Below are 230,686 nucleotides of genomic sequence, written 5' to 3' on the forward strand. Positions count from 1 at the left end.
AGCCCGGCCCGGCGCATCAGGCGCAGGGTCAACGGCTCGTAAACCGGCTGCCCCGCCGCCAACGCCAAGAGACCTTGGCGCAGATGCACCCGCCGCTGAAACCGCAGATGACGCAGCGCCGCCGCCAGCACGCCGCGCCCCGGCGCCATCAAGAGCGACAGCACAAAGAGCGCAAAGGCTGCCAGCACAATGAGCGGCCCCGTGGGCAGGTCCGGTGCCGTGGCCGACACCGCAGCCCCCAGATAGCCCGCAACCCCGCCAATCGCCCCCGCGATCATCACCACATGCCCCGCGCGCTCGGACCAGAACCGCGCCGCCACCGGCGGAATGATCAAGAGCGCCACGATGAGCACGAGACCCACCACCTTGAGCCCGGTCACGGTGATGGCCAGCGCCAGCCCCATCATCGCCAGATCGACACGCGCAAGCCGCATCCCCTGCCCCACCGCATATTCGGGATCAAAGGCCACAAGGATCATCGGCCGATGCAAGAGCCGCACCAGCGCCAGAACCACGGCGCCGCCCGCCGCAATCGTCAGCGCCTCGTCGCGCAGCATGCCTGCCGTAGCGCCCAGCAAAAAGGTCTCAAGCCCCGCCTGCCGCCCGGCATCCATCACCTGCACCACCGTCAGCAGGACAACGCCAAAGCCAAAGAACACCGACAGCACCGCGCCAATCGCGGCATCCTCATGCAGCCGCGTGCGCGTCGTCAACCCTGTCACCGCCAAGAGACCCAGACCCGCCGACAGCGCCGCCCCCAGCATCAGCCCCGGCAGAAACCGGCCCTCACCCCCCAGCGCCACCATAACCATGAACCCCAGCACGACGCCGGGCAGCGTGGCATGGCTGATCGCATCCGACACCAGCGCGCGCTTGCCCAGATAGAGATAGGTGCCCGTGGCCCCCGCTCCCACGCCGAGCATCGTCGCCCCCAGCGTGACCAGCGTGGCGTTATAGCCCAGTTGCAGCGTGAGCGCGTCCCAAAGCATGCTCAGCCCGCCGCCGCCCCACCCATCTGCGCCAGCGCCAGCCGCCCGCCATAGGCGATTTGCAGCTGCTCGGGGGTGAACACCTCGGCCACCGGCCCCTCGACAATGGCCGTCGTGTTGATCAGGAACACGCGGTCGAAATATTCGGCCACCGTGGCCAGATCGTGATGCACGGCAATCACCGTCTTGCCCTCGGCGCGCAACCCGTGCAGCACCGCAATAATCGCCTTTTCCGTGGCGGCATCGACGCCAGCAAAGGGCTCATCCAGCAGATAGAGATCCGCCTCCTGCGCCAAGGCCCGCGCCAGAAACACCCGCTGTTGCTGCCCGCCCGAGAGCTGCCCGATCTGGCGATGGGCAAAGCCTGCCATCCCGACCCGGTCAAGACAGGCCGTGGCGCGGGCGCGGTGGCTGGCCCGCACCCGGCCCAAGAGACCCAGTTCACGGGTGAGACCCATCATCACCACATCGAGCACGCGGGCCGGGAAATCCCAATCCACGCTGGCGCGCTGCGGCACATAGGCAATCCGCGCGCGCCCCTCGTGCAGCGGGCGGCCATAGCTTGTGATCTGCCCCGACAGGGGCCGGATGATCCCGAGTGCGGCCTTGAGCAGCGTCGATTTGCCCGCGCCATTGGGGCCAACTATGGCGGTCATCTGACCGGGGCGAAAACTGACATCAACGGAAAACACCGCCGGCTTTTCACCATAAGAGACCGTCAACCCCCGGATCGACAGCGGGCTGTCAGTGTCTGGCGCCGTGGCCCTGCCAACCAGTTCCAGTGCCATGCTCATCCCCCCACCGCCAGACGGTCATCCATGCCGCGCGCCGGGGCGGTGCCGCCCAGAGCACCCGCGATGGTGGTCACATTATGGTCGATCATGCCCAGATAGCTGCCCTCATAGGTGCCGGGTGCGCCCATCGCATCCGAGAAAAGCTCGCCGCCGACGATCACCTCATGGCCCTGCGCCGCAGCCCCTTCGATCAGCGCGCGGATATTGCGATCCGACACGGTGCTCTCGACAAACACCGCCCTGATCTGGCGACTGACCAGCAGATCGACCAGATCACGGATGCGCGCCAGACCGGCCTCGGATTCCGTGGACAGCCCCTGAATGCCCTCCACCTGATATCCATAGGCCCGGCCAAAATAGCCAAAGGCATCATGCGCCGTAACCAGTACGCGTGCAGGCGCAGCCACCGAGGCCAGAACGCCCGTGGCATAGCGGCCCAGCCGCGCCAGATCTTCTTTGTAGCGCGCGGCATTGCTGGCAAAGAGCTCCGCATCCTCGGGCCGTTCGGCGCTCAGCGTCTCGGCGATGCGGTCCACAACAGAGGCCCACAGGTCCGGCACCATCCAGACATGCGGATCATAGCGGCCCTCGTAATCCTCATGCGCGATGCGCGCGGCGTCGGGCACCGCCTCGCCCACCGGCACAACGGGCGAGCGCGCGGCAAGCTTCAGCAAAAACTCCTCCATCTGCGCCTCAAGATAAAGGCCGTGCCAGAGCACCAGATCGGCGCGGGCAAGAGCGGCAATATCGCTGCGGGTCTGACGGTAGGAATGCGGATCAATCCCCGGCCCCATCAGGGCGCGCACCGCAACGCGGTCGCCACCCACGACCCGCGCGGCGTCGGCGATCATGCCGGTGGTGGCGACCACCTCGAGCGGGGCGGTTTGGGCGACTGCAGGGCGCGAGGCAAGAACGGCCGCGCCGAGTGCTAGGCTAAGCGCGCGGCGGCGGGTCAGAGGCGGAAAGGTTGTGATATGATGTGACATGAGAATGAATATGAGAATTATTCGCAACAAGTCAAGACCCCCTCCGCCCCGATTGATCCCCCTCCGCTTTCATGCCACCGTCCGTCCGCGAGGGACGAGGAAGGGAACCACCATGCAGGGCCAGATGATGCATCGGCCGCTCAGGATCATCGACATCCTGTTGCACGCCGCCGAGGCGCATGCCGCCGACGGCATCGTCTCCGCGCGGGTCGAGGGCGATCTGCACCGCCAGAGCTATCCGCAAACGCTGGCGCGGGCGGCACAGCTGGCGCAGGCGCTCACGGCACTTGGGTTGGACCCGGGCGACCGGATCGGCACACTGGCGTGGAACGGCCACCGGCATTTCGAGCTTTATTACGGGATTTCGGGCATCGGCGCGGTGTGCCATACCCTCAACCCGCGCCTCTCGCATGAGCAATTGCTTTATATCATCGCGCATGCCGGCGACCGGCTCTTGTGTCTCGATCTGACCTTCGTGCCGCTGATCGAGGCGCTCTTGCCCGCTCTGCCGCAGGACCTGCGTTTTGTGATCCTGACCGACCGCGCGCATATGCCAGACTGCGCCTTTGAGGCGCTCTGCTACGAGGATTTGCTGGCCGCGCAGCCGCCCGAATTTGACTGGCCCACCTTCGCTGAGGAGACCGCCGCCGGTCTTTGCTACACCTCCGGCACCACCGGCAACCCCAAGGGCGCTCTCTACACCCACCGCTCGACGCTGCTGCACGCGCTGCAAGTGCCGCTCTGCCAAACCTCCAGCTTTCGCGCAGGGGGCCGCGTGCTGCCTGTGGTGCCGCTCTTTCACGTCAATGCCTGGGGTTTGCCCTATGTGGCACCGCTCACCGGCATGACGCTGGTGATGCCGGGACCGCATCTCGATGGGGCCAGCCTCTTTCGCCTGATGGACGCTGAGGGCGTCTATTCCGCATGGGGGGTGCCCACGGTCTGGGCGGGGCTGCTGGCGGAAATCAAGGCGCAGGGGCGCATCCCCGCCGGATTTGCCGATCTGGTGGTCGGTGGCTCTGCCATGCCGCGTGTGATGATCGAGGCCTATGAGACGCGCGGCGTCGTGGTCTCGCAGGCTTGGGGCATGACCGAAACAAGCCCGATCGGCGCTTACGGCGTCCTGTCTCCGGCGCTGCAAGCGGCGCCGATGGCGGATCGCATCGCCGCCAAATGCTGTGCCGGGCGTCGCCTCTTTGGGGTGGAGTACAAGATCGTTGATGACGCGGGCCAGCGCCTGCCGCATGACGGACAGGCGGCGGGCGAGCTATTCATTCGCGGCAATACCGTCATCAGCGGCTATTTCGAGAACCCCGAGGCCACCCGTGCCGCGATGGATAGCGAGGGCTGGTTCGGCACCGGCGATGTCGCCTCGGTCGGCCCCGAGGGGCGGCTCACGATCCGCGACCGCGCCAAGGATCTGGTGAAATCGGGTGGCGAATGGATCAGCTCGATTGATCTGGAAAACGCGGCCCTCTCGCATCCCGGCATCGCTGCCTGCGCGGTGATCGCAGTGCCGCATCCGAAATGGGGCGAACGCCCCATCTTGGTCGCGGTGGCCACAGGGCCGGACCGCCCCGCACTGTCAGAGATCTGCGCCCATATGGAAACCCATTTCGCCAAATGGCAATTGCCCGACGATCTGCTCTGGGTCGAGGCGCTGCCGCTGACCGCCACCGGCAAGGTCTCGAAACTCACGCTGCGCGACCAGTTCGCCAATTACATCCACCCTGACCACCGCAGGGACGGCGCATGAGCGCGCTTGATACAGACGCCGTCGGGGCATGGCTTGCCGCGCATCTTCCGGGCTTTGCGGGACCGCTCACGGCGCAGAAATTCAGCGGCGGGCAATCCAACCCCACCTACCGTCTGATGACCCCCACGCGCAGTTACGTCCTGCGCCGCAAACCGCCCGGCGTGCTCTTGAAATCCGCCCATGCGGTCGAGCGGGAATTCCGCGTGCAGCGCGCGCTGCAAGACACATCCGTCCCCGTCGCCCGTATGCACCTGCTGTGCGAAGACGCGCAGGTCATCGGCACGCCCTTCTACATCATGGACGAGGTGCAAGGCCGCAGCTTTGACGCCCCCGCGATGCCCGGCCTCACCCCGCCCGAACGTCACGCCATCCTCGACGAGATGAACCGCGTTCTGGCCGCCATCCATGACATTGACCTCGCGCAAACCGGCCTCACGGACTATGGCCCTTCCGGTAATTACTACCGTCGTCAGGTGGACCGCTGGTGCGCGCAATATACCGCCACCGCCACCGATGACCTGCCCGACATGACCGCCCTCATGACATGGCTCGATGCGCATATCCCCCCGGAGGATGGGCAACGCACGCTGGTGCATGGGGACTACCGCCTCGACAATCTGCTCTTTGCGCCCCATGGCACCGCCTGCGTCGCCGTGCTCGACTGGGAGCTTTCCACCCTCGGCCACCCCTACGCCGACCTTGCCGCCGTGATCATGCAATGGTCGATGCCCGCCACCGCAGAGGGGCGCGGCCTTGCGGGTGTGGACCGCGCCGCGCTTGGCCTTTGGTCAGACGCGGATTTCATCGCCCGCTATTGCGAACGGCGCGGGATTGCCCCCATCGAGGGGTTCCATTTCTACCTCGCCTTCAGCTATTTCCGCATGGCAGCCATCCTGCAAGGCGTCAAGAAACGCGCGCTGGATGGCAATGCCTCTGACCCCGCACGCGGCCTGCGCCTCGGGGAGTATGTGCCCGACTTCGCCCGCGCGGGCCTCTCTGCGACCAAGGACAAGACATGACCCAGGACATCGACCCAAACCTCCTCGAACCGCCCTCGGCACTGCAAACCCATCTCGGCTATCGCCTGAGCGCCTGGTTCAAAGACTTTGCGCGCCTGGAACTGCCGCTGGAGCCGTTCTTGATGAACCGTCAGGGTCTGCCGCATGGCGGCATCCACGCCACCATGCTCGATACCGCCATGGGTTTTGCCGGGTGCTACACCGGCGACCCGGAGCGGCAGCAGATGGCGCTCACCCTGTCGCTGACGGTCAATTATCTGGGGCAGGCCACCGGAACACGGCTGATCGCCGAGGCACGGCGCACGGGCGGCGGCAAATCCACCTATTTTGCCGAAGGCACCGTGCGGGATGAAACCGGCGCGCTCCTCGCCACGGGCACCGGCGTATTTCGCTATCGGCGGGATCGAAATCCATAACCCCAGACTATGAATACGGTTAGTAAAACCAATTATTAATTATTGAACGCATCTGGTACACCCATCAAGGATACCGCGCAGGCCCAAGGAATCAGTCGCACCCATCGCGACGACTCTGGGCGACCTCACCGAAGACAACATTCAAGTAGGAGACGAAAATGGACGGCAACAACATTGGCAAATGCCCGGTCATGCATGGCAGCGTGACAGAAACAGGCACCAGCGTCATGGATTGGTGGCCCAAGGCCCTGAACCTCGATATCCTGCACCAGCACGACCAGAAAACCAATCCGCTCGGGGCGGATTTCAACTATGCCGAAGAGGTCAAGACCCTCGACTTCGAGGCCGTCAAGGCCGACGTCAAGGCGCTGATGACCGACAGCCAGGACTGGTGGCCCGCTGATTGGGGCCATTACGGCGGGTTGATGATCCGCCTCGCATGGCATTCCGCGGGCTCGTACCGTCTGGCCGATGGGCGCGGTGGCGGTGGCCATGGCAACATCCGCTTTGCCCCGCTCAACAGCTGGCCCGACAACGGCAACCTCGACAAGGCTCGCCGCATCCTCTGGCCGGTCAAAAAGAAATACGGCAACAAGCTGAGCTGGGCCGACCTGATCCTGCTCGCAGGCAACATGGCCTATGAATCCATGGGCCTCAAAACCTTTGGCTTCTCCTTTGGCCGCGAAGATATCTGGCACCCCGAGAAAGACACCTATTGGGGCGCGGAAAAGGAATGGCTGGCCCCCAGTGACAGCCGTTATGAGAGCGTCGAGAACCCGGCCACGATGGAAAACCCCCTCGCCGCCGTGCAGATGGGCCTGATCTATGTGAACCCCGAGGGCGTGAACGGTCAGCCTGATCCGCTCAAGACCGCCGGACAGGTCCGCGAGACCTTTGCCCGCATGGCCATGAACGACGAGGAAACCGCGGCTCTGACCTGCGGCGGTCATACCGTCGGCAAGGCGCATGGCAATGGTGATGCCGAGACTCTGGGCGATGCACCCGAAGCCGCCGATCTCGAAACGCAAGGCTTTGGCTGGGTCAACCCCAACCTCGGCGGCAAGGCCACCAATGCCGTCACCTCTGGCATCGAAGGCGCTTGGACCACCAATCCGACCAAGTGGGACATGGGCTATTTCAAACTGCTGTTCGGCTATGACTGGGAACTCACCAGATCCCCGGCAGGCGCGCAACAGTGGCAGCCCATCGGCATCAAGGAAGAGGATATGCCGGTTGACGCAACCGACACGTCCAAGCGTGTCATGCCGATGATGACCGATGCCGACATGGCGATGAAGATGGACCCGACCTATCGCGCCATCTGCGAAAAGTTCATGGCGGATCAAGCCTATTTCGAGGATTGCTTTGCCCGCGCATGGTTCAAACTGACGCATCGCGATCTCGGCCCCAAGGCCCGCTACATCGGCCCGGACGTGCCCCAAGAGGATCTGATCTGGCAAGACCCGATCCCGGCGGGTTCGACCGGCTACGATGTCGCCGCCGTCAAGGCCAAGATTGCCGCAAGCGGTCTGAGCCTGTCGGACATGGTCGCCACCGCTTGGGACAGCGCCCGCACCTTCCGCGGCTCTGACCTGCGCGGCGGGGCCAATGGCGCGCGCATTCGCCTTGCCCCGCAAAAGGATTGGGAGGGCAACGAGCCTGCCCGTCTGGCGCGGGTTCTGGCAGCGCTCGAACCGATCGCAGCAGAAACCGGGGCCAGCGTAGCGGATGTCATCGTTCTGGCCGGTAATCTCGGGATCGAACAGGCGGCCAAAGCCGCAGGTTTCGCCATCGAGGTGCCCTTTGCCCCCGGTCGCGGCGACGCCACCGAGGATATGACCGACGGGGACTCCTTCGAGGTGCTGGAACCGCTGGCCGATGGCTTCCGCAACTGGCTCAAGAAGGATTACATCGTCACCCCCGAGGAAATGCTGCTCGACCGGGCACAGCTCATGGGCCTCAGCGCGCATGAAATGACCTGCCTTATCGGTGGTATGCGGGTGCTCGGCACCAACCACGGCGGCACGGCGCGTGGCGTCTTTACCGACAAGGTGGGCGCACTGACGACGGACTTCTTCACCACGCTCACCGACATGGGCTTCAAGTGGGACCCGAATGGCGATGGCACCTATAACATCGTGGATCGCAAATCGGGCGCGGTGAAGCACACGGCCACCCGCGTCGATCTGGTGTTCGGGTCGAATTCGATCCTGCGCGCCTATGCCGAGATCTATGCACAGGACGACGCCCCAGAAAAATTCGTGCGCGATTTCGTCGCCGCATGGACCAAGGTGATGAACGCAGACCGCTTCGATCTGGTCTGACCGGACCTGACGACCAAAACGCGAGAGGCGCGGCGAGACATCGCCGCGCCTTTTTTATGTCTGGAGTATCTCAGAGAGACTTGCAGAGAATTTGCCGACCCGTGAGGGAACCCTGTCTTGACCGGACCTGTGACCCAAGCGCGATGGCCCCTGATCAGGGGGAAACACCGCTTTCATCCCATAGGCATCCGCACCGTCTTGGACTTGTGTACATAACCGGGGGACAAAATGTACCGGGTGTACCCTATCGCAACCCGTTTCGCGCAATCTCGACCGCGAGATCCCGCACCGCCTGACCGCGTGCGGCGGCAATCGCCGCGACGCTTGCATCCTCTCCCGTGGCCACTGGAACGCTCAGATCAAACAGCCGCGCTCGCGCACGTCCGCTCTCAGATGACACAAAATATTGGCCTGCCAAGCGGAAAACACCCACATCCTGTGCCAGCATCTCTTCAATCCGCACCTCAACCTGCGCCTCTGGGAGGCCACCAAACGGCCAAGGTTCAGCCGCCACCTGCGCCCCCGTCATCTGCGCAAGATGCCGGCTTAGCTCCAGCGTGATCGCCCGACCCGGATCATCCGCCCATAACAAACCCGGCTGCGTGCTTAAAACTCCCATAGAATCAGAGAGATAGATCTGCTCCCCCGCTGCATACCGCGGCAATGACACCTCGCGCAGCGCGACCGAACCAAAGGCAATCCGCTGCTTGGTCTCAATCGCCGCACGCGGCACAGTCAGCCGTTGCTCGGGGACAGAGGTGCAGCCGATGAGGGCGGCCAAAACGACGAAAGCGGATATTTTTTTCATGATAATCAACGTCCTAACAGCAAAGAGTTCGGATTGCGTTCAATCGTTCGGGCCAAGGATGACACGGCTCGGGCTGCCCGTTCAACCTCGCGCAGCGCCGCCCGCGCATCCCGGCCCACCCCGTTTTCCGCCGCATATCCCGCCAAAGTCCCCCGCGCCTGCGCCAAGACCGCTTCCGCCTCGGCAATCAACCCCGGCAGATCCCGCCCGGCTTCGGCAAAAGTATCCGCCGCATCGCGGGCCGACCCAAGGGCGGCGGTTGCGTTCTCGACCACCCCGCCTTCTCGTAACTGTGCCAAAACATTACGTAATTCTTCAAGTGTTGCGTTCAACGTCTCGGGCAAAGCCTGCGCACCATCCCCGGCCAACAACGCCTCAGCCGACCGAATGAGCGCGGTCAGTTCTGCTGCCATGGCGTCAATTTCAACCGTTTCAGCCTTGCGCGCCACAGCATCCATCCGCGCCACAAGGTCCGGCACACCACTCACCGCATCACTGACCCCCTGAGAGGCCGCAGACGCATCGCTGAGCGCCGCGCTCAACTTGGCGGCCACGGCCTCTTGCGCAATCTGAGCAACCAGTGTCTCCATTTCCGTCAAGACCGCGTCCAGCCGCCCAGGCAAGCCTTGCACCTCTGGCGCGCCGACGACGCCCCGCGTCTCATCCAACAGCGCGTTGACATTGCCCGGAACGGCGCGGATATCGGAGCTGGAAATTAGCGCATTTGCGTTTTGCATCAAGGCGATAGCCTCGGACATCACCTCTTCTACAGGCAGGGCGTTGATCCGCTCGAATACCCCCGTGGCGGTGGCCGACACATCTGCAATGTCACTCTCGGTGGTGGGAATGAATAGGCCATCCTCACCGAATTCTTCGATCTCGTCAGGTCGCGCATTTGCAATTTCGACCAATTCGACCTTGAGCCCTCCGGTCAGAAGTGAGGCAGATGCCAAGCGTGCCCGAAGCCCCGAGGCCACACTCTCACGCAGGAACGCAAGCGCCGCATCGCGCCCTGCCCCGCCCTCCAACCCCAGCCGCCCGGGCCGGATCGCCAGCGTCACCAAGAGCCGAACCCGTCCATCACCGAAGCGTTCATTATCGACAAAACCGTTGAGCGCACTCACCTGCCCAATGCGTAAGCCATTGAATTCAACCGGTGCATCAACGCTAAGGCCAGCGATATTCTCCTCAAAGACCGCCGAAAGCGAGAGGACTTCGCTGTCATCGCCGACAAAGAGATTGGCGCGCGCCGCTGATTCTTCAGGAAAAACTGTATAAACGTCACCCGATTGCGCCGGTGTCCCACCGGAGATCATGGTCTCGAACGTGACGCCCCCCGACACAAGCGCCGCCACCGAAGAGAAATCGAGCTGCGCGCCGCTTGGCCCCAACGAAAAGGAAAACCCGGACGTGTCCCAAAACCGCGTCGCACTGTTGATCAGGCTGTCATGCGGGGCAAAAACCAACGCCTCGGCCTGTGCTGACGAACCGTCCGCGGTGATGGTCGGCCTGCCGACCCTCCCGACCTCGATTCCGCGATAGACAATCGGTGCTCCCTCGACCAAAGACGCCTTGCCTTGCGCGCGCAACATCAGGCGTAAACCGCTCTGGCCCACCCGTTCCAGCGGCGCATCCGACAGACCGTCGAACCGCTCCGACACCTCGCCGGGCGTCTCATCCCACAGCCCTTCGATATAAACGCCCGATAGCACCGTGCCCAATCCGGTCACGCCGCGCGCACTGACCTGCGGACGCACGACCCAGAATTGGGCAGCATTGTCGATATAGGGTGCAACCTCTTGATCCACCCGCACTTTGACCAGAACCCGGCCCAATCCGGGGGCAAAGCTGACATCCTCTACCAAGCCGACGGACACATCACGGTAGCGCAATTCGGTGGTGCCGGGCCGCACGCCGGAGGCATTGTCGAACCCGATTTCAATGAGCGGACCACGATCTGCATAGGTCTGCCACGCCACACCCAGCACAATGACAAGCGCCGCCAAGGGCACCAGCCAAATTACCGAGACCCGCTCCAACAGGCGGCGGTCTGCCGGTTTCACAGTGGCCTCAGGCGGGGTCATATCGTCATGCGTCACGGGTGGGTGTCCTCTTTGCGATCAGGTCTGCGGGCACTGTCCCAGATCAACCGGCTATCAAAACTCTGCGCCGAGAGCATCGTGAAAATCACGGAAAGAGCGAAAAACAGGCTGGCACGCCCCGGTGTTATGGTTGCCAGCGCCTGCAATTGCACCAGGGAGGACAGGATCGCCACCACAAACACGTCGATCATGGACCAGCGCCCGATGTATTCTACCACCTCGTAGAGCAGATGCCGCTGTCTCTCGGACAGGCGCGAGCCGCGCCAGACCCCGATGCCAAGTCCCGCCAATGCGAAGAACTTGGCCACAGGGATCACCACGCTGGCTACAAGAATGATCAGTGCCACGCCCCAGTTGCCATGCTGCGCCAGCGTTACCGCACCGCCAACAATTGTATCGCTCTGCGTGCTGACCAAGGTGCGCGTTTCCAGCATCGGATAGATATTTGCCGGAATGTAACACCCCAGCCCGAGAAGCCACCAAGCCCAAACCTTTTGCAGCGAGAACGGATCACGAGACTGCAGCGCACTCCCGCAGCGCGGGCAGATCTGCGTGCAAGAGTGGCTCACCCGCATGCAGCGGGTACACCCCACAAGGCCCATGTCGCGCGCCGTTCTCATTCGTCCAACGAGGCCCATATCGAATAGCGGCACATCAGGTTGTCGGTGGCGACCACCAAGACCACCAACACCGCGAACATCCACGCCGCCGGGCCAAACACCACATCGGCCAGATCGCTCAATTTGACCAGCGCGACCGCGCATCCAATGGCAAATATCTCGGCCATGGACCATGGCAGCAGCGATTCCGACAAGCGGAACGCAGACCGTGCGAGCGGCGCGGGGGGACGATCACGAATGATAGGAGCGAGCACGTAGATCAGCAGAACAAGGCGCAGCGCCGGTATCAGCACGATAAAGAACAGAACCGCGATGGAAAGTACCGATAGCCCCCCCTCGAATACAAAGGCGGCCTGAAGGATCGACGCATCATGGTGCATGCCCCCCGCGCCGATCGACAAAAACGGAAAGAGTGTTGCCGCCACAATTAGAATGAGGACCGTCAACGCCAGAGCGATGAGTTGCTTACCGGCCTTGCGCCGGGGGGCAATCAACACCGTGTGACAGCGCGCGCACACCGCGCGCTGCCGCATCGCCACCTGTGGCGCGGTATAGACCAGATCGCATTCCGGACAGGCGATCAATCTGGCCAGATCATCGCGATGGTCGGATGGCTCACTCACGATCGCTTGAGAAGCGCCAGCAACTCCTGTGAGGGCAGCCCGTCCGGCGTTGCCCCAACCGATTGCTGAAACGCGCGAATTGCATTGACCGTGTTGGGACCGATGATCCCGTCGATCTTCTCGACCCCAAAGCCTTTGCGTTGCAGGCGTCGCTGCATCTCCATCCGTTCGTCAAAAGACAGTGGATTATATCCACGCGGCCATGCCCCCTGGACTTCGGGCCCTCCGCCAATCCGATCCGCCAAATGGCCGACCCCCATCGCGTAGGCATCGGAATTGTTGTAGCGTTTGATGACACCGAAGTTGTCAAAGACCATGAAGGCCGGTCCTTGCAGCCCCGCTGGCAGATAGATCGACGCGCCGCCATAATCCCGGACCGCGCGACCATCGACACCTACGACACCCTGCGCCGCCCATTGGGAGGGCATTCGTTTTGATTTGGCCGACCCGGTGCTGAACCCCCGCGGCAATCGCACTTCGACGCCCCAAGGTTGACCCTTGGTCCAGCCAAAGCGCTTGAGATAGGCCGCCGTTGAGGCCAGAGCGTCGGTTGGGTTGTCTGACCAGATGTCCCGTTTGCCATCTCCGGTGAAATCCACAGCATAGGCAAGATAGGAGGTCGGAATGAATTGCGTGTGCCCCATGGCTCCGGCCCAGGATCCCTTCATGTTCTCAGGCGTCACATCGCCCGATTGCAGGATCTGCAAGGCCGCGATGAGTTGCTTTTCGAAAAACGCCCCCCGCCGCCCGTCATAAGCCAGCGTTGCCAGTGACTGAATCAGCGGCAGATCTCCCAACCGCTCGCCATAGGTGCTCTCCATACCCCATACGGCGGCGACAACCTCTTTCTCGACGCCGTAATGCGCCTCAATCCGGTCCAGAGCACGTCGGTTGCGTCGTAGCGCTTCCTGGCCATTTTTGACACGGACCGGCGACACCGCGCTGTCGAGATAATCCCATATCTCGCGCTTGAATTCTGATTGGTTCCGGTCCTTTGCGACGATCTCGGGATTGAAGGTCACACCGCGAAAGGCCCGGTCGAACACTTGCCCATTGACCCCCTGCGCCACCGCACGTCCGCGAAAGCCAGCGATCCAATTGTCGAATCCGGGGTTTGCACTGGCCTGCACGATGACAGCGTTGCCCTGTGTCTCGGGTCGCAATTGCGGCCGCAGACTGCGCACCGGCAGGTCGCTTGAAACGATGACCGCCATTGATATGACGCCCGAACCGGGTCTCATTTGTGGACGCAAGGATTGCTCCACTGCACCGGCAAAAGCCGGTGTCGTTCCGATCAAAAAGCTCAGTAGTCCTAGGTGTACCGCTCGCATGGCTTGGCCCCCTTGTGATGTGGCTCTGGAGACAGGATAGCTCGATTGTCTCCGAATCAAAAGCAATCTCGCGGTCGGCGCGCGCGTGACCGCCGATCTACTGCGCGACGAAGCGCTCGATGATCGTGCGGCATTTCAAGGTCATACACCAAATCACACGACTCTCGTGCGACGACCTATCGGCGCTTGCGTTCCACTTTGCGTTTTTCCACAGCGGCCTTGCGCTTGGCGCTCCCAAGCTTGCGTTTCGGGGGTTTGCCACGCGAACCTTGCGGCCCTCTGGGCATGGTCGTGCCCTCGATGCTGACGAGTTCCAGCGCGATGCCGCCCGTCACAGGAGCGGCCTCTGCCAGCTTGACCGTGACGCGCTGTCCAAGGCCAATCGTCAAGCCTGTATCAGACCCCATCAACGTGCCAGCGTCCCGGTCAAAATGGAAATACTCCCGCCCCAGCGAGCGCACGGGAATTAGTCCATCGGCCCCGGTTTCATCGAGTCTCACGAAGGCGCCAAACTTGGCGATGCCGCTGATCCGACCGGTAAATTCCTCACCCAGCCGTTCCGAAAGAAACGCCGCCAGATAGCGGTCATTCGTGTCACGCTCAGCCATCATCGAGCGGCGTTCGGTGTCGGAAATGTGCTGCGCTGTCGCCTCAAGCCGCGCCTCTTCCTCATGGCTCAGCCCGTCATCGCCCCAGCCATGCGCCGAAATCAACGCCCGGTGCACCACCAGATCGGAATACCGCCGGATAGGCGAAGTGAAATGCGCATAGGCCTGCAAGGCAAGACCAAAATGCCCGAAATTCTGCGGCGCGTAATAGGCCTGCGTCATGGCGCGCAGGGTGGACATGTTGATGACCTCGGAATGATCCGTATCGCGTGCGGCATGCAAGAGCGCGTTGAGATGCGCAGTTTTCAGCACTTGCCCCTTGGCGAGAACCAGACCAGCCGCCTCGGCGACATCGCGCAGCGTTTCCAATTTCTCTGGTGCAGGTTCCTCATGAACGCGGAACAGGAGCGCCGATTTCCGGGCAACCAGCGTCTCTGCGGCGGCCACGTTGGCCAGCACCATGCATTCCTCGATCAACTTGTGCGCATCCAGCCGGTCGGCGAAATTGACCGACAGAACCTTGCCCTCGTCGCTCAGCACCACTTTGCGTTCAGGGAGATCCAAGTCGAGCGGCTGCCTGCGCCGCCGTGCCTCCTCCAATGCGGCGTAGGCCGCATAAAGGGGGGTAATCACGTCTTCCACCAGTGGCCCGCATTTGTCATCCGGGTTGCCGTCCTGTGCGGCCTGAACCTGCTGATAATTCAACGAGGCGGCAGAGCGCATCAGCCCGCGCACAAAGCGGTGCCCGATCTTGTCGCCATGGGCGTTGATCTGCATCCGCACTGCGATACAGGCGCGCGGCACGCCCTCATGCAGGCTGCACAGATCGCCCGACAGGCGGTCGGGCAGCATCGGCACCACGCGGTCGGGGAAGTAGCTCGAATTGCCCCGCTTGCGGGCCTCGTGATCGAGCGCAGTAGCGGGGCGCACGTAATGTGCCACATCGGCAATCGCGACCCAGATCACATGCCCGCCAGCATTCTTGGGATCGTCGTCGGCATGCGCCCAGACTGCATCGTCATGGTCGCGCGCATCCCAGGGATCAATCGTGATCAGAGGCATGTCACGCAGATCCTCGCGCCCCTTCAGGCCCGCCGGTTTCATGCCGTCCGCCTCGGCGATCACGTCGTCGGGAAAGGCGTCCGGAATGCCGTGCTGATGAATGGCGATGAGCGAGACCGCCTTGGGGGCGGAGGGATCGCCTAACCGTTCCAGAACCCGCGCGCGCGGCAGGCCCATGCGGCCCGCAGGCCCGGCCTGTTCTGCCTCGACCAGCTCGCCGTCCTGCGCGCCGCCGGTGGCATCCGGGGCAACGGTCCATTCCTTGCCGTCGCCCTTGTCGATGGGCAGGATGCGGCCCCCTTCGGCGCCCTTGCGAAACACCCCCAAGACCTTGCGCGGGTTGGTTCCGATACGTCGGATGAGCCGCGCCTCGTAGTGATGGGCCTCGCCCTTGACCTCTTGCAGGCGCGCCAAAATACGGTCGCCCGCGCCCATTGCCGGATCAGAGGCGCGCGGGATGAGCAGAACGATTGGCTCCACCCCTTCGCCGGTCCATTCCAGAGGCTTGGCCAACAGCTCGCCGTCAGAGGCCGGACCAGTAACCTGAAGAACACTGACAGGCGGCAGCCGGTCGGGATCGCGGTAGGTCTTCTTGCGCTTCTCAAGATGGCCTGCTTCCTCCAACTCCTTGAGCAGGCGCTTGAGGTCGATCCGCGCAGCCCCCTTGATGCCAAAAGCCTTGGCAATATCACGTTTTGCGGTGAGGGTCGGGTTATCCGAGATCCATTGCAGGATCTCGTCTTTGTTGGGCATCTGGCTCATGGTTTGGCCCTAGCACGAAGCGAAAGCGACGTCATCCGGGAAACCGTCAAAATGCCGGGGCAGGTTTAGAGATTTCTTCACGCTTTGACCTCTAAGGTCTTTCAAGACCCGAGCAGAGGCCAAAAATGAAAGCAACCACCCCACTTGCCCGGATAGCGCCAGCGCCACGCGGCGGGGCCGCGGCCCATCTGACCCGGTCGCAAAAGGCTGCAATCATTGTCCGGTTCTTGATCAATGAGGGCGCCGAGATTGCGCTGACTGACCTGCCTGACGGGTTACAAGCGCGCCTGACGACGCAAATGGGCTCCATGCGCTATGTCGATCGCGGCACGCTGGCCGATGTCGTCGCGGAGTTTGCGCAGGAGCTAGAGGGCATGGGGCTGATCTTTCCGCGTGGCATGGCAGGTGCGCTGTCGACTCTTGGCGGTCGGATCAGTCCGCAAACCGCCGCGCGGCTCCGCAAAGAGGCGGGTGTGCGGCAATACGGCGATCCTTGGAACCAGGTAAAGGAGGCAAATCTGACGGCTCTCATTCCTATTATTGAGCGCGAAAGCACAGAGGTGGCGGCGGTCCTTTTGTCCAAGCTCGAGGTATCGCGCGCTGCGGACCTATTGGGCAAATTGCCGGGTGAACTGGCGCGGCGGATCACCTATGCGGTCTCACAAACCGGATCGGTCAGTCCCGAAGCAGTTGACAGGATCGGCTTGGCACTGGCGGCAGAATTGCATGACGTGCCTGAAACCGCATTTACCCAAGGGGCGGTGGAACGCGTGGGCGCAATCCTCAATTTCTCACTTGCGGCCACCCGCGATGACGTGCTGACCGGTCTCGAGGAAACCGATCAGGAATTCGCGGCACTTGTCCGCCGCGCAATCTTTACCTTTGTGCATATACCAGACCGGGTGAAACCCACCGATATTCCCCGGATCACGCGTGAGCTGGATCAGGCGGTCTTGGTCACGGCCCTCGCCGGAGCAGCCTCAGGCGATGTCGCGACGGTGGCGGAGTTCATTCTGAACAATCTCGGGAAACGCATGGCCGAGGCGATCCGCGAGGAAATGCAAGAGCGGGGTCGTGTCCGTCTGCGCGACGCCGAAGAGGCGATGACAGCCGTCGTCAATGCCGTACGCACGCTAGAAGCGGCTGGCGAGATCAGCTTTGTCACCCCGGAAGATGAGGAGCAGAGCGGCGACTGACCACTGGACAAGCGGAAAAGCCAGACATAGGCTTGGACCTATGAGTGATTGGGATGGACGCCGCTGGCACGACATGGGCGGACAGGCAGCCGGGCCTGTGCCGATGGAAGGGCATGACTTTGCTCTCTGGGAAAAACGCATTGATGCGCTGATGGTGCTCTGCGGGCAAAAGGGGCTCTTTACCGTCGACGGGCTCCGCCGCGCGATTGAGGATATGGGCGAAGACGCCTTTGAAAAGTACAGCTATTACGAACGCTGGATCGCCGCCGTAAATCAGAACTTGCTGGAAGCGGGGGTCTATTCCCTAGAGGAATTGGCCACCCGGATGGATGAGATCGCCGCGCGTGGCCCGACCTATGCCGAGGCGCAACATGGCTGAGCGGGTGCGAGTCAAGGCGCTGACACCGCCGGGTCATGTCCGCGTGCCGTGGTATCTCAGGGGCAAGACGGGTGAGATCGAGCGGCCCTTGGGCGCGTTTCACAATCCTGAGCAATTGGCCTATGGCCTGTCGGCCGAAGAAAAGCCGCTTTATCGCGTGCGCTTTTCCATGGCAGAAATTTGGGGTGATGCGGCAGAGAACCCAAACGACACGCTCGATGCCGAGATCTACGCCCATTGGTTGGAGAAGGTGGTCATCCATGCCGCATGACCACCACGATCACGACGACTATCACCACGAGGGCATGAGCTCCTCGGGTCATCCCTATCGCGCTGACAATGACGGCCCGCTGACCTATTGGCAGCGCCTGGAAATTGCCGTTCGTGAGTTGTTGGTGGAAAAATCTCACCTGACACCTGCTCAGATAGCCACTCAGATCGAGGTCATGGACGCCCGCAGCCCCGCAAATGGTGCAGCGGTTGTCGCGCGGGCGTGGATTGATCCCGTTTTCAAGGCGCACTTGCTCTCTGATGCCTCTGCCGCAAGCCGCGAGATGGGATTCGATATCGGCCCGCTCAACCTGATTGCTGTCGAGAATACCGCAGACGCGCATAATCTGATCGTCTGCACTCTCTGTTCCTGTTACCCCCGGAACCTCTTGGGCCTGCCGCCCGACTGGTACAAAACTCGCGAATACCGCAGCCGCGCAGTGCGCGAGCCGCGCGCTGTGTTGCGGGAATTCGGTCTTGATCTGGCTGAGAGTGTCACGGTTCGGGTTCACGACAGCACCGCCGACATGCGCTATATGGTGTTGCCTGCCCGACCAGAGGGGACCGAAGGACTGAGTCAAGAGCAGCTGGCCAGCCTTGTTACCCGTGATTCAATGATCGGCACCGGCCTGCCTCGCCAACCCTGACCGGACCGAGGGCCAGCCAAGGAGGTGCGGTCGTCTTGTCATCGCCCTGCCCACTGACGCCATGGCGCAGGTCTTTGGGACGGCCCCTGACAACGATCTGCCGGAACCATCGCCGAGCCACCGGTTTCCGCCCCAGACCATTGCGCATGTTGTCCGGCTCTACGCCCGGTTCAACTTGGGTCTGCGCGAGGTCGCGCCGGGTCTTGATCATTGGTCACACAAGGGACTCGATAACCGCGCCGCGACCTGCCATCGGCCTTTCCGAAAACGACAGCGAGTCATCTGGGGTCTCCGATTACCAGTCGGAGTGAAACGTTTCGCGACCATCGGCTCGACGTATGCGAGGCCTGGACATCAGCGGCAAACGTCGTGTGATCGACGAACAACAGGCCAGACTTGGCAAACCCGGTGGGTTAACGTGACAAGACCTTTGGCGCACATCTCGCCACTTGGGTGGACCCACATCCTTCTCACCAGAGAATAGAGGTTGCCCAAAAGGTGATCAAACCGCGTTGGTGTAGGATTCTGAACGCTCCGGCATCAGACCCGATATCGGTGTTAGGCGTAAGCGAGACTTAAGCCACCGAACAAAGCCGCAAGGCGTCATAAACCGCCGCGTGGATGTTGCGTGACGACTGCGCATCGCCGATGCGGTAAAGCTCATACCCTTTGCCGTGTCTGGGTTGGGACGTAAGGTTCTTGAGCGCATGAAGGTCTGTGACCCCATCATTGGCCGATTGCCTGCGCAGTTCCTCGAACATCTCATTCATCGGTATCGTGCCCATTTCGACGATCACCTGATCATAGAGGGTCTGTTCGATGGCATGGGTCAGCTCGTTCATTAATGTCGCCTGTAGCTTGTTGCCTTTGCGCGCGACGCCGATCAGCCGCAGGTTGCCCTCGGGACGCAGGCCAGACTTGGCAAACTCTTTGTGCCAGCGCGTGGACTCCGGATAGACGAGATCCTGACCGATGTTCACATCGATGGATGTTAGCCGCACATTCGCCCCTTCCGCCTGCGCACTCTGCGCAGCCAACAACGCCGGATGTCGGCCGGTGTTATCCCAGATCAGGACATCTCCAACCGGCTTGACCTGCCGACCTACGATGTCCCATGCCGAATGCACCAGATCATCCCCTGCGCCAAATTCGGTTTGCGGGATGCCGCCCGTTGCCAGAATGACCAGATCAGGATTGAGCGCGGCGACACTTTCCGCGTCCATGTAGCGGTTGCATTCCACCGCGACGCGCAGAATTTCCAACTCGGCCAAACGCCAATCAATGATACCAATCAGATCTCGTCGCCAATCCGCTGCGGCCATAAGGACCTGACCACCCGGCTGCGCGGCCGCTTCGAAGAGGCGGACGTTGTGACCACGTTCCGCCAAAACCCGCGCCGCTTCCAACCCGGCAGGGCCAGCCCCCACAACAACGGCATCGCGCGGGGTTTGTGTGCGTTCAATGCGGTGGCCAATCGTCAACTCGCGTCCGGTTGATGCGTTATGGAGGCATTTGGGGCGATGCTGTGACTGGCAATGACCGGCCCCGACACATGGCCGTATCCGGTGCTCTTCCCCGCGCATAAGTTTGTTCACCATATGCGGGTCTGCGATATGCGGGCGGGTCAGCCCCGCCATATCCACATGCCCCTCCGAAACGGCAAAGCGTGCCGAGGCCATGTCGGAGAGTTTCGCTGCGTGGAAAACCGGCAGCTTCACGTCGCGTTTAAACCGGCCAACGGCCGCAACCCATGGGGCTGCTGGCATGCCCATGCCGGGGAACACCTCTTCCGACAGCGACCGAGAGGTGTCCATTGACCCGAAAAGCGCATTGAAAAAATCGACAGAGCCTTCGCGCTCAAGGATCTGCGCCGCCGCCAAGCAGTCCTCTGCGGACAGTTCGCCGTCAATGCCCTCATCCACCACATAGCGCATGCCAACGATGAAATCGTCGCTGACATTGCGACGGATTTCGTCATGCACCATCAAGGCAAACCTCACACGGTTCTCCAATGTCCCGCCAAACCGGTCTGTGCGGTGGTTTGTCTTGGGTGACAGGAACTGTCCGATCATATGTCCGGCAGCAAGTGTTTCGATCCCGTCCAGCCCGCCTTCCTCGCAGCGGCGCGCGGCCTGACCATAGGCTTTGACCACCCGCGCGATATCGTGCTCATCCATCTCTCGGGGGATGCCACGGTGCAATGTCTCGCGGATCGGAGACGGGCCAATCGGCGGCAGCCAATCCTGCGCATAGGGATCACCCCGCCGCCCGAGATGTGTGATCTGGCACATCAACGCCGCGCCTTGCGCATGCATCCGCTCTGCAAAGCGTTGCAGATGCGGAATGATCTGGTCGGTGCCGACATTGAGCTGCTGAAAGATGTTTGGGCTGTCGATGTCGACATTCGACGACCCACCAAACATTGAAAGTGCAATGCCGCCCCGTGCCTTTTCTTCGTGGTAGGCCTGATAGGCCTCCTGCGGAAAGCCATCGTTCTCCAGCCCGCAGGCATGCGATGTGCTCATGATCCGATTGCGCAGAACCAGCTTTTTAATCTGGAGCGGTTGCAGCAGCGGGTCTTTCGCGCGGATGGGGCTCTGGATGGCCATGGCATAAACTCCGGTTGGGACGCGGCCGTGCAGGCCCGTCAAATTGTCGACTATCGTTCAGGGTCCGGATCAGAGCACTTTGGACAGGAATTCCTGCGTGCGCGGATCTTGCGGTGTTTCAAAGATTTGCGACGGCGGGCCACTTTCCACGATACGCCCTGCATCGGTGAAATAGACCCGGTCCGATATCTCGCGGGCAAAGCCCATCTCGTGGGTGACCAACATGCAGGTCATCCCGTCCATCGCTAGATCCCTGATGGTCACAAGCACTTCTTTGACCGTTTCGGGGTCGAGTGCTGCCGTCACCTCATCGAATAACATCACGTCGGGCCGCATGCACAGGCTGCGGGCGATGGCGACACGCTGTTGCTGACCGCCCGACAGTTCCGCAGGATAGGCGTTTTCCTTATCCTTCAACTTGACCTTGGCCAGCAGGGCGCGGGCCCGCTCCTCGACCTCTGTGCGGTTTTCCCTGAGCACCAGCAGCGGCGCCATCATCACGTTTTGCAAAACAGTGCGGTGCGGAAAGAGGTTGTATTGCTGAAACACAATCCCGACCTTGCGCCGCAGCGCCAGCTTGTCGAGCTTTGCATCATGCACCTCAATCCCTTCGACCTTTACCGATCCCTTGCTGACCGGGGTTAGCCCGTTGATCGTGCGGATCAGGGTGGATTTGCCTGAACCGGACGGTCCGATGATACAGACCACTTCACCCTTCATGACGTCGATATCGATGCCTTTGAGCACTTCAAGGCTACCAAAGCTTTTGTGGACGCCGTGCAAGGCCACGATCGGCTGTTCGACGGTCCGGTTTCCGGTGGGGGACATCATCGTCAAGTCTCCTGTCAGGACCCAGTGGCGAAGCGTTTTTCAAGCCGACGGGTGCAAATTGATATCGGATAGATGACGACAAAGAAGATCGTCATCAGAAAGAGGTAGAAAGGGATCAGAAACTCGGGACGCGACCCTGCCGCTTCCATGGCTGCCTGTGTGTTGCCAAGCGCCTCGTTGACGCCAAGGATTGCCGCCATCGGCGTCATCAACGTCAGCAGCGCGTACCAGTTCATCCACGGCGGAAGCATCCGGCGGATACATTGCGGCAAGATGATATGACGAAGCGTCTGACCGCGCGTAAATGCAAGGCTCTCAGCACTTTCCCATTGGCCGGAAGGGATCGACGCCACCGCTCCGCGCAGAATTTCCGAAACATTCGCCATGACCGGCAAGGAAAAGCCGAAAGTGGCCTTAAGCCAGTCGGGAACCATCACCTTGTCTCCACCCGGCAGCGTGATCTGAAACGGCACAAGAAACATGATCGCAAACAAGATTACCAGCCAAGGTGAGTTGCGAAAGAGGTTCGTGACCAGCTTGGCAGGGAGCCGGATCAGGGTGACTGGGCTAATCTGCATAAAGCCCAAGATCACACCACTAACCGTGGCCAGCGCCATAGCCAGAACGCTCATCACCAAGTTCAACCCAAACCCTTTGAGGATAAACGGCATCCAGGTGATCAGCGTGGCCAACGCCGAAGGGCGTCCGGTTGACCCATCTTGTGCCATAGCGGCCAATGTAGCCAGAACGCATAGCCCTGCCGCAAGAACGGGGGCCCGCCACGTCAGACGGGAAACGGTCCAATTCGGCGTCATTGTCCGTACCCCGGCAGTGCTATTTTCCGCTCGATCATGGTCATGATCCGCGCGATGATCGCAATCAGAACGATGTAATAGCCAAAGAGAAGCAGCATCATTTCTGGCACGTTCACGCTGTCCGACCAGATGCCGCTTAGCGAATACGTGATCTCGGGAACCGCAATCACATAGGCCAGCGATGACGTCTTGGCCAGCGAGACGATGTTGTTGGTGAGCGCGGGCAGGCAGATGCGCAAGGCCAGCGGAAAGGTCACGTAGACGAATATCTTGAACCCGGAAAAGCCCAGCGACTCCGCCGCCTCTTTCGTCGAGGCTGGCACCGCCTCGATACCGGAACGAAAAATCTCGACGTTATAGCTGCCGCCAAAAATGCCGATGGCAATGACCGCCCACCCAAACGACCCAATTGCAGGCTCGTACCAACCGCCCATATCCACCTGCGGGGTGATCGCACCGAGCCCGAAGTAAAAGAACAAAAGCTGCACAATGGGGGGCGTGTTGCGAAAAATCTCGATATAGGCCGACACCATCCAACGTATGATCCGAAGCCGTGATGTTTGCGCACCCGCACCGATCACACCGATCACCAACGAAACCGCGATGATCGCCGTGATAAGTTTGACCGAAACCCACATCCCCTCGACCAGCCGACCCCAGTCATAGGAGTTGTAAAACGGCGAGAAGTTAAGCCCGGTGGTGTCGTATAGCCGTTCAAAGAACGGCGCGATAAGGTCCAGCACGCGTGTTATCCTGTCCAAAGGTCGGGGGGATGTTACCCCCCCCGGTATCATCAATTGTCGAGATAAGAATTGTCGTACTGCAACTGCTCGTGCAGCGCGGCAAGCCACGGCGACGCCTTGACGCCCCATTTCTTTTCAAGCTCAATCAGCGTGCCGTCCTTGTGCCAGTTATAGGCCATGCCGGACATGAAAGCGCCCCAGATGCCGTCCTTTTCCTCGAGCGGCACAGCAACGCCCCACGGGTTGGAAAACACCGTGTCTACAGGCATTTCATAGCCGTCCCATTCGCCACTTGCGATGTCTGCCGCAATCGAAGTGTCGTCATAAACCCATGCTAGGCATTTGCCCGAACGCAGCGCTTCCTTCGCTTCGGTGTTGCCGCCAAAGGCCACGACATTCGCACCAAACTCGACTTCCGCGATCTTGTTGTAGAACACGCCCTGCTTGCCGCAAACCGGCTTGCCCTTGATATCATCCCAAGAAGAGATGACACCTTCTTTGGCCATGAGGGTGGGACCAGAAGTCCAATACGCAGGCTCGATGATGCCTACGACCTTGCGGCGGTCAGGGCGGTCGGACATGGCACCAATCAGCAGGTCAACCTTGCCCTGTTGCAAGAATTCCATCCGATTGGCCGAGGAAATCACCACGGTTTCCAAGGTCACGCCCATACGGTCGGCGACCGTTTGTGCGAGGTCGACCTCGATGCCTTGAATGGTGCCCTCTGGCGCACGAAAGGCCCAGGGTTTGAACGCGCCCTGAACGCCGACGCGCAGCACACCACGCTCCAACACTTCCTTGAAACGGTCGTTTACGACGTCTTGGGCAAAGCTCGCTGTCGCAGTCAGTGCAGTGATTGCGATCGTACCGAGCAGTGTTTTTAGAGTGATCATTGGTCTCTCCTTGTTGGGGTCTCTACCGTTAATTTGCCGGCTTTTCCGGTTATCTCCTGTGATCCGAAGGCGCACAGAATTCGGTTTCCTGTCGGGCCAGAAATGCCGCGACCTGATGATCTTTTTCCGCACTGGACCAGCCGAACAGCGGGGCAACAGTGTCGGCCACCCGTGCCGCGTCCTCGCCGCTGATCAACCCTTGCCAGATGGCTCCGGTGCGCCGGGTCAACACCGAATAGAGGTCTGGCGCATGTTCGTGGGTCACGGCGTACTCGACAGGATTTTGGCTAGCTTGGGACACGCCACGCAGGCTGATGGTTGCACGTGGAGGCGGCGGCCCGATCCGTGCTGAAACCTCAGACAACATCCGCCGTCCGGCGCTGCGCAGGCTCATCACTGGCCCCGCAGTCATCGCCAAAACGTTTTCAAACCCCTGCGGTGCCAGATCATGCACACGGCGTTCGCGCGCGCCCATTGGGCGATCAGGGTCTTCGGTGAGCGGTCTCACACCGGCCCAGCATTGTTCAATATGGTTTCGCGTCAGGCCGAGCCCCGGTAGCAGATAGTTTGCCTCCGCCAACAAGAAGGCCACATCGTCAGCATCGGCATGGGCGTTCCGCGCATCCCCCTCGAACAGGGTTTCCGTCGGTCCGAAATAGAAACGATCATCGCCCAATGGCAGGCCGTAAAACGGATGCCCGCCCCGATGCACCGTCGCTATTCCGCGATTGGCAAAACCATCGGGCAAGCGCAGAATGATATGCGCTCCCTTGGTGCCTCGTATCAGCCGTTTACCAAAATTCCCGACCTCGTCAGCCCAGCTTCCGGCCATGTTCAGGACTGCACGGGCCAGAATTTCGGTGTTGCCCTCTGGCCCATCCAAGGCCATCCGCCATAGCCCAGAACCGTCGCGTCCGCGCAACTCGGCTCGGGTCATCAACCGCAGTTTGGCCCCATAGGCCTCCGCGTCCAGCGCATTGTCGATGCAGAGCCGCTCAGGTGCGGAAAACAGGTATTCGCGAAAGCTGACCATGCCGCGAAGCGCGTCCTGATTGCGCAGATTGCGGCCGATGGGATGCGCGCGCGCGGCATCCGCGTCACGGATCGTACGGTCAAGCGATGGCACCGACGGCCCGATCAGTTGAAGCAGTCGCAACCCCGCATCAAGTTGCCAGCGCGGAAACGGCCCATCGCGCCAGATTGGAAAGGACAATTCGATGGGCCGTGTCCCGACGTCGGTATCCTGCGACAACTCCGCCCGCGCAGTCATAGCGTCGCGCGCCATGCCCAACGCGCGCGCAAAGCGGATGGGGTGGCGCAGTGCGTTCCATACCGGATTGGGCGTTTCCAGATAGCGCAATCCGCAATGGAGCATCCGCGAAGACCGACCGCTGGCCCCCGCGCCCAAGTCTTCTGCCTCGACCAGCAAAACCGCGTATCCCGCCCGCGCCAGTTCACGCAAAGCGGCGGTTCCGTTGACGCCGCCACCGATGATGACAACGTCAAATTCTTGTGCGTCAGACGCGGGACTTGAGCCGGATTTCTGGTTCATGGACCGTATTAAGAACCAGCGGTCATTAGAATCAAAATGCAAAGTTAGCCTTTCAATATACGTTTAGCGCATACTGAAAGGTGTCGCCGCCTACCTCATCTGGGCAAGTACCTCATCCCGCAGACTTTCCGCATGGCCGATCAACTCGGTGGCCAGCACGGTTGGCGTCCGGGTGTCCGGTCGCAGCAATGCAAACCTGCACGGAATCTGAGGAAGAAACGGGCGATAAACAATTCTGGGGTCCGGATTGGCCCATGCCGTGAAGGGATCCACCACCGCCAGCCCCAAGCCGCGCTTGACCATGCTGCACATGGTGGCCGACATCGTGGTTTCGATCAGCTGCTGTGGTACGATCCCCGCGCCCTGCATAATGTCGTCGAAAATGCGGCGAGCGGAAACCGAGACGGTCCAACCGATCAGCGGCTCACGGCGTAGATGGTCGGGGCGTACGACCTCTTCCTCGGCGAGCGCATGATCGGCGGGAATGGCGGCGATATAGACTGTATCTGCAAAAATCCGTGTTCCAAACCCGGAGAGCTGGAACGGCGTTTCAGCAAGCCCAAAATCCACTTGCTGGGTCGCAACCCACTTTTCAACGCTGACCGACATGCGCACGTTCAGCTTGACACGGGCTTGGGGTCTATCTTTCGAGAACCGCGAAATGACTTCCGGTAGGAAATCCAACCCAAGAGCTGGCAGAGCGGCAATTCTGACACCACCATCCTGCCCCTCTTCCATCCGACGGCTGAAATCATCCAGTGACGACAGGGACACGAACAACCGTTCCACCTCGTCCAGCAATAAATGCGCTGCATGGGTGGGCACAACACGCCCCTTGCGTCGCTCAAACAGCTTCACGCCCACACTGCTTTCCAACTTGTCGATCATGCGGCTGACGGCTGGTTGACTACGGCCCAGATAGTCTGCGGCACCAGATACGGTCCCTGACCGCATGACGACTTGAAATGCCTCGTAAACCGATGGATGCAATTTCATAAATAATCTCTTGGTTTCAGAACGCTATCGACACCAAGTGGCGGATAGAGCGTCGCAATTTTCCTCAGGTCAGACTGTATCTCGTCCACCAACCAGTCTCTCACCGCTTGAACGACATCGGCATTCGCGCCATCGGTGCGCGATAAGATACGGCAATCTCGACCTGGAAAGACCAACTCGTTGACCGCGGGCACTAGGCGTCCTTCGTTCATCCAGTAGCTGACAATGTTCATCCAACCCGCGGCAATACCCTGCCCCACGAGTGCTGCCTGAATCACCACGGCATAGTCTGAGAATCCCAGTTGTCCTTCGCGCCGAAGACCCAGTCCTGGCATCAAGGACGCCACCCCTTCGGTGGCCTCGCCATCCAAACGGATCAACGCGGGCCCATCCTGCGGCGGCGGGTTCAGATAGCCGGGCGCGCAGACCGGAACATAAGCTTCACGCATGACAAAACGCCCCGACGTCTCTGATGCACTGCTATAACGCATGGCAATGTCGACCCCGGCTGTCGGGCCAGTCACCGGACCGGGGATCAGTTGAAAGCGCAGATCGACACTTGGAAAAGCCTGTTGAAACTGTGCGATGCGCGGCATCAGCCAATGCGTGGTAAAGGCGGTAGAAACCGATATCGTAACCTGCGCCTTGCCCGTGCGTCGCTCCTGCAACTGATCGAGAACGCCATTTATCTGAGAGAATGCCGATTCCACAACCTCTTTCAGCAGCAATCCATCATCCGTCAGTCGGGCTCCGGGCTTGCCACGCAAAAACAGTTGCGCCCCCAAATGCGTTTCAAGACCCGCGAGCGTGCGGCTAACCGCAGGCTGGGTCACGTTCAACTCTTCAGCAGCGCGGGTGAAATTCTCATGCCGTGCAGCGGCTTCGAACACGAAGAGCGCATTCGCAGAGGGCAATTTTCGACGTAATCCATTCATGATCTCAAGTTATGGAAAGTCTCAGTATTTGGCAATTGCTCAAATGGGGGGCTCTGCATCATTGTCACTTCAATACTAACGCCCGACCGGGGCAAACAACACGAGGCTTCCATGGATTTTTCCGCGTTCAAGATGCTGACATTCGATATCGTCGGCACCTGCATCGACTTTGAAAAGGGCGTTCTGGACGCCGTGCGCCGCATCGGTGGCAGTGCCGCCGCCCATCTGACTGATGATGACATCTTTGGCCCCTACATGGCGGGTCGCGACCTGAACTACGGGCGCTCCAGCGAGGTTTTCGCAGATGTTTACGTGCATCTCGCCCAAGAGCTCGGCCTACCGACCACCCCAGATGCCGCCCGCGACTTTCAGCTTTCAGTCCTAGAATGGCCTGCGTTCGCAGACTCTGTCGAGGCCCTCGGGCGTTTGCGCACGCGGTTCCGTCTGGTGGCGATGACCAACGCGGATCGCACGGCATACTCCGCCTATGCGCATCGACTCGGTCTGCCTTTTCACGACGCAGTGACCTGCGACGAAGCGCAATGCGCAAAGCCGAACCCGGAATTCTTTGCTTTCAACCGTGGTCGGCAATCGGCGCTTGGCTACAAACAAAGCGAAATTCTGCACGTTGCCCAAAGCCAGCATCACGATATCGGCGTCGCTAAATCCTTGGGCTATAAAACATGCTGGATCGAACGACGGCATGATCAGGTGGGCTACGGCGCAACCCCGGATCCGGCAAGCTTTACCGAACCTGATCTGCGCCTGCCCAGCCTCAAAGCGCTTGCCGACGCCGTACTTGGGGCCGCATGATGCCGCTTCCGCCGCCGGCCAAATCGCTTTGGCGAGAGCAAGAACCCGCCAGCCCGGACTATCCGGCGCTGCTGCAGGATTGCGCGTATGACATTGCGATCATTGGCGGCGGATATACCGGTTTGCACGCGGCCCACACCTTTGCCGATGCAGGTTTAAGCGTGATTGTCCTCGAGGCTGGAGAGCCAGGGATCGGCGGCAGCGGTCGGAACGGCGGCGTCGTATCCGCTAAATTCCGCCGTGGTTTCAGCGACATTGCCCGATCGCACGGTCTTGAGATGGCGCAACGTATGCACACCATCGCAACCGCCAGCGTCGAGCATCTGACGACGACCCTCAACAGATTTGATTTGTCGAACACTGGATTTCGCCGGGTTGGCGCTTTGAAATGCGCGCATTCAGCCAAGGCCCTTTACCACGCGCGGCAAGAGGCGGACTGGTTACGAAACACTTTGGGCGACACCGGATTGCACGTGCTGTGCCCCGAGGCCGTCGCCGAGGAGACAGGTTCCAGCAGCTTTGTCGGCGGCGTGTTGCAGGATGGTGCCGGAACCATTCAGCCCCTCGCCTATCTGCTGGGCCTATGGAGAGCAGCCAAAGCCCGTGGCATTGGCGTCTTTGCCCAGACCGCCGTGCAATCCATCGCGGAACAGGGCGGACGGGTGGTCTTGACGACACCGGGCGCAAGCGTCATCGCTGACCGCGTTCTGCTGGCCACCAACGCGTACTCTTGGCTTACTCCAGCGGGAAAGCCTATCGCCCGGAGTATCGTGCCGTTCCGAAGTGCCATGGTCGCAACCGAGCCTTTGCCCGACCATCTGGACAAGCTTTTGCTGCCCACATGCCGAAGCTATACTGAAACCCGCCGCATGATGCGCTGGTTCCGCAAGGTGGATGGGCGGGTGATCTTTGGGGGGCGCGGCGCATTGGGGGCCGTGGATGCACCAGCCGCCTTTCGACGACTGGAAGGCGCAATGCGCAAGATTTTTCCCGAACTGCACGATGTGCCGATTGCGCTGCGCTGGTCCGGTCAGGTTGCATTGACCTTTGACGGTCTTCCACAAGCTGGTCTCCTGTCGAACCGCATTGGCTATGCGGCGGGTTTCAACGGTGCCGGTGTCGCTATGTCGGGCTTTGTCGGAGACCAGATCGCCAGGCGCATGACCGGCCAACCACATGACCTTGCACTGATCGCGCGCGCAAGCATCCCGAAAGTTCCATTCTACCCTTTACGCGCAATCGCTGTTCGCTCGACAACCTTTTTCTACGAAATGCTCGACGCCGCCGGTCTCTAGAAACGGATTCCTCCAAGGGACGCGGTATACCGGTAGTGACCCCAAACTTGTGAGCTAGCGGCCGCATTCTCCAGTTTAAGACCTTGAACTGCCCGAAACCTCTGAGGCTAGGTTTTGAGTGTTCCTGTTCGCGCCTATTCGTTCTTTGGACCCAGCGATCCAAACATGTACTACGAATATTCCACTTCAAGCTAGAATCTCGAAACCCAGGTTTTGCATGACCGACCCGCGACCTCGCGCAGAGCCAAGTTGAACCGGGCGTAGAGCCGGACAACATGCGCAATGGTCCGGGGCGGAAACCGGCGGCGCTTGTAACTGATTGTCTCTGTCTGCATCGCCACCGCCAAAGACCAGATCAATGAACCAGCGACCTTAGACCCGTTAACGTGACAACACCCTCATGCGGCCCGCACCGGAGACCACATTAGGGATGTGGCGCGTCGATCCTCGGGTCAATTCCAGCCGCGCGCGTGGCCCCGCGCTGATCGAGCCGGGAGCGGACACAACGGATTGAACCGCTTCTTTCACGCTGACCCTTTTCTAACCGGGGGCAAAAGATATATAGACGTCATGAAACAGACCCTGTCCCATGGCAATAATCCGATAGTGCGACACAAATGATCCAACATCCGATTACAATGGCCGGGCCCGATGAGGACGCGGGAGATCCTGCGGTCGTGGTCGCCACCCGGCCCAAGACCAAGCGTCCACCGCTCTATAAGGTTCTGCTGCTCAATGATGACTACACGCCGATGGAGTTTGTGGTCGCCGTGCTGGAACGTTTCTTTGGCATGTCACATGCACAGGCGTTTGAAATCATGCTGACGGTGCATAAGAAAGGCCTCGCCGTTGTCGGTGTGTTCAGTCATGAGATTGCCGAAACCAAGGTGGCGCAGGTGATGGATTTTGCCCGCCGCCACCAGCACCCGCTGCAATGCACAATGGAAAAAGAATAACTTGGCCACTGCCACACGCCTGACCATTGCCCTAGCCGACGGGGTTGTTACCATTCCCGAAGCGGGGCGGATTGCCGTTTTCACGCCGCGTGTGGAGTCGGACCTGTCGGCGTTGCCGATGGATCGGGTGCAGGTGATCACCACGCTAAAACCCGATTTCGATTACTTTGCAGGTTTGGGATATGACTGCGCTGTTGCGCCCGAAGGGCGATATGGTGCGGCGATCCTCTGTCTGCCCCGGGCCAAGGCAAGAGCCCGTGCCACGCTTGCAGAGGCTGCATCGGTGACCGATGGCCCGGTGATCGTCGATGGTCTGAAAACCGATGGCATAGAATCGGTGCTGCGGGATTGTCGCCGCCGCGTGACAATCAGCGCGCCGCTGTCCAAGGCGCATGGCAAGATCTTCAGTTTGGCCGCCGGGCCGGAATTCTCCGAGTGGGCCGCGACCGTGCCGCAAGAGATCGAAGGCGGTTATGTCACCGCACCCGGCGTGTTTTCTGCGGATGGCATTGATCCCGCATCCGAGTTTCTGGCCAACAGCCTGCCGCCCAAGCTGGGCGCGTATGTGATTGATCTGGGCGCCGGCTGGGGCTATCTGAGCGCCCGTGCGCTGGAGCGCGACAGCATTGCCCGGCTTGATCTGGTCGAGGCGGACCATGCGGCACTCACCTGCGCGCGCAAGAACGTCATGGATTCCCGCGCCTATCTTCATTGGGCTGACGCCACCCGATGGCAACCTGAGGCGCGCGCCGATGCCGTTATCATGAACCCGCCATTTCACGAGAGTCGCGCCGCCGATCCGGATCTGGGCCGCGCCTTCATTCGTGCAGCGGCGGGAATGCTCAAACCCTCGGGCGCCCTCTGGATGGTGGCCAATCGCCATCTCCCCTATGAAACCACGCTTGCACAATGCTTCACGTCGGTCGCAGAGGCAGCAGGCGATACCCGCTTCAAGATCCTTCACGCCAGCCGTCCCGCGCGGAAAACCCACTAGCGACATCCAGCGCGTACGTCTTGGACCCAGCTCGAAAGGCCCAGCATGTCATTCTCAATCTCTGGCAAAACCGCGATCATCACCGGCGGGGCGAACGGAATCGGTCTCGCGATCGGTCGTCATTTCGTGGACAAGGGCGCCAATGTCGTTTTTGCCGACATGGACGAGGCGCGGTTGATCAAGGAATTGGGTGAGAATGACGATAGCAGCAATGTCCGCTATTTCGCCGGAGATCTGCGCGAGAAATTGACCCAAGCCAATCTCATATCCGCCACGATTGATGCATTCGAGCAGATCGACATCCTCGTGAATGCCTGCCGTCAGATTGTCCCCTCTGATGCACTGAACCCGGATGATGATGCGGTCGAGATGCTGTTGCAGCAAAACCTGCTGACTGCGCTACGGATGAGCCAACAGGTCGCGCGTCGGATGATCAAACAATCCGAAGGCCAAACCGAAGGAAGTGCCGGCACGATTGTCAACATCTCGTCGATTGCCGCGCGCTGCACCCATCCTTCTCTGCTGGCCTATTCGATTTCTTCCGCAGCTCTTGACCAGATGACACGCAGTCTTGCGCTTGCACTGGCACCACATCGGATTCGGGTTAACGCGCTGGCCTTTGGGTCGGTCATGAGCGCCTCGCTCAAGGAAACCCTGCGCGAACACAGCGACTATCGTGCCGACATCGAGTGCCACACTCCGCTCGGTCGGATCGCCTCTGCTGCGGAACTGGCCGAGGCGGTGCATTACCTCGCCTGCGACGGATCGGCCTTTATGACCGGGCAGATCATGACGGTCGATGGTGGTCGCACCCTGCTTGACCCCTGCGCAGCCCCGGCGCACTAATAGGCATAATTGCCTTAGGACAAGACGAATGACCGACGAATTTACCCAACAGAAAACCCGCGCCGCCGCTTGGTTCCGCCAGTTGCGCGATGACATCGTCGCCGCCTTCGAGGGGCTGGAGGACAGTCACGCCAACGGTCCCCTGTCAGACACCGCGCCGGGACGCTTTGAGGTCAGCGACACCCGCCGCCACAGCGAGGACGGATCGGACGCCGGTGGCGGCCTCATGAGCGTGCTGCGCGGGGGCCGGGTGTTTGAAAAAGTTGGCGTCAATGTCTCAGAGGTCTACGGCACCTTGGGTGAGGCGGCACAGCGTTCGATGGCGGCGCGCGGCGTGCCCGGGATGGACAGCGATCCGCGGTTCTGGGCTTCGGGCATCAGCCTTGTGGCGCATATGCAGAACCCGCACGCGCCTGCGGTGCATATGAACACGCGGATGTTCTGGACGCCGCATGCATGGTGGTTCGGGGGCGGGTCCGATCTCAATCCCTGCATCGAGTATCCCGAGGACACGGCGCATTTTCACGCTCAACAACAGGCGCATCTCGATCCGCATGGCATTGACCTCTACCCCACACTCAAAGCATGGGCGGATGAGTATTTCTTTGTACCGCATCGCAACCGCGCGCGTGGCGTTGGCGGAATTTTCATGGATGATCGCAATACCGGCGACTGGGAGGCGGATTTTGCCCTGACGCAAGACATCGGTCGTGCCTTCTTGCCCGCCTATGTGCCACTGATCGAAAAGCGCCGGGTGCAGGATTGGTCAGAGGCCGACAAGGATACCCAACTGGTCCATCGCGGCCTCTATGCCGAATACAACCTTGTCTATGATCGTGGCACGAAGTTCGGTCTCGCCACCGGGCATGATGCGAACGCCGTGTTGATGAGCCTTCCGCCGATGGCGAAATGGCTCTGACCCCGTGTCAGGCTACGAGCTGTGACAGATCGGACGCTGCCTCGCGCATGATACCGAGATAATCCATTGCCTTCTCGATGCTGAAACGCTGCGTTGGCGCGTGAAACGCCAGTGTCGCCATGAGCCGGTCGTTAACGTCCAAAATCGGCACGGCGAGGGCGATCATGTCCTCCATGAATTCCTCGCGGTCGAGAGAATAGCCCTGAACTCGCACCTGCTGAATCTCGTGCAAGAGGGCGTCAGGATCTGTCAGCGTGTTGGGCGTGCGCGCCTCAAGATCAGTCGCGCCGAGGTATCGCATCAGATGACTGCGCGCGAGCGTACTGAGATACATCTTGCCGCTGGCCGTACAATAAAACGGCACACGCGTACCGATGGGAAGTTGGATACGCAGAGGCCATTCCGTCTCGATCCGCTCAAGATAGATCATCGCGTCCCGATCCGGCAGGGCGATATTGCAGGTTTCGCCGATCTGACGGCTGAGACGTTGCAAAACCGCCTGCCGAGCGGTGCGAATTCGCAGCGATGACAGCACTCCCCCCGCCAAGGTACGCAGGCGCGGCCCCGGAGAATAGCTTCGCCCATCAAGATCGCGTTGTAGAAACCCCTCCTCCTCCAACGTGGCAAAGAGGCGGTGGATGGTAGGCTTGGGCAGGCCAATCGCGGCGTTGACCTCGGTCGGCGTGATGGGGACGCCCACGCGCGCAATCTCTTCGATCACCAGCAACAGCCGCAGGTTGGTCGGTATCGTTGCTGAGTCCTCGCCGTCCATGCCTAGCCCATCTTCACCGTTGTGGAAGCAGCGCTGTCGAGAGACCGGGAACCAGTGCGACAAGGAACCAGACCGCGAGCAGAGCCACGAGATAGGGAACCGTGTAGCGCAAAAGCTTGAAATAGGGAACGCCCGTCACCCCAGAGGCAACATAGAGATTGAGACCATAGGGCGGCGTGATGAATCCGATCGACGCGCCCACAAGGAAGATCACCGCAAACTGCACCGGCTCGACACCCACGGCATGTGCAATCGGGGCTAGAATGGGTGCAAGGATGATCGTGACCGGCAAGCTTTCCAGCACCATGCCACAGACAAAAACGATGGCCATGGAGGTGAAAAGCACAGCGTAATAGCCGCCCATCGACGTCACAAAGCTGCTAATGGTCTCCTGCGCACCCAGTACCGAAAGGATCTGTTGCATCACCACCGACACCGCGATGAGCGGGGCCAGAATACCCGTAATCTGTGCCGAACGCATAGTGATCGACGGCAGTTCCAGAGGGCTGAATCCTTCTACCACCAGCATTTCCGAGATTTTCTTTTCGCTGACATCGCGGCCCTTGGCCCCGCCCATGAGCTTGTAAAGCGGCAAGCTGACAAAGCCCACGATCACGCAGAAGCCGACGGTCACACCTGCGGCCTCGGTCGGGGAAAACTTGCCAGTGTAGATCCCCCAGAGCACGAGACCAATGGCGAAGAAGCCAAGCCATGCTCCGATGGCTGTTTTGAGCACGCGCATCGGGCTGAGCGCGATCAGAATGCCCCAGCCGTTGCGCCAGCAGATCAGGAACGCGGCCAGCATCATCGCCAGCACCATCAGGGTGCCGGGAATGATGCCCGCGACGAACAGTTCTGAAATCGGCAGATTAAGAAGGAACCCATAGACGATGAAGATGATCGAAGGTGGGATGATGATCCCCACCGTGCCGCCCGCCGCCGCCGTGGCCGCCGAAAAGCGCTCGTCATAGCCTCCCTTGACCATTTCAGGGTGTAACATCGAGCCGATGGTCGCGGTCGTGGCAGAATTCGAACCGGAGATTGCGGCAAAGAGCCCGCAGGCCCCCAGTGCGGCCATGGCAAGCCCGCCCCGGATCCATCCAAGGCACGCATAGGCGAAATCACTTAGGCGCCGCGCAATGCCGGAGCGGTTTATCAGATCTCCGGTCAGGATGAAGAGCGGCATCGCCAGAAGTGCAAAGCCATCGGTGAACACATCTGCCAATGCCCCGCCGATATTCTGCAAGGACATACCAAGCACAAAGGAAATGCCGATGACCCAGTAACCGATGACCAGAAAGACCGGCACGCCGAACATGAAGAGAAAGGTAACTGCGATAGAAATCAGGGTGATAAGGGTTGGATCGGACATCTCAATCACCTCCGATAACGGCTTGGGTAATCAGGGTCTCACCGCTACGGAAGTTCGCAATATCCGTCAGGGCATTCTCGATCACACGGGCCACTAGGGTTATAAACGCTATCGGCACGGAAAGCAGGAACCACCATTGCATGACATTGTCGGTGCCCAGCATGATTTGAAAATTCGAGGCGGAATTGGCGACGACCTTGGACGAGGTGACGACAACCACCCATGAAAATCCGATCCACAGAGCCGCATCCAGCATCAGGCAGGCAATTTGCCCGCCGCGCGGCATGGCGGTTCGAAATTCGGCAAAGGCCAGATGCGTGCGCAGTTTAACGTTATAGCTGCATCCGAACCACGTCATGATGAGAAAGAGAAATGGCGGCAACGTTGTAGACCACGGCACCTGTTGCGAGAAGACGAAGCGGCGGAACACCTCAACGAAAATGATACCACCGATGGCAAGGTAGGAGACGACCATGAGTGTCTGCTCCAGATTGCGCTCGGCCCAAGGGCTGAGGCGATAGAGCAAAAGGACCAACAGGGACAGCGCCAACATCGCAGCGAGACCAAGCGGCCAAACCGCAGGTTGGTTCATCGCCGCGCTCAACATCCAGGAATCGCCTGCCATGAGGGCGCTCAGGATTTCGCCTGTGCCCTGAAACCAGCCGGTCATGCTTGAATCTCCCTTCGGGTCATTCCAATTGCGCAACATCAATCGTTGCGTTGTCGCCCGGGCCACCCGGAGGGCAGCCCGGTTCCTGTGTCAAAGGCTCAGGCCGACCGCCACCACCGGCGCGGTTCGACGTTTTCGGGCAGAGTATCCACCGGGATTTCCCGCGCCACGTCATAAATCGCCTGATAGGTATCGATGCCACCTGACCAGCCATTGAGCCGCTCACGCCACTGCGCCCAAGGCTCGGGGTTGAACTCTGGCGAGCACATTTCCTCGGCGATCTTGATCTGGTCATCCGCAAGAAAGGCCGGGCGCACGTTGTTCTCGGCAAAAATAGTACCGGGCAGTTGCGGATCAGAGAACCCGACGGTCTTGACCAGCGCCGCCTCATTGGCGGCCTGCACATGGACCTGCGCCAGATAGGCGGATTCCATGATCGCATCCTGTAAATGCCCCTCCATCGCGTCGAAGACTTTGGCCGACATCGAGGTATGCTCGGTGCCACAGAAGAACTTGAGATCAACAGACTGGCTGACCACTGGCGACATATTGGCATAGGCCACAGCAGAGGCCCATGTCTCAGCACCGTCGATCAAACCCTGCTTGAGACCATCAAGCGTCTCTTCCCAGGCCACCGGCACCGGATTGAGATTGAGAAGCTGCATGGCGATGCGCCCCAACTGTGTGCCAGTGACGCGGTTCTTGGTGCCGAACAACTCTTCAATCTTGGTCACTGTTGGCTTTTGAGCAAAGGATTGACCCATCTGCAGACCGCGGAGTTCGCAATGCGAAAACAGGAATTTCAGGCCATGCCGTTGCTCCAAAGGCTCGCGTAGGATTTTCTGCGAGGCGGGGCTGTAGAGGAAATGATACTGTGCGGCACGGCTGGGGAACATATAGGCATAATCCAGCACATTGAGATAGGGCGCGCCACCGGCAGAATTTTGGGTCGAGGCCGCATACATGTCGACGACCCCCAACTGGGTTTTTTCAACACAGTTGAGCTGACCGCAGATCTGGTTGTCGCCAATGAATTCAACGCGAATTTCGCCGTCGGTCCGCTCCTCCAGATCGCGGGCGAATTCCAGAACGCCAGCACGCTCGATCAGCAGGTTGCGCGCGTTGAAGCCTGAGGCTCCCAGTTTCAGCGTATGTTTGGGTTCTTTCCCGAACCGCTTGTCATAGGTGCTCTCGGCGGCACGCGCCAAAGACGGGAGCGAGACCGCCCCAGTCAGAGCGCCCGCGCCCAACACCACGGATGACAGGCCGAACTGACCTGACAGACGGAACAAATCCCGGCGAGAAATCTCGCTCAGGGCTTTCGATACTTTCATGGTCTCCTCCCTATTTTGCATTTTTGATACTTGCAGTCTCAATAATGATCGAATTATCCTTGATCTGGCAAGGATAATTTTTTCCTCGCGTCAGGATTGAGGAGGGTAGGCAGGAATGTCGGAGATTTCAGCGGATTACGTGATCATCGGCGCCGGTTCTGCTGGATGCGTTCTGGCGAATCGTCTCTCTGCAGACCCCACGATCAAGGTGGTTCTGCTTGAGGCTGGCGGGCGCGACTGGAACCCGTGGATCCATATTCCGGTCGGATATTTCAAGACGATGCACAATCCGAGCGTGGATTGGTGTTATCGGACAGAGCCAGATCCCGGCCTGAACGGCCGTGCGCTGGATTGGCCGCGCGGCAAGGTTCTGGGTGGGTCGTCCTCGCTCAACGGGCTGCTCTATGTGCGTGGTCAACCGCAGGATTACGACCGCTGGGCGCAGATGGGCAATCCCGGTTGGGGATGGGACGATGTGTTGCCTCTCTTCAAACGGTCAGAACGTCAGGAGCGCGGTGCTGATGACTATCACGGCGATCAAGGCACGCTTTGGGTGTCCAATATGCGCTTGCAAAGGCCCATATGTGACGCATGGGTGGCGGCAGCCCAAGAGGCTGGCTATCCGTTCAACCCAGATTACAATGGGGCCAAGCAAGAAGGGGTCGGCTATTTCCAGTTGACCACGCGCAACGGACGGCGTTGCTCTGCCGCCGTGGCCTTTCTCAACCCAGCCCGCAAGCGGTCGAACCTGACCATCGTCACTCATGCTCAGGCCAGCCGCATCCTCTTTGACGGCAGACGCGCAATAGGTGTGGCCTACCGTGACCGCGCCGGACGCGAACATGTGGCCAAAGCGCACGCCGAGGTGATTTTGTCCTCGGGGGCGATCGGATCACCGCAGCTTTTGATGCTGTCGGGGTTGGGCGAAGCGGCTCATTTGCACGATAATGGTATTGAAGTGCGCCATGATCTGCCCGCCGTGGGCCGCAATATGCAGGACCATCTGCAGGCGCGGCTGGTCTTCAAATGCAACGAACCCACCTTGAACGACGAGGTGCGCAGCCTGACCAATCAGGCGCGAATTGCTCTGAAATACGCCCTCTTTCGCGCTGGTCCCATGGCCATGGCCGCAAGCCTCGCCACCGGCTTTATGCGTACGGGCGACCATGTCGAGACACCGGATATTCAGTTCCACGTTCAGCCATGGTCCGCCGACAGTCCCGGCGAGGGGGTGCATCCATTCTCAGCCTTCACGATGTCGGTCTGTCAATTACGGCCCGAGAGTAGAGGCGAGATACGACTCGCCTCTGCCGACCCGAGTCACTACCCCAAGATCCACCCGAATTATCTTTCCACTGAAACCGATTGCCGAACCATCGTGGAAGGGATCAAAATCGCCCGCCGCATAGCTCGATGCGCACCTCTCACCTCCAAGATTTCGGAAGAATTCCGCCCCGACCGCACGCTTGATCTAGAGGATTACGAGGGCACGCTTGACTGGGCAAGGCGGTATTCGACCACCATCTATCACCCAACCGGCACCTGCAAGATGGGACAGGGACCGGATACCGTGGTCGATGCACGGCTCCGGGTGCATGGCATTGACGGGCTGCGCGTGGCAGATTGCTCAATCATGCCCGAAATCGTCTCGGGCAATACGAACGCCCCCGCCATCATGATCGGCGAGAAAGCCTCGGACATGATCCTTGCGGACCGCGCTTTGGGCTGAGCGCGGCTCAGCGCTTCCAGATTGGGTTGGACCATGCGCGCTTGCCGGACGCATCCACCACCGTGACCCGCAGCCACGGTGAGGCGGCGCAGCGATGATCAAAGGTAACACGCGCGCGGGTCATCGAGTGGCCATGCACTGCCACACCTGCCGATCCATGGCCCAGAACCATCACAGCCGACGCGGCAGAGCATTCCACCTCGATTGCGGTCTCCTCTACGTGGAGCGCGCGAATTTCCGGCCCTTGGCTGGAATAGAAGAGCCCCGCCTTGAGCGCCTCGAGTAGTGCCTCCGGGCTGTTCTCCTCGGCCTTGACCATAACCCAACCGCCGAAATGATCCGGCTCGGAAAAATGCGCGTCATCGGTGGCAATCAAGCTCAGTCGCCGCCCTTCGCTGAGCAAGAGGTCAGCAATGCCGAACCCGTCGCCGCGATCACAGCCCATATGACAGCCGTGGTTGTAGATTTCGACAGCATGCGCCGCCGTCAGACTGCGCGCATCCGCCAGCGTCAACCCCGACCATTGCGGATGCGCCACCGCAACAAACGCCCCGGCGGCCACCGCGCGCGCGGCAATCTCGGGGCCAGTTTCCTGATCCGGGACCGGCTTGAACTCGGGCGAATTGGACGGGGTGAACGCATCGGGCAGGCCAACCGCCAGAATGTGCCACAGTTCGCCGTTGGCCAGAGCGCCGGAGTGCAGCTCCGCCCCAAGCAGGGTGGAAAAGCGATTGCTGCGATAGGGTCGGGTATCGGTGATCGGATAGCCATAGCGCCCAACGAAATGATCGGTCAGCGCTATGAAATCATAGCCCTCGGCGGCGTAGCGGCGACAGACCTCCTCGGGGGGCAAAACCCCATCCGAGCGGTCCGAATGGGTGTGCAGATTGCCGCGCCAGAACCGGCCGGGGGCGTTGAAAGTGTCCATCATGCCGAAACTCCATTTGCAGCGCGGCGTTCACGCTCTTTGAGGATCGCCCAGACCACCGCACAGGTGATCGTGGCGATGATGAAGAAGATACCGATGACATTGACCACCGGCGAGAGACCAAAACGCATTCGCGATCCGATTTCCGTGACCAGGGTATGTTGCCCACCAATCGCGAACATGGTTGTGTTGTAATTCTCAAAGCTCTGGAGAAAGGCAATCACTGCCGCCGTGACGATGGTCGGGCGCAGAAATGGCAGGGTGATCCGGCGAAAGGCCTGCAAGGGCGTGGCCCCCAGATCGCGCGCCGCCTCTTCCAGGGTCGCATCTTGTCGTTGCAGACGGGCCATGAACATCAGCATCGCGTATGAGGCAACAAAGGTGGTCTGCGCAAGGATCGCGGTGAACAGCCCCCCTGCGACCTCGAAATTACGCCAGAAGATCACGGTGGAAATGCCCAGAATAATGCCCGGTGTCAGCAAAGGTGAGACCATGACGGTGTAGAGCAGCCCTGCCGCCCGCGCGCCCAACCGCCCCAGCAAAAGCGCGCCCGCCAATCCCATCGGCAGGGCGAGCGCGATCACCGCGCCTGCGATAATCAGCGAATTGCGCAAACCCGACCACATCCGCTGATCGGCCCAGAGTTCACCAAACCATTGCAGGGTAAAGCCCTGCCAGACCGTGACCGAGGGCGGCGAATAGGCATTGAAACCCGCCGCCACCATGATCCCGAGCGGCAGGAACATATAGACAAAGAACACCGCCATATAGAGGCGGAGGATCAGCCCGCTGCCCTGCCCGCTCATTTGGCGATATCCCTCAACCGTACTTTGAGCAGGCGCATCATCAGGAAAATGAACCCGGTGCAGACCACCAGCAAGCTGAGCGCATAGGCCGCCCCGACATTCCAGTTGGTCGCCTGAAAGAAGCGGTTGTAAACCAGTTGCGTGAACCACGGATCAGCAGTGCCGCGCGTCATGATATAGGGCACCGCATAAGACCCCGCCGACAGCATGAAGGTCATGATACAGCCGACCGCGATGCCGGGGCGCGCATGGGGCAGGACCACGCGGCGATGGATCTGGATCGTTCCGGCCCCCAGATCCCGCGCCGCCTCAATTTGGTTCGTATCCAAGGTCTCAAGCACATTGTAGAGCGGAAAAACCATGAAGAGGATATAGGCATAGACCATGGCGACAAAGACGCCCGTTCCGCTTTCGAGAAAGGGCACAGGGCCAATTCCCACCAGCCCCAGTGCGGCATTGAGTGGCCCGCCATAATTCAGGATCATCTGCCAGGCAAAGACCCGCAGCAATTCGTTGATCGCATAGGGGATGACGAGCGCCAGCATGATCATCGCGGCGCGGCGCGGCGGCTCTAGTTTGGCGATGGCAAAGGCGATGGGATAACAGACGACAAAGGCAATGGCCGTCACGGCCAACGAGGCGAGGATCGTCTTGGCGAAAATTGCCAGATGCGCCTTACCCATCTGTCCGTAGTTGGACAGGGTCCATGTCTTGACGGGCGTGCTTTCCTCGACCTCAAGCGCCTTGATTTCGGTCTGCACCGCATCACGCTCGGCATCAACGGCGGCACGGGCGGCTTCATCCGGTGCGGCTGCGTGATCCAGTGCCAGCACATCAAGGCGATTGTAGAGGGCGTCAATTTTGACCGACAGTTCGGCGGCCCCTTCGGGACGCTGCATGGTCCAGAAAGACTGCTCGATCATGATGATCTGCGGCGCGGCAATGAGGCCCAGAATCCAAATCCCCGCAAGAAAGACAATAAGTGCCGACAGGGGTGCCCCAAAGGCGCGGCGCAATTTAGTCATTGGCGGTCTCACTCAAGGGCAGGATAACCCCGGCCTCTCGCGAAAACCCGAGCCGTAGGGGCCCATCGGGCACGGCTGGCCCACCGCCATTGACCCGGTGCACTGTGAGTTGGCTCTGGCCCGTGTCGATCACCAGCGTGGAAAACGCCCCTTCCATATCACGACGCACGAGATGTCCGGTCAGGCTATTGGCCAGAGTTTCGCCCGCCTCCAGCACATGCAGTCGTTCGGGCCGCAAAAAGAGAAACGCCTGCTCTCCAACGCTCAGACCTGCTGTATTGACTGCAACAAAGACCCCTTCAGGCGTGGCGATGCGGGCACTCTGACCGTCCACCGCCTCAATCCGCCCTGTCAGGCGGTTGGTTTCGCCCACGAAGGTCGCGACAAAGGCATTGGCGGGCCGGTGATAGAGGTCATCCGCTGTACCCAGTTGCACCAGCCGTCCGGCATTCATCACCGCCACGCGGTCGGACATGGTCAGCGCCTCGCCCTGATCATGGGTGATATAGACAAAGGTGATGCCGGTCTCGCGCTGCAACTGCTTGAGTTCGGCGCGCATATGTTGCCGCAGCTTGAGATCAAGCGCCGAGAGCGGCTCGTCCAGCAGCAGAACCGCCGGTTCAACAGCCAGAGCGCGGGCAATCGCCACGCGCTGACGCTGCCCCCCAGACAATTCCGAGGGCAGTTTGTCGGCTTGCTCGTCCAGCGCCACCATCTTGAGCAGTTCAAGTGCGCGCGCGCGGCGCTTGGCCTTGCTCCAACCGCGCATCTCTAGGCCAAAGGCCACATTCTCCCAAACTGGCATCAGCGGGAACAGGGCGAGGTTCTGGAAGATCAGCGCGGTGGGGCGATCCGAGGGCGAGATGCCCGCCATCGGCATACCGCCGATCTGCACGCCGCCTTCGGACGGCTCCAAAAAGCCCGACACGAGGCGCAGGATCGTGGTCGTGCCACAGCCTGAAGGGCCAAGGATCGAGAAAAACTCGCCCGCGCGAATAGTCAGGTCCGTGGGGTGCACGGCCTGAAACCCGGCAAAGCGCACAGCGGCGGCGGATAGGGTGATCTCCATGCCGCGAGCGGAAACTGTCATTGGGGTCTTTCCATGAAATGGGCGCGGGGACATCTCCCCGCGCCACTTTGTCGGTTTAGGCGTTGGTCAGCTTTTCGGAATACTCTTCGCGCACCGCCGAGAACCACGGCGTGAACATCGGCCACCACCACAGGTTTTCGATGGCACCATTCTGATAGGCAAAGGCGAACGCCTCTTTGTTGGCGTCGCTCAGATGCGCCGATGCGCCCACAGCCGCCGAATTATATCCGGTGGCATTGGCGAACATGCCGCCGATTTCCGGGCTCATCAGGAAGTTGAGGAACTCATAGGCCTGATCGACATTCTCTGCGCCCGAGGGGATCGCGGCAGTGTCCATCCATGCCAAAGCGCCCTCTTTCGGGGCGGCATAGCGCCACTTGGGGTCCACATCCATATGCAGCTTGATGCCGGTCGTATCCCATGTCTGACCGATGGAGCAGCCCGCGTCGGTAAAGGCACCAGTGGCCTCGGTGGCGTTGTTCCAGTAAGCGCCGATATTGGCCTTGTTCTTGGCGGCAAAGGCCACGCAGGCATCAAAGATGCGGCGCGTGTCTTCCTCGGTTTTGTAGAGGTCCATGGCGCGGTTCGACGGGACTTCGCCAATCGAGTCGAGATAGATCGCAAGGGTGATCAGCACCGATTTCTGGCGCATGGCAACCTTGCCATTCATCCCATCGGCCCAGAGGTGCGCGTAGGACAGATCGGCAGGAGCCACATCGACGGCGCTCGAATCCCAGGTGATGCCCTCAGTGCCCCAATCGAACGGCACCAGATAGCGCTTGCCGCGATGCGCGGCCCCCAGTTCCAGGGACGAACGCCACAGAGCAGGCTCGATGAGGTCCACCTTGAGCTTCGATTCGTCGATCTCAGCCAAGAGGTTGCCTTCGTCATAATTGGGGCGGGTGTCGACCGAAGGGAAAAGGATGTCAAAACCCTTGCCGCCCGACGCGCGCAACTTTGAGGCGGCCTCTTCGTTCGAGCCATAGGTCGAGACATTCACCTTGATGCCGGTGGCCTTGGTAAAGGCGTCGGGGATCTCGCCGTTCTGAAAATAATCACCCCAGGCAAAAACATTGACCTCGCCGGAAGAGGCAAGCGCGCGGCGCGCGACCAGCGGCGTCGCCAGTGCGGCGGCACCGGTTGCCAGCACGGCACGACGGGACATGGTGTGGAGAGGATGGGTCATTCTTGGCTCCTGAGTTTGATCAACTCCGGCTCTCAACGAGCCGGGTTGCTCAGGCCTTTAGAATGCGAAGGCAACACTCGTGTGACAGTCCCCGGCTCTTGCCGGGAACTATGCTGCATCAATCGCGCGGCTTGGCCTGGCCAAAGAGGCGCGTCACGATCACAAAGAAGAGCGGCACAAAGACCACGCCCAGCACCGTGCCAGAGATTGTCCCGCTCAGAACGCCAGACCCAATGGCATTGCGCCCGCCGGACCCTGCGCCAGAACTCAGCACCAGCGGCAGAACCCCAAGAGAGAACGCCATCGAGGTCATGATGATGGGACGGAACCTCTGACGCGCGGCCTCGATCACCGCTTCCAGAATGGTCTCGCCCGCCTCATAGCGTTCCCGGGCGAATTCTACGATCAGAATCGCGTTCTTGCCCGTCAGGCCCACCACGGTCAACAGGCCCACCTGAAAGAACACGCCATTCTCGAACCCGCCAATCCACGCGCCGGTCAAAGCACCGACAATCCCGATGGGCATGGCCAGCATGACGGCGAAGGGGATAGACCAACTCTCATAAAGCGCCGCCAGCGATAGGAACACCGCCGCCAAAGAAAGCGCGTAGAGCAAGGGGGCCTGATTGCCGGAGTCGCGTTCCTCAAGGGATAGACCTGTCCAAGCCAGTTCAAACTCCGCCCCCAGCTGCGCGACTAAACGCTCCATCTCGGCCATCGCCTCGCCAGTCGACACCCCCGCAGCAGGTGAGCCCTGCAGTTGCACAGACGGGATGCCATTGTAGCGATAGAGGCCCTGCGCACCGTAATCCCATGCCCCTTCGGAGAAGTTCGAGAACGGCACCAACCCGCCGCTTGCATTACGAACGCGCCATTTTTCGATATCCGACGGCTGCGCGCGCGCCTCCGCCTCACCCTGCACATAGACTCGTTTGATTCGGCCCTGATCCAGAAAATCGTTCACGTAGGTGCCTGCCCAAGCGACCTGAAGCAACTCCCCGACGTCACTGGGGGTCAGACCCATCGCCCCAGCCTTGCGCCAGTCGATATCAAGGTTGAACTGTGCCGCATCCTCAAGTCCGTTTGGACGGGCGGATGCGATCAATTCACTCTGCGCCGCCATGCCCAGCAACTGGTTGCGCGCCGCCATCAGATCAGCATGGCTTTGACCGCCACGCGCTTGCAGATAGAAATCGAACCCCGAAACGTTGCCCAACTCGATCACCGAGGGCGGTACGACCGGAAACACCATCGCATCACGTATCTGACTGAAGGCGCCAAAGGCCCGCCCCGCAAGAGCCTGCACACTCTGGTTCGGTTCTGTACGCTCTTCCCAGTCCTTGAGCTGGACAAAGGCCAGACCCATGTTCTGCCCGTTACCAGAGAAACTGAAGCCGACCACTCCGAACATGGAATTCACGACGTCTGTTTCTTGTTTTAGATAGTAATCCTCGACCTGTTTGACGACCTCGAGCGTGCGCTCGGCGCTTGATCCGGTGGGGGTCTGGATGAGGGTAAAGAGGATGCCCTGATCCTCTTCCGGCAGAAACCCGGTGGGCGTGCGCAGAAACATCAGCGCCATGCCCAGTGCCAGTGCCAGATAGACGACGAACACCCGCACCGGGCGGCGCACCGACCAGCCCACCGTGCCACCGTAGCCATTCGTGAGCTTGCCAAAGCCCGTGTTGAACCACGCAAACGGTCCGCGCTTTGGTGCGTGGCTCTTGGCCTTGAGCAAGGAGGCGCAGAGCGCGGGCGTGAGCGTGATCGCCACCACCACAGACAGCGCCATGGCGGATACGATGGTGATTGCGAATTGCTGATAGATCACCCCCGTGGAACCGGGAAAGAACGCCATCGGCACGAACACCGCCGAGAGCACCATCGCGATGCCCACCAGCGCGCCGGTGATCTGGCCCATGGATTTATGCGTGGCCTCGCGCGGGCCCAAGCCCTCTTCCTCCATGATGCGCTCGACGTTTTCCACGACGACGATCGCGTCATCGACCAAGAGACCAATCGCCAGAACCATCGCCAGCATCGTCAGCGTGTTGATCGAGAACCCCGCCGCCGCGAGCACCCCGAAGGTGCCCAACAGGACGACCGGCACCGCAAGAGTCGGAATGAGCGTGGCGCGCAGGTTCTGCAGGAAAAGGAACATCACGAGGAACACGAGGCCGATCGCTTCGAACAGCGTTTTGACCACTTCCTTGATGGAAATCTCGACAAAGGGCGTGGTGTCATAGGGGATTACGTAATCGACACCCTCGGGAAAGAAGCGTGAGAATTCGACCATGCGCTCCTTGATCGCACGGGCCGTGTCGAGCGCGTTAGCGCCCGGTGCCAAGGTGATCGCCATCCCCGCCGCCGGATCGGTGTTGAACCGCGCCGTTGTGGCATAGTTCTCTGCCCCGATCTCAACCGTTGCCACATCGTCCAGCAGCACCAGACCACCATCGGTTTCCGCCCTGAGAACGATCTGGCGAAAGTCCTCGGGCGTGCTGAGCAGCGATTGTGCGGTGATCGTGGCGTTGAGTTGCTGGCCCTCTACAGCAGGGCGCGCCCCAAAGGAACCCGCAGAAATCTGCGCATTCTGGGCGGAAACGGACGCCACAACATCCGACGGTGTCAGGCCAAAACCCGCCAGCTTGGATGGATCGAGCCAAATCCGCATTGCATATTGCGCGCCGAACACATTGACCGAACCGACGCCTTCAATCCGGCTTAGCTCGTCGACCAGATTGGTCACCATATAATCCGACAGATCAACCTGTTCGAGACTGCCGTCGGTGGAGATCATACCGACCACCATCAGGAACCCAGCCGAGGATTTCTCGACCGTGATTCCCTGCCGTTGCACGATCTCAGGCAAGAGTGGCGTAGCCTGTCCTAGCTTGTTCTGCACTTGCACCTGCGCGATATCCGCATCGGTGCCTGTCTCAAACGTCAGAGTTACCTCAGCACTACCGGCCGAGGTCGAGCGAGACGAGAAGTAACGCAAACCGTCCAGTCCGGTCATCTGCTGCTCGATAACCTGTGTCACCGTGTTGGCGACCGTATCGGCAGAGGCCCCTGGATAGGTGGCCGAGACCGTGACTGACGGAGGTGCAATCTGGGGATATTGCGCGACCGGAAGGATCATGATCGCTAGAATCCCAATCCCCATGATGAGAATGGAAATGACCCAGGCAAAAACCGGGCGGTCGATAAAGAAACTAGCCATGCGGTATATCCTCTGCCCGGTTACTGTTGCGGCTCAGCACTGCGTTCTTCGGGCGCGACGGTTGCCCCCGGCGCAGTTTTCTGAAAGCCTGCCACAACAATGCGATCACCGGGATTCAAACCCTCGTCCACAACCCAATCATTGCCGCGGTTCTGAATGACGCTGAGCGCGCGCTCTTCGATCACCCCTTCGCCGTTGACCACCCAAGACAAGGGCCGCCCACGACGATCGCGGATCACCCCTTCCTGTGGCACGAGATAAACCGCCTCGGCCACTTCAACGGGCACTTCCACCTGCACATACATTCCCGGCAAAAGTAGGAGGTCGGGATTCTCAAATTGCATTCGCAGTGTCACAACGCCGGTCTGCGGATTTACGTTTGGTTCAGCCGCCTTGAGTTGGCCGGTCTCGCTATAGTCAGAACCATCCGCCAGCTTTAGCCGCACTGTCGAATCGGCTCCCTCCAGATCACGCTCCGTCTCGCCCCGTCGCCAGCGCAAGAGGTCCGCCGCGGATTGCGTCACATCGACATAAACGGGGCTGATGTTCCGGATCACGGTCAGCGGCTGTGACTGACTTGCGGTTACAAGCGCGCCCTGCGACGTGAGAGAGAGGCCGATACGCCCTGAGAGCCGTGCGCGGATTGTGGTGCGAGACAATTCGATCTCTGCCGAATTCAGCTGTGCCTTGGCCAATTCCAATCCCGCAGCCGCCGCATCGCGGGTCGATGTCGCCTCGTCCAGTGCCTGTTCGCTGGCTACGTTCCGGGATTGGAGCTCCACCAACCGCTGCGCTTCGCGCTCCGCCGAACGCAACTGTGCCTCGGCCTGTGCGACAGTTGCCTGCGCCTGCCGCACAGCCGCTTCGTAAGTGGCCATATCAATCTGATAGAGTGGATCACCTTCGGTCACATCGGCACCTTCTTCAAATAGGCGCTCGGTGATGATCCCGTTGACCTGAGGACGTACTTCGGCCTCGGCCGAGGCTGCCACCCGCCCCGGCAAAAGCGACGTCAGGGTCACATTTTCCGGCTCGAGCGTTACAACGGTGACGGGGGTCGGTCCTTGCTCCTGTTGCGCCACAACTAAGTCCGGCACAAAACAGGCACAGACCACAAGGGTAAGGATGAACCTTGGAAGATGAGCCATCAGGAGCCCTTTCACGATAAAGCATTGGCGCGATTGCATCGGGTGATTTATAAAACGGTTGGGTTTTATAAATATGACGGACCCGGAAATGGCAAGATCACAGATGGCCCGCACAGCGACCTGTGCGAAATTGAGTTAGGCTGATGCACAGTAACACGCCGAACACCAAGACCTGCGAGAATATTCGGCGCGGTCGACCGATTACGTTTTCCTGTGACGAACGCCGTGAGGCAATCTTTGCGGCACTCGAATCAGTGCATGCCGAAAGCGGACTTGATGGGGCGACAATGCAGGTCATCGCGCACCGGGCTGGCATGTCCAAGCGCACGCTCTACGATATCTTTCCGGGACGCACGGCCCTCTTGCGGTCCTATATGGACAAAGTGGCGGACCAGTTCATCCGCCCCCTGCCCGCTTGCGAAACGGACCTGCCAATTGCGGACCGACTGGATCGCGTTCTATCTCAGAACATCCGGCATCAGGGCTATGGCCTGCCGCTTGAGATTCTGCGCGCCTTTGTGGCACAGGTGCCAACCGCGCCGGACATCGGGTGCGATCTTGTCGATGGCCTGATACAGCGCGATCTGTCCATTCTGACGAGTGAACTGGAACGGGGCGTGGCACGCGGAGAAATCAAGCTGGAGGACACCAGAGAGGCCGCCATGTTACTGCTGGATATGGTGCGGCCTTGGCCACTTGAATCGCTGCTTGATCCGGCACGGTTGGCCACCCCTGACACGTTCGCCGCGCGGCGCAGGTTGGCGATACGGGTGTTTCTCAACGGTGTCGCGGCCCCCGCGCGCAATCTCTAAACGGCGCGAGGGTGACGGGCCTTCGTCAAAGGCGGTCCAAGCTGCAATCCGCCTTCTCGCTCAATAAACGCAACGACAGCCTCGATCCCGGTCTCCCTGTGCAACTGTGCCAACACAAAGGGCCGTGCCCCCCGCGCGCGCGCTGTGTCTGCCTCCAAAAGCGCCAGATCGACGCCCACATAAGGCGCGAGATCAGTCTTGTTCACCACAAGCAAGTCGGATTTTGTCACACCCGGTCCACGTTTACGCGGGATGTCCTGCCCGGCGGCAGTGTCGATCACATAGATTGTCAGGTCCGCGAGTTCAGGGCTGAAGGTCGCCGCGAGATTGTCACCACCCGATTCAATCAGGATCAGATCAAGATCGGGAAAGGTGGCGCTCAAATCAGCCACCGCCGCCAGATTGATAGAGGCATCCTCTCGGATCGCGGTATGCGGACACCCTCCAGTTTCTACACCTCTGATCCGCTCATTTGGCAGAACTTGTGCGCGCATCAGGTAGTCCGCATCCTCGCGGGTGTAAATGTCATTGGTGATCACCGCCATCGAACATCGGCTTGCCAGCGCGCGCGCCAGTCCTTCGGTCAGTGTGGTCTTGCCTGCGCCCACCGGACCACCGATGCCGACGCGCAAAGGACCGTTCATACGCTCGGTCATGTCCGGAATATCCTTACGTCTTGGGTTTCATGTTGTAACGCCGCAAGATCGCCCGCGAGCGCACAACCTCCTAAATCGTCCAGCGTCGCGTCAGCAGCACTGCGGGCGAGATCATGAATCAGCGGAAGAAGTCGCGAGAGCACCAATTGCCCTTCCGTTTGCCCCAACGGGATGTGACGAATAGCGATGGTTACAAGATTCCCGGCCAACCCCTGCAGATATAAGGAGATGACATCCAGTTTCGGCAGGTCTAACGGTTTTGCTGCCTCACCCAGTGCCACCGGCAACGAACGCATCGGCAAAACGCGCCCGGTAATCCCAGCTACCGTCCGCGCGAGCGCCGCCCCTTGTTCGCGGGTTTCCTGTAACCGTTCGGCACAGGGCTGTAGCGCGCGCGCCAGATCATCGAGCGCCGAACTATCGCCATCGAGCGACTGCGCCAGCAAAACCGCATCCTGCCAGCCTGCACCATATCGAAGGACGTTTGTCAGCCAAACCTCTAGGCTTGCCGCATCGGTGACGACACCGGTTGAAATCTGGCGCTCCAACCCGTGCGAATAGGCAAAGGCCCCGGTGGGAAAGGCGGGCGAGAGCCACTGGATCAGCGTCAGATGTGCAGGCGTCAGCATCAGGAATGATGATCTTGCGGGCCGTGATCATGCCCCATGGTGCGACCCTTGCCATAGGCTCCACCCTCGGGGCGAAACGGGCCGCTCACAGGCTGCAGCCGTGCGCCCAACTGGGACAGCATCGCTTCGATCACATGATCGCGGCGGATACGAAGGTGATCAGAGACCACTTCGCAAGGCGTATGCCGGTTGCCGATGTGCCAAGCCAGCCGCGCCAAATCTCCGCGCACTTCAACTAGATCTTCGGGCGCGGCCTCAACCCCAACGGCGCGACCATCGTCGAGCGCAAAACCCCAGTGATCATCAAGGTTGCTCACCTCAGCCAGATCAGCCAGAAACTCCAATCCCCCCTTGCACACCAAGCGTCTGCGCCGCATCAACCGCGCCTCATAATCGAGCACGACAGTATCGGTCACTGCCTTGGGCCGGGCGTGCAACAGATGACGGGCAATCGGCAGATCAGACATGTTGGGCCCTCAAAACAGGAAATAGCGTTGTGCGAGGGGCAATTCAGAGGCCGGTTCGCAGGTGAGCAATTCGCCATTGGCGCGCACCTCATAGGTTTCGGGATGCACCTCGACCACGGGCGTCAGATTGTTGTGAATCATGTCGCGCTTGCTGATCTTGCGGGTATTCGAGACCGCCACGGTCGATTTCGCCAGCCCAAGTGCTGCGCCGATCCCGTCCGCCTGCGCCGCTTGCGACACGAACAACACCGCAGAACGTTCGACCGATCGCCCGTAGGCCCCGAACATGGGACGGGAATAGACCGGCTGCGGCGTGGGGATAGAGGCATTGGGATCGCCCATCTGCGCCAGCACGATAGAACCGCCCATCAGCACCATCTCGGGTTTCGCGCCGAAAAACGCCGGGCTCCATAGTACCAGATCAGCGCGTTTGCCGGGGCTGACACTTCCGATATGGGCGCTCATCCCGTGCACGATGGCGGGGTTGATGGTATATTTTGCGATATAGCGTTTCACCCGCATGTTGTCATTGTCGCCGGTTTCCTCGGCCAGCCGCCCGCGCTGCTTGCGCATTTTTGAGGCTGTCTGCCACGTGCGGATGATCACCTCGCCCACGCGGCCCATCGCCTGACTGTCTGAGGCCATCACTGAGAACGCGCCCATGTCGTGCAGGATATCCTCGGCGGCGATGGTTTCGCGCCGGATACGACTCTCAGCAAAGGCCACATCCTCGGGGATCGCCTTGTCGAGATGGTGACAGACCATCAGCATGTCGAGATGCTCTTCGATGGTGTTGACGGTATAGGGCATCGTCGGGTTGGTCGAGGAGGGTAGGATATGCTCATACCCCACCACTTTCATGATGTCGGGCGCGTGCCCGCCGCCCGCACCCTCGGTGTGAAAAGCATGGATCGTACGCCCCTTGATGGCAGCGAGCGTGTTCTCGACAAAACCGCTTTCATTCAGCGTGTCGGTGTGGATCATCACCTGCACATCCATGTCGTCGGCGACACTCAGACAACAATCAGTAGCGCCGGGCGTGGTGCCCCAATCCTCGTGCAGTTTCATCGCACAGGCTCCGGCGTGAACCATCTCGATCAAGGCCTCGGGTTGGCTCGCGTTGCCCTTGGACGAGAGGCCGAAATTCATCGGAAAGGCATCCAGCGATTGCAGCATCCGCCCAATATGCCACGCCCCCGGCGTGCAGGTGGTGGCCAGCGTGCCATGGGCGGGACCAGTGCCGCCGCCCAGCATGGTGGTGATGCCGGAATGCAGCGCGTCCTCGATCTGTTGTGGGCAGATGAAATGGATATGTGCGTCAAACCCCCCGGGGGTGAGGATTCTCCCCTCTCCGGCGATGATCTCGGTTCCCGGTCCGATTATGATATCCACGCCTGATTGCGTATCGGGATTGCCCGCCTTGCCAATCGCGGCGATGAGACCGTCGCGAAGGCCGACATCGGCTTTGATGATCCCCTGATGATCGACAATGAGCGCGTTGGTGATCACCGTATCCATCGCACCACCTGCACGGGTGACTTGGGATTGGCCCATGCCGTCTCGGATCACCTTGCCGCCACCGAACTTCACCTCTTCGCCGTAAGCCGTCAGATCGCGCTCGACCTCGATAATCAGGTCGGTATCGCCAAGCCGCAGGCGGTTACCCGTGGTGGGGCCATACATGGCGGCATAGGCGGAGCGGGGGATCGCATAGGGCATCTAGAGGTCTCCCATCACCTGTTGATTAAAGCCGAACACCCGCCGCGCGCCGCCAAATGGGATAAGCCGCACCTCGCGGCTCTGACCCGGTTCGAACCGAACAGCGGTGCCAGCGGGGATGTCCAACCGCTGCCCGCGTGCAGCGGTGCGGTCGAACGCAAGCCCGGAATTGGCCTCGGCAAAATGATAATGGCTGCCCACCTGCACCGGCCTGTCGCCGGTATTGGCGACCATCAGCACGGTCACTGGCACGCCTGCGTTGAGGATAATCTCACCCTCGGCGCACAGCACCTCGCCGGGGATCATTTCCGCACCTTTGCCAGCACATAGCCCCCTGCCGCCGCAAGAGCGCCAACCACGCCCAACCACATCGCGTCACTCCCATGCGGATGCAGATGCGGGCCGGAATGAGCCAGTGCCAGCGTGGGGGTAAGCAGGAAAAAGGCAACGGGATAGCGCATGATCGGGTCCTTTCAGCGGATGGGATTATGGACAGTGACAAGCTTGGTGCCATCGGGAAAGGTCGCCTCGACCTGAACAGCATGGATCATCTGCGCGATGCCCTCCATACATTGCTCGACGCTCACGACATGCGCACCCGCCTCCATCAGATCGGCTACCGTGCGCCCGTCGCGCGCGCCTTCGACCACGTAGTCGGTGATCAGCGCCACGGCCTCGGGGTGGTTGAGCTTGACGCCGCGTGCGAGCCTGCCGCGCGCGACCATGGCGGCGAGCGAGATCAACAGCTTGTCCTTTTCGCGGGGGGTGAGGTTCATCGCGCTTCTCTCCTAGATCTGCCAGACGCGGGGCAACGGACCAGGACGCAGGGCGCTGACAAGCCGCATGATCTGTCGCTTGAGTGGCCAGCCATCACCGGCCATGAGGCGGATCATCAGCTTGCCGTCAAAGCCCGAAGCGCCACCCATCACGCCATCCTCGGTCAGTTCCGCGCGGGCGCGGTCCACGGCATCCTCAGCCCCCCGTGCCACCAGCGCCAGCGTGGCAAAAGCCCCCGCAGAGCCCAGCACAGCGGGACCAGCGGTCAGTGCCTCGGTGCCTAAATGCAGCGGCTCGATCATCACGGGGCGGCCCAAACGGATAATACGGCGGGTGTCGCGCAACGAGACCTCGGCCAGCGTTTCGCCCATGGCGGCACGTCCCAGAACGACGGCCTCGAGCATGAGGCAAGAGGCATCCTCGGCCAGTTCAATCACCGTCTCGCGGATCAGGTGGCTGCTGTCAAAGAGGATGGTTTCCTGCGGCAGCCAATCGAGATGCGCGCCCGCCCCCACCTCATGCCGGACGGTGACATGCGCAGCCCCGCCTGTGCTGCGATAGGCCCGCTCGGCTGTTTGCGTGGTGGCCGTGGCCCGGCACCCCGCCGCCAGATCAAGGCGATAGGCAAGGCTGTCGCCCCCCGCTAGGCCGCCAGAGGTGTTGAGAAAAACCACCTCAGGACCGGAGGCGCCGGAATGCACAAAGGCCTTGGCCGATCCCGCCTGATGCAGTCGGTTGAGCCGCGCGCCCGCTGGGCCGGGCAAGAGGCTCACATGGGCCGCGCCGTGGCTACGCTGATGCAAGGGGACGGGACAGGCGGTCATGGGTGATTCCAGTTCGTGACAGATCAGAGGCTACCTGTTGTGTCGGGGCCTGCCAGTAGCCCGTCGCGCCTGCCTGACATCCCACAGGCGCGTCACCCGAATCTGCCTATTTTTAGCGCAGATGGCCTATTAAATAGACACCTCACGCAAGAGCCGGTCTCGCTCCACCATTGCCGCAGGTTCGGACAAACGAACCTCGCCCCGGTTCAACACCACCAGATCATCCGCCAGCCCATAGGCGAAATCGAAATACTGCTCGACAAGCACGATAGCGATTTCCCCCTCATCCCGCAGCAGACCGATCACCTCACCAATCTGCTTGATGATATTGGGCTGGATGCCCTCGGTCGGTTCATCCAAGAGCAAAACGCGCGGGCGCGCGATGAGCGCGCGGGCGATGGCCAATTGCTGCTGTTGCCCGCCCGACAGATCGCCGCCGCGCCGGTCCTTCATCTGTTCCAGCACCGGAAAGAGATCATAAATCCGCGACGGAATCCGATGTTCGGATTTGGGCAGGCAGGCAAAGCCGGTTTCTAGGTTCTCGGTGACGGTCAATAGCGGAAACACCTCTCGCCCTTGCGGCACATAACCGATGCCCGCCCGCGCCGCCTGCGCCGCGCCGAGATGATCGAGAGCCGCGCCGTCCAGCGTGATGCGCCCACCCGAATAGGGATGCCGCCCGGCAATCGCCTTCAAGAGACTGGTCTTGCCAACCCCGTTGGTGCCCATCACCGCCGTCACCGCCCCCGGTCGCGCGGTCAGGCTGACGCCATGCAGGATTTGCGACGCGCCATAATGCAGCGTGAGGTTCTCGACGTTCAGCATCGCTCATCTCCCCAGATAGACATCAATCACCTGCTGGTTCTGGGTCACATGATCCAGACTGCCCTCGGCCAAAACCGAGCCTTCATGCAGCACCGTCACCTTGCAGCCAAGGCGGCGGATGAATTCCATGTCATGCTCGATCACCACCACGGCGCAGGTTTCCGCCGCGCGTTTGAGGATATCGGTGGTGTGTTCACGCTCGGCAGGTGTCATCCCGGCGGCGGGCTCATCCACCAGCAAGAGGCGGGGATCCTGAGCCAGAAGCATACCGATTTCCAGCCATTGCTTTTGCCCATGACTCAGCTCTCCGGCGCGGCGCGGCAACGCATCGAGCAGGCCGATCTCCTCGGCCAGTTCGGCAATGCGGGCGGCCCCCCGGCTGGAGCGGCGGTAGAACAGCACGTCAAACGGCCCCCGCTTGTTCTTGAGCGCCATGGCGAGGTTTTCGCGTACGGTCTGCGCCTCGAACACCGTGGGTTTCTGGAACTTGCGCCCTATCCCTGCGCGCGCGATCTGGCTCTCGGTCATCCCCAAGAGCGACACGTTCTTTTCGCCCCAGATCACCCGGCCCTCATCTGGCCGCGTCTTGCCGGTGACGATATCCATGAACGTGGTCTTGCCCGCGCCATTGGGGCCGATGACGGCGCGCAATTCCGGCTCTGCCACCTGGATCGACAGGTTGTTGATGGCGCGGAACCCGTCAAAGGTCACGGACACGCCCGAGACTTCGAGAAGCGTGGTCATTCTTTCCTCACGATCATGTCAAAGAACCCGCCGATGCCACGCGGGAAGAACAGTGTCACCGCGACAAAGCCGAGGCCCAACAGCACCAACCACCAGTCGGTCCAGTTGATCGTATAGAACCCGAGGTTGATATTGGGCGCGCCGCCGCCGGTGAACCAGCTTGACGCAAGGCTGACCACAGCCGCCCCTATGACCGCGCCATAGAGCCGCCCGCGCCCGCCGATAGCCACCCAGACCGCCAGATAAATCGAGGCAATCGGCGCAATTTCGGCCGGGTTTATGATGCCCGCCTGTGGATAATAGAGCGCACCCGCGATGGCCGACACCACCGCCGTCAGGGTAAAGATCACCAGCTTGTAACTCTCGACATCATAGCCCAGAAACCGCACCCGCGCCTCGTTGTCGCGAATGGCGCGCACGACCGAGCCGAACTTACCCGACACCAGCCACGCGAACAGCAGATAGCCCAGCCCGAGCGCTAGGGCGGATGCCCAGAAGAACCACAGCGACAGCGTGGACTGCGGCAAATGATCGAGACCCGGGATATTCTGTAACCCCGAGAGGCCATTATTGCCGCGCAATCCGGTGTCGTTCTGAAAAAGGTAGAGTGACAGCGCCAGCGTCATCGCCTGCGTTAGAATGGAGAGGTATACGCCGGTGACGCGGCTGCGGAACGCCAGCCACCCAAACACCAGCGCCAAAAGGCCCGGCACCAGCAACACCATCATCAGTTGCAGGGTGAGACTATGGGCCCCCCCCCAGAGCCAAGGCAGTTCGTTGCTGCCCACCACACCAAAAATTTGTGTGGCGATGGCGTTCTCAATCTCGCCCTGTGTCGGCGGAATGGGCGCACCTGAAAGTGAGCTAATCACGATCCCTTCGGTGCGCGCATACATCAGCCACATGCCTATGGCGTAACCCCCTAGGCCAAAGAAAGCGAAATGCCCCAGGCTGAGGATACCGCAATAGCCCCAGACCACATCCATCGCCACGGCAATGAGACATAGGCAGAGCGTCATCCCAAGGATCTTGACCATCGAGGTGGAGAGGATTGCAAGGCCGAACCCTTCGGACAGAACGGTCACCCCCAGAGTAAAGAGCGCAAGGCAGCCAAGGAACCATAGCACCGACGGATTTTCCGCGAGGAACCGTTTACGCGGAGCAATTTCGGGTTTGCTCATGGCTCAGTCCCCCGCCGCGCGGCCCTTGAGGGCGACGATGCCCTTGGGCCGGAATTGAATGAAGAGAATGACGAAAAGCACCATATAGGTCTGTGCGGCCAGCGTGTTCGACGGGTTGAACCATTCGATCCCCTTTTGCAGAAAGCCGATCATCGAGGCCCCCGCCAGCGTGCCCCAGACGTTGCCAACGCCGCCCACAACAACGGTCATGAAACTCTGGACGATGTAATTCGCCCCCATCTCGGACGTGACCTGCGCATAGAGGCCAATCGCCACGCCCGCGATGCCCGCGATGCCCGACCCAAGGCCGAACGTCAGCATGTTGATGCGATCCGGGTCGATGCCCATACTCGCCGCCATTCCGGGATTTTGCGTGACTGCCCGCACCTCAAGCCCCAGTCTTGTGCGCTTGAGGATAAAGAGCAGCAGCGTCAGAAAGATCAGGGCAAGGACAAAGATCGCCACACGGATATTGCTGATGCTCACGATATCATTCAGCGTCAGCGCCCCGCTCAGCCAGTCAGGTGCCGTAAGTGGCCGCGCCTGCGTGCCAAAGATATTCTTGGCCAGTTGTTGCAGAGCGATCGAAATGCCAAAGGTCGCAAGTAGCGTTTCCAGCGGGCGTGTATAAAGATGCCGGATGACCAGCCGCTCCATCGCCACGCCCGCGCCAAAGGTCACGACAAAGGCCAGTGGCAAGGCGACAATCAGACTGACGGTGTAATCAGGGATGAAAAGCTGCACCACATAACCAGTATAGGCCCCCATCATGATGAACTCGCCATGCGCCATGTTGATGACACCCATCACGCCAAAGGTGATGGCAAGACCGATGGCCGCGAGGAAAAAGATCGAGGCAAGCGACAGCCCATCCAGCGCGAGATCGAGCGTCTGATAGAGCCCGAGCGCGCGCGACGTGGCAGAGAGCGCATCCTCGGCGGCGGTTGTCACCTCTGCATTAGGCTCGGCGTAGACCTCGTAGAACACATGCGCTGCCACAGCGCGGGCCACTTCATCCTCAGCGGCGCGGGGGGGCACGGTGCCTGCGGCCTCCAACGCCTCATAGGCACGGGTGCGGGCGGCATCGGTGCCCAGCAGATGCAGGGGCACGCCGCCCACCGCGCCATCGACGATGTGCTGCGCCAGCACGTCACGGCGATCCGTGGCGCTCTGGCGTGGCGGCGCAAGATTGGCGGCCACCAGCCGGTCATAAGCCTCGACCTCGGAAATATCCGTGCCCACCTCGAGCACGCGGGCAATATTGTCACCCTCCGGCAAGGCGGTGCCAACCCCCTGCGTGCGTGTCGTCAACTGGTTGAGCACGCCGCGCGCTTCGATACTGGTATCCCCACTCAACCCTTCGATCGCCGCCAGCCGATAGGGAAGCGCTGATGCGAACTGCGCCGTCAACAGGGTCAAGAGCCGCTCTTTGCGCTCTTTCAGCACGGGATCAGTCTCGGTCTCGATGGACCGACTGAGCGGGTCGATCTGGCTGGCGTCACCGCTGCGGGCAATCGCGTCCAGCGCCGCCGCACGCCGCGCCGGATCGGGCGCGTTCAGTTCTAAGGGCACCAGCGCCGCCGCGATCACCCCGCGCACCCCGGAGTTAGGGCGAATCTGGTTGACCTCGCGGCTGCTCACCTCAGCCACCGCCGCGCCGCTGTCGATATCTATGAGCCGCAGCGCGTCGCCCGCTTCTTCAGCATAGAAAAAGAGGCCATCATCTGGCCGTTCATAAACCCCGCGATCCTGCCAACGCAGCAGAAATTCGGCAGTGCCGGGGCGGTCAGCCGCCATCAGCGCATCCAGAACGCTCTCGACCGTGCTACGCGACGGCTTGGCGATCTCGGCCTGATACTCTTGCAAGAGCGGCTGTAGCCCCTCTTGCGCCAGCCCTTCAGAGGGCCGCAACAGGGACAAAAGGCCAATGGCCAACGCTGTCACCACAAGCCGGGCGAGTATGAGAAACGAACGCATCTTGATAAGGGCCTTGCCTGAGAGGAAAGACGCGCGGAGGCTTGCCGCCGCGCGTCCGGTCCGCGTCAATAGTTCGACGTCATCTGCACGCAGGTCTTGGTCTCGGTGTTATACATACCGCAGCCCAGATCCTTCCAATCGCTTGTGAGCGGCGCGCTCTCGGGCAGGTAGTCGGTCCAGGCATCACCCGGCACCTCTGTTGTCTGGCTGATGATGTCAAACTGCCCATCAGCCCGGATTTCGCCGATCAGAACCGGCTTGGTCAGGTGATGGTTGGGCAGCATCACAGCCGTGCCGCCCGTGAGGTTGGGGAACTCCTGCCCCCACATCGCTGTGCGCACCGCGTCGACGTCGGTGGTCCCCGCCGCTGTCACCGCGTTTACCCACATGTTAAAGCCGATGTAATGTGCCTCCATCGGGTCGTTGGTCACGCGGTTCTCACCGGCATAGGCCTTCCACGACTTGACGAATTCGGCGTTGATCTCGGTATCGGCGGATTGGAAATAGTTCCACGCCGCGAGATGACCCACGAGTTCGGTGGTATCCAGACCCGACAGTTCCTCTTCACCGACCGAGAAGGCGACAACGGGAATGTCATCGGCGCTGACACCGGCGGCGGCCAGTTCTTTGTAAAAGCCGATATTGGCATCGCCATTGATGGTGGAAATCACGCCAACCTTCTTACCACCCGCGCCAAGCGCCACGACATCCGCCACAATTGTCGCCCAGTCGGAATGACCGAACGGGGTGTAATTGACAAAGATGTCCTCAGCAGCGACGCCCTTGGATTTGAGATAGGCGTCAAGGATGTTGTTCGTGGTGCGGGGGTAGACATAATCCGTACCCAGGAGTGCAAAGCTCTCGACGCCCAACTCCTCAATAAAGTAATCCACTGCGGGGATCGCCTGCTGATTGGGCGCTGCTCCTGTGTAGAACACGTTTTTCGACGATTCCTCGCCCTCGTATTGCACCGGATAGAACATCAAGCCGTTCAGTTCCTCCAGTACCGGCAGTGCCGACTTGCGGCTCACGCTGGTCCAGGAGCCAAAGATCACGTCAACCTCGTTCACCGTCAGCAACTCGCGCGCCTTTTCAGCAAAGAGCGGCCAATCAGAGGCCGGATCGACCACGACCGCCTCGATGGGACAACCCAACAACCCGCCCTTGGCGTTCTGCTGTTCGACCAGCATCAGGACCGTGTCCTTGAGCGTGGTCTCGGAGATCGCCATCGTGCCCGAGAGCGAGTGCAGCACGCCCACCTTTACGGGACAATCCTGAGCCAGTGCCGGGGCCGTCGCAAGAACGGAGGTCGCAACGAGGCTCGCCATAAATGTTCTTTTTGTCATTTCTTTCGGAACTCCCATGTCCGGGCTGCGCGCGTCGTGGCGTTGTTCAATTCCGATCCCCCACCGTCATTTTGGCAACGCAGCATTTTGTTTGCACCTCTCCACTGAAGAGCGCGGTCTATCTGGACCAGCGCCGCCCTGAGAGGGTCTGAGCCGTATCAGGCACGATGCAGCAAACAGATTTGACGCGAATTGCTCTAGGGAGAGCGTGCAGCGTCGCGGTGAACCCGCCAAGATTGCCGCTTTTTGGGCAGTTCTCAGGCGCACCGCCCATTTTAATTGCGTTTGCAGAAATAATGCCGCATCGCAGCGTGGCGGCAGTTACGGCTTTGCCGCGCGCCCTTGCACGAGAATACCCAAGAGGCCCAAGAGCCCCGATCCCACCATCAGTGTCACCGACACTGCGTTGAGCACCGGGGTCGAACCTTCGCGCATGCGGTCGAACATCGTTACCGTCAGCGGCGCATTCGATCCGTTGAGGATCAGCGTGGTGTTGAAATTCTCGAAGGAGATCAAAAAGGCCACAATCCCGGCCCCAAAGAGCGCCGGTCGCAGCCACGGAAGGGTGATGGTTCGAAAAACCACCGCCGGCGTTGCCCCAAGGTTGAGCGCCGCCTCTTCCAGCGTGCGGTCAAAGCGGCGCAGGCGCGCAGCGATCACCAGCGTCGCAATCGTGGTGATGAAGGAAAACTGCCCGAGAATCACCAGAAAGAGCCCCGGTCGCAACGCCCCGATCTCCAACCCTGTCAGGCTATTCACCGCCTCTGCAAGCGTCGACGAAAACACAAGAATGGAAATGCCAAGGATCACGCCTGGAATGACCAGCGGTGCCAGCATCATTAGATAGGCGAACTCCTTGAACCGGAAATCGTGGCGATCAAAGAGAAACGCGGTCGTGGTCGCCACGGTCAGCGACAGGGCCGTGACCCAGAATGCCACGAAGGCTGAGTTGAAAAAGCCCGCAACGATCCTTCGGTCGTTGATCAGTCCAAGCCGGGGCTGCTCTGCCCCGATGAACCAATCCAGCGTGAACCCATCCCATGGCAGGCCGGGAAACTGGCTGTCGTTGAAGGCAAAGACCGCCACCACCGCCAGTGGCAGCGCCATGTAGACGAAAAACAGCGCCACATAGGCCGCATAGGCAAAGCGCAAGAGCGGCGAGCGGGGGAGAGAGGCGAGCATTCTAGCGCCCCAATGTATTCGAGAGCGACTGCCCCGATAGGCGCAGCAAGAGCCAGACAAGCGCGCTCGACGTGGCCAAGAGGATAAAGCCAAAGGCCGATCCCAACTCCCAGTTAAAGCGGGTGATGAACTGCGAATAGATCTGCGCCGTGAACCACTGTCCGCTTTTGCCGCCCAGCAGCGTGGGTGTCAGGTAATTGCCCAGTGCCAGCATGAACACCACGATAGAGCCTGCGATGATCCCCGGCATGGCATAGGGAATAACGATCCGCGTCAGCACAGTCCAGCCATTGCCGCCCAGATCATAACCCGCCTCGACCAGCGCATCATCCATCCCGTCGATGGTGGAAATCAGCGGCACGATCATAAAGAGCATAGAAGTATAGACGAGGCCGATCAGAATGGCCGCGTCATTATAAAGAAACTCGACCGGCCCCGAGGTGATCCCCAATCCCTGCAACGCGTTGGAAATCAGCCCGGTTTCCCGCAAGAGCAGCATCCAGCCGAAAACGCGCACGATCTCGGATACCCAGAACGGCAAGAGGCATAGCATAAAGAGCGCCGCCTTGGTGCGACCCTGTGCAATCTTGGCGATGTAATAGGCCACCGGGAAACCGATGATGAATGTCAGAACGGTGGCGATGATCGAAAAGACGACCGTACGTAACAGCGTCCAAGGATAGACCCAAGAGGCCGCGAAATCCGCATAGTTGCGAAACCCGGTTTCATAGACTCGCGGGGCCACTTTTTCATGCAGGGACAGGATCAGCATGTCGATATGCGGGATCACGATCAAAAGCGCGATCCACGCCGCGAAGGGTGCGAACAGCAACCAGAAGACCAGCTTGCCTTCGCGCATCACGCCCCCGTCGCCGCAAAGGACACGACCGACCCCGGCCCAAGCCCGAGCGCCACAGAGACCCCGCGGCGCAATGGCTCTGCTTCGCCCGATTGCGGCAAGAGCGCCTCGATCACATCTCCCCCCGGCAGGCGTGCCAAAATCCGACTCTGCGCGCCGTTAAAGAGCACATCCTCGATCACGGCCTCCAGCCTGTTGGTGCTGTCCTGTGCGGCGGTGCCGACCGCGATGGATTCAGGGCGGATAAAGATGTCAAACATCCCCCCCACCTCGGCCACGCCCTTGCGCGGCAAACCCGCCGCCAATGTCAGCCCCTGATCCGTCGCCAGCTTGCACCCTGTGCCATCCGCAGCGATCACCTTGGCGCGCAGTTTGTTGGCATCGCCCACGAACCCGGCGACAAAGGCGGTCTGAGGGCGGAAATACAGCTCTTCCGGCGTGCCCACCTGTTCAAACCGCCCGGCATTCATCACCGCCACCCGGTCTGACATCATCATCGCCTCGGATTGGTCATGGGTGATATAGACGAATGTCGTGCCAAATTCATGCTGCAACTGTTTCAGTTCAATCTTCATATGCTCGCGCAGCTTGAGATCCAGAGCGCCCAACGGCTCATCCAAAAGCAACACCGCCGGGTCCAGAACCATCGCCCGCGCAATCGCAATCCGTTGCTTTTGACCGCCCGAGAGCTGATCAATCTGCTTTGGTCCGGCATCCGGCAGCCCGACGCGGCCCAGAACATCCGCCACCGCGCGGGCAATATCAGCACGCGGCGTGCCGCGACGACGCAGCCCATAGGCGATATTCTCGGCGACGGTCATCATCGGGAATAGCGCCAGATGCTGAAACACAAGATTGACGGGCCGCCGGTTGGGTGGGGTGTCGAGCACCGATGCACCCTTGATCAGGATATCGCCCGCATCCGGGCGCGCAAACCCGGCCATCATCCGTAGCAAGGTGGTTTTACCACAGCCAGACGGGCCAAGAATGGAGAAGAACGATCCCTTGGGGATTGCAAAGGACACATCGTCCACAGCCGTGAAGCTGCCGAACCGCTTGATCAGGTTGCGGCATTCGAGATCGGCGGAAAAGCTGTCCACGTCGTTTAACCTTTCAGGGGGGTGACGCGGCGGTTGGCCCGCCGCGTCCCTCTCTTTTCATTGCGCCGCGATCTGGTCCAGCAGACGACCCTCGATATCCTCAAGACCTGCGGGGATCGGCGGGAACCACTTGATGTTGGATATCACCTCAGGTGGGAACGCCTCTTGATAGGCGGCACGCAGCGCCGGATCGACCAACTCGTCAGAGCCTTTGGAGGCCGAGAACGACCCAGCCTGATTGACGATCTGTGCAGCTACATCAGGGCGCATCACGAAGTTGATCCATTTGTACGCCGCCGCGTCATTTTCGCCCTTGGCGGGAATGGTAAAGGTGTCAATCCAGCCCAGGGCGCCGGTCGAGGGGGCGACAAAATTCCACTTGGCATCCTCGGCATTCAACTTGAATCCGGTCGCGTCCCACGCCTCTGCGGCCACGACTTCGCCCGAGCGCATCATCGCCAAGAGATCGTCGGCACCGCTCCAGTAGGCTTTCACATTGGCCTTGCACTCGCCCATTGCGGTGGCGGCGGCGGTGATGATTTCCTCGTATTTCGCGGGGTCCGAATAGGCTGCAAACGGGTCCTCCCCGGCGGCAAAGGCAAAGCCCAGAAGGGCAATCCGCTTGGTCCGCATGGAAATCTTGCCCGCATAATCCGCCGAGCAGAGATCGGCATAGGTTTTAATGTCGCCCGCAACAGAGCGATCCACGGCAAAGCCAGACACGCCCCAGATATGCGCCACGCCATAAGCCGCGCCATCCACCGTGGTTGCCGCAACCGACGCATCGTAGAGATCGCCGATGAATTGCGACTGGTCGATCTGGCTCAGGTCGAGCGGTTTGTAGATGCCGAATTCCTGTTGCGGCCCAAGGATACGGTCCTGACTGGGCTGTGCAAGATCAAAACCAGCCCCGCCGGTGGCGCGGAGCTTGGAAATCATGTCCTCGTTATTCGACAAGGTGACTTCGACATCAATGCCGGTTTCAGCTTTGAATGCTGAAATCACGGATTCGGGTGCGTAACCGCCCCAGGTCAAAAGACGCAAGGTCTCGGCAGACCCGGCGGTGCCAACCAACGCAAAAGCAGCGCTGGTCAGGACAGTTCCCAACAGCTTTCTCATAGTCCACTCCCTGTGTATCGCTCGGTTCCCGAGCCGTTGTTGTGGCCAGACGCTATGCCTCTGCCCGCCATGCGTCAAGCCATGCGCAGATCACGCATCGGCGAGGGCTGTCGCCACCCCTCGCCATTTGACAGCGGCGGTGTCGAGAGGGATCAGAGCGTCAGGATAGTCGAGCCCGTGGTCTGGCGTCCTTCCAGCGCGCGATGCGCCTCAGCGACCTGATCCAGCGGGAAGCGCTGCCCGATATTGACCTTGACCGCGCCGCTCTCAACCTTGTCGAAGAGATGGCGCGCCATATCCTGACACCGCGCATGGTCGGCAAGAAAGGTGAACAGTGTCGTGCGAGTCAGCTTGAGCGATCCCTTGGCGGCGAGGGTCAGCAGGCTCACCGGCGCGACCGGGCCAGAGGCATTGCCAAAGGACATCATCATGCCAAGCGGCTTGAGGCAGTCGAGGGAACGCTCAAACGTATCCTTGCCCACCCCATCCATGACCACATCCACCCCTTTGCCATCGGTCAACGACTTGACCTCAGACACGAAATCTTGATCGCGATAATTGATGCAGGCGGAAGCACCGTTTTCCACCGCAAGTTTGCACTTTTCATTCGTGCCCGCTGTCCCGATCAGAGTGATCCCCTCCGAGCGCGCCCATTGGCAGGCCAAAAGCCCAACGCCCCCCGCAGCAGCGTGGAACAGGACCGTTTGCCCAGCTTCCAGCGGCCAGACCCGGTGAAAGAGATATTCGACCGTCATCCCCTGCAACATGATCGAGGCCGCATCCTCAAACGAAATGCCATCCGGCAGCGGACAGACCTGCGACGCGGGCATCACCCGCGCCTCGGCATAAGCACCCGGCGGGGTTGCGGCATAGGCGGCACGGTCGCCGGGCTTGAGGTGGGTAACACCCTCGCCCACCGCCTCGACAACACCTGCCGCCTCCATGCCCAAGGCATGCGGATAGGTCAGCGGGTAGAGGCCTGTGCGCTGATAGACGTCAATGAAATTCAACCCACAAGCCATATGCCGGATACGAATCTCACCCGGCCCCGGTTCGCCGACCTCAAGGTCAACGAGCTTCAACTCCTCGGCCCCGCCTGCTTTTTCGATAATTACCGTTCGCGACATGAGTGTTTTCCTTTCGGTCTGAGTGATGCGACTTTTCGCAGCATACAAATTTGCCCGACTAAAGGGCAGTCCTCCGCGAAAGGCAATCCCACGCGAACCCGAATTAGGTGCAGGTATGCCCGTTCATCGTGGCGGCTCTCGCTGATAGAGCGATTGAAGCGTTTGTTTGTTGCGAAAGTTTGTATTGGCGCGGCAGTTGGTTGCATCCGTTCGTCGCGCAAGTCTTGCTCAGTATCCCGGGCCATGATTAGAGAAACGAAGCAATTTTATAATCGATGGATTGACGCCAGAACGTAGGGTGAAGTCCAAGCTGCCCGATGACCGTGCCGAAGCCGTCGGGCCGAGCGATGTTTGGGCAATGGATCTTGTCAAAGACGAATTGGCGACGGGTAAGAAGCTGCGGGTTTTGACGGTCGCGGACACGTTCTCGCGCTACGTTCCGGTGCTCGAAATGCGGTTCAGCCATTGTTGGGAGGATGCCGCGGCGACGTTGGACCGGGTGTGCCGCAAATCGGGCTATCCCAAGACGATCCTGGGCGATCAGGCCAGCGAGTTCATCTCCCGCGACATGGACCTCTGGGCCTATCAGTGCTGTGTCACGCTCAATTTCTCACGGCACAGAAAGCCGACTGACATTGCGTTCATCGAAGCGTTCAACGGAGGGTTCGGGGTTGGACCACCGGGAAACATTCATGGCTCCATTTCAATATGTGGACTTTGTTGTACTAATCTATTCCGAACGTGAATAACTCCTGCGGCGATGCTGATCCAGATCCACACACCATACTTTGCCAGCGGCGTATCCTACATTCATTGCCGTTCGCTATCCGGCGCGAGAATACGGGTTCGGTGACACGAAGTTTATCACGAGACATCTCCGCAATTTTCCTCGACAAAATCAAGTTCTCAGCCGTCAACGTCAGAATGGAACTGGTCCACAAAGAAACGCAAAATGTTGCTCGCAGCGAGATTTTCGCATCACTTCCGTGGTGTATTCTTTCACTGCCGTTTTCCTTGCGGTCTGTAAGGTGCCACGCTTGATCCTGTCGAAGGTCATAGCTTCCCTTCAGCGACCCATTTTTCCACGAGATCACGGCCTACTTCAAAATGCATGCTGTCCTCGCGGCCGAACGCTGCGCCCCAATACCAGCCTTCGTTGCGGAAGAAATCGGCGAGGATCGTCAGGCCCAGTTGGGTCTTACCGTCGCCCAGCGTATCAAGACTGCCATCGATGTTCAGATCGACGGATAGGCCGAAGGCATGTGTAGACGTGCTGTTCCGCGCGCCCCTGATGTGGCGTACGCAAAGTGCGCCAGCGGTGTTGATCCGGTCATAGAGATCCTTGTCAGCGGCCTTGATCTTGTCAAAAATCACGGCAAGTGAATCAATCGCAGGCTGCAACATGGTCACCCTGATCGGGCCAACCTCCGCCGTCAAGAGCTTGCTCGCCAGCCGATCGTTGGTCATGCCTTGGCATTTGTCCGTCAGGCTCTCGCGGGGCTTTCCGAAAATCCCTTCGAGGAATCGGGGCGAAGCGATGTTGACCCCCTTGTTCAACTCGCGCCGGTTCGCAATCAGAACCACCTGGGCATAGGCGTCAATGATCTGGTTCGGCCCGTCAGTGGGAAAGGCGGCCTGCTCCTGGCCCTGCAATGGCGCAGAAGAAGCCGGGGCGCGGTCGGCGATCGCGGCGATCTGCCTTTCTAGTTGTTGCAACTGTTCGGTCAGCGCGTCGATCTGAGCGCGCAGGCCTTCGATCTCGATCCGAGCGCCGCTGTCAACCGCAGGACCGGAGAACGTGGCGTCGCCGTCCGCTTCGTAGCGTATTTCGGCGTCCGACCGGAACTGCATCCAGATCAGAACGGCCACCCCGAAAAGGATCAGCACCATGACGCTGACGATTGCGGGAATGATGCGCTTGTCCATGTAAATGCCTGCACGACCTCAATGCGAGAACATTGGGTCACTGCCGGTCTCGTGTCAATAAAGCGACCTATCAAGGACGTTGTTTCAGTCCCGGAGCTGGTGTACCCTTTGGCTGTCCGATATTGGAAGGTTCATCAATGTATAGGCAAACTATTTTAGTTCTGAGCTTGGCTTTGGCTGGAGTCCCGGCACTGAGCGGGATCGCATATGCGCAAGCAAACGATGCGAGCAACCTGTCTGCGGAACAGCTGGAAGAGTTTTTCAACAAGCAAAAGACTCGCGGACTGGTGCTTGCCCCGACAAACGCGCAAGACAATACTGGCGTGGGAGACACCGCCGCCACTCCGAGCGCGACGCAAACCTATGTAGAGCTTGCCCCGGAAGAGCAAGTCAGCATCCAGATCAGTTTCGATTTCGACAGTTCAGCCCTACGCGCGGACCAGAAACCTAAGCTGGTGACGCTTTGCAAGGTTATGCAGACCGCCGATATCGGGTCCTTCCGGATTGTCGGTCATACGGATTCCAGCGGATCGGCGAGCTACAACGAACGACTGTCCTTGCTGCGGGCACAGGAAGTTAAGCGCCACCTAGAGACCGACTGCGGGATTGAACCCGAGCGGCTGGAAGCGGTCGGCGTTGGGGAGGCGTTTCTGCTCGACAAGGCGGATCCGGACTCGGATGCAAACCGGCGGGTCGAATTTCAGGCGCTCAGCTAAGGTGGTTGCTCGCCCCTTGACCGTTGGCGGTGCGGCATGACTTCGATGCAGCCCGGAGATATTTTTAGTCCAGGCGATCTGCTGAACAACACCTACCGGATCGAGGCAATCCTCGGACGTGGTGGCACCTCGGAGGTGTATAAAGCCCGGTCCGAGATTTCCGGCCGGGTGATGGCGGTAAAGGCCCTTCGCGCGGAGTTTGCCAGCAACGAGGATTTCCTCGTGCTTATGACCCGCGAGGAAGACGTGCGGGAGATTCAGCACGATGCGGTCGTGCGGTATTTCGACACCCAGCGGATGCCCGACGGCGTGGTTTATCTCGTGATGGATTACGTGGATGGCCCCGGCCTTGACCGCAAACTGGCAGATGGCGGCATGCCGGCAAGTGACCTGTTGGTGGTGGGCCGACGCGTGTGTGAAGGCCTGATCGCAGCGCATGCGCGCAATATCGTGCACCGCGACCTCTCACCCGACAACATCATCTTGCGTAACGACAAGGCAGGTCAGGCCGTGATCATCGATTTCGGCATCGCCAAGGACACCAATCCAGGCGCGCAAACCATTGTGGGCAATGAATTCGCTGGAAAATACGCCTATGCGGCGCCCGAACAACTGAGTGGCACCACCGACGCCCGTTCGGACATCTATTCTCTGGGAGCACTGTTACTATCGACCTTTCGTGGCAAGAAGCCAGATATCGGGGCGAACCCGATGGAAGTGGTGAAGAAAAAGGCCGAGCCGCTGGACTTGGAAGGCGTGCCTGAGCCGCTGCGCCGGCTGATCACTAAGATGTGTGAACCGAACCCCGACCTGCGATTCCAATCGGCCGAGGCGCTTCTGGAAGCGTTCAAGGACCCCGACAGCATGAAAGAGGACGATCTGGCCTCGGTGATGCTGGACGATGCGACCGTGATTGCCCCGGTCACGGCCCGGGTCGCCCCCGCCCCCCCTGTCCAGGGTCCGATATCGGAAGCACCTCAGGACGCCGCGCCCAAACGGCAGTCACTGCTGCCGGTTATGGCATTCGTCGCCCTCCTGGCGATTGGTGCAGGTGCCTATTTTGGTGGGGTCTTTGACGCGTTGATCGGGCCGCGCTATCCGGTAGCCGATCCCTATTCGATGATTATCGAAAAGAGCTCGACCGGGAATGCACAGGCAGTAGGGTACGTGCCGTCAAAAGAGGTCGAAGCAGCCTTGACGGAACGGATTGAGGGGGTGGGAGGCTCTGCGCAGCTGACGCTTGCCAGCGGTGACATTTCGCCGACTTGGGGCATTGGGCTGTTACAAATGTTCGAGACCCTCCTGCCGCTAGAGGAGTTTCGCATCGCGGTGTCCGACGATCAGGTGAATGTGACCGGACTTGCCGCGACCAAGTCCGATCAAGCTATGGTACAGGAAGGCTTTGCCAAGGGCTTTCCAGAAGGATTCAACGGAACAGCCGAGATCGGCCTCGGACCACGATTTCTGCTGCCCAACGACGTGCACCCGTTATTGGAAGAGCACGCGGATTGCGGCCCTCTGCAGCTCATGGCACCGCCACCAATTGGGTACGGGCTTGAAGATAGGGTGATCGTCAACGGCAGGTTCGCCAACGAAACCAGTCGTTCGGCGCTGCAAGCGGCCATTTCCGATGTTGCAGGTGTTAGGCCGGTACGTGTGGAGGGTGAGGTGTTGAACGCCAGTCTGTGCCGGATCGACGGGGTTTTGCCCACGGCTGGTCCGGGCGGTTTCGATATCCGTCTCGGATATGGAGATCGCGAAGGCGACAACCTTGCCGGGCGCTATCAGGTCGGGGAGAATCCGACGATCGACGTCAGACTGCCCGACGAGCTAACAGAGGGTTATCTTTGGGTCTCGGTGGTGGATGTGCAGGGCGTCGTATTCCATCTGCTGCCAAACCGGACGCGCCCGGACAACAGCTTGACGGCTTTGCGTGCAGAGGCGGAGGATGGGTTCGTGCGTGTCGCTTTTGGCCTGGAAGAAGCGCAGGCAAGCGGGAAGTTGGCCTTCACCGTCGATGGCTCGGTGCTGGGTAAATCCAAGATCATCGCGCTGCATTCCGATGGTTCCCTGTTCGACGACCTGCGCCCGACGACGGAGTCCGTGGAAAGTTATGCCGAAGCGCTGATCGCGGCCCGCGAGGCAAGCGACGTCACCGTGACCTCACTGGATTCAGCGATACTAACCACGGAAGAGTGACGGAAAAGTTGCGTCGGCAAAACGCCTTCGGGTCCTCGGATACATTGGTGAAACAGTCGTTCTACATTAAAGTTCTGCGCTTAAATCGCCCGCGTTTAAACTGCGACTTACTTGGAAGCGTTGAAGGACTTCCAGAACTCGTCGGGTGAGCAGTGATCTCAGACCTTGGCGATTGCGTTGACCATGTCGGCGAAGATGCGTACGCCGATCCGGATCTGATATTGTTTGAACTTGGAGAATGCCATCTCAACGGGCCTGAGGTCTGGCCTCTAGGAGAGCAAGGGCAGTGACCAGCATTCTGTCCCCCGCGTTGTTTCTTCCACATCGGCGAAACTGTGTAGCGAGACTTTTTAGATTGACCAAGGTTTGGGGCGGGATGCTTTAGATCACGTCAATCACTATGATCGAAATATTGTCGGCCCCGCCGCCGTCAAGAGCGATCTGCTGCAGTGCGTCGGCAACCGTCTCTATCGGTTCGCGAGATAGGACGCGTTCCAGAGTGTCGAAGGTCGCGTATTTCGTGAGCCCGTCTGAACACAGCAAGAACCGGTCACCGGGCAGGATTTCGCCGCGAATCTTTTCAAGTTCGAGCGTATCACCGACGCCGACTGCACGGGTGATAGCGTTCGATTGCGGGTGCTTCTCGGCTTGGTCCCAAGTCATCTGCCCCGCCAGCACGAAAGCTGCAACCATGGAGTGATCAGTGGTCAACATCTCGATCCGCTTGTTTTGCAACCGATACAGGCGGCTGTCGCCCGCCCAGAAGGCCGCAAAGTGGTTATTCGCGATGGCCAGAGTCACGACTGTGGCCCCGATCGTTCCGCTGCCTCGGGCCTCTGCTTCTGCGCGGATCGCGTCATGGGCACCGTTGATCGCGTCGCGCAGGGCACGGATCAGCTCCTGTGATGGCAGGTCTGGGTTGATCATCGCAATTCGATCCACGACCACCTGCGAGGCAAAATCACCCGCGTCATGGCCGCCCATGCCATCCGATACGGCCCAGAGCAGCTGATCCGGCAAGGCCAAGATGCTGTCCTCGTTGACCTTGCGTTTGTGGCCGACGTGTGTGGTGGCGGAATAGCGGATGTGCGTCATGCAGATACCGCCAGCCCGCCGGGGTGCCAGAATGGCGCGGACAGGTCGAACAGTGCAGTCAATTCGGCACCTGCAGGCAGGCCGGGAATCGCCATCAGCCTGTGGTCACCGCCCAGACAGGTTGACCAGAACGCGCTGTCGCCGTGTCGACGGGAGATCACTTCGGCGGCGATGATCTCTGCAACGGGCAAGGCCGTCACATAGGGCGTCCCGCTAAGCGATTCGACGGCAGGCTCGATCAATGTGACGTTTTTCAGTGCCGCTATAAGGCTGTCGCGGCTAAAATCATCCTCCAACGCCGCCAGCGCGATGTCCTCCAGCGCCTCGAAAACGGTACAGTTTGCGAAATGAACCAAGGCTGTGGCCGAGGTGGCGTGGGCACAAGCCAAGGTCAGAGGATATTGCCGTCCCACCCGATCGACTGACGGCATCATGATACCCGAAACCGCGGTCGGGCCCACAACCTGAGGCGGTAGGGTAAACCGCCATATCCGTGCCGACATGTAGGCTGCATCCCAGCCTTGCCCCAGCTTGTCTCGGACTGAAACGATGCTGCGCTGAAGCCAATCGTCCCAAGGGCTGAGAAACGACACCGGAAGATCGAGCCGCAAAAAATCTCCCATGCTGGGGATCTTGCCGAAGGCGCCGAAGCCCTGCCCCATCAGAACGAGCTCGGGCAGCTGAATTGGCCGAGTGCCGGGAGGGCAAAGGGGTTCAGCACCGATCCAGACTGGAGCTGGAAAATCGAAATTCGCCCACCCACGTTAAAGATCACGCGGTTGCGGTCCGAAACGTTGGTACGCCTGATTTCCGCCGCGCTCAGCAGTCGAAACCAGGCCCAAGGACCGTCTCGAGTCATCGCATTGGACGTGTTGTTAACCACGGGCTGAAAGATCACCCGCGCCGACCCGACAGAGCCGGGCCAGGTGATCGCCACAGGCTTGGGCGCGTTATTGTGAGCAAAGACGATCTCTTGCCCGTCGATGTCCAGCGTAACCTCCTGCGCCGATGGATCCAGCGCTTCGGGTGTGATCTGGAACCTTACTGCGGGCTGGTCCCCTCCTGTGAAAAAGGCGTCGCGGATTTCGGTGGCATGTTGAAACTGCTGCAAAACGGCCTGGGAGATCCCCAGATCCGCATCGTTGACCTTTTTCCACGCCCAAGGTCGTGCGCGCGTGTCGACATATTCACGCAGGTTCTCGGTGAAAAAGCCGTCGATCATACCGTTCGGCGCAAAGAGCTTTGCAAAGTCGGCCATTGCAACGTCAGCCTTCGCCTGCCGGTCGAAAGGATAGCGTCCGCCAAGCGCCTGAGTACAGAAAGGCAGCACTTGCGACTGCCATTTGGCGTTGATCGATGCCCGGGTACCGTCGGCCGTGATCCCCGACGAACCGCTGGTTATCTGGGTCGACCAACGCTGGATCGGTCCCGGCAGACGATTGGCCAGTTCCTGGAACCGCACGATGGCTGTCGCGTCGCCCGTCGCCGCCCCGACACCGCCCGCGAAGCTGAGCTTGTTGAGCTCTTGGTACACTTCTGTCAGGCGTCCCGTCAGCTCCGACAGTTGAGAGGGCTGGCCGTTCTTGTCCTCAACCAGCTCATGCAGCCAACTAAACCTGTCCTCGACATAGGCGCCGGGTTGTTTGGGCGCAGGACCCTGCTCGGTCTGCACATTGCTGCGCAGCGCCTGCAGAAACAGTTGGCTGCGGCTAGACAGCGAAGATTGCAATTCGATCTCTCCAATTTCGGAGACCCCGGCGGCAAGACCATCGGTGCTGGCATTGCTGCGTTCTTCGGTCAGCTTGGTTTCGTCCGAGATCGCATTGAGAATGTTGACCAAGGGCGAGGTTGGCCCTGACAGGACGTTGGTGACTTCGACCGCGTGGCTTAGGCTTTCCATCGGGATGATGTCGATATCGCCGAGAATCTGGTCATACCGTGTGATATAGTCGTTGTAGTACAGATCAAGGACATCGCGGCTCATCGCGATCAGGGCCGCTTCCGATTGCTCGGTTTCGCCGCGAGGGCCAAGCACCCAGCTCTCGCTCTGAATGCGCTGAGCTACGCCAAGAGCTTCATCCAGAAAGACAGAATTGAATCCGTCGTAAGTGAATATTCCCTCCACCCCTTCATTGAGGGGTTTGCCCGAGGATCGCACGATCACCCGGCTGATTGCAGGCCCGCCTACATCGGTCAGCCGCCAGTCCGCCAGGTCCTTCGCGCGGGGTGAATTGATGATCCCATTATAGACTCTCTGCGCAAGCGGCATCTCCGACAGCAGCCCCTGGATTTGCTCGACCAGCGGACCGTTCAGGCTGATCGTGTCCATTGGGTTGTCAAGCAAAGCGGCAAGGTGCACGGTCAGGTCCCCACGAAGGGCTTCCCGGGCGGGACCTTCGAATGCGACAGACCAGTCAAGCGCCATCCATTCCTTGACCAGATCTTGGTTCATAGGACCTTGCTGGCCCAGCATCAGATAGATCTTGAGCACTTCGTAAAGGAAATCAGAGTTGTTCATGTTGGCCTGCATCTGGTCTTCGAGACGCAGGAGAAGGCGGGGCAGAAAATGTTCGTTCAGTGCGGCGCGATAGCTTTGCGCGGCCTGGTTGCCGATTATCTTGCCTTGATAGAGCCCATAGGTCAGCGCGCGCGGCGGGGCGGGATCCAGCACAGCAGGATTGGTGGGCATATCGCGCAGCACATTGAGCGCTGGTACGACGCTCACCAGATCGGAATCCTCGATTGGGCTGCCGGGGACTTGCGCCACGGCAGCGCGGTAGTCTTCGATCGATCTGCCGGTCTGCGCTAACAGCTCAGTATTGCCCAAATAACTCCGGATCCAGAGCGCGGACAAGCCGATGCCGCCTACAAGGGCGGCGGCGATTGCGGCGCGTTTGGTCCACCGATAGCGGCGTTCGACCTTGTCATCCGCCGACACCAGCCCCGCCTCAGGAAAAATGACACCCTCGAACAAGCGGGTCAGGAAAAAGCTGCGCCCCGTGCCGCGCCCTGTCCCGATGGCCTGTCGCCCGATTCCAAATGTCCGAGCCATTCCCATCATAAGCCGGTCGATCGGTGTGCCCTCTTGGGTTCCAGAAGTAAAATAGATGCCGCGAAGCAGATGCCGTTTTTCAAACCGGCTGTCCTGAAACACCTCCTCCAGGAACGACTTCGCGGTGGCCCGCACCGAGGCGACCTGTGACGTGAAGCTGGCGACCAGCGCGCGGCGCTGGTGGTCGGTCTCCTGTTGCATCCGCTCCAGCGACTGGGCGTTGAGCTGCGCTAGCAACTGACCAAACTCGTCGTCAAAAGCCGCGACAGGCGATACTTCGGCTTTTGTCCTTTTAGAAACGGGCAGAGTAAAGCCCCAGACCTGCTCACGTTCTTCCTTTCCGAGATCATCAAAGAATTCGGTGAAGCCAGCAATGAGGTCCGACTTGGTGAACAGAACATAAACCGGGAACCGCACGCCGAGCTTATCACGCAATTCGTGCAATCGTCGACGGATCGCAGCGGCGTGGCTTTTCTGGGTTTCCTCATCCTGAAGGCTGAGGTCCGCCAGGGAGATGGCGACGATCGCACCGTTTATAGGCTGACGCTTGCGATGTCTTTTCAGAAGCTTCAAGAAGCCGTTCCAGCCAGCGTTGTCCTCTTCTGCTGCGCTGTCCTGAGTCGTGTATCGCCCGGCGGTGTCAATCAGTACCGCATTATTGGTGAACCACCAGTCGCAATTCCGCGTCCCACCGACGCCGCCGATCGCCTGCTTGCCCAGTGTATCGGCCAGCGGAAACTGCAGCCCAGAGTTTACGATCGCCGTTGTCTTGCCCGCACCGGGCGGTCCGATCATAACGTACCAAGGGAGTTGATACAGTGACTTTCGCCCCAGCTTGGATTTGCGCAGGGCGGCGATCGCCTCTTTCAGTTTGCCTTTCAGCTCGCTCAACTCAGCTTTGACCAGTTCGTCATCCTCGTTCTCAACCTCGGCGGCGGACTCGACGATATCCTCTTCCATTTTGCGCGCCCGTCGCGACCGGCGCAGCAGGATGAGCAAAATGGTGAAAAGACCAAGGAAAACGATGATGCCAATTGTGATAAGTCGCGCGAACAGGGTCACGAAGGGTGCGGTTTCCCCAAAGCTCAGAATCGGCCCGAGAAACCAGATCATCAGGCTGAAGGCGAGGGACACCAAGACCACGATCGAAATGGCCGATCCCAGCAAATGGAACATGCGGCGGATAAAAATCATGTGGATTTCCTGATCAGGACAACTTCGATACGTCGGTTCTTGGCACGACCCTCCGAGGTGCCGTTATCGGCAATCGGATCCTTGTCGGCATGGCCTTCCGCCTTCAGGCGGGCCTTGTCGTCGATCTGCGTGGACAGGGTGCGCATTACACTTTCAGCGCGCGCCAGCGACAGGTGCATGTTGGTGGGAAAGCGCGACGACTTAATCGGGACATTGTCAGAATGGCCGACGATAATGATCGGTCCCTCTGCATCGTTCAGGGCGTTGGCGACGCGCGAAAGCGGCGTATCGAACGCCGGTTGCAACTGGTCCGAACCTGAGCCGAACATGCCCGAACCGGTCAGACGCACCGTGATCGTAGATTGGTCCTGAAACACTTCTACGATCCCTTCCCGGATTTCGGCCTCAAGAAAGCCCTTGACCCGTTCGATCTGTCCGTCGTTGGGCGGCGGTGGCGGCGGCGGCGGCGGGGCGCGGCGAAGCAGCTCTGCCACCTGCCCGGTATCGAGAACAGAAAGCTGGCCCAACACTCGATCGGTCGAGCGGTTGAGCAGCCAGCTCAGCGTCATGAAAGCGGCAGTCAGCAGGATCGCGACTGTCGCCGAGGTGATCCAGACCGGCTTCCACAACGACAGCACCTTGTGCGGTTGATCAATGCCCTTCCAGTGCGGGGACAGATCCTTTTCGATAACGCCACGCTGGCCCCGGATAATCCGGGCGAGTCCCGCGCGAATCTGAAGGTGCTTGTCTGATCCTTGCTGCTCGACCCGCAGACGCCCCTCGAACCCAAGAGCCAGACACATGTATAGGAATTCCAGCAGGTCGATGTTCTTGCCAGGTTCCTTTTCCAGCCGTGCGAGCAGGTCATAGAACCGGTCGCCGCCAACAGTCTCCTTGTGGAACGTGCCCACCATGGATTGCTGCGCCCAGATAGATTGTCCGCCCCAAGGCGTGTTCAGCACGACATCATCGAGCGTGGCACAAATCGCGTAGCGGGCAATCTTGACGTCCTGCGCATCAACCCCGTTTTGCAGTGCGCGGGCCTCGAACCCTCGCACTTCCGCCACTACAGAGCGGCGCAATTTTTCCGGGTCCATGTGCTGCGCGCGATTCCGGATGCGGCTGACGAGGCTGAAGAGCGTGGCAGCAGCGGCATTGATCCGGTTCATGCCGGTCATGCCTTGATCCATAGAGGGCTCGGTGTTGCCGCCTTTCGCCGTGGGGATGCCGGTAGCCTGACCGGTAGGGGCAGATCCCAGATCCGGCGTCGCTTGTAGCTGCGCCTGCGGGGTTACGGTAGCGGGCCGGCGCCCGCCGGGATTCGGTTTGATAACCGTACGGTCGGCATCATCCGGTTCTGCAAAGGGGTCGTTGTCAGACATGTCTCGGCGCTTCCCTTTTTGCGGTTATCCTTGCCGGATCGCCCATAGCTCCATGCTCAGCCCCGGGAAATCCCCTGATACATGAACTGCGATCCCGCCGGACGTTGACATCTTTCCCCAATGTGGGCTGTCACCATCCAGTTCAAAATACACCACTCCAGTGTGATAAGGAATCTGGCGCGGTGCCACCGGCAGCGGACGCAGCGGAATCCCCGGCAGCGCGGAATTCACTAACTGACGGATTTCCTCGACCGGGCCGATCTTTGCCTGGTTCTGGAAGTGTCGGCGGATGTTTTCGGCTGGGATGTCAGCCTTGACCGCAAGCACGAAACCGGCGGTCGACAGCAGTTTTCGGTCACTGATCACGCCGACACTGATGCCATATTTCCGAGGATCCAGTGGAATCGAGATCGCAGTCTGTTCCAGCACCGAGGACAGGTATTGCCGCAAGGCCTTGATCACTGGTCTGAAGGTGGCGGTCAGGTCGTCGTGCTTGTAGGCCGGAAATTTCGGAGTTGTCTTTTCCACGGCCATGAATGTCGCCAGCTCCCCGGCGAGGGCGAGGCAGGTCTCGTAAAGTCTTTCCGGGTGGAGGTTTTCAATCTGCGACATGTGGTGAATCACTGGCCGCATCCGGTTGACGCACATCAAGAGCAGGAAATCAGAAATCTCAGCCACGCCTTTCGTTCCGCCACCATCGCTGAGCCGTCCGGCAAGTGCGGTCGTCCGATGGCCCAATAAGCCGTCTAATTCGCGCACGAAATCGGCTAGTGGTCCCGCCGCGCGCAGGTCTAGACAGGACGGAATGAACGCCTTGTCGAGCACAATCTCCTGATCCGGCTTAACTTCGATGATCCTGGCAATTGGAATGCACAGCCGATCAGCAAGATCATCGACGGCCAAGGCGAACTGCAATCGCAGCTTTCCTACACCCATGGTCACAGCCTTTTTGCCGGTCGAGGTCACATCGGTAATCTCAAACTCTGCTGGGCGCAGCCGTGCCGCCGACAGTTCGGCGCCGGTCATATCGACCTCTTGCGCGCCTTGGCGGCGTTGCGGCACGGTCAGGTAGACCACACAATCCTTGATCGTATCGGGCACGTCCAGCGCCGGCGGGTGATCCTCGAAGGCAGGAGCGCGAAAGACAGTACCATCCTGGGTCAGCCCTGAACACGACTTGATCGCGAACTGGCCGACTTTCAGTACCTCTTCGTCGATATCTAGGTGGCTGAAGCCCCAAACATACGGCGAAACGCGCCGGGCGAGCCCCGACACGAGGCTTTCAGTATAGCGATCCGCCTGCTGAAAGTGATGCGGCTGCAAAAACAGCCCTTCGGTCCATAGTACCTTACTTTCCCAAGACATCAGACAGCGTTCCTTGTTGGTTCTTTGGTCATTTCAGTTTATCCAACTGTGCCTTGTAGGCGCGGGCGAACTCCTTGGCGAAAAGCTCGTGGAAATCGTTCTCCGCCTGATCCGATATCTCGGCATACATGCTTTCGTAAATCTCCCAATAACGGGCCTTGCGGCTTTTCAGCAGGTTGGAAAACCCGCCCGAAACGGCGATCTTTTCCTCAAGCACCTTGGGGTCGAGCCGCGCCAGAATACCCTTTAGCGCAGCTTCCATTCCGGTGATCATCGCCACTTCGTGCGCCTTGATGTCCTGCAAGGCCTGAGTAGTCGCCTCTGTTGCGTCGAGATATCCCTTGGACTTCGGCTTGACCAAAGCCTCGATCGCCTGTTCGGGGCTGATCGAGAACTTCAACGGGTTATTTCCGCCGGCCTGAATCATCGTTTGCTCAATGCGAAATTCAGACTTGATTGAGGTTCGCGTCATCAGGATCTCGCGTAGCCCTTCGATCATCAGGCGCAAGACGTGGCCCATGCGTGACAGGGTCGGCGTCAGGTCGGCATCCGACAGTTGCATCTCCTCGACACCGAGGGACTTGAAAAACGCCCGCGCTGCGACGCTATCGCTAGGCAAAGGCGCCGGGGTAGTGGCCGGTTTTGGAATTGGTGGCACGGGCACGGACGGTGCTGAATCGTCCCGCTGTAGAGGAGCGTCCGGCGGGGTTGCAAATGTGGGTCCGGTTGGTATGCCTACACCTTTGTCAGGTTCTTCCAGGCCGAAAGCGCCGGGCACGAAGACCGGTCCGTCGGCGGCAGCCCTGTCGTTCGGAGCTGCGAATGGGTCAGAGTCATCGCCCGCCACATAGGCCGGCTGGCCTGGTTCACCGCCCTTGTTCGAATACGGCACCAGAAAGTCGTCGTCCCAGTCGTCTGGGATCGCTGAAGTGCTCGTGCTATGTCGAGGTGCAGTGAAACTGTCCTGCGCAGAAGGGTTGTGCCACGCGGCACTCGCTCCCTGACCTGCATCGGGAGCGGACGCAGGTGGCAGGAGATCGTCGTCGCTCAGCGGTGGCAACAGGTCATTGCCGTCGTCTTCGTCACGATCAACGCTGCCGGGCCCGACCAAGCCGTCGCGACCGCCGAGCAGATCGTCGAGGAAATCGCCGCCGTCGCCGGGCGCATCGAGCAGATCGTCAGTGCTTGGTGCGCTGTCGGCTATGCCGTGCGACACGGGTCCATCCTGCAACGGATCTGCGATCTGGCTTTCCGATCCCGCAGTCACGATGTTAACCAGAATTTCATAGGGGCCGACCGACAGGATGTCGCCATCGTTCAAAGGCGTCGGCGTCGCGCCGAGCGGCAGCTTGCCGTAGTTTAGAAAGGTGCCGTTGGTCGAGATATCCACCACGACTAAATTGCCGTTGTGATCCTCGATTGCACAATGCCGCTTGGACAGCACCCGGTCAGGGTCCGGCAGCACCAGATCGTTCTCATCTCCCCGTCCGACGGTCAGGCTTGGTCCACGCATGGCAACGGGCTGTCCATTGCCGGGGATGCTGCCTGTCGACTGAAACTTCAGCAAAACCGCCATCTATCGGTTATCCTCCTGTGAAAACGGTGAACTCACCCAAGTTGACGACACCCCCCAGCGCGCACATGTCACCGATGCGGATCGCTGGAAGCTTTTGAATGAGAACGGTCATTGACCCCTTAGCCAGCGGATGCGGCGACGGCACGGGTCCCGCCGGCGTGGCCGTTGCGCCCATCACCATGTCGGTAACTCGCGCTGCGGGCCGTTTGGCGACAAGCACGGTCAGCGCGCAGACCGGCATGATCGGCATTGGAGACCCCAGCGTGCAAACACCGATATGCGTATCACCGACACGGGCCTGTGGGGGTCCAGGCATCAGTCGCCTCCTTCCAGTGAAACGGGTTCAGGGGGCGGCGGCTCAGTGATCTTATCGATCCTGCCATTTCCGCCGCGGGCCACGTTGACCGCTCGGTCAATAATGAGCTGCAATTGCAACAGCGGGATCTTGGCGGTGCCAAGCGTCGTCATGTTCATGCCAAGGGCACAGGCCGCAACCGCCCCCGGTGGGGCTGCCATTTTTGACAGATCGCCAATGCCCAGGCTGCCCCCGGCGTAAAGCGCGGCGGTAGCGACCAGCACAGTGTCGTCATCCGGATCGGCTGTATCGAGTGCAATCTGCACCTTCTCGCGGTTGGCATCATTTGGCTCAAACACCCATGCCTCCGACGCTTTGAGGCTAGGCGTCCCGGGGTTGTCACCGCAGATATCGCGCGCAGCAAGACAAGCCCACCAGACCGCCTCGCGGTCCGGCAGGGCCGCAGACAGCATCCGCAAAACGCAGACCCAAGCCTTTTGCGCTCCCAGCTCTTCCAAAACAGCCTCGACCGGGGCACTGGCGGGTGTCTTGAGCTTTGTATCCAGCTTGATGCGCTTTGCGGCGAGCAGACGCATCGCGGGCTCACGCGGCACTTTCTTAAGATCTGAAAACCGTTTTTTCATGAACGTGCCCTCAATTGATCATCGTGATCCCGCCCTTAAGGACAAGCAGGCCGTCCCCTTTGACGGTCGTCATGGGCGCCTTGGCTTCCATCATAGCGGTGCCCTCGATCTTTATAATCATGCCCTTTATGGTCACGCCGGTCTGATCGATCTTGATTGAGCTGCTGCCGACTTTCAATTCGATTTCCTGCATCGCCTCTTCCTTGATCGACCCCAGCGCGGTCTTGAGGCTGTAGTTTCCCATGCTTACCGTGACTGCCTCGTTGCCCTTGGCCACCTTTCGGGTAAGATTGCCGGTGTCGACGTTCTGCACAAAATTTCCGGTCTTGACCTGCTGCTTGGTGTCGCCAGTGATCGTTTGCGTCGCCTTGCCCTCGATCGTCTCGGTATGGTCGGTTTTGATAAAGACCTCCTGGTTTCCCGTCTCGACCTTGAACACGTGATCGCCAGTCTTGATGGTTTCGGTCTTGTTGCGGTGAATCGTCTGCGTTAGGTCGCCATCATCCTTATGCTCCAACCCGATTGTCACCGTAGCGTTGTTCTTGATCGTCTGTATATAGTCTCTCTCGGACTGGAAACGGACGAATTCCGCTTCTTTCTTGTCATCAAAGATCAGCTCATTGAAGGTTTGAGCGCTGCCATCTTTGGTCGAGCGCGTAACGATCCCGCTCTGCGTCTCATTGGCCGGCAGTTCGTAGGGAGGCATTGTATCCGCATTGTACAACATTCCGGTGCAGATCGGCCTGTCAGGGTCGCCTTCTTCAAATTGGATCGCGACCTCCTGCCCGATCCGAGGGATAGAGATCATGCCCCAGTTCTTGCCTGTCCAAGGCATAACGCAGCGCACCCAGCACGTGGTGTTCTCGTCCTTCTTGCCCGCCCTGTCCCAATGGAACTGCACCTTTATGCGTCCATACTTGTCCGTATAGATTTCCTCGCCCGCGGGGCCGGTCACGACTGCGGTCTGCAACCCCGGAATGCGCGGCCAACGGGTTTCTTGCGGCGCGCGAAACGGCTCTGATTTGGGGATGACATCAAAGGTGATCCTGTAGGTGTCCTTGTTGTCCTCGTCGACCGGGATCGTAGTGTTGAACAATGGTTTCTTGGTTTCCTGATCCTCATAGTCGGTTTCGATCTGCAACCGATGCTCTGCTCGGACCACAAGATATTCGATATTGACGCTCGTGCGTGTATGGCCCTTGAGCCTGAAGGTTTGACCGGCGCCCAGCGTCCGAACGTTGCCCGCCCCGCGCGCCAATTTATGCTGGACCGCCTCGGCCTGCATCCGGACCTTGGCAAAATTGGCGGGCTGATTGCCCAGACGCATATGCCCGGGATAGCGGTAGTGTTCGTATTTCTTGTGCGAGTGCTTACCTTTTTCAATTGAAGAGACCGCCTGCAATTCGGCGCGCGGTTTTTCAAAATCGTAGTCCTTCAGGGTTACTTTGCCAGTCACGACGCTGGTGTTGTGCGCCCAGTCGAAGATGTGATCGGATTTCCGACGGTACTCGGACTCCTTGAAATAGAAATCTAGGTCTGGCCCTGTGGTATTGGGCTTATGCGCCGCGATGCCGTCGGCCAGCACCATTTTCAGCTCTTTGTTCCCTTGCCCAGCCTGTACAAAGAAATAATAGATCCCTTCTTCTTCCATCAACCGGCTGATGAAGTCGAAATCGGTTTCATGATACTGCACGCAGTAGATGCGTTTGTCGTAGGTCTCTGTCAGTTTATTGATCTGCCCGGTGAAACCATACTCGTCCAGAACGAGTTTGATGATTTCGGGCACAGTCTTGTCCTGAAAAATCCGGCTTTCGTAGGTTCGATCCAGGAACCATAGCCACGGCCGCACTTCCGCCACGAAATGCATCATGCCTTGGTACACGCCGACATATTCAACCGCTGTGCACGTGCCGGTGAAATACCGGCTCTCGTCCTTGTCGTCCTTCAGCCCAAGATGAATCGTCTTACCCAGCATTTCCTGCAGATCAAGCTCAACGTTGGAGGACACAAATTCAACTGTCGTCTCCGTAAGAAAGCTCAGCCCCTCGATCACCCGCGCGTTCTTGAGGTTGACCGGTTTGCAGGTATAGTCCCCCTCCATCCAGACAAGCCGGTTTTCAAGATCGATCTCTGTATTTGCCATGTGATCAGTCCCTGGCCCAAAGTGGGGCGCTATGCTTCTGTTTCTATCAGACTTCTGGTTTCACGCAGTCGGTTGATGATGCCCGGGTGAATGCCCCACAACGCGCCAAGGTTGAAATGGTCGCCCAGCAGACGTTTCGACTCAAAGACGTCCTCAAAATAAACGCAGAGTATAGGCTTGGGAAACTCACCATCTGCGAGCAGGATCTGGTCCAGATACGTATCGCCCTTCAACAGGTAATACGACTTTCGCGCGATCGCTACGATAATGATCGGCGGCTCTTCGGGTTCGGGTGGCCCAATCAACGCATTCATCATAATCCCTCCAGCATGGCGGCGAGCTCCGGATCCATATCGCCGTCATTGCCTGTGTCGTCCCCAGCGTCAGCTCCGATATGGTCGAATCCCGCAAGTAAATCGTCAAGCGACGAATCTTCAGACTCCTCTAAAACCGGCAGTTCCATTTCTATATCCGCTGCCGGTGCATCCGGAGCGGCGCGCGGTGCCGGTGTCGCTCCCGACCAAGGGCCCGAGATCTCTTCACCGTCGAGCGCGCGGAACGACCCAAGCCTGATTTCGTCGCGGCCCTTGACCCAGATCACAGGAATGAAGCCCCGAGCCAAGGTGTGCTGCGCCAGATCAGTCGTCAGGTTCCGTTCGGTACAGGGAAGCGCCACCTGGTCGCCAAACCGATCCGTGACGAAATGAAACGGAATGTCCCCCAGCGACATGACACTGCCCAAATCCATCGCTGCACCGTCTTTCTTGTACGTCGCAGCCAACAGAATGGCCACCAAAACCGCCGGGTTCGCCCACAACATGCCTTTCAGCCCCTCAACCTGGCTGAATTCTTCAAACGCAAAGGAGTCGATGGGTTCTGTTTTCGCACCATAGGGTCGGCGCAAAAGAAAACGTGGCGACGCTAGCCCCAGATAGGCAGCCTCACGACGCGCACGCAGATTGTCCCAAGCCTTCGCCACCAGGGGGTGGCGGTCCTGCTTTTCCACATCCAGATAGGCGGGGGTCACGGCGGTAAAAAATGGTGCGTCCACATGGGCTGCGACCTGGCCGATCCGGGCCAGCAACTCCGCATGCGGCGGCGTTTCTTCGAAGGTGTAAAGCCCGAACAGCGCCGAAAACCCGCCAGCGCCTTCTTCGGGATCCAACACGTCTGTAAGCAGCCGGAAGATACCGCTTTCTGCCAGATCCTCTGACGCCGCGAGATCGGCGGCAAGCTCTTCGGCTGAGACATCATAGAGAACGATCTGCAGGTCGCTGTTCGTCTCGATCCGTCGCGCCAGCAGGTCGAGTGAACGCCACTGCGCCTCCACCGCCTGAAAATCCGGATGGTGCAGAACAAGCCGCATCGCCGTGCTGAGCGCCTGATCCACTGCGTCTGCAAGCGCCCCGGCCCCGGCATCGGGTGCCTTGACGACATGCGGGCCTACAATCTGTGCGATCAGGTCATCCGCCGGTCCCGTCTTGGACAACCTGCCGGACGTGTCGCCGATCAGCGACTGGAAATCGCTCAGCTTCATATGCGCCGGGATCGATGTGGCCCCGGACCGCTTGGGCAGACGGATCGGCGTGCCATAAGCCTCGGCCCAGTCCTTGAGCCGCTGCGCCGCTTTCTCGACCATGGAGCCCATGCCAAGCTGCTGGCGGAGCCCAGAAATCTCGCCGAAAATCCCGAGCTTCTCGTAAATTGCATCCGGGTGCAGATCATCTATCTCGGACAGTTCTACCGAGACACTGCCGCCATTCTTACCGATGGGTAGGGTCAGAGTAGTGGCAAAGCCTTCGATCACCTCGTCCAGCGTATCGACATCCAGAATGACGGGCTGGCGCGCGGCCATCGCATCGCCGGTTTCGATAGCACCGCGTGCCGCACGACCGGTAAAGTCGCCGAAGAAGGCCATCCTGAACCCGTTCCGGTTCAACGCATCGCGTTCGGGCCGCGCGGCGCTAATGGTGCCGAACGGCGACTGCGGCGGCGGGCTATCCGCAGTAGCATTGCCTAGGTCTGTCCGGGGATGATCCCCCGCATCCCCATCCAGATCGGCCAACATGGCGTCCAGATTGTCCAGCTCGTTATCTGCGACCGTCGGATGAGTTTCTGCTACAGCTGAGACGTCCAGATCGTCGAGCAAATCGTCCAGAATGTCCGACACCTCATCTGCGGTCCCATCCAGTTCCGGTTCCGCAGCTTCCATCCCAGCCGACAGACCATCAAGATCGTCAACCGTTGGCTCGTCCTCGGCACCTGCCTCAGCCTGCGTCAGAAAGCCTTCTAGGTCATCGGTCTTGGTGGCCATTGTTTCCGCATTGGCGGGGCCTTCCAGATCGGCTAGGAGGTCCGCAAAATCGTCCGGTACGTCGGTATCAATCCGATCCGGCTCTGGCGTCTCCATATCTGCCAGCAAAACGCCAAGGCCGTCGGGTGTGGCGGGGACCGAAGCCTCGCCCGAAGAGTCGCCAAAGTCGGAAAGCAAAGCGTCGAAGTCATCCAGATCTTGCACTTGCGCGTCCATGTTTTCGGCAACTGACTGAGGCTCCGCCAGCAACGCATCCAGATCGATGTTGTCGGTGGGCGGCGTCGCCTCCACGGCCGAGCTCTCCAGAACGGCCAACATATCATCAAGATCGTCCAAGGCCGTTGCAGGGTCCGCCATGTCGGTCGCGGCAGGTATGTCATCGGGTGACAGCTCATTGGGGGCGGGAACCGTGTTGTCGTGAAGGCCCGCGAGAATGTCCTTCGTGTCCTCTTGGACCTCGGTTTCGGGGGTCGCCCTGATCCCTGAAAGTACCGCATCGGACGACGCCGTCGACACCTCAGCGATTTCGGGCAGTTCAAGCGCATCGAGTATGTCGTCGATCGCATCCGCCTGTGCTGCCGATGCGACGGAGGCGATCCCAGACAGCACGTTACCAGTGTCGTTTTCTGCGGTCTCAGGCTCTACTACGGGTTCTATACCCGAGAAGATACTGTCGAGATCGTCTTCCGGCGCAATCTCAGCCACCCGGTCGATGGCAGAAAGCACGTCCGCAGCACTGTCTTCTCCAACCTCTTCAGCGTCAGCTACGGGCGTAAGGCCCGACAAGACGGCAACGGTCTGGGACTCCGGTTCCGTCTCCGGCACGCGGGCGATGGCGTACAGAATATCGTTGCTGGTCGCTCGCGGCGGCGGTGCATCTTCCGCGTACTCTGCAAGGGCCGATAACACGTCTGCCGTCGAATCCAGATCCTCCGGCGTTTCGATCCGAGTAATGCCGGACAAAACATCGCCGGCAGTGTCCGTCTCAGGCGTTTGTATCATCTCAGCCACACGCAATCCGGTCAAGGCTGCCGATACGTCGTCCTGCTCTTCCGGCTCGGGCGCAGGCCCTAGGGAGTTGAGCGCATCCGCCACGGATGTGTCCGGCGGTGCATCGACCGGGGCCTGCGCCGCCAAATTCGCTAGGGTGTCGTCAGTGGTGTCTTCCGGTCCATCCAATGCAGAAATCGGCGCGCGCAGCGACTCAAGCGCCGCCTGCCTGTCATCCGACGATGTCCCGGTGCCAGTCAGCGCCTGCAACAGACCTGGCTGCGCGAGCAGCTGCTCGATCAGCGCCTCGGCACCGGCCTTGCCGTCCATATAGGCCATCAGATCTGTCAGCTGCCTACGCGCCTCCAGCAGCGGGCGAAGCGGATCGAACTGTTCGGCAATTCCTTGCGGCGTGAAATCGGACATCTTTTTGAAAGTCAGATCGACCGCGAGCGATCCCTCACCGGTTAGGCTGTTCGGCACGCTAAATTGCGCCCTGGGTGCCATCGCCCGCATCCGGTCATCGAAATTGTCGACGTCGATTTCAAGAAAGCTGCGATCAGCCACGGGAGGTTGCTCCGACGTGCCCGACAGATCCGACAGCACGCCCATCACAAAAGGAAGTTGTATCTTCTTCTCGGCACCGTAGAGTTCCACGTCATATTCGATCTGCACGCGCGGTGCGCGGTTGCGTGCGATATATTTTTGACTGTCGCTCATTCCTCACCTCCACGCGCCTTGCGCAGTTCATCCCGCAACGCTCGGATTTCCTCGTGCAAAGCGTTCACCTGCTCGCCGACTTGATCGGTCTCTTTGCGCACCAGAGTGCGCAGCGTCTCGAACTCCGCCTCGGTCTCCTCTTCCACCGCTGATTGCATTGTGTTGACCAGCAGACCGATAAACAGATTGAGGACTGAAAAAGCGGTAATCACGATAAAGGGCACAAAAAAGGCCCAAGCCATCGGATAAACCTCCATTACCGGTCGAACAATTCCCATCGACCAGCTTTCCAGAGTCATGATTTGGAATAGAGAGTACAGACTTCGCCCTAGCGTACCAAACCATTCGTCAAACGAGTTGCCGTACATGATCGTCGCCATCACAGCAAAGACGTAGAACACGATCGAGATCATGATGATGACCGCACCCATGCCTGGCAGCGCATCCAACAAAGCCTGAACCACCGCGCGCATCTGCGGAATCACCGACAACAGGCGCATCGCGCGGATCACCCGCAGCCCACGCAGCGCCGACATGCTGTCGGTCTGCGGCAATAGTCCGATGCTCACCACGCAGAAATCAAAGATGTTCCACGAATTTCGAAAGAACTTCAGCCCGTAGGCATAGAGCTTGATCAGCAATTCCAACACGAAGATGACCAGCACCACCCTGTCAATCGTATACAGAAAATCACCGATATGGGCCTGCATATAGTCCGATGTGCTCAGGCCCAGAGTGATGGCGTTAAAGATGATGACGCCCATGATGAAAGTCTGCACCGAGGGCCGCTCGACGAACCTGCGCAATCGGGCGCGGAAGTAGGGATCCCGCTCCTTGCCCAAAGTCGTTCCATCACCTGTCCCCTCGGCGGCGCCGGGCACCTCAGACTGCTCATGGATCGACGCGTCGCTCGACATTACTTTACCTTTCTAGCCGCTTCGTTGAATTTCTTGCTGACAATCTTGACCGACTTTACCGCATCAGCCACCGCCTTGTCCTTGTTCTTATGCTCGTTGCCGAAACGCGTCGCCCAGTTCTTGGCCGCAGAACCAGTCGATTTTCCGCCCTTGACGAACGCAATCGTCTCGTCAAGGGCCTTCTCGTAGGTGTCGATAGTGCCTGACAACTTGACCAGCGACGCATTAACCTTGCCCGACTTCGAGATCATCTTACCGATGTCCTGCAACGCCGGATCGGCTTTGGTGTCGGTCGCCATCTTCGCACCCTTGGTCAGCAGGAAATTGGCCACGTCCTTGGTGGACTTGGCAGTGCCGTCGTACTCCTTCCTGACTTTGTCCAGAGTTGCGGCGGACTTCTTGAACGCCTCTTGCGCTGCCTCATCGCCTGACTTCTCAATCTCCACGCCAAGCGTGTAGACGGCTTTCACTACCTGGCTGGTCAGTTTCGAGAACATGCCAGACGTATCGAGCGTATCGAATTTCTTCAGCGCTTCCTTGCCCGCAGCCAGTGCATTCTTGTTGTCACCCTTGTCGCTCTCGACTTCGTCCAGCGCGACCGAAACCTTGTCCTCTATCTGACCGGATATTTTCTTGAACAGCTTTTTTACCTGCGCCTCGGCATCATCGAGCGCCTTCTTCTCGTCTGGCGTCTCGTCCTTGTCGTTGCGCTGGAATTTGGCCTTTTTGCGCTCTTTGGGTCGGGCATTCAGGATATCCTTTTCCAACGTCCCCAGAACGGTCGCGAAAAGTGACAGTTCATAGCGGGCGACGGCATAGATACCGTCCTCGATCACTTTCTTCTTCCACTTTCGCGGATCAAGCTCCATCGTCCGCTTGAAAGTCAGATCGGTCACCGCACTCTCGGCGCCGGGCCGCGCCCGAAACCAGCCAGGGGGCTTCTTGGTCTTAGTCTCTCCGAACGGATTGATCTTGCGCTCGACGCTGATCTTGGTCTTTCCAACATCTGCCATTGTGTTCACATCCTCTTTGTAGGGGTTTGCCTAATTGGGCAGAACCACAAATCAGCCCACCTGCCCGCTCAGGCCACGTCGAAGAAAGTGCCGTCGATGGCCTTACTGCTGATCTTGTCAAAGGCATAACCACCCACCGCGCCACCCAAGCCCATGCCCAGATCCTTGGCCGTCGTCGCGACCGAATTTCCATCAATGGGGGCTAGGGCCAGCGAGGCGAACTTGAGCCCCTCACGAAACACTTTAAGCGCCTTTGGGTCCTTCATCGACAGTTGCTTGACCCTGATCTTGAGCGTTTTGACCGGCACCTTCCACTTGACCGTTTCGGCATACATCTTCTGCACATCGCCGATCGCATCCGTGACTTTAGCGTAATTGGCCCCCAGCGCATCATCGAGCTGTTTTTCGATCACCTTGCGCTGCGCAGTCTTGTTGGGTGCGGGGTGGCTCTTCAACCGATTGTCCACATCTCGCATGAACTCTTTTTTCATCTTGTCCTGTTGCGCGAGGATTTTGTTGAGCACCTTGCTCAGCTCATGCACCTTGACCACGATCTGCGCATATTTGGCGCTCAGCGTGTCAGCAGCCCCTTCAGTGGACTTGATCGTGGGCTGCGATATGCCGACAAATTCGCTAAAGACCGCGCCTGATATCTCGTTCGCCGCATAAACCCCAGACTTCTTCGCTGCCGTTTCCACGACCTTGAGGTTCAGCTCGACCACCTTCTTGGCGGCATCAATGGAAATTGCAATCTTGCCGATCTCGGTCGCCAGAGTGACGCCGGACTTCACGAAACCGATGATGCCCAATGCGGCTCCGGCCCCACCCGAGAACGGCGAGGTCGCCATCGCCGCAATCGACACCGCTAGCCCCGCAAGTGTGCCCACGATGGTGGTGGCGATCTTGATTCTGAACTTCGACCATTCCTTCCTTTTCTTCTGCAGGCTGGCCCAAGCCTTCGCGACCTGGATCTCCGCCGCTTTCTCGGCCACCTTGACGTCGTTCTTTATCGCATTGTTCAACCCGTCGAGCTGCTTTTTCAGATCGGACTTGCTTGCCCCCTTGGAGACCATCTCAAGGAAACCCTTGTCGAACACCTTGCATTTCTGTTCGATCGTCTTGACGGTCTGGTCGTAGACCTCCATCGCCGCATTCTGGAATTCTTGGATCAACAGCGGGTCCTTCTCCGCCCCCTTCTCCATCTTCTTGTCCAACTCGACCACTACCTTGAAGCTAAGCGCAGGGGGTTTTACCATCCTTAGCCCCGAGACATTGATCTCGACGTTCTTCTTATCCATCACTGTATGCTTGGTCATGAGCCGTCCTCCATGCTCACTGCGTCCTGAGGATCAATCGAAGCTGTAGATGAATTCGCCGTCTACAACGTCGATGGCTACCTTCTCAACCTTGTTGCCCTCCATCATCCGACGCAGGAATTCGGCCGAGATGTCGGGCAGCATCGTGTTGGTCACGATCGCGTCGATCATCCGCCCGCCACTCTCCAGTTCCTGACACCGGTTAACGATCTCATCTACCACCGCATCGGAATACTCGAACGGCACACCGTGCGCTGCCGTCACACGCTTCTTGATCCGACCCAGCTGCAGCTTGGTGATTTCCGCAATCATGTGCGGGCTTAGCGGGTAATACGGGATAGCCACCAAACGCCCCAGCAGCGCCGGCGGGAACACCTTGAGCAACGGCTCGCGCAGGGCCTTGGCCATGCCTTCGGGTTCTGGCAGCAACTCGGGGTCCGAACACAGATCCATGATCAGCTCAGTGCCCGCGTTAGATGTCAACAAGATCAGCGTGTTCTTGAAATCAATCACCCGGCCCTCGCCGTCCTCCATGACGCCCTTGTCGAATACTTGGAAAAATATCTCATGCACGTCCGGATGTGCCTTTTCCACCTCGTCGAGTAGCACCACCGAGTAAGGCTTGCGCCGCACTGCCTCGGTCAGCACACCACCCTCGCCGTACCCAACATAGCCCGGCGGCGCACCCTTCAGCGACGACACAGTATGCGCCTCCTGATACTCCGACATGTTAATCGTGATCACATTCTGCTCGCCACCGTATAGTACTTCTGCCAGTGCCAACGCAGTTTCCGTCTTGCCAACGCCGCTGGTGCCCGCCAACAGGAACACGCCGATCGGTTTACTGGGGTTGTCGAGCCCGGCTCGGCTGGTCTGAATACGCTTGGCGATCATCTTCATCGCGTGGTCCTGACCGATGACCCGGCGCGCTAGGTGTTGCTCCAGATTCAGTATTGTTTCGATCTCGTCCTTAACCATGCGTCCCACTGGAATGCCAGTCCAGTCGCCGACGACGTTGGCAACCGCCTGATGGTCCACGATGGGGAGGATCAGGGGGCTATCGCCCTGCTGCTCCACCAACTCGGCGTTCTTTGCCCTGAGCAGCGCCATCAACTCGGCGCGCTCAACGTCGCTCATCAGCGCAAGGCCCGCCTCCACCGACGCGGCCTCTGTCACGGCCAAACCCTGTGGCGGTTCGGCCTCATCCACCGGATGACCCGCGCCCCGTAGCTGCGCGCGCAGGCCAATTATCTCGGCAACCAAGGCCTTCTCGGCGTCCCAGTTCGCATTCAATCCAGCCAGCCTAACCTCTTCCTCATTCTTGGCTTCGGTCACCGCAGCGCGGCGCTCATCCACATCGAAACCGGCGCTTTCATCGCGCCCGATGATGTCAAGCTCCGTGCTGAAGGCTTCGATCCTGCGTCGACTGTCATCGACCTGCGCGGGCACCGCGTGCTGACTGACAGCGACCCGCGCACAGGCGGTATCTAGCAGGCTGACCGACTTGTCCGGCAATTGTCGCGCTGGAATATATCGCGCAGACAAAGTCACTGCGGCCTCGATTCCCTCGTCCAGCACTTGGACTCTATGATGCTTCTCCAACATCCCGGTGATGCCGCGCATCATCATGATCGCCTTGGGGATGCTCGGCTCTTGTACGTGAACGACCTGAAATCGGCGGGTCAGCGCAGGGTCTTTTTCAATGTATTTCTTGTACTCGGCCCATGTCGTCGCACCTATGGTCCGCAGCGTACCGCGCGCGAGCGCTGGCTTAAGCAGATTCGCAGCATCACCGGTTCCGGCAGCCCCGCCCGCACCTACCAACGTATGTGTCTCGTCCACGAACATCACGATAGGTGTGGGTGAACCCTGCACCTCGTCGATCACTTGCCGCAATCGGTTCTCAAATTCGCCTTTCATGCTGGCACCCGCCTGCAACAGGCCGACATCCAACATCAAAAGCCGTACGTCTTTCAGCGCCGGGGGTACATCGCCCCGCGCGATACGTAATGCGAAACCCTCGACCACAGCGGTTTTGCCTACGCCCGCCTCGCCGGTGAGGATCGGGTTGTTCTGCCGCCGCCGCATCAAAACGTCGACGATCTGCCTAATCTCCTCATCCCGACCAACGATCGGATCAATTTCGCCGTTGCGCGCCTGTTTGGTTAGGTCAGTGCAGAACTGATCCAACGCCTCTTGCTTGCCCATCTGCGACGGTGCCATGGCTCCCGATGCCTCGCCCGGTTCGGCCCTTCCGCCCGTCACCGATCCATCCTGTGGGCGCATCCGATCCTCGGGCGAGCCATCGGTTATCTTGTGAAAGTGCTCTGCCAGATCGTTTGACTTCACCCCGGCCAGCGTCGGCGAAATGCTGACGAGGGTATTGCGCAGGTTCGGTGTTTCAAGCATTCCGAGCAGGATATGCCCGGTCCGTACTTGGTTCGAGGAATAAAGGAGAGACCCCCAGACCCAGGCCCGTTCCATCGCATCCTCCAGATGCGACGACAGATCCGACACCGAACTCGCCCCGCGCGGCAGGTTGTCCAGCGCCCTCGTGATCTCAGTGGCGATCTTGCCCATGTCCAGATTGAAATGGTCGATAATCCGGTGCAGGTCGCTATCCTGGTTGTTCAGGATCTGGTGGATCCAGTGCACGATCTCGACATAGGGGTTGCCGCGCATCTTGCAGAACACCGTCGCCCCTTCGATGGCCTTGTAACCAAGGCTGTTCAGCTTGCCAAATAGCGCAACGCGGCTGATTTCCGTCATTTCATGTCCTTCCTGTCATTGTCGCCAGATGTATCTGGGCGTTCGGCTCCAGAAACAGGTTATCGGCATCTTTCTTGATCTTGTTCTCTCCGATCCAGCTGGTCTGACCCAGCCGCACCGTCTCGCCCAGCTTGGCGCGCGGTATTTCGTCGGCGCACAGCACCAAGTTCACATCCCAGTCCATCGCATCACCCGCGTAATTGCGCACGATGGCGCGCAGCCGTGGCAGAGACTCGCCGCCCGGCAGCAAGCGGATGTAATCGGACAGACTCAGTGGCCCCAGCCGCAGCCGGAACTTAGCCGAACGTGTCCAGACCCGCTCTCCAATCGAGGTTGTGCGCCCCAGCGCCGCTGGCACTCCCATTCGCCAGCGGTCATCTGGCTCCAGATACAGCCAGCAGCCGACAAATTCCTGCACCTGGACCTTGGTGCCAAAGAAGGCCTCGACGATGGACCGCAGACCCTCGGCGTTCTTCGGCCCTTGCGCGAGCAGCCCGGTAAAATGACGCTTGGCCAGATCTGGCAGGTCGTCCGATTTGCGTAAATGGGTGCCGTGATAGCCCGCTATGGCCGCGATCTTTCGTTCAATCCCGTCGTTGTTGCCGCGGTCGAAGCTCGGCGCGGGTTGTCCGGAACGCCAGGCACGGTAAAGCAATGTCATCAGCCGATGAGTCAGGATGTTCGCAAATTCCACGAAGGTCGGATCTCGGTGATGGCGCAACCGGGCGCGGGCATGTTCCGTCAGGTGCAGCGGTAGCGGCCCTTGCGGGCCGAACAGGCCGAAGAAGCGGTTGGTCAAACGCCCCGGCTTGCCGCCACGGGGCGGCGTGAACCCGGCCACAGTCGAAGGCGGAAACGACAGCTCAGCCTCTTGACCAAAACGCACCTTGTCCTCACGCGGGCGGCGCGCCTCCCCGAACCGGGGCGCGTCCGGAAACGCCGCTTCCAGTATCCGGAAAGCATGGAATATATGATGTTTTTCAGGGTCCTGACTCAGCCGCTCCAGATGCGTCAGAGGATCCGTCCCAGACCTGTCCGGGGGCGCCATCGGGTAATCTCTCCGCGCTGCTGGGTGACAAGCACCGTTTCTGTGAAACTGTTGATAGATACATATTTACGAAAAAACCGCTCAAGCACGGCACCCAACAAATAGACGCTGGTGCCTTCAAAAAAACTTTCGTCGAAGGTGATGGAAATCTCCAAACCGCGCACTGCCGTAGACAGTACCTCGTCCGACATGCGCCGCACGATGGGCCGAGTCGACACGCCAGTCAGCCCTTCAAGTTGCTTTTCAAGGACTTTGTTGCCCGACGGCGCGTATATTCCAATCAACTCACGCAGCGCCGCACCGCCGTCGTCCTTGCCGGTTTCGGCGATAGACAAGTAGTTGAGGCTGAGATGCGAAATCAGACGCCACGCCGTGTCCCCTTGGGCCAGCGTCGGGCGCGGGCGCGTTGGGCTGACCGGCGTGGTGACATGCGCCACCGGTCCACCTTCGGGCAGGTGGAAAACGTCCTTTGATCCGGTTGGCAACAATAACGGTAGGTCGCGGTTCGTGACCATCGCCTGAACCGCCAGTTGATCCAGACTGGCCGAAAACGGGGCCTGCGCGCTGTCCACAAGAGAAAGATACAGCTCGGACCCCAGATAGGATGTCCGCACTCCCTTGAGCCGCTCACGTTCTGCACGTTGCCGCATCTTGCGTGACTGTGTGTAATAGGCCGTGTGCCGCTCTCCAGCGGCGGTCAGGTCGTCAGCAGAATAGAATGGGCGAAACGGGACGTCCTGATCTCCCTCCCCCGAAATCCCGGCCACGCTCTCAATCGAGAATATCTCGAAATCGAGCGGCGCGGTACGATCAGCGACAACATGGTGATCAACGTCGGCTCCCGATACATGTACCCTGTCGCAGCGCTTGTGGAACAGGTTGATTGCCGGCGTTGCATGCAGCGTGAATGCCTCGGGCGTAACGCCGGACGCGATGTCCGGCGCGCCATCTCGCAAAAGGATATAGATATCAACTTCGTGCCCCTTGGCGCGACCGATGGCCATGCTCAGCCCCTGCAATTCCACAAAATGGAACCGCTCCGGCATTGCAAAATACTCCTGCAACAGGCGGTAGCCGTCGAATGACCGCTGCGGCGTAGGCAACAGCGCCTCTTCGGGTTCGTAGCCGCGCGGCACCACGCGACCGTTCGGCAGTTCCGCGATCCAATCGTTCCGCCGGTCGGTGGACCGGCCCACCATTCCCGTTACCTGCGTGCCGAGAAGCTCGTGCAGTTCCCAGTTCTTGCCCTCTTGTCCGTTTAGGAACAGAACCAAATTGTCCAGCGACAGATCGGCAATCGGCAGCTTGCCGAACCTGCTCAACCGCAGCCGTATTCCCGCCCGCGCCTCGGTGTCGCGCGATATGCCTGCCGCTGCAAGCTCCCCGCGACCGTCGATATATTCAGCTTGCGTGATTGTGATCGGCCACAGCGTCACGTCGCTGGAGCTGCGAAAGACGCAGGGCGTGTGGTCATCCTCACCAAGCGTGCTGCGCATGACGGAATGGCGCGGAATCAAATAACCATCGGCAAGTGCGGCGTTCTGCATGTCGGGCTCGAATGCGGCTACCATCATCGAGGGTAACGGCGCCAAGTAATGCGGATAGATGATTTCCAACAGATGCGACGTCAGCATTGGATATTGCAGCTCCAGCTCAAGCTGGACACGCGCAGACAAGAATGCAACGCCCTCAAGCAACCGTTCCACGTAGGGATCGACAACTTCGACACCGTCCATACCCAGCCGGGCCGCGATCTTGGGGAAAGCTTCTGCGAACTCGGCGCCCATATCGCGCATGAAGGCCAGTTCACCTTCGTAATGTTTCAACAGGCGTGTATCCATGGGAGGTCAGACGATCCTTTCCAGCTCAAGCTCTCCAGTTGTCACATCAACCTGGCTGCGCAGGTAAAGCTCCATTGGCATAGGTTGAGCCCACATGTCGGCGCGTATATCGAATGTCACGATGCTGCCGCCGCTTTCTTGGCCGACACGCAGCGCGACCGCGACAGAATCGGGATGTATTCGGGTCTCGAAGGTCCGTATTGCGCCGACGATGGATTTGCGGATCAACTCTGCACGCTCGGCAGTGGAATAATCACCAGCCACTTCCCGGATACCGAAATTCAGCACCGACCGGGCCACGTTGGGATATTTGTCCACGTCGATCATGGTGCTGTTGTCCGAAGTATTCAGCAGCCAAGCTAAATCGCGCTGAATGATCTCGCGCAACTTGCGCAGGTCAATCACTCGATCCTCGCGCCGCTCGGTCTTTTCCGACGGTCCCTGATCGGTAAGCCGGTCCAGAAGCGACGGTTGTAGCCGTTCGGATATCGTCCGGTCAGACATCTGCAAGCTCCCCGGCACCGCTGGCCGCGTCCATCTCGAGCAGACGTAGATCCATCAACGCCGTGTCTCCTAGATCCGTGGTTAACAACCGCTGGCCAAGTCCCGCAAAGGTGTCGTGACCGAGATCGACCCATTCCGTCGCACGCGCTAGTTTTATAGCTGCTCCGTCGGCGGCAACGGTCCCGGCATAGCGGGTCGGAATCAGGGCGACGAATTCTCCTCCGTTGGTCAAGGTGATCGTACAGGGCGTCCAAACCACATCGCGCAAATCTGCAGGGTCTTCGAATTCAGCCTTGGAGATCGATGTGAACGGCATCCAGTAATATTTACCGTTCACGATGATCTCCAGTAGTGGGCCAAGCCGCATGTCGGCATCCGCGATCCACGCGAACGACTGCCCATCGACCTTACCTGACACCGTCGGCGCGGCGTCGAATGCGCGCGCCCGGATCTCGGCAGCCTTGCCCGTATTTCCTGCGGCATTTGCCTTCAACGCTTCGACGATCAGTGCCGTCCATTCCTGCGGTTCGCCGAAAATTAGCGGCGCCTTCTCGCCCGCAAACACCTTCTCGCGGTACACTTCGCAAATGATGGCTTCGCGGTAAGTTTGCGCCATAGGCGTAGCGGTCGGATCCAGTTCAGCCGAGATTTTGAGCTGCGCAATCGCGCGCTTCCAGTCACCGCGCACACAAAGAAGTTGAAATAGGAAAATGCGCAGCGCTGGGTTCGCTGCATCCCCGCGCACAGCTTCTTGCAACGCGACAAGCGCTCCATCCAGATCACCGGCTTCTAACAGATCCTCGGCTATCATCGCGTTCTCCCTGGAAAATAACCTCGTAAAGGCTGGCTCGATTGCGGGCCAGCCTTTACGCATTTCTGCAAGGCAAAAGGGTCACACGGTAAGCTCGGCCTTGTTCTTGACGCGGCTCCACATCGCATCGCTGTGCTTTTTCATCGTACCTTTGACGTCCTGCTGGCTGTATTCGACTTTCATCGCGCCATATTGCATGACCAGGGTCTCTTCACAGATGTCGTCGCCGTCCGAACCCGACCAGCTAATGTCCTGGATCATAACAAGTTTGAAGTCGAACTTCAGGAAGGTCGCGCCAGATTTACCAGCAGTGCCACCCGAGCGGCGCAGCACGATGTGAACGTCCTGAATGTGGCCACCTTCACAAAGGCGAGTGAACAAGCCGCAGGACGCCGTGTCTGTCTTCTTTGTGACAGTCAATTCCTTGAACGTGGCCTTGCCAGCCCCACCACCGGACGAAATCGACCCAATGTTGATGTTGTTCTCGGCCCCGATTTCGAAACTTAGGATTTCAAAGGCCTTTTCTTTGGCCATATCATCATCTTGAGTTTCACCTTGGAGCTTGGATTCACCGGGCATGTACATAAATGCGTCGAATGACATTTTTGTTTTTCCTCATTGTTGATGCTTCTAAGAAATTAGATTGCCGAGAGAAGCAGTGATAACGTCAGGCCTTTTCGCTCGGCAGCTTCGAAACCAATCGAAGGGAAACAGACAGGCCCTCCAACTGATAGTGCGGTCGAAGAAAGAACTTCGACGTATAGTACCCCGGGTTACCCTCCACTTCCTCAATCACTACTTCTGCCGCAGCAAGGGGGTGCTGCGCCTTTACGGATTCGGGTGAGCTTTCCGGATTGAAATCAACATACTGGTTAATCCATTTCTGCAGCCATTCCTGCATATCGTCGCGACTTTTGTAGCTGCCCACCTTGTCCCGCACGATGCATTTGAGGTAATGGGCAAAGCGGCAAGTGGCGAACAAATACGGCAGCCTCGCAGCTAGGTTTGCGTTGGCCGTCGCGTCGTCGTCGTCATATTCTGCTGGCTTGTGCAGCGACTGCGCCCCGATAAAGGCCGCAAGGTCAGAATTCTTGCGGTGGATCAGGGGCATCATGCCGTTTTTGGCAAGCTCGCCCTCGCGCCGATCCGAGATTGCGATTTCAGTCGGACATTTCTGATCCACACCGCCATCATCAGTCGGAAAGGTATGCGAAGGCAGATTGGTCAGCGCACCGCCACTTTCGATGCCTCGGATACGGCTGCACCATCCGTATTCCTTGAACGAACGGTTGATGTTGACCGCCATGCCATAGGCAGCGTTGACCCAACCGTATTTGGTGCTGTCAGACCCGTCCGTGTCCTCCTCGAAGGCGAAATCCTCGACGGGGTCAGTTTTTGCACCGTATGGCAGTCTGCCCAAGAAACGCGGCATAGCGAGACCAACATACTTGGAATCCTCGCTTTCGCGCAGGGATCGCCAAGACGCATATTCTGGCGTCTGGAAGATCTTGGTCAGGTCGCGCGGATTGGCCAGCTCGGACCAGCTATCCATCTGGAAGAGCGTTGGATTGGCACCGGTGATCAGCGGTGCATGCGCGGCAGCGGCGATCTTGGACATCTCGCCCAGCAGCTCCACGTCGGGCGGGCTGTGGTCGAAATGGTAATCTGCCACCAGCGCGCCGAAAGGCTCGCCGCCGAACTGGCCGAATTCCTCTTCGTAAACCTTCTTGAAGATCGGCGACTGGTCCCATGCGGTGCCCTTGAACTTGCGCAGGGTCTTGTGCATGTCCTTCTTCGAGATGTTCATCACCCGGATCTTTAGCATCTCGTCGGTCTCGGTGTTGTTGACGAGATAATGGAGACCGCGCCAGGCGCTTTCAAGTTGCTGAAAATCGGCGTGGTGCAGGATCAGGTTGACCTGTTCGGTCAATTTCTTGTCGATCTGCGCGACGATGCTTTCAATGGTTCGCAGCGCGTCGTCCGAAACCAAGCTAGTGTTGGCCAACGCCTGTTCCGCAAGGGTCTTGACCGCCTGTTCGACCGCCGTCTTTGCTTGATCGGACTTGGGGCGGAACTCCTTTTTCAGCAAATTCTCGAAATCGGACGAACCAAAAGCCGTAGATTTGGCGCCGCCTGCTGCTTCTGTTTCTGTCTCGGCCATCTGTTACTCCTGGTCCGTGCTGTCGGTTTTGGGGGCTGGCTGAGCGGCAAGTGTCTTGAGCAGAGCCGGATCCTGCATGATCTTTGCGATCAGGTCCTCGGCACCGGACTTGCCGTCCATATAGGTCATAAGGTTACTCAGCTGCATGCGAGCATCCAGCAATTCTTTTAGGGGTTCGACCTTGGCAGCAATTGCCGCAGGGCTGAAATCGTTCATGCTGTCAAAGGTGATATCGACCGCCATGTTTCCTTCACCAGTCAGCGTGTTGGGCACCGTGAACGCCGCACGCGGCGCCATGGACTTCATCCTGTCGTCGAAATTATCGACGTCGATCTCAAGGAACTTCCGGTCTGCCACAACAGGCTGCGCGACCTCGGACTTGCCGGCCAGATCGGACATTACGCCCATAACAAAAGGCAGCTGCACCTTCTTCTCGGAACCGTAAAGCTCCACATCATATTCGATCTGCACGCGAGGCGCGCGGTTGCGGGCTATGAACTTCTGTGAACTTCCGGCCATCGCCTTTGTCTCCTTCAAATCTCGTTATGGTTGGACTGTATCGCCTTGGAATTGTAGCGTCATCAAATCATCACTCATCTTGCTCGATTCCGCCAATCATGTTGACATGTTCCAGTCCTGTCGGTGCCATGTCCCGCATGATTGTTAGGAAATCCGCATTTACCAGCTTCTTGGCGCGCCTCAGAAGAATCGGCAGAGGGCTAGACGGTTCCCTGCGCTCGTAATAGCCGATGATACGGTCGAGTGCGTTTTCCACGTCAACGGGTGAGTTGATGGCCCCGCTACCTCCGCTAGCGGCACGCGCTTCGGGGACTGCGTCAGCTAGATCTTTATCGGCCACATCCAATTCTGCAACCACCGGTTCGCCGATGGCATTGCGGAGATGTTTGTTGATCTTTTTGAGGAGCTTCAGCACTGGATCAAGATCCGGACCCTGCCCGGGCGTCTGCGTGTCGAAGATGTCGCTGATCGCTGTCACGTCCGACATCGCCGTTGCGGCCGCCTCCGCAATTCGTCGCAGAGTGTCCTCGTCCGTGTCTTGGAACGCGGCCGCAATGGCGGAGGCGTCGGGCACATTTTCCATGTCGGCAGGCCGCGTTATATCGCCGTCGGCCACGGCAATATGGCGCAGTGAAATCATTCCAAACGTCCGACTTGCTGTCAGCGGCGCTTTGCGCAGTCCCCGCAAGATGCGGTCGTCATCGGCTAAAGCCAGAACCGCATTCACCCGCATCGTAGGATCGTCATCGTCCTCCGCATCCAGCTGCGGATGACACGTCTCCCAGTAATCCTCGAGACAACGGCGGATATAGCTGGTTCCGTCAGCAAATCCTGGCAATCCGTTCAGCCGCAGCTGCGCTTCCGCCAGAAAAACCCCCGCCCGCAAATCGTGGCTACGTGCGATTATCGCAAGTGCCAGCCTTGACACTTCCTTGTAGTCAGGATCGTCACCTGGAACAAACTCGTTCCCGACCTGCTTCTCCTCGCCGGGCGTCGCCGCGATCTCCATCTCGGTGAATTCAGGATCGTATTCAAGGTCTTCGCCGCTGGGAGGAAATTCTCCATGCTCCTGAAGAAGCGCATCAACATCCATAGAATTTCCTTAAGGACAGGCGTGTTGGTCGTGGCTCGGCGAAAATGCGCCATAACTTAGAAGCTGGTTTATCCGAATTAACCTTAGCATAATTTCTATTTTTGGCTAGAAAAACTCTCATCAAGTCGACGGACGGATTTAGCTGCCCCTTGAGCTTGTCTTGACCGCTACGCGGTAAAGCGATTTCATCGCGGGTGCAGACCTTCGAAAAGGAACTCCCATGCCCCGGTTCACCAGATTTACAGCGCGCTGTGCCACGGCTTTCACCGTTGCCGCGACCGTCTTGCCGATGCCCGCCACCGCTCAGGAGCAAGGTCTTACCGTTGAATTGAACAAGTTCGAACCTGCGGAAGACGGTGGCTGTCGAGCCTTTTTTCTCTTCCGCAACGAAACCGGCAAGGCGTTCGAGGGCTTCGCGATGTCTCTTGCCATTCTCGATGGTCAGGGCGTGATCGACAGGCTGTTGAACATCGACGCGGCTCCCTTGCCGGTCGCGCGCACCACCCTCAAACTTTTCGAGATCCCGCAGATCGCTTGCAGCGACATCTCGGAAATCCTGCTGCATGCCATCGACAGCTGCCAACCGCAGAACGAGGACAACATCGATTGCTTTCCGCTCGTCAAGTTGGTCAGTCGCACCACCGCACCGCTGGTGAAATGAATGAACGCGGCCCTGTCCGTAGTCGGCACCGGCGGGCCGATAATCGTGATTCTGGCACTGATGTCGCTGCTGTCCGTCGCCCTGATCGTGGTCAAGGTATTGCAACTGGCGCACGTCCGGTCGGCCGGCACGGCACGGCACGATGCGCTCGAACGCTGGTCCAAGGGAGACCGCGAGACAGCCATTGCCAGCCTTGCAAAAGGCACGTCCCCCGCCGACCGCATCCTTCACTATGCTCTGAACGCCGCGCAGGGAAAAATGCCCCGCAAACCGCTTGAGGCCGAACTTGTGCGCCGTGGCAATGCAGAGGTCGAGGTGATGTCCCGCCACATCCGACTGCTAGAGCTCGTGGCAATGGTGTCACCGCTGCTGGGGCTGCTGGGCACCGTGCTGGGAATGATCCAGTCGTTTCAGGAACTCGAGCTGGCGCAGGGCGCGGCCAATGCATCAGTGCTGGCAGGCGGCATCTGGCAGGCGCTTCTGACCACCGCTGCGGGCCTTGTTGTGGCGATTCCGGCGGCCATTGCCGCGACCCTGCTGGCCACCCGCGTAGACGCAGCTGCCCACGACATTGAATCCGCCGCAGGTGAATTCTTCCTGCTGGAGGACACCGGGACGATACCGTGATGGCGGCCACCTCTCACCTTGGAGCTCTCCTGTGCAGCTGACCCGCAAGGCGACACCACGCCAGCTAATCTCGCTGGTGCCAATGATCGACGTCCTGCTAATACTGCTGGTATTCTTCATGGTCACGTCGACCTATCTAAATCTCAGCATGGTCCCTATCGTCGACCGGGCCGAGCAGTCCGAGTCCCAAGGCGCAGGCAGCGGCACAACGCTGCTCGTCCGCATCGACGCAGACGGCGCAACTCATATCAGGGGTCAACTCCACGCGCCCGATGCGCTTGTAGACCTGGTTCGGTCCGGTCTGGCGGAGAACCCCCTGCTCTCGGTCGTGCTTCTGCCCTCCTCACGCGCGACAACGCAGGCACTGGTCGGCACCATGGACATGCTTACGACGGCGGGCGCTACACGCCTGCGCCTGATGCGACTGGAGGGGCAGCAATGAAACTGTCCCGTCCGCAGCGCCGCACCCCACCCGAAACCATTATCGCGCTTATTGACGTGGTTTTCTTCCTGCTGGTGTTCTTTATGCTGATTGGGCGCATGGATGCCACCGCCCCGTTCGAGGTTCGGCCCGCCACCGCCTTCACGGGATCGCACATGCCTGCAGGCGGGGCGACCGTATCGGTCGCTCCCGCGGGAACACTGGCGCTCGATGGCAAAGAAACAATCGCGTCCACCCTGCTCACTATCCTTACAGAACAGCTCAATGCTGAACCCGGCCTGCTGGTGCGGATCAATGCCCATCGCGACGTGGTCATGGCGGACCTGCTGCCGCTGGTGGCAGAGATCGAAGCTCTTGGCGCGCGCGATATTGTCCTCGTCGTCACGCCAGAGATCCAATGACAAGCCGCGCCGTCCTATGGGCCGTCGGGCTCGCCGGCTCCGCGCTGGTGCATCTCGCGGCGGGCAGTCTATATCTTGTTACCCGCGCATTTGATGATGTCCCTGATCAGCCCGGACCAGAATCGCGCCTACATATGGACACGGTCACCGCGCCAACCCAAACCGCACAGGAGCATGAGCCGCAATCCGATGCGGCGCGAGAGGCGAAGGCAGACGGCACCGATCTGAATGCCGGGACCGTGCCGCAGTCAGAGGCATTCCCTGTCACGCCTCGCGCGGCACCACTCGTAGCACAAGCCGCACCGGCACAGACTTTGTCGCAGGCATCGCCGCAAACCGCAGCTCTTTCCGCGGCCCCCGCCGCGGCGCAGATCGCTGCAACGATCCGTCCTGCCGGTACAACCGTCCGCAACAGCCCCGCTCTGTCCGAACAAATCGCTAAAGCCACCCTGATCGAATCGGTCGGCGTGGCGCCGGCAGAGCTGATCCAAGCCAGCCTTGCTCCCGGCCGGATCACGAGCGACACATTTTCAGCCGCCACACCGGACGGCGACCCGGTGTCGCCCAGCCAGCCCATAGCTGCATCCGCAGCCACGACCACACCGGTTGTCCAGCCAGCCAACACACTACAGCCGGACGCCGATGCCGCTGCTCATCAAGCAGCGACAGGAACACCCGCGCGTGAAGCACTCGCTGACATCACTTCGGCTATAGAACCGCCCCTACCCGTCACCCGGACTAAAGCCGAGCTTGCCTGGCGCTTCGGCGACAGGCTGGTGACCGATCCACAGGCCCTCGCCACCATTCAAGCATTCATGGCCCCCAGTGCGCTTGAGGATGCGGCCACATTGCGCGACGGTCTTTCAGCACTGCTGACCGACCTTGACTGCGCGCGCGTCTCCGGCACCTTCGTGCCAGAGACGGGAACGCTTGAACTACGCGGTCACATCCCAGATCCGTCCCTCGCCGGTCCCCTACTCGAGGCTCTGCGATCACAGGTCGGCGGCGACATTCCAGTAGCCGCGAACCTTCAGCACCTGCCCGCTCCCCAATGCCGCGCACTTTCCGGCATTGCGACTCTGGGGCTGCCTCAATCGACCGACCAATTCACCGACTCGCGGCTCATTGGTGACACCGCGCAGGCGCAGGACTACCTCTTTTCCGAAGGCAAGGTGCTGCGCTTCGATCTGCAAGCCCCGGAGTATCCCGCGCATGTCTATGTCGATTATTTCGACGCCGCGGGGCAGGTCATCCACCTGATGCCAAACCTCACCGATGGCAACGGTCCTTTTGCTGCGACCTCAACCTTGCAGGTGCTGCCCACCCAACCCGGCAGCGACGCGCCGATCCTGATTGGTCCGCCGTTCGGTCAGGAAATCGCCGTCGCCTTCGCCGCTTCGGCCCCCCTCTACGACACGCGGCGCCCGACCATCGAACCCGCGGCAGAATATCTCGGCTGGCTGCGTGACAGGGTGGCCGCAGCCAAAGCCGCCGATCCAGATTTCAAAGGCGAATGGGTGTATTTCTTCGTAACGACCCGTCCCGCCATACGATAGAAGCCATATGCATCAAGCTGGTCGATCGCTATTTGCAGTCGTTCTCAGCCCAGAGTCGAAGATGGCGCTTAAGGCTGCCGCCGAACGGATGTTCCTTGCGAAGCGCCCGCGCCCCGCCCTCCTTGATGTACGTGGCCGCTTGGGTACACAGCGTATCGCGCGTCCACTTGTGGCAGGTACTGCAGGACCTGTTCTTCCAAGCCGCGTCGGGCAGCCCATCGATCGGCGGGAAAAGCGGCGAAAGCTCGATTATTTCCAGGATCGTCTTACCGACGATCTCTGACGGGCCCTCAGTCAGGGGTTGGTTGAAAAACATTGGGTCCAACCGTGGTTGCGCAGAGGCCGGTTCTAACAACCCCTCAGGAGCAGGCGTAGCCGCCACTCGCGAGGTTGCCGCCTGGGTTTCCTTGCCCTCCAGTCCGGCGATCTCAATCCGCACCAATTCCTTGAACGTGCCATCGGGATAAGCGTCGAGATAGGACTGATAGTCTTCCTTCAGGCCCGACACTCGCGCCTTTTCCAGCATCTGCACTTCAGTCTCGGCAGGGGCCGTCGACACGAAGGGCGCATCTGGCTCCGGGGTTGCAGCGACTGGCTGCGCCGGCTTTCCCCCTTTTAGCTCCAGCTCCAGCACATCCGATAGCATCGCCCGCGCCTCGTCTTGGTAAAGCCCGCGTGGATAGGATCGCAGAAACAACATGATCTGAACTGGGTCTCGGCTTTTGGCTACCGAATTCCACAACTGCTGTTCGGCCATTTCCTCTGCCGACAATTGCTTGCCCGGGCGGAACACGAACTCGCGGGTCAGCGATGACGTATCCCAAGGCGTCTGCACGCCGCCAGTCTGGGCGATGACCTTCACCCGCACATCCTTGAACACACGCTCGATAGGTGCGCCCTCGATCTGGATCGCCTCTGCCAGCGCATAGCTGAAGGGGCTATTCTGGCCCGTGCCGTCCATCGCAACCCTACCCGGTGCTGTGGCATAAGCAAGATACGTCCCTGTCGGGGCCTTCATCTCGGCCAGGCCATTATCGTCCAGATCCCGGATGTTCTCGAACGGATTGTTTCGACAAGCATCTAGGATCACAATGTTGGTCCGGTTACGTGCCGATGCCATCTGCCGCAGCACGCTCGAGGCATCCATCGCCACAAGGTCCAGATCCGCTGCATCGGTCAGGCCAGCATCCACTGGCAACAGGTAGTTCGTCCCAAAACTCTGTACCCCGTGACCTGCATAGTAGAATAGGCCCACGGTCTCGGGTCCTCCATCGCGCAAAGCCCGCCCGAAGTCCGCAATTGCCCGACGCATGTCAATCTGCGTCGCGTCTTGCAGCAACGTCACGCTGAAGCCAGCATCGCGGATGGACTGTGTAATCAGTTGCGCATCATTGATCGCATTATCGAGCGGCGACACGTGCATATAAGTGCTGTTGCCGATGACCAGCGCAATCCGTTCCTGCGGTAGAGAATTCTGCGCCTGTCCAACAGTCGCACCGAACAGTGAAACTGTCACGATCAGCACCCAAAGCCGTATCATAAATCCATTCCTTCGCTAGGCTCTCCACCACCTTAAAGCAAACGCTCGACATGGCAATCGGTCCCCACAGGCTGACACAAGAGTGTTGCTTTTGATCAGCCTTGGCGCGATAGTTTGGTCATCTCCACTTCCAAGGAGCTTTTTATGCTGTATTTTAGACGCTTCTCGTTCGCGGTGCTTCTATCCACGTTATTTTCTATTAGCGCGGCTGCACAGCAGGCAACGTTCGGCGACGGGTGGTTGCTCGAAGGCGACGCATCCTCTTTGCAATTTCAGTCGATCAAGAACGGCTCAGCAATCGAAACCTCTTCCTTCGCCACGATGACAGGCACAATCGACCCCAACGGGAACGCGTCTCTGAAGGTTCTGCTCGACAGCGTCGATACCAAAGTCGATTTGCGCAACGTGCGCATGCGTTTTTTGTTCTTTGAGACGTTTCAGTACCCCGAGGCGACAGTGACGGCGCGGATCGACCCCACACTTATCGCTGACCTGCCGCAGGTGAAGCGCAAGACCGTCACACTACCGTTCACACTAGCGCTGCACGGCGTCACCAAGTCGCTTGAGGCAAAGCTCGTCCTGACCCTAGTGGGAGACGATCTCGTTGCTGTTTCGACGGAGGAACCCGTGCCGCTGGCGGTGGCCGATTTCAACCTCACCGAAGGGCTGCAAAAACTTGAAGAAGCCGCAAATGTCACCATTGTGCCCTCGACGACAGTCAGCTTTGATCTCATCTTCAGCAAGGCCACCGGGAGCGAAGGTGCGGTTACCACAGGGGAAATTATCACGCCGACCGACAAGCCCGCCGCCGCCGCCCTAGAGGCCGAGGGCGATTTCTCGCTCGAGGCGTGCGTAGGCCGGTTCGATATCCTGTCGCGTACCGGCAACATCTACTTCAAGCCCGCTTCGGCCCAACTCGACGGGGCATCGGGCCCGCTGCTCGACGCGGTGGCACAGATCGTGACCCGCTGCCCGGATCTTACTATTCAGATCGCTGGACATACCGACAGCTTCGGCAGCGCTGCCGCTAACCAAACTCTGTCGGAACGCCGCGCACAATCCGTGGTTGACTATCTGGCGACCCGCGACGTCAGCCCTTCGCGACTGATTGCCTTGGGCTATGGCGAGACACGGCCGGTGGCGGACAACTCTACCGAACAGGGCCGCCGTGAAAATCGCCGCATCGAATTCTCTATATCCGACTGAGATGCGTATCACACGTCGAACACAGGCTCCGTGGGGGCCACAACATATGCGAGGATGCCGCCATGGGAATGTCGACCGAAAACCTTGATGAAATGCAGGCACTGCTGAAGAAGGCGCGTCAAAAGGATCTAGCTTTCGGCCTGTGCCTCGGCAAAAAACCAGAAGACAACGTGTTCTTCCTCGACCTTAAGAAATCTGGCGAGGTCATGATGCGCAAGGCCAAGGCCGAGGGCGAAACCGGCAAGGTTACATACGGCACCGTGGGGGTGAAAGGCAAGATCGCGACGCTAATGGTCGAAGGCAATATGCTTCCAGGCCTTGCCAAGAACATGAAGATGTTCATGACCAAGAGCGGCATCAAGATGAAGGTGGTCATCACCGACCCGAACGGTCAGGTGCTTGAATCCGAAGGCGACGAGGACGAAGACGACAACGAGGCGGCCACAGACGCCAATTCGGCGGACGAGAACACCGACGACATTCAAAACCGTGACGCGTCGGCCGACGACGGAAATGACGGCAGTAATGACGACAACGATCCCGCCGCCGGACAATGGGGCCAAGTCGCTGCGGCACTCGCACCGCTGGCCGCAAAGTTCGAGGGGTCCTCCGACCCGCGGGCCGCACAGATCGTCAAGGTTTGGGCCGGGGCCGAAGCCGCCGCTGGAAACGGCGATTACAAATCCGCCATGGGCGTCGCTGCCAAGCTCAAACCGCTGCTTGTTGCTGGACCTGCAGAGGGCAACGAGGCAAAGACCCCTGGCGACACCAACTCCGACGGTAATACCCCCGATGCAGACAGCCCCGACCGCAAGAAGTGGGAGGCTGTCCAAAGCCCGTTGGAGGTGCTTTATACAAAGGCACTCGGCAACAACCCGGCCAACCGCAGCAAGCTGGAAGCGGCGTGGGGCATGGCCTCGGAGAAAGCCGAAGCCGGTGATTACACCGCCGCACTGGCCATCGCCGCCAAGCTCAAGCCGCATCTGGAAGAAGCCGCCGCGGCCGCAGCAAGTGGCCAGCAGGATGAAGTACCCAAAGACGTGGTTCCGTTCCAGAAATCCCGTGTGCTTTGGGTAAACACCCGCCGAAAGATGCTGACCGAGATCGAGAAACTGGAACAAGCCATAATCGATGTGTGTGCAAACGATCCCGAACTGGCCCCGGTCGCCGACGAGGCACGTGGCCTGAACAAGCGACTTCAGGTCTTCGACGGCGAACTCGAAGATTTGCTCGACCAGATCACCAACACGCCCGAAGGACCCGACCGAACCAAGCTCAAGGGCGATGCTAATGCCAAGATCCGCGAATTCCAAGCGGCTCTACAGGATGACTTCTTCAAGGACGTGGATGCAGACAACGGATTTGTAAACGTCGCCGTAACCGCCACAGCGACCCAATCGTTGCAAGCCATCGCGAACGTACTCGCCAGGTAATCCCGGACCGTCACGGTCAGCAACCTTTGACACGGAACTCTGAACCATGCCCTTTTCCGATCTTTCCCCCGCAAGCCAGAAATTTCTCAAGAAACATTTCAAGTCGGGCGGCCTGTTCCGTTCAGGCACCTCCCAGGCCGAAAAGGATGATATGGCCGACACGCTGATCGCCTTCCAGACCGAACGCGCCCGCCTTGCGCAACGCATCCAGGCGATTCCGCCCTTCGTGGACGGTGGCGTTCTGACGTCCGACATCCAGCGCGTCACCGACATGGTCGAGAAGGACAAGAAAAACTTCAACGCCGCCCAAGCAACGAAGATCCTCGGCGCGCTCGACCTCAAGATCACCAACACTTCCGATACTTGGATCGCAAAGCAGAAGGCTGAGGCCAAGACCGCGCTTGACATCAGCAAGACCTACCACGGCGTTGCGCTCAAGCTTCCTACCCACGAAGCGCGCTTTCTAACCATCGACAGCGACGCCGGCAAAACTCCACCTGACTATGCCGCGATAAAGGCCTCACGCGATTTCATCGTTAACGGGCGCGCAGATCTCAAGGTGATCTCCGACAATTACAAGAGCGATTACGATGCCGTCACTAAGATGATCAAAGATGATTGCACCGACCGACTACCGAGCATCACCGATCCCGTTGTTTCGGAAGAACGGTCGGCGATCCTGACCAAGATCGCGCTGGCAAAGCAAAAACTCGAGGAACACAGCGCCTGGCTCGCCGCGCGCCTGTCATCCACCATCTATCACGAGATCACCGGAGCCGTGAAAATCATCCAACAAAAGAACGACTACGCCGTGGTCAAGCAGACCGCAATGGCCGAGTTCAAGAAGCTGACAACGGCCCTCAACCCCGGTGCCGACGCCGAGTATCCGCTGATCAATGCCGACATTGATCTGGCTGCGGAGGAGGAAGCCAGACGCGATTACTACAACGCCACGCTGATCATGAAATCGATGCCTGATCGCATCAAAACCCTGCTTAACCTGTGCAACGCTTATGAGGAATTCGAGGCGGCCCTGATCCCGGCCAATACGGCAATCGAACAACTGAAAAAACATCACCTCGCCGAATACGTGCAGGCTGATATCAGGGCGATTGAGGCCTTCCGCGACGCCTGCATCAATCAGGCAAGCGAGTTAAAATACGGCGCCGCCACCTCACGCCTCGAAATGGTACCGCAGCGCTGCACCGACGCGGTGACCGAGGCGGAAAAGGCCGCGCCTTTTGCTGCGCTGCTCAAGGATGCCCCGAAAGGCGATCTGTCAAAGCTGCTAAAGGACGTCCAATCCAGCCATAAGGCGCTTGTCGATCACAAACGCGCTGCGCAGATCGACGAACCGATCAAGACCCTGGCAAATTCGATCGAAACTGCCGAGACCGCAATCAAAAATGGTGACGAATCGAACGCCCGCGCGGCCCTCAGCCGGGCGGCCGATACCGCTACCTTCGCTTACCGGCTTGCCCAGAACGTCGATCAGATCTACTCCCGCGCCGATGCTTTGGACGAACGTGTGTCCGGGCTTGAGGCCACACACGAACAGGCTGGCTACATCAAGGACCGGCTCGCCGCCGTAACGAAACTGGCCGAGGATGCCCGCAAGGCCGCGCTCGCAGATGACGAAACGGCACTCGCACACCTAATCGATGGCGAAACCAAGGTAGATATCGCCCGCAAACTGGCCGACGCCGAAGATGCTTTCCGCATCCGCCTCACGGACACTCAAAAGGCCGCGACTGAGCTAGCCAAGACCAATTACCCCGACAAGGCCAAAACCGAGCCAAAGATTAACGAGCACCTGACAAAGGCGCAGGAGCATTCGGTCAAGTTCGACCAGATCAAGGCCAACGGATCGCTCTCTGCCGCCGACGCGCTGCTCGCGGTCGCGAAACTGGCGACCTTGGCAGACACCAACGGCGACCTGAGTGAGGCGGACATCCGCGCCCTGATTGCCCTGCCGGACGGTCAGCGGCAGCTCGACGCAATGGTGGCCAGCCTGCCCGACAACGCCTCGCAAAAGGTCATGTCCACCTTGCTGTCGGTACGCTTCAACATGGACGTGAAGCTGTTCACCAGCGAGGCGACACGCACCGAGGACGGCACAGGGGCCAAGACCGGTCCGGCACTCGATGCCCCAGTTCCGAACCTCAAGGCCTATTACGAGATGCTCGCCTCGGTTCCCGAGACAAACACCAAGCTCAACCCCAGCCTCGCCCGCTTTGACCGGATCGAGGACGAAAGCGGCTCCTATTACGAGCCCTCCAACGGCGCCGTAGTTATGGCCTGCTTCAACCATTTCAATCTGGACGGCAACGCCTTGGGCGACCCCGGCCAACTCGACGCCATCGACGACGAATGCAAACCCGTGCCGGATACCGAAGTGCCCAATCCAACCTACGGCAAATGGACAACGCTTCATGAAATCGGCCATGCAGTTGATGATCGCAAGGGCTTCATGCGCTCGAAGGGCGCGGGTGCGGAATTCGGCGGCTGGCGCGAACATGGTGGCGATACCTCGCAGATCAGTGTCGAAGTCGCGGACGAGTTCGATTTCGATGCGCATTTTGTCGAACGCAAGATGGCGGGCGGCAATCCTGACCTGCCGCCGCCGCCCGACGGCGTCACGCAAGGTGAATGGGAAACGCGACGGGACAATTTCCTCGACTGGCTGGGCGCCGTGCGCACCACCACGGACATCTGGGACAGTGCCACCAATTCCAACGCCCGCCATATGTCGAAGACCGGCCGGATGATCCATGAGGCCTATCCCAACCATTGGGTCTCCTACGATCTGTCGGCGCGCCGCAAGGGCATTACGGGCTACCAGTTCCGCGCTCCCGGTGAATGGTTCTCGGAACTATACGCAGCGTATCACACCAAGAAACTCAAGCCCTCCCACCCGGCACAGACGTGGCTCAGCAAGCTTTGAACGCCCCTGCCTTCGCAGCCAAACGAAAGGACCCTACGGATGTCCCTATTTACAGTTGAACAAGCCCCTTGCCCGAACTGCGGCACCATCGCCGAGATGGAGATATTTTCCAGTGTCAACGGCGACCGCCGCGTCGACCTAACCGAGGCGATCCTCACAGGCACGATCCAGTCGCACACCTGCAAGAAATGCGAGACCGCATTCCGGGTTGAACCGTCAATCAACTATCTCTCAGTCGGCGAGGGGCTGTGGATGATGGCCCGCCCCCTGTCTGCCATGGCCCATTGGAAGGAAGAGGAAGAGGCCGCCAACACCGCCTTTGAGGACGCATATGGATCGGGCGCGCCCGACGCTGCGAAGGAGATAGGCGAACTACTCACCGTGCGTCTCAGCTTTGGCTGGCCCGCCTTCCGCGAAAAAGTTCTGATAGCGCAGCACGGGCTGCGGGATGTATCGGTCGAGTTGATGAAGCTTGCGATCCTGCGCAACCGTCCCGCCAATCCCCTGGCACCGGGCGTCGAACTGCGGCTCGTAAACCTTCACGGCGACCAGTTGGAAATGGCCTGGATCGACGCCATTTCCAATACGCCGTTGGATTTGTTCACGGCCCAAAGATCGCTTTATGACGAGGTCGACGGCGGTGAAGCTTGGGCAAAACTGGCCGCCGAACTCTCGGCGGGCAGCTTTGTCGACATCCAGCGTCTCACCATCGTGCCGAAGCCAATGGAACCAGCGAGATGAAGCGGTAAATCGGGGGCAAAAAACTAGTAAGCGTGTCTGAGCAGGCAGACGGACTTTTAGTCCTATGAGTAGACCATGATAGCGGGGACAGAGGCGAGTTCGACCAAACGAACTTCGACCGTATGAATTAAGCGGCACCAGACTGCGGCTTGGCACCAGTATTCTTAACAAAGTTGGCGGCGGGCGGCCTATGAGTGTCACATATCCGGATACGGTGCGCTCGGAGCTTTCGCTGGCAACCTGTTCTTAATCTATGGGGTGTCGCTCACTCCAGTCGCAGAAAAATGCCTAGAGGAGCGGTCTCAGTTCACCAGCACATCCACATTGAACCCGCCATCACGCCAGCGGTGCAGCGCTGCGGTGAAACTCGGCCCCGGCAGACCGTCGACTGCTGCGGCGTAAAAGCCAGCAGCCTTCAGACGGCTCTGCACTGCGCGGATCGTGTCGTCGGACCATTGGTCCGTCGCTTCGGTCAACTGCGCAAGCAACGCACCCCGGTCTGATGCAACACCACGCAACAGTAAGTTCGCCGCCTCGTCCGGGTCCTTCTGCACCCCGCGCCCCTCATCAAGAAGAATCGCCGCGGCACGGTAACCCTCAGTCTCACCTTCATCTGCGGCACGCCGGAAATATTTCAGCGCTTCGCCGGGCGCATCGACCACGCCGTCCTGAGCCAGAACGCCAAGGTTGAAAACCGCCTTGGGTGATCCGCTCTTTGCTGCCGCGCGCAGTAGCTCGATTGCCCGTTCCTCGTCCTTTGGTGCCATCTGCCCTTCGAAAAGAATGATCGCCAAGTTTATCATGGCATCTGGGCTGCCGCCCTCCGCCGCACGCTGGTACAACGCCAGCGCCGCTTCTGGATCCTGGGGCAAACCATTGCCGGATTCCGTAAGTTGTGCCAGACTCACCATGGCGCGCAGATCGCCCCGGTCCGCCGCACTCTTATACAAGGTCACTGCCCGCTCAATATCGCCCGAGGCCGCGACAGCACGAGCATAAAGCGCGGTATAATGCGGCAACTCGGGAAACTGCGCCGAAGCCGCTGCGCAAGCCTGGATAGCGGTCAGAGCGCTCTGCTGCAACCGATCGAAAGGCATCCCGGAGTGCACTGCCGTTGCGTCGCGCGGATGGGTTGCCAGCCGTTCGCAGACACCACCCGGCGTGCTGTCCTCCTGCGGAGGAATCAGCGTGAGCAAGCGCTGCGCCTCGGCGACGTCGGCACCGTTCGGATACCGGTCGAGGTAATACTCAAGCAACGGCCGCATCCGGCTGCGCCGCGCCAGCTGCCACAGCCTGTCCGCCTCTGCCTCAGCGTTGCGAATGCCTAGCGTCCGTGTCTGTGTACCGGTTTGCAAAAACGCCAGCACATCGTCCACATGCGCGCCCTGCGGATAGCGTTCGGCGTAAAGCTGCATCAGGTTAGGATCCTGCTCGCTCGCCGCGACCTGCCAGAGCATCGTTTCCTCCGACGCAGTCACGGGGCTGTTGTCGAACCGGAAAGACTGGGTCAGCGATGAGTTTTCCCACGGAATCTGCCGCCCGCCAGTGGCAGACAGTACGTCGCGCCGGACCGAAATCATCAGATCCTGAATGTCCTGCCCAGGCGTATAGATATGGCTCAGCACCGCCTCAGTAAAGAAACTGTTCCGCCCGGTCCCGTCATAGGCCACGTTGTCGGGCTGAGTGGCATAGACGAACATGAAATCCGCCGCCGTGCTGACCCGTGCCAAGCCGCTTTCGACGCGCAGCTCGACACCGAACGGATTGTCGCGGCAAGCGTCGAGGAACACCAGCTTCAGACCATCGGATTTCTGCATCGCCGTCAGGACATCGGTCAGCGCCACGGTCTGTTCACCCAGATCGTCGACCGATTGCAAATCGGCATCGACCGGCACGAGGTAATTCTGCCCGCTGACCTGAAAGCCATGCCCGGCGTAATAGAACAGCACCACATCCGCCGTCGCGGCGCGTTCGGCAAAAATAGCCGTGCCCTCACGCATCTCTTCCATATTAGTGTCGGACCCGAGGATCACGTCGAACCCCAGCCCCTCCAGCGCCACGGACACATCCAGCGCATCGTTGATTGGATTGTCGAGCGGGCTGACATTGGCATAGGCGGAGTTGCCAACCACAAAAGCCAGACGCGTCTCGGCCAGTCCATCCGTCGCAGTCAGCACCAAGATCAAGACAACCCAAAATCCGCGCAGCACTTTTCAGGGACTCCCTTTTTACAGGCCGACGGCCCGGCTCATCTTGATGCCGACATTGTCCATCGCACTCGCCACCCGCGTGACCGTTGCCCGCTGCACCGTCGCCAGTTCGGGATCCTCAACGCGCACTAGCGCGATCGACTTGCGGATCTCCGTTGCGGCATCTGCAAGTGCATCGCGCGCTTCGCTCACGGCGTCGCGGCGGATCGCCTCGCGCTCGGCATCCGTGGTCGCACCCGCCAGCCGCTGCTGCGCCCGCACCCGCGCCTGATCGACCCGGACCCGTGCATCCTGCACAATCCGCGCGACGTTTTGCATGCCGGGCGGCAGGTCGCTCGAAATCGCATCCAGCTCATTCGCGAATTCATTGAGTGAGTCAGACATGCAGGCCAAGTACCGGCTGACATCGCCACTGCTCTGCCCGCAGGAATCTGCCGCAATCTCCAACGACTCAGAAAGCGCGTCTACCTTCTCGAACGTAGCCTCGGCGGCCCCTAGCAGAGCGGCACCCCCGATGTCCGTCCCACCAGGCCCGTCGTTACCACCAGTTCCAAAGTCGCCGCCGATCGTGTCGCCCGGGTTCGGCAGCGGAAATCCGACAAACACGGGTGGCACGGGCACGTCGTTCACCACCGCGGGCGTCACGGTAAGCGCACCCTCTTGTAGCGTCACGTCGTAATTTTCTAGGCCGTTGCCCTCCACGGCCGAAATCTCGATCGGGAACGGGCTGTCCGCCACGACTGCCGACGTCGCCGCGCCCTCACTGTTCAGCTCCGCAAAATCGACACTGTCGCCCTCAACCGCAAGTCCGATGACGGTGAATTCCGTTCCCTCGAATGTCAGCAATGTCCCAAACACTTTAACCGCATCATTGGCGGTGATTGTTAGGGGTGCGGGCTGTACCGTCAGCGCGCCGCTCTCAAACGTTATATCGTAGTTGTCAATGCCCTCGCCCACCGCGTCACTGATTGCAATGGAATATGGGGAGCCGCCGTTCACTGCCGCCTGCTGCGCTGCACCATCACTGCTCAGTGTCGCAGTCTCTACCATGTCGTCAAAGAAGAGCTGCCCGCCGACGGTGAACTCCGTCCCGTCGAACGCCAGCAATGTGCCATAGGTCTTGACCGCGTCATTGGCGGTGATCGTCAGGGGCGCGGGATCGACCGTAAGCGCGCCCGCCTCAAACGTGATGTCATAGTTGTCAAGGCCCTCGCCCACCGCATCACTGATCGCGATGGCATAGGGGATGCCGCCGTTCACTGCCGCCTCCCCAGCCGCGCCATCACTGGTCAGTGTCGCAGACTCTACCGTGTCGTCAAAGAAGAGCTGCCCGCCGACAGTGAACTCCGTCCCGTCGAACGCCAGCAGCGTGCCATAGGTCTTATTCGCGTCATTGGCGGTGACAGTCAGGGGCGCCGGATCGACCGTAAGCGCGCCGCTCTCAAACGTGATGTCATAGTTGTCAAGGCCCGCGCCCACCGCATCACTGATCGCGATGGCATAGGGAGTGCCGCCGTTCACTGCCGCCTCTCCAGCCGCGCCATCACTGGTCAGTGTCGCAGTCTCGACCGCGTCGTCAAAGAAGAGCTGCCCGCCGACGGTGAACTCCGTCCCGTCGAATTCCAGCAGCGTGCCATAGGTCTTGTCCGCATCATTGGCGGTGATCGTCAGGGGCGCAGGATCGACCGTAAGCGCGCCGTCCTCAAACGTGATGTCGTAATTGGCAATACCCTCGCCCACCGCATCACTGATCGCGATGGCATAGGGGGTGCCGCCGTTCACGGCCGCCTCTCCAGCCGCGCCATCACTGGTCAATGCCGCAGAATCCACAGTGTCGTCAAAGAAGAGCTGCCCGCCGACAGTGAACTCCGTCCCGTCGAACGCCAGCAGCGTGCCATAGGTCTTATTCGCGTCATTGGCGGTGACAGTCAGGGGCGCCGGATCGACCGTAAGCGCGCCGCTCTCAAACGTGATGTCATAGTTGTCAAGGCCCGCGCCCACCGCATCACTGATCGCGATGGCATAGGGAGTGCCGCCGTTCACTGCCGCCTCTCCAGCCGCGCCATCACTGGTCAGTGTCGCAGTCTCGACCGCGTCGTCAAAGAAGAGCTGCCCGCCGACGGTGAACTCCGTCCCGTCGAATTCCAGCAGCGTGCCATAGGTCTTGTCCGCATCATTGGCGGTGATCGTCAGGGGCGCAGGATCGACCGTAAGCGCGCCGTCCTCAAACGTGATGTCGTAATTGGCAATACCCTCGCCCACCGCATCACTGATCGCGATGGCATAGGGGGTGCCGCCGTTCACGGCCGCCTCTCCAGCCGCGCCATCACTGGTCAATGCCGCAGAATCCACAGTGTCGTCAAAGAAGAGCTGCCCGCCGACAGTGAACTCCGTCCCGTCGAACGCCAGCAGCGTGCCATAGGTCTTATTCGCGTCATTGGCGGTGACAGTCAGGGGCGCCGGATCGACCGTAAGCGCGCCGCTCTCAAACGTGATGTCATAGTTGTCAAGGCCCGCGCCCACCGCATCACTGATCGCGATGGCATAGGGAGTGCCGCCGTTCACTGCCGCCTCTCCAGCCGCGCCATCACTGGTCAGTGTCGCAGTCTCGACCGCGTCGTCAAAGAAGAGCTGCCCGCCGACGGTGAACTCCGTCCCGTCGAATTCCAGCAGCGTGCCATAGGTCTTGTCCGCATCATTGGCGGTGATCGTCAGGGGCGCAGGATCGACCGTAAGCGCGCCGTCCTCAAACGTGATGTCGTAATTGGCAATACCCTCGCCCACCGCATCACTGATCGCGATGGCATAGGGGGTGCCGCCGTTCACGGCCGCCTCTCCAGCCGCGCCATCACTGGTCAATGCCGCAGAATCCACAGTGTCGTCAAAGAAGAGCTGCCCGCCGACAGTGAACTCCGTCCCGTCGAACGCCAGCAGCGTGCCATAGGTCTTGGCCACATCATTGGCAGTAATCGTCAGGGGCGCGGGGGTGATCTCGGCGTCGCCCAACCTGTCCACAACACGGTAAATGACCCCCAAATCCGATGTGACACTGGCGGTATCGAGCATGAAGGTCGTGGTGCCTACGTTCTCGTCGGCAAAGGTCAGCGGCGCACTCGCTTGATCGGCGTCCAGTGTATCCGCTGGATCGTCGAACACATAAAGGTCAGGCCCGCCATTGATCGTGCCGGAGGATACTGCAGTCGTCGTGCTGCCATAGGTCAGCGTCAGCGGGTCTGGCGTCACCAAGATCACGGGGCTAGTGGTGTAGTTGACCGGATAAAACCCGGTATCCCCCGGTGCCCAGACATTCGCGAAATCCCATCCCTGCACTTCACCCAGTGAAATAAACGTTTCGGTGTCTTGGAATTGCGCCGTGCTCAGGCCGGTTCCGGCCGCAGAAGTGGCAAGGCCTGAAGTCTGGATATCCCAGAAGTTCGTGTCGGCGCTGGAAAATCCGCTTTGATCAGTCGCGGCAAACCCGCCGACCGTAGCAATAGCATCACCGGTGACGGTCACCGTTCCAGTCGAATAGCTGCGGAAGATATCGCCGTTGATCTCACCGACGAAACCGCCTGCATAGACTTCGGACATTGCCGTTCCGCTCGTCACTGTGACGTTGCCCCGTGCGTAGCTATCGTTGATCGTCCCACCGAAGTTGGAATTTTCCACGCCAGCGAATCCGCCTACATAAAATTCCGCTCCATCAAATTCGTCGGTGACGGTCACATTCCCCAAGGCATGTGACCGGTTGATTGTGCCAAAATTGTTGTGCCCGACAAAACCTCCGGCAAAGACTTGGCCTCCGAACGCCTCGGACCCGTCTGCCGTGACCGCCACATCCGCGATACTGTCCTCAATCAGACCAAAATTTTCCCCAACCAGACCGCCAACCGCTTCGCCGGTGCCTGACGATGTCCCGCTTGCACGCACATTGCGGATCGTGCCCTCGTTGAAGGCTGCGAGCAAACCGCCCGATGAACCGATCATGGTGAAGCCTTCTAGCGTCAGGTTTTCCACGACGGAATCGGTGGACAGGAAGCTGAACAGCCCGTAAGGGGCCAGCCCCTCGCCACTGTCAGGCGCGCTGAAGACGTTCGATATGCTAAAGCCTCGGCCGTCCAGGTCGAACGTGCCATCGGAAAGGAAGAGCGGGCTGAAACCCTCGGTCCAGGTTGCGGTGCTGCTGCCGTCAATGTCATTGGCCAGCGCCACAAAACCATTGCTGATCCCGTTCGGGACAAGACCCTGAAAGCCGTAGATATCCGCCACGAGAAACGGATCGCCCAAGACCCCCGTTCCGCCAACGAACCGTGAAAAGGATGCACCGAAGTTGATGGCGAAATCATCGGCCGAGAAGGCGGGAAGTGTCGCGGTGTTCTGTGTCCAGACACCCGAAACCAGGGTGAAGGACCCGACATTGATCGCGCCTCCCGCCCCGGTGGCGATCTGGTTCACCGCGTCAAGCCGCAACCCACCGGACGCGCCGTTGATCGCGCCGTTCAGTGCGATATTGCCTCCCGTCCCGCTGGTCGTCCCATCGTCATCCGCGATCAAGGTCAGCGTCGTCGCCGCAGTCCAGTCGACATCGGCGTTGACCGTGATATCGCCCGAGCCTGTGCCGGACCCACTCGTATTCAGTATCACATCTCCGAACGCAAGGTTGGCCTCCAGCATGTTTTCGCCGCCGGCACCCGGATCAACCACGATATCCGTGGGGTCCAGCAGTAGCATGCCCCACTTGCCCAAGGGTGCCCTCTGATCCGCTAGCCCAGTATAGTTCAGGGTCAGCTTGCTCGAGACTTCGACAAAACCGCCATCGCCACCCTGCGCGCCACCCCGTGCCGAAAGGGCGCCCGCAAATTGTGTGTACTCGTCGGACCAAAGCACGATCTGGCCACCGTCGCCCCGCTCCAATGCGTCCGCGTTGATCACGGTCTGCGCATCGCCCGAAACAGTCCCTGCACGGGGCAAAGTCCCCTGCCCCGCGAAATCGCCACCAATCCGGATAGAGCCACCGCCCCCCGCGCCACTCGCGTCGATCTGCGCACCATCCAATGCAATCTTAGCGCCCGTGATCGTGATGTCCCCACCGCGCGCCCGTGGACGCAAGGATTGCGTGACAGCAACGTCTGCGGATACCGGCCGCGACCGCGTCGATACCTTGCCCGTGACACGAACCGACCCGCCATCTCCGCCTCCCAGCGTGATCGTCCCGCCGCGCACGGAAACCGAGCTTGCCTCGGCGACCCCCGATAGGTTGATCGCATTGCGCGCCGCATTGCGCGCCGTCGCTGCGCGCATCTCGACGAGACCACCCGTAGCACTGACCGTGCCCGAATTGTCGATCAAAGCCTCTCCGTCGTCCTCGCCCTCCGATGGAAGCGCGACCTGCAAGAACTGATCGCCTGACACATCCAGAACCACACGTTCTCCCGAGGCAAAGCCGATGCGCCCGAAAGGCACGGTCACAATACCGCTGTTGCGCACCTTTCCGCCAAGCAACGCCGCATAGCCGCCGCGCCCGATGCTGACCCGGCCAGCATTCTCGACCGTCGCCGAACTGCCGGTGCCCCGATATTGCAGCCGCCCCGCATTGAAATCACCGTCACTGATACCCAGCGTCGATGCCGCGAAACTGCCTGCGTCTACTGTCCCAGTCGGTCCGATGAAAATGCCGTTTGGATTGACGAGATGCACCTGTCCGTTCGCGGTCAGCCGTCCGTGAATCTCCGAAGTGGTGCTCCCCGTGACCCGATTCAGCATTGCCGCATTGCTTGAAGGCTGCCGAATGTCCACATGGGCGCCTGCCCCAATTGAGAAACTGTCCCAGTTCACCACCGCCCGGTCAGAACCTTGCGTGATCGTCATTGTTCCGGCACTCGGCGTATTGATGCTCACTGTACCGCTTGCCACCTGCCCGCCTTGCGGCAAAGCCGCCTGTTGCGCCGTCGCCCCGACCGGAAGACAAATGCAGGCTGCGACCGACGCCTGCAACAACCGCCGGTAGTCGGCCCGCAAATCAGAACCGGAAATTGCCGGAAATAGTGAATCGGTTGTCATCTGACGACCCATCGTCTGTCTCCCTTCTGCCCAGTTCAACGCGCAAGCTGCTTGACCGGAAGTTTGAATCAGTTTGTGCAAAAAAATCGATACCAATACCGTAGGCGAACGCCTCTGTGCGCTCTTGTTCAGCTGCCGAGGGGTTCTCCAAATATACCGCGCCATAGCTCAGGAACGTATAAGGGCTGAGCAAAACCGGCACTGTCGCCAGCGTCACCCTTGTTTGCGTCGACAGCTCCGAGCGGACGACAAACCCACTATCTCCTCTTAGCACGCCCGAATCGAACGCTGACAATTCCTGTGCACCGACGATGCTGATTTGCTCCGACGTCACGAGCGGGTCAACGAAGGACGTCTGGAACCGCCCTGTCACCGACAGTGCAAGGGGAAAGCTGGCCGCAAGCGCTCGCCGATGCGAGAACGATCCCGCTAGTTTGGTGAAATCAGCATCTGCGCCGGCGCGCGACAATGGCACCCCCTCCGCGGCCGCCTCTGCGGCTGTGCGTGCCCCAAACGCGTCGAGGCCTTGGCTCAGGATTAATCCCGCTTCCGTCACGGAATCGTCTTTATGAAAATAAGACACACTCCCGCCAAACCGCAGCACCGAGATCTCGTCGCGGTAAATCGGCACCCGCGCGCCCCCAGCCCCAATCAGGTCCTGCTTGTCGCTCTGAAGATCCAGGGCCACCTGTCCGGTGACGTTCAACTGCCGCGACCGGACGAACGGATAGCTCAGCCGCACTGATTGCCGATCGAAAGAGGACCGCGTCGGAACCACATCATCGTCCGGCTTGGTGTCGCTCGAGGTCAACTCAACATTCAATGTCAGCCCGGAGAACCCCAGTGGCACAACGGCCCCGACAGCAAGAATTCGGCTGCGCGGATCGTCACTGAAATAATCCTGAGGCGCGCCCGAGGCCCGAAAGTAGAAGGTCTCTCCAAACTTCAGCGGAGAGTTGACTTCCATGCCGAGATTGAACGCCACACGTCCCAACCCGACGTCGGTCGGGTTACCGAAGCCGGCAAAGCCGGTCACCTTGCGATATTCAGGATCAAGCGCGATCACGGCGCTGCCGGGCTCATCACCCGCCCCAAGAGCCGATTTGAGGGCGATGCCCGGCACATCGCCCGCCAGGAGCAATTGCCGCTCCAGTTCCCCGCGGGTCAGGCCCTCCTTGTTGACTATCGGCGCAGTGAGGCCTTCAATCCGCGACCGCGCGTTGGCTGGCACGTTGCTGGTGTCGACCCGCTCGATAAAACCGTTTACGATCTCTACCCGCAACACCCCGCCATCACGCAGGCTTTGCTGTGGCAACACGACACGGGTCAGCACGAAACCTGCGTCGGCATAAGCTTCCTCAAGCGCCGCTGTCGCGTCGAACAGTTCTGACACCGGAACCCTGCCAGAGGTCAATCGCGCCTTGAAGGCGTTGTTCTGTGCGGCAAGCTGCGGCAGAGCATTGCGCAGATCTACACCTGACAAGGTGATGCCGATCTCATCGGAACCCGGTGGTGCCTGCGTACCAGTTCGGCCAGTAAAGACAACGGCACCGTTCAAGCGCTGCAACTCGGGCTGTAAGGTCGGCGGTGTAATCTCGCTCGCTGTTTGCGCGTGTCCGGCACCAACTGCCGAAAAAACGCCGATGGCTACAGAGGCAACCCATTGGCCGATACCGCGACGCCAGTGACGGTCCGCGAAATTTACGTGTCTCACGTTCTGCTACCTCACGTCTGCCGCTCTGGCCATTAAGGTACAGGAAGCGCGCATTATTGCACGTAAAACCTAGAACGCTACTGCAATCTGACCAAGAAAAGTCTCGAGTGTGACACAGCGTATTGGCGCCACCACCTGATTAAACCTGCACAGAGCTAACCTAAATTAGCGGACTCTCAGGAGAGCAGGTCAAATCTCAGCGAGGCCGTAGATTTCTCATCGACCTTGCTCGCTGATCATAAGGCAAAAGCTTTCAAAGAACCTAGGGTTGCGCGAAATACATACCATTACCGCCTTAGTTTCGCCCGGTTCTTAGAACATTCTGATAGATGACGCTGCCGCGTATCGTATTGCATCGTCTCGTATCGCATCGCATCTCAAACTGGTCTCTTGTTCAAGGGAATAAGATGAAAATTCTAGCAGTAGATGACGACCCGATCATCTTGGAGCTTCTGACCGAAGTGCTCCGCGCCGCTGGCTTTGGTAACCTGACGGTATGCAATTCTGCGGCCGAAGCATTAGCCGAGATCGATCGAGTCAATGTCCCGTTCGATTGCTTCCTCCTTGATATCCAGATGCCAGAGGTCGATGGGATTGAACTAACGACGCAAATTCGCCGGATCGATGAATATCGCAACAGCCCGATACTGATGATCACCGCGATGTCCGACCGCACCTACATAGACAGAGCGTTTAATGCAGGTGCCAGCGATTACATAACCAAGCCGTTCGACGTGTTGGAAATCCACTCCAGATTGCGGCTTATCCAATCTCTTCTCTCAGAGTACCGTAGTCTCGAGGAACGCAATCCCACTCCTCAATTGAATTCGCCAGCGTCAACAGTTACTGCGGCAGACCTTGAGAAACGGCTCTCCCTGCGTGGGATTGACGGTTTCATTGACTTCCTAGCGTTGGAAAACTACCTCTTACAGATTTCACGTGTCTCTTTATACGACATGATCGCTTTTGGCATTGTGGTGCCTGATATGGCCCGGGCGTTTCGCGCAAGCAGTGTGTTTGAATTTGAAGCAGCGGTAAGTGACTTTGCTGAAGCTATCTCAGAATGCTTGAAACCGGATCTATTCTTTGCAAGCCATGCTGGAGAGGGTCGTTTTGTTTGCGTGCTCACCAATGCCTCCAACTTCGCTCCAGATGCATTCGAAACGCGACTTAGCCGAACTGTCCGAGAAATGGACCTTCATTTCTGCGATGGTCGGGCGATCTCGCAGACGCCAGTTGTTGGGGAAAGTATTTCGCTCGAGCTCACGGCTTCGCGGGACATATCAGACGCACTTTTTCAAGCACTGCGGTCCGCAGAGGCACGGGCGCTATGTCCAGTTCCACAGGAACGCGCTCCGTCCAGCAAACTCAAGCGTCTGCTCGGCATTGGTTGAATTAAGCTCTAGGAATAAAACATGATCCAACAGGACATCTCGATCCGGCTTGAAAAGGTTAGGACGCATTTTCTTAACGAGTTGGAAAAACAGTATCGCGATGTGGAAATGCTTCGCGATCAATTGGATCAGGTAGCCGATCACTCTCAGACCTGCCGCGAGATCGGGCGAATTTGCCACAAGATCGCTGGAACTGCAGCCACCCTTGGATTTCCAGATCTTGGGCATGTCGCAGCTGAGATTGATGATTTTGTCGCCTCACTTAGCACAAGCTGGTCAGAAGCGACTTCTGAAATGCGCGAACACGCAGACCACTTGTTGGTTTTAATGTTTCTTGTTCTCAACGACGAATCCATGTTTGCATGAACTCATAGCCGCTCACGAATATCGAAGCGATAAATAATGGCCAAATGATTGATTGAGCCCGTTTCTGCAAACGTTGCCTGAAAGTATCTGGTCAAGTATCAGACTTTTTAACCCACGCGCTTGGACGGGTATAAGTTGATCTTGTCCCCTGGGCGCTGATCGAGTCGCGCAAGAGCAGCTTTCATAGCTCTCTTGAAATTTAGCTTTTGCGTCTTGCTCAAGCTAATCGGATGGCCAGAAACTATATCATCAGGCATTAAATCGAGATCCCATTTCCGAGGATAATTGTCTTTCAGCGTCATATATATAGATAACTGCGCTTCGTCGGGCGCGAACCCACCATCGCTACTCATCGCGCATAGCATGGTCCCATTCCCAACATGAGAAAGAAATGTACCTTCAGCACCAAACGTGCTTTTCAGCGCGCATATAAACGCTTCGAGAAATTCCAAGAAATCAGCTGCGTCCATACTTGCAAAGATCCTGTCTATACTCTGGATCCTGACGGCAAAGAGATACGTGTCGCACACTTCAGTTTCAGCGACTTGTTCGAGGTAATTCTTGAATACCGATAAGGGTAAGAGCCCTTCGAGCTTGATTTGCATAGCTCCTGATGCAATGAACGCGTCATTCTTCTTTACTTGCTTGGCGGACAAGACCGGCGGCGTATAACCCAACACGTTTCTCACGGCAGTGTAGCTATCCAAGGCAGCCTGCCGCTCTTGGACAAGACGTTCCGCGACATTGATCCGAGTTAGCACCTCGAATGCATCAAAGGGTTTTTTGATGTAGTCAGTGGCACCGTTCGCGAAAGCCTGCGAGATCGACGCGTGGTCTCTGCGCCTGGTAATCATTATGATAGGCGCGCTATGGTATGCCGCAAGGCTTCTAATTTCTCTGCATAAGTCTATTCCACTTAGCTCCGGCATCTCGATATCCAAGAGGATGCAGTCGAAAGGAATTTCTTCTTTTTGAAGAGTTTCCAGCGCGTCCAACGCAGAAGGCTTCAAGGTTACGTCGTGGTCTCGCTCGCTTTGAAGACAATCGCGCAGCAAGTTCAGCGACACAAGATCATCGTCTACTGCTATGATTTTCATGTGACGCCTCGCCTCTACATACTCTCATCAAATTCTCTATGCCCTCCACAATGCGCGGTCATATCGATCGGGCACATCACGCACCTTTAGGTAGTATTCTGAAAATTTGTTCGAATTGTGGAGAAACGTTCAAACCAGCGAGCAAACCAGCGAGAAGTCGCCCAACAGGTCGTGCTGACATGAGACAGGCGGTGACCTGCTCAATCATGCATTGCTCATCATGTAAGTTCACAGTTTTGCCAATTTTACGCCAAACGATCACCGCAAACTCAAAATTTTGGTTTGCATTCAAAGAAGCGTTTTCTCAGCCGCCGAAGTAATCATAAGGCCATTCGCCAATAAAATGCCACGATCGTGTTTTATTAAACCTTAGTGGAATAAGGGATCTGACCTACCTATGGCGAGCTTCGACAATGCGAACTCTTCTTGTTGATGACGACGTAGTCTTTGCAAAGCTGGTAGTGACGAAACTCGCTGAGCTTGGCCTACGCGATGTTACAGTAGCTCACAGCGCTGAGGAGGCGCTGTCTCTGCTTGACCAACGGTCGTCACCTTTTGATTGCTTTCTGTTGGATATCGTTCTGGGTCATTCTGACGGCATTGATCTTTGTAATATTTTGCGCATGCGAGCCGACAGCAAACTGGCGCCAATCATTATGGTAACCTCGCAGCGTGATAGCACCCTCATGTCGCGCGCGTTCAGCGCGGGTGCAACCGACTTTTTGCGTAAACCCCTTGATCACAACGAACTGGTGGGGCGCATCAAGACTGCGATGTTGCTCGTTGAATTCATCAACAGAACGAAAGCCCCAATAGGCGGTTCTGAGATGCCTCCGCGCCGCAACTATCTCTTGCATGACAGTACCCCAATAAAACCCGTCTGGTTTCCCAACATAAAGGGGATGGTAGAGTTCTCCTGCCTCCAGAAAAGATTGTCTGAACTGCGCTCTCGCGATGAAACGCCGAATCTATACCGCGTTCAGATCAAAGATTTTGGGACGCTTCTTAGTCAGGCCGATTATACGGAGTTGAAGCGACATCTGCACCAAGTAAGCAGCCTTCTCTCTGAGGAGGCGAGTGGAGACCAGATCCTTTTTTCTTACCTCGGTAGAGGACGATTTATTATATGCTTGAGCAACCACAGCTCAGGGCACGCCGGCAAGACCGCAGAGAACATGCAAAATCGAGTCAACCTTGGACTGTCTCAAGCTCAATCGGCTGGATCAAAGGCGCTGAAACTGAGGATTTCGAACATTTCCAGACCGCGTCCAGCGTCCTCGAATACGACAACACACGATGTGCGGGGCGAGCATTCAATCAATCCAGATGCGCTTGCGCTTGATTTGCCGCGCGTCGATGACATTGAAGAGAGAATTTTTGAGAAAGCCCTCGCTAAGAAAGGACGGTAAGGTGTGTCCTCACAAACTGAATGGGCCCAGCGCACTGAAATTTCCTACCTGCTCACGTCAGTCAAGTATAACTGCTTGCTCAAAGAACAGACAAAGTATCGGTCCATTCAAGAAACATGGAAGAGATGTATGAATTGATGCCTTCGGGTGGCGGCATTCACGAGATCAATTTAGTGTCCTGATGGAGATAAGTAATTGAAAATTAAATATTTACCATGCAATCTGTTTTCAGGTTTAGCTGAAGATGGTTATATTCTGAGGACGATGTAATGAGAGAGTTGCGGCGGATACTTCATGTAGATGATGACGAAGACATTCGAACCATAGCCGACATTGCGCTGAAATTAATTGGTCAATTTGACCTTCTGCAATGTGCTTCTGGCAAACAGGCGACTGAAGAAGCGGAAGCGTTTGGCCCAGACCTTTTCCTTTTGGATTACATGATGCCAGACATGGATGGCAAAGAGACGCTTCGTGAGCTACGTAGCCTGCCCGGCTTAAGTGAGGTGCCCGTCGTCTTCATGACGGCGAGGGTTAACGGAGACTTTTCAAACAGCCTTCGCCGCAATGGTGCTTTGGCTGTCATAGCGAAGCCCTTCGATCCGGTAGACCTTGCCAATCACATACATGCGCTCTGGCTGGCTCACACTGGTTCAGAATCGGAGTACGTTAGGCTGGGTGAGGTGCCCCTAGTTTCCTAGACGCCCGTTTCCTTCAGTTTCTTCTGTCTGATCTCGAAGTCGACACGCGACAGCATGCCATTGTTCGTGTGCTTGCGTTTCAGGTTGTGGAACATCTCGATGTATTCGATGACCTAGTGGGATGAACTGCCTTCCCACCAAACCGTCGCTATTGTTGTGGGCATGGGTGGAAAAGAGGAGCAGGTCACGATGGATATCGAAGTTTTGGACATTGATCTGAGCCGTTACGTCAATACGGACGTTGTCTCATCGCAATTGTTCTGGCGGACGATCTATATCGCCAGGTCGCGGCCTGCGCTTGCGCTGGCTCAGTCTGTCATACGGTCGAATTCTATAGAAAACGTTGAACCGACGCCCAGTTCGCTGACGTAATCGATGGTGCCGTTGTGGCGCTCAACGATCTGCTTGCTGATGTTCAGGCCAAGGCCGGTGCCACCGACTTTACGCACATCGGAAGAATCCACCTGGCTGAACTTGCCAAAAACGCGGTCCTTGGCATCTTTCGGAATGCCCACACCCTCGTCATGGACCGAAATGCGGATGCGGGTGCCAAGGGCTTCCACGCGCACCCTTACCGTACCGCGCTCATGCGAAAACTTCAGGGCGTTTGACAACAGGTTGTTCATCACTTGGATAAGGCGGCTGCGGTCGCCCAAAAACCGGCAATCTTCCTCGCAGTGGATGGTCGTGACTTGGATGCCGAGCTTTCCGGCATAACCTGTGGTGGATTCCACGGCCTCGTCCACCAACTCGTTGGCATTGAGGGGTTTAAAATGGAACACGATCTCGCCAGCTTCGATCTTTTGCAGGTCGAGCAGGTCATCGATCAAGTTAGCGAGCCGATGCCCGTTCTTGGCCGCGATGCCGATGACGCGCTTGAGCTTCTCGGGCACCTCGCCGAGTACGCCGCTGTTTACGAGGTCAAGTGATCCCATGATTGAGGTCAGCGGTGTGCGCAACTCATGGCTGACCGTGGCGAGGAACTGCGACTTGACCTCCAAGGCAGCCTTGGCGCGCTCGTTTTCTTGCTTGATCAGTTGAATCTGTTCAAGCCGCTCCTGGTAGCTGAGGTAGAACTTCGCTGAAATGTCACAAATGAAGTAGAGCACGAAGATGATTGTGAAGAACTCCAACCAGATTGGGGAGTTAAGCGGTGGGAAATAGCGAAACACGTCAAGAAACGCGATGAACAGAAACGCTAAACCATAGATCGACAGACGCAAGAGCAAGATGCCGATCATTTGACTATTGTACATTGCCGCGAAAATCGACGCACAAAGGAGCAAGAAGCTCGGCGTCAAATGCCCGCTCGATGTTTGCTGAACTGCAGTACCGACGATAAAAGCGCTGATCGTGATCGCACTCAGGCCTGTGTTGATAGTGATACGCTTGAGGATTTTCCCGCCTACGACCGGATCTTTACCATCCCAGCCGAGGTGCTTGCGCGCAAGTGCCATATCAAGCAATTCGATAAGAGCTACGGCGCTGTAGAACGCAAGGATTACAATGGGATCAATGTAGAAAAGAGCCAATATGGCCGCAACACAATAACTCAATTGCCGCTTCCAGACGAGCTGGTCGGCAAGGCGCAGGTAGTCCTTGATACTTTGTTCTTGACCGTCCGAGTTGAACCAATCGCCCCGGGTCGCCCAAACTGTGTTAAAGTCCTTCATGCCTACCTCTGACGCAGGTCCGAGGTTAACGCTTATAGCGAAATTGTGTTGAAAATAGACCACTCACAAGGCGGGATGTTGCTTTTCAATTGCGAAAATTTCAAAGCTCTATGACACGTTGATATTGGTTGGGGCCATGGTTCAGTCCGCATTGCAAACCGACTGAGCATTGTCCCCCGTCGAAGGCGCCCGACCACGCGCAGTCAGGCCGCCTCGGAACGGCCATTTTTCGAAGCGACATAGACCCCCGAAAGATCCGGGAATTCAATGTTGGATTGCGGGATCGCGTCAATCGGACCGAAAACCGGAGTGCGCGCCAGGACCGCGTCGCGCTGTTCCCTAACCTTGGCGGTCAGAAGGTGGATAGGCTTTGCCAACCCAGGGTAGCTGCGTGGTTCCATCGCCGGTTTATAACCAAAGTAGCGGCGGTAGAACGCGGCATGCTCGGCACGCACCGGCGCAAGGCCCAGATCGATATCGTAAAACATTATAGCCAGACACGGGATGCGCAGTGCTAAAAAATGCAGCGGCACGCGCTGTTTACGGGCCGCAGGATCGATCACAAAGCGGGTCGAATCGAGCGCCGTCTGTCCGCGTTTGATGTCCTCCAGTATCTCGGGAAACACCTCCAGCGTCGGTGATGTAAGCGACAGACTGGAGATCAGGTGCAGACGCACCGACGCCAACAACTTACCATCCATTTCAATACCGACGTGGACGCAGTTCGCCGTCTCGTCGAATGCGTCGGTCATGATACCGCGCTCGTTTTCGACGACCGACCGTTCGGCGCGATAGCATTTGTAGCGCAGGCGATATACCTCCTCGAGGTCCTCGCTGTCGGTCAGAACCCTGTAGCGCGAGTGCTTCAACGCATCGATGACTTGCTCGTTCATGATCGCTCCTTCCAAGACTGCGCGACTACGGCTTTGCGCGACATACGAGGAGGTCGCTGTAGCCACGATAAACGGAGTCTTGCCTGAGGATTTCGAAGTCCGCTGCGGTGGCAGCCGATGCGATCTCTGCCTCGGTGTGCGTCCAGTAAACACCGTTCTTTTGTGCCTTGAAGATAGCCGTGTTCTGCTTGGCGATTTCTCGTCCCTGCCAAAAGACCCGGAGTGTGCGTGCCAGCCCATGTTCTTTTCTCAAGTGGGAGAAAAGGTAGCTGCGCCAGTCGGCCACGTTCATGTAACGACCAAGATCGATCAGGTAGAGCAAGCCGCCCGGCCGAAGCAACCTACGCATGTCGGCGAGCCGCTGCTCTGGCGCGGGCATTGCGTAAAGCGCGTGTACGCAGATGACAAGATCGGCCGTGCCAGGGGCATCGATGTCTTCGAGCGCAAGGGTCTCATAATTGGTATTGCCGTGCGCTGCCAATTTGGCTCTCGCCAGCCCGATCATGCCTGCGTCGGGTTCGACGAAGTGGATCTCACTGCCGGGGCAGGCGCGAGCCGCGATCTCGGTGTAGTTCCCGGTGCCGCCACCAATGTCATAGATCACTTTCGGTGTCTCAATTGTTTCAAGGAAAGCCTCGAAATCGCGCAGCAGCGCCTGATACTCAGGGTTGTGCTCGGACAGTAGATCATAGGCCGTTGCGTAAGTGCTCCAATCAACACGGACCGAGCGATCACTAGATTCAGACCTACTGAGCATTATGGGGCGGGGCCCCTCAGCACTGGCGTGTGATGGCATAGGAGAACGGCTCCAAGGTTAAATTGGGATTGGCTTTCTGCACGACGTCTTTAGTTAACAATACGTTACGCTGCGAAGCTCACATTGCAAGGCCTTTTATCCACAGTAGAGCGCTCTTGGGTGTAATGTTTCCAATTCTGCAACTAGCAGACGAGCTGAATTCACCATTGGCGCAGGCGTACATGGCGCTCTTTGGGCAACACATCTGTTACAACTAATCTAGGCATCACTACAAAATATGCCTTGAGATCAAAGAACAACCTCCAATTGTGGTGCAGCTCGGCAGATCTCAGAGCCTTTCGGGACCGATGCGGGCTGCCCGGTTCAGACGCGTGACACCGTTAGGCGCGCTCCGCAAAGACCGCGTCTCTCCGCAATAAAATGTGACCAAAAAAAGGCAGAGACGTCAGATTCGGGTGCCAAATTTACCTGATCCGACAAAATACGACCCCAATTATGAGCGATAAAAGAGCGAATCAGACTCACTCAATGGACCCTGAGGTATGATGAAAGTATTAATGGTTGAGGACGATCAGGTAATTCTGGATCTAGTCGCGCATTTTGTTGGTATCGCTATTCACCACAACGTCAACGCAGCCCCTTCGGCAACAGTGGCACGTAAGCCCTCGATTAGTGGCAAGATTTTCAAGCGGCGTGCTCATTCTGGCGAGCCAAGTCATTATATATGCGGAAAATACGAACGCGCGGATGGATAAGGGCGTTTTCTCGCGTAGCGGGCCCAATATCGTTCTTCGCTCCACCGCCTTCTGGCACTTTGTCACCCGGACAAAATTACGCTGACCTAGAGCCTTTTCATGATCGCCCTAGGCGTCTTCATGCTGCTGCCAACTAGTTGTTCTGACGTTAGCAGATGGTTCTGGACAGGGGTGACGCCTGATCGTTTCGCTGATACCGTCGCGGCGTTACACAAAAGGGCGAATCCTCCATGCGGCTACTTTGTTTGACTCTCGCGCTCGTCCTTCTAAACGCCGCGCAGGCGGTGGCGGATGGACGGGTCGCGCTCCTGATCGGAAACGCCAGCTATACCAACCACGATTTCGCTCTCACCAACCCCGGCAACGACGTGCGCGCCCTTGACGACGCCCTCCGCCGCCTCAACTTCGAGGTCCGCTCCGTTATCGACCTATCGCGCGAGGAGATGATGGCCTCGCTCGACTGGCTCAGCGAGACGGCCCGTGACGCCGACATCGCCATGGTCTTCTTCGCCGGACACTCTATTCAAGTCGGGTCCGAAAACTATGCCATCGGCGTCGACTTGGCCGGGCTCTCCGCCCCAGCCGTTGCGCGGTCCAGCATTACAATGACCGAGATCCGCGCCGCGCTCGAAGAGGCCGATGCTGACCTCTCGATGATCGTGCTCGATGCCTGCCGCAACAACCCGCTCGGCGATGCCGAGATCGGCGAGGTGGGGCTCTCCGCCGTCACGGGCGGGGTCGGCACCTTGGTTGCCTACTCCACCGATCCTGGCAATGTAGCTGCCGACGGCATTGGCGACAACAGCACCTTCACGGCGGCTTTGCTCGACCATATCGAAACGCCGGGCCTTGACGTGCGCATCATGTTTGGCCGTGTTCGGCAGGAGGTCGTGCGCGACACCGGCGGCCAGCAAATCCCGTGGGTCGAAGAGGCGGTGATCGGCGAGCATTATCTCGCCCGCGGCGCCCCGCCACTCGACACCGAGCTGCGCATCTGGCGCGAGGTCGTCGAGGCTGGTACTGTCGATGATTACCAGGGCTACCTGAAAGAGTTCCCCGAGGGTCTCTACAAGATCATGGCGGAACTGCGCATCGACGACCTGCGCGGTGTCCCGCTCGAGGCCGGAGACCTTGCCGACGAAGACCTCCCGCAGGCGACCGCCGCACTTGAGATGCTGGGCTATTTCGTGCCGAATGCGCCCGCCACGTCCGACGAGGAGGTCCGCCGCGCCTTCGCTCGCTGGCGCGGGACCCAGCCGGCTGGCGGGCGCACGTTCGACGCGCTGATGCGGGAGGGCGCGCGGACCGCCACTTTCCTCGGCACCTACACCGTCAGCGTCGTGAGAAGCGACCTTGCCCGCCATACCTTGATCCAGGAACAGCTGCGCATCGCCGAGGAAAACCTGGCAGTGGCCGAAGCCGACTTCGGCGACACCCCCGAGGCCCGCGACGTGCTTGCCGACATGCGCCGCCAGGTCGGTGAGATTGGCGAGATAGGGCAGCGGACCGCCGCCAGCCTCGATTCGAGCCGCACCTACTACAACGACCTCGTCGAACAGACCGATCGCCACCTCGTCGCCTACATGTCTGACGAGGCCCAACCGCGCTTTGCCGCCAGCCGCGCCCTGTCCGGTACGTCCAGCCGTGCGCTGGCCGACGCCCGGACATTTTACAGACATCTTGAACTTATGCGGGATGCACCGGACGGGTCCTATGCGTGGTTGGCCGCAATGATGGAGGAGAACTGACCGATGCGACTGCCGATAACCATCCTCGTCACCGTCACGGCGCTTGCCGCATGCGACGTGCCCCAACAGCCAGCGCGTGACGCAATGCCCTGCCCTGCGCCTAAATCCGCTAGCGCCTACGGCGCACCGCGGCCAGCGCCAGCCATGGATGCCCAAATGATCTGCATGAAAGACGCCTGGGCCGAGTCCAAGCGAGAGTTGGCGGAGGCAAAGTCCGTGGCCGTGGCCGAGAACCGCGAGATGCCTCCGAAGATCGATGCTGAGGTCGATGAGGTTCTGAGCCGCAAAGTTGGTGGCGAAACTGACGACGCTCGGCTCGAGCAGCTGCGCGACGCGGTCTCCGATGCCCGCCGTCTCGCCGCGATCGTTTCCGCCGGCTGAGAAGGCGCAAATCAGCCCCTTCGCAAGCTGCAAAGGCTGGCTCACGCTGGCGTCAATTTTATTGAGTGCAGTGAGTGCCATGTGCTGTTGCAGGAGGTGTCGCACTGCTTAGGCTGGCCTCGTTCAGTGCCTCGACACAGACGTTGACCTCCAGCGTGTTCGAGATTCGCCAGGCCAAAACCTTTCTGGTATGCCAGTCCATCATGGCGACGAGATACTGGAACCCGCAGCGCATGGGCAGGTATGCGCGTCATTGCACCTATGGCGAGTAAACGTCTGATATCGCGTTGTCCCAGTGTCCGAACTTCTGGGGGTCGCTCAGACATCCGCGGCGCGGGACAGGTCCATCGGCAGCCTGATAAAGAACGTCGATCCATTGCCGACCTCGCTATCGAAGCCAATCTCGCCATCATGGGCTTGGACAATCTTCTGGGAAATCGTCATGCCCAGACCGGTTCCCTTGCGAGTCACGCCATCGAGACTCGGTAGCTTTGAAAAGCTCTCGAAGACGCTCGCACGCATTTCTTCGGGAATGCCGGGGCCATCATCGGCCACCGAAATCTGCCAGAACCTGCCATCTTCACGCAACCCGACCCTTACGGTGCCGTGGGTCGGGGAATACTTGGCCGCGTTGGATAGAAGATTTGCAAGTACTTGCATCATGCGCTCTGGCGCAACAAAGATCGGTGCGGTTTCCAGATCTGTCTCAAAAGCGAAACTCACATGCAAGTCGCTACCATAGCCCTTGTTTATCTCAACAGCCTCGTTGACGAGGGAGACAAGGTCGACATGCACCTTTTCAATCGGCATCTTGCCTGCACGGAACTTTTCAAGATCAAGGATGTCATCGACCACCAGCAATAGCCGGTCCGTATTGCGCACGGCGATATCCAGAACCGATTGTGCCTTGGGGTCAAAGGTTCCTAGGGCACCGGAATTTAACAGCCTCAGGGATCCATGTATTGAGGTTAAAGGGGTGCGCAGCTCATGGCTGACGATGGATACCGACTCCATCTTAGCACGCTCGATCTGCTTGCGTTCAGTCGAGTCGCGCAGGACCGACACGAACAGCATATTGCCGTCTTCGCCGCGGACAATCCGGGTGCTGATCTCGCCGCTGGTCTCGCCGCGTCGCACGTCAATGCTTACCACCTCTTTCTCGCCCGAGAACAGAGGTGCAACATGAGCTCGGAAATACTTTTCATTCATGTTGGGATCAGCGTCGAGAACGGTCTTGTCGACCAGATCTTTTGCTTTCCAACCGCTGGCCCTGATGGCCGCGTGGTTGGCATAGACCATGTCCAGACTCTCGACACAAAAAATATAGACCTCGTCCTGCAGGTGATCGAACAATGCCTTCAGAAACCGCGCCTGTTCGGCGCGATGGAAATCGGTATTATCGGTGCGGATTTCCACCGTGCGGACAAGGTTCCCATGGTCATCCATCACGGGCACGAGGGTGCACCGTGTGTAGATTCTGGAACCATCGGCAGCTATCTCTTCGTTCTCGCCTGACCAGATGTCGCCCGTTACCAAGGACTTGCGCGCCGCTCTGTATACGGCGTCCGACGCACCGTCGGGATAGATGATAGAGATCGGTTTTCCGACAAGTTCGGAATTCAAGTAACCGTAGCGTCCAGAAAAGTTCTCGTTCACCGATGTAATCACGCCTCCAGAATCTGTCAGGCTGACCAAAGCGTGCCGGTTCAGGGCGGTATATATCAGTTCGATTTCCTGTCCCTGCTTCTGGACGCGCTCGGCATGCAGCTTCAGCAACTGATTTCGACGGTAGACGGCTAGGCCAAGGGTGCCCACCAGCAACAAAGACAAGCTGGCAATCGCGAAATGCGGACCTGAGAAAACCCAGTAAAACCCGTCGTTAAGGAAGAATAGGAGACCCACCGCGACCAAACCGATGGCAATTGACGCGACAGGGAGACCGTAAAGCTGTCTTAATTTTACTTTTTTTCTGTCAAATAAGTTTTCCAAGGATAATCTCCCAACCGTCAAAAAAGCACCGGGCTTCGTACCGCTTACATCACGTTGCCTATCTTACACATCTGGCGAGATTGGGGCAGTAATCGGACGATAGTTGTTTTTCTGTGTGGTCCCGGGTAGCTGCCGGATCTGGCTAGGACGCGTCACGGCAGGACGTATTCGAATACATCGAGATGTTCTACGTCCCGAACCGCGAGCCCACGAACAACGGGATGCTATTGCCCGTTGCCTTCGAGAACAGACCGGAGAAACTGAACGAGGCGGGTGCCTAGGGCAACCAGCGGCACATCAAGATTCATTGCCGCTGCGGCTTCAAACAATCACCCCGTGTCGTTTTCCGCCAAATTTTGAAACGAGACTGGACGAGTGTTGTCGAAATCGGTTACGCGAACGTAGCAAATCGTGAGTGCAAATAATCTGATCGTATTGCAGAGGCTACGAATGAAAATTCTGTCAGTTGTCCTACCAGTAACGTCACAGAACGGAAATTGCACCGCGCATGGCGAAGATCTAGACAGAACTTTCAAGGCGCTAGAAGTCCTTTTGGGCGGACACGGACGCGTTGTGGACTATGTTCTTTTGGTGCCCGCCTGCCGTGAGGCAGAGGTTTCTGATCGCCTGTCACACTATCAGAGTGCTGCATCGGTTCAGCTGCAAGCGTACTCGGATAGCTTGTCCGTTAGTCTCAAGACTACATTTGCGACAAAGGATCCAGATCACCTATGGGCCGTAGTCCCCACAGGTTCGAATATGCCGACCTTCTTTGAAGATCGTGTGTTGCAACTCTTTGAGACTACAGAATCTGATGTGCTGTTTCTCACAGAAGAGAATCGTACGGAATCTCCGTACAAGATTTGTGAAATGAAAGATTTACTACAAGGTTTTGCGGCTGCGCCATCGGTGATTGTGGCAAATAGTGCCACGCTATGTTCGCTGCCACTGGCCTATGCGGATGAGCCACACAAACTCGAACGCCGCCTTTTGTCTGCAGCCCTCGACAAGGGCTTAAAATGTCGTTCGGCGGCTTTGGCCCCAGACACAAAGCCAGCGAGTGCGATTCATACCAGCGCAGATCTCGCGTGTCTTCGACTAAGCTTTCCCGAGTTGTGCTTGACCGCCGAAGATGCTGAAACGCTCGCGACGCTTCAAACGGATACGATTGGGACAGAAGCGATCAAACGTCTTGTTAAGCGCGCCAAATCCGCGCGCCTGAACGTGGCAATCGCACAATCGCTCGCGACGCATCGAGATAATGAAACTGTTCAGCGTTCGGTTTTTGGCGAAGTCGACTGGCAGGCGGCACCAAAACGGATCGTTAGAGTGCCGGATCAACGAATGCCGACACCGCTCTTCACGGTTTTGATCGCGACATTCAATGCCAGCGCTGATCTTGTAGCTACATTGCAGTCCATTCTGGTTCAGAATCGCACTGATATAGAGTGTATCATTGTCGATGGGGGCTCGCGCGATCACACTCTGGACATTGCAGCGGCATGGCCCCATGTGGTGACGCATTGCTTCAGTCACCCGGACAAAGGTCTTTACGATGCCCTGAACAAGGGCCTAGCCGTTGCAAGAGGAACCTTGATCGGGATTGTTGGGGCAGGAGATTGTTACCTGCCAGGCGCTTTGGACCGGGTTGCCTTTGCCCATTACAGCGAACCGGCAGATGTGTTTGGCGGCCAGACAATAGAGCGTGCTCCGGATGGACAGACCCGCAAGCGCAAGGATGAGCCATGGGGGCTGAACGCCTTTGTGAGCGGGGGGCCGGTCGGTCACAATGGCATGTTTGCAACCAGCAAGGCCTATGAACAGATTGGGTCATTTGGTTATGTCTATCCAATGGCCGAGGATACCCGTTGGATGCATCGTGCCATTCACGCGGGGTGTAGCTTTACCTATATTCCGGAACCCGTTGTCTTGTTTCCTTTGACGGGCATGTCGAACAACAATCCAGACCTCGTTTGGCAAGAGGCACATGGGCTTATCAAGCAAAACTTTCCGGGGATAGATCTGAATCGCGAAGACGCACTCAAGCTATTATTTGGTGCCCGCGGATGGTGTCCGCCAGAAGAGATAAAACCGGTTCTCGAACGAAACGAACATGTCCCACTGAACATCAGTGCCGCGCTCGCGCTAAAGGCCGAGCAGGTGCCGCTTGATACGATGCTGGATATTCTCTCCGGAGTCTTGTGGCACGAGGCCGCCGACCTGTACCGCAAGAACGGCTTGCGGTTTGCCGAGACGCGCCCCGATAGGACGCCACTGCTGTCCATCGTCCTGCCCAGCTACAACGTCGGGAAATACTTGGGCAAAGCACTCTTGAGTATCCTCCTGCAGGACATGGAAGATCTGGAGGTTATTGTCGTCAACGACGGGGCAACGGACCACACCCCCTGTGTTGCCGCAGCATTCGCTGCGATCGACAAACGGGTGAGGATCATCTCCCAGAAAAATCAGGGGCTTTCGCAAGCGCGCCTGAGCGGCATCCCGCATTGCCGAGGCGATTATGTATGGTTCATCGATTCAGACGATTTCTTGCGTGAGGATTGTCTGGGACGGATCGAGGAAATCCTGAGGCGAGAACGCCCTGATACCTATATGGTCCACTTTGCATATATTGATGAGCACGACGTTATTGATAACGGCCCGATTGCGCCGAGGGATTGGACCGGACTTGTGCTTGACCCTGTCAACACGCCTCAAGCGTATTGCACACTTGCGGGTTGGAACGCTCAAACATGGCGGTTTATCCTGCGTCGTGACATGTTCCACGAGCATGATCTGTCTTTTCCGGTCGGATATTACTACGAAGACCACCATTTCGCGATGAAGCTTCTGTCGCGAACCCGCAGTTTGTTTGTCGACCCTGCCGTGAGTTATGTGTACCTGCGCCGAGGCAATTCCATCTCCGCTGAAAAGAGCCGCCGGGTTTTTGACTTTCTTCACATTCGACGCATGTGCCTGAATTTCCTCAAAGAAGAGGGACTTTTGGAACGTATGGCACCGCTTGCGCAGTCATATCTGTTGCCAGTGGGCTTTATCCGACATCACGTCGCCGCAGAATATGTCTCAGAGTTTCTTCACGCCCTGCTCAGCGACACAAATGCGCAAGAAGTTCGGCAGTTTCTACATCATGCGAGCTCAGATGATTTCGCCCTTTTACAGGAATACGCTCCAGAGTGGGTTTCCGATCTCGCTCGAACTCCGGATACATCAATGTATGCCGAACTTGCCATAGCCGCTGTGGCATCCAACTTGCCTGCGATGCAGCCGAAAAGTGCCATACATCCGATATCGAGAACATTGCCGCAGCACGCGATTGTCGGTGTCTTTAGTGTTGAATTGGCGAATGGCCCGCAAACGCCTCAGGGATTGTCCCATTGGTGCTGGACGCGCGAGGAGAGTTTCTTTCTTCGTGTGTGCACGCGATACATTTCAAAGCCGATTATCCAACTTCGCTTTCGCAATATGGTCGAAGAACAGTTGATCCTGATCGAAGGTCCGGGATTGATACACAGTTGCCCAACGGTCTCAACCAACCTAGACGATGTCCAGCAAGTGGCGGTCCCGCTGTCACCTGACCCAGATTATCAGGTCATCCGTCTGCGGATTCAAGGCGCAACCCAAGTTGATGCACGCAAAGTGGGTATCATGCTAGAGGCCGTGGATCTGACAGATGGCGAACTCGGACGCTATCTCTCTCCGGACGTGACGCAAACCGTGCCGAAAGTGCGGGCACCGAGTTCGTCAAATGTGTCCCAATTGAATGCCGATGTGCGGGTTCGTCCCGAAAACCGTCCCTACGTTCTAGTAGGTGAAAATTGCAACATCGCAGGCACATTTGTCTTTGAACGTGGTGTTGGCCAGATCACAATCGGTGACGGGACGTCGATTGGCGGGGGATGCATGCTGATATGCGCCCAACCAGAGGGGATTCATATTGGGCGAAACGTGATGTTGTCTTGGGACGTCGTCGTTTCCGATAATGACTCTCACGCGACATCGCGACAGTTGCGGGAAACCGATGCGCGTGACTGGCTGACCGGAGAACAGCGCCGGAACTTGGGCGTTTACAAGAACTGGTATGGCGTCCACACAGGCAAAGTCACGATCGGAGATGGAGTTTGGATCGGCTTTGGCAGCACGATCTTGAAAGGTGTAACCATCGGCGAGGGCGCTATCGTCGCAGCCCAGTCTGTGGTCACAAAGGATGTTCCAGCTTTCAGTATCGTAGGAGGTAATCCTGCTCAAATTCTGAAACGCGATGAGGCCACCGAAGCGAGGGCCATTGAGAAGAAGAGAAGAAGTTTTCCGGACTTCGTTTTGCCCGAAGTAACCTTCACCAAGCCCGAGTCTCAGGGATAAATCGGATGGGGGATGCGTGCACATATCCGATGACGTGGGAAGAGGCGGTTCGATGGCTCTGTGAGCATCCCGACCAGAATAAGCGTGATCTGGCGCGTGCCTGCTACTTCGATGGCTCCCCTACAGACGCGGCAAAGCGGTTTCACGTGAGCAAGGAATGGGAGATTGTCCGTAGCCTCTTGCCCGAAACAGTTGGCACTGCGCTCGATCTTGGCGCGGGGCGTGGAATCTCGAGCTATGCACTTGCGAAGGATGGCTGGACCGTGACGGCTCTGGAACCGAACGATAGCTCCTTCATTGGGGCCGGTGCTATCAAAACCATTGCTTCGGAAACCAGTTTGCCGATCACAGTGGCGCTTGCAATGGCGGAAGACTTGCCCTTCCCAGAAAGCAGCTTTGATTTGATCCATTGCCGCCAAGCATTGCACCACGCTGGTGATCTGCACAAAATGGTCTCTGAGGCGATGCGCGTACTGAGGGCCGGAGGCACCTTTTTAGCAACCCGTGAGCATGTTTTGACACGTAAGAGCGACCTGAGGGTGTTTCAGGATACGCACCCGCTACACCACCTGTATGGCGGAGAATATGCCTACACATTGGATGAGTACCGCGCGGCCTTCGCTGCGCAATCACCATCGCGGATCGAGGAGTTCAGTCCCTATCAGAGCGAATTGAACTTCTTTCCCGACAATCTTGACGCGGAGCGTCATCGCCTCGCGCGGATCGCAGGGGTCAAACCGGATCAGATTCCAGATTTTGTCTTCAAGATCCGCGATCACTACGACTCCAACCCGGGCCGCCTCTATTCGTTCAGGGTAACCAAATGACACGAAATTTTCTCGTCACGGGTGCAGCAGGGTTCATTGGGCGTAACGTCATGCAACAACTGCAGTCGCAGGGTATCAAGGTCAGTGCGATCTTTAATACGCCACCTGACCCGCAGGATATTAACAAAGTGACTGACTGGCGGGACGGAGGGGTGACCGAAGCAAACTTGTCCGACCTCATGCCCGACTGTTCTGTGATCATTCACTGTGCGGGCAGCGGATCAGTGGCCCACTCTCTGAACGCCCCGGCTGAGGACTTTCAGAGTAACGTTATCACCATGCAACTGGTTCTGGAGGCGGCGCGTCGGCAGGGTGGGGTTTCTGTCGTTTTCCCATCCAGCGCAGGGGTGTATGGCGCGGTCGACACGATGCCGATCCGCGTTGATACGCCAAATCACCCCGTTTCACCTTACGGCGTAAACAAGCTGATTGCTGAGTTGCTGGTTCAGCAATATGGGCGCCATTTCAACGTGCCGGCGACCATTGTACGCCTGTTTTCCGTTTACGGACCGCAGTTGCGCAAACAGTTGTTGTGGGATGCTTGCTGCAAACTTGGCAAAGGCGATGCACTCTTCTTTGGAACGGGCGAGGAAACGCGAGACTGGGTTCACGTTGAGGATGCGGCGCGGTTGTTGATCCGGGCGGCAGATGTGGCGTCACCGGACTGCGTGATCGTGAATGGCGGCACGGGCGCATCCGTCACGATTCGCCGAATGATCGAGGGTCTCGCTGAGCGGATGGGTATTGGGGCGGAGATCCGGTTCAATCAACAGACCCGCGCCGGTGATCCAAAGCATTACGCCGCTGACATCTCAGAGGCATTGGCAACCGGCTGGACGCCCCAGAAGGATCTCGAGCAGGGGTTAGACGACTATGTCGCGTGGTTTCTGCGCGAAATGGCCCAGCAGGACAAAGACGGATAAAGAGAACCATGTATCAAGTCGGCCTGAGCTTTGACCTGAATGAAAACTGGATCGGAGGTAGCTACTACATCCGCAGTCTCGTCTCTGCGTTCGCGCTGCTGCCTGCTGACGAACAGCCGATGCTGACCCTCATCAGCCGCAACAAGGACTCCGTGAGTTTTATCCAAGAGGTGGGTTACACCAAACTGCAATGGGTGCATCCGGATCAATTTCACGCGCAGCCCGATGCGTTTCCCTTTGATGCCATTTTCCCTTGGGCCGATCCAAACCAAGCCTATCGGACCGTGTCGTGGATACCGGACTTTCAGGAACTCCACCTGCCCTTCTATTTTACCGATGCGGAAATTGCGGCGCGGCGTCATCACCACCGTCTGCGCTTTGCCACGTCGGGTCTTGTGGTCAGCAGTGACTCGGTGAGCAAGGATGTGGCCCGGTTCTATCCCGGCGAATGTCCGAATGTTGCCGTGGTCCGCTTTGCATCCTTTGACGGATTTGACGACAGCAAGATAGATCAGGTTCGCACAGCCTACGGCCTTACGGGCCCCTATGTCATGTGCGCCAATCAGGTTTGGGTTCACAAGAACCATATCCTCGTGATCAAGGCGCTGTCTCTGCTCAAGACCAAGGGCGTAGATGTGACCGTTTGTTTCACCGGAAATGAGAGTGATTACCGTGTCACAGGATATGCCAAGTTTCTCAAGCAGATGGCCGAAGAATGGGGCGTCTCGGACAATTTGAAATTCCTCGGTTTCATCCCACGGAGCGACCAGTTGAGTTTGATGAAAGGGGCCAGATACGTGATCCAACCGTCGTTGTTCGAAGGTTGGTCAACGGTGATCGAGGATGCCAAGGCCATGCAGCAATTTGTCGTCGCTTCCGACTTGCCGGTGCATCAGGAGCAACTCGACGCGAATTGCCGTTTCTTTCCCCGCCACAACCCCGAGGCACTGGCCGCCATCATGCTTGAATTCGCCCGGACCTCTCCGGAAATCACGCGAGACAATGACTATGCTGACCGTCGCCGACAGTTTGGTCGCGACATGCTCGCCGCCTTTCAGCGCTTTTCCAACGGCCCTCGAATGCAAGGGGCCCAACGTCTGTCCGCCTCGGATGTGGCCGCGCTCTCAGATGAAAACTTCGCCAGCGCGTGACGGGCGACAGATCAGGCGCAATTTCCCACCCGACTAAGGCCTGTCCAATATTGTTCGGGTCTGTATAACGGGAAATGACAGGCACCGGGGCTTACTTGAGAAGTGGAATAACATATGAGCAGACTTTACCTTGATATGAAGTTTATCGGCGAAGTGCCCAACGCCTATCGTATGGGCGCCGACGAACTTGCAGGCGTATCAGGGATGAACCTCGGTAATTTTGTTTTTCGACATGCCCTCAGATTTCTTGTCGCAGAGTTGGATAGCTTTACCTGTGTTACCGGCCTTGAATTCCGCGACATGATTCAACATGAGCCACCCGAGACTGTCTTGGTTTCTTGCGCAAACTGGCTCGGCACATCTGACATGGATGAGCAGTTCAATGGTGGCAGAGCCTCGATCATTGAGAAAGCAGATTGCCCTGTGATTGCTTTCGGGCTTGGAGTTCAGGCACCGCTGAGCGCAACAGGAAAGCCAGTCTCTCTTCGTCCCAATACGGTCCGCCTCGCAAAGGTCATGTCAGAACGCTGTAAGCAACTGAGCGTTCGTGATGAGTTGACACGCATGACACTCGAAGCAAATGGGATCGACAATGCAGTGGTTACTGGTTGCCCCTCAGGTTTTATCAATTGCGATCCTCACCTAGGTGCAAAAAGTGGAAAGCTCGCCTTGGATCTCAGCCAAAGTTTGCTCGACTGGAAAGATGTTCGAAGTGCAATTTCCGAGGTCACAGGGGGGCATCCTGAGTCTGGAAAAGTGCTATCTAAACAGATTGAAATGCTGGAAGGCACCCCAGCTTTCTATATTGTTCAAACTCCCATGCACCTGAAGTTCTTGATCGAAGACCGCGCTCAGATTGGTGATATCTATCGAAAAAATAATCCCTTTATGAAAGAAAGCGGCCGTCTCACCCGAACACTCAAGTCAAAAATCCTCCATTTTTCGAGTGTTGACGCTTGGATGGATTTTTCACGCACCTGCGATCTATCGGTTGGAATGCGCATCCACGGCACGGTAGTGCCGTTGCAAGCTGGTATTCCATCTGTGTTGATTGCCCATGACTCGCGTACAATCGGGCTAGCCGATATCATGTCTGTCCCGCATATTTCGCCCGAAACGTTCCTCGAAATAGCAGCCATTGGACCGCAGGCGCTATTTGAGACTTTTGCAGAGCAAATCGCCAACTATGACGCCAACCGCAAGACGTTGGCGCAGACAATGCAGGATTATCTGGTTGCGAACGGTCTCACACCCCATGAGGCGCTCAACGGTCTTCTGGCATGACCCTTTGAAATCGAGGTTTTGACAGTGACTGAGGTGGGGTAGGACGATCAAGTCATCAGACGACGGGTTCGATTTAACGATGAATCGGACCCATCGACAGCATTCATGATCTGCACCAAACCAACGTCTGACCTGCGTGTCGTTGTTTTCTCACGCTTAATCCCGAGTGTCCGAAACCTCCCCTCCAGCGTATCAGCGAGAGACCATCTGGCGGAGTTTTCTTACGGGTGACGTGAGCCGCCAGGATGTCGAGGTCAGAATCTCGATGATCTGGTGACGGAGACCTGCGTTTTCTTCAGTGAGTTCCGCGATCCGTTGCTGCTGGTTGTCGCGATCCTTTAGCATCTGTGCGAAGTCAGATGACGGTAGTGTCTTGGTTGATTGCAGGCTTCGAGCCTGCTGTTCGGCGCGTTTCAACCGCGCCTCCAGGTCCCGCGCACGTGCCTCGGCGTGCTGCGCCCTTGTCGTGGCCTCCCAAGCGGTGCCACGCAGCAGTTCCAGCCAGCGCTCGCGCTCTGATACGGCGCGCTCACCTGTGCTGACACGCTCTTGCAGCGCGCGCGCCTGATCCAGCACCAAGGCTAGATGCTGTGGTTGCAGGCAGGTCGGAGCCGCCTGCGTCACACCAATCCGTTCCAGCGCGCTTTGAATCTCTGTCAGATCTTTGCTTTGTTGAAAAAGCACTTGGCCAATGATCGTAGGCAATCCGATTTCAGGCGCGGAAGGTCGCAGATCCGGCACAGTATCGACATCGCCCAAAATGGTCGCAAGGAGAGTCTTGGCCTCAGCCGTTGCATCCGTTTCCAGACAAATCCGATGCTCCGGATTGACAGAGATCAGATCGACGATCCTTTGCCCCTCTGCGGCCCAAATCTCAGCTTCCACATTGACCGGCTTGTCCGCTTGTGCGGCACACTCAGTCAGGCGTCTCACAAGGCTGTCATAGAGAACGAGCACCTTGCTGTTCTGGTCAGGCATATCCTCGACCGGCACAAGTTTTACGGCCCGGCGCGGCAGCACGGCCCCCGCCCAGCCCAGAACATCCTGATCTGGCACCGACGACAGATTGACGAGCCTCACGAGATCCAGACCCATATCACATATCCCTTGGCCGCATCATTTCCCCGTGCCACATCCCGTTCCAGTCAAAGATCACAATATGCACAGCTTTGTTCCATAGTTAATCGTAGTGGATCGAGCAATACCACGCCTCGGATACTTGGACGCCCATACCCAGACGGCTGGCTTTACCCTTTGGGTATTGCAGGGATTAAAAAGTGTCAGGATCTCGCGTAGATATCTTCATATCTTATGATGTCATCCTCGCCGAGATAACTGCCGGTTTGCACTTCGATCAGGACCATCGGCACCTTGCCCGGATTTTCCATGCGGTGAACTGCGCCGAGCGGGATATAGACCGATTGGTTTTCACTCACCAGCTTGACCTCGTCATCAACCGTGACGCGGGCGGTTCCCTCGACCACTATCCAATGTTCCGAGCGATGATGATGGCTCTGCAGGCTGAGCGCCGCGCCGGGGTGGACATGGATGCGCTTGACCTGAAACCGTGTGCCCACCACGAGGCTCTCGAACCAGCCCCAAGGGCGGTAGTCACGCGGTAGGATCTCCGCTTGAACCGCACCCTTGGCCTTGAGAGCGGCCACAGCCCGTTTCACATCCTGCGCTCGGTCCTTGTGCGCGACCAAGACTGCATCGGGCATGGCCACGGCGATAATATCCGTCAGGCCGATCCCGACCAAGGCCTGCTGACCGTCCTCGGCTCGCAACAGGGTGTCGGTGCATTCGAGCGCCGTTGCCGGGCCCGAGGTCACAACGCCATCCGCGTCCGGCCCGCCCTCGCGCCAGACCGCGTCCCAGCCCCCCAGATCAGACCATCCGCCGCCATAGGGCACCACAGTCAGATTAGCGGCCTTTTCCATAACCGCATAGTCAATCGAGATATCGGCGCAATCCCTCCAAGGCTTTGCCGCCAAACGCAGAAAACCGAGGTCCTTTTCGGCGCCCTCAAGCGATGCCTGCACCGACGCCAACAGCGCTGGCTGATGGGTCTCAAAGGCGGCCAGGATCGCATCGGTCGAGAACAGGAAAATCCCGGCATTCCAGAGATGCATCCCCCCTGAAAGCAGCTTTTGCGCAGTGACCATATCCGGCTTTTCAACGAAACCCTGCAAAGGTTGCGGCACAGGCGCAAACGCCGCCCCCGGCGCATTCGACAGGGCGAGCCAGCCATAGCCCGTCTCGGCGCGTTCCGGACGGATGCCAAAGGTCACAAGCTGCCCCGCTTCCGCCGCTGGAACTGCGGCCAACACAGCAGCGCGAAAGGCCTCTGCATCGGGGATAACGTGATCCGACGGCGCCACCAGCATGAGCGCTCCGGGCGCGCGCGCGTGCAGTTCCAGCGCTCCTGCCAGAATGGCAGGTGCGGTATTGCGCCCCTCCGGCTCAATCAGCGTGGTGGCAGCCGCGATTTCGACACCGGCCAGTTGCTCCAACACCACAAAACGGTAGTCCGAGGCGGTTATGACCATCGGCGCGGCAAAACCCGCCCCCGATAGCCGCCGGGCCGAGGCCTGAAACAAGCTCTCTTCGCCGGTCAGCTTGGTGAATTGCTTGGGATAGCTCTTGCGTGACAAGGGCCAGAGCCGGGTGCCAGAGCCGCCGCAGAGCAAGAGTGGGTAAATATCCTGTGGCATGGTCAAAACCTCCCTTAATCCGCGTCAACGGCGAAAATCACCCTGATGCTCCAGAAACCAATGATAAGTGTCTGTGAGTCCCGCTTCCAGTCCTATTCGAGCCCGCCAGCCCATCTGTGCCAGACGGCTGACATCCATCAATTTGCGCAGCGTTCCATCCGGTTTGCTCGGGTCAGTAACGATCCGGCCCTGATAGCCCGTGACGCGCGCCACCATCTGCGCCAATTCCAAGATGCTCACATCGCTGCCGGTGCCCACGTTGATATGGCTCAGCATCGGCTCCGTGTTGGCGTCATAGGTCGGCTTGTCGAGGTCCAGCACGAACAGCGCGGCCTCAGCCATGTCGTCGACATGCAGCAATTCCCGCATCGGCTTGCCTGATCCCCAGATCGTGACCTCCTCGCGCCCTTCTTTCACGGCCTCATGAAAGCGGCGGATGAGAGCAGGCAGGACATGGCTATTCTCCGGATGAAAATTATCGCCCGGACCATAAAGATTGGTGGGCATGACCGAGCGGTAATCAGTGCCATGCTGGCGATTGTAGCTCTCACAGAGCTTGATACCGGCGATCTTGGCGATGGCATAGGGCTCGTTGGTGGGTTCGAGCGTGCCCGTGAGCAACGCATCTTCGCGCATCGGCTGCGGCACCGCCTTGGGGTAAATGCAGCTCGATCCGAGCTGCAACAGCCGCCGCACCCCGGCGGCAAAGGCCTGATGGATCACGTTGCATTCGATCATCAGGTTGTCATAGATAAAATCCGCCGGATAAGTGTTGTTGGCATGAATCCCGCCAACCCGAGCAGCCGCCAGAACCACCACATCTGGGCGTTCCCTTTGCATGAAATTCTGCACTGCCGCCTGATTGGTCAGGTCCAATTCGGCATGGGTGGCGGTCACTAGGGTCAGGTCTTCTCCTGCCTCCTGCCGCAGCTTGAGGCGCCTCAGGATCGCGCCGCCCACCATGCCCCTATGCCCGGCCACATAGACACGCATGGCGCTCATCCGTTCTCGAAGCTGACCGGAAGGTCCATGCCATGCTCTTTCAAGAGCGCATGCCGTCGTGCGGTCCTCAGATCCTCCGCTACCATTTCGGCACACATTTGTTGTGCGGTGATCTCGGGCACCCAGCCCAGTTTTTCCTTGGCTTTGCTGGGGTCGCCAAGCAGCGTTTCGACCTCTGCGGGTCGGAAATAGCGCGGGTCGATCCGCATGATCACATCGCCCGGTTTGATGGCTGGGGCCATAGCGCCCGTTATCGCTGTGACAGTGGCGGTTTCGGTCACGCCCTCACCGGTAAACTCGAGTTCAATCCCCAATTCCCGCGCACTCCAGATGATGAACTCGCGCACCGAATATTGCACGCCCGTCGCGATCACGAAGTCATCTGGCGCCTCTTGTTGCAGCATCATCCACTGCATACGCACGTAATCCTTGGCATGGCCCCAATCGCGCAAACTGTCGATATTGCCCATATATAGACAATCCTCGAGGCCCTGCGCTATATTTGCCAATCCACGGGTGATCTTGCGGGTCACAAAGGTCTCGCCGCGCCGGGGGCTCTCGTGGTTGAAGAGGATGCCGTTGCAGGCATAGATGCCATAGGCCTCACGGTAATTGACCGTGATCCAATAGGCATACATCTTGGCCACCGCATAGGGGCTGCGCGGGTGGAATGGGGTTGTCTCACGCTGCGGAATCTCTTGCACCAACCCGTAAAGTTCCGAGGTTGAGGCCTGATAGAACCGCGTTTTTTGCTCGAGCCCCAGAAACCGGATCGCCTCCAAGAGGCGCAGCGTGCCCATAGCATCGACGTCCGCCGTATACTCGGGAGCCTCAAAGCTGACCGCGACATGGCTCTGCGCGCCGAGGTTGTAAACCTCGTCTGGCTGCACCTCGCTCAGGATGCGGGTCAGGTTGGAACTATCTGTCAAGTCCCCGTAATGTAAGCGAAAATTACCGTTTCCAACATGCGGATCCTGATAGATATGGTCCAAACGCTGGGTGTTGAACAGGGAGGCGCGGCGTTTGATGCCGTGGACTTCGTAGCCTTTATCCAGCAAAAACTCTGCCAGATAGGAGCCATCCTGACCCGTCACCCCGGTGATGAGCGCTCTTTTCATCCCGTCATCTCTCCGCTTTCCAGAAAAACCAAACCTGCTTTTGACACGGACCTTACAGCATATAGAGCAGGCCACATCAAGCGCCCAGCACCAAATATGGTGGGGGAGGCGATCAAAGAGCGTCAGAGCGCAACCAGAGCGGTGTTTTCCGGGTCAGCGGAAAGACCCTGAACCGGGTCCGCACCGGCAAAAAGCCAGGCCCATTACCGCCCGCCGCGACGGGATTGGACCGCTCAGGGGGTCGTACGGTGTGTACGCGGTTTCCGTACAGACCTTGTGTACCCTCCGCGCCAAGCCCCGAGCCCGGTCAAAATCGCCCCCTCTTTTTGCCCCTGTCGCTGCCAAAAATCAAAAACCGGGGTCCTACAAATCACTTGTTGACGGACATGCGATGCGGATTTTTCGCGTTGCGGCATCTACGGAAATTTGCGAGGTTCCTACGAATTTAATCCGAAGGAAACATACCGGAAATGACGGATCGTCCCAAAATAATCCTTCATGCAGGTTTTCCTAAATGCGGCACATCTACTTTGCAAAAGCTATTCTGCGTAGACGGACATCGCGTTGCGCGATCCATGGGGTTGGTCTGGATCGGACATGGGATCAAACTCTGGGCGAATGGAGCACCCGCTACGGAAATAATGTACGACAAAGAAGGCTCGCTCACGAATTTGGCGGCGCTAGATACTGAAGCAGACAAGACGTACTTTCTCTCGTCCGAGGCACTTTGCAGTTATGACTACATGCTTGAAGCCATTTCAAAGAAATTTGAAATTGACCACATTGTAATGACGGTACGCATGCCCGTGCCGATGATTTTGTCCGAGTATTGCTGGAGTGGCTGGTTGTATCGCGCACCGAGGCAAATTTACTTGGATGGACGTCTTGAGTCGATGACGCGAACCATTGAGCGCCTAAGAGAGTTTGGCCCTGTTGTAGTTTGTCCGATCGAGCCTTCAAAATTTCCGTCTCGGTTTTGTGACGCCATCGCGCCAACAGCACCAAGTGACATAGAAGAGATTGCAAAAGACGCTGGTGACGTGAATGTATCGATTCCGCCCTGCCTGGCTGAAGCGTTAAATGAAGCCATAACAGCGTTGAACATGGAACCAGTTCCGGGACCGATGCGCCGCTATTTTGTCAATGCTGCAATGGAGAACAAAGGCCCTGAGGAATTTCGGAGTTATATGCCGGATGCTTTTCATTCTGTCTTGAATAATGCCGACTTTGTTGAAGCTGAGATTGAAAAATACAGACAAATGCTTGAGGGTGCTGGTCTGTCAAATGCGACCGCACGAGAAGCGCTCGAACTTAGCAAAGATCGTCTAACCGAATTGGCAAAACTTCCGGTTGCAGACCCTAGTATTCGAACTCACCTGCGCGAGCATGCAGGTTTTATCTTGGATAAAGTCCGCGCATCCCATCCTGAAGCGATACCAGCCTAACCGTCGCGTTAAACTCTCTTTATTTGATACTATTTTTCAATGGGGTAGCCGCATATTTGTGCAAGATTACGAATCACTTCTTGTGAGTACTTAATGTTACCATGGTGCGTATCTTGAGATTTTGCGACGAGGAATTCAGGCTTTAGAAAGCCGCCCTCGGTCACATCATCCGGCGTTGATCCTCACAGTCCGGATCGGTATGGCTAGGGTCAGGCGAACGGGAGCCTGAGGGGTGGGGTTGATGATCAAGGTTCATGCCTTCGGGGAGTATGCGCACCGTCAGCCGCTGGCCTATGCGCCGATCCGCGAGGCCGTTGCGGCGACGGTTCAGGTCTGCGAGGCCTTTGACGAGGCCGATATCATCCTCTTGGCCCATAGCAAGGATCTGAGCCGATATGCCGAAACGCTGGGGACGCGGATGGGGGCGGGTCAGCGCTTGGTTCTGCTCTCGGAAGAGCCATTCTGGGACAGTGTCTGGGCTGACGACCCTCTGACGCGGGAGCAGAGCGTCGAGACCGCGTTGGGGTCTTCGCCGTTCGTGTTTCTCAACCATGTCACGTCAGACATTTATGCGTTTGACCGGATTCCGTATTTCCTGCTGACAGATTATGCCTATGCGACCTGCTTTGCCTGTTGGTTCAAGGACAATGCCCGGCTCTCGACCGGGGATTGGGCGCGGCGGTTTGCGGCCGCAGAGTGGGATCTGGCGTTTGTCGCGGAATATCGCGATGAGCCGCGATTCGATGTGGCCTATCCAGAGGCGGGGCTGATTGGTCTGGGGCGGTGGCGGACCCGTCTGGCACTGGGCTGCAATGACGGCAGGGTGCTGCGCATGGGTGCGGGGTGGAACACGCTGCCGCGCCGGCAGACCCTGCCCGACTGGCATCTGGAGAAGTATCTCGATCTCAACGGTCGCTGCGCCGTGCTCTCGGCTGTCGAGAACACATATCATCGCTGCTACATCACGGAAAAGGTGTTCGACAGCCTCGCGATCGGTGCGATGCCGCTCTATGTGGCCGGGCGGGACCACAGGATCCGGGAGTTGGTGCCGGAGGGGGCCTTTGTCGATCTGCATGGCATGACGCCGGAGGATGCGGCGGCGCGGGTCAGCGGCTACCGCGCCGACACGGCGGATCTCTCGGCCTATTGCGAGGCGCAGGCGCGGATGTCGGACCTGTTCAATGCACCGTCACTTTTGCGTGCGGAGTATGACCGTTTGGCGCAGGCGCTGACGCGCAACCTTGCGGCTCTGATCTGAGGCGCGGCTTTATCTGAGGCGTTGCAAGAGGCGGCGCAGCGGCGTGGTCAGTCTCCAACTCCGCGAGGTGAGGACCGCCGTGAGCTGCGCCTGAGCATCGGCCAATTGCTGTTCGAGCGTTTCGAGACGTGTGGCATAGGCCGCAAGATCCGCCTCCTGCTGGTGGCGGGCGGCGTATTGCGTCTCAAGCGCGCGCTGGACCTGATGCAATTGCGCGAGCAACAGGCGCTCGTTGGGGGTGGCGTGAGCGGACTGCGCCACATCTTCGGTCGTTTTGTGCATGGCCTCTCCTGTCCGTCAGGTCCGACTTTAGCCCGCGGCCCAAGGGGCTGTCCATTGGCATGATCACGGGTGGGTCATACGGGTCGCAGAGGGCGAGATTGGCCGCCGGTTACGCTGCAATCCCATAGTCCAGAAACCGGATCATCGTGTCGCCATAGCGCCGCTCTTCCAGCAAGCGCATACCGTCTGGAGGGGTGATTGTGGCGCTTTCCTCCCAGACGATCAGCGCGCCCGTGGCGATCCATCCCCCCGCGCAGGCCGCTGTGAGGGCCGCTTCGCCCAAGCCCTTGGCATAGGGCGGATCGAGAAAGATCAGGTCATGCGGGGGGCCGGGATTCCGGCCGGGTTTGCGGGCATCCAAGGGAAAAATCCGCGTCTCGCGCTCTGCCCGGCAGAGCCCGATATTCTGCCGGAGCAGAGACAGCGCCTTGCGCCCGCTCTCGATGAAGCTGACCGCCTCTGCGCCACGCGACAGCGCCTCGAGCCCGAGCGCGCCGGTGCCTGCGAAGAGGTCGAGCACCCGGGCGCCTGTGACGGGATCGCCGTAGCCGCCCGCCAAGACGTTGAAGAGGCTCTCGCGCACCCGGTCGGAGGTGGGGCGCAGATGGGCTGCGACATCCCCCTTGCCGAGACTGGCGAGCGCCCGCCCGCGATGCGTGCCGCCGATGATCCTCACGGTTTCAGCAGCGGTTTCAGATCGGTGCCGGCATCCGCCACGATGGCAGGGTCGGCGGATTTGCCCGCATCAATCAGCCGCTTGCCCACCATATAGGCGCGCGGATCGTTCATGGCGTCCACAGCCAAGAGGTGCTCGCCCTTGTAATACCAGAACGACACCGCCTCGCCCCCGTCGCGGGTCACGATCCGGTCATAGCCGGTGCTGAGCCCGGCGATTTGCAGTTTGACATCGTATTGATCCGACCAGAACCACGGCTTGGGCACATAGGGCGTCTGCGCCCCCATGATATTGCCCGCCACACATTCGGCCATGTCGATGGCATTCGGCACGCTCTCAAGGCGCAGACGATCCGCCTGATGCGGAAAGGAGGCACAATCGCCCACTGCCCAGATCGCCGGATCGGAGGTGCGCCCCTGGGCATCCACGGCGATCCCGTTGTCGACCGCCAGCCCTGCGGCCTGGGCCAGAGTGGTATCCGGCACAATGCCCACGCCGACGATGACCATATCGACGGCCAGATCGGTCCCGTCGGTCAGCCGCGCACCGCGCACCTGTTCATCCCCCAAGAGCCGCTCCAGACCGACGCCCTCGCGGATATCGACACCGTGTCGGCGATGCAGCGCGCGGAAGTAATCCGAGGTCTCCTTGGCCGCCACGCGTTGCAAGATCCGCTCTGCCATCTCGACCAGCACCACCTGCAGGCCACGCGACGCCGCCACCGCCGCCGCCTCGAGCCCGATATAGCCACCGCCGACGATGAGCACCCTCGCCCCCTGCAGAAATCCCGGCGCCATGGCATCGACATCCGCCAGCGTGCGCACCACATGCACGCCGTCCAAATCGCCGCCAATCGCCGCAGGCAGGCGACGTGGCACCGATCCGGTGGCCAGCACAAGATGCGTATAGGGCAGACGCTCTTGATCCATCATCACCTCCTGGGCGGCCCGGTCAATCGCGGTCACACGGGTATCGATGCGCAGATCAATCCCAGCCTCTGCATAATAACTCTCGGGGCGCAGATAGAGACGCTCCAGAGCCATTTCGCCCAAAAGGTATTTTTTGGACAGGGGCGGGCGTTGATAGGGGGGGGCGGGTTCATCGCCAATCAGCGTGACCGCACCCTCATAGCCATCATTGCGCAGCTTTGCCACCAACGACGCGCCCGCCTGTCCGGCCCCGATCACCACAACCCCTGTCATCTCGTTCTCCTGACTTTCCCGTGGTCACTTGCCTATCATCCGCCTATACCTACATCCATCTCGAAACCACCTGATAGACAAGGAACGACCATGACCCTTTCCACTGGCGACAAACTGCCCGATGCGACCCTGCTGCGCGTGGGTGAAAAAGGCCCCGAAGGTGTAAATCTCAAGAGCCTCACCGCTGGCCGCAAAGTCGTGATCTTTGCCGTGCCCGGTGCTTATACGCCGACATGCTCGTCGGCACATGTCCCGAGTTTTGTGCGGACCAAGGCAGAGTTCGACGCCAAGGGCGTGGATGAGATCGTCTGTCTCAGCGTGAATGACCCCTTTGTGATGAAGGCCTGGGGCGAGGCGACCGGAGCGACCGAGGCGGGTCTGACCATGCTGGCCGACCCGGAAAGCGCCTTTACCAAGTCCATCGGCATGGAGTTTGACGCGCCCCCCGCTGGCCTTTTGGGGCGGTCCAAGCGGTATGCGATGGTTGTCGAGGATGGCACTGTCACAGTGTTGCATGCCGAGGCAAGCCCCGGCACCTGCGAGATCACAGCCGGCGAGTCCCTGCTCGCGGCGATCTAAGACGTGATACCGGATGCGAGGGGCAAACCCCCTCGCGTTCCGCGTTAAATTGGGGCCAGGTCGACCCCGACACGGCCACCGGTATCGGATCAGGTGCTTTGCGGCGTCAGGATGTGCCGTAAGAGCGCCAGTGGATGGCTGCGCAGGCTAAGCCGCAGTGCGATATAATCCTCGACCACCTCCTCTCCGAGGCTCATGCGGGGCAAATGCGCCGCAGGCTCAGCGATCACCTCACCGTCCATATCCTGTGCAAAGAGCGGTAGAGGGGTGTCGGCCTGAATGGCCCGCGCCTGCCAGAGCGCATCGCGGCGGGAGAGGCCAAGTGCGGCAAAGGCATCCGCCTCTGCCAGCCGGGTCAGCGCCGCAGAGGGCACGCCCGCGCGGCGCCAGACCTCGTCTGGGCCGGTATAGCCGTTGCCACGCGCCGCAGCGATCCAATCGGCCTCGTCCTGCGCGATGCCCTTGATCTGTCGAAATCCGAGACGCAAGGCCAAGCGACCCTGACGGCCCGGCTCTATTGTATTGTCCCAGTAAGAGGCATTGATGCAGACGGGGCGCACAGTGACGCCATGATCGCGCGCATCCCGCACGATCTGGGCGGGGGCATAAAAGCCCATCGGCTGCGAATTCAGCAGCGCGCAGGCGAAAATCGCCGGGTGATGGCATTTGATCCATGCGCTCGCATAGACCAGATGCGCGAAACTGGCGGCGTGGCTCTCGGGAAAGCCATAGCTTCCGAACCCCTCGATCTGGGAAAAGCAGCGTTCGGCAAACTCCGCATCATAGCCATTGGCCCGCATGCCGCACAAAAACCGATTGCGAAACTCGCTGACATTGCCGTGTTTCTTGAAGGTGGCGAGCGACCGGCGCAGGCGGTCCGCCTCTTCGGGGGTGAACCCCGCGCCGATGATGGCGATCTGCATCGCCTGTTCCTGAAACAGCGGCACGCCCAGCGTCTTGCCCAGCACCCGGCCCAAGTCGTCAGAGGGAAAGCTGACCGCCTCTTCGCCATTCCGGCGGCGAATGAACGGGTGAACCATGTCGCCCTGAATGGGACCGGGGCGAATGATCGCCACCTGAATCACCAGATCGTAAAACGTGCGCGGGCGCATGCGTGGCAGGAAATTCATCTGCGCCCGACTCTCGACCTGAAAGACGCCGAGACTGTCGGCGCGGCTCAACATCTCGTAGACCTGAGCATCTTCGGGCGGCAGGGTGGCCAGCGAATAGCGGGTGCCACGATACTGGACCAAGAGGTCAAAGGCCTTGCGGATACAGGTGAGCATACCAAGCGCCAGCACATCGACCTTGAGAATGCCCAGCGTGTCGATATCGTCCTTGTCCCAGCAGATGACCGTGCGCTCCGCCATGCTGGCATTCTCGATGGGCACCAATTCATCCAGCCGCCCCTCGGTGATCACGAAGCCCCCGACATGCTGGCTCAGATGCCGGGGAAAGCCGATGATCTCGCGGATCAACCCCAAGGTCATCGCAAGGCGGCGATTGCGCGGATCAAGACCGATCTCGCGCAGGCGCAGAGGGTCCAAGACCCCCTCGCCGCCATGCCCCCAGATCTGCGAGGCCATCGCGGCCAGAATATCCTCTGTCAGACCCATGGCGCGGCCCACCTCGCGGATCGCGCGCTTGGTCCGATAATGGATTACCGTGGCGCAGAGTCCGGCGCGGTGCCGCCCGTAGCGCTCATAGATCCACTGGATCACCTCCTCGCGGCGCTCATGCTCGAAATCCACGTCGATATCGGGCGGCTCGTCGCGCGCCTCGGAGACAAAGCGCTCGAACACCATCGTGCCGATCTCGGGGCTGACAGAGGTCACGCCAAGGCAATAGCAGACCACCGAATTGGCCGCCGACCCGCGCCCCTGACACAGAATGCCGCGCGACCGGGCAAAGGTCACCACATCATTCACGGTCAGAAAATAGGGCTCGTAGCGCAGTTTGGCGATGAGGGTCAGCTCATGCTCGAGCATCCCGCGCACCCGGTCAGAGGCACCGTCCGGATAGCGCCAATCGAGACCCTCAAGAGCAAGACGGCGCAGCCTTTGGCTGGGGGTTTCGCCATTGGTCCCCTCGCTCGGATAGTCATAGCGCAACGCATCCAGCGAAAAGCCGAGCCGCGCGGCGAGGTCGGAGGCACGCTCCACCGCCGCCTCGTGCCCCCGGTAGAGGTGACGCATTTCGGCCTCCGAGCGCAGGCGCTGCTCGGCGTTGCACAGAGCATGGCGACCAAGGGCATCAACCGTCACCCCAAGGCGGATCGCGCTCAGCACATCAGCCAGACGGCGGCGGTGGCCGCGATGCATGAGCGGGGCAGCAGCGGCGATGGTCGGCAGACCCAACCGCGCCGCCAGCTCTGCCAGCCGGTCAAACCGCGCCGGATCACGCCCGTCATAGTGTGGGCTGAGCACGAGATGCAGGCGATCCGCAAACCTTGCCACCAGAGGGCGCACCTGTGACATCCACGCGCGCGCCGGGCCCGGATGCAGCAAAAGATGCAGCCCCTCTGCCCCTGCCAGCACATCCGCAAGGCCCAGATCGCACGCGCCCTTGGGCGCGCGCTGTCGTCCCAGGCTGATCAGGCGGCAGAGGCTGGCCCAGCCGACGCGATTCTCGGGCAGGGCCGTGATCTCGATCCCCTCGCGCAGCACCAGCCGGGCGGCGGGGATGAGGCGCGGGCAATTGGCCCAGTCAGGTGGTGCCGACCGGGATGCAGGCCGGGGTGCAGGCGGCCCGATTGGCCCCTGCCGCGCCTCGAGCGCCTGACGTTCGGCCACCTCGCGCGTGATCTCGCGGGCCGCCGCATGGGCGCGCACGATCCCCGCCACCGAATTCACATCGGCAATCGCCACCCCAGAAAGCCCAAGCGTGGCGGCGCGCCGGATATATTCTTCGGGATGCGACGCCCCGGTGAGAAAGGTGAAATTCGACGTGGCAGAAAGCTCGGCAAAGGGCATGGCGGCACTGATTCCCAGGTCCGGCCAGTATGTTCTATTTTTGTTCCCTTTTCCACCCCTCCTGAGACAGTGCTCAGGGGCGTTTGGGCGCGCAGGGGCCGCCTTGCAGGCAGGTCAGCACCTGGTCCAGCATCGCGGGTGTCGGCTCTGGATGGGCCATGCCGCCGCAGGGATCAACCGCCAGCACATAGCCCCCATCGCGCCGCTCAAGAAAACCAAGATACTCGATGCCCGGCACCGCCGAGGCGCACCACGGGCCAAAGCATTGCACATCCAGCGTGATGGCGCGGTCAAACGCCTGATCGAACCCGCTGCGGGTCAGCGCCTGCCCGGTCAGGCGTGCGGGGATCAGGGTGTGCGCCGGCTTTCTCTGCGGCAGCATGTCGGTGCTGGGCAGGCGCGCCGGATCAAAGCTGAGCTGACCGCGCACTACGATATAGGGTTCAGTCGCCTCAGCCGCGCGGATGTAACTCTGAGCCACATCCGGCGGCAGGCAACTCAACGCGAATGCGGGCGCACAGATGGTCACGCCAAGGACAAAAAGCAGCGCCCGGATCATAGCAAGGCTCCGAATTCGTCCAGCACGCGGGAATAGACCGCCCGCTTGAAGGGCACGATATTGGCCTCAAGATCACTGGGCGGCAACCAGCGCCATTCCGAAAACTCCGGGTGATCCGTGGCGATGTTCACATCCGCGTCGCGGCCCAGAAACCGCATCAAGACCCATTTCTGCTCTTGCCCCCGGTAACGCCCCTTCCAGATGCGCGGCACGATGTCATGCGGCAAATCATAGGTCAGCCACCCCGGCGTTTCCGCCTCGATCCGCACCTTGTCAGAGGTTATGCCGGTTTCCTCCCACAGCTCGCGCAGCGCTGCCTCTTGCGGGGTTTCGCCCGGATCAATGCCGCCCTGCGGCATCTGCCAGGCGGGCGTCTCATTGTCGATCCGTTGGCCGACAAAAACATGGCCCGCTGGATCGACCAGCATCACGCCGACGCAGCGACGATAGGGGAGCTTGGCAATGTCCTCGGGTGTCATGGTCGGATCTCTTTCCATTGGTCGCGGACACAGTGGGGTGCTGTGGCGAGGGCGTCAAGACGTCAACGCGCAGTTTGACTTTTCCAGCAATCGTTACAGAGTGAGCCTCAGGATTCGACAGGATGAAGGACAGAAAATGACTCAGTCGCCCGTTCTATATGGCTTTGACGGATCGACCTATGTGCGCACCGTGCGCATGGTGCTGGCCGACAAGGGCATCGCCTATGACCAAGTGCCGGTCAATGTGCTGGCAGGCGAGCCACGCCAGCCCGAGCATCTGGCGCGCCACCCCTTCGGCAAGGTGCCTGTGCTGGATATCGACGGGCTGCGCATCCGCGAGACCGATGCCATCTGTCGCTATCTCGAAGACATCGCGCCGGAGCCCGCCTTGACGCCCGCCGACCCCAAGGACCGCGCCCGGATGAACGAGGCGATTGGCCTGATCGACAGCTATGGCTATGGCGCGCTTGTCGGGGTTGCGGGCTATCACCTGTTCCCCGACTTCATCGGCGGGCAGAATGAAAACGCGCGCAAGGCCGCACTTGAGGCGTCGGACAAGCTGCTGACGCTGTTGATGGAGAACCGCAGCGGCCCCACATGGCTGGCAGGGGACAGCCCCACGCTGGCGGATTACTTCCTTGGGCCGATCCTGTTCTACGTCTCGCTCACCCCAGATGCCGATACGGTGCTGTCAGTGCCCGGCGTAGCCGACTGGTGGGCGGCGATGAAGGCGCATGACACATTCGCCAAGACCGAGCCGGATCTGGGGTAGGAGGACAGAGTGGGGCGCGCGGGGGCGTGGTGATTGCGGGCACCTAGCCCCTCACACCTCGCGCGCGCCGACCATGCCCATGATCTCATAGGTCTGGCGAAGGATCGGCGCGGCCATGGCGCGGGCGCGGGCCGCACCATCCGCCAGAATCCGGTCAATCTCGGAGAGATCCTGCATCAGCCGCGCCATTTCCGTCGAAATCGGCGCGATCCTGTCAACGGCCAGATCGGCCAGCATCGGCTTGAACTCGGAAAACGGCTTGCCTCCGGCTTCTGCCATCACCTGATCGACCGTCATATCGGCCAGCGCCGCATAGATATTCACCAGATTGCGCGCCTCTGGCCGCCCCTCCAACCCCGCCGCCTCTGAGGGCAGCGGCTCGGGGTCGGTCTTGGCCTTGCGGATCTTTTTGGCGATGGCGTCGGCATCGTCGGTCAGGTTGATGCGGGACATGTCCGAGGGATCGGATTTCGACATCTTGTTCGACCCGTCGCGCAGGGACATCACCCGCGTCCCGCTTCCTTCGATCACCGGCTCGGGGATCGGAAAAAAATCCACGCCGTAATCATGGTTGAATTTCATCGCGATGTCGCGCGTCAACTCCAGGTGTTGCTTTTGATCCTCGCCCACGGGCACATGGGTGGCGTGATAGGTCAGGATATCGGCCGCCATCAGCGCCGGATAGGCGAAGAGGCCCAACGAGGCATTCTGGGCATTCTTGCCCGCCTTATCCTTGAACTGCGTCATCCGCTGCATCCAGCCCATGCGCGCCACGCAGTTGAACACCCATGCCATTTGGCTGTGTTCCGCCACCTGAGATTGGTTGAAGAGAATGGACTTGGCCGGATCAAGACCAGAGGCGATGAACCCCGCCGCCAGTTCGCGCGTTGCACGGGCAAGATCGGCAGGCTCTTGCCAGACCGTGACGGCATGCAGGTCAACCATGCAATAGAGCGTCTGGATGCCCTTGTTCTGCGCCTCGGCAAAGCGTTTCAATGCACCCAGGTAATTGCCCAGATGCAGGTTGCCCGAGGGCTGAATTCCCGAAAACACGCGGGGGGTAAAGGCCGCCTCGGTCATGGCGCAACTCCGTGGTGGATTTCTCTGCCCGCCTCGCTTACCCATGCGCCGTAGCCCCGTCAAGGAGAGGTGCCATGTCTGACCAGAGACCCCCTGCCCCCGTGAACCCCCTGCCCCCGTTTGTGATCGCCCTTTTTCTGGTGATTGTTGGCGTCGAAGCGGCATTCACGCTTGGGGCGCGCGGGCTGATCGGTGGTCCGGATGCCGTCGGATGGCGCTCTGCCGCCATTCAGGATTACGGCTTTAACGGTGAAATCATGGCCTGGATGCTGGAAAACCGGACATGGCCGATGGAGCATCTGCGCCGGTTCGTGACCTATGCCTTTGTGCATGGCAGTTTCACCCATGCCCTGTTTGCCGGGGTGCTGCTCTTGGCCATGGGCAAATTCGTCTCGGACGTGTTCCGTCATTGGGCCGTTCTGGTGCTGTTTTTGGTCAGCACGGTCGCGGGTGCGCTCGTTTACGGACTGGTCGTGCGGGACTCGCCTTGGCTCATCGGGGCCTTTCCGGGGGTCTACGGCCTCATTGGCGGATTCACCTATATCATGTGGCTGCGCCTCGGGCAGATGGGCACCAATCAGGCACGGGCCTTTACGCTGATTGGCGTGCTCATGGGCCTGCAACTGGTATTTGGTCTGCTGTTTGGCGGCAGCGCCACATGGGTCGCGGATGTGAGTGGCTTTGCCACCGGGTTTCTGGCGTCCTTTGTGCTCAGTCCCGGCGGGTGGTCACGTGTGCGCGCCAAGCTGAGGCACGACTAGCGGCGCAGACGGCTGCGGATTTCCTGCATGCGGAATGCGCCCAGCATCTGACCAAAGAGACCGTAGGCCACGGTGCCGATGGCGATCAGAGTGAGAAGTGCCAGCCACCGCCATCCCCCGATTGCAAAGAGCGGCCCCATCAGCGCCCCTGCCCCCCAGAGGACTGCGCCCATGAGGGCTGAGGCCAGACAAATCCGCCAGAAGCGGCGGTGAAACTGAGCGTCAAACCGCGCCACGTCACCAAATTTTCTTGCGCCGCCAGAGAGTTGCGCAACCATGACCCACGCGGCAACAGAGGTGGCGATGGCGGCAGCGATCCAGCCAATGAGATAGGCCAAGCCGATTGCCAGCACCGCATTCACCAGCATCGCCATCAGAGCGTAGCGAAATGGGCTGCGGGTGTCTTCGCGGGCAAAGAAAATCGGTTGCAGGATCTTTTGCAGAACAAAGGCCGGGAGGCCGAGGCCATAGATGGCCACGGCAAGGGCGGTGGCGGCGCTGTCGTCGGCCCCGAATGCACCGCGTTCAAAGAGCACGGAGACCAGTTGAATCGGGATGACTGTGAGGGCAACGGCGCAGGGGATGGTGAGGGCCAAAGCGATTTCACCAGCCCGCGACAGGGCGATGCGTGCGCCGGTGTCATCCTGTGCCTTGAGCCGGCGGGAGAGGTCCGGGAGCAGCACAATGCCCACGGCAATGCCCACGACCCCGAGCGGCAATTGGTAGAGACGGTCCGCGGAATAGAGCCAGCTTACGGCCTTTTCTGTATTAGAAGCAACGAGTTGTCCGACCACAAGGTTGATCTGCACCACCCCGCCCGCCAGTGCCGCGGGCACAGCAATGCGCACCAGTTGTGCCATTTCGGGTGTCCAGCGGGGGCGCACCAGCGGCAGGTGCATTCCGGCCCGGCGAGAGGCGTGCCAGACGAGAGCGAGTTGCGCGAGGCCGGCGATGGGGATGGTCCAGACCAGAGCCTGAGCGACTGGGCCGCCGGTCATCGCGGCAAATGTCATGGCCGACACCAAAAATACGTTCAAAATCAATGGCGCCGCAGCGGCGGCCGCAAAATGACCGGCTGCATTGAGCATGCCGGAAAAGAGCGCCGCGAGCGAGATAAAGAAGATGTAGGGAAAGACGATGCGGCCAAATTCCACTGTGATGTCAAAGCGTTCATCACCAACAAAACCCTCGGCCGTGGCATAGACCAGAGCGGGCATGAAGATCATGCAAAGGCCGGTCAGGGCCAATAGGATAAGGCTGAGACCGGAACAGGCAAGCGCCGCGAATCCCAAGGGGTTGTCATTTGCTTCCAAGCGCTTGGCGAACATCGGGACGAAGGCGGCATTGAACGCGCCCTCGGCAAAGAAGCGGCGGAACATATTGGGCAGGCGGAAGGCCGCGACAAAGGCATCCATGACCACGCCGGGGCCGATGTAGCTGGCGATCAGCACGTCACGCACAAAACCGAGGAGGCGACTGAGCAAGGTCCAGCCACCAACAGTGAGGATTCCGGAGAGGAGGCGGATCGGTTTCATGTGGGGCCTTTTGCCTGTGCTTGACGCCGAGAGTTAGACCATCGGCGGGCCGGGGGGAAGGGTCTGCGCCCTACCGGCGCGCTGTCTGAGCCTAGAGGCGCGCCGGGCATTAATAGGTTGGCAAGACCTGCCTGTCAGGGTCGGTCCAGTGAGCCTAGGATGCGAGAGACGCATGCCAAAGACCGACCTCAGCCTGATACCGATGCTTCCCGTGACGGCGCTGCGCGATCATCTTGCAGAGTATCTGCAGGAGGTGGGGCGCAGGGGCAAGCCGGTTCTGATCACCCGCATGGGATATCCGGTGGCCGGGCTGGTCGGGGTCACGGAGGCGCGGGCGATCTGGGCGGTGGCGCAGCAGGGCGAAGCCTATGTTGAATGGCAGGCGATGCGGCGGATGGACAAGGACCGGGATTTGCGGATGGCGCTGCGACGAGAGCGAGAGGCAGAAGACAGGCGCGCCTATGAGCAAAGCCTGCGGCAGCGGCGGTAGCGCGGCATTCCCCAAGGGCGGCGTGCGGTGAAATCGGTATCATTTCCGAACGCCTGCGGATATTTCTCTACCAAGGTCAGCCAGTTGCGACCAAGGTAGAGCGTGTGGACAGCGGCCAATGCCGGTCCATGCAAGAGGATAAAGCCGAAATGACGACGAACAACATCCGAGAATGGCTTCAGGAGCGGCCGGAAATCGAATCTGTGTTTGCCTGTGTCTGTGACCTCAATGGCGCGATGCGGGGCAAGCGCCTGCCCATCGAGAAGGCCAAGGCGATCATGGATGACGGGCTGCGTCTGCCGCTGTCGGTGCTGAGTGTGGATATCTGGGGCGAGGATATCGAGAATAACGAACTGGTGTTCGAGACCGGCGATTCCGATGGCATTTGCGATTACACCGGGCGCCCCATTGTCATGGTGAACTGGACCAGCCGCCCCTCGGCGCTGGTGATGTTCTGGATGAGCACCGAGGATGGCGGGCCGTTTCCGGGCGATCCGCGCCATGCCCTGTCCAATATCGTGCAACGCTACAAGGCACTGGGGCTGACGCCGGTGGTGGCAACCGAGTTGGAATTCTACCTCTGTGACCCGCGCGAGGCGCAGCCGCGTCCGCCCTGTTCGCCGGTGACGGGCAAGCGGCTTGATTCAGACGGGGCGCTGTCACTGGACGAATTGCAGCATTTCGATGAATTTCTGAATGATGTCTACGATGCCTGCCACGAGCAGGGCATTCCCGCCGATGCCGCGATTTCCGAGAACGGCGCGGGACAGTTTGAAATCAACATGGTGCATGTCGCGGACCCATTGCAGGCCGCCGATGATGCGGTGCTGTTCAAACGGCTGGTGCGTGGCATCGCGCGCAAGCATGGCATGGCGGCCACGTTCATGGCCAAGCCCTATGGCGACAGATCAGGCAGCGGATTTCATGTGCATTTCAGTCTGGTGGATGAGAACGGGGTCAACCTGTTTGACAATGGCGGCGAAGAGGGCACGCCCTTGATGCTGAATGCCGTGGCGGGCCTACTGGAGACGATGCAGGAGAATACGCTGACCTTTGCGCCGCATCAGAACTCTTACCGGCGGCTCTTGCCGGGGGCGCATGCGCCGACGGGCGTGGCCTGGGGCTATGAGAACCGCACGGCGGCCATTCGTATTCCGGGCGGCAGCCCCAAGGCGCGGCGGATCGAGCATCGCGTTGCAGGGGCCGACGCCAACCCCTATCTGGTGCTGAGCAGTATTCTGGGCGGCGCGCTGATCGGGATCGAACAGAAGATGGAACCCTGTGCGCCGATCGAGGGCGATGCCTATAGCCAAAAGCTCGATCACCTGCCGCTGGATTGGGCGACCGCGATTCAGGCGTTTCGCAGGGGCAAACATGTGCAGGATGTGTTTTCCAGACGGCTTCAGACCATGCTGGTCGAGTGCAAGATGCAGGAACTGAAGCGGTTCACGCGCTATGTGACCGATTTCGAGTATGATTCCTATCTGGAGAGCGTGTAGCGCAGCGGGCGTTTGCCGGTCACGGCGACCGGCAAACGCAATGTGCCCTCAGAGCGCGACGCAATCGGCGAAATAGCACATCACGCCGTCCTCATCGACCTCATGCACCAGCCCATGAATATCGGTTTCAAAGCCCGGACATTCCTTGGCAAAGGCGCGGTTGAACCTGAGGTATTGCACGATGGTCTTGTTGAAGACCTCGCCGGGGATCAGCAGGGGGATGCCCGGCGGATATGGCGTGACGAGGCTGGTGGTGATGCGCCCCTCAAGATCGTCTATGGCGACACGTTCGGTGGTGCGGCGCGCGATATGGGCGAAGGCATCGCTGGGCGTCATGGCGGGGGTGAGGTCGCTCAGATACATGTCGGTCGAGAGGATCGCCACATCGTATTTGGCGTAGAGCGCATGCACATGCTGGCAGAGATCCTGCAACCCCATGCTCTCATAGCGGGGCTGTTTGGCGCAAAACTCGGGCATGGCGCGCCACATCGGCTGGTTCTTGGCGTAATCGTCCTTGAACTGTTGCAGCGCGGTCAACAGGGTATTCCAGCGCCCCTTGGTGATGCCGATGGTGAACATGATGAAGAAACTGTAGAGGCCGGTTTTTTCGACCACGACGCCATGCTCTGCCAGATATTTGGTGACGATGGATGCGGGAATCCCGGTTGTTTCGAAGCGACCATCGAGGTTGAGACCCGGCGTGATGATCGTGGCCTTGATCGGATCGAGCATGTTGAAGCCGGGGGCCATTTCGCCGAAATCATGCCATGAATCCTCGCCATCGGAGGGTTGCACGCCATCGGCGTCAGTGCGCTTGAGCACCCAGTCCTTGGCCTCGCCAATCCCTTCCTCGTCCAGAACATCCGGCCCCCAGACCTGAAACCACCAGTCACCTTCGCCGAACTCGGCATCGACCTTTTGCATGGCGCGGCGGAAATCGAGCGCCTCGGCGATGCTCTCCTCGACCAGCGCGGTGCCGGCGGGCGGCTCCATCATCGCGGCGGCGACATCGCAGCTTGCGATGATGCTGTATTGCGGGCTGGTGCTGATGTGCATGAGATACGCTTCGTTGAAGAGATGGCGATCCAGTTTGGTTTTCTGGCTGTCCTGCACGAGAATATGGCTGGCCTGACTGATCCCGGCCAAGAGTTTGTGGATGGATTGGGTGACGTAGGTCACGGAATGTTCGGGGCGGTCGCGGTTGCGGCCCATGGCGTGGAAATTGCTGTAGAACGGATGAAAGCTGGCGTGGGGCAGCCAAGCCTCGTCAAAGTGGAAATTCTCCACATAGCCGTCGAGCAGATCCTTGATGGTTTCGGTGTTGTAGAGAACGCCGTCATAGGTGGATTGCGTGAGGGTGAGGATACGCGGCTGCACGGCGTCGGGATCAACCCCGGCCAAAAGCGGGTTGGCGCGGATCTTGGCCTTGATCGAGTCGATCTCGAATTCGCCGCGCGGGATCGGGCCGATGATGCCGAAATGGTTGCGGGTGGGGCGCAGAAAGACCGGGATTGCGCCGGTCATGATGATACTGTGCAGGATCGACTTGTGGCAGTTGCGGTCAACCACGACCACATCGCCGGGGGCGACGGTGTGATGCCAGACCATCTTGTTGGAGGTGCTGGTGCCGTTGGTCACGAAAAAGCAGTGATCGGCGTTGAATATGCGCGCGGCGTTGCGCTCGGATGCGCCGATGGCGCCGTCATGGTCGAGCAGTTGACCCAACTCTTCGACCGAATTGCAGACATCGGCGCGCAGCATGTTTTCGCCGTAGAACTGGTGATACATCTGGCCGATCGGGCTTTTGAGAAAGGCGACGCCACCGGAATGGCCGGGGCAGTGCCAGGAGTAAGAGCCGTCTTCGGCATAGTCGAGCAGCGCCTTGAAGAACGGCGGCTGGATGCCTTCGAGATAGATCTTGGCCTCTCGAATGATGTGGCGGGCGACGAATTCCGGCGTGTCTTCGAACATGTGGATAAAGCCGTGCAACTCGCGCAGGACATCGTTGGGCAGGTGGCGGCTGGTCTTGGTCTCGCCATAGACGTAGATCGGCACGTCGGAATTCTTGCGCCGGACTTCTTGCACGAAATTGCGCAGATTGGTGACAACCGGGTCGATGTCGGGGCCGGGGCTGAATTCCTCATCGTCGATCGACAGGACAAAGGCGCTGGCGCGCGATTGTTGCTGGGCGAATTGCGAGAGATCCCCATAGCTTGTGACACCCAAAACCTCGAATCCCTCGTCCTCTATGGCCTTGGCCATGGCGCGGATACCAAGACCCGATGAGTTCTCGGACCTGAAATCCTCGTCGATGATCACGATGGGAAAGTGGAATTTCATAGACTTCTCCTTTCGGGAGACAGCGGGTGGACAGGCGCGCCAAGCAGAGCGGGAAACCCCCCGGGTGCCCGGAGGTTTCCGACTCTTGCGTGTTTCTTTCTGTTGCGTGGGGAGAGGTCAAGCCCTGTGACCAAGCGGCGCGGCCGCTTTGCGCCGATGTGGCACCGTTGGCGACGGGCCTTGGGGTCAGAGCCCCAAGGCGCGGCGGCGGCTGTCGGCCATGCGATTGAGCAGGTGATCGGCCATCAGCCCGATGAAGGCCACGGCAAAGCCCAGAACAAGCCCCTTGCCCACATCGGTGGAACTGAGGGCGCGTTGCATTTCCTGCCCGAGATCCTGTGTGCCGATAAAGGCCGCGATGATCACCATGAAGAGCGAGAACATCAGCGATTGGTTGACCCCGACCATGATGGTGGGAAAGGCCAGCGGCAGGCGGACGTGGCGCAGGCATTGGGCGCGGGTGGCCCCCGACATATCCGCCGCCTCGATCATCGCCTCGGGCACGCCGCGCAACCCCTCGATGGTGTAGCGGATCAGCGGCACGGCAGCAAAGAGCACCACCGCCCCCACCACCGCCACGTCATTGACGCCAAAGAGCATGATCACCGGAATGAGGTAGATAAAGCTGGGAAAGGTCTGAAGACTGTCGCAGAGAAGAAGCACGCGTTTGGCCCGCGTCTCATACCGTGCGGCCCAGATACCAAACGGAAAGCCAAAGCTGGTCGCGACCGCAACGGCCACAAGCACGGTGTAGACGGTGATCATGGCACGATCCCACCAGCCGGTGAGGGCGATATAGCCGAAGAACCCAAGGCAGATCAGCGCCGAGCGCCAGCCGCCCACGGCAAAGCCAGCCGCGGCGAGCAGCGCCAGAACCGCCGTGTAGGGCAACCACAAGAGCGCGTCGCGCACCGGGATGAGAACCCAGGTGATCAGGAACCAGCGCAGCCATTGGGTGACGGGATCAACCGTCACGATCACCCACGTCATCATTGCATCAAGCGGGTCCGCCACCGAGAGCGATTGCCCGCGCCCGACCTCTGCAAAGAAGGGCACCAGTGCGGAGAGGGCAAAGCCCGCGACCATCAGCCCGGCCCAGGTGGTCAGCACCCGATGTCGCACCCCCCAGCCGATCCCCGGTTCGTGGTGGGTGGGCTGACGTTCGGCCCAAGCCTTGGAACAGCGGTCGAGGGTCACCGCGAGCAAGACGATGGTGATGCCGATTTCAATGGAGCGCCCGATCTTGAGCGCCTGCAACAGTTGCAGGAGTTTCTGACCCAGCCCCGGCATGCCGATGAAGCTGGCCAGAACCACCATCGCAAGACATTGCATGATGACCTGATTGACGCCCACCAGAATTTCGGTGCGGGCGGTCGGGATGCGCACGCGCGTCATCAATTGCCAGCCGGTGCTGCCGCACATCTTGCCGCTCTCGATCACCTCGGGCGGCACCTTGCGCAGACCCAACAGGGTCATGCGGATCATCGGAGGCACTGAAAAGATGATGGTGACGATGGCCCCCGCCTTGGGTCCGACGCCGATGAACACCACCACGGGGATCATATAGGCGAAATGCGGCAGCGATTGCGCGATGTTGAGGATCGGGTTCATCACCGCCTCGACCCTGTGCCACCGCCATGCGGCGATCCCCATCAAGAGGCCCATCAGCACCGAAAACGGGGCGGCCACGACGATGACCGACAGGGTTTCCATGGCCCAGGTCCATTGCCCCATGAGGGCGATCCAGACAAAGGTGCCCCCCGCCAGCAGCGCCAGACGCCGGCCCCCCAGCCAATAGCCAAGACAGGCGGCGGTGAGGGCCACGACCGACCACGGCAGCGGGCCAAGGCGCGGCCAGCGGTTCTTGCCGTAGAGGATATTGGCGGTGACATCGAGCAGCCATTCAATGCCATCGGCAAAGGCGCGGGTGACATGGATCAGCCCCAGATCATCGCGCAGCCATGTGAAAAACGCATTGATCCAATCCGCCAGCGGCAGGATCAGGATTTCGGCGGGACGCATGAGCGCGTCGGGGAGTATCGGACGGGCAAGGACAAGACAGACCGCGACGGCCAGAATTGCCCAAGCGGGATTGAGCCGCGGTTTGGCGGGCGACGAAAGGGGAAGCGCGCTCTCGCTCATGTGTGGCCCCCGAGCAGGATATCGAGCGCCTCTTGTCGGTTGAGGGTGCCGGTAATGCGGCCTGTGTCATCGGCGACGGGCAGGATTTCACGCGGATCGTTGATCAGGAGGCGCGCAAGGGCGCGGATCGTGGATTTTCCGGCGACGGGCAGCCCCTCGGGCCGGGTGCCATTGATCGGGCGGGCAAGGCCAGAGGCATGCACGACGCGCGCCTTTTCGATCTCTTCGGTGAATTTGCGGACATAGTCGGTCGCCGGGTTCAGGACGATCTGATCCGGGGTGTCGCATTGCTCGACCGCGCCGTCCTTCATGATGGCGATGCGGTCGGCCAAGCGGAGCGCCTCGTCGAAATCATGGGTGATAAAGACGATGGTCTTGCCCAGCAACTCTTGCAGGCGCAGGAATTCGTCCTGCATCTCGCGGCGAATGAGCGGATCGAGCGCCGAAAACGGCTCGTCCAGAAACCAGATATCCGGCTCGATGGCGAGAGAGCGGGCGATGCCGACGCGCTGTTGCTGGCCACCAGACAATTCGCGCGGAAAGTAATCCTCGCGCCCGCCGAGCCCCACCAATTCGATCACCTCCAGCGCGCGTTTGCGGCGGGTGGCGCGGTCCTGCCCGCGCATTTCCAGCGGAAAGGCCACATTTTCCAGCACCGTGCGATGCGGCAAGAGGCCGAAGCTCTGGAACACCATGCCCATCTTGTTGCGCCGCAGGTCGATCAGCTGTTTCTCAGAGAGCGCGCCGATGTCCTGCCCCTCGACCGACACAGTGCCGCCGGTGATCTCGATCAGGCGCGAGAGGCAGCGCACAAGGGTGGATTTGCCGGAGCCGGACAGGCCCATGATCACCAGCATCTCGCCGCGCGCGATATCGAGCGAGACATCACGCACCGCCGAGATATAGCCCGCCTGACGAATGGCATCAAAGCCGGGGTCGGTCCTGAGGCCCTTGAGATAGGACTCGGGCGACGGGCCGAACAATTTCCAGACATTGCGGCATGAGATCACGGGTTCAGACACCGGCACGCGACACCCCCTTGTTATAAATGGCAAAACCTCACCCGTGGCAGATCACGGGTGAGGTGGAATTCAGGGCCGGATCAGTTGATCCAGACCTTCCAGACGTCGCCGTTATCTTCCAGCCAATGCGTTGCGGCCTCTTCCGGCTCCATCTCGTCGATGTCTACCAGCTTGGCCATTTCCGCGATTTGCGGGTTGGTAAAGCTGATCTTGGTCAGCATCGTGTAGGCATCCGGCCATTTGTCCTTCATCCCATCCCAAGCGGCCTTTTTCAGATAGCCATTGGCGGGATTGCCGCAATCATAGGTCTTGTCCGGGTTGGGACCGACGGCGGGATCTTTGTCGCAGCCTTCGACCCATTCCGGAAACTCGACGAATTCGCCGGGCCAGACCGCTTCGGCGAAATTGGGTGTCCAGTTGAAGAGGACGATCGGCGTCTTGGTCTTTTCGGCAGAGCCCAGTTCAGCCCAGAGTGCTGCGGCAGAGCCTGCGTTGACGACCTTGAAGTTCATGCCAAGCCCGTCGACACGTTCCTGATCATGCTTGAGCCAGTCCACCGGACCGCCAAGAAAGCGCCCGGACTCGCCGGTTTCCGGTGTGGCAAAGGCGGCGGCACAGGCGTTCAGCGCCTCCCAATCGGGCAGGCCGGGACAGGCGTCTTTGGTCCACATCGGATACCACCAATCCTCGCGGGTGACGGCATCGTGATCGCCCGCGTCGTGCAAGCCGCCCTTTTCCAGCGCGGCGCGGAAGGAGGCGCCAAACGCGCCTTCCCAGACTTCCATTTCGAGGGCGACATCGCCCAGACGGACGGATTCGTAAACCGACTGGCTGTCGGTCGAGACATATTCGACACTGTTGCCCATCGATTCAAAGATCTGGCCGACCACATGGCTCATCACGATCTGGCTGGACCAGTTGTGGATGGGGATGACGATCGGATCTTCGGAATCCGCCAAGGCACCCGTTGCGGCCATCGCGAGCGCTGCGACCCCGCCGGCCATTCGCAAACGTACTCTCATTCTGAAAACTCCCTGTGTTGAGGTGTCCCGCCCGTTTCTCGGGCTTTGGTGAGAGAAGTGTACGGATGGGATATGAACACGTCAGACCAAGGGCATGAACGAACTGGACTTAATTGTGAAAAAATATTAACAGGAGGAAACTGCACAGAGGGCTCACAGGTGGCAAGAGCGGCCCATATCGTGATCATCGAGGATGAACCCGTCACCCGCACGACGCTGGCGGAGTATCTCAGATCGCATGGCTATACGGTCACCGCCTTTGACAGTGCCGAGAAGGCCGATCCGATGCTGGCCAGCGACCGCGCCGACCTTTTGCTGGTGGATATTACGCTGGATGGAAAGGACGGGTTGCAGATCACCCGTGAACAACGCGCGCGCTCGGATATCGGCATCATCCTGACCACCAGCCTCAGCGATGATGTGGATCGGATTGTCGGGCTGGAACTGGGGGCGGATGATTACGTCTGCAAGCCGTTCAATCGCCGTGAATTGTTGGCCCGGATCAAGAACCTGTTGCGGCGCACCGAGGCACAGCGCCGCTTTTCACGTCAGAACGTGCGGTTTCACGGCTATGCCTTTGCCTTTGCCACCCGCCAGTTGATCGCCCCGGATGGCGAGCCGATCCGGATCACGCGGGCCGAATTCGAGGTGCTGGCGGAGTTGCTGCGCCATCCCGGAGAAGTTCTGGGCCGCGAGCGGCTGATGACGGTGATCACCCATCGCCAGCAGCACCCCGACACGCGCACCGTCGATGTCATCATCCGCCGCCTGCGCACCAAACTGGAAGAAGACGCCAGCGCGCCACGGTTCATCACCACCGCGCATGGCGAGGGTTATGTGTTCACCGCCACTTTGGACTGAGGGGCGGCTGTCAGGTCATCAAGCGCCTGTATGACTGTGCTGCGCGCCTGTGCGATTTCCTCGGGAAAAGCGGCGAGCGCCGTCGCCACGGGGGTCAGATCGCCCGACCGGGCGGCGGCTTCGATCTGTTTCAAACAGGCAGAGAGACCGGGCAGGCTGAAATTGCCTGCCGCCCCCTTCATCCGGTGTGCGACCTTGGCGGCGCGGGCGGTGTCGCGGTGGTCCACGGCCTCTTGCAGGGCGGTCGCATCCGAGGTGAGGCCGTCGAGATAGAGGTGAATCGCCTCGACGGTCTGCTCCCGACCGAGATCAGCAACCATGCTGCCCAGAACATCGCGCGGCCCGCTCGCCAGCCACGAGAGCGACCGGGGCGAGAGGAAGACGCCGCGCCGCTGTCCGCCTGTGACCTGTTCCAGCGCCGCGACCAGCCGTTCGGGCGAAACCGGCTTGGCCACAAAGCAATCCATCCCGGCATCGAGCTGTTCCTCGACCTCGTCGTCCTGAACATGGGCGGAGATGCCGATGATCGGCAGGCTGCGCCCGACGGGCATGGCGCGGATGCGGCGCGTCGCCTCTGTGCCCGAAAGACCCGGCAGGTTGACATCCATCAGCACCAGATCAAAGCGCTCGGCAGTGAGCAGCGCGAGCGCCGCCTCGGCGCTGTCGACGCAGACCGCTGTGTGACCCATCCGTTCGAGATAGCTGCGCGCGACCATCTGGTTGACCTCGTGATCCTCGACGATGAGCGCATGCAGGCTGCGGTCGCCGCGCACCGGGGTCCAATCCGGCGGAGTTTCGGTCAGTCCGGCGGCATCGGCCAGGTCGAAATCGGCCATGAAGGTAAAGACCGAGCCGACGTTCGGCGTGCTCTCGACACTGAGCGCGCCCCCCATCACCTCGGCGAATTTGCGGCAGATCGCGAGGCCAAGCCCAGTGCCACCATAGCGCCGTGCGGTCAGCCCGTCCTCTTGCTCGAACGCCTCAAAGATGCGCTGGCGCGCCTGTGCCGAAATGCCCTTGCCGGTGTCGCTGACCTCAAGGATCAGGGTGACACGTCCGGCCCCGGCGGGCCGCACGCGCAGCCGCAGCACCACCTCGCCCTCTTCGGTGAACTTGACCGCGTTCGAGACGAGATTGAACAGGATCTGGCGCAGCTTGGCCATATCGCCCAGCACGGCGGCGGGGGCATCCTCGGGCAGATCGAGCCAGAGCACGATGCCCTTTTCCCGCGCGCCGGGGTCGAGCAGGGTCACGATCAGATGCATCACCTCGGTGATGGAAAAGACCGCGCGTTCCTCATGGGCGCCGCTGAGTTCGGTTTTGGAATAGTTGAGGATGTCGTTGAGGATGGTCAGCAGGCTCTCACCCGAGGCACGGGCGGCGCGCAGCTGCTCGAGTTGCGCCTCAGAAAGACCATCTGCCGAAAGATTGCGCAGCATCCCCAGAACCCCATTCATCGGCGTGCGGATTTCATGGCTCATCATCGCGAGGAATTCGGATTTGGCGCGGTCTGCGGCCTCGGCCTTTTGGCGGGCCACGGCATGCGCTTCAACCTCGCCGCGCAGTTGTTCGGTTTTCTCGGCCACCAGCTCTTGCAGGGCGGTGCGGTGGCGGTTGAGTTCTTCTTCGTTGTGGCGGCGGGCCTCTTCGAGGTTGCGGTTGGCGATGGCCTGACGGCGAAACACCTCGACCGCGCGTTCCATGCCGGCAATCTCGTCGCTGCCACGGGGCGCCACGCGCATATCAAGCTGACCGGCGGCCAATCGGGTCATCATGTCCGAGAGATTGTCGAGACGCCGCGAGATATTGCCGCGCACGTAGAACCACAGCACGCCCAGCGACAGCAAGAGCGCGAGAGCCGCAGCGCCGGCGCTGCGCAACCGGGTGGCGCGGATCACCTCCATCGACGTGGTCCCGGCAAAGAGCGCATCCGCCTGCACGCGCGTGGCAAGATCCGTCACCGCGCCATGCAACCGTGTGGCCGAGACCCGGAGCGCCGCCTGTTCGCTGTCGATCTGGCGTTCCAATTGCAGGATGCCATCCGTCAGCCCCAGCAGCCCCTGCCCGCCTGCGGGATCACTGAGTGGCAGGATGGTGGCCAGCAGCGTCTGCGCCTGCGCGGCACGGCCCGGATCACGGATCGCCGCCACGCGGCGTGCGACGATTTCGGTGCGCTCCCGCAGATTGGCGCTGATCGAGGCGAGATCGGTCGGTTCGGTCAAGGTGGCGATGCGGTTGAAGAGAAGCCCGATTTCGGCAGTGCGCGAGCGCAATTCGAACATCAGACCGAGTTGGAAGAGGTCGACCTCGATCAGCTTGTCCAGCGTGGCAAGGCGCGAGGAGGTGCCGGGCGCGCCGGTGTCGTATTCATAGAGGTTCGAAATCACCGCCGCGGTGCCCATTTCGGCATTGGCGACCAGCGTGTCAGCCATGTTCAAGAGCGCGGAGGTCGCTCCGAGGGCGCGGTTCAAACCCTCCTCCCGCGCCTGCACCAGCGAGAGGCGCTGTTTCACCAAGCGGTCCAACTCGGCGATACCGTCCTTCATGGCCGCGACGGCGCGGGTCATATCGCCGCCGCTGCCGCCATGTTCGGATTGAAACCGGGTGAGATGATCCGAGAGCGCCGCCACCCGCGCGCTGAGGTAGGCGGCGCGGTCACGGCGTGCGGCCTCGTCATCCACCGCTGCCAGTTCCGGGGCGACGGTGATGATGGCCGAGCTTTCTTCCGTGAAGCGACGCATGTCCGACAGGACCGGGATCGAGTTTTCATAGAGCTGTTGTTGGGCGCGGGTGACATCGCGCAGTTCAAACCAGCCGAAAAACCCCGCAAGCGCCGGCAGACCGGCGATCACGAGAAACGCCGCGAGCAGTCGCGCGCCCAATCCGGTTCTGGTTCTCATCCGGTCCGTCCCTGATCCGCCAGCTTTCTTGCAGTCCTGTCCTGACAGATTATAGTAATTTTCTGCGGAGGAGTGAGATTTTCATGCAAAGAATAATCGTCTGTGTGCTCGCGCTCTTGCCGCTTCCGCTCTGGGCCGAGACTTTGGGAGAGGTTTGGCCGCTGCAAACCCATGCGGTGCCGTTCGATTATGAAAGTGCCGCGCAGCCCTTGGCCTATCGGCCGCTGGACAGGGCGGCATCGCGCTGGACGATCTGCGTGTCCTATCCGCATCTCAAGGATGCCTATTGGCTGTCTGTGAATTACGGCATGGTGCAAGAGGCCGAGCGTCTGGGGGTCGGCTTTCGTCTGGTCGAGGCGGGCGGCTATCCCAATCTCGCGCGGCAGATCGAGCAGATCACGGAGTGTGTGGCGCAGGGGGCCGATGCGCTGATTGTGGGCACCGTGTCGTTTGACGGGTTGACGCCGACGGTGCAGGCGCTGTCGGAAAAAGTGCCGGTGATCGCCGCCGTCAATGACATTGCCGATCCGGGGATTGCGGCCAAGGCGGCGGTGTCGTGGTACGAGATGGGGGCAACGGCCGGCCGCTTTATCGCCGCGCGGCATCCCAAGGGCAGCGCGCCGGTGCGGCTGGCGTGGTTTCCGGGGCCGGAGGGGGCGGGCTGGGTCGGCTTTGTCGAGGCCGGATTCCGCGAGGCCATCGCAGAGAGTTCGGCCAGCATCGCGCTCACCAAATATGGCGACACCGGGCGCGAGATTCAGGTGACGCTCATTGAGGAAACGCTCGATAGCGGGATTGAGATCGACTATCTGGTGGGCAGCGCCCCCACCGCCGAGGTGGCGGTGTCAATCCTGCGCGCGCGCGGCTTGCAGGACCGGATCAGCATCGTGTCGGATTACATGAGCCATGCGGTGTTTCGCGGCATCCGGCGGGGGCGGATTCTGGCGGCGCCCACGGATTTCCCGATCATGCAGGGCAAACTGGCCATTGAAATGGCGGTACGGGCGATTGAGGGCAGGTTGGAGCTGCGCCACGCGGGGCCAAAGATCCAGTTGGTGACCTCTGACATGGTGGACAACACCGATCTGGCCGAGACCCTCGCCCCGGCCAGCTTCATCCCGGTGTTCGAAATGGAGTGACGCGGGGTGTCGAGTTCTTGGCATCGAACCATTCGTACACGATACCGCAGAGTTGAACAGAAATGGCGTGACATACGCAGAGCTTGTTGAAAGGCTGCTGGTCATTGGAATCAACGATGAGGAATTGAGTGTTGCGGACGAACTATCCCAAGGGAAGTTTAGCGGAGCGTTTTTGTTGTAATGTTTAAGCGTGATTGGGTGAAACCACTTGTATTTGGATTAGCGGTTCTCGCGATAATTTCGGTTTGGGCCTCTTATTATGTCGGGTCACAAATAGGCGAAGCCAGAGGCGAGCGCGATCAGCACAACGCAAGCTATCAAAGGCACGCCGACGCCAAAATTCGCGGCACCTGCTTCACAGGGCAAAGTGTCAACATTGCGGAATGCGTATCGAAAATAATAAATGCTACAAATGAACAACGGCGCGCTCAGGACGACCTAATAGCACAGTCTGAAATGGCGCGATGGACGTTGTATATGCTGATAGCCACTATTGTAATGGCCGTCATAACTTTCGCTGGTGTAATCTTTGTCTGGTTCACCCTTCGAGACGCTAGAGAAATGGGGCAAGCGCAAGTTCGGGCCTATTTGATGTGCACCGGTGCGACGTATAGGGTTGATAAGAGTTGGGCAAACTGTGAAGTTTTTATTCAGAATTTCGGACAATCCCCGGCAAAGTCTTGTATAATACGAGCCCGTCTAATTATGATCACACCGTTTGTTTATCCCATTGGAACTACGGATATCAGGCCGACTAACTTTATCTCAGGTGTCGAGACGGGTACGGGAACAATGATTCCCGTGGGCCTTGGGGACGGCATACCACTCCCAATTTGCTGGATTGATAGCGGCATACCTAACGCCGTTTTTGATGCATATAGGACCAGCGACAGAATATTCGATATTGAGTTAGATTTGGAGTGGGTTGACGTGTTCGATAACTCGCAAAGTATCAGAGTTAGGCTCACAGTATCCTCGACCGTTGCCCCCGATGCAGCCACTCACAATCAGCGGACTGGCAAAATGACTGCCAAGGTATTCTCCGGCGATGGTATCGTGGAATGGGAACGGGGTGGTCGGTTCAAGATCAGATGACAAAACGCCAAGTGTCATTGCGAAAGCAATGCTTAGCGCCAGCACCTCAATCATCGCTCAGCTCTCCGCTGGCATGATACTTTTGAAACTTGAGGGCGCACGACGCATGATTTTTTCAGTATTGCACGACACCTTAAAATCCACCGCCCGTCGCGCCAGTGTCATTCCAAAAAGTGGCCCGCCATCAGTGCAACGAGACGGGTCATACCAGAGTCATGCCTTCAGCACGATCGCATCGCGGCTGTGCCTGAGAAGCGATGTCTCCGTGCCTTGGAAAATAGGTAGAACGCCAAATCTGGCCTCCCCCAACTCCAATCCTCACCCTTCACCCTACGCGCTTCTCGCGGCCTTGCGGCGCTCGACGCGGCTGCGGATGGCTGCGACATCGGTGACGGGCGTCGCCGCAAAGAGGGCGCGGGTGTAGGGGTGTTGCGGGTCGGCAAAGAGCGCCTCGCGGCTGCCCTGCTCGACCGCTTCGCCCTTGGAGATCACCATCACCTCATCGGCAATGTAGCGCACGACAGATAGGTCATGGCTGACAAAGACATAGGTCAGCTCGAACTCCTCCTGCAAATCGGCCAAGAGGTTGAGCACCTGCGCCTGCACCGAGAGATCAAGCGCCGAGACCGGCTCATCCAGCACCAGAAGCGAGGGGTTGAGCATGAGCGCGCGGGCAATCGCGATGCGCTGCCGCTGACCGCCCGAGAACATATGCGGGTAGCGGTTGAAATGCTCGGGCTGCAAGCCGACCTTCTTGATCATCGCCTCGGCGCGGTCGCGGCGTTCGGAGCTTGGCATATCGGTGTTGATCACCAAGGGTTCCATCAGCACATTGCCGATTTTCTGGCGGGGATTGAGGCTGCCATAGGGGTTCTGGAACACCATCTGCACCTTGGAGCGCAGGACGGGGCCGGGGCGTTTGCGGGCAATATCGACCGGGTGGTCGTCAATCCGCAACTCGCCGCCCGACGCAGCGTCGATCAGGGCAATGATCCGCGCGAGGGTCGATTTGCCCGAGCCGCTTTCGCCGACAATGGCGAGGGTCTTGCCCTTGTCGACCTTGAAGTCGATGCCGTTGAGGGCGCGCACAGAGCCGGCGCGGGCAAAGAGGCTGCCGGGCACGGCATAATCCTGCACGATGCCGCGACCTTCGACAACGGGGGGGATGGCTGCGGCGGTCATCGGGCGGTCTCCTGCGCAAAGAAATCAGAGACCGTGGGCAGGCGGTCGCCAGTCGCATGTTCCGGCAGCGCCGAGAGCAGGGCGCGGGTATAGGGGCTCTGAGGGTTTTCAAAGAGCGAGAGCACATCCGCCTCTTCCATCTTTTTCCCCTGATATTGCACCACCACCCGGTCGGCGGTTTCGGCCACGACGCCCATGTCATGGGTGATCAGGATCAGCGCCATGCCGTAATCCTCTTGCAGTTTCATCAAGAGATCGAGGATCTGTTTCTGGATGGTCACGTCGAGGGCCGTTGTCGGCTCATCCGCGATCAGAAGGCGCGGGTTCGAGGCGATGGCGATGGCGATCATCACCCGCTGGCATTGCCCGCCGGACATCTGATGCGGATAGGCTTTGATCTTGGCCTCCGGCTCGGGGATGCCCACGGCGCGAAAGAGGTCGAGCGCGCGGCTTTGGGCATCGCGCCGCGAGAGACCAAGGTTGAGGCGCAGCACCTCTTCGATCTGAAATCCCACAGTGAAGGACGGGTTGAGCGAGGCGACAGGTTCCTGAAAGATCATGGTGATCTCGCGGCCAATGAGGGTCCGCCGCTCTGAGGCGGAGAGGTTCGAGATGTCGCGCCCGTCATAGGTCATTTCATCGGCGGTGATGCTGGCGGTATCGGGCAAGAGCCCCATGACCGCGAGCATCGAGACCGATTTGCCCGAGCCGCTTTCGCCGACAATGGCCAGCACCTCGCCGCGGTCGACATGCACGTCGATCCCGTCCACGGCCGTAAAGCTGCCGGTGGCGGTGGCGAATTTGACGGTCAGGTTCTTGATGTTCAAAAGCGCCATACCGTCAACTCCGCTTCAGCTTGGGGTCAAGCGCATCACGCAGCCCGTCGCCCATGAGGTTGATCGCCAGCACCGAAATCAGGATGGCGAGGCCGGGGAATGTGACAACCCACCACGCGCGCAGGATGAATTCGCGCGCCTCGGCCAGCATGGTGCCCCATTCCGGCGACGGCGGCTGTGCGCCCATGCCGAGAAAGCCCAGGGCGGCGGAATCGAGCACCGCCGAGGAAAAGGACAATGTTGCCTGCACAATCAGCGGTCCAAGGCAATTGGGCAGGATGGTCTTGAACATCAGGCGCAGATTACCCGCGCCCGCCACGCGCGCGGCACTGACATATTCGCGCTTCATCTCGGACATGACAGCAGCGCGGGTCAGGCGGGCGAAATGCGGCTGATAGACAATCGCGATGGCGATCATCGCATTGGTCAGCCCCGGCCCAAGCACCGCCACCAGCACGAGCGCCAGAAGGAGCGATGGGAAGGCCAGGATCACATCCATCATCCGCATGATGACGCTGTCGATCCAGCCGCCAAAGAACCCGGCCAAAAGGCCGATGATGACGCCACCAAAGAGAGCGATGGAGACCACCACGATACCGATGAAGAGCGAATATTGCGCGCCAAAGATCAGGCGCGAGAGCATGTCGCGCCCGACCGCATCGGTGCCAAGCAGGAACTGCGTGCTGCCACCTTCGGCCCAGACGGGCGGCACGAGCAGCGCCTCGCGGTATTGCGTGGTGGGGTCATGCGGGGCCAGAGCAGCGGCAAAGACGGCCGTCAGCACCAAGCAGATAAAGACCGCCAGACCGATGACCGCGCCGCGGTTCTGGCTGAAGTAGAACCAGAATTCAGCCAGCATGCGACGGCGGATTGCCGCGTCGGACAGTTTCACCGGGGCGGCAAGGTTGGATGTATCGCTCATTTCACACGAATCCTCGGGTTGATGAGGCCATAGGTCAGATCGACCAGCAGGTTGACGATCATCACGAGCGCCGCGATGAGCAAGAGGCCGGATTGCACCACCGGATAATCCCGGCGCGAGATGGAATCGATCATCCATTTGCCGATGCCGGGCCATGAAAAGATGGTTTCGGTCAGGATCGCACCGGCCATCAGCACCCCGATTTGCAGGCCAATGGTGGTGACCACCGGCACCATCGCATTGCGCAGGGCATGGATGCCGATCACGCGGTATTGCGGCATGCCCTTGGCGCGGGCGGTGCGGACGTAATCCTCGCCCATCACTTCGAGCATGGCAGACCGGGTCTGGCGGGCGATGACCGCAAGCGGGATGGTGGCCAGCACCAGCGACGGCAGGATGAGGTGACTCAGCGCCGAGGTGAACGCCCCCTTTTGCCCCGAGAGCAGGCTGTCGATCAGCATGAACCCGGTTGCATCGGGGAAGTAATACAAGAGGCTTATGCGCCCCGACACCGGCGTCCAGCCCAGAATGCCCGAGAAAAAGATGATGAGCAGCAGCCCCCACCAGAAAATCGGCATGGAAAACCCGACGAGGGCGAGGGTCATGGAAATCTGGTCAAACCAGCTTCCGCGTCGGATGGCGGCAAGCACGCCGACGGTAACGCCGATCACCGTGGCGATGAGAATGGCGCAGAGGCCAAGTTCGACGGTCGCGGGAAAGAGGGTCAGGAATTCGTCCAGCACCGGCTTCTTGGTCACGAGCGAATTGCCCATGTCGCCCTGCAAGAGCCGTCCGAGGAACTCGAAATACTGCATCACGATGGGCTGATCATAGCCCAATTGTGCGCTCAGTTCGGCATGCCGTTCGGGCGTCACGCCACGCTCACCCGCCATCAGCAGCACCGGATCACCGGGCAGGATGCGCACGAAGCTGAAGGCGATGATGGTGATCCCGAGAAACGTCGGGATCAGGTAGAGGAGTTTGGACAGGATGAATCGGATCATGCGCCGCTTTCCTTTGAAAACGCGCGAGGGCCAAGCCCCCGCGCGTTCGGTTTCAGATCAAGACGATCCGGTTATTCGGCAAGGTCAACGGTCTCGAAGGTGAAATCACCCAAGGGGCTCATTTTGAACCCGGAGACCTTGGTCGACATCGGCACATATTGGGTCGAGTGTGCGATGGTGAACCACGGGGCTTGATCCTTGAAAATCACCTGCGCCTGTTCGTAGAGCGCGGTCCGCTCTGCGGGGTCGGCGGTGATTTTGGCATCCTTGAGCAGCTTGGAGAACTCCTCGTTGCACCAGAAGGCGCGGTTGGCACCGCCTTCACCAGCGGAATCGCAGGACAAGAGCACCGACAGGAAGTTGTCGGGATCGCCATTGTCCCCGGTCCAGCCCAGCATCACCGCACCGTCACGGCCTGCTTCCATCGACTTTTGCAGATACTCGCCCCATTCATAAGACACGATCTCGACCGTGACGCCAACCTTGGAGAGATCTTCCTGCATCAGTTCTGCCGAGCGACGCGCGTTGGGCATATAGGGGCGCTGCACCGGCATCGCCCAGATTTTCATCGAGAGGTCGGTCACGCCCTCTTCCTCCAGCATCTTCTTGGAGGCTTCGGGATCGTAGGGGTCATCCTCGATCGCATCGTTATAGGACCACATGGTTGGCGGAATCGGGTTCTTGGCGGGGGCAGCCGCCCCTTGGAACACCGCGTCAACGATGGCGTTCTTGTTGATCGCCATGTTCAGCGCCTTGCGGACGCGGGCGTTGTCAAACGGCGCAACGGTGGTGTTATAGGCCAGATAGCCCACATTCAGACCGGCCTGTTCGTCCAGTTTGAGGTTGGGGTCTGCCTTGATCGTCTCGATATCAGCCGGGGCCGGATAGGGCATCAGGTGGCATTCGCCAGCCTTGAGCTTTTGCAGGCGCACGGCCGCGTCGGGCGTGATGGCAAAGACCAGATCATCAATGATCGCGCCCTCGCCCCAATAGTCGGCGTTCTTGGTGTAGCGGACAACGGCGTCCTTTTGATAGGCTACGAACTTGAAAGGGCCGGTGCCGATGGGCAGGTTGTTGAGGTCTTCCTTGGTGCCTGCGGCGTCAAGCGTATCGGCATATTCCTTGGACACGATCGAGGCAAAAGGCATCGCGATATTCGCAAGAAACGGTGCCTCGGGCTGGTTCAAGGTGAATTTGACGGTGTAGTCGTCGATTTTCTCGATGGATTTGATCAGCTCGGGCATCGCCATCGAGGTGTAATATTCATAGGTCACACCGGCGATATACTGGTGCCACGGATGATCGGCCGACCCCTGACGCTCGTAGGAAAAGATCACGTCATCAGCGTTAAAGTCACGGGTGGGCGTGAAGTTGTCGTTCGCGTGCCATTTGACACCCTCGCGCAGATGAAAGGTGTATTCGGTGCCGTCCTCGGACACGTCCCAGCTTTCCGCAAGGCCCGGTTCGACCTCGGTCGTGCCTTTCTTGAATTCTGTCAGGCGGTTGTAGATCGGATGCGCAGAGGCATCGAAAGTGCCGCCAGCGGTAAAGGGCGCGGGATCAAAGCCCTCGGGCGAGGCTTCGGAGCAATAGACAAAGGTTTTGGCCTCGGACATCGTGGCGGTCAGCGCCAGAGCCGAAGCGCAGAGCAATAGGTGTTTCACGCGTGTTCTCCTTGTTGGATTTGGTAAGATTGCGCCGGTTTGCCCGGCTGGTGCCAGAGCGACATGTTGTGTTGTCGCTCAGGGAATGTCGGATTTTGAAGTCTCCGCGACAGTGCGCGGCACATAGGACGAGGGGGTTGCGCCATGCAGCATCTTGCCGGTCCAGAGCAGACGCGCCCAATGCGCGCTGACGTTGGACCAGGAATGCGGATGCTGGCCCAGATAGTGCATACTGTCCCCGGCGCGCAGCAGGAATTGCTGACCATTGACCACTTGAAGGATCTCGCCGTCGAGCACAAAGATCAGCTCTTCGCCGGAATGCTGCACGGTTTCGGACTGATAGGCGGGCGGCACATTGAGGACGAAGGAGGTCAGCTCATGACCCGGAAACTCGGCCCCGATCTGTTCATAGATGATGGAGGTGCCGGAAATGGAAAACTGCGGGCGTGTCTCGGCGCGGGTCACGCTATCCGCCTGTCGCGGGGTGGCGATGAAATGGTCGATGCTGACATCCAGCGCCGCCGCGATTTCGGCCAGCGTGCCCAGGGTGGGCACGGCATTGTCGCGTTCGATCTGGCTGAGATAGCTCACCGACACTCCACATCCGTTGCTGAGATCCTGCAAGGTCATCGACATGCGCTGCCTGCGTTTTCGTATGCGGCGGCCCAAGGCGAGTGGCGCACCGGCAGGTGAATAGGTCATCGGCGTCCTTGGGTCAGAAGGCGTTTCTTGGCCACACCTCAGACGAAATGCAAAGCCATTGCAACAAAAATTTTTGCCTCTGGAAAATTTTTTGCCACCGAATCGGACCTATATCGCACTACAGCCCTGGGTTGACGCCCATTGGATCAGTCAGGCAACGGGCGCACCAGCAGATCGCGGGGCATATCCGAGAAGACCTCGGCCCCCTCGGGCCGCAGAATCACGATTTCCTCGAGCCGGAGACCAAAGCGCCCCTCAAGATAGATGCCCGGTTCGATGGAGAACACATTGCCCTCTGCCAGCGGGGTATCTGCGGTGGCGGTGATATAGGGCGGCTCGTGGATGTCGATGCCAAGGCCGTGGCCGGTGCGATGCAAGAAGCGGTCGCCATAGCCTGCGGCGGTGATCACATCGCGCGCCGCCTTGTCGATATCGCGCGCCAGAGCGCCGGGGCGCGCGGCGTCCAGCGCCGCCCGGACGGCCTGATCGACCACGGCAAAAACCTCGGTATAGGTGGCGTCGGGCGTGCCGAAATAGCCGCAGCGCGTCATGTCCGAGGGGTAGCCGTTCAGGCGGCAGCCGGTATCGAGCAACACGGGCATGTCGCGCTCTAGCCGCGTCATGCCGGGCGTATGGTGCGGAAAGGCCCCCGACGGGCCAAAGCAAACCGAACAGAATTCCAGCGTCGCGCCATGCGCGCCATAGAAATCCTGAATGACCTGCACCAGATCGCGCTCGGTCATGCCCGTGCGGAGCGCCTCGAACGCGGCCTGCACGGCTTGGTCATTGAGGCGATGCGCGGCCTTGATCGCGTCGAACTCGGCGGCGTCCTTGCAGGCACGCAGCGCGCCGACCGTATCGTCGGTAAACCGGCGGGTCGGCGTGTCGAGATGGTCAAGCAGCAAAAGCGAGAAATCCGTACGCATGGTCTCATCCAACACCACCGACAGGCCGGGGCGCGCAGCGTCACAGGCGCGCAAAACATCGTGCAGCGCCGCCAGCGGGCCTTCGTCATCGCGCCACATATGAAATGGCAGATCGGTCGATTGCCGCGCCGAGGCGGCATTGAGCGAGGGCATGAGAAACCCGGCATACGTGCGGCTGACCAAGAGCATCACGGGCCGCTCATCGCCATGCGGATGCACGCCCGAGAGCCATGCCATATGGCTCGACGGTCCAAGCGCCACCAGATCGGTGCCGGTGGCTTCCATACGGGTGCGTAGGGCAGAGAGGCGGGATTGGGCGAGCGGAAAGCGGGTCATTGCGGCTCCTGCCGGATTGGATCTTGGGCGGGTGCGACGCGCAGCGCAGCGAATCAACCCGGATGCCGCGACAATAGAAGACAATCCGGGGCGTCACACGGCCCTTCTGAGCGTCGCGGACCGCGCCGCCTACTCAGGCTGCCGGGTCAGGTCAGCCACGGTTTTTGATCCGTTCCGGCAGGAACGTGGCCGCGCTGTGTGATATGGCCTTGTGTGACAGGGCGAACGGGTAGATTTCTGTTGCAAGCGCCGGATCAATCGTAATTGGTGGTATGGGGAAAAAGGGCGAGACATGGCGAAAAGCGCAACGATCAAGACCGCAAAACCACACGTGGCTGCGGCCCCCACGCCGGTTCTCAACCTGCCGATGTCCCGCGGCAATCCCTATCAACGGTTGCTTTATTCCGCCGAACACGCCGCGTTTTGCGCTGAACCGTTCAACAAGACCGAGATTGTCGATCTGCCCAAAGTGCTGGCAGAGGGGCAACGGCTGCTGCATCTGCATTGGGATGATCTGATTTTTGGCCGGTCCCGCGACAGTGCGGCCAATGCCAATGACGCCGAGCGTGATCTGGCGGCGCTCGAGGCGTTCAAGGCCGGTGGCGGGCGTATTCTGTGGACGGTTCACAATCGCAGCCCGCACCGGGACGTGGACCCCGCGACCTTTTGCGCCGCGCGCGCCCGCGTTGTCGCGCTGGCCGATCTGGTGCATGTGCATACCCCCGATGCGGCCCTGCATATGCAGCGCGACTGGGGCGTCGAGGCGGCGCGCCTGCGGATCATTCCGCACCCGAGTTACCTTGGTCATTACGAGGCGGAAGAGACCAGCCTGACGCGCGATCTGCCCAACTGCGCCGCGCGGTCGTTTTTGTTCTTTGGCGCGTTCCGGGCCAACAAGGGGCTTGATACGCTGGTCGATACCGCCAAGGTTCTGCTGCGGCGCGAGGTGCCGTTTCACCTGCATCTCTGTGGCCGGTCGGCGCGCAGTCACCAGAAATTGTTTCGCGATTTTCAGGGGCTGGACGCTATCGAGATCACGGATGAGGCGGTCCCCGATGAGGCCGTCGCCGGCATATTTGCGCGGGCGCAGGTTTTTGTTGCGCCGTTCAACACCCTGTTCACATCGGGGTCGGTGATGCTGGCACAGGGGTTTGGCCTGCCGGTGATCGGCCCGGCAACCGATGCGCTGCGCGACCATGTCGCCCCCGACAATCACGATCTGCTCTACGATCCGCAGGCACCGCGCGGCCTGTTGCGGATGATGACGCGCCTGGTCGAAATGCCGGACCAAGAGCTGCGCGTGCGGCGTCTGGCGGCGTTTGATTTTGCGCAACGGCGCGCGCCCGCGATCATCTCCGCACAGATGATGATGGTTCTGCAAGACCTGCACGACGGATCGGGGTCAAGCCTGCACGCGGTACAGGCGACGCCCCTTGCCGCGCCCGCACGCACTGATGCCCCCCCCGCAGAGCGCGCCAAGACGCGGCTGGCGGATCTGGTCAAGACCTTGGGGCTGACCGAGCCCCTGCGTATTCTCGACATCGGGGCCAACCCGATGAACCATGATGCGCCCTACAAAGAGCTGCTGGCCGCAGGCCATGCGCATGTGACCGGGTTCGAGCCGCAACCAGAGGCGCTCGCCGCGCTCAACGCGCAGAAATCCGCGAATGAGACCTATTTTCCCGATGTGGTGGGCGATGGCGAGACCCATCGGCTCAACCTCTATCGGGGGTCGGGACTGGCCTCGTTGCTTGAAATCCGACAGGCGACTCTGGATCACCTGCTGGGCCTGCGCCGTGCCGCGCGGCCCACCGGACATATTGACCTGCCCAGCCGCAAGCTCGATGAGATCGAGGGCATTGGCCGGGTCGATTTCCTCAAGATCGACGTGCAGGGGGCCGAGGCGATGATCTTTGGCCATGCCAAGACGGCGCTGTCCCAGACGCTCGCGGTCCAGAGCGAGGTGAATTTCTTTCCGCTCTATGACAACCAGCCTTCCTTTGGCGAGATCGACCGCATCTTGCAACATCACGGGCTGGTGCCGCATTCGTTCCTGCATATCGAAAAGCGATTGGTGCGGTCCAAGTGGTTGGGGCAGATCGAGGGGGCAACGCCACAGCAGATGCTGGATGGCGATATTCTCTATCTGCGCGACCTGTCACAACCCGATGCGATTGCCAGCGGGGATCTGCGCAAGATCGCGCTCTTGTGTGACACCTGCTATGGGTTTTCCGACATCACCCTGCGCTGTCTCGAAATTCTGGTGCAGCGCGGCGAGATCAAGACCAAGGTGGCGGAACGGTTCATCGACAGGGTTTAACGGTGCCCGTCTGCCCGTCGCGGCGGATGCTCACGTCAGGCGGGCGCGCAGTTTGTCGGTGCAAATTTCCATCAGCAGAACAATCGCAAAGATCGCCAGAATAATCATCGAGGCGTTGCGGTACTGAAAGAGGTCAAAGGCGACCTTGAGTTCCTGACCGATCCCGCCCGCGCCGACCAATCCCAGAACGACCGAAGACCGCACCGCCTTTTCCAGCGCGAAGAGCGAGGAATTGATCAGCGAGGGCAGGATATCGGGCAGTATCGCCCCGATGAGGATCGAAGGGCGATTGGCCCCAATGGCGGCCAACGCCTCTTGCGGTTCCTTTTCCGCGTCCTCCATTGCCTCGGCAAAGAAGCGACCGCAAAAGCCGATGGTATCGACCATGATGGTCATCGTGCCCGCCACTGCCCCAAGCCCGATCGAGGCCACAAAGAGCAGCGCCCAGACCAGATCCGGCACGGTGCGCAGAAAGGAAATAAACGCCTTGACCAAAATATTCCCCCGCCCGAGCGGCGACACTCCCCGCGCGGCGCACCACGCGATAGGCAGGCTGACAACAATGCCAAGGACCGCGCCCACGAGAGCGATTTGAAAGGTCTCGATCATGCGCAGCGCGACGCGGGCCAGAAAATCCGGCTCCAGATTGGGTGGCAACATCCGGCCAATCAGGTTCGCCATGCCCGGCAATCCTTGGGCCAATTGTTGTGGAGAGGGGGCGACCTGACCCATGGAGACAAGGATGATGGCCCCGAGAGCGACCAACAAGACGAAATTCACCGCTGAAAACCGCCTGAACCTGTCCGGTGCCTGAAGGCGCTGATCAACCATCGAATGTGTCCCTGAGATCGGCTGGCGTGACCTTGGTCACGGGGCGGTCAAAGAACACCCGCCCCCCCTTGAGCGCGACAATCCGGTCGGCGTAGTCCATCGTATGCGCCATGTCATGCGACGTGTAGAGCAACGTGATGCCCTGAGTCCGGCACAGTTTGGTGAAGAGTTCCATGACATTAACCCCCGAAACCGGATCAAGGCTCGCGGCCGGTTCATCGGCGATGAGCAGACGCGGACGCCGCACAAGCGCGCGGGCAATGGCGACGCGTTGCTGCTGCCCGCCCGAGAGCGCATCGGCGCGGTGCAGGGCCTTGTGCGCGAGATCGACATCACCGAGCGCCTGCATCGCGCGGTCGCGCCACTCAAGGGGGGCCAGGCTATGCGAAAACGCGCGCCAGCTTCCGGGCTCGCCGAACAGGCCGTGAATGACATTGGAGAGAACCGACCGCCGACGCACAAGGCAATGTTTCTGAAAGACAAAGCCGGTCTGACGCCGCATGCGCAGACGGTGCGCGCGACCCGACTCTGGGCCGACCGGATGGCCAAAGCAGGTGAGCGTGCCGCCGGAGATCGGGTGCAGGCCAATCAGGCTCTTGAGAAGGGTGGATTTGCCAGAGCCGTTGGCCCCGATCAGGGCCACACGCTCGCCCCGGCGAATATCCAGATCAATACCGTCGAGCACGATGCCGCCCCGGCCATAGCCCTTGCTCAACCCGCGCGCCACGATCAACGGCGCAACATCGGCCTCGGCCTGCTGCGCGTCGCACCGGGTATCACCCTCAAGGTCAAGCATGGCCAATCTCCGGGTTGCAAAAGACCGGGGGCGCTGCCCCCGGCCGGATGGGGATGCCCCGTTCAGTTTCCGACGAAGGATTTGGTATCCACACCGATGGTCGCATACATCGAGCGGACATAGTCGTAATCGCTGTCCTCGACCTCGGTCAGAAAGAAACCGCCCTTGAACTTCTGGTTGTCCTCTCCGGTCAGGATGGCCGCCATAAGTTCCGGTGCGTGATCGACAAAGGCGGATTTGACCGCGGCCACGGCATCAGCATCCGCATCAGAGCGCGCCACGAGGATGTCATTGGGCAGATCGCGGCCACGGGCGACGACGGTAAAGGACACCTCGGGAAAGGCTTCGCGAATGCGGCCAAGGTGGCTCTCGTTCATGCCAACGGCGGCAACATCGCCGCGAATGAGCGCCTCGATTGCGGTGTTGCGCGAGATGATCTGCGGCTGGTAGTCCGTGTTATAGGCCAGACCGAAATCGGCCAGCACCTGCGCGGGTCCAAGATGCTGCGACGTCGAGCCGACAGAGCCAAAGGTCACGACCTTGCCCTTGATATCCTGCACCGATTTGATCGGCCCATCCGACAGGGTGACAATCTGGGCGTAGTAATTGGGGCGCTGCCAGGCGGTCACGATCCGGGCGTCGGTCAACTCCTTGATCACGACATATTCCGCAGGACCAGTCAAAACCAGATCGACCTGATCCTGATTGAGCGCCTCAACAGCGGCGGTGCGGGAACTGACAGCGAAAAGCTCGATCTCTTGGCCGGTCAACTCTTCGAGTTTCGCTTCGAAGGCGCCGAATTCCTGTTGCAGGGTTTCGAGCCCTTCGATGTCGGTGACGGCAAACTTCAGCGGTTCTGCCACGGCAGGCAGGGCGCTGGCGAGGGATACCGCAGTGGCGGCGAGCAGGGAACGGATCATGGGGGTCTCCAGGATGTTCGGGGCTGAATCTAGGTTGTTGTGTACACAGGAACGTCACACAACCGAGGCATATGGGATTCGGTTGACACTTTCGTGACACGGGGACTTGCGACACCATGACGACAAACTGGACACTCACCGGCGGACAGACCCTCTTGGGCGAGCGTTTTGCCGATCAGCCGCTGAATATCACCAACGGTGTGATCACGGCAGAGCCCGCCGAGCGGGCCGAGATCTATGACGCCAGCGGGCGTCTGATCCTGCCGGGGATCATTGACCTGCATGGCGACGGGTTCGAGGCGTTGGTGCAACCGCGCCCGGGGGTGCATTTCCCCTATGATCTGGCCTATCGCGAGGCGGATGCGCAACTCATCTCCAACGGGATCACGACCGCCTATCACGGATTGACGGTCTCGTGGGAGCCGGGTCTGCGCGACATTGCCATCACGCGCGCGCTGCTTGCGGCGCTGGAACGGGTGGCACCGATGCTGGCCTGCGACACGCGGTTGAACATCCGCTGGGAAACCTTTGCCATCGACCATGTCGATGAGGTGCTGGGCTGGCTGGCGCGGCGACCAAGCGATATCCTGTCGCTCAACGATCACACCAGCGCCAATCACAAACTGGGCGAAGACAGCGCCAAGCTCAAGCGGATGGCGGTGCGCATGGGCCTTGCGCCCGCCGATGCCAAGGCTGCAATTGCGGCGGTGCTGGCGCGACAAGATGAAGTGCCGGCGGCGATGGACCGGATTTGTGCAGGGGCCACCACGCTTGGCCACCCAGTTCTGTCGCATGACGACATGACCGTCGAGGATCGGCGCGCGGGGCGCGCGCGCGGCGTGACGGTGGCCGAATTTCCGATGTCCAAAGAGGCCGCCGCCGAGGCGCGGACGGCGAATGAGCCTGTGATCCTTGGCGGACCCAATGCCCTGCGCGGCGAGAGCCACAATGGAGCGCTCTGCGCAACGGCGGCGATCCGGGCGGGGCTCTGCACCGTGCTTGCATCGGATTATTACTATCCGGCGCCGTTTCATGCGGTGTGGCGGCTGCACGAGGCTGGCATCCTGCCGCTGTCACAGGCTTGGGCGCTGGTGTCGGCCAATCCGGCGGCGGCGGCAGGACTAGATGACAGGGGCACGCTCGGACCCGGCAAGCGGGCGGATGTTCTTGTTGTGAACCCGCAAACCCGCAAGATCGAGGCGGTGTTTGTCCAAGGCAGAAAGGTCCTGACCCGTGGCTGACCTGACAGCGCTAGCGCAGGCGGAGACAGATCTCGCCCGGCTGGGGGGGCTGGCCTATGACGCCCGCTCCGAGCGCCCGATCTGGTTGCAGATCTATGACCGCTTAGCGCGGGCAATCGACGGGGCCATCGTGACCCCCGGCAGCCGCCTGCCCGGCGAGGTGCAATTGGCCGAGATGTTCCGGGTCAACCGCCTGACGATGCGCCGCGCGCTCGCACTCTTGCAGAGCGAAGGCAAATTGCAGGCGCGCAAGGGCGTGGGCATTTTCGTGCGCCCCGTGCCGCGTGCCTTTGTGATCCGCAACGACATGCGCTTTGCCGACTCGCTTATCGGGTGCGAGGCGCAGGTGACATCACGCACCCTGAGACTTGAGCGGGCCGCACCCAGCCCCGAGGCGGCGCGCCTCTTTGATCTGAGGCCGGGGGATCTGGTGATCGTGCTGCACCGGATGCGTCTCTTGGACGGTGCGCCGATCTATTTCACGCGCAAGGAACTGCCCGCGCACCGCTTTCCCGAATTCGAGCGGATCTACACGATCGGTCAATCGGTCAGCGCGGTTTACAAGGCAGCGGGAATTCCGTGGTTTCGCCGCGCCGAAACCCGTGTGAGTGGCGGCTTTGCGCGGCCTGATGAGGCGGAAATCCTCTGCCTCAACGACAATACCCCGGTGCAATATGTCACCGCCATCAACCGCGATCCGGAGGGCACGGCGATCGAGTTCAACCGGGGCTGCTGGCCGATGACCAGCGTCGAATTCGTGTTCAAATCACCACCGAGCTAGCCCGGTCCGGGATGCGGCTCAGCGCCAAATCTTCGGCCTGCGCCCGCAACAGGAATTTCTGGATCTTGCCGGTCGACGTGCGCGGGATGGGTAGAAAGACAAAGTGGCCGGGAACCTTGTAGGGGGCCAGATGATCGCGGCACCATGCCCGCAGGGTTTCGGCATCCGCCACCTGCCCCTCGGTCAGTTCGACAAAGGCGCACGGGGTCTCGCCCCATTTCTCATGCGGCATGGCGACCACGGCCGTCACGGCCACTGCCGGATGACGATAGAGCGCCTCTTCCACCTCGATGGACGATATGTTCTCGCCGCCCGAGATGATCACATCCTTGGAGCGGTCCTTGAGCTGGATATAGCCATCGGGATGTCGCACACCCAGATCGCCCGAGTGGAACCAGCCGCCAGCAAAGGCGTCTTGCGTGGCCTGCGGATTGCGGAAATAGCCCTTCATCACGACATTGCCGCGAAACATGACCTCGCCCATGGTCTGCCCGTCGCACGGCACCGGCGTCATGCTTTCGGGGTCCATCACATCGAGCCCCTCAAGCGCCAGATAGCGCACGCCTTGGCGCGCCTTGAGCTTGGCTTGCTGCGCGGCGGGCAGAGCCGACCACTCGTCATGCCAGTCGTTGACGACCGCCGGGCCATAGGTCTCGGTCAACCCATAGAGATGGGTCACGTCAAAGCCCGCGTCTTTCATCTCCGCGAGCAGTTTTTCGGGCGGCGGTGCGGCGGCAGTGAAAAATTGCACCCTGTGATCCAAGGCGTGCTTCACCGTCTCTGGGGCCGAGATCATCAGCGACATGACAATCGGCGCACCGCAGAGATGTGTCACCCGCTCTTGCGCCAGCGCCTCCCAGATCGGGTCCGCGCGCACTTGGCGCAGACAGACATGCGTGCCGATGATCGCCGAGAGCGTCCAGGGGAAACACCAGCCGTTGCAGTGGAACATCGGCAGGGTCCAGAGATAGACCGCATGTTTGGCCATCGAGGTGGTCAGCGCATTGCCCTGCGCCAAGAGATAGGCCCCCCGGTGATGCGACACCACGCCCTTGGGGTCACCCGTCGTTCCAGAGGTGTAGTTGATCGAAATCGCGTTCCATTCATCCTCTGGCATCAGCCAGTCGAACGCCGGATCACCCGCTGACAGGACTATCTCGTAGTCCTCTGCATCGGTCGCAAACTCCGAACCGCTGAACTCCGGGTCGTCATATTGGATCAGGAGCGGGGTGACGTTCGCCAGCGAGAGCGCGTCTTGCATCAGCGGCATAAATTCGCGGTCCACGATCACCACCCGTGACAGGGCATGATCCAGTTGAAAGGCGATGATGGCCGCGTCGAGCCGCGTGTTGATCGAATGCAGGACCGCGCCACACATCGGCACGCCGTAGTGGCATTCCAGCATCGCGGGCGTATTGGCCAGCATCACCGACACGGTATCGCCGCGCCCCAATCCCCTTGCGCTCAGCGCCGAGGCCAATTGCCGCGAGCGCGCGTAAAAATCGGCGTAATTGCGCCGCAGCGCGCCGTGCACAATTGCCGTGTGATCGGGAAACACACTGGCGGCACGCTCCAGAAAACTGAGCGGTGTCAGCGGTTGGTAATTCGCGGGGGTGCGGTCAAGGCCGGTGTTATAGGGGTTCGGTGTCATCGGTCAGGCATCCTGCCACTGGGGGCTTCGTTTTTCGATAAAGGCAGCAATGCCCTCTTCGGCATCCCGCGCGAGCATGTTGTCCACCATCACGGCAGAGGCATAGGCATAGGCATCGGACAGACCCATCTCGCGTTGCGCATGGAACGCCCGCTTTCCGGTGGCCAAGGTCATGCTGGATTTTGACGCAATCCTGCGCGCCAGGGTCATCGTGGCGGCCTGCAAGTCTTCGGGCGCAACCACATGGTTGACCAGCCCGATTTCCGCCGCCCGCGCGGCGGCTGTCATGTCGCCGGTCAACAACATCTCCATCGCATGCTTGCCCGCCACATTGCGCGACAGTGCCACCATCGGCGTCGAGCAGAACAACCCGATATGCACCCCCGGTGTGCTGAACTGCGCCGTATCCGCCGCAATCGCCAGATCGCAACTGGCCACAAGCTGACAGCCCGCAGCGGTTGCAATGCCCGTGACCTCGGCGATGACGGGTTTCGGGCAATTCACGATGGATTGCATGACCCCGGAACACAGCGCCATGACCGATGTGAAATAGACCCGACCCCGGTCCGCATCCGCCCGCTCGGCGGTCATTTCCTTGAGATCGTGACCCGCGCAAAACGCCGGGCCATTGGCAGCCAGAACCACCACCCGGACCGCAGGATCGTTCCCCGCTTTGGCCAGGGCCGCGCCCAGCTCTGCCAGCATCGCCTCGGACAGCGCATTGCGCCGCCCGACATCATTCAGAGTCAGGCGCAAGATGCCGTCAGCATCCAGATCACACAGCAGGATATCGCTTGTTTGCACGGATCAGATCCCTTCTGGTCGTCAGAGAATGTTGATTTCCACGCTCTCGGCGAGCGTGTTGGCGATAAAGCAATAACGATGCGCCCGGTCCTGCATCTCTGCCAGCTTCGCATCCTCCATCGCAAAACCGGTGTCGAACCGCACCACCGGATGCAGATCAATGCGCGTCACTGACATCTGCCCCTTGGCGTTCTTGCCCAGATGGGCCACGGCATAGTCGTGATAGCTCGCAACCGGCCACCCCGCCTTGGCCGCGAGCGCCAGAAAGGTCATCATGTGGCAACTCGACAGCGCCGAGGCGAGCGCCTGTTCGGGGTTGGTGTGGGCCGGATCACCGCCCCAATCCGGGGCGGCGTCCACTTGGACATCATGGCGGTTGTTGAACTGCACGGTATGGGCATTGGAATATTTGCCGGTGTGCAGCACAGGTTCGGCGCGCTGCCAATGCAGCTCGATAGAAAGATCGGACATGGATCAAGTCTCGGTTCGGGCCAACGCTCAGGCGGCGGCGATTTTCTTGTTGGGATCGTAGAAGGGACGCTCCACCATCACGGCGCGCACTGGCCCCTGACCGGTCACGACCTCGACCTCGGCACCGATATTGGCATGCTCTGCCGCCACCATGGCCAGGGCGATATTCCGCTCCAGACGCGGCGAATAGACGGCTGATGTGACCTTGCCCACGGGCGTGCCGGCAACATTGATCGCCCAAAAGGTGGTGTTCGGCCCCTTGAGCGGTGCGCTGTCGATGATCAACCCGATCTGCTTGCGGCGCGGTCCCTCGTCGCGAATGCGGCGCAGCGCGGCCTTGCCGATGAACTCGGCCTCGATGTCGAGATTGACCAGCCGGTCCAAACCCAGCTCATAGGGATTTGTCTTGATGTCCGCATCGGCATGATAGGACAACATCCCGCCCTCGATCCGGCGGATGGAGGAGGTGTGACCGGGCTTGAGACCAAACGGCATCCCCGCCGCCATGATCCGCTCCCAGAGCGCATCGCCATGGGCGCTGTCCCGCAGATAGATCTCATAGCCCAATTCGCTCGACCAGCCGGTGCGCGACACAAGGAGCGGAATGCCGTCAAGCTCAACCTCGCGCAGCCAGTAGTATTTCAGATCCATGATGCTCTCGCCAAAGAGCTCTTGCATGATCAGGCCCGATTTCGGCCCCTGCAATTGCAGCGGCGACACATCTGGTTCGCCGATGGTGACGTCCAACCCGGAATGCACCGCCACGCCCTGCGCCCAGAGCAGGATGTCGCTGTCAGCCAGCGAAATCCAGAAATGGTTTTCGGCCAGACGTAGCAGGATCGGATCGTTCAGGATGCCACCCTCTGCATTGGTGATCAGGATGTATTTGCACTGGCCCACCGCCATCTTGGACAGATCGCGCGGGGTCAGCATCTGGACAAAGCGTGCGGCATCGGGGCCGGTGATCTCGACCTGACGCTCGACCGCCACGTCGCAGAGAATGGCCTCATTCACGAGGGTCCAGAAATTCTGTTCCGCGTCCCCAAAATCACGCGGGATATACATATGATTGTAAACCGAAAAACCCTTGGCCCCCCAGCGCACGGTGGCGTCGAAATAGGGGGATTTGCGGATCTGAGTGCCGAAGCCGAAGTCGTCTGCGTGTGTCATGGTTTGCGCCCTTGTTTGCCCTCGGCCACGCGGCTTTGGACTGTCTAATCCTGACGCCCTTCTAGGGGCGAACTTGGGGCATTTGCGGTCTGAAAACATGCAAGACTCAGACCGATCAGACTATTTTGCGGGCCTCAAACAGACTGCTCAGGCGCAGAGCGTCATTTGCCGATTCTGGCGGTCAGATGCGAGAGGTTGGGTTGGCTGGATTTGACCCGGCGCGTGGCGATATAGGTCATATAGCGGTCAATCCCCAACTCAGCCGCCAGCATGGCCTCCATCAAGGTCTGGAACGCCGTGAGATTGGCGCAGATAACGCGCATCACATAGTCCATGCCACCGCCTGTGGCGATACATTCGGTGATCTCGTCCTGCCCCCTGACAAAGCTCTCGAACCGGTCGAAATCCGATTTGCGATGATGGGTCAAAGAGGCCGTGACCACCACTTCGGTAAAGTCACAGATTTTATCCAGAACGAGATCGGCGTGATAGCCGCGGACGAACCCGGCAGCCTTGAGCCGGTCCAAACGCGCCCAGCAGGGCGTGGGCGAGATATTGGCAATCTCGGCCAGTCTGTTCTTGCTCAGTTGCCCATGCTTCTGAATCGCCGTGAGAATGCGAATATCCGTCGCATCAAGACCGAGCCTCTTCATCCGTCCGAAACTTTCATTGCCTCTCGCCACGACAGCGGGCAGGCCCGGACCTGCCCCGCCCTCAATCTAATGCCGCCCCCCTGTCGGCGTGATCTCTTTTGCGACCCCTTTTACAACACCCGCGTCGGCAGATCGGGGACGGTCGGCAGTCTCAGGCAATCAGGTCGGGGATCTCATCCCGGCAATAGCTGTGGATTGCACCAGCCTGAGTGAGCCAGATCTGGTCCCGATGGGCGGTGATATGGCGCAGGGCGCGCCGCAGGTGGCGCAGGCGATAGGGCTGACCGACAAGGTAGGGATGCAGGGCCACGCCCATGACAAGGGGCTGGGCGTGGGATTGCTCCAGCATCTCGTCGAAATTGTCGATGATCATATCCGCAAACGCCGCCGCACCATCCTTGCGCGCGACGATCGACGGGATGTCGTTGACCTCTTGCGGATAGGGGATCGAGAGAAGACGGCCGGCGCGGGTCCGCATCCAGATCGGTTGATCGTCCATGCACCAATTAAGAGTGTAGCCATAGCCCGCCTCTTGCAGCAGGTCGGGGGTGACGAGGCTCTCGGCGATCCACGGAGACAGCCAGCCTTGGGGCGCTTTGCCTTCGGCCTGCGTGATGGTGGCGGTGGCCTCGGCGATCAAGGCCGCCTCTGCGGTGGGGTCCATGACGCTCTGACGTTCGGAATTGGTGCGGCCATGGCCAAGCACCTCGTCGCCCCGCGCGCGAAAGGCGGCCATCAGGTCAGGGGCATAGGCATACATGGCGCTGTTGGCGAGCAGGCTGACGGGCATATCGAGCGCATCAAACAGATCGCGCATCCGCCACGCACCAACCCGGTTGCCATAATCGCGCCATGCGTAATTGAGCACGTCGGGCTGTGGGCCACCGGGCGCAAGTTCGGCACCCAGCCCCTCACCAAACGCAAAATGTTCGAGGTTGAGCCCGATGTAGACCGCAAGGCGTGCGCCGCCCGGCCATGTATACGCGGCGCGCTCCGTGATCGGCACATAGTCGTAGCGGTTGTGATGCGCTGTCATGGTCACAGCTCCGCCTCGGCCAGCCCAGCCTTGGCCAAAAGCATCTCGGCGCTGTCATTCCAGACATCGGTGCGGATCAGCTTGCCATCGCGCACGATGAATTTGTCCATATAGCGGTTGGTTTCAAACGCGGTTCCGTCGTGCCATTCACCGTAGAGATAGCCGGTGTTGTAGACATGCACATCGCCGGTGTCCGGGTCGAGGGCCGCGTCGGTGCGCAAAAAGCGTTTCTTGACCCACGCGTAGCGTTTGGCATTGAAGGCCGCACTCTGGGCCGGGCCGGAAAACCTGCGCCCGCCGGTAAACACCAGCTCGAACCCCTCGCTGAGATAGGCAGAGGCGGCGACGGGATCGGGGATCATCGACAGTTCTAAGTAGGATTCGACGAGGGCCTTGGCGGCGGTCAGAGGGTCAGGAATCTGGGTCATGCGGTCCTCACAGGGGATGGGAATGGGGGTGTCGGGCGCAGGCGCTGCGGCAGAAACTGCGCACGATCAGGGCGGCGGCCTCTGCCATTTGTCTTGCATCGTGATTGGCAGCGTCAAGCCGGGTCGCCGCGCGACCGGCGCGCTCGGCAAGACTCGCTTCGTCAAGGGTCAACACGCGGTTGTCGGCAAAGACCAGAGCGCCCGCAATCATCACTTCGCGCAGGGCAGCCCCGGTTTCGGCAAAGACGATCTGTGACAGGGGATCCCGCAGCGGCACGTAATGGCAATAGCTCCGGTCGAGAAACAGCAGGTCGGCGGCCCAACCGGGCGCGATACGTCCCACGCGGTCAAGACCCAGAATGCGCGCGCTGCCTTCGGTGGCCATGCGGAACGCCTCCGTTGGACCGATCCAATGCTCGGGTGGGGCCGACGAGGTCCGGCTGAGGGTTGTGGCCAGACGCAGCGCCTCGAACATGTTTTGCGCATCCGAGGTGTTGGCGGCATCGGTGCCCACGCCCAGCGTGACGCCCGCAGACCTCAGCGCATGCAGCGGGGCGATGCCCGAGCCAAGCCGCAGGTTGCTCAGCGGATTGTGCACGATCCCAGCCCCATGCGAGGCCAGAAGCGCGGCCTCATGGGGATCGAGCCAGACACCATGCGCCCCGCTGAAGCGCGGTGAAATCAGGCCCAGCCTGTCCAGATGCGCAGTCAGGCTGGTGCCATAGCGCTGATGGGCCGCGACCTGCTGCATCTGCGTTTCGGCCAGATGGGTCTGGAGGCAGAGATCAGCGGCCTGCGCCGTGGCGGCACAGGCGGTCAGGAACGCATCTGAGCAATGCAGGGGGATGGCGGGGCCAAGTCCCGGCTTGACGCGGTCGCGCGGGACCGGCCAGCGGGCAAAGGCCTCTGTGCAAATCGCGAGGGTCTCTTGCCACCGTGGCAGGCTGATGGCGGCCAAGGCGGCGCGTTGCGATGGCGCAAAGGCGTCCAGAAGTCCGGGCAACGCCTGATAGATCGTACGGTCCGAGATCATCGGGGCCACCACGGCCCGTAAACCTGCGTTATGATAGGCCTCGGCCACGGCATGGATGCCGGCAACAGAAGGACCGGGCAATTCCACGCTGAGGTCGAAACAGGCGGTGCAGCCCTTGCGGATCATCTCGACCGCCGACAGCTCTGCGCTGAGGCGCAGATCGTCGCTGTGGCGGTTGCCGTTGAGCGCGGCCCCCCCCGCGAGAAAGGTCTCAAGCGTGGCGTCTTCCGGCACGCCGCCCCGGCCCAGCGCTCCGTGCGAATGGGTGTGACCATTGACCAGACCGGGAATGACGATACGCCCGGTGGCGTCAAGGGTGGGCAGATCGTCGGGACCATCGCCGTCGATAACCGCAACGACGCGCCCCTCCTCAATCACCAGCGAGACCGGGGCGAACTGCGCGTTCTCGACCAGAACAAGGCCGCCGCGGATCAGCGTCTGAGTGGCGTGCATGGATCAATCCGGGCAGGCGAATGCGCGCCAAGGCGGGGATACCCACCCGGCGCGCGGGGCGATCAGTTCATGATCTCGACAGCAAAGGCGCGCTCGCCCACCGGCGGCAGGAACGAGCGGTCAAAGATCTCGGAGGCTTCCGGCAGGCGCTCGAGCCCATAGCCTTTGGCCACGATCTCGATCGAGCGGGTCAGGCGTTCGTCCACGAGATCCCCCATGCCGATACGGTCCGTTTCAGGGGCGTTCATCAGATTGGTCAGGGCAAAATTCAGCCGCGCGCGCTCGTTGTCCTGATCGACGAGGTTGTCAAAGGCCATCACCGCCTCCATCGCCGCATCCTGATCCTTGGCAATCTCGAGCGTGGCGCGGTTGACGGCGCGCACAAGCCCCGCAACCGCCTCGGGATTATCCGCAAGCAGCGCGCGCGAGACCATCAGTCCGTTGGAATAGAGATCCATGCCGTAATCCTCGAACTTGAACCAGTTGTAATCGTTGGCCGGGTCCTGACGGTTGGCAATCAGGTTGAACCAACTGGTGATCGTGAACACAAAGGCCCCGTCGATATCGCCCCGGATCAACATCGGTTCCTGCAGGTTGGGGGCCATGTTTTCCTGAGCGACGCTGGCCAGATCAATGCCGTTCAGCTCTGCAAAGACCGGAAATAGCCGGGTCGTCGGCGTGCCTTGTGCCCCTCCCAGCTTGCGCCCGACGAAATCGGCGGGTGTCTCGATCCCGGATGTCTTGGGGGTCACGATGGCAAAGGGCGGGCGGTTCCAGAGTTGATAGACCATCACAGGCGCCTCACCGGGGCGTTGCGCCGCGTTCTGGATGATCGCGTTGATATCGCCAAACCCGGCGTCATAGGCACCGCCCATGATCCGGGTCACCGTGGCGGCAGAGCCTTCGCCCTGATCAATCGTCACAGTCAGACCCTCCTCCGCGAAATACCCTTTGCTCAGGGCCAGCAAAAAGGGCGCATCCGAACCTTGGGTTTTCCAGCCTAGGGTAAAGCGGATATCAATGGCCTCGGCCCATGCCGGGGACAGCCCGGTCAAGAGCGCGAGTGCAGCAGAAAAGACGGCAATCTTCATTGGTTTGTTCCTTCTTTCGCAGGGTGTATGACAGGCGTTTTTCAGGTGACGGCAATGTCAGTGCCGCGTGTGGCCCAGCCGGTGACCCGGCTTTCGAGAAAGGAGAAGAACGCATAGAGTGCGACCCCCATCAGGGCGAGAACGATCAGCCCGGCAAACACAAGCGACACCTGAAAATTCGAGGAGGCGGTCATCATCACGTTGCCGATGCCCCGGTTCGACGCAACGGTCTCGGACAACACCGCGCCCACAAAGGACAGGGTGATCGCGACCTTCAGCGAGGCAAAGAAATAGGGCATCGTGCGGGGCAATCCGACATTCCACAGGATTTCTCTCTTGGAGGCCCCCAGCGTCTTGAGCACGTCTTCCAGATCCGGCTCGGTCGTGGCGAGGCCGGTCGAGATATTGACCACGATGGGAAAGACGCAGATCACCATTGCCGTCAGAATGGCAGGGGTCGTGCCTGACCCGAACCACAGCACGAAGATCGGCACCACCGCGACCTTGGGGATGGAGGAAAACCCGACCAAAAGCGGGTAGGCAACCCCGTAAGCGACGCGAGAGGTGCCAATCATCACCCCGATGGAGACCCCGATGATCACCCCCAGTGTGAACCCGGTGAGGGTCGAGTAAAGCGTCTGAAGGATATGCGGCCAAAGCACCGGAAACCGGGTCCACAAGGTCACGAGGATTTCGGAGGGTCGCGGCAGGATCAGGTCCGAGACATTCAGGAGGATGCAGAGCCCCTCCCACACCAGGAAAAACCCCACGATCAGGCTCAGGGACATCATCCGTATTCTGGTCGCTTCAGTCATGGCATGACCTCATTTCCACGCGCGGGTTCATTTGCGGATCTGGGCGATCAACGCCCGCAGACCTTGGGTCATCTCGACGAATTCGGGGCTGTAGATCACACCGATGTCGCGCGGCTGTGGCAGGGTCACCGGCTTGTCCGAGATGACCCGGCCGGGCCGCGCACTCATCACGCAGATGCGGCGGGCCAGAAACCCGGCCTCGCGCAGATCATGCGTCACCAGCAGCACGGTTGGTTTGCGATCCAGATAGAGATCCTGAAGGATCTGCCACAATTCTTCGCGGGTGAACTGGTCCAGCGCGCCAAACGGCTCGTCCAGCAAGAGCAGATCAGGGTCATGGATCAGCGCACGACACAGGTTTGCGCGTTGCAACATGCCGCCCGACAACTGCCATGGGAAATGCCCGGCAAAATCCTTGAGCCCCACCTGCGCCAAGAGCGCATGAACCCGGTCGCGATAGGCCCCCTTGCGATCCCGCTGAAAACTGCGCTTGAACGGCTCCACAATCTTGAGCGGCAACATCACGTTCTTTTCGATGGTCAACCACGGCAGCATGGTCGGGTTCTGGAACGCCATGCCGATGCGCAATTCCTTGGCCGCCGCCTCGCGTCCGCCCAACAGGATATTGCCAGAAGACGGCTGGATAAGGCTGCTCGCGAGCCGCAGAATGGTGGATTTGCCACAGCCCGACGGACCGACGAGCGCCAGAAAATCGCCTCGGTCCATCCGCAAGGTCGTGGGCGACAGGGCGGTCACGGCCTGCGGCCCACTGCCGAACACCACAGAGGCGTCCTGCAACTCGAGGGCGGGGCGCGCATGGACGGGGCCGCCTGTCGACGCCGGAGGCGTCGTGGAAAGGGGCATCGCCTGGGCGGATATGTCAGAGGTCATGTTCATGGCCCCACGAAATCGCTCGCGGTGACATCTGAGAAGATGGTTAAGTAAGTATTTTATGAATTAGCCGTGCAGCGCCTAAATTTTCAGCACTCCCAAAGGCGCTCGCAGGTAAAAATAGCGCAATCTGGACGCGCGTGCTCTGCTGGCTCGACGAATGCCTCGGGCCGGTTCGGGACAAAATCGCCGCATCAGCCCTGCCGCGATTCGCCGCCCGTCAGCGCGTTGAGCACGAGCGACACGGCATGCGCCCGTCGCTTCGAACGCCATTCGGGGCTGAGCAGGTCAACACCGAAAATCGCGGTCAACGTATGGCCGTTGTTGAGGTGATGCGCGCTGAGCGCGACGATGGTGATATAGATCTGAAGCGCGTCATAGCCATGCCGGAACACGCCCTGCGCCAGCCCCCGCGCGATGATCCGGCTGATCGCGTCAATCAGCGGCTGAGAGCTGATCCGCACCACCTCGGTCTCGACGATGAAGCGCCCCTCCAACAGGTTCTCATTGCGGAGAATCTTGACGAAGAGGGGATTGCTGTCGAAGAAATCATATGTGAATTCGACCAAACGGCGCATCGCGGCCAAGGGCTCCAGCCGCGACAGCTCCAATTCCCGCTCCTGCGCCCGGATATCCTCAAAGATATACTCGATCACCGAGACATAGAGTTTTTCCTTGCTGCCAAAGTAGTGATACAGCAGCCGGGGGTTGCATCCCACCGACCGGGTGATCCGGTCCACCCGTGCGCCGTGAAACCCATGATCGGCAAACTCACGCATCGCCGACTCGGTCAGTTGCGCCTTGGTGCGCTCGGGGTCGCGGCTTCGCGGCTGTTTTTTGGACGCAGGACTCGTCATCTGCCCTTCTTCGCTGGCTTCACACAGGGGGCAGCGGAACCTGCCCATCACCGACAGAGGCGGATCCCGCCACAGTTCCATAACCCATTCGGCGTGCTGGCCCTGCATTTAGGTAAACATTCCCTTAAATCGCGCCCCGCGCCATCAGAGTGCAAGCCCTTCTTTGATTTTTCTGTCAGGGCCGCGCCGATCTCAGACCTCCAATGCGGCCATCACCGCTGTGGTGATCTCTTCCGTCGTGTTCTTGCCGGGACGCGTGCCGATTCCCTGCCCCGTGACCGCCTCGACAGCCGTCAGAACAGCCTCTGCCGCCGCCGCCTCGCCCAGATGCTCCAGCATCATCACCCCGGACCAGATCGCGGCAATCGGATTGGCGATGTTCTTGCCCGCAATGTCCGGGGCTGATCCATGCACCGGCTCGAACATCGAAGGCGCGCTGCGGTCCGGGTTGATATTGGCCGAGGCCGCAAAGCCAAGCCCGCCCTGAATGGCCGCCCCCAGATCGGTCAGAATATCGCCAAAGAGGTTCGAGGCGACGACCACGTCAAGATCCTGCGGCGCCATCACCATCTTGGCCGCCATTGCGTCAATATGCATATGGTTGACCGTCACATCAGGATAATCAGCGGCCAGTTCGCGCGTCACCTCATCCCAGAACACCATCGAATATTTCTGCGCATTGGATTTCGTCACCGAGGTCAGGTGCTTGCGCCGCGCCTGCGCCTGCTCGAACCCGAACCGCAGGATGCGCTCCACCCCGGCACGGGTAAAGACCGAAGTTTCGACCGCCACCTCATTCTGCATCCCATGATGCACCCGGCCCCCGGCCCCGGCATATTCGCCTTCGGTGTTCTCGCGGATACACAGGATATCAAAGCCGTCCGTGCGCAACGGCCCCTCGACCCCCGCCAAAAGGCGGTGCGGTCGGATATTGGCATATTGGTTGAACGCCTTGCGGATGGGCAGCAACAGACCATGCAACGACACTGCATCGGGCACGCTCAGCGGCCAGCCAACCGCCCCCAGATAAATCGCATCAAAGCCGCGCAGATAGGCAATGCCATTCTCGGGCATCATCGCCCCGGTCTCGTGGTAATAGGCACAGGACCACGGCAAGGTTTCAGACTTGAGGTCAAAGCCAAAGCGCGCACCCGCCGCCACCATGACCCGCATCGCGGCCTCGGTCACGTCAACGCCGATACCGTCACCGGGGATCAGGGCAAGATTATAGGTCGTCATGTCAGCCTCCTTGGCAGGTCACAGGTCGATCAGAACCGATTTCACTCGGCGATTGGCAAGATAGGCCGCGCGAACGGCCATAGCGGTTGATCCAGACGGTCCCGGCCTCCAGCCGCGGCGTCACCCGCATGGCCCGCGACAAATCCCGCGTGAACACGCCCGCACAGAGACCGTAAGTCGGGTGACGGGCAAGGTCCATCGCCTCTTCTTCGCTCGCAAAACTCTCGAACGTGGCAACCGGACCAAAGATTTTCTCGGTCACAGCCGGATTGCCACGCGCGCGCCCCCGCAATCAGCCTCGGCTGATAGAAACTGCCCTCGTGGTCAAAAGCAAAGGACATGCGACACCTCTCTTGCAAGGTCTGGTCTTGCATGGTCTGGCCGAACTATCGACCGGGGTGCGCGCACAAAGCTGCCGAAAGCCCATGCCTTGCGACAGAATGCACTGCGCAACAGCCAAACAGAGGCAGAAGGTTGCGTCTCGGATGAAAAATGACAGATCGGTCTTTCAGGTATGACACCGGATCTTTCCGTCGAGACCGAAGCAGACCTTCGTGGATCGCACAGCGAAGGCCCGGTTTGAGCCCAAACTACCGAATGCTGCACCCTGCACTGATGTCTGCAATGCCAACATAAGCCGCCGTTTAAAGAGGGTTTTGAGCCTGCCCCGTAATGGATTGGACTGGTTCGTATGTAAATTCAACGAGTTGGTGGGCGTCTTGTGCATTATGTGCACAACTCAAAATCGCCTTCTGGCGCGTTTTGTCGGGTGTTCGGCGATTCTGATGATTGGATACAGGTGCGACTTGTTTGAGCGAGCACGTCTCACACTTTCCGCATGTACACCAAAAGAGCTAGCCTCAGGTCTTCGAAGGTGTGGCCGACAGGCTTGGGGCGGGATCAGGGTCGGCTTGCGGTAATGCCGGTCAGAAAACCGATATTCACAGGCACACACGCGCGCCTATGGTGACTTCAGGGATGACGTTTACGCGCCCCGGCTCATAGCAGCGCAAGGCGGCGGTTCGAAACCTGCTCTCTCTGCGCGCGCGATTGCTCTTCGAGGTATGACCATTGAACGAACTCGATATGATCTCGCGCCGCTTTTGAGGCCCGTTCGGGGATGCCAGAGTGTATCGCTTCAAATATTTCGCGATGCTGTGCATGCAACTGATCGCCTGTTCCGTCGATGGAGCGAAGGAATGATCGGTGGTAAAAAAGGTTCTGTTTGGTCAGCGCGTAGATGGACGACATCGTATGGACCAGGAGCGAGTTGTGGCTCGCATCAATGACAGCAGAATGAAACGCAATATCGGCATCCTGAGACGCTTGCATATCGTTGGCCGAATGCGCGGCCTCCAGCTGGTCCATGACTCTGGACAGGATTTCTTTGTCCGATTTGGTTGCGCGGGTTGCAGCCAAGCCTGCGGCGAAGCTCTCCTGTGCGGCACGGAATTCCAGGTAGGACCCAAATGCCTCCTGATGGCGGGAATAAAGGTTGATCAATGCGGGTGACATGGCCGAACCCACCAGCGGAGCGATGAACGCCCCTTCGCCGTGGCGCACATTTATCAAACCACTGTCTTCAAGTTGCTTGAGCGCTTCGCGAACCTTGGGCCGTGACACGCCCATTTGTTCGGCCAGATCGCGCTCGGATGGCAGGCGCCCGCCATCCCGCAAGACACCGTTCAGAATAAACGTTTCGATCTGTGTCACGATCGTATCGACAATTGATGTGTGATCAACATGTTCAAAAACTGTGGTCTGCATCATCCCCATATCCTCTGCTCGTTGGCTTTTAACATTTACCGGCCGCAGAATCACTGCAAAAATTTCTCGACCCTACGTGAGATGTAGGCGCTCTATATGGTAAATTAAATAGACCACTTGATGTCAGGTGGGAATTTTCTTCCCTCCCTCCGACGGCGAGGCGTGGAGTGAAATCTAATATGTTGTTACAAATATTAAATTTGTAAATCATCAGGTGGAGTTCGCTCAAATTTTGCGCTGTTCTGGTGGTACTTTTTCATGAATGATCACGAAAAGTTTTATGGAGTGGTTCACAAAATGATTGACTTGGCTAAGTGGTAAAGATAGTGAACCACTCCATCGACCGGGGGAGAAGTTGATGCACAGTCTCATCGAAAGCGGCTCCGCCATAACTGAAAACGGCATGCTTTGCCTAAGGAGGAGACCTTTCATGAAAACCATCGTAACCAGTCTTGCTGTTGCAGCCACGTTGCTGTCCGCAACGGCCACATTGGCCGCCGACAAGATCCTTTTGAAGACACCCATCGCGTTCTCGACCGCGTTGCCGGGCCTGGGTTCGCCGATCCCGCGCGTTGCTGAACAGCTGGACCTGATGTCAGGCGGTACGCTGAAAATGAAAGTGTATGAGCCCGACAAATTGGTTCCGCCGTTTGAAATTCTGGACGCCGTTTCTTCCGGCAAGATAAACTCTGGCTACACCACGGCTGGCTACTGGGCTGGTAAAATCCCCGCTGCACCCATGTTTTCGGCTGTGCCGTTTGGCCCTGAAGCGGGCGAGTACATGGCGTGGCTCTATTACGGCAACGGCATGACGCTGTACCAAGAGATGTATGATCAGGCGGGCTTCAACGTCAAAGTGCTGCCTTGCGCGATCATCGCCCCCGAAACATCGGGCTGGTTTTCCAAGGAAATCAACACGCCTGAAGACCTGCAAGGTCTGAAGATGCGCTTCTTTGGTCTGGGTGGCAAAGTCATGCAGAAATTGGGCGTTGCGACATCTCTTTTGCCCGGCGGCGAAATCTTCCCGGCGCTGGAAAAAGGTGCCATCGACGCGACCGAATTCTCGATGCCTGCCATCGACGCACGTTTGGGCTTTCACAAGCTGGTCAAGTACAACTACTTCCCTGGCTGGCACCAACAGGCCACCGTGTTTGAGCTGTTGATCAACAAGGACGTCTGGAACGAAGCATCCGGGCAGCATCAGGCGATCATTGAGAACGCCTGCCGCGGCTCCATGACAGACAGCTTTGCCGAAGGTGAAGCCATTCAGTTCGACGTGATGAAAGACAACGTCGAGAACAATGGCGTGATCATCAAACAGTGGTCGCCTGAGATGCTCGACACGTTCCGCGCTACCTGGGATGAAGTTGCCGCCGAAGAAGCCGCAGCAGATCCGTTCTTTGCGAAGGTTCTGGCCGACATGACCGAATTCCGTGACGGCTATCAGACCTGGAAAGAGAACGCCTTCTTGCCCCGCAAGTAAGCGTAGTCAATGTTTGGGTGGCAGCAGATGTCGCCACCCAACCCCATTCTTCATCTCTATTTTCTCAGAATTCTAAGTCTGGGCGCATAGCGTCGCAGGCATCGGGAGGTGGCCATGGTCAACCAAAATTCACGGAACGACGATCCGATCCAAACCTACGAAGACATTCTGGAGCATCCCGAAACGGATACCCAGGCAGTGGCAGTCGGGCTGGACAAGACTGTCAAGCTTGTCGGTCACGTGGTGATGTGGGCCAACATTCTACTGATCACCGCGATTGTTGCACAGGTGCTGTTTCGCTATCTGGCCAATCAGAACTTTCCCAAACTTGACGAAATTCAGTGGCATTTCTACGGATTGGTCACGATGGTCGGTATCTCTTACGCGCTGGTCACCGACGGCCACGTGCGTGTCGACTTGCTGCACATGCAACTCAGCCGCCGTGCCCAAAGGGTTATCGAAGTCATTGGCATTCTGACCCTGCTCACGCCGTTCATCTATCTGATGATTGATCAGGGCTTTGATTATTTTTACGAAAGCCTGCGGGTCAACGAACGCTCCAGCAGCCCCACCGGTCTTCCGGCACGTTGGGCGCTCAAGGCGGTTATTCCGATGTCCTTTGTTCTTCTGGCGTTGGGTGCTCTGGCCCGTCTGATCCATGACGGACACGCGCTTTGGGCCAATTACGAACACGAGCGCGTTGGCAAGGGTTTGCGCCTGATTGTTCTGGCTTTGCTGGGCTTTGCGGTGGTTGCCACTGCTCTGACCTTTGTGGTTGAGGCCACCGAAGAAAAGCTTGTGATCGCGATGTTCATGACGTTTATCGCCCTGTTGTTCACCGGCTATCCGGTGGCCTGGATTCTGGCCGGGGTTGGCGTGGCCTTCTGTGGTCTGGCCTATCTGTTTGACAATGGGTCGATGAATTGGACCGGTCTCGACGAGACGCTGACAGGTCTGGATTACCTGACCTTGGGCGCAGTCGTGAACCGGGTCTATGCGACCATGTCCAACGCGGTTCTGGTCGCCTTGCCGATGTTCATCTTTATGGGTCTGATGCTGGACCAATCCGGTGTCGCTGAAAAGCTGATGACTGCGATGCAGCGTCTGTTTGGCAAGACCCGCGGTGGTCTGGCCATTACGGTAACCATGATCGGCATTATCCTTGCCGCTTCAACCGGCATCATCGGTGCCTCCGTTGTTCTGCTGGGTGTCCTGTCGCTGCCGTCCATGATGGAGCAAAAATATTCCCCCACATTGGCGTCTGGTGTTGTTGCCGCGTCCGGTACATTGGGCATCTTGATCCCGCCGTCGATCATGCTTGTGATCATGGCCGATCAGATGGCCTTGTCTGTCGGTGATCTGTTTATGGCGGCGGTCTTTCCCGGTGTGATCGTGGGTGCTCTGTACCTAGTCTACATCTTTATCATCGCGCTGATCAAACCTGATGTGGCCCCGGTGCCCGTAGGTGCCAAGACCCCTGACTGGGACGCTGTCAAAGCGGTGCTGATTGCGGTGATCCCGACACTGGGCCTGATCCTTGCTGTCCTCGGCTCCATCTTTGTCGGCCTTGCAACCCCCACCGAGGCCTCTGGCATCGGCGCATTGGGCGCGACGTTGCTGGCGCTGGGCTACCGCAGGTTGACGCTGAAGAAGTTGGTCAATGTGTTGGTGTCGACATTCAACACAACCGCTTACATTTTCGCGATCTTCCTTGGTGCCACGGTCTTTTCCTACGTGCTGCGCGAGCTTGGCGGAGATGAACTCATCGCGCACATGATTGACTCTACCGGCTTTGGACCGACGGGCACGATCGTCTTCATCCTGTTCGTTGTTTTCCTGCTGGGCTTTGTGCTCGATTGGATCGAAATCACCCTGATCGTGCTGCCGCTGATGCGCCCGATCGTGAATGGTCTGGGTATGGACATACCGGGCTTTGGGGTGATTGATGAACCTTCTCTGGTTTGGTTTGTGATCCTTGTTGCGGTGACCCTGCAGACCTCGTTCCTGACTCCGCCTGTTGGTTTCGCGCTGTTCTACCTCAAAGGCGTCGCACCCAAGGAAATCAGCCTGCTGCATATCTACCGCGGTGTGGTGCCCTTCGTGCTGCTCCAGCTGACCGGCCTGGCGCTTGTCTTCCTTTGGCCCGCCTTAGCTACGTGGTTGCCCTCTGTCGCTTACTGAACCCTGTCGCATAAAGGAGAATGAAAATGACCAATCATGATCTTCTCGCTCAACTGCGTGACATTGTCGGCGCGCGGCACCTGCTGAGCGGCGACAAGAAAACCGAACGGTTCCGCAAGGGGTTCCGGTCGGGGCAAGGGGATGCGCTTTGCGTGGTGCAACCGGGGACATTGGTGGAGCAATGGCGTGTTCTTCAGGCCTGCGTGGCGGCGGATAAGATCGTCATCATGCAGGCCGCCAACACCGGCCTGACAGAAGGCAGCACACCCAGTGGCAGGTATGATCGTGACGTTGTTCTGATCAATACGCGACGCATGGATGGGCTGCATCTCTTGAAGGGCGGCAAGCAAGTTCTGGCCCTGCCAGGCTCTACCTTGTTCGCATTGGAAAAGCTGTTGGCACCGTTGAACCGTCAGCCCCATTCAGTGATCGGCTCGTCTTGCATCGGTGCCTCGATCGTTGGCGGTGTTTGCAACAACTCAGGCGGTTCGCTGATCGAGCGGGGGCCATCCTATACCGAGCTGTCGCTCTTTGCGCAAATTGACGAGAACGGCGCGCTGAACCTGGTCAATCATCTGGGCCTGACACTGGGTGACGATCCCGAAGATATCCTGTGCCGCGTAGAGAACGGTGACATCGCCGATGCTGATTTTGAATCGACGAATAATCACGCCTCTGACACTGAATATGCACGCATTGTGCGTGAGATCGAGGCAGATACGCCTGCGCGGTTCAACGCCGACAAACGCTGCCTGCATGAAAGTGCGGGCTGTGCGGGAAAACTGGCCGTGTTTGCGGTGCGTCTGGATACCTTTCCCAAGAACGACCGCGAACAGGTGTTCTATGTCGGCACCAACGATCCCGCTGATCTGACTGAACTGCGTCGCCATATGTTGGCCAAGTTCGATACCTTGCCAGTCAGCGCGGAGTACATGCACCGCGAAGTATTCGACATCACGACCAAATACGGCAAAGACACAATGGTCATGATCGACAAACTTGGCACCGACAAACTGCCGATGTTTTTTGCCATGAAGGGTGCAGTGGACGCTCGGTTGAACAAGATCCCACTCCTGCGGGGGTTCACCGACAAGTTCATGCAGGGATTAAGCGCCGTCTGGCCAAATATCCTGCCCAAAAAGATGACGGAATTTCGTGACCGGTTCGAACATCACCTGATCATCAAGACCCGTGACGACGGGATCGCCGAAACCGAAGCCTATTTGAACGAGGCCTTTAGCGGAATCGAGGCAGATTTCTTTATCTGCACGCCCCGCGAAGGCAAGATTGCCGGGCTTCATCGCTTTGCCGCGGCCGGGGCCGCCATCCGTTATCAAAACGTGCATGCCTCAGAGGTCGAAGACATCCTTGCGTTGGATATCGCCCTCAAGCGTAACGAGCGCGCATGGCTCGAAGAGCTACCAGCAGACATCAGCGACCAATTGGTACACCGGCTCTACTACGGCCATTTCATGTGCCACGTCCTGCATCAGGATTACATCGTGCGCAAGGGCGTGGATGTGAAAGCGCTGAAGGCCAGGATGCTTGATTTGCTTTCCGCGCGCGGTGCCGAATACCCGGCCGAACACAATGTCGGACATCTCTACAAAGCCAAACCAGATCTGGCCGAATTCTACAAATCCGTCGACCCCACCAATTCCATGAACCCGGGCATCGGCAAGATGTCGAGAAAGAAGAACTACGCCTGACATCCGGGCGAGAAAGGTCAAGAGCATGACACATGTTGTAACCGCATCTGCCGCGCGGATGTCGCAGCACCGCAAACCGGACGGCGCATAATTTTTCGTTTGAGGACTGAACAATGACCCTAGACAACACCGATATCGACCCAGTCGAAAGCCAGGAGTGGCAGGAAGCCATTTCCGACGTCATTGAAAAGGATGGCGCCAACCGCGCGCATTACCTTTTGGACAAGGCTGTGCAACAGGCCCGCGCGGCGGGGGCGACCCTGCCGTTTTCGGCCACGACACCCTATCAAAATTCGATACCCGCCGATGATCAACTTCCGTTTCCCGGCGATCTCGAGATGGAGTGGCGGATCAGAACCATCAATCGCTGGAATGCCATGGCCACGGTCGTGCGGCGCAACAAGGTGAGCAGCGAGTACGGCGGCCATATCGCAAGTTTTGCCTCGTCGGCGGTGATGTATGACATCGGTCTAAATCACTTCTGGCGCAGCAAATCGGCGATCCACGGTGGTGATCTTGTGTTCTTTCAGGGTCACGTGATCCCCGGCATCTATGCGCGCTCCTTTATGGAGGGCCGGATCACCGAAGAGCAGCTTGAAAATTTCCGCTCCGAGGTCGATGGCGGCGGTCTTTCATCCTATCCACATCCCTGGCTGATGCCGGATTACTGGCAGTTTCCCACGGTTTCGATGGGTTTGGGGCCGCTGATGGCGATCTATCAGGCGCGGTTCATGAAATACATGCACAACCGGGGCCATATCGACATGGCCGACCGCAAGGTGTGGTGTTTCCTTGGCGATGGCGAGATGGACGAACCCGAAAGCCGGGGTGCGATTGACTTGGCGGCGCGTGAAGGCTTGGACAACCTGATTTTTGTGGTCAACTGTAACTTGCAGCGCCTTGACGGCCCGGTGCGCGGCAATTCCAAGATCGTACAGGAACTTGAGGGCGATTTTCGCGGTGCCGGCTGGAATGTGATCAAGCTTTTATGGGGCAAGGGCTGGGATGACCTGCTCGAGAATGACACCAGCGGGCGGTTGAAACAGCTGATGGATGAAACCATCGACGGCGACTATCAGACGTTCAAATCCAAGGACGGTGCCTATATTCGCGAACACTTCTTTGGCAAATACCCCGAAACGGCGGCCTTGGTCGAGGATTGGACCGATGCACAGATCTGGGCGCTGCGCCGGGGCGGGCATGATCCCGAAAAGGTCTATACCGCCTTCAAACATGCGGTCGATACCAAGGGCCAGCCCAGCTGTCTTTTGATCAAGACGGTCAAGGGCTATGGCATGGGCACAAGCGGCGAAGGCCAGAATACCTCGCACCAGCAAAAGAAGCTGGCCGAGGATCAGCTGCGCGCCTTCCGTGACCGGTTCAAGATTCCGGTCAGCGACGAAGACCTGCCAAAGGCGCCTTTCGTCAAGCTCAACAACCTGCAAAGCGCCTATCTGGCGGATCAGCGCAAGAAACTTGGTGGCGAATTCCCCAAGCGCGAATGGCGCAATACGCCAAGCCTTGAAATCCCGCCGCTGTCGACATTCGAGGGCCAACTCAAGGGCACGGGCGAGCGTGAGATCAGCACGACAATGGCGTTCGTGCGCATCCTGACCACGCTTTTGCGCGACAAGAAGATCGGCCAGCATGTGGTGCCGATCGTGCCGGATGAATCGCGCACCTTCGGGATGGAGGGGCTGTTTCGGTCGGTCGGTATTTATAACCCGATGGGCCAGAAATACACGCCGCAAGACGCCGATCAGATGTCCTATTACAAGGAAAGCACCAATGGTCAGGTGCTTCAGGAAGGCATCAACGAGGCTGGTGCCATGGCCGACTGGATCGCGGCGGCGACCGCCTATTCCAACCACGGCGTGCCGATGATCCCGTTCTTTATCTATTATTCCATGTTCGGCTTTCAGCGGATCGGCGATCTGGCCTGGGCGGCGGGCGATAGCCGGGCGCGGGGCTTCATGCTTGGCGGAACGGCCGGGCGCACCACCCTGAACGGCGAGGGTTTGCAGCACGAAGACGGCCACAGCCACATCCTTGCCAGCACGATCCCGAACTGCGTCACCTATGATCCGACCTTTAGCTATGAGGTGGCGGTTCTTGTGCATTACGGGATGCAGCGGATGTATGTCGATCAGGAAGACGTCTATTTCTATCTGACCCTGATGAACGAAAACTATAGCCACCCCGACATGCCGATGGGTGCCGAAGAGGGCATTATCAAGGGTCTCTACCGGCTTCAGGAGGTCAAGAATCCCGGCAAGAAGCATGTTAACCTCTTGGGGTCCGGCACCATCCTTGTGCAGGCGATAAAGGCCGCAGAGATGCTCAAGGCGGATTTTGGCGTCACCTCTGATATCTGGTCGGCCACAAGCCTGAACGAGCTGGCGCGCGATGGGCAGGATGCCTTGCGCCACAATCGTCTTAACCCCCTCGCGCCAGAGGTGGTGCCCTATGTGACCCAGCAATTGTCAAAGGCCAGCGGCCCGGTGATTGCGGCGACGGATTACATGAAGAACTATGCCGAACAGATCCGTGCCTTTGTGCCGGGCTCGTTCACGGTGCTGGGCACCGATGGGTTTGGCCGGTCTGACAGTCGCGTCAATCTGCGCCGGTTCTTTGAGGTCGATGCCAATCACATCGCCGCCGCCGCCATGACCGACCTCTACAAGGCCGGTGCGGTGACCAAGGCGGATCTGCAAAAAGCGCTCAAGACATATGAAATCGACAGCAACAAGCCGAACCCGCGGCTGGTTTAAGCCCCAGGGATTGAGGAGAATTACGACATGACTATCGAAGTGAAAGTTCCCGATATCGGTGATTTCAACGACGTGCCGGTGATCGGTATTCTGGTAAGCGTCGGGGATATGGTTGCCGCCGAAGATGCGCTTATCGAGTTGGAAAGCGACAAGGCCACGATGGAGGTTCCATCCCCCGCAGCGGGCAAAGTGCTTGAGATCAGGGTGCGTGAGGGCGACCGGGTCTCGCAAGGGTCTCTGGTTATGGTTCTTGAAGGCGAAGGTGCCGCTGCCGCCCCCACCGCTCCTGCGTCCGCCCCCGCGCCCTCGGCCCCCGTTGCCGCGCCTGCGCCTGCCGCTGCGCCAGCGACCGTGACCGATGCCGGGTTCGGCAAGGCGCATGCAAGCCCGTCGATCCGGGCCTTTGCCCGCCAGTTGGGCATCGACCTTACCAAGGTTAACGGCACCGGCCGCAAGGGCCGTATCCTGCGCGAGGATATCACTGCAACGTTCAAATCCACGGCCGCGCCCGCCGCTGCCGGTGGCGGCGCGCTGGGCGGCATGGGCATCCCGCCGATGCCGGTTGTGGATTTCTCAAAATTCGGCCCCATCGAAGATGTGGAAATGCCCCGCATCAAGAAGCTTTCGGGCCCTGCCCTGCACCGCGCATGGCTGAACATCCCGCATGTTACCGTCGACGAAGAAGCCGACATTACCGACCTCGACGCGTATCGCAAAGAGCTGGACACAGCGGCCAAAGATCAAGGCTACCGCGTCACGCTTCTGAGCTTCATGATCAAGGCTTGCGTCTCGGCGCTGAAGGATCATTGGGAAGTCAATTCTTCGATCCATCCTGATGGCGACAAGCTGATCAAGAAGAATTTCTACAACATCGGGTTTGCCGCCGACACGCCGCAGGGTCTGATGGTGCCGGTCATCAAGGACGCTGATCGCAAAGGCATTGTCGAGATTTCCAAGGAACTTGGCACGCTGTCGCTGGCGGCACGCGAAGGCAAGTTGAAGGGTCCCGACATGCAGGGCGCCACCTTTACCATCTCGTCGTTGGGCGGGATTGGCGGCACTGGGTTCACACCGATCGTCAATGCACCCGAAGTGGCAATCCTTGGCCTGACACGCGCGAAAATGCAGCCCGTCTGGAACGGCGAGGCGTTCATACCACGGCTGATGCAGCCGCTCAGCCTGTCGTTTGACCACCGCGCCATCGACGGCGCGTTGGGGGCACGGTTCAACGCAACACTGGCACACCTGCTCGGCGACGTGCGCCGGCTGATGTTGTAAGGAGGGCTGATCCCATGGAAGTCAAAGTTCCCGATATTGGTGATTTCGACCAAGTCCCCGTGATTGCAATCCTCGTCAGCGTTGGTGACATCATCGCGCAAGAAGACCCGCTGGTTGAACTGGAAAGCGACAAGGCCACGATGGAAGTGCCATCACCGGCTGCCGGTGTGGTGAAAGAGATAAAAGTGACTCTAGGCGACAAGGTTTCGGAAGGATCTGTGATCCTGGTGCTCGAAGCGGCAGGGGTCGCCGGGGTATCTGCCGCGGAACCGGCACCTGCCGCCGCCCTTGCGCCCACCGCCGTCGCGGCCAGCGGTACGGCAACTGGCCCCGGCGACATCCACGCAGACGTGGTTGTTCTGGGCTCTGGTCCAGGTGGTTACACAGCTGCGTTCCGCGCCGCTGATCTTGGCAAGAAGACCGTGCTGATCGAGAAATATCCAACGCTGGGCGGTGTCTGCCTCAATGTTGGCTGTATCCCGTCCAAGGCGCTGTTGCATGTCGCCAAGGTGATCACCGAGGCCGAAGAGATGGGCGCGCACGGCGTCAGCTTTTCCAAGCCGAAGATCGATCTTGACGAGTTGCGTCGCTTTAAAGAAAGCGTGGTCAATCAGTTGACTGGCGGTCTTAGAGGTCTGTCCAAAGGGCGCAAAGTCGAGGTGGTCCAAGGCTACGGTAAATTCACCGGACCCAACATGATCGAAGTTCAGGGCGACGACGGCGTGAAAACCGTTTCATTTGATCAATGTATCATTGCGGCTGGCTCTGAACCGGTAAAACTGCCGTTCATTCCTCATGACGACGAGCGGATCATCGATTCAACCGGCGCGCTGGAATTGGCGGATGTGCCAAAACGGATGCTGGTTCTGGGTGGTGGTATCATTGGTCTTGAGATGGCCTGTGTTTACGACGCTTTGGGATCAAGGATCACCGTGGTCGAGGTCATGGATCAGATCATCCCCGGGGCCGACAAAGACATCGTCAAGCCGCTGATGAACCGCATCAAGGGTCGTTATGAGAATATCCTTCTCAAGACCAGGGTGACCGCCGTCGAGGCCCAGAAGAAGGGTCTCAAGGTGACGTTCGAGGATGACAAAGGCGAGGTCACAACCGACACGTTCGACAAGATCCTTGTTGCTGTGGGGCGCAAACCCAATGGCAAGATGATCGACGCGGACAAGGCGGGTGTTGCCGTGGATGAACGCGGCTTTGTCGCCGTCGACAGCCAGCAGAAAACCGGCGTGCCGCATATCTTCGCCATTGGCGACGTTGTTGGCCAACCGATGCTGGCGCACAAGGCCGTGCACGAAGGCAAGGTGGCTGCCGAGGTCTGCGCGGGTCACAACCGCCACTTCGACGCGCGTCTGATCCCATCGGTTGCTTATACCGACCCCGAGGTTGCTTGGGCGGGCGTCACCGAGACCGAAGCCAAAGCCAAAGGCATCAGGTTCGAAAAGGGCGTGTTCCCTTGGGCTGCGTCGGGCAAGGCGTTGTCGAATGGCCGTTCCGAGGGCATGACCAAGCTGTTGTTTGATCCCGAAGATGACCGGATCATCGGTGGTTTGATTGTTGGCACCAACGCCGGCGATCTGATTGCCGAAGTGGCGCTGGCGATTGAAATGGGTGCCGACGCCGTCGACCTTGGCCACACCATCCACCCGCACCCGACATTGTCCGAAACAGTCAATTTTGCCGCCGAGATGTTTGAGGGCACAATCACCGATCTGATGCCACCCAAGAAACGAAAATGATGTGTGGCTTCGGGGCCGTTGTGCCCCGGAGCCGGTATCCACTCAAAGGAGACTTCCAAATGACTTCCCCCAAAACCCCCGGTGACTTTTCCGCCGTGATGAAACGGTTTGATCCAGAGAATGTTGCAAAGATGTTTGATCCCAAGACCATCATGGAGAGCTTTGGCGTCAAACCAGGCGATCTGGATCCCAAGGAGGCCATCGACAAGGCCAAGGTTCAGTTCGATGCCATGGTAAAATCCAACGAGGCCGCAGCAGCGTCCTACAGAGACTTGATGGAGAAACAGGCACAGATCTTTCGCGAGGTGACGGGTGAGGCTGCTCAATCGCTCCACTCAGGCTCAATTGAAAATGCGCCTGAGGTGTATCAGGCGGCTGTAAGACGTGCCTTTGAGATTATGGCTGAACTATCAGATGCTGTTCAGACAGCGAATGTGCAAGCCTATGACACCGTGAAAGGTCAGGTTGAACAAGCAATCAAGGACCTGAAGCCAAAGGGCTGAGGCAGGCGTCGCCAAAATTTTTGGCGGCTGCAAAAAGCGCTTTAGGTGTCGAACGGATAGTGGAGAAAGATCATGAAAATCGGAGCACCTAAAGAGGTTTTTGAGGGCGAGAACCGGGTTGCCATGACGCCCGACTCGGCGCTGCAATTGCAAAAGTTGGGCTATGACTGCGCGATTGAGAGCGGCGCAGGCGCTGCGGCCGGGTTCTCGGACGCCGCCTATAAGGAGGCTGGCGTCGAGGTGCTCAAGACCGCCGCGGCGCTTTACAAGGCCGCCGATGTGGTGGCCAAGGTCCGCCCCCCCAATGAGACAGAGGCCAAGCGCCTGACCGAAGGCCAGCTTCTGATTTCCTTCTTCTGGCCGGCGCAGAATGAGGCGCAGATGAAGCAGCTCGCCGAAAAAGGCGCTTCGGTCATCGCGATGGATATGGTGCCGCGCATCAGCCGGGCGCAGAAGATGGACGCGCTCTCAAGCATGGCCAATATCGCCGGCTACCGCGCGGTGATCGAGGCGGGCAATAACTTTGGCCGCTTCTTTACCGGCCAGATCACGGCGGCGGGCAAGGTGCCCCCGGCCAAGGTTCTGATCGTCGGGGCCGGGGTTGCTGGCCTCGCGGCGATTGGCACCTCGACCAGCCTCGGGGCCATCACCTACGCGTTCGACGTGCGCCCCGAAGTGGCCGAGCAGGTCGAATCGATGGGCGCGCAATTCGTCTATCTCGATTTCAAGGAAGAGCAGCAGGACGGGGCCGCCTCTGGCGGCTATGCCTCTGTCTCCAGCCCCGAGTTCCGGGAGGCGCAATTGGCCAAGTTCCGCGAACTGGCCCCCGAGATGGATATCGTCATCACCACGGCGCTGATCCCCAACCGCGAAGCCCCCGAGCTCTGGACCGAGGATATGGTCAAGGCGATGAAGCCCGGCTCGGTCATCGTCGACCTTGCCGCGGAAAAGGGCGGCAATTGCAAAATGACGGTGATGGACGACAAGATCGTCACCGACAACGGCGTGACGATCATCGGCTATACCGATTTCCCCAGCCGGATGGCGGCGCAATCCTCGACGCTCTATGCCACCAACATCCGCCACATGATGACCGACCTCACGCCCGACAAGGACGGCAAGGTCAATCACAACATGGAGGATGACGTGATCCGGGGCGCGACCGTGGCCCATGCCGGTGCGGTCACCTTCCCGCCACCGCCGCCCAAGGTTGCGGCGATTGCGGCGGCCAAGCCCAAGGAAAAAGTCAAGGAACTGACTTCTGAGCAGAAGCGCGCGGCAGAACTGGCGGCGTTCAAGGCGCAGACCAAGAACCAGGTCACGCTGCTTGTGGTCGGTGCGGCCCTGCTTCTCGCCGTGGGTCTGGTGGCCCCGGCCAGCTTTATGCAGCATTTCATCGTCTTCGTGCTGGCCGTTTTCGTGGGCTTTCAGGTGATCTGGAACGTGTCGCATTCGCTGCACACGCCGCTGATGGCGATCACCAACGCGATCTCGTCGATCATCATTCTGGGCGCGCTCATGCAGATCGGATCGGGGTCTTTCCTCGTGATCGTGCTGGCGGCGCTGTCGGTGTTCATGGCCGGGATCAATATTTTCGGTGGCTTCCTCGTCACCCGGCGCATGCTCGCCATGTTCCAGAAGTCATAAGGAGTAGAGGATCATGGATTACGGTTTCACGACGGCCGCCTATGTGGTGGCGGCCATCCTCTTCATCCTCTCTCTGGGTGGGCTCTCGGGGCAGGAAAGCGCCAAGCGCGCGGTGTGGTATGGCATGGCAGGCATGGCGCTGGCGGTTGTCGCCACGCTGATCGGCCCCGGTGCCGGGCTCTGGCTCTTGTCGCTGGTGCTGATCGCCGCCGGGGGCGGGATCGGCTATGTCGTCGCCACGCGGGTGCAGATGACCGAAATGCCGCAGCTTGTGGCGGCGATGCACAGTCTTGTGGGTCTGGCGGCGGTGTTTGTCGGCTTTAATGCCGATCTCGAACTGGGCCGCGTGCTGGCGATAGACGAGACCGCGCGCAAGGGGCTTGAGGGCTTTGCCGCCGTGCTGGCCAAGAAAACCAGTGTCGAGGTGGCAATCCTGCGGGTCGAGGTGTTCCTCGGCGTCTTCATCGGGGCCGTGACCTTTACCGGCTCGATCATCGCCTTTGGCAAGCTGGCGGGCAAGGTCGATACCGCCGCCAAAAAGCTGCCGGGTGGGCATATGCTCAATGCCGGGGCGGCGTTCTTGTCGGTGGTTCTGGGGGTGATGTATTTCAACGACGCAGGCCTCTGGACGCTGGTGGTGATGACGCTTCTGGCGTTTTTCATCGGCTATCACCTGATCATGGGCATTGGCGGCGCGGATATGCCCGTGGTGGTCTCGATGCTCAACAGCTACTCGGGCTGGGCGGCGGCGGCGATCGGCTTCAGCCTTGGCAACGACCTCTTGATCGTGGTCGGTGCCTTGGTCGGCTCAAGCGGTGCGATCCTGAGCTACATCATGTGCAAGGCGATGAACCGCTCGTTCATCTCGGTCATTCTGGGCGGCTTCGGCGGCCCGGCGGGCGAACAGATGGCCGTTGAGGGCGAGCAAATCGCGATTGACGTCGATGGCGTCGCCGCAGCCCTGAACGAGGCCGACAGCATCATCATCATCCCGGGCTACGGCATGGCGGTGGCGCAGGCGCAGGGGGCGGTCAGTGAACTGACCTCGAAGCTGCGGGCCAGGGGCAAGACCGTGCGCTTTGCCATCCACCCGGTCGCAGGCCGTCTGCCGGGGCATATGAACGTGCTCCTGGCCGAGGCCAAGGTGCCCTACGATATCGTGCTGGAAATGGACGAGATCAACGAGGATTTCCCCGGCACCGATGTGGCGATCGTGATTGGCTCCAACGACATCGTCAACCCGGCGGCGCAGGACGATCCCAACTCGCCCATCGCCGGCATGCCGGTGCTGGAATGCTGGAAGGCCAAGCAGGTGTTTGTCTCCAAACGCGGCCAGGGCACCGGCTATTCGGGGATCGAGAACCCGCTCTTCTACAAGGACAACACCCGCATGTTCTACGGCGACGCCAAGGCGAGCCTGTCGAGCCTCTTGCCCAAGATCGACTGATCCTTGGAGGTGTGATTTGCGGAGGGCGCGGCCGAAAGGCTGCGCCCTTTGGCTTTGCTGCGCCCTTTGGTTTTGCTGCGCCAGCGTATCGTCAGACAGATCGCCTGCGGCGCGTGACGACCGTTCGCAGGTGTTTCACCGGACGACCGTCGACCGCGCAGAGACCTGCGCCGATCAACGCCATACCCCAGATATGCCGCGCGAGCAGCGCCTCGCCCAGAAACAGTGTCCCCAACAGAATCGCGCTGATCGGCACAAGAAGCGTCACCAGCAAGAGATTGGTCGCGCCCGCCGTCGACAGGATGCGGAAATAGAGCGTATACGCGAAAGCCGTCGATATGGCGGCGACGCCGATCACCGCGCCGATGCTCCGCCATCCGGGGACGGGCAGGGTCCAGGGCTGATCCACGACCATCACCAATGGCAAAAGGATCAGGCTGGACGCGATGACCTGACCGGTCGCGGTGCTCATCGGGCTAACGCCCAAGGTGCGAAACCTGCGCCCGAAGATGCCCGCGACAGCATAGGAAACCGCAGCGAGAAGGCATAGGATCTGGGCTGCGACGTGAACGCCAAGATCGCGCAGGGCCCCAGTGCCGATCATCACCGCGACCCCGGCAAAGCCGATCAGTACACCCGAGAGCTTGCCGCGACTCATCTGCTCGTCCTGCGTCAACAGATGCGCAAGCAAGACTCCAAAGAACGGGGTCGAGGCGTTCAGGATCGACGCCGCACCCGAGGTGATATGCTGCTGCCCCCAGACGATCAGGGTGAAGGGAATGGCATTGTTCAAAAGACCCATGCCAAGAAAGGCCGCCCAGACCCGCCGGTCCTGCGGCATCCGTTCGCCGCGCAGCCGCAGAAGCGCAAGCAGAAGGATCGCGGCAAGGGCCACCCGTGCCAGAACCACGGTCAAGACCGGCAATTCCCGCAGCGCGACGCTGTTGAAGAAGAAAGACCCGCCCCAGACGGTTGCAAGGGCCAAAAGCATGACCCATTCCCGTCCCGTCATGGGGCGGTTTGCAGGGGTGAGGAGTGGCATGTCCTGTCCTTTCACTTGGCGCTCCGGCAGAGCGGGTTGACACCACCTTGTCATCGACACGCGCGCCGGACGACCCGTTTCCTGCGCTAAAGAGGTTTTAGACGCGCGCGTGTCATCCTCTGGCGCTTTCGTCTTTGGCTGTCGTTGAAAATTGAGTATTTAGACCAAGAAAAAGCCCAAAGGTCAGGCTGTATACACTTGTGTTCCGCTAAATCATTGGGTTTGAACGAAAAACCTCTTTTTCGCGGGCGCGGCACGCGCTAAGGAGCGGTCAGGATCAGGAGAACGGCGCATGCCCCCCATTCAGGACCACCCGCTGCGCTATGATCTGGCCAATGAGCTGCATGCGCGGCCGTTTCCGTCACTTGAGGCGCCCTGTACGGCGGTGTTTCTGGCCGTCAAGCAACCGCATGACGCGGCCAAGCGCGACCGCGCGGCGGATCTGGCGCATCTGACGGCGCTTCTGGATCGCTACGGGGCCAAGCATCCGCAGCCGGGGGCCACGCATTATTCCGGTCAGATCGGGCGGCACAGCCTGAAATGGGAAAGCCATACCGAGATGGTGACCTATACCGTCTTTACCGACGGGGTCAGCGCGCGCCCCTTTGATCCGGCAGATTTCGAGGTCTTTCCCGTCGATTGGCTGTCCGATGCGCCGGGGCTGCGCGTCACCTCTGCGATGATCCGGGTGATCCCGTGGAAAAGCCGCGAGGCGACGCGCGACGAGATTGATCAGTGGTTCGTGTCCGAGAGCGTGGCTGTGGCGCGGGTGCTGGATGATGCGGCCGTGATGGCGGGCGATTTCCGGATTGATCCGGCGGGGCATCTGCGGTTCTCGCTACATGTCGCCCCCTCAACCGGCGCGCGCCGGATTGGCCGTGTGGTGCAGCGCCTCTGCGAGATCGAGACCTACAAGGCGATGTCGATGCTGGGCTTTGCCCGCGTTCGCGAAATGGGCCGCCAGATGGGCGACACCGACAGCCAGTTGAGCCGCCTCATCAATGACATGACCGGCGGCAGCCAGCCGGCGGAGGAAACGCTGCAAAGCCTGTTGCGGGTTTCGGCGGAACTGGAGGCGCTGGTGGCGCAATCCTCGTTCCGCTTTGGCGCCACGGCAGCCTATGAGCAGATCGTGCATCAGCGGATCGTCGTTTTGCGCGAGGAGCGCTTTGAGGGCCGTCAGACATTCGCGGAATTCATGATGCGCCGCTATGATCCGGCGATGCGCACGGTGCGCGCCACCAAGGACCGGCTGGCCGCGATGGCAGACCGGGCGATGCGGGCGGGCGAATTGCTGCGCACCCGCGTCGATGTCGAACGCAGCGCGCAGAATCAGGCGCTGTTGGAGAGCATGGACAAACGCGCCGATCTGCAATTGCGCCTGCAAAAGACCGTTGAAGGCCTGTCAGTGGTGGCGATCAGCTATTACGCCGTCTCGCTCGCGGGCTATCTGCTCTATCCGTTGGCGGAGGCGCTGGAGGTCAGTAAAGGCATGGTCACAGCCATTGCGACCCTGCCGGTGATCGTGCTCGTGTGGTGGATGGTTCAGCGCATCCGCAAGAAACTGCATTGACGCCGCTCAGGTGATGTAATGCAGCCGGTCAAAGCTCTGTCGCCAGTCCGACACCTCGGGGCGCAGCGCGTCCGGGTCATTGCCGCGCAGCGCCCGCGCGATCACGGCGGCCATGCGCGGAGCATGGTCTGGCGTGACCCCCCAGCGGACCAGTTCCGGCGTGCCGATGCGCAGCCCGTTCATGTCGCCCGCCACGGCGGGTAGGGGCAGGCCGATGCCACAGGCGAGAAAGCCTGCGCGGCGCAGTGTTTTGGATGCCGCCTGACCGCCGCCAAATCCGGCTGCCGCGATGGCGAATTGATGCGAGGCCGTGGCGATACCCCCGGCCTTGAAGACCGGCAGACCTTCTGCCTCGAGCGCCGCTGCCAGCGCCTGCGCCAGTGCGATCATCTGCGCGGCATAGGCGCGCCCATGCATCCGCCAATCCAAGAGCGTTACTGCCAGAGCCGCCGATTTCGCCGCGTCGAAATTCGCGGTAAGCCCCGGAAAGGCGATGGCATCCAGCCGCTCGGCCAGAGCGGTGTCATTGCTGACGATGAGCCCACCGGCAGGCCCGCCAAGGCTCTTGTAGGTGCTCATCGTCATCAGATGCGCGCCCTCATGGAGGGGGTTCTTCCATGCGCCACCCGCAATGATCCCACATTGATGCGCCGCGTCAAAGAGCAGATGCGCGCCCACGTCATCGGCAATCGCGCGCACCTCGCGCACCGGATGTTCCTGCAGATTGAGGCTCGCGCCCAGCGTGATCAGCCGGGGGTGTTCAGCCTCAGCCAGCGCGCGCAGCCTCTCGACATCCACCGTATACCCATCGGCATGGACCGGCGCCTCAAGGATGCGCAGCCCGTAGAGCCCGGCACAGCCCGGCGCGTGATGGGTCACATGCCCGCCGATGCTGGCAGGCGGCGCAATGATCGTGTCGCCGGGTTTGCAGGTGGCCATAAAGGCGTAGAGGTTGGCAATCGCGCCGGAGGGGACGCGAATCTCGGCATAGCGGGCGTCAAACACCTCGGCGGCGAGTTCGGCCGCGATGACCTCGATTTCCTCGATCGCCTCAAGCCCCATTTCGTATTTGTCGCCCGGATAGCCCAACGACGGGCGCGACCCGATGCCAGAGGCGAGAAGAGCCTCGGCGCGCGGGTTCATCACATTGGTGGCGGGGTTGAGGTTGAAACACTCGGCCTCATGGATGCGGCGGTTGTCCTCGGCCAGCGCCTCGATGCGCGCGGCGATTGTGTCTGCGTCTTGGGTGGCGGTGCGGGTGGCAAGCGTCTGGATCAGGTCTTCGCATAGGCTGGGCACCCAGGGGCGGCGGGCAAGTGTCATGGCGGTCTCCTCAGGATCGGTTTCCAGCAAAATGCTTTGACGGGCTGGACGGCGCAAACGAGATTATATAAAATTCAGCGTAGAAAAACTAAGGCTAGAAAATGTCTGTATCGCCTCCGCGTCCCAAGGGTCCGCCGCTCAATGCGTTGCGTGCGTTTGAGGCCGCCGCTCGTCTGGGTGGTTTTGCCAATGCCGCCGAAGAGCTCTGCGTCACCCCCGGTGCGATCTCGCAGCATATCCGCGCGCTGGAGGCGTGGATCGGCGCGGACCTCTTTGAGCGCCGCTCGCAGGGGGTGCGGCTGACCGCGCTGGGGGCCGAGGCGCTGCCGGGGTTTGCCACGGCTTTTGATGCGATGGGGGCGGCTGTGCATGCCATGCGGAGCGCCGCGCGGCATGGCACGCTGCATATCGCGGCGCTGCCATCGGTGGCGCAACTCTGGCTCTCGCCGCGCCTGCCGGCGGTGCGCGCGGCGCTGCCGGACCTGCGCATTTCCGTCTCGGCCATCGAGAGCCCGCCCAATCTGGCGCGCGATCTCTTTGACCTCAGCCTCTTTATCCGCCCGCCGACCGGGGCCCGGGGCGAGCGGGTGCTGGCGCGGGATATGATCCTGCCGGTCTGTGCGCCCGAGATTGCCGCAGGTTTGCGCAGCTCTGACGATCTTGTCGGGGAAACCCTGTTGCACGATGCGCTCTGGCCCGAGGATTGGGCGCAATGGGCACGGGCGAGGCTGCCGGGTATCAGCCTTCCCACCAACGGGCCGCGCTATTCACTCTATGCCATCGCGTTGGAGGAGGCGCGACATGGGGCGGGGGTATTGATGGGGCATCAGAGCCTTGTGCAGAGCGCGTTAGACGATGGCACCCTTGTCGCGCCCTTTGATCTGGCTGTGCCGACGGGCAAGGCGCTGGTGCTGGAGCATCCGGCCTTTGATCCGCCCCGCGCCGATCTGGCGCGGGTGTTGGCACTGCTCGGCGGACAGGTCACGGGCTGATCCCCTCTGGCCATTGCCGCGCGGCTGCGGTATCCGGGCCGGGTTGCAACACCCCGGAGGGCGCGCTCATGTCCGACACCGTTCCATTCGAGAAACCCGGCCCCGTCGAGGCCGATCTGCGTCACGCCATCGCGCCGACCGAAGAGATCATCGCCGAGGCGCGCAAGGGCCGGATGTTCATCCTCGTGGACCATGAGGACCGCGAGAACGAGGGTGATCTGGTGATCGCCGCCGAATTCGCCACGCCCGAGGCGGTGAATTTCATGGCGACCCACGGGCGTGGCCTGATTTGTCTGCCGATGACAGCCGAGCGGATCGACCGGCTGGGCCTGCCGATGATGGCGGTCAACAATTCCTCGCGGCATGAAACCGCCTTTACCGTCTCGATCGAGGCGCGCGAAGGGGTGAGCACCGGGATTTCCGCCCATGATCGCGCCCTGACCATTGCCACGGCGATCAACGAGCAAAATACCATGGCGGCGATTGCCACGCCGGGGCATGTGTTTCCGCTGCGCGCGCGGCGCGGCGGCGTGCTGGTGCGCGCCGGTCATACCGAGGCGGCGGTTGATATCGCGCGCCTTGCCGGGCTGAACCCCTCGGGCGTGATCTGTGAGATCATGAAGGAAGACGGCGGGATGGCGCGGCTGCCCGACCTCATCGAATTTGCGGCCAAGCATGACCTGAAAATCGGCACGATTTCAGACCTCATTGCCTACCGGCACAAGCACGATAACCTGATCACCGAAATCCGGCGCGAAACCGTGACATCGAGTCACGGTGGCGCCTGGGACATGCGGATTTTCGCCGACCAGATCACGCAGACCGAACATGTCGTGCTGAGCAAGGGGGACATCACCGATGGACGCCCCGTGCTGGCGCGCACCCATGCGCTCAATGCGCTGGAGGATGTGCTGGGCATAGGCCTGAGCAAACGCGCCGAAGGCCCCACCGGCAAGCTGCCGCGTGCGATGGAAATCATTGCCCGCGAGGGACGCGGTGCCGTGTTCCTGTTCCGCCAACCCCGGCCCAAGCTGGCGGGCGAGATGGAGGATGAGGATGCGCCGCGCACCATCAAGCACACCGGGCTTGGGGCGCAGATCATGTCGACCATGGGCATTCACGAGTTGATTCTGCTGACGGACAGCCCGAAAACCCGCTATCTGGGTCTGGATGCCTATGGCATTTCGATTATAGGCACCCAGCCACTGACCGAGGAGTGAGAGCATGGCCGAGCATGAATACACCCTGCCGCGTGCCGAGTTTGACAAGCCAGTGAAGCTCTTGATCGTCGTGGCGCCGTTTTACCGCGACATCGCCGACAATCTGATCGCTGGGGCCACCGCCGAGATCGAGGCCACGGGCGGCACCTATGAGATTGCCGAAGTGCCCGGCGCGCTGGAAATCCCCACTGCTATCGGCATCGCGGAACGCATGTCCAACTTTGACGGCTATGTCGGGCTGGGCTGTGTGATCCGGGGCGAGACCACGCATTACGAGACCGTCTGCAATGACAGCTCGCGTGGGATTGCGCTCTTGGGCTTGCAGGGGCTGTGCATCGGCAATGGCATTCTCACCGTCGAGAACCGCCCGCAAGCCGAGGTGCGCGCCGATCCCAAAGCCATGAACAAAGGCGCAGGGGCTGCGGCAGCGGCCTTGCATCTGGTGGCCTTGGCCCGTAAATGGGGCGGCCCGCGCAAAGGCGTCGGCTTTAAACCTGCGACCGAAGAGATCCAGATCGCGGGTCAGACAAAAGGCACGCCCACCGCATGACCACCGATCCCGCCCTCTCTGGCAACCGCAAACGCCAGATGAAATCCGCAGCCCGCCTCTACGCGGTGCAGGCTCTGTTTCAGATGGAACATTCCGGCCAGACCTCTGACGTGGTGCGCGAGGAGTTTCTGGATTTCCGGTTCGGGGCCGAAGTGGACGAGGGCGTCGACATGGCCGAGGGCGATGTCGATCTGTTTCGCAAACTGCTCGACGATGCGGTGAACTGGCAGGCCAAGATTGACCAGATGACTGACCGCGCCTTGGTGGCGAAATGGCCGATTGCGCGGATTGATCCGACCCTCCGGGCGCTCTTTCGCGCAGCGGGGGCCGAACTGGTCGAGTCCGACACGCCGCCCAAGGTGGTGATCATGGAATATGTCGATGTTGCCAAGGCCTTTTACCCGGCGGGCAAGGAATCGAAATTCGTCAATGCCGTGCTCGATCACATGGCGCGCGAGGCGCGACCCGAGGCGTTCTGAACGAGGCCCCGCCAGCGTGAGGGCCAGCCCCAAACCCCGAGGTATTTGCGGCCAGATGAAAGCGACAGGTAAAAGGGTCGCGGGGCGCCGACTTGTAATTCTGTGTCAAAAGCGTAAACTTGAGCCAAAGCAAAGGAGTCGTTTCATGCCCAAGCTTATACGCCTCTACATCACGCAGGTTGCCATCGGCTTTGGCATCGCGGGGGTCTTTGTCGCCCTGCTGCTGTGGTTCAATGTCGCAAATCTCTGGCATCTGGTCAGCCATTCCGACAAGGGGCTGCTGGCCGTTGTGATCCTGTGGTTTGCGAACGGCATCGTGTTCGCAGGCGTGCAATTCGCCATTGCCGTGATGCGGATGAAAGATGACGATGACGACGAGCCGCGCGGTGGGCACCGTCAGCATATGATGCAGCGCGACTATATGGCTATCCCGGTCCGGGTCGACGATGGCCGCGCCCGTGAGGCATGGCGCAAGCGCTAGGACCGTTCACCGCGTTCGAACTGAGGTCTGAAGCGCCCCCTTGCGGGGCGTTTTCAGTGCGTACAGACTGCATGTCCACACAGGACACGGTGTCCGCAGGTGAAAGGTTGGATCTGGGTGTGACGGGCCCGTAGCAACCGTTCGGTGGTATGATTCCCGAGGACCTGTATGTACAGGTGGGCATCGGATAACTGGACCAGGGCCCAGACAGAGCCAATTCCCTCGGATTTGCTTAAGGCCACTGGAATGCAACCGTTATCGAGAAGAACAGAACCCGCCACGCCTCACAGTTAAGCCTTTGCTCGGGCCACGACAAGGGGTTGCGCGCGTTCGTGGTTTGTTCATAATCGCCGCATGGAATGGACCGCCGATCAAATCCTGCAACCGGGACAACTTCTGGCACGCGGAGTGTGTCGCCATCTACGCGGCTATGATTTTGATTCTATTGTAGAGTTTGTGCCGGAGCGGGGGCGGCGCGTGGATGTCATGGCGATTGGTCCCAAGGGTGAAATTTGGGTGATCGAGTGCAAATCAAGCCGCGCCGATTTCATGGGGGACGCCAAATGGCAAGGATATCTGCAATGGTGTGACCGCTATTTCTGGGCCGTAGACGCGGAGTTTCCCATCGACCTGCTGCCAGATGGCACCGGGCTGATTCTCGCCGATGCCTATAATGCAGAGATCATTCGCATGGCGCCGGAAACCCGGCTTGCCGGGGCGCGCCGTGCCGCGCTCACCCGTAAATTCGCCCGTCATGCGGCGCGGCGTCTGCAATCGGTGCTGGACCCGCGCCTGTGATCACTTGGCCCGCGCAGCCGTGGCCGAAGCGATGAGCTCTTGAGCGATTTCCTCGGCCTCATCTGGGGTGAAGTCCATAGGAATTTCAAGGCCTTGCGCCTCAATGTAGAGGCGCACCATGCCCTGATCGGTGGGCCCGATTTGCAGGTTGGCTTCGACGTCGCTCTCTGAATTGATACCCATTGCGCTCTCCTTGAAAGAGCCGGTTTGCTACTCTTTTCCCACTTGCTTGACAAGCGCCTTGGCGCTTTGGTGAGGGGTATGGACGAAATCACTCTGCGCCTCTTTCATCCGGACGATGCCCCTTGGCTCATC

The 230,686-nt window shown here is 59.7% G+C and carries 195 protein-coding genes and 3 pseudogenes (1 of these 198 cut by a window edge); 73 read left to right on the plus strand and 125 right to left on the minus strand.

What is annotated here, in order from left to right:
- From VR71_RS20155 to VR71_RS20165, 3 genes are all read right to left on the minus strand, one after another.
- The coding region (locus VR71_RS20155) for a metal ABC transporter permease (protein WP_045686313.1) at positions 1-989 on the minus strand (989 nt) is incomplete at its 3' end.
- Positions 990-991: 2 nt separating this feature from the next.
- A complete protein-coding gene (locus tag VR71_RS20160) occupies positions 992-1,783 on the minus strand; it encodes a metal ABC transporter ATP-binding protein (protein WP_045686314.1) in 792 nt (263 codons plus the stop codon).
- Positions 1,780-2,769 carry a zinc ABC transporter substrate-binding protein gene (locus tag VR71_RS20165; protein ID WP_045686315.1) on the minus strand — a complete coding sequence of 330 codons (990 nt, stop codon included), beginning with the start codon at positions 2,767-2,769 and terminating at the stop codon, positions 1,780-1,782. The genes VR71_RS20160 and VR71_RS20165 overlap by 4 nt, the downstream gene beginning before the upstream one ends.
- 112 nt (positions 2,770-2,881) lie before the next feature.
- Between VR71_RS20165 and VR71_RS20170 the strand changes: the two genes are divergently transcribed.
- The 4 genes from VR71_RS20170 (at position 2,882) to katG (ending at position 8,284) form a co-directional block, all read left to right on the plus strand.
- A complete protein-coding gene (locus VR71_RS20170; protein WP_045686316.1) occupies positions 2,882-4,525 on the plus strand; it encodes a long-chain fatty acid--CoA ligase in 1,644 nt (547 codons plus the stop codon).
- Positions 4,522-5,544: a phosphotransferase family protein gene (locus tag VR71_RS20175; RefSeq protein ID WP_045686317.1), complete on the plus strand. Its 1,023-nt coding sequence runs from the start codon at positions 4,522-4,524 to the stop codon at positions 5,542-5,544. Before VR71_RS20170 ends, VR71_RS20175 begins: the two co-directional genes overlap by 4 nt.
- On the plus strand, positions 5,541-5,960 hold the full coding sequence (locus VR71_RS20180; RefSeq protein ID WP_045686318.1) for a PaaI family thioesterase: 420 nt from the start codon (positions 5,541-5,543) through the stop codon (positions 5,958-5,960). Before VR71_RS20175 ends, VR71_RS20180 begins: the two co-directional genes overlap by 4 nt.
- 158 nt (positions 5,961-6,118) lie before the next feature.
- Positions 6,119-8,284, plus strand: a complete 2,166-nt coding sequence (gene katG / locus VR71_RS20185; RefSeq protein WP_045686319.1) for a catalase/peroxidase HPI — start codon at positions 6,119-6,121, stop codon at positions 8,282-8,284.
- A gap of 244 nt (positions 8,285-8,528) precedes the next feature.
- Here katG and VR71_RS20190 read toward each other — a convergent pair whose 3' ends face one another.
- The 6 genes from VR71_RS20190 to rnr form a co-directional block, all read right to left on the minus strand.
- The gene (locus VR71_RS20190) at positions 8,529-9,092 is read right to left on the minus strand and encodes an ABC-type transport auxiliary lipoprotein family protein (RefSeq protein WP_045686320.1); all 564 of its coding nucleotides are present in this window, start codon (positions 9,090-9,092) and stop codon (positions 8,529-8,531) included.
- A 5-nt stretch (positions 9,093-9,097) separates the two neighbouring features.
- Complete coding sequence (locus tag VR71_RS20195; RefSeq protein WP_296430660.1) at positions 9,098-11,191, minus strand: MlaD family protein; 2,094 nt, start codon at positions 11,189-11,191, stop codon at positions 9,098-9,100.
- Positions 11,188-11,814, minus strand: coding sequence for a paraquat-inducible protein A (locus VR71_RS20200; protein ID WP_296430662.1), 627 nt, complete (start codon positions 11,812-11,814; stop codon positions 11,188-11,190). The genes VR71_RS20195 and VR71_RS20200 overlap by 4 nt, the downstream gene beginning before the upstream one ends.
- Positions 11,811-12,437, minus strand: coding sequence for a paraquat-inducible protein A (locus VR71_RS20205; RefSeq protein WP_045686322.1), 627 nt, complete (start codon positions 12,435-12,437; stop codon positions 11,811-11,813). The genes VR71_RS20200 and VR71_RS20205 overlap by 4 nt, the downstream gene beginning before the upstream one ends.
- Entirely contained in the window at positions 12,434-13,651 is a 1,218-nt protein-coding gene (locus VR71_RS20210; protein ID WP_296430663.1) for a lytic murein transglycosylase, read from the minus strand. The genes VR71_RS20205 and VR71_RS20210 overlap by 4 nt, the downstream gene beginning before the upstream one ends.
- A 293-nt stretch (positions 13,652-13,944) precedes the next feature.
- The gene (gene rnr / locus VR71_RS20215) at positions 13,945-16,200 is read right to left on the minus strand and encodes a ribonuclease R (RefSeq protein ID WP_045686324.1); all 2,256 of its coding nucleotides are present in this window, start codon (positions 16,198-16,200) and stop codon (positions 13,945-13,947) included.
- A 125-nt stretch (positions 16,201-16,325) separates the two neighbouring features.
- On the opposite strand from rnr, the gene VR71_RS20220 reads away from it, so the two are divergent.
- Genes VR71_RS20220 through nthA form a run of 4 tightly spaced genes read left to right on the plus strand, consistent with a single transcriptional unit; the run spans position 16,326 to position 18,692 of the window.
- On the plus strand, positions 16,326-17,396 hold the full coding sequence (locus VR71_RS20220; protein WP_045686325.1) for a FliG C-terminal domain-containing protein: 1,071 nt from the start codon (positions 16,326-16,328) through the stop codon (positions 17,394-17,396).
- Positions 17,397-17,436: 40 nt separating this feature from the next.
- Entirely contained in the window at positions 17,437-17,775 is a 339-nt protein-coding gene (locus VR71_RS20225; protein ID WP_045686326.1) for an SH3-like domain-containing protein, read from the plus strand.
- A complete protein-coding gene (locus VR71_RS20230; RefSeq protein WP_009815891.1) occupies positions 17,768-18,046 on the plus strand; it encodes an SH3-like domain-containing protein in 279 nt (92 codons plus the stop codon). The genes VR71_RS20225 and VR71_RS20230 overlap by 8 nt, the downstream gene beginning before the upstream one ends.
- Positions 18,036-18,692: a nitrile hydratase subunit alpha gene (gene nthA / locus VR71_RS20235; RefSeq protein WP_045686327.1), complete on the plus strand. Its 657-nt coding sequence runs from the start codon at positions 18,036-18,038 to the stop codon at positions 18,690-18,692. Before VR71_RS20230 ends, nthA begins: the two co-directional genes overlap by 11 nt.
- Before the next feature lie 575 nt (positions 18,693-19,267).
- Here the strand turns inward: nthA and VR71_RS20240 are convergent.
- The 8 genes from VR71_RS20240 to VR71_RS20275 all read right to left on the minus strand — a co-directional run bounded on the left by VR71_RS20240 (position 19,268) and on the right by VR71_RS20275 (position 28,045).
- Complete coding sequence (locus VR71_RS20240; protein ID WP_045686328.1) at positions 19,268-21,301, minus strand: NADH:flavin oxidoreductase; 2,034 nt, start codon at positions 21,299-21,301, stop codon at positions 19,268-19,270.
- Positions 21,302-21,370: 69 nt separating this feature from the next.
- Positions 21,371-22,132: an amino acid ABC transporter ATP-binding protein gene (locus tag VR71_RS20245; RefSeq protein ID WP_296430666.1), complete on the minus strand. Its 762-nt coding sequence runs from the start codon at positions 22,130-22,132 to the stop codon at positions 21,371-21,373.
- A gap of 14 nt (positions 22,133-22,146) precedes the next feature.
- Positions 22,147-22,947 (minus strand): amino acid ABC transporter permease, encoded by an 801-nt coding sequence (locus tag VR71_RS20250; RefSeq protein ID WP_045686329.1) that lies wholly within the window; start codon positions 22,945-22,947, stop codon positions 22,147-22,149.
- Positions 22,944-23,690 carry an amino acid ABC transporter permease gene (locus VR71_RS20255; protein WP_009815896.1) on the minus strand — a complete coding sequence of 249 codons (747 nt, stop codon included), beginning with the start codon at positions 23,688-23,690 and terminating at the stop codon, positions 22,944-22,946. The genes VR71_RS20250 and VR71_RS20255 overlap by 4 nt, the downstream gene beginning before the upstream one ends.
- Positions 23,691-23,740: 50 nt before the next feature.
- Positions 23,741-24,583, minus strand: a complete 843-nt coding sequence (locus tag VR71_RS20260) for a transporter substrate-binding domain-containing protein (RefSeq protein ID WP_009815897.1) — start codon at positions 24,581-24,583, stop codon at positions 23,741-23,743.
- 49 nt (positions 24,584-24,632) lie between these two features.
- Positions 24,633-26,135 carry an FAD-dependent oxidoreductase gene (locus tag VR71_RS20265; RefSeq protein WP_045686331.1) on the minus strand — a complete coding sequence of 501 codons (1,503 nt, stop codon included), beginning with the start codon at positions 26,133-26,135 and terminating at the stop codon, positions 24,633-24,635.
- A gap of 90 nt (positions 26,136-26,225) precedes the next feature.
- Positions 26,226-27,131, minus strand: a complete 906-nt coding sequence (locus tag VR71_RS20270; RefSeq protein ID WP_045686332.1) for a LysR family transcriptional regulator — start codon at positions 27,129-27,131, stop codon at positions 26,226-26,228.
- On the minus strand, positions 27,128-28,045 hold the full coding sequence (locus VR71_RS20275; RefSeq protein ID WP_296430668.1) for a LysR family transcriptional regulator: 918 nt from the start codon (positions 28,043-28,045) through the stop codon (positions 27,128-27,130). Before VR71_RS20275 ends, VR71_RS20270 begins: the two co-directional genes overlap by 4 nt.
- A 132-nt stretch (positions 28,046-28,177) precedes the next feature.
- On the opposite strand from VR71_RS20275, the gene VR71_RS20280 reads away from it, so the two are divergent.
- The 6 genes from VR71_RS20280 (at position 28,178) to hemF (ending at position 33,889) form a co-directional block, all read left to right on the plus strand.
- Positions 28,178-28,879 carry an HAD-IA family hydrolase gene (locus VR71_RS20280; RefSeq protein WP_045686333.1) on the plus strand — a complete coding sequence of 234 codons (702 nt, stop codon included), beginning with the start codon at positions 28,178-28,180 and terminating at the stop codon, positions 28,877-28,879.
- Positions 28,879-30,174 carry an FAD-binding oxidoreductase gene (locus tag VR71_RS20285; RefSeq protein ID WP_296430670.1) on the plus strand — a complete coding sequence of 432 codons (1,296 nt, stop codon included), beginning with the start codon at positions 28,879-28,881 and terminating at the stop codon, positions 30,172-30,174. The genes VR71_RS20280 and VR71_RS20285 overlap by 1 nt, the downstream gene beginning before the upstream one ends.
- A 617-nt stretch (positions 30,175-30,791) precedes the next feature.
- Positions 30,792-31,130, plus strand: coding sequence for an ATP-dependent Clp protease adapter ClpS (gene clpS, locus VR71_RS20290; RefSeq protein ID WP_009815904.1), 339 nt, complete (start codon positions 30,792-30,794; stop codon positions 31,128-31,130).
- 1 nt (position 31,131) lies between these two features.
- Positions 31,132-32,124 carry a class I SAM-dependent methyltransferase gene (locus VR71_RS20295; RefSeq protein WP_045686335.1) on the plus strand — a complete coding sequence of 331 codons (993 nt, stop codon included), beginning with the start codon at positions 31,132-31,134 and terminating at the stop codon, positions 32,122-32,124.
- Between the two features lie 45 nt (positions 32,125-32,169).
- On the plus strand, positions 32,170-32,970 hold the full coding sequence (locus VR71_RS20300) for an SDR family NAD(P)-dependent oxidoreductase (RefSeq protein WP_009815906.1): 801 nt from the start codon (positions 32,170-32,172) through the stop codon (positions 32,968-32,970).
- A 28-nt stretch (positions 32,971-32,998) separates the two neighbouring features.
- Entirely contained in the window at positions 32,999-33,889 is an 891-nt protein-coding gene (hemF, locus tag VR71_RS20305; protein ID WP_045686336.1) for an oxygen-dependent coproporphyrinogen oxidase, read from the plus strand.
- A gap of 7 nt (positions 33,890-33,896) precedes the next feature.
- On the opposite strand, the gene VR71_RS20310 is transcribed toward hemF, so the two are convergent.
- The 4 genes from VR71_RS20310 to VR71_RS20325 form a co-directional block, all read right to left on the minus strand.
- Positions 33,897-34,661: an IclR family transcriptional regulator gene (locus VR71_RS20310; protein ID WP_009815908.1), complete on the minus strand. Its 765-nt coding sequence runs from the start codon at positions 34,659-34,661 to the stop codon at positions 33,897-33,899.
- A gap of 13 nt (positions 34,662-34,674) precedes the next feature.
- Complete coding sequence (locus VR71_RS20315) at positions 34,675-36,033, minus strand: TRAP transporter large permease (protein WP_045686337.1); 1,359 nt, start codon at positions 36,031-36,033, stop codon at positions 34,675-34,677.
- Between the two features lies 1 nt (position 36,034).
- Positions 36,035-36,703, minus strand: coding sequence for a TRAP transporter small permease (locus VR71_RS20320; RefSeq protein WP_009815910.1), 669 nt, complete (start codon positions 36,701-36,703; stop codon positions 36,035-36,037).
- A gap of 98 nt (positions 36,704-36,801) precedes the next feature.
- Positions 36,802-38,037, minus strand: coding sequence for a TRAP transporter substrate-binding protein (locus VR71_RS20325; protein WP_009815911.1), 1,236 nt, complete (start codon positions 38,035-38,037; stop codon positions 36,802-36,804).
- A 115-nt stretch (positions 38,038-38,152) separates the two neighbouring features.
- On the opposite strand from VR71_RS20325, the gene VR71_RS20330 reads away from it, so the two are divergent.
- Positions 38,153-39,766: a choline dehydrogenase gene (locus tag VR71_RS20330; protein ID WP_045686338.1), complete on the plus strand. Its 1,614-nt coding sequence runs from the start codon at positions 38,153-38,155 to the stop codon at positions 39,764-39,766.
- 7 nt (positions 39,767-39,773) lie between these two features.
- Here VR71_RS20330 and VR71_RS20335 read toward each other — a convergent pair whose 3' ends face one another.
- The 7 genes from VR71_RS20335 to VR71_RS20365 form a co-directional block, all read right to left on the minus strand.
- Positions 39,774-40,697, minus strand: a complete 924-nt coding sequence (locus VR71_RS20335) for a CehA/McbA family metallohydrolase (RefSeq protein WP_045686339.1) — start codon at positions 40,695-40,697, stop codon at positions 39,774-39,776.
- Positions 40,694-41,500 carry an ABC transporter permease gene (locus tag VR71_RS20340; protein WP_045686340.1) on the minus strand — a complete coding sequence of 269 codons (807 nt, stop codon included), beginning with the start codon at positions 41,498-41,500 and terminating at the stop codon, positions 40,694-40,696. Before VR71_RS20340 ends, VR71_RS20335 begins: the two co-directional genes overlap by 4 nt.
- A complete protein-coding gene (locus VR71_RS20345; RefSeq protein ID WP_045686341.1) occupies positions 41,497-42,525 on the minus strand; it encodes an ABC transporter permease in 1,029 nt (342 codons plus the stop codon). Before VR71_RS20345 ends, VR71_RS20340 begins: the two co-directional genes overlap by 4 nt.
- Positions 42,518-43,594 carry an ABC transporter ATP-binding protein gene (locus VR71_RS20350; RefSeq protein WP_296430719.1) on the minus strand — a complete coding sequence of 359 codons (1,077 nt, stop codon included), beginning with the start codon at positions 43,592-43,594 and terminating at the stop codon, positions 42,518-42,520. Before VR71_RS20350 ends, VR71_RS20345 begins: the two co-directional genes overlap by 8 nt.
- A gap of 76 nt (positions 43,595-43,670) precedes the next feature.
- Positions 43,671-44,801, minus strand: coding sequence for an extracellular solute-binding protein (locus VR71_RS20355; RefSeq protein WP_045686343.1), 1,131 nt, complete (start codon positions 44,799-44,801; stop codon positions 43,671-43,673).
- Between the two features lie 118 nt (positions 44,802-44,919).
- The gene (locus VR71_RS20360; protein WP_009815918.1) at positions 44,920-48,024 is read right to left on the minus strand and encodes an efflux RND transporter permease subunit; all 3,105 of its coding nucleotides are present in this window, start codon (positions 48,022-48,024) and stop codon (positions 44,920-44,922) included.
- A 20-nt stretch (positions 48,025-48,044) separates the two neighbouring features.
- Positions 48,045-49,172 (minus strand): efflux RND transporter periplasmic adaptor subunit, encoded by a 1,128-nt coding sequence (locus tag VR71_RS20365; RefSeq protein WP_045686344.1) that lies wholly within the window; start codon positions 49,170-49,172, stop codon positions 48,045-48,047.
- On the opposite strand from VR71_RS20365, the gene VR71_RS25300 reads away from it, so the two are divergent.
- Together VR71_RS25300 and VR71_RS20370 are read left to right on the plus strand one after the other, a co-directional pair.
- Positions 49,164-49,316 carry a hypothetical protein gene (locus VR71_RS25300; protein WP_296430672.1) on the plus strand — a complete coding sequence of 51 codons (153 nt, stop codon included), beginning with the start codon at positions 49,164-49,166 and terminating at the stop codon, positions 49,314-49,316. The two genes, VR71_RS20365 and VR71_RS25300, sit on opposite strands and share 9 nt — an antisense overlap.
- Positions 49,316-49,984, plus strand: coding sequence for a TetR/AcrR family transcriptional regulator (locus VR71_RS20370; protein WP_009815920.1), 669 nt, complete (start codon positions 49,316-49,318; stop codon positions 49,982-49,984). The genes VR71_RS25300 and VR71_RS20370 overlap by 1 nt, the downstream gene beginning before the upstream one ends.
- Here VR71_RS20370 and ureG read toward each other — a convergent pair.
- From ureG to VR71_RS20455, 18 genes are all read right to left on the minus strand, one after another.
- A complete protein-coding gene (ureG, locus tag VR71_RS20375) occupies positions 49,981-50,640 on the minus strand; it encodes an urease accessory protein UreG (protein ID WP_045686345.1) in 660 nt (219 codons plus the stop codon). The genes VR71_RS20370 and ureG overlap by 4 nt on opposite strands.
- On the minus strand, positions 50,637-51,266 hold the full coding sequence (locus VR71_RS20380; protein ID WP_045686435.1) for an urease accessory UreF family protein: 630 nt from the start codon (positions 51,264-51,266) through the stop codon (positions 50,637-50,639). The genes ureG and VR71_RS20380 overlap by 4 nt, the downstream gene beginning before the upstream one ends.
- A gap of 2 nt (positions 51,267-51,268) precedes the next feature.
- On the minus strand, positions 51,269-51,736 hold the full coding sequence (locus VR71_RS20385; protein WP_009815923.1) for an urease accessory protein UreE: 468 nt from the start codon (positions 51,734-51,736) through the stop codon (positions 51,269-51,271).
- Between the two features lie 9 nt (positions 51,737-51,745).
- Positions 51,746-53,455, minus strand: a complete 1,710-nt coding sequence (gene ureC, locus VR71_RS20390; RefSeq protein WP_045686346.1) for an urease subunit alpha — start codon at positions 53,453-53,455, stop codon at positions 51,746-51,748.
- Entirely contained in the window at positions 53,456-53,761 is a 306-nt protein-coding gene (locus tag VR71_RS20395; protein WP_009815925.1) for an urease subunit beta, read from the minus strand.
- Positions 53,758-53,916 carry a hypothetical protein gene (locus VR71_RS25305; protein ID WP_009815926.1) on the minus strand — a complete coding sequence of 53 codons (159 nt, stop codon included), beginning with the start codon at positions 53,914-53,916 and terminating at the stop codon, positions 53,758-53,760. The genes VR71_RS20395 and VR71_RS25305 overlap by 4 nt, the downstream gene beginning before the upstream one ends.
- A 12-nt stretch (positions 53,917-53,928) precedes the next feature.
- Positions 53,929-54,231, minus strand: coding sequence for an urease subunit gamma (locus VR71_RS20400; protein ID WP_009815927.1), 303 nt, complete (start codon positions 54,229-54,231; stop codon positions 53,929-53,931).
- A gap of 12 nt (positions 54,232-54,243) precedes the next feature.
- On the minus strand, positions 54,244-55,056 hold the full coding sequence (locus VR71_RS20405; RefSeq protein WP_045686347.1) for an urease accessory protein UreD: 813 nt from the start codon (positions 55,054-55,056) through the stop codon (positions 54,244-54,246).
- Positions 55,057-55,185: 129 nt separating this feature from the next.
- Positions 55,186-55,881, minus strand: coding sequence for an urea ABC transporter ATP-binding subunit UrtE (gene urtE / locus VR71_RS20410; protein WP_045686348.1), 696 nt, complete (start codon positions 55,879-55,881; stop codon positions 55,186-55,188).
- Between the two features lie 3 nt (positions 55,882-55,884).
- Positions 55,885-56,625 (minus strand): urea ABC transporter ATP-binding protein UrtD, encoded by a 741-nt coding sequence (gene urtD, locus VR71_RS20415; RefSeq protein ID WP_045686349.1) that lies wholly within the window; start codon positions 56,623-56,625, stop codon positions 55,885-55,887.
- Positions 56,622-57,806: an urea ABC transporter permease subunit UrtC gene (urtC, locus tag VR71_RS20420; RefSeq protein ID WP_045686350.1), complete on the minus strand. Its 1,185-nt coding sequence runs from the start codon at positions 57,804-57,806 to the stop codon at positions 56,622-56,624. Before urtC ends, urtD begins: the two co-directional genes overlap by 4 nt.
- 3 nt (positions 57,807-57,809) lie before the next feature.
- A complete protein-coding gene (gene urtB, locus VR71_RS20425) occupies positions 57,810-59,783 on the minus strand; it encodes an urea ABC transporter permease subunit UrtB (protein WP_045686436.1) in 1,974 nt (657 codons plus the stop codon).
- Positions 59,784-59,848: 65 nt separating this feature from the next.
- The gene (gene urtA, locus VR71_RS20430; RefSeq protein ID WP_296430673.1) at positions 59,849-61,111 is read right to left on the minus strand and encodes an urea ABC transporter substrate-binding protein; all 1,263 of its coding nucleotides are present in this window, start codon (positions 61,109-61,111) and stop codon (positions 59,849-59,851) included.
- 339 nt (positions 61,112-61,450) lie between these two features.
- A complete protein-coding gene (locus tag VR71_RS20435; RefSeq protein WP_045686352.1) occupies positions 61,451-62,311 on the minus strand; it encodes an ABC transporter permease in 861 nt (286 codons plus the stop codon).
- A gap of 1 nt (position 62,312) precedes the next feature.
- The gene (locus VR71_RS20440) at positions 62,313-63,170 is read right to left on the minus strand and encodes an ABC transporter permease (protein WP_045686353.1); all 858 of its coding nucleotides are present in this window, start codon (positions 63,168-63,170) and stop codon (positions 62,313-62,315) included.
- On the minus strand, positions 63,170-64,270 hold the full coding sequence (locus VR71_RS20445; RefSeq protein WP_040650898.1) for an ABC transporter ATP-binding protein: 1,101 nt from the start codon (positions 64,268-64,270) through the stop codon (positions 63,170-63,172). The genes VR71_RS20440 and VR71_RS20445 overlap by 1 nt, the downstream gene beginning before the upstream one ends.
- Before the next feature lie 57 nt (positions 64,271-64,327).
- Entirely contained in the window at positions 64,328-65,389 is a 1,062-nt protein-coding gene (locus VR71_RS20450) for an extracellular solute-binding protein (RefSeq protein WP_009815937.1), read from the minus strand.
- A gap of 152 nt (positions 65,390-65,541) precedes the next feature.
- Positions 65,542-66,516, minus strand: a complete 975-nt coding sequence (locus VR71_RS20455; protein WP_045686354.1) for a quinone oxidoreductase — start codon at positions 66,514-66,516, stop codon at positions 65,542-65,544.
- A gap of 283 nt (positions 66,517-66,799) precedes the next feature.
- Here VR71_RS20455 and VR71_RS20460 point away from each other — a divergent pair.
- Positions 66,800-67,183, plus strand: a pseudogene (locus tag VR71_RS20460) (DDE-type integrase/transposase/recombinase); the annotation flags it as partial.
- A 386-nt stretch (positions 67,184-67,569) separates the two neighbouring features.
- Here the strand turns inward: VR71_RS20460 and VR71_RS20465 are convergent.
- A complete protein-coding gene (locus VR71_RS20465) occupies positions 67,570-68,442 on the minus strand; it encodes a M15 family metallopeptidase (RefSeq protein WP_045686355.1) in 873 nt (290 codons plus the stop codon).
- A gap of 137 nt (positions 68,443-68,579) precedes the next feature.
- Here VR71_RS20465 and VR71_RS20470 point away from each other — a divergent pair, with 137 nt between their 5' ends.
- A complete protein-coding gene (locus tag VR71_RS20470) occupies positions 68,580-69,158 on the plus strand; it encodes an OmpA family protein (protein ID WP_009815941.1) in 579 nt (192 codons plus the stop codon).
- A gap of 36 nt (positions 69,159-69,194) precedes the next feature.
- Positions 69,195-71,357, plus strand: coding sequence for a serine/threonine-protein kinase (locus tag VR71_RS20475; protein WP_045686356.1), 2,163 nt, complete (start codon positions 69,195-69,197; stop codon positions 71,355-71,357).
- Positions 71,358-71,738: 381 nt separating this feature from the next.
- Here the strand turns inward: VR71_RS20475 and VR71_RS20480 are convergent, their stop codons facing one another.
- The 23 genes from VR71_RS20480 to tssA all read right to left on the minus strand — a co-directional run bounded on the left by VR71_RS20480 (position 71,739) and on the right by tssA (position 102,119).
- Complete coding sequence (locus tag VR71_RS20480; protein WP_045686357.1) at positions 71,739-72,452, minus strand: protein phosphatase 2C domain-containing protein; 714 nt, start codon at positions 72,450-72,452, stop codon at positions 71,739-71,741.
- Positions 72,449-73,114: a type VI secretion system-associated protein TagF gene (gene tagF / locus VR71_RS20485; RefSeq protein WP_045686358.1), complete on the minus strand. Its 666-nt coding sequence runs from the start codon at positions 73,112-73,114 to the stop codon at positions 72,449-72,451. The genes VR71_RS20480 and tagF overlap by 4 nt, the downstream gene beginning before the upstream one ends.
- Positions 73,114-76,698, minus strand: a complete 3,585-nt coding sequence (gene tssM / locus VR71_RS20490; protein ID WP_045686359.1) for a type VI secretion system membrane subunit TssM — start codon at positions 76,696-76,698, stop codon at positions 73,114-73,116. The genes tagF and tssM overlap by 1 nt, the downstream gene beginning before the upstream one ends.
- The gene (gene icmH / locus VR71_RS20495) at positions 76,695-78,080 is read right to left on the minus strand and encodes a type IVB secretion system protein IcmH/DotU (RefSeq protein ID WP_045686360.1); all 1,386 of its coding nucleotides are present in this window, start codon (positions 78,078-78,080) and stop codon (positions 76,695-76,697) included. The genes tssM and icmH overlap by 4 nt, the downstream gene beginning before the upstream one ends.
- A 24-nt stretch (positions 78,081-78,104) precedes the next feature.
- A complete protein-coding gene (gene tssK / locus VR71_RS20500; protein ID WP_009815948.1) occupies positions 78,105-79,445 on the minus strand; it encodes a type VI secretion system baseplate subunit TssK in 1,341 nt (446 codons plus the stop codon).
- A 28-nt stretch (positions 79,446-79,473) separates the two neighbouring features.
- Positions 79,474-81,021 carry a type VI secretion system-associated FHA domain protein TagH gene (gene tagH / locus VR71_RS20505; protein WP_045686361.1) on the minus strand — a complete coding sequence of 516 codons (1,548 nt, stop codon included), beginning with the start codon at positions 81,019-81,021 and terminating at the stop codon, positions 79,474-79,476.
- Positions 81,022-81,028: 7 nt separating this feature from the next.
- A complete protein-coding gene (locus tag VR71_RS20510; RefSeq protein ID WP_157046506.1) occupies positions 81,029-81,337 on the minus strand; it encodes a PAAR domain-containing protein in 309 nt (102 codons plus the stop codon).
- The gene (locus VR71_RS20515; RefSeq protein ID WP_009815951.1) at positions 81,337-81,960 is read right to left on the minus strand and encodes a hypothetical protein; all 624 of its coding nucleotides are present in this window, start codon (positions 81,958-81,960) and stop codon (positions 81,337-81,339) included. Before VR71_RS20515 ends, VR71_RS20510 begins: the two co-directional genes overlap by 1 nt.
- Positions 81,961-81,970: 10 nt before the next feature.
- The gene (locus VR71_RS20520; protein WP_045686362.1) at positions 81,971-84,103 is read right to left on the minus strand and encodes a type VI secretion system Vgr family protein; all 2,133 of its coding nucleotides are present in this window, start codon (positions 84,101-84,103) and stop codon (positions 81,971-81,973) included.
- A gap of 29 nt (positions 84,104-84,132) precedes the next feature.
- On the minus strand, positions 84,133-84,417 hold the full coding sequence (locus tag VR71_RS20525; RefSeq protein ID WP_045686363.1) for a hypothetical protein: 285 nt from the start codon (positions 84,415-84,417) through the stop codon (positions 84,133-84,135).
- Positions 84,417-88,127: a type VI secretion system contractile sheath small subunit gene (gene tssB / locus VR71_RS25605; protein ID WP_045686364.1), complete on the minus strand. Its 3,711-nt coding sequence runs from the start codon at positions 88,125-88,127 to the stop codon at positions 84,417-84,419. The genes VR71_RS20525 and tssB (VR71_RS25605) overlap by 1 nt, the downstream gene beginning before the upstream one ends.
- Positions 88,124-89,044, minus strand: coding sequence for an ion transporter (locus VR71_RS20535; RefSeq protein WP_296430677.1), 921 nt, complete (start codon positions 89,042-89,044; stop codon positions 88,124-88,126). The genes tssB (VR71_RS25605) and VR71_RS20535 overlap by 4 nt, the downstream gene beginning before the upstream one ends.
- A complete protein-coding gene (locus tag VR71_RS20540; RefSeq protein WP_045686365.1) occupies positions 89,044-90,057 on the minus strand; it encodes a hypothetical protein in 1,014 nt (337 codons plus the stop codon). The genes VR71_RS20535 and VR71_RS20540 overlap by 1 nt, the downstream gene beginning before the upstream one ends.
- A gap of 68 nt (positions 90,058-90,125) precedes the next feature.
- Complete coding sequence (locus VR71_RS20545; protein WP_045686366.1) at positions 90,126-91,373, minus strand: hypothetical protein; 1,248 nt, start codon at positions 91,371-91,373, stop codon at positions 90,126-90,128.
- Between the two features lie 33 nt (positions 91,374-91,406).
- Positions 91,407-94,142, minus strand: coding sequence for a type VI secretion system ATPase TssH (gene tssH, locus VR71_RS20550; protein WP_045686367.1), 2,736 nt, complete (start codon positions 94,140-94,142; stop codon positions 91,407-91,409).
- A 1-nt stretch (position 94,143) separates the two neighbouring features.
- Complete coding sequence (gene tssG / locus VR71_RS20555) at positions 94,144-95,190, minus strand: type VI secretion system baseplate subunit TssG (protein WP_009815959.1); 1,047 nt, start codon at positions 95,188-95,190, stop codon at positions 94,144-94,146.
- On the minus strand, positions 95,154-97,031 hold the full coding sequence (gene tssF, locus VR71_RS20560) for a type VI secretion system baseplate subunit TssF (protein WP_009815960.1): 1,878 nt from the start codon (positions 97,029-97,031) through the stop codon (positions 95,154-95,156). The genes tssG and tssF overlap by 37 nt, the downstream gene beginning before the upstream one ends.
- 6 nt (positions 97,032-97,037) lie before the next feature.
- A complete protein-coding gene (gene tssE, locus VR71_RS20565; protein ID WP_009815961.1) occupies positions 97,038-97,535 on the minus strand; it encodes a type VI secretion system baseplate subunit TssE in 498 nt (165 codons plus the stop codon).
- Complete coding sequence (locus VR71_RS20570) at positions 97,528-98,346, minus strand: type VI secretion system accessory protein TagJ (RefSeq protein ID WP_045686368.1); 819 nt, start codon at positions 98,344-98,346, stop codon at positions 97,528-97,530. Before VR71_RS20570 ends, tssE begins: the two co-directional genes overlap by 8 nt.
- Before the next feature lie 81 nt (positions 98,347-98,427).
- The gene (locus tag VR71_RS20575) at positions 98,428-98,949 is read right to left on the minus strand and encodes a type VI secretion system tube protein Hcp (protein ID WP_009815963.1); all 522 of its coding nucleotides are present in this window, start codon (positions 98,947-98,949) and stop codon (positions 98,428-98,430) included.
- Between the two features lie 64 nt (positions 98,950-99,013).
- The gene (gene tssC / locus VR71_RS20580) at positions 99,014-100,507 is read right to left on the minus strand and encodes a type VI secretion system contractile sheath large subunit (RefSeq protein WP_009815964.1); all 1,494 of its coding nucleotides are present in this window, start codon (positions 100,505-100,507) and stop codon (positions 99,014-99,016) included.
- Between the two features lie 3 nt (positions 100,508-100,510).
- Entirely contained in the window at positions 100,511-101,026 is a 516-nt protein-coding gene (gene tssB / locus VR71_RS20585) for a type VI secretion system contractile sheath small subunit (RefSeq protein WP_040650290.1), read from the minus strand.
- Positions 101,027-101,096: 70 nt separating this feature from the next.
- Positions 101,097-102,119, minus strand: a complete 1,023-nt coding sequence (gene tssA / locus VR71_RS20590; protein WP_009815966.1) for a type VI secretion system protein TssA — start codon at positions 102,117-102,119, stop codon at positions 101,097-101,099.
- Between the two features lie 220 nt (positions 102,120-102,339).
- Between tssA and VR71_RS20595 the strand changes: the two genes are divergently transcribed.
- The 5 genes from VR71_RS20595 to VR71_RS20615 are packed head-to-tail and all read left to right on the plus strand — an operon-like array spanning position 102,340 to position 105,806.
- Positions 102,340-102,780, plus strand: coding sequence for a hypothetical protein (locus VR71_RS20595; protein ID WP_009815967.1), 441 nt, complete (start codon positions 102,340-102,342; stop codon positions 102,778-102,780).
- The gene (locus VR71_RS20600) at positions 102,781-103,407 is read left to right on the plus strand and encodes a MotA/TolQ/ExbB proton channel family protein (RefSeq protein WP_045686369.1); all 627 of its coding nucleotides are present in this window, start codon (positions 102,781-102,783) and stop codon (positions 103,405-103,407) included.
- Between the two features lie 31 nt (positions 103,408-103,438).
- Positions 103,439-103,849 (plus strand): biopolymer transporter ExbD, encoded by a 411-nt coding sequence (locus tag VR71_RS20605; RefSeq protein ID WP_045686370.1) that lies wholly within the window; start codon positions 103,439-103,441, stop codon positions 103,847-103,849.
- Complete coding sequence (locus VR71_RS20610) at positions 103,846-104,250, plus strand: biopolymer transporter ExbD (protein ID WP_045686371.1); 405 nt, start codon at positions 103,846-103,848, stop codon at positions 104,248-104,250. The genes VR71_RS20605 and VR71_RS20610 overlap by 4 nt, the downstream gene beginning before the upstream one ends.
- On the plus strand, positions 104,247-105,806 hold the full coding sequence (locus VR71_RS20615) for a DUF4384 domain-containing protein (RefSeq protein ID WP_045686372.1): 1,560 nt from the start codon (positions 104,247-104,249) through the stop codon (positions 105,804-105,806). Before VR71_RS20610 ends, VR71_RS20615 begins: the two co-directional genes overlap by 4 nt.
- A 28-nt stretch (positions 105,807-105,834) precedes the next feature.
- Here VR71_RS20615 and VR71_RS20620 read toward each other — a convergent pair whose 3' ends face one another.
- Entirely contained in the window at positions 105,835-107,331 is a 1,497-nt protein-coding gene (locus VR71_RS20620) for a caspase family protein (protein ID WP_296430679.1), read from the minus strand.
- 159 nt (positions 107,332-107,490) lie between these two features.
- Here VR71_RS20620 and VR71_RS20625 point away from each other — a divergent pair, with 159 nt between their 5' ends.
- From VR71_RS20625 to VR71_RS20640, 4 genes are all read left to right on the plus strand, one after another.
- Complete coding sequence (locus tag VR71_RS20625; RefSeq protein ID WP_045686374.1) at positions 107,491-108,552, plus strand: OmpA family protein; 1,062 nt, start codon at positions 107,491-107,493, stop codon at positions 108,550-108,552.
- 62 nt (positions 108,553-108,614) lie between these two features.
- Entirely contained in the window at positions 108,615-109,985 is a 1,371-nt protein-coding gene (locus tag VR71_RS20630; RefSeq protein ID WP_296430681.1) for a hypothetical protein, read from the plus strand.
- Between the two features lie 46 nt (positions 109,986-110,031).
- Positions 110,032-112,929: a hypothetical protein gene (locus tag VR71_RS20635; RefSeq protein WP_045686376.1), complete on the plus strand. Its 2,898-nt coding sequence runs from the start codon at positions 110,032-110,034 to the stop codon at positions 112,927-112,929.
- A 39-nt stretch (positions 112,930-112,968) separates the two neighbouring features.
- Positions 112,969-113,670 carry a CpXC domain-containing protein gene (locus VR71_RS20640; RefSeq protein WP_045686377.1) on the plus strand — a complete coding sequence of 234 codons (702 nt, stop codon included), beginning with the start codon at positions 112,969-112,971 and terminating at the stop codon, positions 113,668-113,670.
- Positions 113,671-113,972: 302 nt separating this feature from the next.
- Here the strand turns inward: VR71_RS20640 and VR71_RS20645 are convergent, their stop codons facing one another.
- The 3 genes from VR71_RS20645 to VR71_RS20655 are packed head-to-tail and all read right to left on the minus strand — an operon-like array spanning position 113,973 to position 123,507.
- Positions 113,973-115,880 carry a caspase family protein gene (locus tag VR71_RS20645; protein WP_045686378.1) on the minus strand — a complete coding sequence of 636 codons (1,908 nt, stop codon included), beginning with the start codon at positions 115,878-115,880 and terminating at the stop codon, positions 113,973-113,975.
- Positions 115,881-115,898: 18 nt separating this feature from the next.
- Entirely contained in the window at positions 115,899-121,940 is a 6,042-nt protein-coding gene (locus tag VR71_RS20650; RefSeq protein ID WP_296430683.1) for an MBG domain-containing protein, read from the minus strand.
- Positions 121,900-123,507: a ShlB/FhaC/HecB family hemolysin secretion/activation protein gene (locus VR71_RS20655; protein WP_296430723.1), complete on the minus strand. Its 1,608-nt coding sequence runs from the start codon at positions 123,505-123,507 to the stop codon at positions 121,900-121,902. Before VR71_RS20655 ends, VR71_RS20650 begins: the two co-directional genes overlap by 41 nt.
- Before the next feature lie 554 nt (positions 123,508-124,061).
- Between VR71_RS20655 and VR71_RS20660 the strand changes: the two genes are divergently transcribed.
- Together VR71_RS20660 and VR71_RS20665 are read left to right on the plus strand one after the other, a co-directional pair.
- Positions 124,062-125,048, plus strand: coding sequence for a response regulator (locus VR71_RS20660; RefSeq protein WP_045686379.1), 987 nt, complete (start codon positions 124,062-124,064; stop codon positions 125,046-125,048).
- 21 nt (positions 125,049-125,069) lie between these two features.
- On the plus strand, positions 125,070-125,414 hold the full coding sequence (locus tag VR71_RS20665) for an Hpt domain-containing protein (RefSeq protein WP_009815981.1): 345 nt from the start codon (positions 125,070-125,072) through the stop codon (positions 125,412-125,414).
- Between the two features lie 107 nt (positions 125,415-125,521).
- On the opposite strand, the gene VR71_RS25320 is transcribed toward VR71_RS20665, so the two are convergent.
- Positions 125,522-126,511, minus strand: a complete 990-nt coding sequence (locus VR71_RS25320; RefSeq protein ID WP_296430685.1) for a response regulator — start codon at positions 126,509-126,511, stop codon at positions 125,522-125,524.
- Between the two features lie 413 nt (positions 126,512-126,924).
- On the opposite strand from VR71_RS25320, the gene VR71_RS25325 reads away from it, so the two are divergent.
- Positions 126,925-127,920 carry a response regulator gene (locus VR71_RS25325; RefSeq protein ID WP_296430687.1) on the plus strand — a complete coding sequence of 332 codons (996 nt, stop codon included), beginning with the start codon at positions 126,925-126,927 and terminating at the stop codon, positions 127,918-127,920.
- A 269-nt stretch (positions 127,921-128,189) separates the two neighbouring features.
- Positions 128,190-128,621 carry a response regulator gene (locus tag VR71_RS20680; protein WP_009815984.1) on the plus strand — a complete coding sequence of 144 codons (432 nt, stop codon included), beginning with the start codon at positions 128,190-128,192 and terminating at the stop codon, positions 128,619-128,621.
- 308 nt (positions 128,622-128,929) lie between these two features.
- Here the strand turns inward: VR71_RS20680 and VR71_RS20685 are convergent, their stop codons facing one another.
- The 3 genes from VR71_RS20685 to VR71_RS20695 all read right to left on the minus strand — a co-directional run bounded on the left by VR71_RS20685 (position 128,930) and on the right by VR71_RS20695 (position 131,944).
- A complete protein-coding gene (locus VR71_RS20685; protein ID WP_296430690.1) occupies positions 128,930-130,294 on the minus strand; it encodes a HAMP domain-containing sensor histidine kinase in 1,365 nt (454 codons plus the stop codon).
- Between the two features lie 203 nt (positions 130,295-130,497).
- Positions 130,498-131,187 (minus strand): acyl-homoserine-lactone synthase, encoded by a 690-nt coding sequence (locus VR71_RS20690; protein WP_045686380.1) that lies wholly within the window; start codon positions 131,185-131,187, stop codon positions 130,498-130,500.
- Positions 131,188-131,212: 25 nt separating this feature from the next.
- The gene (locus VR71_RS20695) at positions 131,213-131,944 is read right to left on the minus strand and encodes a trans-aconitate 2-methyltransferase (protein WP_296430691.1); all 732 of its coding nucleotides are present in this window, start codon (positions 131,942-131,944) and stop codon (positions 131,213-131,215) included.
- A 542-nt stretch (positions 131,945-132,486) separates the two neighbouring features.
- On the opposite strand from VR71_RS20695, the gene VR71_RS25330 reads away from it, so the two are divergent.
- The 3 genes from VR71_RS25330 to VR71_RS20705 all read left to right on the plus strand — a co-directional run bounded on the left by VR71_RS25330 (position 132,487) and on the right by VR71_RS20705 (position 134,828).
- The gene (locus VR71_RS25330; RefSeq protein ID WP_296430693.1) at positions 132,487-132,699 is read left to right on the plus strand and encodes a hypothetical protein; all 213 of its coding nucleotides are present in this window, start codon (positions 132,487-132,489) and stop codon (positions 132,697-132,699) included.
- A 230-nt stretch (positions 132,700-132,929) separates the two neighbouring features.
- Positions 132,930-134,447 (plus strand): caspase family protein, encoded by a 1,518-nt coding sequence (locus VR71_RS25335; RefSeq protein ID WP_296430695.1) that lies wholly within the window; start codon positions 132,930-132,932, stop codon positions 134,445-134,447.
- 156 nt (positions 134,448-134,603) lie between these two features.
- Entirely contained in the window at positions 134,604-134,828 is a 225-nt protein-coding gene (locus VR71_RS20705; protein WP_296430699.1) for a hypothetical protein, read from the plus strand.
- Positions 134,829-134,943: 115 nt separating this feature from the next.
- Here VR71_RS20705 and VR71_RS25340 read toward each other — a convergent pair.
- Together VR71_RS25340 and VR71_RS20710 are read right to left on the minus strand one after the other, a co-directional pair.
- Positions 134,944-135,072, minus strand: a pseudogene (locus VR71_RS25340) (IS3 family transposase); the annotation flags it as partial.
- A gap of 74 nt (positions 135,073-135,146) precedes the next feature.
- Positions 135,147-136,817, minus strand: a complete 1,671-nt coding sequence (locus VR71_RS20710) for a PAS domain-containing sensor histidine kinase (RefSeq protein WP_296430701.1) — start codon at positions 136,815-136,817, stop codon at positions 135,147-135,149.
- A gap of 146 nt (positions 136,818-136,963) precedes the next feature.
- Between VR71_RS20710 and VR71_RS25345 the strand changes: the two are divergent.
- The 6 genes and pseudogenes from VR71_RS25345 to VR71_RS20735 all read left to right on the plus strand — a co-directional run.
- Positions 136,964-137,098: pseudogene (locus VR71_RS25345) on the plus strand (IS3 family transposase); the annotation flags it as partial.
- A gap of 169 nt (positions 137,099-137,267) precedes the next feature.
- Entirely contained in the window at positions 137,268-141,194 is a 3,927-nt protein-coding gene (locus VR71_RS20715) for a glycosyltransferase (RefSeq protein ID WP_296430703.1), read from the plus strand.
- Between the two features lie 146 nt (positions 141,195-141,340).
- The gene (locus VR71_RS20720; RefSeq protein WP_296430705.1) at positions 141,341-142,021 is read left to right on the plus strand and encodes a class I SAM-dependent methyltransferase; all 681 of its coding nucleotides are present in this window, start codon (positions 141,341-141,343) and stop codon (positions 142,019-142,021) included.
- Complete coding sequence (locus VR71_RS20725) at positions 142,018-142,944, plus strand: NAD(P)-dependent oxidoreductase (protein ID WP_045686385.1); 927 nt, start codon at positions 142,018-142,020, stop codon at positions 142,942-142,944. The genes VR71_RS20720 and VR71_RS20725 overlap by 4 nt, the downstream gene beginning before the upstream one ends.
- 8 nt (positions 142,945-142,952) lie before the next feature.
- Positions 142,953-144,095, plus strand: coding sequence for a glycosyltransferase (locus VR71_RS20730; protein WP_045686386.1), 1,143 nt, complete (start codon positions 142,953-142,955; stop codon positions 144,093-144,095).
- A 114-nt stretch (positions 144,096-144,209) separates the two neighbouring features.
- The gene (locus VR71_RS20735; protein ID WP_296430707.1) at positions 144,210-145,379 is read left to right on the plus strand and encodes a polysaccharide pyruvyl transferase family protein; all 1,170 of its coding nucleotides are present in this window, start codon (positions 144,210-144,212) and stop codon (positions 145,377-145,379) included.
- Between the two features lie 192 nt (positions 145,380-145,571).
- Here the strand turns inward: VR71_RS20735 and VR71_RS20740 are convergent, their stop codons facing one another.
- From VR71_RS20740 to gmd, 4 genes are all read right to left on the minus strand, one after another.
- Positions 145,572-146,474, minus strand: a complete 903-nt coding sequence (locus VR71_RS20740; protein WP_045686387.1) for a hypothetical protein — start codon at positions 146,472-146,474, stop codon at positions 145,572-145,574.
- Positions 146,475-146,659: 185 nt separating this feature from the next.
- Entirely contained in the window at positions 146,660-148,093 is a 1,434-nt protein-coding gene (locus VR71_RS20745) for a mannose-1-phosphate guanylyltransferase/mannose-6-phosphate isomerase (RefSeq protein ID WP_009815998.1), read from the minus strand.
- A gap of 24 nt (positions 148,094-148,117) precedes the next feature.
- Positions 148,118-149,095 (minus strand): GDP-L-fucose synthase, encoded by a 978-nt coding sequence (locus VR71_RS20750; protein WP_296430709.1) that lies wholly within the window; start codon positions 149,093-149,095, stop codon positions 148,118-148,120.
- Entirely contained in the window at positions 149,092-150,213 is a 1,122-nt protein-coding gene (gene gmd, locus VR71_RS20755) for a GDP-mannose 4,6-dehydratase (RefSeq protein ID WP_009816000.1), read from the minus strand. The genes VR71_RS20750 and gmd overlap by 4 nt, the downstream gene beginning before the upstream one ends.
- A gap of 470 nt (positions 150,214-150,683) precedes the next feature.
- Here gmd and VR71_RS20760 point away from each other — a divergent pair, with 470 nt between their 5' ends.
- Positions 150,684-151,658 (plus strand): hypothetical protein, encoded by a 975-nt coding sequence (locus tag VR71_RS20760; protein ID WP_296430711.1) that lies wholly within the window; start codon positions 150,684-150,686, stop codon positions 151,656-151,658.
- A gap of 241 nt (positions 151,659-151,899) precedes the next feature.
- Positions 151,900-152,916, plus strand: a complete 1,017-nt coding sequence (locus VR71_RS20765; RefSeq protein WP_045686389.1) for a glycosyltransferase family 10 — start codon at positions 151,900-151,902, stop codon at positions 152,914-152,916.
- A gap of 9 nt (positions 152,917-152,925) precedes the next feature.
- Here the strand turns inward: VR71_RS20765 and VR71_RS20770 are convergent, their stop codons facing one another.
- From VR71_RS20770 to VR71_RS20780, 3 genes are all read right to left on the minus strand, one after another.
- A complete protein-coding gene (locus VR71_RS20770; protein WP_045686390.1) occupies positions 152,926-153,198 on the minus strand; it encodes a hypothetical protein in 273 nt (90 codons plus the stop codon).
- Between the two features lie 109 nt (positions 153,199-153,307).
- Positions 153,308-153,874 (minus strand): 16S rRNA (guanine(966)-N(2))-methyltransferase RsmD, encoded by a 567-nt coding sequence (gene rsmD, locus VR71_RS20775; RefSeq protein WP_045686391.1) that lies wholly within the window; start codon positions 153,872-153,874, stop codon positions 153,308-153,310.
- Positions 153,871-155,076: an FAD-dependent oxidoreductase gene (locus tag VR71_RS20780; protein WP_045686392.1), complete on the minus strand. Its 1,206-nt coding sequence runs from the start codon at positions 155,074-155,076 to the stop codon at positions 153,871-153,873. Before VR71_RS20780 ends, rsmD begins: the two co-directional genes overlap by 4 nt.
- Positions 155,077-155,166: 90 nt before the next feature.
- Between VR71_RS20780 and VR71_RS20785 the strand changes: the two genes are divergently transcribed.
- Positions 155,167-155,655 carry a peroxiredoxin gene (locus tag VR71_RS20785; protein ID WP_045686393.1) on the plus strand — a complete coding sequence of 163 codons (489 nt, stop codon included), beginning with the start codon at positions 155,167-155,169 and terminating at the stop codon, positions 155,653-155,655.
- Between the two features lie 89 nt (positions 155,656-155,744).
- Here VR71_RS20785 and VR71_RS20790 read toward each other — a convergent pair whose 3' ends face one another.
- From VR71_RS20790 to VR71_RS20800, 3 genes are all read right to left on the minus strand, one after another.
- Entirely contained in the window at positions 155,745-158,627 is a 2,883-nt protein-coding gene (locus tag VR71_RS20790) for an error-prone DNA polymerase (RefSeq protein WP_045686394.1), read from the minus strand.
- Positions 158,628-158,700: 73 nt separating this feature from the next.
- Positions 158,701-159,186, minus strand: coding sequence for a hypothetical protein (locus VR71_RS20795; protein ID WP_009816010.1), 486 nt, complete (start codon positions 159,184-159,186; stop codon positions 158,701-158,703).
- The gene (locus VR71_RS20800; RefSeq protein ID WP_045686395.1) at positions 159,183-159,665 is read right to left on the minus strand and encodes an RNA pyrophosphohydrolase; all 483 of its coding nucleotides are present in this window, start codon (positions 159,663-159,665) and stop codon (positions 159,183-159,185) included. Before VR71_RS20800 ends, VR71_RS20795 begins: the two co-directional genes overlap by 4 nt.
- A 136-nt stretch (positions 159,666-159,801) precedes the next feature.
- Between VR71_RS20800 and VR71_RS20805 the strand changes: the two genes are divergently transcribed.
- Positions 159,802-160,437, plus strand: a complete 636-nt coding sequence (locus tag VR71_RS20805) for a glutathione S-transferase family protein (protein ID WP_045686396.1) — start codon at positions 159,802-159,804, stop codon at positions 160,435-160,437.
- 51 nt (positions 160,438-160,488) lie between these two features.
- On the opposite strand, the gene trpS is transcribed toward VR71_RS20805, so the two are convergent.
- A complete protein-coding gene (trpS, locus tag VR71_RS20810) occupies positions 160,489-161,517 on the minus strand; it encodes a tryptophan--tRNA ligase (protein ID WP_009816013.1) in 1,029 nt (342 codons plus the stop codon).
- A 74-nt stretch (positions 161,518-161,591) separates the two neighbouring features.
- On the opposite strand from trpS, the gene VR71_RS20815 reads away from it, so the two are divergent.
- Positions 161,592-162,278 carry a rhomboid family intramembrane serine protease gene (locus VR71_RS20815; RefSeq protein WP_040650296.1) on the plus strand — a complete coding sequence of 229 codons (687 nt, stop codon included), beginning with the start codon at positions 161,592-161,594 and terminating at the stop codon, positions 162,276-162,278.
- On the opposite strand, the gene murJ is transcribed toward VR71_RS20815, so the two are convergent.
- Positions 162,275-163,813, minus strand: coding sequence for a murein biosynthesis integral membrane protein MurJ (gene murJ, locus VR71_RS20820; RefSeq protein ID WP_045686397.1), 1,539 nt, complete (start codon positions 163,811-163,813; stop codon positions 162,275-162,277). The genes VR71_RS20815 and murJ overlap by 4 nt on opposite strands.
- Before the next feature lie 172 nt (positions 163,814-163,985).
- Here murJ and VR71_RS20825 point away from each other — a divergent pair, with 172 nt between their 5' ends.
- Together VR71_RS20825 and VR71_RS20830 are read left to right on the plus strand one after the other, a co-directional pair.
- Entirely contained in the window at positions 163,986-164,303 is a 318-nt protein-coding gene (locus VR71_RS20825) for a type II toxin-antitoxin system Phd/YefM family antitoxin (protein WP_045686398.1), read from the plus strand.
- Between the two features lie 149 nt (positions 164,304-164,452).
- Complete coding sequence (locus VR71_RS20830; protein WP_040650928.1) at positions 164,453-165,802, plus strand: glutamine synthetase family protein; 1,350 nt, start codon at positions 164,453-164,455, stop codon at positions 165,800-165,802.
- Positions 165,803-165,850: 48 nt separating this feature from the next.
- Here the strand turns inward: VR71_RS20830 and VR71_RS20835 are convergent, their stop codons facing one another.
- From VR71_RS20835 to VR71_RS20850, 4 genes are all read right to left on the minus strand, one after another.
- Positions 165,851-168,142: an arginine/lysine/ornithine decarboxylase gene (locus VR71_RS20835; RefSeq protein ID WP_045686399.1), complete on the minus strand. Its 2,292-nt coding sequence runs from the start codon at positions 168,140-168,142 to the stop codon at positions 165,851-165,853.
- 186 nt (positions 168,143-168,328) lie between these two features.
- Complete coding sequence (locus VR71_RS20840) at positions 168,329-170,284, minus strand: proline/glycine betaine ABC transporter permease (protein ID WP_045686400.1); 1,956 nt, start codon at positions 170,282-170,284, stop codon at positions 168,329-168,331.
- Positions 170,281-171,312, minus strand: coding sequence for a glycine betaine/L-proline ABC transporter ATP-binding protein (locus tag VR71_RS20845; protein WP_009816020.1), 1,032 nt, complete (start codon positions 171,310-171,312; stop codon positions 170,281-170,283). Before VR71_RS20845 ends, VR71_RS20840 begins: the two co-directional genes overlap by 4 nt.
- A gap of 74 nt (positions 171,313-171,386) precedes the next feature.
- A complete protein-coding gene (locus tag VR71_RS20850) occupies positions 171,387-172,328 on the minus strand; it encodes an ABC transporter substrate-binding protein (RefSeq protein WP_045686401.1) in 942 nt (313 codons plus the stop codon).
- A 159-nt stretch (positions 172,329-172,487) separates the two neighbouring features.
- Between VR71_RS20850 and VR71_RS20855 the strand changes: the two genes are divergently transcribed.
- Positions 172,488-173,189 (plus strand): response regulator, encoded by a 702-nt coding sequence (locus VR71_RS20855; RefSeq protein WP_009816022.1) that lies wholly within the window; start codon positions 172,488-172,490, stop codon positions 173,187-173,189.
- Here the strand turns inward: VR71_RS20855 and VR71_RS20860 are convergent.
- Positions 173,162-176,089 carry an ATP-binding protein gene (locus VR71_RS20860; RefSeq protein WP_045686402.1) on the minus strand — a complete coding sequence of 976 codons (2,928 nt, stop codon included), beginning with the start codon at positions 176,087-176,089 and terminating at the stop codon, positions 173,162-173,164. The genes VR71_RS20855 and VR71_RS20860 overlap by 28 nt on opposite strands.
- A gap of 83 nt (positions 176,090-176,172) precedes the next feature.
- Between VR71_RS20860 and torT the strand changes: the two genes are divergently transcribed.
- From torT to VR71_RS20870, 3 genes are all read left to right on the plus strand, one after another.
- Positions 176,173-177,228 (plus strand): TMAO reductase system periplasmic protein TorT, encoded by a 1,056-nt coding sequence (torT, locus tag VR71_RS20865; RefSeq protein WP_045686403.1) that lies wholly within the window; start codon positions 176,173-176,175, stop codon positions 177,226-177,228.
- A 52-nt stretch (positions 177,229-177,280) separates the two neighbouring features.
- A complete protein-coding gene (locus tag VR71_RS25350) occupies positions 177,281-177,409 on the plus strand; it encodes a DUF6471 domain-containing protein (protein ID WP_296430713.1) in 129 nt (42 codons plus the stop codon).
- A gap of 296 nt (positions 177,410-177,705) precedes the next feature.
- A complete protein-coding gene (locus VR71_RS20870) occupies positions 177,706-178,323 on the plus strand; it encodes a hypothetical protein (protein ID WP_296430715.1) in 618 nt (205 codons plus the stop codon).
- 330 nt (positions 178,324-178,653) lie between these two features.
- Here VR71_RS20870 and VR71_RS20875 read toward each other — a convergent pair whose 3' ends face one another.
- The 7 genes from VR71_RS20875 to VR71_RS20905 form a co-directional block, all read right to left on the minus strand.
- Positions 178,654-179,505 carry an ATP-binding cassette domain-containing protein gene (locus VR71_RS20875; RefSeq protein ID WP_045686405.1) on the minus strand — a complete coding sequence of 284 codons (852 nt, stop codon included), beginning with the start codon at positions 179,503-179,505 and terminating at the stop codon, positions 178,654-178,656.
- A complete protein-coding gene (locus VR71_RS20880) occupies positions 179,502-180,341 on the minus strand; it encodes an ABC transporter ATP-binding protein (RefSeq protein ID WP_009816026.1) in 840 nt (279 codons plus the stop codon). The genes VR71_RS20875 and VR71_RS20880 overlap by 4 nt, the downstream gene beginning before the upstream one ends.
- Positions 180,342-180,345: 4 nt before the next feature.
- Positions 180,346-181,263: an ABC transporter permease subunit gene (locus VR71_RS20885; RefSeq protein WP_045686406.1), complete on the minus strand. Its 918-nt coding sequence runs from the start codon at positions 181,261-181,263 to the stop codon at positions 180,346-180,348.
- Complete coding sequence (locus VR71_RS20890; RefSeq protein ID WP_045686407.1) at positions 181,260-182,267, minus strand: ABC transporter permease subunit; 1,008 nt, start codon at positions 182,265-182,267, stop codon at positions 181,260-181,262. The genes VR71_RS20885 and VR71_RS20890 overlap by 4 nt, the downstream gene beginning before the upstream one ends.
- Before the next feature lie 71 nt (positions 182,268-182,338).
- On the minus strand, positions 182,339-183,883 hold the full coding sequence (locus tag VR71_RS20895; protein WP_045686447.1) for an ABC transporter substrate-binding protein: 1,545 nt from the start codon (positions 183,881-183,883) through the stop codon (positions 182,339-182,341).
- 126 nt (positions 183,884-184,009) lie between these two features.
- The gene (locus tag VR71_RS20900; protein ID WP_009816030.1) at positions 184,010-184,633 is read right to left on the minus strand and encodes a helix-turn-helix domain-containing protein; all 624 of its coding nucleotides are present in this window, start codon (positions 184,631-184,633) and stop codon (positions 184,010-184,012) included.
- 146 nt (positions 184,634-184,779) lie between these two features.
- Positions 184,780-185,895, minus strand: coding sequence for a Xaa-Pro peptidase family protein (locus VR71_RS20905; protein WP_045686408.1), 1,116 nt, complete (start codon positions 185,893-185,895; stop codon positions 184,780-184,782).
- A 292-nt stretch (positions 185,896-186,187) separates the two neighbouring features.
- On the opposite strand from VR71_RS20905, the gene VR71_RS20910 reads away from it, so the two are divergent.
- Entirely contained in the window at positions 186,188-188,215 is a 2,028-nt protein-coding gene (locus tag VR71_RS20910; protein ID WP_045686409.1) for an FkbM family methyltransferase, read from the plus strand.
- Between the two features lie 30 nt (positions 188,216-188,245).
- On the opposite strand, the gene phnE is transcribed toward VR71_RS20910, so the two are convergent.
- The 3 genes from phnE to VR71_RS20925 form a co-directional block, all read right to left on the minus strand.
- Positions 188,246-189,046 (minus strand): phosphonate ABC transporter, permease protein PhnE, encoded by an 801-nt coding sequence (gene phnE / locus VR71_RS20915; RefSeq protein ID WP_009816033.1) that lies wholly within the window; start codon positions 189,044-189,046, stop codon positions 188,246-188,248.
- Positions 189,039-189,842: a phosphonate ABC transporter ATP-binding protein gene (locus VR71_RS20920; protein ID WP_045686410.1), complete on the minus strand. Its 804-nt coding sequence runs from the start codon at positions 189,840-189,842 to the stop codon at positions 189,039-189,041. The genes phnE and VR71_RS20920 overlap by 8 nt, the downstream gene beginning before the upstream one ends.
- Positions 189,843-189,904: 62 nt before the next feature.
- On the minus strand, positions 189,905-190,762 hold the full coding sequence (locus tag VR71_RS20925) for a PhnD/SsuA/transferrin family substrate-binding protein (RefSeq protein WP_045686411.1): 858 nt from the start codon (positions 190,760-190,762) through the stop codon (positions 189,905-189,907).
- A 116-nt stretch (positions 190,763-190,878) separates the two neighbouring features.
- Between VR71_RS20925 and VR71_RS20930 the strand changes: the two genes are divergently transcribed.
- Both VR71_RS20930 and VR71_RS20935 read left to right on the plus strand, forming a co-directional pair.
- Complete coding sequence (locus VR71_RS20930) at positions 190,879-192,003, plus strand: alpha-D-ribose 1-methylphosphonate 5-triphosphate diphosphatase (protein ID WP_045686412.1); 1,125 nt, start codon at positions 190,879-190,881, stop codon at positions 192,001-192,003.
- On the plus strand, positions 191,996-192,784 hold the full coding sequence (locus VR71_RS20935) for a GntR family transcriptional regulator (protein WP_045686413.1): 789 nt from the start codon (positions 191,996-191,998) through the stop codon (positions 192,782-192,784). The genes VR71_RS20930 and VR71_RS20935 overlap by 8 nt, the downstream gene beginning before the upstream one ends.
- Here the strand turns inward: VR71_RS20935 and VR71_RS20940 are convergent.
- The 15 genes from VR71_RS20940 to VR71_RS21010 form a co-directional block, all read right to left on the minus strand.
- A complete protein-coding gene (locus tag VR71_RS20940; protein ID WP_045686414.1) occupies positions 192,765-194,435 on the minus strand; it encodes an acyl-CoA synthetase in 1,671 nt (556 codons plus the stop codon). The two genes, VR71_RS20935 and VR71_RS20940, sit on opposite strands and share 20 nt — an antisense overlap.
- 3 nt (positions 194,436-194,438) lie before the next feature.
- Positions 194,439-195,239, minus strand: a complete 801-nt coding sequence (locus tag VR71_RS20945; RefSeq protein WP_045686415.1) for an enoyl-CoA hydratase — start codon at positions 195,237-195,239, stop codon at positions 194,439-194,441.
- 21 nt (positions 195,240-195,260) lie between these two features.
- Complete coding sequence (locus tag VR71_RS20950; protein ID WP_009816040.1) at positions 195,261-195,710, minus strand: OsmC family protein; 450 nt, start codon at positions 195,708-195,710, stop codon at positions 195,261-195,263.
- 27 nt (positions 195,711-195,737) lie between these two features.
- Entirely contained in the window at positions 195,738-196,880 is a 1,143-nt protein-coding gene (locus tag VR71_RS20955; RefSeq protein WP_045686416.1) for a glycine cleavage T C-terminal barrel domain-containing protein, read from the minus strand.
- Between the two features lie 161 nt (positions 196,881-197,041).
- Entirely contained in the window at positions 197,042-197,533 is a 492-nt protein-coding gene (locus VR71_RS20960) for an Lrp/AsnC family transcriptional regulator (protein ID WP_045686417.1), read from the minus strand.
- Positions 197,534-197,684: 151 nt separating this feature from the next.
- Positions 197,685-198,569, minus strand: a complete 885-nt coding sequence (locus tag VR71_RS20965) for a polysaccharide deacetylase family protein (protein ID WP_045686418.1) — start codon at positions 198,567-198,569, stop codon at positions 197,685-197,687.
- Between the two features lie 2 nt (positions 198,570-198,571).
- Positions 198,572-198,997 carry a nuclear transport factor 2 family protein gene (locus VR71_RS20970; RefSeq protein WP_045686419.1) on the minus strand — a complete coding sequence of 142 codons (426 nt, stop codon included), beginning with the start codon at positions 198,995-198,997 and terminating at the stop codon, positions 198,572-198,574.
- 7 nt (positions 198,998-199,004) lie between these two features.
- Positions 199,005-200,483 carry an amidohydrolase family protein gene (locus VR71_RS20975; protein ID WP_045686420.1) on the minus strand — a complete coding sequence of 493 codons (1,479 nt, stop codon included), beginning with the start codon at positions 200,481-200,483 and terminating at the stop codon, positions 199,005-199,007.
- Positions 200,484-200,545: 62 nt separating this feature from the next.
- Entirely contained in the window at positions 200,546-201,574 is a 1,029-nt protein-coding gene (locus VR71_RS20980; protein WP_045686421.1) for an ABC transporter substrate-binding protein, read from the minus strand.
- Positions 201,575-201,615: 41 nt separating this feature from the next.
- Positions 201,616-202,389 (minus strand): ABC transporter permease, encoded by a 774-nt coding sequence (locus tag VR71_RS20985; RefSeq protein ID WP_045686422.1) that lies wholly within the window; start codon positions 202,387-202,389, stop codon positions 201,616-201,618.
- A gap of 27 nt (positions 202,390-202,416) precedes the next feature.
- Entirely contained in the window at positions 202,417-203,280 is an 864-nt protein-coding gene (locus tag VR71_RS20990) for an ABC transporter ATP-binding protein (protein WP_296430716.1), read from the minus strand.
- Between the two features lie 194 nt (positions 203,281-203,474).
- Complete coding sequence (locus VR71_RS20995; RefSeq protein ID WP_045686449.1) at positions 203,475-204,137, minus strand: TetR/AcrR family transcriptional regulator; 663 nt, start codon at positions 204,135-204,137, stop codon at positions 203,475-203,477.
- Positions 204,138-204,329: 192 nt separating this feature from the next.
- On the minus strand, positions 204,330-205,376 hold the full coding sequence (locus VR71_RS21000) for a tartrate dehydrogenase (protein ID WP_045686423.1): 1,047 nt from the start codon (positions 205,374-205,376) through the stop codon (positions 204,330-204,332).
- 1 nt (position 205,377) lies between these two features.
- Positions 205,378-205,638, minus strand: a complete 261-nt coding sequence (locus VR71_RS21005; RefSeq protein WP_254656365.1) for an aldehyde dehydrogenase family protein — start codon at positions 205,636-205,638, stop codon at positions 205,378-205,380.
- A 737-nt stretch (positions 205,639-206,375) separates the two neighbouring features.
- Positions 206,376-207,146: a FadR/GntR family transcriptional regulator gene (locus VR71_RS21010; RefSeq protein WP_045686450.1), complete on the minus strand. Its 771-nt coding sequence runs from the start codon at positions 207,144-207,146 to the stop codon at positions 206,376-206,378.
- Between the two features lie 427 nt (positions 207,147-207,573).
- Between VR71_RS21010 and VR71_RS21015 the strand changes: the two genes are divergently transcribed.
- The 9 genes from VR71_RS21015 (at position 207,574) to VR71_RS21055 (ending at position 221,913) form a co-directional block, all read left to right on the plus strand.
- Positions 207,574-208,626: a TRAP transporter substrate-binding protein gene (locus VR71_RS21015; protein ID WP_045686424.1), complete on the plus strand. Its 1,053-nt coding sequence runs from the start codon at positions 207,574-207,576 to the stop codon at positions 208,624-208,626.
- Between the two features lie 114 nt (positions 208,627-208,740).
- Positions 208,741-210,807, plus strand: a complete 2,067-nt coding sequence (locus tag VR71_RS21020; RefSeq protein ID WP_045686425.1) for a TRAP transporter large permease subunit — start codon at positions 208,741-208,743, stop codon at positions 210,805-210,807.
- A 26-nt stretch (positions 210,808-210,833) separates the two neighbouring features.
- Positions 210,834-212,516, plus strand: coding sequence for a D-lactate dehydrogenase (gene dld / locus VR71_RS21025; protein WP_045686426.1), 1,683 nt, complete (start codon positions 210,834-210,836; stop codon positions 212,514-212,516).
- A gap of 113 nt (positions 212,517-212,629) precedes the next feature.
- Positions 212,630-215,287 carry a pyruvate dehydrogenase (acetyl-transferring), homodimeric type gene (gene aceE / locus VR71_RS21030; RefSeq protein ID WP_045686427.1) on the plus strand — a complete coding sequence of 886 codons (2,658 nt, stop codon included), beginning with the start codon at positions 212,630-212,632 and terminating at the stop codon, positions 215,285-215,287.
- A gap of 27 nt (positions 215,288-215,314) precedes the next feature.
- Positions 215,315-216,565, plus strand: a complete 1,251-nt coding sequence (locus tag VR71_RS21035) for a 2-oxo acid dehydrogenase subunit E2 (protein ID WP_045686428.1) — start codon at positions 215,315-215,317, stop codon at positions 216,563-216,565.
- 14 nt (positions 216,566-216,579) lie between these two features.
- Positions 216,580-218,316: a dihydrolipoyl dehydrogenase gene (lpdA, locus tag VR71_RS21040; RefSeq protein WP_045686429.1), complete on the plus strand. Its 1,737-nt coding sequence runs from the start codon at positions 216,580-216,582 to the stop codon at positions 218,314-218,316.
- Between the two features lie 59 nt (positions 218,317-218,375).
- Positions 218,376-218,819, plus strand: coding sequence for a hypothetical protein (locus VR71_RS21045; RefSeq protein ID WP_045686430.1), 444 nt, complete (start codon positions 218,376-218,378; stop codon positions 218,817-218,819).
- 72 nt (positions 218,820-218,891) lie between these two features.
- Positions 218,892-220,466, plus strand: coding sequence for a Re/Si-specific NAD(P)(+) transhydrogenase subunit alpha (locus tag VR71_RS21050; RefSeq protein ID WP_045686431.1), 1,575 nt, complete (start codon positions 218,892-218,894; stop codon positions 220,464-220,466).
- A 13-nt stretch (positions 220,467-220,479) separates the two neighbouring features.
- Positions 220,480-221,913, plus strand: a complete 1,434-nt coding sequence (locus VR71_RS21055; RefSeq protein WP_045686432.1) for an NAD(P)(+) transhydrogenase (Re/Si-specific) subunit beta — start codon at positions 220,480-220,482, stop codon at positions 221,911-221,913.
- Positions 221,914-222,004: 91 nt separating this feature from the next.
- Here the strand turns inward: VR71_RS21055 and VR71_RS21060 are convergent, their stop codons facing one another.
- Positions 222,005-222,955, minus strand: a complete 951-nt coding sequence (locus VR71_RS21060; RefSeq protein ID WP_045682081.1) for a DMT family transporter — start codon at positions 222,953-222,955, stop codon at positions 222,005-222,007.
- A 292-nt stretch (positions 222,956-223,247) separates the two neighbouring features.
- Here VR71_RS21060 and VR71_RS21065 point away from each other — a divergent pair, with 292 nt between their 5' ends.
- Positions 223,248-224,528, plus strand: a complete 1,281-nt coding sequence (locus tag VR71_RS21065) for a DUF3422 family protein (RefSeq protein ID WP_009815594.1) — start codon at positions 223,248-223,250, stop codon at positions 224,526-224,528.
- Positions 224,529-224,534: 6 nt separating this feature from the next.
- On the opposite strand, the gene glyA is transcribed toward VR71_RS21065, so the two are convergent.
- Positions 224,535-225,851 (minus strand): aminotransferase class I/II-fold pyridoxal phosphate-dependent enzyme, encoded by a 1,317-nt coding sequence (glyA, locus tag VR71_RS21070; protein ID WP_045682189.1) that lies wholly within the window; start codon positions 225,849-225,851, stop codon positions 224,535-224,537.
- Between the two features lie 101 nt (positions 225,852-225,952).
- On the opposite strand from glyA, the gene VR71_RS21075 reads away from it, so the two are divergent.
- The 6 genes from VR71_RS21075 (at position 225,953) to VR71_RS21100 (ending at position 230,371) form a co-directional block, all read left to right on the plus strand.
- Complete coding sequence (locus VR71_RS21075) at positions 225,953-226,843, plus strand: LysR family transcriptional regulator (RefSeq protein ID WP_045682079.1); 891 nt, start codon at positions 225,953-225,955, stop codon at positions 226,841-226,843.
- Positions 226,844-226,911: 68 nt separating this feature from the next.
- The gene (ribB, locus tag VR71_RS21080) at positions 226,912-228,063 is read left to right on the plus strand and encodes a 3,4-dihydroxy-2-butanone-4-phosphate synthase (protein WP_045682077.1); all 1,152 of its coding nucleotides are present in this window, start codon (positions 226,912-226,914) and stop codon (positions 228,061-228,063) included.
- A 4-nt stretch (positions 228,064-228,067) separates the two neighbouring features.
- Positions 228,068-228,613, plus strand: a complete 546-nt coding sequence (locus VR71_RS21085) for a 6,7-dimethyl-8-ribityllumazine synthase (protein WP_045682075.1) — start codon at positions 228,068-228,070, stop codon at positions 228,611-228,613.
- Positions 228,610-229,092 (plus strand): transcription antitermination factor NusB, encoded by a 483-nt coding sequence (nusB, locus tag VR71_RS21090; RefSeq protein WP_009815589.1) that lies wholly within the window; start codon positions 228,610-228,612, stop codon positions 229,090-229,092. The genes VR71_RS21085 and nusB overlap by 4 nt, the downstream gene beginning before the upstream one ends.
- Positions 229,093-229,237: 145 nt before the next feature.
- On the plus strand, positions 229,238-229,573 hold the full coding sequence (locus VR71_RS21095; RefSeq protein WP_009815588.1) for a hypothetical protein: 336 nt from the start codon (positions 229,238-229,240) through the stop codon (positions 229,571-229,573).
- A 354-nt stretch (positions 229,574-229,927) separates the two neighbouring features.
- The gene (locus tag VR71_RS21100; protein WP_009815587.1) at positions 229,928-230,371 is read left to right on the plus strand and encodes an MmcB family DNA repair protein; all 444 of its coding nucleotides are present in this window, start codon (positions 229,928-229,930) and stop codon (positions 230,369-230,371) included.
- Here the strand turns inward: VR71_RS21100 and VR71_RS21105 are convergent, their stop codons facing one another.
- Positions 230,372-230,554 carry a DUF6324 family protein gene (locus tag VR71_RS21105; RefSeq protein WP_009815586.1) on the minus strand — a complete coding sequence of 61 codons (183 nt, stop codon included), beginning with the start codon at positions 230,552-230,554 and terminating at the stop codon, positions 230,372-230,374.
- Between the two features lie 78 nt (positions 230,555-230,632).
- On the opposite strand from VR71_RS21105, the gene VR71_RS21110 reads away from it, so the two are divergent.
- A protein-coding gene (locus VR71_RS21110; RefSeq protein WP_045682071.1) for a GNAT family N-acetyltransferase crosses the window boundary here: on the plus strand, positions 230,633-230,686 show its 5' end (the start). It continues 432 nt past the right edge of the window; only the first 54 of its 486 coding nucleotides appear in the window; the start codon lies at positions 230,633-230,635; its stop codon lies off the right edge, out of view.

This window comes from Roseovarius sp. BRH_c41, from assembly GCF_000961715.1.
Classification (GTDB): Bacteria; Pseudomonadota; Alphaproteobacteria; order Rhodobacterales; family Rhodobacteraceae; genus Roseovarius.

Bases quoted from the DNA above. Each gene is read 5' to 3' on its own strand.
- VR71_RS20160 (WP_045686314.1), bottom strand. From the start codon at position 1,783: ATGAGCATGGCACTGGAACTGGTTGGCAGGGCCACGGCGCCAGACACT.
- VR71_RS20165 (WP_045686315.1), bottom strand. From the start codon at position 2,769: ATGTCACATCATATCACAACCTTTCCGCCTCTGACCCGCCGCCGCGCG.
- VR71_RS20170 (WP_045686316.1), top strand. From the start codon at position 2,882: ATGCAGGGCCAGATGATGCATCGGCCGCTCAGGATCATCGACATCCTG.
- VR71_RS20175 (WP_045686317.1), top strand. From the start codon at position 4,522: ATGAGCGCGCTTGATACAGACGCCGTCGGGGCATGGCTTGCCGCGCAT.
- VR71_RS20180 (WP_045686318.1), top strand. From the start codon at position 5,541: ATGACCCAGGACATCGACCCAAACCTCCTCGAACCGCCCTCGGCACTG.
- katG (WP_045686319.1), top strand. From the start codon at position 6,119: ATGGACGGCAACAACATTGGCAAATGCCCGGTCATGCATGGCAGCGTG.
- VR71_RS20190 (WP_045686320.1), bottom strand. From the start codon at position 9,092: ATGAAAAAAATATCCGCTTTCGTCGTTTTGGCCGCCCTCATCGGCTGC.
- VR71_RS20200 (WP_296430662.1), bottom strand. From the start codon at position 11,814: ATGAGAACGGCGCGCGACATGGGCCTTGTGGGGTGTACCCGCTGCATG.
- VR71_RS20210 (WP_296430663.1), bottom strand. From the start codon at position 13,651: ATGGCGGTCATCGTTTCAAGCGACCTGCCGGTGCGCAGTCTGCGGCCG.
- rnr (WP_045686324.1), bottom strand. From the start codon at position 16,200: ATGAGCCAGATGCCCAACAAAGACGAGATCCTGCAATGGATCTCGGAT.
- VR71_RS20220 (WP_045686325.1), top strand. From the start codon at position 16,326: ATGAAAGCAACCACCCCACTTGCCCGGATAGCGCCAGCGCCACGCGGC.
- VR71_RS20225 (WP_045686326.1), top strand. From the start codon at position 17,437: ATGAGTGATTGGGATGGACGCCGCTGGCACGACATGGGCGGACAGGCA.
- VR71_RS20230 (WP_009815891.1), top strand. From the start codon at position 17,768: ATGGCTGAGCGGGTGCGAGTCAAGGCGCTGACACCGCCGGGTCATGTC.
- nthA (WP_045686327.1), top strand. From the start codon at position 18,036: ATGCCGCATGACCACCACGATCACGACGACTATCACCACGAGGGCATG.
- VR71_RS20240 (WP_045686328.1), bottom strand. From the start codon at position 21,301: ATGGCCATCCAGAGCCCCATCCGCGCGAAAGACCCGCTGCTGCAACCG.
- VR71_RS20245 (WP_296430666.1), bottom strand. From the start codon at position 22,132: ATGATGTCCCCCACCGGAAACCGGACCGTCGAACAGCCGATCGTGGCC.
- VR71_RS20250 (WP_045686329.1), bottom strand. From the start codon at position 22,947: ATGACGCCGAATTGGACCGTTTCCCGTCTGACGTGGCGGGCCCCCGTT.
- VR71_RS20260 (WP_009815897.1), bottom strand. From the start codon at position 24,583: ATGATCACTCTAAAAACACTGCTCGGTACGATCGCAATCACTGCACTG.
- VR71_RS20265 (WP_045686331.1), bottom strand. From the start codon at position 26,135: ATGAACCAGAAATCCGGCTCAAGTCCCGCGTCTGACGCACAAGAATTT.
- VR71_RS20270 (WP_045686332.1), bottom strand. From the start codon at position 27,131: ATGAAATTGCATCCATCGGTTTACGAGGCATTTCAAGTCGTCATGCGG.
- VR71_RS20280 (WP_045686333.1), top strand. From the start codon at position 28,178: ATGGATTTTTCCGCGTTCAAGATGCTGACATTCGATATCGTCGGCACC.
- VR71_RS20285 (WP_296430670.1), top strand. From the start codon at position 28,879: ATGCCGCTTCCGCCGCCGGCCAAATCGCTTTGGCGAGAGCAAGAACCC.
- clpS (WP_009815904.1), top strand. From the start codon at position 30,792: ATGATCCAACATCCGATTACAATGGCCGGGCCCGATGAGGACGCGGGA.
- VR71_RS20300 (WP_009815906.1), top strand. From the start codon at position 32,170: ATGTCATTCTCAATCTCTGGCAAAACCGCGATCATCACCGGCGGGGCG.
- hemF (WP_045686336.1), top strand. From the start codon at position 32,999: ATGACCGACGAATTTACCCAACAGAAAACCCGCGCCGCCGCTTGGTTC.
- VR71_RS20310 (WP_009815908.1), bottom strand. From the start codon at position 34,661: ATGGACGGCGAGGACTCAGCAACGATACCGACCAACCTGCGGCTGTTG.
- VR71_RS20315 (WP_045686337.1), bottom strand. From the start codon at position 36,033: ATGTCCGATCCAACCCTTATCACCCTGATTTCTATCGCAGTTACCTTT.
- VR71_RS20320 (WP_009815910.1), bottom strand. From the start codon at position 36,703: ATGACCGGCTGGTTTCAGGGCACAGGCGAAATCCTGAGCGCCCTCATG.
- VR71_RS20325 (WP_009815911.1), bottom strand. From the start codon at position 38,037: ATGAAAGTATCGAAAGCCCTGAGCGAGATTTCTCGCCGGGATTTGTTC.
- VR71_RS20330 (WP_045686338.1), top strand. From the start codon at position 38,153: ATGTCGGAGATTTCAGCGGATTACGTGATCATCGGCGCCGGTTCTGCT.
- VR71_RS20335 (WP_045686339.1), bottom strand. From the start codon at position 40,697: ATGATGGACACTTTCAACGCCCCCGGCCGGTTCTGGCGCGGCAATCTG.
- VR71_RS20340 (WP_045686340.1), bottom strand. From the start codon at position 41,500: ATGAGCGGGCAGGGCAGCGGGCTGATCCTCCGCCTCTATATGGCGGTG.
- VR71_RS20345 (WP_045686341.1), bottom strand. From the start codon at position 42,525: ATGACTAAATTGCGCCGCGCCTTTGGGGCACCCCTGTCGGCACTTATT.
- VR71_RS20350 (WP_296430719.1), bottom strand. From the start codon at position 43,594: ATGGAGATCACCCTATCCGCCGCCGCTGTGCGCTTTGCCGGGTTTCAG.
- VR71_RS20355 (WP_045686343.1), bottom strand. From the start codon at position 44,801: ATGACCCATCCTCTCCACACCATGTCCCGTCGTGCCGTGCTGGCAACC.
- VR71_RS20360 (WP_009815918.1), bottom strand. From the start codon at position 48,024: ATGGCTAGTTTCTTTATCGACCGCCCGGTTTTTGCCTGGGTCATTTCC.
- VR71_RS25300 (WP_296430672.1), top strand. From the start codon at position 49,164: ATGAGCCATCAGGAGCCCTTTCACGATAAAGCATTGGCGCGATTGCAT.
- VR71_RS20365 (WP_045686344.1), bottom strand. From the start codon at position 49,172: ATGGCTCATCTTCCAAGGTTCATCCTTACCCTTGTGGTCTGTGCCTGT.
- VR71_RS20370 (WP_009815920.1), top strand. From the start codon at position 49,316: ATGCACAGTAACACGCCGAACACCAAGACCTGCGAGAATATTCGGCGC.
- ureG (WP_045686345.1), bottom strand. From the start codon at position 50,640: ATGACCGAGCGTATGAACGGTCCTTTGCGCGTCGGCATCGGTGGTCCG.
- VR71_RS20385 (WP_009815923.1), bottom strand. From the start codon at position 51,736: ATGTCTGATCTGCCGATTGCCCGTCATCTGTTGCACGCCCGGCCCAAG.
- ureC (WP_045686346.1), bottom strand. From the start codon at position 53,455: ATGCCCTATGCGATCCCCCGCTCCGCCTATGCCGCCATGTATGGCCCC.
- VR71_RS20395 (WP_009815925.1), bottom strand. From the start codon at position 53,761: ATGATCCCCGGCGAGGTGCTGTGCGCCGAGGGTGAGATTATCCTCAAC.
- VR71_RS25305 (WP_009815926.1), bottom strand. From the start codon at position 53,916: ATGCGCTATCCCGTTGCCTTTTTCCTGCTTACCCCCACGCTGGCACTG.
- VR71_RS20400 (WP_009815927.1), bottom strand. From the start codon at position 54,231: ATGAACCTCACCCCCCGCGAAAAGGACAAGCTGTTGATCTCGCTCGCC.
- VR71_RS20405 (WP_045686347.1), bottom strand. From the start codon at position 55,056: ATGACCGCCTGTCCCGTCCCCTTGCATCAGCGTAGCCACGGCGCGGCC.
- urtE (WP_045686348.1), bottom strand. From the start codon at position 55,881: ATGCTGAACGTCGAGAACCTCACGCTGCATTATGGCGCGTCGCAAATC.
- urtD (WP_045686349.1), bottom strand. From the start codon at position 56,625: ATGACCACGCTTCTCGAAGTCTCGGGCGTGTCCGTGACCTTTGACGGG.
- urtC (WP_045686350.1), bottom strand. From the start codon at position 57,806: ATGAGCAAACCCGAAATTGCTCCGCGTAAACGGTTCCTCGCGGAAAAT.
- urtB (WP_045686436.1), bottom strand. From the start codon at position 59,783: ATGCGTTCGTTTCTCATACTCGCCCGGCTTGTGGTGACAGCGTTGGCC.
- urtA (WP_296430673.1), bottom strand. From the start codon at position 61,111: ATGGCGAGCCTCGTTGCGACCTCCGTTCTTGCGACGGCCCCGGCACTG.
- VR71_RS20435 (WP_045686352.1), bottom strand. From the start codon at position 62,311: ATGCTCGCCTCTCTCCCCCGCTCGCCGCTCTTGCGCTTTGCCTATGCG.
- VR71_RS20440 (WP_045686353.1), bottom strand. From the start codon at position 63,170: ATGCGCGAAGGCAAGCTGGTCTTCTGGTTGCTGTTCGCACCCTTCGCG.
- VR71_RS20450 (WP_009815937.1), bottom strand. From the start codon at position 65,389: ATGAGAAAGCTGTTGGGAACTGTCCTGACCAGCGCTGCTTTTGCGTTG.
- VR71_RS20455 (WP_045686354.1), bottom strand. From the start codon at position 66,516: ATGTCGCGAACGGTAATTATCGAAAAAGCAGGCGGGGCCGAGGAGTTG.
- VR71_RS20465 (WP_045686355.1), bottom strand. From the start codon at position 68,442: ATGGACAAGCGCATCATTCCCGCAATCGTCAGCGTCATGGTGCTGATC.
- VR71_RS20470 (WP_009815941.1), top strand. From the start codon at position 68,580: ATGTATAGGCAAACTATTTTAGTTCTGAGCTTGGCTTTGGCTGGAGTC.
- VR71_RS20475 (WP_045686356.1), top strand. From the start codon at position 69,195: ATGACTTCGATGCAGCCCGGAGATATTTTTAGTCCAGGCGATCTGCTG.
- VR71_RS20480 (WP_045686357.1), bottom strand. From the start codon at position 72,452: ATGACGCACATCCGCTATTCCGCCACCACACACGTCGGCCACAAACGC.
- tagF (WP_045686358.1), bottom strand. From the start codon at position 73,114: ATGGGGCAGGGCTTCGGCGCCTTCGGCAAGATCCCCAGCATGGGAGAT.
- tssM (WP_045686359.1), bottom strand. From the start codon at position 76,698: ATGATTTTTATCCGCCGCATGTTCCATTTGCTGGGATCGGCCATTTCG.
- icmH (WP_045686360.1), bottom strand. From the start codon at position 78,080: ATGTCTGACAACGACCCCTTTGCAGAACCGGATGATGCCGACCGTACG.
- tssK (WP_009815948.1), bottom strand. From the start codon at position 79,445: ATGTCTTGGGAAAGTAAGGTACTATGGACCGAAGGGCTGTTTTTGCAG.
- tagH (WP_045686361.1), bottom strand. From the start codon at position 81,021: ATGGCGGTTTTGCTGAAGTTTCAGTCGACAGGCAGCATCCCCGGCAAT.
- VR71_RS20510 (WP_157046506.1), bottom strand. From the start codon at position 81,337: ATGCCTGGACCCCCACAGGCCCGTGTCGGTGATACGCATATCGGTGTT.
- VR71_RS20515 (WP_009815951.1), bottom strand. From the start codon at position 81,960: ATGAAAAAACGGTTTTCAGATCTTAAGAAAGTGCCGCGTGAGCCCGCG.
- VR71_RS20520 (WP_045686362.1), bottom strand. From the start codon at position 84,103: ATGGCAAATACAGAGATCGATCTTGAAAACCGGCTTGTCTGGATGGAG.
- VR71_RS20525 (WP_045686363.1), bottom strand. From the start codon at position 84,417: ATGAATGCGTTGATTGGGCCACCCGAACCCGAAGAGCCGCCGATCATT.
- tssB (WP_045686364.1), bottom strand. From the start codon at position 88,127: ATGAGCGACAGTCAAAAATATATCGCACGCAACCGCGCACCGCGCGTG.
- VR71_RS20535 (WP_296430677.1), bottom strand. From the start codon at position 89,044: ATGTCGAGCGACGCGTCGATCCATGAGCAGTCTGAGGTGCCCGGCGCC.
- VR71_RS20540 (WP_045686365.1), bottom strand. From the start codon at position 90,057: ATGGCAGATGTTGGAAAGACCAAGATCAGCGTCGAGCGCAAGATCAAT.
- VR71_RS20545 (WP_045686366.1), bottom strand. From the start codon at position 91,373: ATGACCAAGCATACAGTGATGGATAAGAAGAACGTCGAGATCAATGTC.
- tssH (WP_045686367.1), bottom strand. From the start codon at position 94,142: ATGACGGAAATCAGCCGCGTTGCGCTATTTGGCAAGCTGAACAGCCTT.
- tssG (WP_009815959.1), bottom strand. From the start codon at position 95,190: ATGGCGCCCCCGGACAGGTCTGGGACGGATCCTCTGACGCATCTGGAG.
- tssF (WP_009815960.1), bottom strand. From the start codon at position 97,031: ATGGATACACGCCTGTTGAAACATTACGAAGGTGAACTGGCCTTCATG.
- tssE (WP_009815961.1), bottom strand. From the start codon at position 97,535: ATGTCTGACCGGACGATATCCGAACGGCTACAACCGTCGCTTCTGGAC.
- VR71_RS20570 (WP_045686368.1), bottom strand. From the start codon at position 98,346: ATGATAGCCGAGGATCTGTTAGAAGCCGGTGATCTGGATGGAGCGCTT.
- VR71_RS20575 (WP_009815963.1), bottom strand. From the start codon at position 98,949: ATGTCATTCGACGCATTTATGTACATGCCCGGTGAATCCAAGCTCCAA.
- tssC (WP_009815964.1), bottom strand. From the start codon at position 100,507: ATGGCCGAGACAGAAACAGAAGCAGCAGGCGGCGCCAAATCTACGGCT.
- tssB (WP_040650290.1), bottom strand. From the start codon at position 101,026: ATGGCCGGAAGTTCACAGAAGTTCATAGCCCGCAACCGCGCGCCTCGC.
- tssA (WP_009815966.1), bottom strand. From the start codon at position 102,119: ATGGATGTTGATGCGCTTCTTCAGGAGCATGGAGAATTTCCTCCCAGC.
- VR71_RS20595 (WP_009815967.1), top strand. From the start codon at position 102,340: ATGCCCCGGTTCACCAGATTTACAGCGCGCTGTGCCACGGCTTTCACC.
- VR71_RS20600 (WP_045686369.1), top strand. From the start codon at position 102,781: ATGAACGCGGCCCTGTCCGTAGTCGGCACCGGCGGGCCGATAATCGTG.
- VR71_RS20610 (WP_045686371.1), top strand. From the start codon at position 103,846: ATGAAACTGTCCCGTCCGCAGCGCCGCACCCCACCCGAAACCATTATC.
- VR71_RS20615 (WP_045686372.1), top strand. From the start codon at position 104,247: ATGACAAGCCGCGCCGTCCTATGGGCCGTCGGGCTCGCCGGCTCCGCG.
- VR71_RS20625 (WP_045686374.1), top strand. From the start codon at position 107,491: ATGCTGTATTTTAGACGCTTCTCGTTCGCGGTGCTTCTATCCACGTTA.
- VR71_RS20630 (WP_296430681.1), top strand. From the start codon at position 108,615: ATGGGAATGTCGACCGAAAACCTTGATGAAATGCAGGCACTGCTGAAG.
- VR71_RS20635 (WP_045686376.1), top strand. From the start codon at position 110,032: ATGCCCTTTTCCGATCTTTCCCCCGCAAGCCAGAAATTTCTCAAGAAA.
- VR71_RS20640 (WP_045686377.1), top strand. From the start codon at position 112,969: ATGTCCCTATTTACAGTTGAACAAGCCCCTTGCCCGAACTGCGGCACC.
- VR71_RS20650 (WP_296430683.1), bottom strand. From the start codon at position 121,940: ATGACAACCGATTCACTATTTCCGGCAATTTCCGGTTCTGATTTGCGG.
- VR71_RS20660 (WP_045686379.1), top strand. From the start codon at position 124,062: ATGAAAATTCTAGCAGTAGATGACGACCCGATCATCTTGGAGCTTCTG.
- VR71_RS20665 (WP_009815981.1), top strand. From the start codon at position 125,070: ATGATCCAACAGGACATCTCGATCCGGCTTGAAAAGGTTAGGACGCAT.
- VR71_RS25320 (WP_296430685.1), bottom strand. From the start codon at position 126,511: ATGAAAATCATAGCAGTAGACGATGATCTTGTGTCGCTGAACTTGCTG.
- VR71_RS25325 (WP_296430687.1), top strand. From the start codon at position 126,925: ATGCGAACTCTTCTTGTTGATGACGACGTAGTCTTTGCAAAGCTGGTA.
- VR71_RS20680 (WP_009815984.1), top strand. From the start codon at position 128,190: ATGAGAGAGTTGCGGCGGATACTTCATGTAGATGATGACGAAGACATT.
- VR71_RS20685 (WP_296430690.1), bottom strand. From the start codon at position 130,294: ATGAAGGACTTTAACACAGTTTGGGCGACCCGGGGCGATTGGTTCAAC.
- VR71_RS20690 (WP_045686380.1), bottom strand. From the start codon at position 131,187: ATGAACGAGCAAGTCATCGATGCGTTGAAGCACTCGCGCTACAGGGTT.
- VR71_RS20695 (WP_296430691.1), bottom strand. From the start codon at position 131,944: ATGCTCAGTAGGTCTGAATCTAGTGATCGCTCGGTCCGTGTTGATTGG.
- VR71_RS25330 (WP_296430693.1), top strand. From the start codon at position 132,487: ATGATGAAAGTATTAATGGTTGAGGACGATCAGGTAATTCTGGATCTA.
- VR71_RS25335 (WP_296430695.1), top strand. From the start codon at position 132,930: ATGCGGCTACTTTGTTTGACTCTCGCGCTCGTCCTTCTAAACGCCGCG.
- VR71_RS20705 (WP_296430699.1), top strand. From the start codon at position 134,604: ATGATCTGCATGAAAGACGCCTGGGCCGAGTCCAAGCGAGAGTTGGCG.
- VR71_RS20715 (WP_296430703.1), top strand. From the start codon at position 137,268: ATGAAAATTCTGTCAGTTGTCCTACCAGTAACGTCACAGAACGGAAAT.
- VR71_RS20725 (WP_045686385.1), top strand. From the start codon at position 142,018: ATGACACGAAATTTTCTCGTCACGGGTGCAGCAGGGTTCATTGGGCGT.
- VR71_RS20730 (WP_045686386.1), top strand. From the start codon at position 142,953: ATGTATCAAGTCGGCCTGAGCTTTGACCTGAATGAAAACTGGATCGGA.
- VR71_RS20735 (WP_296430707.1), top strand. From the start codon at position 144,210: ATGAGCAGACTTTACCTTGATATGAAGTTTATCGGCGAAGTGCCCAAC.
- VR71_RS20740 (WP_045686387.1), bottom strand. From the start codon at position 146,474: ATGGGTCTGGATCTCGTGAGGCTCGTCAATCTGTCGTCGGTGCCAGAT.
- VR71_RS20745 (WP_009815998.1), bottom strand. From the start codon at position 148,093: ATGCCACAGGATATTTACCCACTCTTGCTCTGCGGCGGCTCTGGCACC.
- VR71_RS20750 (WP_296430709.1), bottom strand. From the start codon at position 149,095: ATGAGCGCCATGCGTGTCTATGTGGCCGGGCATAGGGGCATGGTGGGC.
- gmd (WP_009816000.1), bottom strand. From the start codon at position 150,213: ATGAAAAGAGCGCTCATCACCGGGGTGACGGGTCAGGATGGCTCCTAT.
- VR71_RS20760 (WP_296430711.1), top strand. From the start codon at position 150,684: ATGACGGATCGTCCCAAAATAATCCTTCATGCAGGTTTTCCTAAATGC.
- VR71_RS20765 (WP_045686389.1), top strand. From the start codon at position 151,900: ATGATCAAGGTTCATGCCTTCGGGGAGTATGCGCACCGTCAGCCGCTG.
- VR71_RS20770 (WP_045686390.1), bottom strand. From the start codon at position 153,198: ATGCACAAAACGACCGAAGATGTGGCGCAGTCCGCTCACGCCACCCCC.
- VR71_RS20780 (WP_045686392.1), bottom strand. From the start codon at position 155,076: ATGACAGGGGTTGTGGTGATCGGGGCCGGACAGGCGGGCGCGTCGTTG.
- VR71_RS20785 (WP_045686393.1), top strand. From the start codon at position 155,167: ATGACCCTTTCCACTGGCGACAAACTGCCCGATGCGACCCTGCTGCGC.
- VR71_RS20790 (WP_045686394.1), bottom strand. From the start codon at position 158,627: ATGCCCTTTGCCGAGCTTTCTGCCACGTCGAATTTCACCTTTCTCACC.
- VR71_RS20795 (WP_009816010.1), bottom strand. From the start codon at position 159,186: ATGATCCGGGCGCTGCTTTTTGTCCTTGGCGTGACCATCTGTGCGCCC.
- VR71_RS20800 (WP_045686395.1), bottom strand. From the start codon at position 159,665: ATGACACCCGAGGACATTGCCAAGCTCCCCTATCGTCGCTGCGTCGGC.
- VR71_RS20805 (WP_045686396.1), top strand. From the start codon at position 159,802: ATGACTCAGTCGCCCGTTCTATATGGCTTTGACGGATCGACCTATGTG.
- trpS (WP_009816013.1), bottom strand. From the start codon at position 161,517: ATGACCGAGGCGGCCTTTACCCCCCGCGTGTTTTCGGGAATTCAGCCC.
- VR71_RS20815 (WP_040650296.1), top strand. From the start codon at position 161,592: ATGTCTGACCAGAGACCCCCTGCCCCCGTGAACCCCCTGCCCCCGTTT.
- murJ (WP_045686397.1), bottom strand. From the start codon at position 163,813: ATGAAACCGATCCGCCTCCTCTCCGGAATCCTCACTGTTGGTGGCTGG.
- VR71_RS20825 (WP_045686398.1), top strand. From the start codon at position 163,986: ATGCCAAAGACCGACCTCAGCCTGATACCGATGCTTCCCGTGACGGCG.
- VR71_RS20830 (WP_040650928.1), top strand. From the start codon at position 164,453: ATGACGACGAACAACATCCGAGAATGGCTTCAGGAGCGGCCGGAAATC.
- VR71_RS20835 (WP_045686399.1), bottom strand. From the start codon at position 168,142: ATGAAATTCCACTTTCCCATCGTGATCATCGACGAGGATTTCAGGTCC.
- VR71_RS20840 (WP_045686400.1), bottom strand. From the start codon at position 170,284: ATGAGCGAGAGCGCGCTTCCCCTTTCGTCGCCCGCCAAACCGCGGCTC.
- VR71_RS20850 (WP_045686401.1), bottom strand. From the start codon at position 172,328: ATGAGAGTACGTTTGCGAATGGCCGGCGGGGTCGCAGCGCTCGCGATG.
- VR71_RS20860 (WP_045686402.1), bottom strand. From the start codon at position 176,089: ATGAGAACCAGAACCGGATTGGGCGCGCGACTGCTCGCGGCGTTTCTC.
- torT (WP_045686403.1), top strand. From the start codon at position 176,173: ATGCAAAGAATAATCGTCTGTGTGCTCGCGCTCTTGCCGCTTCCGCTC.
- VR71_RS20870 (WP_296430715.1), top strand. From the start codon at position 177,706: ATGCTGATAGCCACTATTGTAATGGCCGTCATAACTTTCGCTGGTGTA.
- VR71_RS20875 (WP_045686405.1), bottom strand. From the start codon at position 179,505: ATGACCGCCGCAGCCATCCCCCCCGTTGTCGAAGGTCGCGGCATCGTG.
- VR71_RS20880 (WP_009816026.1), bottom strand. From the start codon at position 180,341: ATGGCGCTTTTGAACATCAAGAACCTGACCGTCAAATTCGCCACCGCC.
- VR71_RS20885 (WP_045686406.1), bottom strand. From the start codon at position 181,263: ATGAGCGATACATCCAACCTTGCCGCCCCGGTGAAACTGTCCGACGCG.
- VR71_RS20890 (WP_045686407.1), bottom strand. From the start codon at position 182,267: ATGATCCGATTCATCCTGTCCAAACTCCTCTACCTGATCCCGACGTTT.
- VR71_RS20895 (WP_045686447.1), bottom strand. From the start codon at position 183,883: ATGTCCGAGGCCAAAACCTTTGTCTATTGCTCCGAAGCCTCGCCCGAG.
- VR71_RS20900 (WP_009816030.1), bottom strand. From the start codon at position 184,633: ATGACCTATTCACCTGCCGGTGCGCCACTCGCCTTGGGCCGCCGCATA.
- VR71_RS20905 (WP_045686408.1), bottom strand. From the start codon at position 185,895: ATGACCCGCTTTCCGCTCGCCCAATCCCGCCTCTCTGCCCTACGCACC.
- VR71_RS20910 (WP_045686409.1), top strand. From the start codon at position 186,188: ATGGCGAAAAGCGCAACGATCAAGACCGCAAAACCACACGTGGCTGCG.
- phnE (WP_009816033.1), bottom strand. From the start codon at position 189,046: ATGGTTGATCAGCGCCTTCAGGCACCGGACAGGTTCAGGCGGTTTTCA.
- VR71_RS20920 (WP_045686410.1), bottom strand. From the start codon at position 189,842: ATGCTTGACCTTGAGGGTGATACCCGGTGCGACGCGCAGCAGGCCGAG.
- VR71_RS20925 (WP_045686411.1), bottom strand. From the start codon at position 190,762: ATGATCCGTTCCCTGCTCGCCGCCACTGCGGTATCCCTCGCCAGCGCC.
- VR71_RS20930 (WP_045686412.1), top strand. From the start codon at position 190,879: ATGACGACAAACTGGACACTCACCGGCGGACAGACCCTCTTGGGCGAG.
- VR71_RS20940 (WP_045686414.1), bottom strand. From the start codon at position 194,435: ATGACACCGAACCCCTATAACACCGGCCTTGACCGCACCCCCGCGAAT.
- VR71_RS20950 (WP_009816040.1), bottom strand. From the start codon at position 195,710: ATGTCCGATCTTTCTATCGAGCTGCATTGGCAGCGCGCCGAACCTGTG.
- VR71_RS20955 (WP_045686416.1), bottom strand. From the start codon at position 196,880: ATGACACACGCAGACGACTTCGGCTTCGGCACTCAGATCCGCAAATCC.
- VR71_RS20960 (WP_045686417.1), bottom strand. From the start codon at position 197,533: ATGAAGAGGCTCGGTCTTGATGCGACGGATATTCGCATTCTCACGGCG.
- VR71_RS20965 (WP_045686418.1), bottom strand. From the start codon at position 198,569: ATGACAGCGCATCACAACCGCTACGACTATGTGCCGATCACGGAGCGC.
- VR71_RS20970 (WP_045686419.1), bottom strand. From the start codon at position 198,997: ATGACCCAGATTCCTGACCCTCTGACCGCCGCCAAGGCCCTCGTCGAA.
- VR71_RS20975 (WP_045686420.1), bottom strand. From the start codon at position 200,483: ATGCACGCCACTCAGACGCTGATCCGCGGCGGCCTTGTTCTGGTCGAG.
- VR71_RS20980 (WP_045686421.1), bottom strand. From the start codon at position 201,574: ATGAAGATTGCCGTCTTTTCTGCTGCACTCGCGCTCTTGACCGGGCTG.
- VR71_RS20985 (WP_045686422.1), bottom strand. From the start codon at position 202,389: ATGACTGAAGCGACCAGAATACGGATGATGTCCCTGAGCCTGATCGTG.
- VR71_RS20990 (WP_296430716.1), bottom strand. From the start codon at position 203,280: ATGACCTCTGACATATCCGCCCAGGCGATGCCCCTTTCCACGACGCCT.
- VR71_RS20995 (WP_045686449.1), bottom strand. From the start codon at position 204,137: ATGACGAGTCCTGCGTCCAAAAAACAGCCGCGAAGCCGCGACCCCGAG.
- VR71_RS21000 (WP_045686423.1), bottom strand. From the start codon at position 205,376: ATGACGACCTATAATCTTGCCCTGATCCCCGGTGACGGTATCGGCGTT.
- VR71_RS21010 (WP_045686450.1), bottom strand. From the start codon at position 207,146: ATGATGCAGACCACAGTTTTTGAACATGTTGATCACACATCAATTGTC.
- VR71_RS21015 (WP_045686424.1), top strand. From the start codon at position 207,574: ATGAAAACCATCGTAACCAGTCTTGCTGTTGCAGCCACGTTGCTGTCC.
- VR71_RS21020 (WP_045686425.1), top strand. From the start codon at position 208,741: ATGGTCAACCAAAATTCACGGAACGACGATCCGATCCAAACCTACGAA.
- dld (WP_045686426.1), top strand. From the start codon at position 210,834: ATGACCAATCATGATCTTCTCGCTCAACTGCGTGACATTGTCGGCGCG.
- aceE (WP_045686427.1), top strand. From the start codon at position 212,630: ATGACCCTAGACAACACCGATATCGACCCAGTCGAAAGCCAGGAGTGG.
- VR71_RS21035 (WP_045686428.1), top strand. From the start codon at position 215,315: ATGACTATCGAAGTGAAAGTTCCCGATATCGGTGATTTCAACGACGTG.
- lpdA (WP_045686429.1), top strand. From the start codon at position 216,580: ATGGAAGTCAAAGTTCCCGATATTGGTGATTTCGACCAAGTCCCCGTG.
- VR71_RS21045 (WP_045686430.1), top strand. From the start codon at position 218,376: ATGACTTCCCCCAAAACCCCCGGTGACTTTTCCGCCGTGATGAAACGG.
- VR71_RS21050 (WP_045686431.1), top strand. From the start codon at position 218,892: ATGAAAATCGGAGCACCTAAAGAGGTTTTTGAGGGCGAGAACCGGGTT.
- VR71_RS21055 (WP_045686432.1), top strand. From the start codon at position 220,480: ATGGATTACGGTTTCACGACGGCCGCCTATGTGGTGGCGGCCATCCTC.
- VR71_RS21060 (WP_045682081.1), bottom strand. From the start codon at position 222,955: ATGCCACTCCTCACCCCTGCAAACCGCCCCATGACGGGACGGGAATGG.
- VR71_RS21065 (WP_009815594.1), top strand. From the start codon at position 223,248: ATGCCCCCCATTCAGGACCACCCGCTGCGCTATGATCTGGCCAATGAG.
- glyA (WP_045682189.1), bottom strand. From the start codon at position 225,851: ATGACACTTGCCCGCCGCCCCTGGGTGCCCAGCCTATGCGAAGACCTG.
- VR71_RS21075 (WP_045682079.1), top strand. From the start codon at position 225,953: ATGTCTGTATCGCCTCCGCGTCCCAAGGGTCCGCCGCTCAATGCGTTG.
- ribB (WP_045682077.1), top strand. From the start codon at position 226,912: ATGTCCGACACCGTTCCATTCGAGAAACCCGGCCCCGTCGAGGCCGAT.
- VR71_RS21085 (WP_045682075.1), top strand. From the start codon at position 228,068: ATGGCCGAGCATGAATACACCCTGCCGCGTGCCGAGTTTGACAAGCCA.
- nusB (WP_009815589.1), top strand. From the start codon at position 228,610: ATGACCACCGATCCCGCCCTCTCTGGCAACCGCAAACGCCAGATGAAA.
- VR71_RS21095 (WP_009815588.1), top strand. From the start codon at position 229,238: ATGCCCAAGCTTATACGCCTCTACATCACGCAGGTTGCCATCGGCTTT.
- VR71_RS21100 (WP_009815587.1), top strand. From the start codon at position 229,928: ATGGAATGGACCGCCGATCAAATCCTGCAACCGGGACAACTTCTGGCA.
- VR71_RS21105 (WP_009815586.1), bottom strand. From the start codon at position 230,554: ATGGGTATCAATTCAGAGAGCGACGTCGAAGCCAACCTGCAAATCGGG.